At 60.6% G+C, this 217,134-nt stretch carries 223 protein-coding genes, 1 tRNA gene and 1 rRNA gene (1 of these 225 running past the window's edge); 117 read left to right on the top strand and 108 right to left on the bottom strand.

Features of this window, described 5'->3' with window-relative positions:
* Together rrf and ACR0AC_RS16330 are read left to right on the top strand one after the other, a co-directional pair.
* Positions 1 to 77, top strand: a 5S ribosomal RNA gene (gene rrf, locus ACR0AC_RS16335); the annotation flags it as partial.
* A gap of 471 nt (positions 78 to 548) precedes the next feature.
* Entirely contained in the window at positions 549 to 1,061 is a 513-nt protein-coding gene (locus ACR0AC_RS16330; protein WP_170521998.1) for a hypothetical protein, read from the top strand.
* Positions 1,062 to 1,085: 24 nt separating this feature from the next.
* Here the strand turns inward: ACR0AC_RS16330 and ACR0AC_RS16325 are convergent, their stop codons facing one another.
* The 7 genes from ACR0AC_RS16325 to ACR0AC_RS16295 all read right to left on the bottom strand — a co-directional run bounded on the left by ACR0AC_RS16325 (position 1,086) and on the right by ACR0AC_RS16295 (position 8,023).
* Positions 1,086 to 1,763 carry a GntR family transcriptional regulator gene (locus tag ACR0AC_RS16325; RefSeq protein ID WP_170522000.1) on the bottom strand — a complete coding sequence of 226 codons (678 nt, stop codon included), beginning with the start codon at positions 1,761 to 1,763 and terminating at the stop codon, positions 1,086 to 1,088.
* A gap of 45 nt (positions 1,764 to 1,808) precedes the next feature.
* Positions 1,809 to 2,834 (bottom strand): trans-3-hydroxy-L-proline dehydratase, encoded by a 1,026-nt coding sequence (locus tag ACR0AC_RS16320; RefSeq protein ID WP_170522003.1) that lies wholly within the window; start codon positions 2,832 to 2,834, stop codon positions 1,809 to 1,811.
* A gap of 15 nt (positions 2,835 to 2,849) precedes the next feature.
* Positions 2,850 to 4,100, bottom strand: coding sequence for an NAD(P)/FAD-dependent oxidoreductase (locus tag ACR0AC_RS16315; RefSeq protein ID WP_480874819.1), 1,251 nt, complete (start codon positions 4,098 to 4,100; stop codon positions 2,850 to 2,852).
* Between the two features lie 23 nt (positions 4,101 to 4,123).
* Positions 4,124 to 5,056: a 4-hydroxyproline epimerase gene (locus ACR0AC_RS16310; protein ID WP_480874817.1), complete on the bottom strand. Its 933-nt coding sequence runs from the start codon at positions 5,054 to 5,056 to the stop codon at positions 4,124 to 4,126.
* Positions 5,047 to 6,006, bottom strand: coding sequence for a dihydrodipicolinate synthase family protein (locus ACR0AC_RS16305; protein ID WP_170453261.1), 960 nt, complete (start codon positions 6,004 to 6,006; stop codon positions 5,047 to 5,049). The genes ACR0AC_RS16310 and ACR0AC_RS16305 overlap by 10 nt, the downstream gene beginning before the upstream one ends.
* A 130-nt stretch (positions 6,007 to 6,136) precedes the next feature.
* Positions 6,137 to 7,255 (bottom strand): acetoin utilization protein AcuC, encoded by a 1,119-nt coding sequence (locus tag ACR0AC_RS16300; RefSeq protein ID WP_480781418.1) that lies wholly within the window; start codon positions 7,253 to 7,255, stop codon positions 6,137 to 6,139.
* Positions 7,256 to 7,324: 69 nt separating this feature from the next.
* The gene (locus tag ACR0AC_RS16295; RefSeq protein WP_170624190.1) at positions 7,325 to 8,023 is read right to left on the bottom strand and encodes a GntR family transcriptional regulator; all 699 of its coding nucleotides are present in this window, start codon (positions 8,021 to 8,023) and stop codon (positions 7,325 to 7,327) included.
* Positions 8,024 to 8,161: 138 nt separating this feature from the next.
* Between ACR0AC_RS16295 and ACR0AC_RS16290 the strand changes: the two genes are divergently transcribed.
* From ACR0AC_RS16290 to ACR0AC_RS16260, 7 genes are all read left to right on the top strand, one after another.
* Positions 8,162 to 9,412 (top strand): NAD(P)/FAD-dependent oxidoreductase, encoded by a 1,251-nt coding sequence (locus ACR0AC_RS16290; protein WP_480874812.1) that lies wholly within the window; start codon positions 8,162 to 8,164, stop codon positions 9,410 to 9,412.
* Between the two features lie 56 nt (positions 9,413 to 9,468).
* Entirely contained in the window at positions 9,469 to 10,449 is a 981-nt protein-coding gene (locus ACR0AC_RS16285) for a TRAP transporter substrate-binding protein (protein ID WP_170624186.1), read from the top strand.
* 101 nt (positions 10,450 to 10,550) lie between these two features.
* Positions 10,551 to 11,078: a TRAP transporter small permease gene (locus ACR0AC_RS16280; RefSeq protein ID WP_480874809.1), complete on the top strand. Its 528-nt coding sequence runs from the start codon at positions 10,551 to 10,553 to the stop codon at positions 11,076 to 11,078.
* A gap of 5 nt (positions 11,079 to 11,083) precedes the next feature.
* Entirely contained in the window at positions 11,084 to 12,397 is a 1,314-nt protein-coding gene (locus ACR0AC_RS16275; RefSeq protein WP_170453255.1) for a TRAP transporter large permease subunit, read from the top strand.
* Positions 12,398 to 12,445: 48 nt separating this feature from the next.
* Positions 12,446 to 12,880: a universal stress protein gene (locus ACR0AC_RS16270; RefSeq protein WP_170453254.1), complete on the top strand. Its 435-nt coding sequence runs from the start codon at positions 12,446 to 12,448 to the stop codon at positions 12,878 to 12,880.
* A 38-nt stretch (positions 12,881 to 12,918) separates the two neighbouring features.
* On the top strand, positions 12,919 to 14,043 hold the full coding sequence (locus ACR0AC_RS16265; RefSeq protein WP_480874805.1) for an enolase C-terminal domain-like protein: 1,125 nt from the start codon (positions 12,919 to 12,921) through the stop codon (positions 14,041 to 14,043).
* 68 nt (positions 14,044 to 14,111) lie between these two features.
* Positions 14,112 to 15,845, top strand: coding sequence for a thiamine pyrophosphate-binding protein (locus tag ACR0AC_RS16260; RefSeq protein WP_480874802.1), 1,734 nt, complete (start codon positions 14,112 to 14,114; stop codon positions 15,843 to 15,845).
* Positions 15,846 to 15,932: 87 nt separating this feature from the next.
* Here the strand turns inward: ACR0AC_RS16260 and ACR0AC_RS16255 are convergent, their stop codons facing one another.
* The 5 genes from ACR0AC_RS16255 to ACR0AC_RS16235 all read right to left on the bottom strand — a co-directional run bounded on the left by ACR0AC_RS16255 (position 15,933) and on the right by ACR0AC_RS16235 (position 20,724).
* Positions 15,933 to 16,691 carry an aspartate/glutamate racemase family protein gene (locus ACR0AC_RS16255; RefSeq protein ID WP_170624178.1) on the bottom strand — a complete coding sequence of 253 codons (759 nt, stop codon included), beginning with the start codon at positions 16,689 to 16,691 and terminating at the stop codon, positions 15,933 to 15,935.
* A 226-nt stretch (positions 16,692 to 16,917) separates the two neighbouring features.
* On the bottom strand, positions 16,918 to 18,498 hold the full coding sequence (locus tag ACR0AC_RS16250) for a phage tail sheath family protein (RefSeq protein WP_480874798.1): 1,581 nt from the start codon (positions 18,496 to 18,498) through the stop codon (positions 16,918 to 16,920).
* Positions 18,499 to 18,564: 66 nt separating this feature from the next.
* Positions 18,565 to 19,035, bottom strand: a complete 471-nt coding sequence (locus ACR0AC_RS16245) for a hypothetical protein (RefSeq protein ID WP_170453250.1) — start codon at positions 19,033 to 19,035, stop codon at positions 18,565 to 18,567.
* On the bottom strand, positions 19,032 to 20,441 hold the full coding sequence (locus tag ACR0AC_RS16240; protein WP_480874796.1) for a hypothetical protein: 1,410 nt from the start codon (positions 20,439 to 20,441) through the stop codon (positions 19,032 to 19,034). Before ACR0AC_RS16240 ends, ACR0AC_RS16245 begins: the two co-directional genes overlap by 4 nt.
* Positions 20,442 to 20,634: 193 nt before the next feature.
* A tRNA-Ser gene (locus ACR0AC_RS16235) sits at positions 20,635 to 20,724 on the bottom strand.
* A gap of 343 nt (positions 20,725 to 21,067) precedes the next feature.
* Between ACR0AC_RS16235 and ACR0AC_RS16230 the strand changes: the two genes are divergently transcribed.
* Together ACR0AC_RS16230 and ACR0AC_RS16225 are read left to right on the top strand one after the other, a co-directional pair.
* Positions 21,068 to 21,970: a FecR family protein gene (locus ACR0AC_RS16230; protein ID WP_480874793.1), complete on the top strand. Its 903-nt coding sequence runs from the start codon at positions 21,068 to 21,070 to the stop codon at positions 21,968 to 21,970.
* 40 nt (positions 21,971 to 22,010) lie between these two features.
* A complete protein-coding gene (locus tag ACR0AC_RS16225; protein ID WP_480874791.1) occupies positions 22,011 to 24,233 on the top strand; it encodes a CHASE2 domain-containing protein in 2,223 nt (740 codons plus the stop codon).
* A gap of 73 nt (positions 24,234 to 24,306) precedes the next feature.
* Here the strand turns inward: ACR0AC_RS16225 and ACR0AC_RS16220 are convergent, their stop codons facing one another.
* The 8 genes from ACR0AC_RS16220 to ACR0AC_RS16185 all read right to left on the bottom strand — a co-directional run bounded on the left by ACR0AC_RS16220 (position 24,307) and on the right by ACR0AC_RS16185 (position 32,366).
* Positions 24,307 to 25,083, bottom strand: coding sequence for a hypothetical protein (locus ACR0AC_RS16220; RefSeq protein WP_480874788.1), 777 nt, complete (start codon positions 25,081 to 25,083; stop codon positions 24,307 to 24,309).
* 120 nt (positions 25,084 to 25,203) lie between these two features.
* Positions 25,204 to 26,097, bottom strand: a complete 894-nt coding sequence (locus ACR0AC_RS16215; RefSeq protein ID WP_480874786.1) for an RDD family protein — start codon at positions 26,095 to 26,097, stop codon at positions 25,204 to 25,206.
* Positions 26,094 to 27,089: a stage II sporulation protein M gene (locus ACR0AC_RS16210; RefSeq protein ID WP_480874783.1), complete on the bottom strand. Its 996-nt coding sequence runs from the start codon at positions 27,087 to 27,089 to the stop codon at positions 26,094 to 26,096. The genes ACR0AC_RS16215 and ACR0AC_RS16210 overlap by 4 nt, the downstream gene beginning before the upstream one ends.
* Complete coding sequence (locus tag ACR0AC_RS16205) at positions 27,089 to 28,351, bottom strand: DUF58 domain-containing protein (RefSeq protein ID WP_480874781.1); 1,263 nt, start codon at positions 28,349 to 28,351, stop codon at positions 27,089 to 27,091. The genes ACR0AC_RS16210 and ACR0AC_RS16205 overlap by 1 nt, the downstream gene beginning before the upstream one ends.
* Before the next feature lie 17 nt (positions 28,352 to 28,368).
* Positions 28,369 to 29,325, bottom strand: coding sequence for an AAA family ATPase (locus ACR0AC_RS16200; RefSeq protein WP_480874778.1), 957 nt, complete (start codon positions 29,323 to 29,325; stop codon positions 28,369 to 28,371).
* Entirely contained in the window at positions 29,315 to 30,625 is a 1,311-nt protein-coding gene (locus tag ACR0AC_RS16195; protein WP_480874776.1) for a hypothetical protein, read from the bottom strand. Before ACR0AC_RS16195 ends, ACR0AC_RS16200 begins: the two co-directional genes overlap by 11 nt.
* Positions 30,622 to 31,320, bottom strand: a complete 699-nt coding sequence (locus ACR0AC_RS16190; protein WP_480874773.1) for a hypothetical protein — start codon at positions 31,318 to 31,320, stop codon at positions 30,622 to 30,624. The genes ACR0AC_RS16195 and ACR0AC_RS16190 overlap by 4 nt, the downstream gene beginning before the upstream one ends.
* Before the next feature lie 158 nt (positions 31,321 to 31,478).
* A complete protein-coding gene (locus ACR0AC_RS16185) occupies positions 31,479 to 32,366 on the bottom strand; it encodes a MurR/RpiR family transcriptional regulator (protein WP_170453242.1) in 888 nt (295 codons plus the stop codon).
* Between the two features lie 96 nt (positions 32,367 to 32,462).
* On the opposite strand from ACR0AC_RS16185, the gene ACR0AC_RS16180 reads away from it, so the two are divergent.
* Genes ACR0AC_RS16180 through ACR0AC_RS16155 form a run of 6 tightly spaced genes read left to right on the top strand, consistent with a single transcriptional unit; the run spans position 32,463 to position 37,928 of the window.
* Entirely contained in the window at positions 32,463 to 33,545 is a 1,083-nt protein-coding gene (locus ACR0AC_RS16180) for an alcohol dehydrogenase family protein (protein ID WP_480874771.1), read from the top strand.
* On the top strand, positions 33,542 to 34,120 hold the full coding sequence (locus ACR0AC_RS16175; protein ID WP_170522046.1) for a dimethylsulfonioproprionate lyase family protein: 579 nt from the start codon (positions 33,542 to 33,544) through the stop codon (positions 34,118 to 34,120). Before ACR0AC_RS16180 ends, ACR0AC_RS16175 begins: the two co-directional genes overlap by 4 nt.
* Positions 34,117 to 35,223, top strand: a complete 1,107-nt coding sequence (locus tag ACR0AC_RS16170) for a mandelate racemase/muconate lactonizing enzyme family protein (RefSeq protein WP_480874767.1) — start codon at positions 34,117 to 34,119, stop codon at positions 35,221 to 35,223. The genes ACR0AC_RS16175 and ACR0AC_RS16170 overlap by 4 nt, the downstream gene beginning before the upstream one ends.
* On the top strand, positions 35,220 to 35,504 hold the full coding sequence (locus ACR0AC_RS16165) for a cupin domain-containing protein (protein WP_480585471.1): 285 nt from the start codon (positions 35,220 to 35,222) through the stop codon (positions 35,502 to 35,504). Before ACR0AC_RS16170 ends, ACR0AC_RS16165 begins: the two co-directional genes overlap by 4 nt.
* Entirely contained in the window at positions 35,501 to 36,607 is a 1,107-nt protein-coding gene (locus ACR0AC_RS16160) for a mandelate racemase/muconate lactonizing enzyme family protein (RefSeq protein ID WP_480874765.1), read from the top strand. Before ACR0AC_RS16165 ends, ACR0AC_RS16160 begins: the two co-directional genes overlap by 4 nt.
* Positions 36,608 to 36,641: 34 nt before the next feature.
* Positions 36,642 to 37,928 carry an aspartate aminotransferase family protein gene (locus tag ACR0AC_RS16155; RefSeq protein ID WP_480874762.1) on the top strand — a complete coding sequence of 429 codons (1,287 nt, stop codon included), beginning with the start codon at positions 36,642 to 36,644 and terminating at the stop codon, positions 37,926 to 37,928.
* 212 nt (positions 37,929 to 38,140) lie between these two features.
* Here the strand turns inward: ACR0AC_RS16155 and hemC are convergent, their stop codons facing one another.
* Positions 38,141 to 39,103, bottom strand: a complete 963-nt coding sequence (gene hemC, locus ACR0AC_RS16150; protein ID WP_480585480.1) for a hydroxymethylbilane synthase — start codon at positions 39,101 to 39,103, stop codon at positions 38,141 to 38,143.
* 106 nt (positions 39,104 to 39,209) lie between these two features.
* Here hemC and hemE point away from each other — a divergent pair, with 106 nt between their 5' ends.
* On the top strand, positions 39,210 to 40,244 hold the full coding sequence (gene hemE, locus ACR0AC_RS16145) for a uroporphyrinogen decarboxylase (RefSeq protein ID WP_480874760.1): 1,035 nt from the start codon (positions 39,210 to 39,212) through the stop codon (positions 40,242 to 40,244).
* A 58-nt stretch (positions 40,245 to 40,302) separates the two neighbouring features.
* Here hemE and ACR0AC_RS16140 read toward each other — a convergent pair whose 3' ends face one another.
* Positions 40,303 to 41,412, bottom strand: a complete 1,110-nt coding sequence (locus ACR0AC_RS16140) for a CaiB/BaiF CoA transferase family protein (RefSeq protein WP_480874758.1) — start codon at positions 41,410 to 41,412, stop codon at positions 40,303 to 40,305.
* 204 nt (positions 41,413 to 41,616) lie between these two features.
* Between ACR0AC_RS16140 and ACR0AC_RS16135 the strand changes: the two genes are divergently transcribed.
* The 6 genes from ACR0AC_RS16135 (at position 41,617) to uvrC (ending at position 48,322) form a co-directional block, all read left to right on the top strand.
* Complete coding sequence (locus ACR0AC_RS16135; RefSeq protein ID WP_170737341.1) at positions 41,617 to 42,546, top strand: ABC transporter ATP-binding protein; 930 nt, start codon at positions 41,617 to 41,619, stop codon at positions 42,544 to 42,546.
* Entirely contained in the window at positions 42,543 to 43,304 is a 762-nt protein-coding gene (locus tag ACR0AC_RS16130; RefSeq protein WP_480874755.1) for an ABC transporter permease, read from the top strand. Before ACR0AC_RS16135 ends, ACR0AC_RS16130 begins: the two co-directional genes overlap by 4 nt.
* A gap of 114 nt (positions 43,305 to 43,418) precedes the next feature.
* Positions 43,419 to 44,216: a S49 family peptidase gene (locus ACR0AC_RS16125; RefSeq protein ID WP_170624218.1), complete on the top strand. Its 798-nt coding sequence runs from the start codon at positions 43,419 to 43,421 to the stop codon at positions 44,214 to 44,216.
* A gap of 168 nt (positions 44,217 to 44,384) precedes the next feature.
* Positions 44,385 to 45,356, top strand: coding sequence for a calcium/sodium antiporter (locus ACR0AC_RS16120; protein WP_170522064.1), 972 nt, complete (start codon positions 44,385 to 44,387; stop codon positions 45,354 to 45,356).
* 21 nt (positions 45,357 to 45,377) lie between these two features.
* Positions 45,378 to 46,157, top strand: coding sequence for an SDR family oxidoreductase (locus tag ACR0AC_RS16115; RefSeq protein ID WP_480874753.1), 780 nt, complete (start codon positions 45,378 to 45,380; stop codon positions 46,155 to 46,157).
* Between the two features lie 290 nt (positions 46,158 to 46,447).
* Positions 46,448 to 48,322, top strand: coding sequence for an excinuclease ABC subunit UvrC (gene uvrC / locus ACR0AC_RS16110; protein WP_170522068.1), 1,875 nt, complete (start codon positions 46,448 to 46,450; stop codon positions 48,320 to 48,322).
* On the opposite strand, the gene ACR0AC_RS16105 is transcribed toward uvrC, so the two are convergent.
* Positions 48,319 to 49,203, bottom strand: a complete 885-nt coding sequence (locus ACR0AC_RS16105) for a DMT family transporter (protein ID WP_480874751.1) — start codon at positions 49,201 to 49,203, stop codon at positions 48,319 to 48,321. The genes uvrC and ACR0AC_RS16105 overlap by 4 nt on opposite strands.
* 169 nt (positions 49,204 to 49,372) lie before the next feature.
* Here ACR0AC_RS16105 and pgsA point away from each other — a divergent pair, with 169 nt between their 5' ends.
* The 3 genes from pgsA to ACR0AC_RS16090 are packed head-to-tail and all read left to right on the top strand — an operon-like array spanning position 49,373 to position 50,762.
* Positions 49,373 to 50,041, top strand: a complete 669-nt coding sequence (gene pgsA, locus ACR0AC_RS16100; RefSeq protein WP_170453227.1) for a CDP-diacylglycerol--glycerol-3-phosphate 3-phosphatidyltransferase — start codon at positions 49,373 to 49,375, stop codon at positions 50,039 to 50,041.
* A 3-nt stretch (positions 50,042 to 50,044) separates the two neighbouring features.
* Positions 50,045 to 50,290: a molybdopterin converting factor subunit 1 gene (moaD, locus tag ACR0AC_RS16095; RefSeq protein WP_170522072.1), complete on the top strand. Its 246-nt coding sequence runs from the start codon at positions 50,045 to 50,047 to the stop codon at positions 50,288 to 50,290.
* A 1-nt stretch (position 50,291) separates the two neighbouring features.
* Positions 50,292 to 50,762 carry a molybdenum cofactor biosynthesis protein MoaE gene (locus tag ACR0AC_RS16090; RefSeq protein WP_480874748.1) on the top strand — a complete coding sequence of 157 codons (471 nt, stop codon included), beginning with the start codon at positions 50,292 to 50,294 and terminating at the stop codon, positions 50,760 to 50,762.
* A 333-nt stretch (positions 50,763 to 51,095) separates the two neighbouring features.
* Here the strand turns inward: ACR0AC_RS16090 and ACR0AC_RS16085 are convergent, their stop codons facing one another.
* The 4 genes from ACR0AC_RS16085 to ubiA form a co-directional block, all read right to left on the bottom strand.
* A complete protein-coding gene (locus tag ACR0AC_RS16085) occupies positions 51,096 to 51,680 on the bottom strand; it encodes a hypothetical protein (RefSeq protein ID WP_170624134.1) in 585 nt (194 codons plus the stop codon).
* Positions 51,681 to 52,048: 368 nt separating this feature from the next.
* Positions 52,049 to 52,369: a hypothetical protein gene (locus tag ACR0AC_RS16080; RefSeq protein ID WP_480874745.1), complete on the bottom strand. Its 321-nt coding sequence runs from the start codon at positions 52,367 to 52,369 to the stop codon at positions 52,049 to 52,051.
* Between the two features lies 1 nt (position 52,370).
* Positions 52,371 to 54,284, bottom strand: coding sequence for an OmpA family protein (locus ACR0AC_RS16075; protein WP_480585506.1), 1,914 nt, complete (start codon positions 54,282 to 54,284; stop codon positions 52,371 to 52,373).
* 64 nt (positions 54,285 to 54,348) lie between these two features.
* Positions 54,349 to 55,311: a 4-hydroxybenzoate octaprenyltransferase gene (ubiA, locus tag ACR0AC_RS16070; protein WP_480874742.1), complete on the bottom strand. Its 963-nt coding sequence runs from the start codon at positions 55,309 to 55,311 to the stop codon at positions 54,349 to 54,351.
* Between the two features lie 12 nt (positions 55,312 to 55,323).
* Here ubiA and ACR0AC_RS16065 point away from each other — a divergent pair, with 12 nt between their 5' ends.
* From ACR0AC_RS16065 to ACR0AC_RS16005, 13 genes are all read left to right on the top strand, one after another.
* Positions 55,324 to 56,049: a 16S rRNA (uracil(1498)-N(3))-methyltransferase gene (locus tag ACR0AC_RS16065; protein WP_480874739.1), complete on the top strand. Its 726-nt coding sequence runs from the start codon at positions 55,324 to 55,326 to the stop codon at positions 56,047 to 56,049.
* A gap of 122 nt (positions 56,050 to 56,171) precedes the next feature.
* Positions 56,172 to 56,855 (top strand): hypothetical protein, encoded by a 684-nt coding sequence (locus ACR0AC_RS16060; RefSeq protein ID WP_480874737.1) that lies wholly within the window; start codon positions 56,172 to 56,174, stop codon positions 56,853 to 56,855.
* Positions 56,852 to 57,379 (top strand): hypothetical protein, encoded by a 528-nt coding sequence (locus ACR0AC_RS16055; protein ID WP_480874734.1) that lies wholly within the window; start codon positions 56,852 to 56,854, stop codon positions 57,377 to 57,379. The genes ACR0AC_RS16060 and ACR0AC_RS16055 overlap by 4 nt, the downstream gene beginning before the upstream one ends.
* 65 nt (positions 57,380 to 57,444) lie before the next feature.
* Positions 57,445 to 58,815 carry a glutamate--cysteine ligase gene (locus ACR0AC_RS16050; RefSeq protein WP_480874731.1) on the top strand — a complete coding sequence of 457 codons (1,371 nt, stop codon included), beginning with the start codon at positions 57,445 to 57,447 and terminating at the stop codon, positions 58,813 to 58,815.
* Positions 58,816 to 58,989: 174 nt separating this feature from the next.
* Positions 58,990 to 59,331: a hypothetical protein gene (locus ACR0AC_RS16045; protein WP_480874729.1), complete on the top strand. Its 342-nt coding sequence runs from the start codon at positions 58,990 to 58,992 to the stop codon at positions 59,329 to 59,331.
* Between the two features lie 35 nt (positions 59,332 to 59,366).
* Positions 59,367 to 59,480 carry a hypothetical protein gene (locus ACR0AC_RS16040; protein ID WP_480874829.1) on the top strand — a complete coding sequence of 38 codons (114 nt, stop codon included), beginning with the start codon at positions 59,367 to 59,369 and terminating at the stop codon, positions 59,478 to 59,480.
* Positions 59,441 to 59,578 carry a hypothetical protein gene (locus ACR0AC_RS16035; RefSeq protein WP_480874726.1) on the top strand — a complete coding sequence of 46 codons (138 nt, stop codon included), beginning with the start codon at positions 59,441 to 59,443 and terminating at the stop codon, positions 59,576 to 59,578. Before ACR0AC_RS16040 ends, ACR0AC_RS16035 begins: the two co-directional genes overlap by 40 nt.
* A gap of 81 nt (positions 59,579 to 59,659) precedes the next feature.
* Positions 59,660 to 60,733 carry a phenylalanine--tRNA ligase subunit alpha gene (pheS, locus tag ACR0AC_RS16030; protein ID WP_170453215.1) on the top strand — a complete coding sequence of 358 codons (1,074 nt, stop codon included), beginning with the start codon at positions 59,660 to 59,662 and terminating at the stop codon, positions 60,731 to 60,733.
* A gap of 149 nt (positions 60,734 to 60,882) precedes the next feature.
* A complete protein-coding gene (locus tag ACR0AC_RS16025; protein ID WP_170453214.1) occupies positions 60,883 to 61,311 on the top strand; it encodes a hypothetical protein in 429 nt (142 codons plus the stop codon).
* 237 nt (positions 61,312 to 61,548) lie between these two features.
* The gene (locus tag ACR0AC_RS16020; protein ID WP_170453213.1) at positions 61,549 to 62,343 is read left to right on the top strand and encodes an alpha/beta hydrolase family protein; all 795 of its coding nucleotides are present in this window, start codon (positions 61,549 to 61,551) and stop codon (positions 62,341 to 62,343) included.
* Between the two features lie 79 nt (positions 62,344 to 62,422).
* Positions 62,423 to 64,819: a phenylalanine--tRNA ligase subunit beta gene (gene pheT / locus ACR0AC_RS16015; protein ID WP_480874721.1), complete on the top strand. Its 2,397-nt coding sequence runs from the start codon at positions 62,423 to 62,425 to the stop codon at positions 64,817 to 64,819.
* Positions 64,820 to 65,069: 250 nt separating this feature from the next.
* Positions 65,070 to 66,029: a hypothetical protein gene (locus tag ACR0AC_RS16010; RefSeq protein WP_480874719.1), complete on the top strand. Its 960-nt coding sequence runs from the start codon at positions 65,070 to 65,072 to the stop codon at positions 66,027 to 66,029.
* Positions 66,030 to 66,093: 64 nt separating this feature from the next.
* Positions 66,094 to 66,543, top strand: a complete 450-nt coding sequence (locus tag ACR0AC_RS16005; protein WP_170453210.1) for a YtoQ family protein — start codon at positions 66,094 to 66,096, stop codon at positions 66,541 to 66,543.
* A gap of 51 nt (positions 66,544 to 66,594) precedes the next feature.
* Here the strand turns inward: ACR0AC_RS16005 and ACR0AC_RS16000 are convergent, their stop codons facing one another.
* Positions 66,595 to 67,293: a glutathione S-transferase N-terminal domain-containing protein gene (locus tag ACR0AC_RS16000; protein WP_170633392.1), complete on the bottom strand. Its 699-nt coding sequence runs from the start codon at positions 67,291 to 67,293 to the stop codon at positions 66,595 to 66,597.
* Positions 67,294 to 67,509: 216 nt separating this feature from the next.
* Between ACR0AC_RS16000 and ACR0AC_RS15995 the strand changes: the two genes are divergently transcribed.
* Complete coding sequence (locus ACR0AC_RS15995) at positions 67,510 to 68,316, top strand: mechanosensitive ion channel domain-containing protein (protein ID WP_170453208.1); 807 nt, start codon at positions 67,510 to 67,512, stop codon at positions 68,314 to 68,316.
* A gap of 190 nt (positions 68,317 to 68,506) precedes the next feature.
* Here the strand turns inward: ACR0AC_RS15995 and ald are convergent, their stop codons facing one another.
* Complete coding sequence (gene ald, locus ACR0AC_RS15990) at positions 68,507 to 69,625, bottom strand: alanine dehydrogenase (RefSeq protein WP_170624109.1); 1,119 nt, start codon at positions 69,623 to 69,625, stop codon at positions 68,507 to 68,509.
* A gap of 136 nt (positions 69,626 to 69,761) precedes the next feature.
* Here ald and ACR0AC_RS15985 point away from each other — a divergent pair, with 136 nt between their 5' ends.
* A complete protein-coding gene (locus ACR0AC_RS15985) occupies positions 69,762 to 70,220 on the top strand; it encodes an Lrp/AsnC family transcriptional regulator (protein ID WP_170453206.1) in 459 nt (152 codons plus the stop codon).
* Between the two features lie 3 nt (positions 70,221 to 70,223).
* Here ACR0AC_RS15985 and ACR0AC_RS15980 read toward each other — a convergent pair whose 3' ends face one another.
* Positions 70,224 to 71,063, bottom strand: a complete 840-nt coding sequence (locus ACR0AC_RS15980) for a CPBP family intramembrane glutamic endopeptidase (RefSeq protein ID WP_480874715.1) — start codon at positions 71,061 to 71,063, stop codon at positions 70,224 to 70,226.
* A 277-nt stretch (positions 71,064 to 71,340) separates the two neighbouring features.
* On the opposite strand from ACR0AC_RS15980, the gene ppk2 reads away from it, so the two are divergent.
* A complete protein-coding gene (gene ppk2, locus ACR0AC_RS15975; RefSeq protein WP_480627048.1) occupies positions 71,341 to 72,258 on the top strand; it encodes a polyphosphate kinase 2 in 918 nt (305 codons plus the stop codon).
* A 50-nt stretch (positions 72,259 to 72,308) separates the two neighbouring features.
* On the opposite strand, the gene ACR0AC_RS15970 is transcribed toward ppk2, so the two are convergent.
* From ACR0AC_RS15970 to rpsU, 3 genes are all read right to left on the bottom strand, one after another.
* On the bottom strand, positions 72,309 to 73,526 hold the full coding sequence (locus tag ACR0AC_RS15970; RefSeq protein ID WP_480627047.1) for a CAP domain-containing protein: 1,218 nt from the start codon (positions 73,524 to 73,526) through the stop codon (positions 72,309 to 72,311).
* 184 nt (positions 73,527 to 73,710) lie between these two features.
* On the bottom strand, positions 73,711 to 74,715 hold the full coding sequence (locus ACR0AC_RS15965; RefSeq protein WP_480874711.1) for a CAP domain-containing protein: 1,005 nt from the start codon (positions 74,713 to 74,715) through the stop codon (positions 73,711 to 73,713).
* 302 nt (positions 74,716 to 75,017) lie between these two features.
* Positions 75,018 to 75,224 carry a 30S ribosomal protein S21 gene (rpsU, locus tag ACR0AC_RS15960; protein WP_005614280.1) on the bottom strand — a complete coding sequence of 69 codons (207 nt, stop codon included), beginning with the start codon at positions 75,222 to 75,224 and terminating at the stop codon, positions 75,018 to 75,020.
* 111 nt (positions 75,225 to 75,335) lie between these two features.
* Between rpsU and ACR0AC_RS15955 the strand changes: the two genes are divergently transcribed.
* Both ACR0AC_RS15955 and ACR0AC_RS15950 read left to right on the top strand, forming a co-directional pair.
* Positions 75,336 to 76,028: a COQ9 family protein gene (locus ACR0AC_RS15955; RefSeq protein WP_480781371.1), complete on the top strand. Its 693-nt coding sequence runs from the start codon at positions 75,336 to 75,338 to the stop codon at positions 76,026 to 76,028.
* Positions 76,029 to 76,085: 57 nt separating this feature from the next.
* Entirely contained in the window at positions 76,086 to 77,072 is a 987-nt protein-coding gene (locus tag ACR0AC_RS15950) for an NAD(P)H-quinone oxidoreductase (protein ID WP_170737309.1), read from the top strand.
* 20 nt (positions 77,073 to 77,092) lie between these two features.
* On the opposite strand, the gene ACR0AC_RS15945 is transcribed toward ACR0AC_RS15950, so the two are convergent.
* A complete protein-coding gene (locus tag ACR0AC_RS15945) occupies positions 77,093 to 77,950 on the bottom strand; it encodes a DUF2189 domain-containing protein (RefSeq protein WP_170453200.1) in 858 nt (285 codons plus the stop codon).
* 194 nt (positions 77,951 to 78,144) lie between these two features.
* Here ACR0AC_RS15945 and ACR0AC_RS15940 point away from each other — a divergent pair, with 194 nt between their 5' ends.
* On the top strand, positions 78,145 to 79,128 hold the full coding sequence (locus ACR0AC_RS15940) for a quinone oxidoreductase family protein (RefSeq protein WP_170453199.1): 984 nt from the start codon (positions 78,145 to 78,147) through the stop codon (positions 79,126 to 79,128).
* Positions 79,129 to 79,179: 51 nt separating this feature from the next.
* Here ACR0AC_RS15940 and ACR0AC_RS15935 read toward each other — a convergent pair whose 3' ends face one another.
* The 9 genes from ACR0AC_RS15935 to ACR0AC_RS15895 form a co-directional block, all read right to left on the bottom strand.
* Positions 79,180 to 79,713: a porin family protein gene (locus ACR0AC_RS15935; protein WP_170453198.1), complete on the bottom strand. Its 534-nt coding sequence runs from the start codon at positions 79,711 to 79,713 to the stop codon at positions 79,180 to 79,182.
* Positions 79,714 to 79,974: 261 nt separating this feature from the next.
* Complete coding sequence (locus tag ACR0AC_RS15930) at positions 79,975 to 80,448, bottom strand: YHS domain-containing (seleno)protein (protein ID WP_170453197.1); 474 nt, start codon at positions 80,446 to 80,448, stop codon at positions 79,975 to 79,977.
* A 189-nt stretch (positions 80,449 to 80,637) separates the two neighbouring features.
* Positions 80,638 to 80,907 (bottom strand): hypothetical protein, encoded by a 270-nt coding sequence (locus ACR0AC_RS15925; protein WP_170453196.1) that lies wholly within the window; start codon positions 80,905 to 80,907, stop codon positions 80,638 to 80,640.
* Entirely contained in the window at positions 80,904 to 81,509 is a 606-nt protein-coding gene (gene plsY / locus ACR0AC_RS15920; RefSeq protein WP_170453195.1) for a glycerol-3-phosphate 1-O-acyltransferase PlsY, read from the bottom strand. Before plsY ends, ACR0AC_RS15925 begins: the two co-directional genes overlap by 4 nt.
* Positions 81,509 to 82,789 carry a dihydroorotase gene (gene pyrC / locus ACR0AC_RS15915; RefSeq protein ID WP_480874705.1) on the bottom strand — a complete coding sequence of 427 codons (1,281 nt, stop codon included), beginning with the start codon at positions 82,787 to 82,789 and terminating at the stop codon, positions 81,509 to 81,511. Before pyrC ends, plsY begins: the two co-directional genes overlap by 1 nt.
* The gene (locus ACR0AC_RS15910) at positions 82,786 to 83,172 is read right to left on the bottom strand and encodes a hypothetical protein (RefSeq protein WP_480874702.1); all 387 of its coding nucleotides are present in this window, start codon (positions 83,170 to 83,172) and stop codon (positions 82,786 to 82,788) included. Before ACR0AC_RS15910 ends, pyrC begins: the two co-directional genes overlap by 4 nt.
* Positions 83,157 to 83,678 carry a hypothetical protein gene (locus tag ACR0AC_RS15905; protein ID WP_170624087.1) on the bottom strand — a complete coding sequence of 174 codons (522 nt, stop codon included), beginning with the start codon at positions 83,676 to 83,678 and terminating at the stop codon, positions 83,157 to 83,159. Before ACR0AC_RS15905 ends, ACR0AC_RS15910 begins: the two co-directional genes overlap by 16 nt.
* Entirely contained in the window at positions 83,675 to 84,610 is a 936-nt protein-coding gene (locus tag ACR0AC_RS15900) for an aspartate carbamoyltransferase catalytic subunit (protein WP_170453192.1), read from the bottom strand. Before ACR0AC_RS15900 ends, ACR0AC_RS15905 begins: the two co-directional genes overlap by 4 nt.
* 60 nt (positions 84,611 to 84,670) lie before the next feature.
* Complete coding sequence (locus tag ACR0AC_RS15895; RefSeq protein WP_480874699.1) at positions 84,671 to 85,297, bottom strand: scavenger receptor class F, member 2; 627 nt, start codon at positions 85,295 to 85,297, stop codon at positions 84,671 to 84,673.
* A gap of 73 nt (positions 85,298 to 85,370) precedes the next feature.
* Here ACR0AC_RS15895 and ACR0AC_RS15890 point away from each other — a divergent pair, with 73 nt between their 5' ends.
* From ACR0AC_RS15890 to ACR0AC_RS15865, 6 genes are all read left to right on the top strand, one after another.
* Positions 85,371 to 86,135 carry a uracil-DNA glycosylase gene (locus tag ACR0AC_RS15890; protein WP_480874826.1) on the top strand — a complete coding sequence of 255 codons (765 nt, stop codon included), beginning with the start codon at positions 85,371 to 85,373 and terminating at the stop codon, positions 86,133 to 86,135.
* Entirely contained in the window at positions 86,135 to 86,734 is a 600-nt protein-coding gene (locus ACR0AC_RS15885; protein ID WP_480874696.1) for a metallophosphoesterase family protein, read from the top strand. The genes ACR0AC_RS15890 and ACR0AC_RS15885 overlap by 1 nt, the downstream gene beginning before the upstream one ends.
* Positions 86,731 to 87,351 carry a LysE family translocator gene (locus ACR0AC_RS15880; protein ID WP_170522140.1) on the top strand — a complete coding sequence of 207 codons (621 nt, stop codon included), beginning with the start codon at positions 86,731 to 86,733 and terminating at the stop codon, positions 87,349 to 87,351. Before ACR0AC_RS15885 ends, ACR0AC_RS15880 begins: the two co-directional genes overlap by 4 nt.
* Positions 87,352 to 87,357: 6 nt before the next feature.
* On the top strand, positions 87,358 to 87,900 hold the full coding sequence (moaB, locus tag ACR0AC_RS15875) for a molybdenum cofactor biosynthesis protein B (protein WP_480627036.1): 543 nt from the start codon (positions 87,358 to 87,360) through the stop codon (positions 87,898 to 87,900).
* A 106-nt stretch (positions 87,901 to 88,006) separates the two neighbouring features.
* A complete protein-coding gene (locus ACR0AC_RS15870) occupies positions 88,007 to 89,455 on the top strand; it encodes an efflux RND transporter periplasmic adaptor subunit (RefSeq protein ID WP_480874691.1) in 1,449 nt (482 codons plus the stop codon).
* Between the two features lie 5 nt (positions 89,456 to 89,460).
* Complete coding sequence (locus ACR0AC_RS15865; protein ID WP_170624079.1) at positions 89,461 to 92,862, top strand: efflux RND transporter permease subunit; 3,402 nt, start codon at positions 89,461 to 89,463, stop codon at positions 92,860 to 92,862.
* Here the strand turns inward: ACR0AC_RS15865 and ACR0AC_RS15860 are convergent.
* Together ACR0AC_RS15860 and ACR0AC_RS15855 are read right to left on the bottom strand one after the other, a co-directional pair.
* Entirely contained in the window at positions 92,859 to 93,278 is a 420-nt protein-coding gene (locus tag ACR0AC_RS15860; RefSeq protein ID WP_170624077.1) for an NUDIX hydrolase, read from the bottom strand. The two genes, ACR0AC_RS15865 and ACR0AC_RS15860, sit on opposite strands and share 4 nt — an antisense overlap.
* Before the next feature lie 4 nt (positions 93,279 to 93,282).
* Positions 93,283 to 94,083 (bottom strand): protein-disulfide reductase DsbD domain-containing protein, encoded by an 801-nt coding sequence (locus ACR0AC_RS15855; RefSeq protein ID WP_480627033.1) that lies wholly within the window; start codon positions 94,081 to 94,083, stop codon positions 93,283 to 93,285.
* Between the two features lie 157 nt (positions 94,084 to 94,240).
* On the opposite strand from ACR0AC_RS15855, the gene ACR0AC_RS15850 reads away from it, so the two are divergent.
* A complete protein-coding gene (locus ACR0AC_RS15850) occupies positions 94,241 to 94,795 on the top strand; it encodes a YqgE/AlgH family protein (protein ID WP_170453185.1) in 555 nt (184 codons plus the stop codon).
* Here ACR0AC_RS15850 and ACR0AC_RS15845 read toward each other — a convergent pair whose 3' ends face one another.
* Positions 94,796 to 95,743 carry an L-threonylcarbamoyladenylate synthase gene (locus tag ACR0AC_RS15845; RefSeq protein WP_170453184.1) on the bottom strand — a complete coding sequence of 316 codons (948 nt, stop codon included), beginning with the start codon at positions 95,741 to 95,743 and terminating at the stop codon, positions 94,796 to 94,798.
* A 139-nt stretch (positions 95,744 to 95,882) separates the two neighbouring features.
* Here ACR0AC_RS15845 and ACR0AC_RS15840 point away from each other — a divergent pair, with 139 nt between their 5' ends.
* The 7 genes from ACR0AC_RS15840 (at position 95,883) to ACR0AC_RS15810 (ending at position 102,408) form a co-directional block, all read left to right on the top strand.
* On the top strand, positions 95,883 to 97,586 hold the full coding sequence (locus tag ACR0AC_RS15840; protein WP_480874687.1) for an acyl-CoA dehydrogenase: 1,704 nt from the start codon (positions 95,883 to 95,885) through the stop codon (positions 97,584 to 97,586).
* Complete coding sequence (locus ACR0AC_RS15835; protein ID WP_480874824.1) at positions 97,586 to 98,632, top strand: MBL fold metallo-hydrolase; 1,047 nt, start codon at positions 97,586 to 97,588, stop codon at positions 98,630 to 98,632. Before ACR0AC_RS15840 ends, ACR0AC_RS15835 begins: the two co-directional genes overlap by 1 nt.
* A 3-nt stretch (positions 98,633 to 98,635) precedes the next feature.
* Positions 98,636 to 99,088 (top strand): DUF6173 family protein, encoded by a 453-nt coding sequence (locus ACR0AC_RS15830; RefSeq protein WP_170453181.1) that lies wholly within the window; start codon positions 98,636 to 98,638, stop codon positions 99,086 to 99,088.
* A 57-nt stretch (positions 99,089 to 99,145) separates the two neighbouring features.
* Positions 99,146 to 100,984: a glycerophosphodiester phosphodiesterase family protein gene (locus tag ACR0AC_RS15825; RefSeq protein WP_480874684.1), complete on the top strand. Its 1,839-nt coding sequence runs from the start codon at positions 99,146 to 99,148 to the stop codon at positions 100,982 to 100,984.
* Positions 100,971 to 101,531: a hypothetical protein gene (locus tag ACR0AC_RS15820; RefSeq protein ID WP_170737277.1), complete on the top strand. Its 561-nt coding sequence runs from the start codon at positions 100,971 to 100,973 to the stop codon at positions 101,529 to 101,531. Before ACR0AC_RS15825 ends, ACR0AC_RS15820 begins: the two co-directional genes overlap by 14 nt.
* A gap of 91 nt (positions 101,532 to 101,622) precedes the next feature.
* Positions 101,623 to 101,757, top strand: a complete 135-nt coding sequence (locus ACR0AC_RS15815; protein ID WP_170453178.1) for an aa3-type cytochrome c oxidase subunit IV — start codon at positions 101,623 to 101,625, stop codon at positions 101,755 to 101,757.
* Between the two features lie 18 nt (positions 101,758 to 101,775).
* Positions 101,776 to 102,408 carry a hypothetical protein gene (locus tag ACR0AC_RS15810; RefSeq protein WP_480874680.1) on the top strand — a complete coding sequence of 211 codons (633 nt, stop codon included), beginning with the start codon at positions 101,776 to 101,778 and terminating at the stop codon, positions 102,406 to 102,408.
* Here ACR0AC_RS15810 and ACR0AC_RS15805 read toward each other — a convergent pair.
* Together ACR0AC_RS15805 and ACR0AC_RS15800 are read right to left on the bottom strand one after the other, a co-directional pair.
* A complete protein-coding gene (locus tag ACR0AC_RS15805; RefSeq protein ID WP_170522163.1) occupies positions 102,397 to 102,729 on the bottom strand; it encodes an AzlD domain-containing protein in 333 nt (110 codons plus the stop codon). The genes ACR0AC_RS15810 and ACR0AC_RS15805 overlap by 12 nt on opposite strands.
* Entirely contained in the window at positions 102,726 to 103,436 is a 711-nt protein-coding gene (locus tag ACR0AC_RS15800) for an AzlC family ABC transporter permease (protein ID WP_480874676.1), read from the bottom strand. The genes ACR0AC_RS15805 and ACR0AC_RS15800 overlap by 4 nt, the downstream gene beginning before the upstream one ends.
* On the opposite strand from ACR0AC_RS15800, the gene ACR0AC_RS15795 reads away from it, so the two are divergent.
* From ACR0AC_RS15795 to ACR0AC_RS15770, 6 genes are all read left to right on the top strand, one after another.
* On the top strand, positions 103,435 to 104,373 hold the full coding sequence (locus ACR0AC_RS15795) for a formate dehydrogenase accessory sulfurtransferase FdhD (RefSeq protein WP_480627027.1): 939 nt from the start codon (positions 103,435 to 103,437) through the stop codon (positions 104,371 to 104,373). The two genes, ACR0AC_RS15800 and ACR0AC_RS15795, sit on opposite strands and share 2 nt — an antisense overlap.
* Before the next feature lie 111 nt (positions 104,374 to 104,484).
* The gene (locus ACR0AC_RS15790; protein WP_170453174.1) at positions 104,485 to 104,928 is read left to right on the top strand and encodes a YcxB family protein; all 444 of its coding nucleotides are present in this window, start codon (positions 104,485 to 104,487) and stop codon (positions 104,926 to 104,928) included.
* Positions 104,925 to 105,569 carry a molybdenum cofactor guanylyltransferase MobA gene (mobA, locus tag ACR0AC_RS15785; RefSeq protein ID WP_480627025.1) on the top strand — a complete coding sequence of 215 codons (645 nt, stop codon included), beginning with the start codon at positions 104,925 to 104,927 and terminating at the stop codon, positions 105,567 to 105,569. Before ACR0AC_RS15790 ends, mobA begins: the two co-directional genes overlap by 4 nt.
* Positions 105,566 to 106,057, top strand: coding sequence for a molybdopterin-guanine dinucleotide biosynthesis protein B (gene mobB / locus ACR0AC_RS15780; RefSeq protein ID WP_170453172.1), 492 nt, complete (start codon positions 105,566 to 105,568; stop codon positions 106,055 to 106,057). The genes mobA and mobB overlap by 4 nt, the downstream gene beginning before the upstream one ends.
* On the top strand, positions 106,054 to 108,123 hold the full coding sequence (locus tag ACR0AC_RS15775) for a molybdopterin-binding protein (RefSeq protein WP_480874672.1): 2,070 nt from the start codon (positions 106,054 to 106,056) through the stop codon (positions 108,121 to 108,123). Before mobB ends, ACR0AC_RS15775 begins: the two co-directional genes overlap by 4 nt.
* The gene (locus ACR0AC_RS15770; RefSeq protein WP_480874670.1) at positions 108,120 to 108,713 is read left to right on the top strand and encodes a GNAT family N-acetyltransferase; all 594 of its coding nucleotides are present in this window, start codon (positions 108,120 to 108,122) and stop codon (positions 108,711 to 108,713) included. Before ACR0AC_RS15775 ends, ACR0AC_RS15770 begins: the two co-directional genes overlap by 4 nt.
* Here ACR0AC_RS15770 and ACR0AC_RS15765 read toward each other — a convergent pair.
* From ACR0AC_RS15765 to ACR0AC_RS15755, 3 genes are all read right to left on the bottom strand, one after another.
* The gene (locus ACR0AC_RS15765) at positions 108,710 to 109,705 is read right to left on the bottom strand and encodes a hypothetical protein (protein WP_170522174.1); all 996 of its coding nucleotides are present in this window, start codon (positions 109,703 to 109,705) and stop codon (positions 108,710 to 108,712) included. The genes ACR0AC_RS15770 and ACR0AC_RS15765 overlap by 4 nt on opposite strands.
* Before the next feature lie 14 nt (positions 109,706 to 109,719).
* A complete protein-coding gene (gene greA, locus ACR0AC_RS15760) occupies positions 109,720 to 110,190 on the bottom strand; it encodes a transcription elongation factor GreA (protein ID WP_170453169.1) in 471 nt (156 codons plus the stop codon).
* 235 nt (positions 110,191 to 110,425) lie between these two features.
* Positions 110,426 to 110,806, bottom strand: a complete 381-nt coding sequence (locus ACR0AC_RS15755; RefSeq protein WP_170453168.1) for a VOC family protein — start codon at positions 110,804 to 110,806, stop codon at positions 110,426 to 110,428.
* Positions 110,807 to 110,895: 89 nt separating this feature from the next.
* On the opposite strand from ACR0AC_RS15755, the gene soxR reads away from it, so the two are divergent.
* The 4 genes from soxR (at position 110,896) to ACR0AC_RS15735 (ending at position 115,761) form a co-directional block, all read left to right on the top strand.
* Entirely contained in the window at positions 110,896 to 111,351 is a 456-nt protein-coding gene (gene soxR / locus ACR0AC_RS15750; protein ID WP_170453167.1) for a redox-sensitive transcriptional activator SoxR, read from the top strand.
* 135 nt (positions 111,352 to 111,486) lie between these two features.
* Positions 111,487 to 113,133 (top strand): electron transfer flavoprotein-ubiquinone oxidoreductase, encoded by a 1,647-nt coding sequence (locus tag ACR0AC_RS15745; RefSeq protein WP_170453166.1) that lies wholly within the window; start codon positions 111,487 to 111,489, stop codon positions 113,131 to 113,133.
* A 101-nt stretch (positions 113,134 to 113,234) separates the two neighbouring features.
* On the top strand, positions 113,235 to 114,950 hold the full coding sequence (locus ACR0AC_RS15740; RefSeq protein WP_480627021.1) for a tetratricopeptide repeat protein: 1,716 nt from the start codon (positions 113,235 to 113,237) through the stop codon (positions 114,948 to 114,950).
* Entirely contained in the window at positions 114,940 to 115,761 is an 822-nt protein-coding gene (locus tag ACR0AC_RS15735; RefSeq protein WP_480874665.1) for a 4-(cytidine 5'-diphospho)-2-C-methyl-D-erythritol kinase, read from the top strand. The genes ACR0AC_RS15740 and ACR0AC_RS15735 overlap by 11 nt, the downstream gene beginning before the upstream one ends.
* Here the strand turns inward: ACR0AC_RS15735 and ACR0AC_RS15730 are convergent.
* Positions 115,754 to 116,752 carry a polyprenyl synthetase family protein gene (locus ACR0AC_RS15730; RefSeq protein WP_170453163.1) on the bottom strand — a complete coding sequence of 333 codons (999 nt, stop codon included), beginning with the start codon at positions 116,750 to 116,752 and terminating at the stop codon, positions 115,754 to 115,756. The two genes, ACR0AC_RS15735 and ACR0AC_RS15730, sit on opposite strands and share 8 nt — an antisense overlap.
* 56 nt (positions 116,753 to 116,808) lie before the next feature.
* Here ACR0AC_RS15730 and ACR0AC_RS15725 point away from each other — a divergent pair, with 56 nt between their 5' ends.
* The 3 genes from ACR0AC_RS15725 to ACR0AC_RS15715 all read left to right on the top strand — a co-directional run bounded on the left by ACR0AC_RS15725 (position 116,809) and on the right by ACR0AC_RS15715 (position 118,080).
* Complete coding sequence (locus tag ACR0AC_RS15725; protein WP_037316655.1) at positions 116,809 to 117,024, top strand: putative signal transducing protein; 216 nt, start codon at positions 116,809 to 116,811, stop codon at positions 117,022 to 117,024.
* The gene (locus ACR0AC_RS15720) at positions 117,021 to 117,800 is read left to right on the top strand and encodes a methyltransferase (protein ID WP_170453162.1); all 780 of its coding nucleotides are present in this window, start codon (positions 117,021 to 117,023) and stop codon (positions 117,798 to 117,800) included. The genes ACR0AC_RS15725 and ACR0AC_RS15720 overlap by 4 nt, the downstream gene beginning before the upstream one ends.
* Before the next feature lie 115 nt (positions 117,801 to 117,915).
* Positions 117,916 to 118,080, top strand: coding sequence for a DUF465 domain-containing protein (locus tag ACR0AC_RS15715; RefSeq protein WP_170453161.1), 165 nt, complete (start codon positions 117,916 to 117,918; stop codon positions 118,078 to 118,080).
* On the opposite strand, the gene yddG is transcribed toward ACR0AC_RS15715, so the two are convergent.
* The 10 genes from yddG to ACR0AC_RS15665 all read right to left on the bottom strand — a co-directional run bounded on the left by yddG (position 118,077) and on the right by ACR0AC_RS15665 (position 126,096).
* The gene (gene yddG / locus ACR0AC_RS15710; protein ID WP_480874662.1) at positions 118,077 to 118,943 is read right to left on the bottom strand and encodes an aromatic amino acid exporter YddG; all 867 of its coding nucleotides are present in this window, start codon (positions 118,941 to 118,943) and stop codon (positions 118,077 to 118,079) included. The two genes, ACR0AC_RS15715 and yddG, sit on opposite strands and share 4 nt — an antisense overlap.
* The gene (locus ACR0AC_RS15705) at positions 118,940 to 119,887 is read right to left on the bottom strand and encodes a transcriptional regulator GcvA (protein ID WP_170453159.1); all 948 of its coding nucleotides are present in this window, start codon (positions 119,885 to 119,887) and stop codon (positions 118,940 to 118,942) included. The genes yddG and ACR0AC_RS15705 overlap by 4 nt, the downstream gene beginning before the upstream one ends.
* 301 nt (positions 119,888 to 120,188) lie before the next feature.
* The gene (gene phbB, locus ACR0AC_RS15700; protein WP_170453158.1) at positions 120,189 to 120,911 is read right to left on the bottom strand and encodes an acetoacetyl-CoA reductase; all 723 of its coding nucleotides are present in this window, start codon (positions 120,909 to 120,911) and stop codon (positions 120,189 to 120,191) included.
* 187 nt (positions 120,912 to 121,098) lie between these two features.
* Positions 121,099 to 122,274 (bottom strand): acetyl-CoA C-acetyltransferase, encoded by a 1,176-nt coding sequence (locus tag ACR0AC_RS15695; RefSeq protein WP_170453157.1) that lies wholly within the window; start codon positions 122,272 to 122,274, stop codon positions 121,099 to 121,101.
* Positions 122,275 to 122,467: 193 nt separating this feature from the next.
* Positions 122,468 to 123,301 (bottom strand): EAL domain-containing protein, encoded by an 834-nt coding sequence (locus ACR0AC_RS15690; RefSeq protein ID WP_480874658.1) that lies wholly within the window; start codon positions 123,299 to 123,301, stop codon positions 122,468 to 122,470.
* A gap of 88 nt (positions 123,302 to 123,389) precedes the next feature.
* Complete coding sequence (locus ACR0AC_RS15685; RefSeq protein ID WP_170453155.1) at positions 123,390 to 123,578, bottom strand: hypothetical protein; 189 nt, start codon at positions 123,576 to 123,578, stop codon at positions 123,390 to 123,392.
* 95 nt (positions 123,579 to 123,673) lie between these two features.
* Entirely contained in the window at positions 123,674 to 124,645 is a 972-nt protein-coding gene (locus ACR0AC_RS15680; protein ID WP_170453154.1) for a sterol desaturase family protein, read from the bottom strand.
* Positions 124,642 to 125,028, bottom strand: coding sequence for a hypothetical protein (locus tag ACR0AC_RS15675; protein WP_170453153.1), 387 nt, complete (start codon positions 125,026 to 125,028; stop codon positions 124,642 to 124,644). Before ACR0AC_RS15675 ends, ACR0AC_RS15680 begins: the two co-directional genes overlap by 4 nt.
* A 60-nt stretch (positions 125,029 to 125,088) precedes the next feature.
* The gene (locus tag ACR0AC_RS15670) at positions 125,089 to 125,418 is read right to left on the bottom strand and encodes a hypothetical protein (RefSeq protein ID WP_480874655.1); all 330 of its coding nucleotides are present in this window, start codon (positions 125,416 to 125,418) and stop codon (positions 125,089 to 125,091) included.
* 111 nt (positions 125,419 to 125,529) lie between these two features.
* Positions 125,530 to 126,096: a TlpA disulfide reductase family protein gene (locus tag ACR0AC_RS15665; protein WP_170455692.1), complete on the bottom strand. Its 567-nt coding sequence runs from the start codon at positions 126,094 to 126,096 to the stop codon at positions 125,530 to 125,532.
* A gap of 21 nt (positions 126,097 to 126,117) precedes the next feature.
* On the opposite strand from ACR0AC_RS15665, the gene argH reads away from it, so the two are divergent.
* The 5 genes from argH (at position 126,118) to ACR0AC_RS15640 (ending at position 131,827) form a co-directional block, all read left to right on the top strand.
* Positions 126,118 to 127,506, top strand: coding sequence for an argininosuccinate lyase (argH, locus tag ACR0AC_RS15660; RefSeq protein WP_170455690.1), 1,389 nt, complete (start codon positions 126,118 to 126,120; stop codon positions 127,504 to 127,506).
* A complete protein-coding gene (locus ACR0AC_RS15655) occupies positions 127,506 to 127,688 on the top strand; it encodes an argininosuccinate lyase (RefSeq protein ID WP_170455689.1) in 183 nt (60 codons plus the stop codon). Before argH ends, ACR0AC_RS15655 begins: the two co-directional genes overlap by 1 nt.
* 73 nt (positions 127,689 to 127,761) lie before the next feature.
* Positions 127,762 to 127,911, top strand: a complete 150-nt coding sequence (locus ACR0AC_RS15650; protein WP_170455687.1) for a hypothetical protein — start codon at positions 127,762 to 127,764, stop codon at positions 127,909 to 127,911.
* Between the two features lie 70 nt (positions 127,912 to 127,981).
* The gene (gene lysA / locus ACR0AC_RS15645) at positions 127,982 to 129,247 is read left to right on the top strand and encodes a diaminopimelate decarboxylase (RefSeq protein ID WP_170624041.1); all 1,266 of its coding nucleotides are present in this window, start codon (positions 127,982 to 127,984) and stop codon (positions 129,245 to 129,247) included.
* A gap of 36 nt (positions 129,248 to 129,283) precedes the next feature.
* The gene (locus ACR0AC_RS15640; protein WP_480874649.1) at positions 129,284 to 131,827 is read left to right on the top strand and encodes a TIGR02302 family protein; all 2,544 of its coding nucleotides are present in this window, start codon (positions 129,284 to 129,286) and stop codon (positions 131,825 to 131,827) included.
* An 11-nt stretch (positions 131,828 to 131,838) separates the two neighbouring features.
* Here the strand turns inward: ACR0AC_RS15640 and ACR0AC_RS15635 are convergent, their stop codons facing one another.
* Positions 131,839 to 132,588 carry a zinc-ribbon domain-containing protein gene (locus tag ACR0AC_RS15635; RefSeq protein WP_170455681.1) on the bottom strand — a complete coding sequence of 250 codons (750 nt, stop codon included), beginning with the start codon at positions 132,586 to 132,588 and terminating at the stop codon, positions 131,839 to 131,841.
* A 184-nt stretch (positions 132,589 to 132,772) separates the two neighbouring features.
* Here ACR0AC_RS15635 and ACR0AC_RS15630 point away from each other — a divergent pair, with 184 nt between their 5' ends.
* Genes ACR0AC_RS15630 through ACR0AC_RS15615 form a run of 4 tightly spaced genes read left to right on the top strand, consistent with a single transcriptional unit; the run spans position 132,773 to position 135,678 of the window.
* Positions 132,773 to 133,450 (top strand): ATP-binding cassette domain-containing protein, encoded by a 678-nt coding sequence (locus ACR0AC_RS15630; RefSeq protein WP_170624208.1) that lies wholly within the window; start codon positions 132,773 to 132,775, stop codon positions 133,448 to 133,450.
* Positions 133,447 to 134,346 carry a cell division protein FtsX gene (locus ACR0AC_RS15625; RefSeq protein WP_480874646.1) on the top strand — a complete coding sequence of 300 codons (900 nt, stop codon included), beginning with the start codon at positions 133,447 to 133,449 and terminating at the stop codon, positions 134,344 to 134,346. Before ACR0AC_RS15630 ends, ACR0AC_RS15625 begins: the two co-directional genes overlap by 4 nt.
* The gene (locus ACR0AC_RS15620; protein WP_170522224.1) at positions 134,346 to 135,086 is read left to right on the top strand and encodes a lysophospholipid acyltransferase family protein; all 741 of its coding nucleotides are present in this window, start codon (positions 134,346 to 134,348) and stop codon (positions 135,084 to 135,086) included. Before ACR0AC_RS15625 ends, ACR0AC_RS15620 begins: the two co-directional genes overlap by 1 nt.
* Positions 135,073 to 135,678: a pyridoxamine 5'-phosphate oxidase family protein gene (locus tag ACR0AC_RS15615; RefSeq protein WP_480874643.1), complete on the top strand. Its 606-nt coding sequence runs from the start codon at positions 135,073 to 135,075 to the stop codon at positions 135,676 to 135,678. Before ACR0AC_RS15620 ends, ACR0AC_RS15615 begins: the two co-directional genes overlap by 14 nt.
* A 9-nt stretch (positions 135,679 to 135,687) precedes the next feature.
* Here the strand turns inward: ACR0AC_RS15615 and ACR0AC_RS15610 are convergent, their stop codons facing one another.
* Entirely contained in the window at positions 135,688 to 136,281 is a 594-nt protein-coding gene (locus ACR0AC_RS15610; RefSeq protein ID WP_170624033.1) for an NAD(P)H-dependent oxidoreductase, read from the bottom strand.
* 102 nt (positions 136,282 to 136,383) lie between these two features.
* Between ACR0AC_RS15610 and ACR0AC_RS15605 the strand changes: the two genes are divergently transcribed.
* Complete coding sequence (locus ACR0AC_RS15605) at positions 136,384 to 136,962, top strand: TetR/AcrR family transcriptional regulator (protein WP_480781345.1); 579 nt, start codon at positions 136,384 to 136,386, stop codon at positions 136,960 to 136,962.
* A 21-nt stretch (positions 136,963 to 136,983) separates the two neighbouring features.
* Here ACR0AC_RS15605 and lpdA read toward each other — a convergent pair whose 3' ends face one another.
* From lpdA to mdh, 10 genes are all read right to left on the bottom strand, one after another.
* A complete protein-coding gene (gene lpdA / locus ACR0AC_RS15600; RefSeq protein ID WP_170455669.1) occupies positions 136,984 to 138,372 on the bottom strand; it encodes a dihydrolipoyl dehydrogenase in 1,389 nt (462 codons plus the stop codon).
* A gap of 69 nt (positions 138,373 to 138,441) precedes the next feature.
* Positions 138,442 to 138,852 carry an MAPEG family protein gene (locus tag ACR0AC_RS15595; RefSeq protein ID WP_170455667.1) on the bottom strand — a complete coding sequence of 137 codons (411 nt, stop codon included), beginning with the start codon at positions 138,850 to 138,852 and terminating at the stop codon, positions 138,442 to 138,444.
* Positions 138,853 to 138,935: 83 nt separating this feature from the next.
* On the bottom strand, positions 138,936 to 139,205 hold the full coding sequence (locus ACR0AC_RS15590) for a hypothetical protein (RefSeq protein ID WP_170455665.1): 270 nt from the start codon (positions 139,203 to 139,205) through the stop codon (positions 138,936 to 138,938).
* A 2-nt stretch (positions 139,206 to 139,207) separates the two neighbouring features.
* Positions 139,208 to 140,716 carry a 2-oxoglutarate dehydrogenase complex dihydrolipoyllysine-residue succinyltransferase gene (gene odhB / locus ACR0AC_RS15585; protein ID WP_170455663.1) on the bottom strand — a complete coding sequence of 503 codons (1,509 nt, stop codon included), beginning with the start codon at positions 140,714 to 140,716 and terminating at the stop codon, positions 139,208 to 139,210.
* A gap of 3 nt (positions 140,717 to 140,719) precedes the next feature.
* Positions 140,720 to 143,677, bottom strand: coding sequence for a 2-oxoglutarate dehydrogenase E1 component (locus ACR0AC_RS15580; protein WP_480874638.1), 2,958 nt, complete (start codon positions 143,675 to 143,677; stop codon positions 140,720 to 140,722).
* Complete coding sequence (locus ACR0AC_RS15575) at positions 143,674 to 144,213, bottom strand: DUF805 domain-containing protein (RefSeq protein ID WP_480874635.1); 540 nt, start codon at positions 144,211 to 144,213, stop codon at positions 143,674 to 143,676. Before ACR0AC_RS15575 ends, ACR0AC_RS15580 begins: the two co-directional genes overlap by 4 nt.
* Entirely contained in the window at positions 144,210 to 145,040 is an 831-nt protein-coding gene (locus tag ACR0AC_RS15570; protein ID WP_480874632.1) for a hypothetical protein, read from the bottom strand. Before ACR0AC_RS15570 ends, ACR0AC_RS15575 begins: the two co-directional genes overlap by 4 nt.
* 5 nt (positions 145,041 to 145,045) lie before the next feature.
* Positions 145,046 to 145,927: a succinate--CoA ligase subunit alpha gene (sucD, locus tag ACR0AC_RS15565; RefSeq protein ID WP_170522246.1), complete on the bottom strand. Its 882-nt coding sequence runs from the start codon at positions 145,925 to 145,927 to the stop codon at positions 145,046 to 145,048.
* Positions 145,928 to 146,010: 83 nt separating this feature from the next.
* Positions 146,011 to 147,204 carry an ADP-forming succinate--CoA ligase subunit beta gene (gene sucC / locus ACR0AC_RS15560; RefSeq protein WP_170522250.1) on the bottom strand — a complete coding sequence of 398 codons (1,194 nt, stop codon included), beginning with the start codon at positions 147,202 to 147,204 and terminating at the stop codon, positions 146,011 to 146,013.
* A 319-nt stretch (positions 147,205 to 147,523) separates the two neighbouring features.
* Complete coding sequence (gene mdh, locus ACR0AC_RS15555) at positions 147,524 to 148,486, bottom strand: malate dehydrogenase (protein ID WP_170522252.1); 963 nt, start codon at positions 148,484 to 148,486, stop codon at positions 147,524 to 147,526.
* A gap of 160 nt (positions 148,487 to 148,646) precedes the next feature.
* On the opposite strand from mdh, the gene ACR0AC_RS15550 reads away from it, so the two are divergent.
* Positions 148,647 to 149,402: a sulfite exporter TauE/SafE family protein gene (locus ACR0AC_RS15550; protein ID WP_480874629.1), complete on the top strand. Its 756-nt coding sequence runs from the start codon at positions 148,647 to 148,649 to the stop codon at positions 149,400 to 149,402.
* On the opposite strand, the gene ACR0AC_RS15545 is transcribed toward ACR0AC_RS15550, so the two are convergent.
* Entirely contained in the window at positions 149,399 to 149,704 is a 306-nt protein-coding gene (locus ACR0AC_RS15545) for a hypothetical protein (protein WP_480874626.1), read from the bottom strand. The genes ACR0AC_RS15550 and ACR0AC_RS15545 overlap by 4 nt on opposite strands.
* A gap of 179 nt (positions 149,705 to 149,883) precedes the next feature.
* Between ACR0AC_RS15545 and ACR0AC_RS15540 the strand changes: the two genes are divergently transcribed.
* The 11 genes from ACR0AC_RS15540 to ACR0AC_RS15490 all read left to right on the top strand — a co-directional run bounded on the left by ACR0AC_RS15540 (position 149,884) and on the right by ACR0AC_RS15490 (position 157,903).
* Positions 149,884 to 150,741, top strand: a complete 858-nt coding sequence (locus ACR0AC_RS15540; RefSeq protein WP_480874623.1) for an HpcH/HpaI aldolase/citrate lyase family protein — start codon at positions 149,884 to 149,886, stop codon at positions 150,739 to 150,741.
* 7 nt (positions 150,742 to 150,748) lie between these two features.
* Complete coding sequence (locus ACR0AC_RS15535) at positions 150,749 to 151,303, top strand: NnrU family protein (RefSeq protein ID WP_170455642.1); 555 nt, start codon at positions 150,749 to 150,751, stop codon at positions 151,301 to 151,303.
* Positions 151,304 to 151,315: 12 nt separating this feature from the next.
* Positions 151,316 to 151,522: a DUF1737 domain-containing protein gene (locus ACR0AC_RS15530; protein ID WP_170455640.1), complete on the top strand. Its 207-nt coding sequence runs from the start codon at positions 151,316 to 151,318 to the stop codon at positions 151,520 to 151,522.
* Positions 151,522 to 152,550 (top strand): MaoC family dehydratase, encoded by a 1,029-nt coding sequence (locus ACR0AC_RS15525; protein WP_170522260.1) that lies wholly within the window; start codon positions 151,522 to 151,524, stop codon positions 152,548 to 152,550. Before ACR0AC_RS15530 ends, ACR0AC_RS15525 begins: the two co-directional genes overlap by 1 nt.
* Before the next feature lie 77 nt (positions 152,551 to 152,627).
* On the top strand, positions 152,628 to 153,320 hold the full coding sequence (locus tag ACR0AC_RS15520) for a DUF1194 domain-containing protein (RefSeq protein WP_480874619.1): 693 nt from the start codon (positions 152,628 to 152,630) through the stop codon (positions 153,318 to 153,320).
* 183 nt (positions 153,321 to 153,503) lie between these two features.
* Positions 153,504 to 153,887 (top strand): succinate dehydrogenase, cytochrome b556 subunit, encoded by a 384-nt coding sequence (sdhC, locus tag ACR0AC_RS15515; protein WP_480874617.1) that lies wholly within the window; start codon positions 153,504 to 153,506, stop codon positions 153,885 to 153,887.
* Positions 153,888 to 153,898: 11 nt separating this feature from the next.
* A complete protein-coding gene (locus ACR0AC_RS15510; protein WP_170455634.1) occupies positions 153,899 to 154,270 on the top strand; it encodes a succinate dehydrogenase, hydrophobic membrane anchor protein in 372 nt (123 codons plus the stop codon).
* Positions 154,271 to 154,293: 23 nt separating this feature from the next.
* Positions 154,294 to 156,102 carry a succinate dehydrogenase flavoprotein subunit gene (gene sdhA, locus ACR0AC_RS15505; protein WP_480874614.1) on the top strand — a complete coding sequence of 603 codons (1,809 nt, stop codon included), beginning with the start codon at positions 154,294 to 154,296 and terminating at the stop codon, positions 156,100 to 156,102.
* A gap of 99 nt (positions 156,103 to 156,201) precedes the next feature.
* Positions 156,202 to 156,828 (top strand): sulfotransferase, encoded by a 627-nt coding sequence (locus tag ACR0AC_RS15500; protein WP_170624007.1) that lies wholly within the window; start codon positions 156,202 to 156,204, stop codon positions 156,826 to 156,828.
* A gap of 13 nt (positions 156,829 to 156,841) precedes the next feature.
* Entirely contained in the window at positions 156,842 to 157,621 is a 780-nt protein-coding gene (locus tag ACR0AC_RS15495; protein WP_170455629.1) for a succinate dehydrogenase iron-sulfur subunit, read from the top strand.
* Between the two features lie 135 nt (positions 157,622 to 157,756).
* Positions 157,757 to 157,903 (top strand): hypothetical protein, encoded by a 147-nt coding sequence (locus ACR0AC_RS15490; RefSeq protein WP_170455628.1) that lies wholly within the window; start codon positions 157,757 to 157,759, stop codon positions 157,901 to 157,903.
* Between the two features lie 271 nt (positions 157,904 to 158,174).
* Here ACR0AC_RS15490 and deoD read toward each other — a convergent pair whose 3' ends face one another.
* The 3 genes from deoD to ACR0AC_RS15475 form a co-directional block, all read right to left on the bottom strand.
* Positions 158,175 to 158,888: a purine-nucleoside phosphorylase gene (gene deoD / locus ACR0AC_RS15485; RefSeq protein ID WP_170455627.1), complete on the bottom strand. Its 714-nt coding sequence runs from the start codon at positions 158,886 to 158,888 to the stop codon at positions 158,175 to 158,177.
* Positions 158,889 to 158,905: 17 nt separating this feature from the next.
* Positions 158,906 to 159,223, bottom strand: coding sequence for an H-NS histone family protein (locus ACR0AC_RS15480; RefSeq protein ID WP_170455626.1), 318 nt, complete (start codon positions 159,221 to 159,223; stop codon positions 158,906 to 158,908).
* A 126-nt stretch (positions 159,224 to 159,349) separates the two neighbouring features.
* Positions 159,350 to 161,317: a protein meaA gene (locus ACR0AC_RS15475; protein ID WP_170624005.1), complete on the bottom strand. Its 1,968-nt coding sequence runs from the start codon at positions 161,315 to 161,317 to the stop codon at positions 159,350 to 159,352.
* A gap of 144 nt (positions 161,318 to 161,461) precedes the next feature.
* Here ACR0AC_RS15475 and ACR0AC_RS15470 point away from each other — a divergent pair, with 144 nt between their 5' ends.
* The 6 genes from ACR0AC_RS15470 to ACR0AC_RS15445 all read left to right on the top strand — a co-directional run bounded on the left by ACR0AC_RS15470 (position 161,462) and on the right by ACR0AC_RS15445 (position 168,374).
* Positions 161,462 to 162,850, top strand: coding sequence for a 1-acyl-sn-glycerol-3-phosphate acyltransferase (locus tag ACR0AC_RS15470; protein WP_170455624.1), 1,389 nt, complete (start codon positions 161,462 to 161,464; stop codon positions 162,848 to 162,850).
* Between the two features lie 112 nt (positions 162,851 to 162,962).
* Entirely contained in the window at positions 162,963 to 164,249 is a 1,287-nt protein-coding gene (gene ccrA, locus ACR0AC_RS15465) for a crotonyl-CoA carboxylase/reductase (RefSeq protein ID WP_170455623.1), read from the top strand.
* 365 nt (positions 164,250 to 164,614) lie between these two features.
* On the top strand, positions 164,615 to 165,334 hold the full coding sequence (locus tag ACR0AC_RS15460) for a LuxR family transcriptional regulator (protein ID WP_170455622.1): 720 nt from the start codon (positions 164,615 to 164,617) through the stop codon (positions 165,332 to 165,334).
* An 82-nt stretch (positions 165,335 to 165,416) separates the two neighbouring features.
* Positions 165,417 to 166,055 carry an acyl-homoserine-lactone synthase gene (locus ACR0AC_RS15455; protein WP_480585723.1) on the top strand — a complete coding sequence of 213 codons (639 nt, stop codon included), beginning with the start codon at positions 165,417 to 165,419 and terminating at the stop codon, positions 166,053 to 166,055.
* A 61-nt stretch (positions 166,056 to 166,116) separates the two neighbouring features.
* A complete protein-coding gene (locus ACR0AC_RS15450) occupies positions 166,117 to 167,649 on the top strand; it encodes an ATP-dependent DNA helicase (protein WP_480626998.1) in 1,533 nt (510 codons plus the stop codon).
* A complete protein-coding gene (locus ACR0AC_RS15445) occupies positions 167,646 to 168,374 on the top strand; it encodes an SDR family oxidoreductase (protein WP_170455616.1) in 729 nt (242 codons plus the stop codon). The genes ACR0AC_RS15450 and ACR0AC_RS15445 overlap by 4 nt, the downstream gene beginning before the upstream one ends.
* A 3-nt stretch (positions 168,375 to 168,377) precedes the next feature.
* On the opposite strand, the gene ACR0AC_RS15440 is transcribed toward ACR0AC_RS15445, so the two are convergent.
* The 13 genes from ACR0AC_RS15440 to trpS form a co-directional block, all read right to left on the bottom strand.
* Positions 168,378 to 169,145, bottom strand: a complete 768-nt coding sequence (locus ACR0AC_RS15440) for a TIGR02186 family protein (protein WP_170455614.1) — start codon at positions 169,143 to 169,145, stop codon at positions 168,378 to 168,380.
* Between the two features lie 2 nt (positions 169,146 to 169,147).
* The gene (locus ACR0AC_RS15435; protein ID WP_480874603.1) at positions 169,148 to 170,068 is read right to left on the bottom strand and encodes a sulfite exporter TauE/SafE family protein; all 921 of its coding nucleotides are present in this window, start codon (positions 170,066 to 170,068) and stop codon (positions 169,148 to 169,150) included.
* A gap of 257 nt (positions 170,069 to 170,325) precedes the next feature.
* Positions 170,326 to 171,294: an ABC transporter permease gene (locus ACR0AC_RS15430; RefSeq protein ID WP_170522285.1), complete on the bottom strand. Its 969-nt coding sequence runs from the start codon at positions 171,292 to 171,294 to the stop codon at positions 170,326 to 170,328.
* Positions 171,294 to 172,388: an ABC transporter permease gene (locus ACR0AC_RS15425; protein WP_170455607.1), complete on the bottom strand. Its 1,095-nt coding sequence runs from the start codon at positions 172,386 to 172,388 to the stop codon at positions 171,294 to 171,296. Before ACR0AC_RS15425 ends, ACR0AC_RS15430 begins: the two co-directional genes overlap by 1 nt.
* Before the next feature lies 1 nt (position 172,389).
* Positions 172,390 to 173,919 (bottom strand): ABC transporter ATP-binding protein, encoded by a 1,530-nt coding sequence (locus tag ACR0AC_RS15420; protein WP_170623996.1) that lies wholly within the window; start codon positions 173,917 to 173,919, stop codon positions 172,390 to 172,392.
* Between the two features lie 89 nt (positions 173,920 to 174,008).
* A complete protein-coding gene (locus tag ACR0AC_RS15415) occupies positions 174,009 to 175,007 on the bottom strand; it encodes a BMP family ABC transporter substrate-binding protein (RefSeq protein WP_170455603.1) in 999 nt (332 codons plus the stop codon).
* A gap of 161 nt (positions 175,008 to 175,168) precedes the next feature.
* Positions 175,169 to 175,582 (bottom strand): GNAT family N-acetyltransferase, encoded by a 414-nt coding sequence (locus ACR0AC_RS15410; protein WP_170623994.1) that lies wholly within the window; start codon positions 175,580 to 175,582, stop codon positions 175,169 to 175,171.
* Complete coding sequence (gene tsaB / locus ACR0AC_RS15405) at positions 175,579 to 176,169, bottom strand: tRNA (adenosine(37)-N6)-threonylcarbamoyltransferase complex dimerization subunit type 1 TsaB (protein WP_480874597.1); 591 nt, start codon at positions 176,167 to 176,169, stop codon at positions 175,579 to 175,581. Before tsaB ends, ACR0AC_RS15410 begins: the two co-directional genes overlap by 4 nt.
* On the bottom strand, positions 176,159 to 176,722 hold the full coding sequence (locus ACR0AC_RS15400; RefSeq protein ID WP_170455597.1) for a NifU family protein: 564 nt from the start codon (positions 176,720 to 176,722) through the stop codon (positions 176,159 to 176,161). Before ACR0AC_RS15400 ends, tsaB begins: the two co-directional genes overlap by 11 nt.
* A 69-nt stretch (positions 176,723 to 176,791) precedes the next feature.
* The gene (locus ACR0AC_RS15395; RefSeq protein WP_170455595.1) at positions 176,792 to 177,385 is read right to left on the bottom strand and encodes a 2-hydroxychromene-2-carboxylate isomerase; all 594 of its coding nucleotides are present in this window, start codon (positions 177,383 to 177,385) and stop codon (positions 176,792 to 176,794) included.
* A gap of 1 nt (position 177,386) precedes the next feature.
* Positions 177,387 to 177,842: a universal stress protein gene (locus ACR0AC_RS15390; protein WP_480874594.1), complete on the bottom strand. Its 456-nt coding sequence runs from the start codon at positions 177,840 to 177,842 to the stop codon at positions 177,387 to 177,389.
* Positions 177,843 to 177,919: 77 nt separating this feature from the next.
* Positions 177,920 to 178,783 (bottom strand): branched-chain amino acid aminotransferase, encoded by an 864-nt coding sequence (locus ACR0AC_RS15385; protein WP_480874591.1) that lies wholly within the window; start codon positions 178,781 to 178,783, stop codon positions 177,920 to 177,922.
* Between the two features lie 59 nt (positions 178,784 to 178,842).
* Positions 178,843 to 179,871, bottom strand: coding sequence for a tryptophan--tRNA ligase (trpS, locus tag ACR0AC_RS15380; RefSeq protein ID WP_480874589.1), 1,029 nt, complete (start codon positions 179,869 to 179,871; stop codon positions 178,843 to 178,845).
* An 88-nt stretch (positions 179,872 to 179,959) separates the two neighbouring features.
* Here trpS and ACR0AC_RS15375 point away from each other — a divergent pair, with 88 nt between their 5' ends.
* The gene (locus ACR0AC_RS15375; protein WP_480626995.1) at positions 179,960 to 180,646 is read left to right on the top strand and encodes a rhomboid family intramembrane serine protease; all 687 of its coding nucleotides are present in this window, start codon (positions 179,960 to 179,962) and stop codon (positions 180,644 to 180,646) included.
* On the opposite strand, the gene murJ is transcribed toward ACR0AC_RS15375, so the two are convergent.
* The 3 genes from murJ to ACR0AC_RS15360 are packed head-to-tail and all read right to left on the bottom strand — an operon-like array spanning position 180,647 to position 186,136.
* The gene (gene murJ, locus ACR0AC_RS15370; RefSeq protein WP_480874587.1) at positions 180,647 to 182,188 is read right to left on the bottom strand and encodes a murein biosynthesis integral membrane protein MurJ; all 1,542 of its coding nucleotides are present in this window, start codon (positions 182,186 to 182,188) and stop codon (positions 180,647 to 180,649) included. It lies immediately after the preceding gene.
* Entirely contained in the window at positions 182,185 to 185,004 is a 2,820-nt protein-coding gene (locus ACR0AC_RS15365) for a [protein-PII] uridylyltransferase (protein ID WP_480874584.1), read from the bottom strand. The genes murJ and ACR0AC_RS15365 overlap by 4 nt, the downstream gene beginning before the upstream one ends.
* Positions 184,964 to 186,136 (bottom strand): penicillin-binding protein activator, encoded by a 1,173-nt coding sequence (locus ACR0AC_RS15360; RefSeq protein ID WP_480874581.1) that lies wholly within the window; start codon positions 186,134 to 186,136, stop codon positions 184,964 to 184,966. Before ACR0AC_RS15360 ends, ACR0AC_RS15365 begins: the two co-directional genes overlap by 41 nt.
* 88 nt (positions 186,137 to 186,224) lie before the next feature.
* On the opposite strand from ACR0AC_RS15360, the gene rsmI reads away from it, so the two are divergent.
* The 3 genes from rsmI to gshB all read left to right on the top strand — a co-directional run bounded on the left by rsmI (position 186,225) and on the right by gshB (position 188,449).
* Positions 186,225 to 187,082, top strand: coding sequence for a 16S rRNA (cytidine(1402)-2'-O)-methyltransferase (gene rsmI, locus ACR0AC_RS15355; RefSeq protein WP_170455580.1), 858 nt, complete (start codon positions 186,225 to 186,227; stop codon positions 187,080 to 187,082).
* 1 nt (position 187,083) lies between these two features.
* Positions 187,084 to 187,455 carry a YraN family protein gene (locus ACR0AC_RS15350; RefSeq protein WP_170455578.1) on the top strand — a complete coding sequence of 124 codons (372 nt, stop codon included), beginning with the start codon at positions 187,084 to 187,086 and terminating at the stop codon, positions 187,453 to 187,455.
* A 61-nt stretch (positions 187,456 to 187,516) separates the two neighbouring features.
* Positions 187,517 to 188,449 (top strand): glutathione synthase, encoded by a 933-nt coding sequence (gene gshB, locus ACR0AC_RS15345; RefSeq protein WP_480874578.1) that lies wholly within the window; start codon positions 187,517 to 187,519, stop codon positions 188,447 to 188,449.
* Here the strand turns inward: gshB and ACR0AC_RS15340 are convergent.
* The 4 genes from ACR0AC_RS15340 to cobU are packed head-to-tail and all read right to left on the bottom strand — an operon-like array spanning position 188,446 to position 192,047.
* Positions 188,446 to 189,960: a YifB family Mg chelatase-like AAA ATPase gene (locus tag ACR0AC_RS15340; protein WP_480626993.1), complete on the bottom strand. Its 1,515-nt coding sequence runs from the start codon at positions 189,958 to 189,960 to the stop codon at positions 188,446 to 188,448. The two genes, gshB and ACR0AC_RS15340, sit on opposite strands and share 4 nt — an antisense overlap.
* A gap of 47 nt (positions 189,961 to 190,007) precedes the next feature.
* Entirely contained in the window at positions 190,008 to 190,892 is an 885-nt protein-coding gene (locus ACR0AC_RS15335) for a glutathione S-transferase N-terminal domain-containing protein (RefSeq protein WP_480874574.1), read from the bottom strand.
* Positions 190,893 to 190,950: 58 nt separating this feature from the next.
* On the bottom strand, positions 190,951 to 191,529 hold the full coding sequence (locus tag ACR0AC_RS15330; protein WP_480874571.1) for a histidine phosphatase family protein: 579 nt from the start codon (positions 191,527 to 191,529) through the stop codon (positions 190,951 to 190,953).
* Positions 191,526 to 192,047 carry a bifunctional adenosylcobinamide kinase/adenosylcobinamide-phosphate guanylyltransferase gene (cobU, locus tag ACR0AC_RS15325; protein WP_480874568.1) on the bottom strand — a complete coding sequence of 174 codons (522 nt, stop codon included), beginning with the start codon at positions 192,045 to 192,047 and terminating at the stop codon, positions 191,526 to 191,528. Before cobU ends, ACR0AC_RS15330 begins: the two co-directional genes overlap by 4 nt.
* Before the next feature lie 101 nt (positions 192,048 to 192,148).
* Here cobU and ACR0AC_RS15320 point away from each other — a divergent pair, with 101 nt between their 5' ends.
* From ACR0AC_RS15320 to ACR0AC_RS15300, 5 genes are all read left to right on the top strand, one after another.
* Positions 192,149 to 193,027 carry an RNA polymerase factor sigma-32 gene (locus tag ACR0AC_RS15320; protein WP_170623972.1) on the top strand — a complete coding sequence of 293 codons (879 nt, stop codon included), beginning with the start codon at positions 192,149 to 192,151 and terminating at the stop codon, positions 193,025 to 193,027.
* A complete protein-coding gene (locus tag ACR0AC_RS15315; protein WP_480874565.1) occupies positions 193,024 to 193,848 on the top strand; it encodes a ChaN family lipoprotein in 825 nt (274 codons plus the stop codon). The genes ACR0AC_RS15320 and ACR0AC_RS15315 overlap by 4 nt, the downstream gene beginning before the upstream one ends.
* Before the next feature lie 63 nt (positions 193,849 to 193,911).
* Positions 193,912 to 195,108 carry a bifunctional phosphopantothenoylcysteine decarboxylase/phosphopantothenate--cysteine ligase CoaBC gene (gene coaBC / locus ACR0AC_RS15310; protein WP_480874563.1) on the top strand — a complete coding sequence of 399 codons (1,197 nt, stop codon included), beginning with the start codon at positions 193,912 to 193,914 and terminating at the stop codon, positions 195,106 to 195,108.
* Between the two features lie 31 nt (positions 195,109 to 195,139).
* Complete coding sequence (dut, locus tag ACR0AC_RS15305) at positions 195,140 to 195,595, top strand: dUTP diphosphatase (RefSeq protein WP_170633220.1); 456 nt, start codon at positions 195,140 to 195,142, stop codon at positions 195,593 to 195,595.
* Complete coding sequence (locus ACR0AC_RS15300; protein ID WP_480874560.1) at positions 195,595 to 196,650, top strand: HesA/MoeB/ThiF family protein; 1,056 nt, start codon at positions 195,595 to 195,597, stop codon at positions 196,648 to 196,650. Before dut ends, ACR0AC_RS15300 begins: the two co-directional genes overlap by 1 nt.
* Before the next feature lie 84 nt (positions 196,651 to 196,734).
* On the opposite strand, the gene ACR0AC_RS15295 is transcribed toward ACR0AC_RS15300, so the two are convergent.
* Positions 196,735 to 197,946: an aminotransferase class I/II-fold pyridoxal phosphate-dependent enzyme gene (locus ACR0AC_RS15295; protein WP_170737164.1), complete on the bottom strand. Its 1,212-nt coding sequence runs from the start codon at positions 197,944 to 197,946 to the stop codon at positions 196,735 to 196,737.
* 143 nt (positions 197,947 to 198,089) lie between these two features.
* Here ACR0AC_RS15295 and ACR0AC_RS15290 point away from each other — a divergent pair, with 143 nt between their 5' ends.
* The gene (locus ACR0AC_RS15290) at positions 198,090 to 200,105 is read left to right on the top strand and encodes a M3 family metallopeptidase (protein ID WP_480874557.1); all 2,016 of its coding nucleotides are present in this window, start codon (positions 198,090 to 198,092) and stop codon (positions 200,103 to 200,105) included.
* Between the two features lie 13 nt (positions 200,106 to 200,118).
* Here ACR0AC_RS15290 and ACR0AC_RS15285 read toward each other — a convergent pair whose 3' ends face one another.
* The 6 genes from ACR0AC_RS15285 to ACR0AC_RS15260 are packed head-to-tail and all read right to left on the bottom strand — an operon-like array spanning position 200,119 to position 206,685.
* Positions 200,119 to 201,051 carry a 2-hydroxyacid dehydrogenase gene (locus ACR0AC_RS15285; protein WP_480874554.1) on the bottom strand — a complete coding sequence of 311 codons (933 nt, stop codon included), beginning with the start codon at positions 201,049 to 201,051 and terminating at the stop codon, positions 200,119 to 200,121.
* Positions 201,052 to 201,066: 15 nt separating this feature from the next.
* Positions 201,067 to 202,206, bottom strand: a complete 1,140-nt coding sequence (gene rodA, locus ACR0AC_RS15280) for a rod shape-determining protein RodA (protein ID WP_170455550.1) — start codon at positions 202,204 to 202,206, stop codon at positions 201,067 to 201,069.
* Positions 202,203 to 204,152, bottom strand: coding sequence for a penicillin-binding protein 2 (gene mrdA, locus ACR0AC_RS15275; RefSeq protein ID WP_170455548.1), 1,950 nt, complete (start codon positions 204,150 to 204,152; stop codon positions 202,203 to 202,205). Before mrdA ends, rodA begins: the two co-directional genes overlap by 4 nt.
* A complete protein-coding gene (locus ACR0AC_RS15270) occupies positions 204,149 to 204,685 on the bottom strand; it encodes a rod shape-determining protein MreD (protein ID WP_170455547.1) in 537 nt (178 codons plus the stop codon). The genes mrdA and ACR0AC_RS15270 overlap by 4 nt, the downstream gene beginning before the upstream one ends.
* A complete protein-coding gene (gene mreC / locus ACR0AC_RS15265) occupies positions 204,678 to 205,580 on the bottom strand; it encodes a rod shape-determining protein MreC (RefSeq protein WP_170455545.1) in 903 nt (300 codons plus the stop codon). Before mreC ends, ACR0AC_RS15270 begins: the two co-directional genes overlap by 8 nt.
* A gap of 58 nt (positions 205,581 to 205,638) precedes the next feature.
* The gene (locus ACR0AC_RS15260) at positions 205,639 to 206,685 is read right to left on the bottom strand and encodes a rod shape-determining protein (protein ID WP_039523195.1); all 1,047 of its coding nucleotides are present in this window, start codon (positions 206,683 to 206,685) and stop codon (positions 205,639 to 205,641) included.
* A gap of 155 nt (positions 206,686 to 206,840) precedes the next feature.
* Between ACR0AC_RS15260 and ACR0AC_RS15255 the strand changes: the two genes are divergently transcribed.
* On the top strand, positions 206,841 to 207,626 hold the full coding sequence (locus ACR0AC_RS15255; RefSeq protein WP_480874549.1) for a 23S rRNA (adenine(2030)-N(6))-methyltransferase RlmJ: 786 nt from the start codon (positions 206,841 to 206,843) through the stop codon (positions 207,624 to 207,626).
* A gap of 160 nt (positions 207,627 to 207,786) precedes the next feature.
* Here ACR0AC_RS15255 and ACR0AC_RS15250 read toward each other — a convergent pair whose 3' ends face one another.
* Positions 207,787 to 209,355: a 2-isopropylmalate synthase gene (locus ACR0AC_RS15250; RefSeq protein ID WP_170455540.1), complete on the bottom strand. Its 1,569-nt coding sequence runs from the start codon at positions 209,353 to 209,355 to the stop codon at positions 207,787 to 207,789.
* Positions 209,356 to 209,645: 290 nt separating this feature from the next.
* Between ACR0AC_RS15250 and ACR0AC_RS15245 the strand changes: the two genes are divergently transcribed.
* Positions 209,646 to 210,311 carry an SDR family NAD(P)-dependent oxidoreductase gene (locus tag ACR0AC_RS15245; protein WP_480874546.1) on the top strand — a complete coding sequence of 222 codons (666 nt, stop codon included), beginning with the start codon at positions 209,646 to 209,648 and terminating at the stop codon, positions 210,309 to 210,311.
* A 4-nt stretch (positions 210,312 to 210,315) separates the two neighbouring features.
* Here the strand turns inward: ACR0AC_RS15245 and ACR0AC_RS15240 are convergent, their stop codons facing one another.
* Positions 210,316 to 211,797, bottom strand: a complete 1,482-nt coding sequence (locus ACR0AC_RS15240) for an MORN repeat-containing protein (RefSeq protein WP_480874544.1) — start codon at positions 211,795 to 211,797, stop codon at positions 210,316 to 210,318.
* A 153-nt stretch (positions 211,798 to 211,950) separates the two neighbouring features.
* On the opposite strand from ACR0AC_RS15240, the gene ACR0AC_RS15235 reads away from it, so the two are divergent.
* The 3 genes from ACR0AC_RS15235 (at position 211,951) to ACR0AC_RS15225 (ending at position 215,636) form a co-directional block, all read left to right on the top strand.
* Positions 211,951 to 213,609: an NAD+ synthase gene (locus ACR0AC_RS15235; protein WP_480874542.1), complete on the top strand. Its 1,659-nt coding sequence runs from the start codon at positions 211,951 to 211,953 to the stop codon at positions 213,607 to 213,609.
* A gap of 270 nt (positions 213,610 to 213,879) precedes the next feature.
* Positions 213,880 to 214,152 carry a hypothetical protein gene (locus ACR0AC_RS15230; protein WP_170455532.1) on the top strand — a complete coding sequence of 91 codons (273 nt, stop codon included), beginning with the start codon at positions 213,880 to 213,882 and terminating at the stop codon, positions 214,150 to 214,152.
* 152 nt (positions 214,153 to 214,304) lie between these two features.
* Positions 214,305 to 215,636: an NAD(P)/FAD-dependent oxidoreductase gene (locus ACR0AC_RS15225; protein ID WP_480874539.1), complete on the top strand. Its 1,332-nt coding sequence runs from the start codon at positions 214,305 to 214,307 to the stop codon at positions 215,634 to 215,636.
* A gap of 4 nt (positions 215,637 to 215,640) precedes the next feature.
* On the opposite strand, the gene ACR0AC_RS15220 is transcribed toward ACR0AC_RS15225, so the two are convergent.
* Positions 215,641 to 216,573 carry an MBL fold metallo-hydrolase gene (locus ACR0AC_RS15220; protein ID WP_480874536.1) on the bottom strand — a complete coding sequence of 311 codons (933 nt, stop codon included), beginning with the start codon at positions 216,571 to 216,573 and terminating at the stop codon, positions 215,641 to 215,643.
* 216 nt (positions 216,574 to 216,789) lie between these two features.
* On the opposite strand from ACR0AC_RS15220, the gene gltX reads away from it, so the two are divergent.
* Positions 216,790 to 217,134, top strand: partial view of a glutamate--tRNA ligase gene (gene gltX / locus ACR0AC_RS15215; RefSeq protein WP_480874534.1) — the start only. The gene runs 981 nt beyond the window's last position; 345 of the gene's 1,326 nt are visible here — the first part of the coding sequence; it begins with the start codon at positions 216,790 to 216,792; its stop codon lies off the right edge, out of view.

Genomic DNA, 217,134 nt, shown 5'->3' with positions numbered 1-217,134 from the left:
ACCGAACCCGGAAGTTAAGCACTGCCGCGCCAATGGTACTTGGGCTTAAGCCCCGGGAGAGTAGGTCACCGCCAAACCTAGTAAAAGCCCAACTTCTCTCGAATACGATCAAAAATCCCTCAGCAGTAAAACCGAATGCCAATGAAGGCTGTGTTGTTCCGGCGCACCCGCGCTTTCCAAGGAACGCTCGGTTCCATATCGACACGCATTGCATTCGACAAATCAGCGTTGTTCGCGGAATATTGCACGCGTAACCGAAGCAAACTGAAAGTCGTGTTTTGAAGGTCGTGATCCATCAGGGGTTTCACAAAACAGGCACCAGAACCCTGCAAACGATGTTGTTCAGGAACCGGTCCCTGTTGGAGGATCGACTGAACGTTCTAATCCCCCGCGATCTAAAGGGAGCAGGGTTTTCTGCGCGGCGCTATTCCCTTGTTCAAAAGGACCAAGTCCTCAGGAAATTCCGCCAAAAGGTTCGGCATGCTCTTGAGCCTTTCGACGGGCGGACAGACACACCTCTGCTTATCAGCAGCGAGGAGTTTGCCGGGATGATTCCGGGGCGCAAGGATGTGTGGTCCTATTCTCAGACTCACGTTCTGGCAGAAACTCTGGTCGATGAAATCGACCGGTTTTCAGATGGTACTGCGCGTATCACCCTGTTCTTCACGACCAGAAATGCCAGCGACTGGGTGCGCAGTGTCTATTGGCAGAACATCCGCGCGGACAGGATTCAGCAAGACCTTGTGGAATATAGCGAGCGTCTGCGACAAGCTGCGGATCTTGACGGCGTGGTGAACCGGGTAGAGGAGGCTGTATCACCCCGTGCGGACGTCGTGCGCCTCAACGTGTCCGGGCTTGATGATCGCCTTTTTCCCGTGACCAAGGCGCTGTCGATGCTGAATGTCAGGTCCGATGATCTGTTACCCGTCAACAACCTGAATGTTCAGCCTGATGGAGCGGCAGAGTATTTTCTGGAACTGAACCGATCAACCATGACCGACGAAGACGTGGCGGCGGCAAAGCGCGCCTATCTGGACAGTTTGAAGGCCGCAAGGCGGTAATCCGCAAACCGTGTGTCTGAAAGGTCAGAGGGAACGCTTCCGCTTTAAAGCAATGAGTTCCAGAATTTGATCCCTGGTTCGCTGAATATGGGTTTTCAACAGCTCACAAGCCGCCTCCACGTCGCCGGACCGGGCCATAGACAGAAGCTGGTGATGCTCGATTTTTGCGGGTTCCCTTTGCTTCATCACGCTCAAATGCATGCGGACGTAACGGTCCGCTTGCGTGTTGATCCGGTCGAGCATGTCGCGCGTCAATTGCCTGTCGGCGCCTGCATATAGGGCCGAGTGGTATTGGTGGTTCAGAATACCCCATTTGCCGACGTCATTCTGATCGAAGGAGGCGTCCATCCGGTCCAATATCTCGGCGCAGCGCGCGAAATCCATTTGGGTCATATTTGGAATGGAGCGACGGAACAGGTCCACTTCGATCAGGGTGCGCAGGTCGAATATCTCACCAATTTCCGTCAAAGAATGCTTGATGACAGAACCACCGCGATTGGTGGACCATTTCACCAGCCCCTCGGCGTTCAGCCGTTTCAGGGCCTCGCGGATGGGCATGCGTGAAACGTCGTATTCTTCGGCCAAAGCCTCTTGCCGGATGGTTTCACCCTCGGCCAGTTCGCCGTTCAGAATGCGTTCCCGCAGGTCATCCGTGATGATGTCCGGCAGGCTTTTCTTGGTGATTGCGCGGGTCCCCGGCATGTCAGGTCCTTTATTGATTAGTGTTGGTGGCAATCGACAGCATCGTCACGCGCCCCACGTATCTGACAGTCGATAGCCGCCCGGCCACGGGTCATCGGGGTCGAGCATGTGTTGGTGAACTCCGGTGATCCAGCCGCGCCCGCTGATCTCGGGGAGAACTGCGTTGCGCCCTGCAACCTTGGTGGTGCCAAGTATTCTGCCGGTAAAGCGCGACCCGATGATGGATTGCGCGTCGAATGTCTGGCCCGGTTTCATCTGACCTTTCGCCAGCATCAGGGCCATGCGGGCCGAGACTGCTGTGCCTGTGGGGGACCGGTCGATCTTGCCCGGTTGGATGGCGACGGCGGATTTTCCCGCCAAACCGGCTTCCGTTTCGCTTAACGGGCCACAGAAGGCGCAAAAGGATATATGGGTCCAATCCGGGTTGTCAGGATGGCTGAACCCAAGCTGTTCATTGGCTGCGTTGGTGATCCTGACGCCCAATTGGGCAAGCGTCTTGGCTTCGCTTTCGATGATCTCAAATCCAAGATCCTGCGCGTCAACGACGACAAAACTGTCACCGCCATAGGCTGTATCGACGGTTATCGTGCCAACACCCGGAACATCGAGCGAAACTGCGATCTGATCGGCAAAGCTGGGCAGGTTCTGCACGAAGATGCGCTGTGCTTTCCCATCCCGGCATTCCGCCCGGACCTGCACCAGACCACCTGGCGCTTCGAGCGTCAGGTGGGTTTCCGGTTCCTGCATCGGCAGGATACCCGAATCCAGCAAAACCGTTGCCACGCAGATCGAGTTCGATCCGGACATGGGGGGCGTGTCCTCGGGCTCCATGATGATAAAGGCGGCATCGGCGTCGGGGTGTTTCGGGGGCACCAGCAGGTTCACGTGACGAAACACTCCGCCACGCGGTTCGTTCAGGACAAAATTCCTGAGCGTCTGATCCTGCGCGATGAATGTGCGTTGGTCCCAAAGGGTTTCTCCGGGCGGTGGTGCGACGCCTCCGACAATGACGTCGCCAACCTCACCCTCGGCATGGGCAGAGATCACATGGATCGTTTTTGTGCTGCGCATCAAGGGCCTCCGGGGTCAGAACCGCGTTGCAGAAAAGGGGGACAGGTCGATTGCGGGTTTGGCATCCATCACCAGATCCGCCACAAGCTCGGCCGTTCCGGCGGATTGGGTCAGCCCGAGATGGCCATGGCCAAACGCATAGTGAATGCGCGGGGCCTTGGGCGCGCGGTCGATGACCGGCAGGCTGTCCGGCAATGAGGGGCGGAACCCCATCCATTGCGTGCCGCCACTGATATCGAGGTCGGGCAGGAACTGGCCAGCTTTTGCCAACAGGGTGTCGGCCCGCTTGAAATTCGGTTTCAGGGACAATCCGCCCAGCTCGACCGCACCGCCCACGCGCACGCCGCCATTTATGCGCGTCGCCACAAACCCATGGGCGCTGAAGGTCAGATGCGTGCGCAGATCGAAGGCACCCTGCGGCAGGGTCGTGTTATAACCCCGCTCGGTTTCCAGCGGGATTATGTCCCCCAGCTGCCGGGCCAGAATATGAGACCACGCGCCTGCCGAGATCACCAGATGTCGGGCGTGAACTTGCCCCGATGGGGTTTCCAGAACGACCCGTTCCCCTTGCTGCGTCACGGATGACACGGGCTGCACATCAATTCGCGCGCCGCGTGCCTGAAACTGCGCGGCGAGATGTTCGGTCCAGGCTTTCGGGTCGTTTGTGTTCATCCAATGCGGCGTGAACCCGGCATGGGTGAAGCGGCGGTTCAGACCGGGTTGTATCTCGGCAATTGCCTCGGGGCTGTGGAGCAGATCGAAATCCACCCCATGATCGCGCCGCAGGGTCCAGGCCGATTGACTGGCGCGGAATTGCGCGACCCCTTCATAAAGTTGCAACTGACCGTCGCGCTGTATCATGGCTTCGCCATCGACCTCGGCAATTTGGCGTTCGGTTGCCAGGCGGCAATGCTTCATCAAATCCCCCTGCGCCGCAAGCGAGGCGCGATAGCGATCCTTCCAGCTGGACCGCCAAAATCGCAGCATCCAAGGCGCAATCTGCGGCGCGTACAATGGGGGCACCGAAAGCGGCCCAAGGGGATCGAGCAGCCATTTTGGTGCCTCGTGCATGATGCCGGGCTTGGCCAAGGGTTCGATCTCGGCAAAGGCGAAGGCCCCGGCATTGCCTTGCGACGCCCCGGCAGCGACTCCTTCACGGTCCAGCACAAGAACATCCCGCCCGCGCCGTTGCAGTTCCAGCGCTATGCTGATGCCGATGATCCCGGCTCCGACGATGACGATGTCATTTGGGTCTTCAGGCTGCATTTGTGCTGTCCGTTTCAGGCGTTTCAGATCGGAATACCCTGTTTGAAGGGGTCATTTTCGGCGAAGACGAGCGTGCTGTCTGCCATGATATGGGCCTGCCCGGTCAGAGTGGGGATGACGCCGCCATTTGGGCCGGGCTGATAGGACAGGCGGTAGGGGCTGCCGATGACGCTGTGCTGCACAATCTCGGCACCGGGGGCCAGCAGGCCATCGGCGGCTAGGCAGGCCAGACGCGCGGAACTGCCGGTGCCACAGGGCGAACGGTCATAGTTGTCATCCGGGCATAGAACGAAGTTCCGGCTGTGAACGCCGGGCGTAGCTGCGGCATCCTGAAAGATGACATGATCCACGGGCTCTCCGCCCTCACCGCCCACGGATTGCGCGATGCAGGCCTCGCGAATGGCGATCGTCATATCTGTCAGCGCGCGGATATTTTCGGGGGCGACGGGGATCGGGCTTGGGTCGACGATGAAGAACCAATTGCCGCCATAGGCGACATCGCCGGTGACTGGTCCGTATTGGGCGGTCTCCACGGTGACCGATTTGCGCACCCTACGGCTTTCGACATTGGTCACGCTCACGGTGTTGGCATCGTGGAGGTCGATTGTAATGACGCCCGCAGGGGTCTCGATCTTGCTTGTGCCGGGTGTGATCCGGCCCAGATGGGCCAGAGTGACGCCCAGCCCGATGGTGCCGTGCCCGCACATGCCCAACACCGCGTCTGCATCGAAATAGATGACGCCGGTGACACAGGCGGGATCGACCGGCGGTACCAGAAGGGCCGCAACCATGCCGGGCTGTCCCCGCGGTTCCAGCAGGACGGATTTGTAAAACGCCTCATGCTCGGTCGCCAGCCGCTGCGCGCGCTCGGCCAGCGGACCGGTGCCCAGATCCGGCGCGTTGTCGAGGATCACCCGCGTGGGCATCCCGCCGGTATGGCTGTCGATCACATGCATTCAGCGATAACCCCGCCCTGCTTTGACCAATCGGCGAACCAGTTGCGGAACAGGTCATATTGCTGTTCGCAATAGTTTCGCTGTGCGTCCGTCAGCGCGTCAGTTTCATTGAAATGCAGGCGGTATTCCTCTTCACCGTTTAACACCAACAGGTGCTTGTAATAGAGCACCAGATCGGTGCCCTCATCAAAGCTGGCCAGAACGCCAAATGCCTCTTCCAACTCACGCGCGCGCATCCGGGCTTCGGCATGACCTTCGGCGGCTTTCTGAGCCAGGGCCGCCAGCAGCAACGCCTCTTTCGGCAGGGCGGTACCGATGCCGGTGATGGCCCCGGTCGCACCGCAGTTGACGAAACCATGATAGACCTCGGTATCGACGCCCACCATCAGGGTCACCTGATCGTCTTGTGAGGTGATGTGCTCGGCGGCATAGCGCAGATCGTCCTTGCCTCCGAACTCTTTGAACCCGACGAGGTTGGGGTGTTCGGCGCGTAGGGCAAAGAACAGATCAGCCTTGGTGGCAAAACCGTAGACCGGGCTGTTGTAGATGATCGCGGGCACATCCGGCGCGGCGCTGAGGATCGCCTTGAAGTGGTTTTTCTGCGCAGCCATGGAGGACCCCCGCGACAGCACACGCGGGATCACCATCAGGCCAACGGCCCCCACTTTCTGCGCGTGGGCGGCGTGGGCAACCGCGGATTTCGAATTGATCGCGCCGGTGCCCACAACAACCGGGATATCGGCAGAGGCCAGCCGTTCGACCCCTTCCATACGCTCGGCATCGGTCAGCAGGGGCCAATCGCCCATCGAGCCGCAATAGACCACGGCGGACATGCCTGCCGAGATCATCTCTTTCCCCTTGCGCACAAGGGCGTCGTAGTCGGGTGTCCGGTCCGCTGTGCAGGGGGTCATCAGGGCGGGCATGGTGCCCGAGAAGATGGATTTGGTCATCGCAGGGTATCTTTCAATGGCGGTGGGTCAGTTGGATTCCCGGCATTCATACTGGATATTGGATCCAGAATCTAGAAATCTGTTGTTTTCCTGCGAAAGGCCCAAGGGGTTTGGGCAAATGGCCGCCGACTTACACCCAAGCCCGCAAACGACTTGCCAGAAAATCGACCCTTTCTCGGACGGTATCCGAGATCACTCCGTTGCGCGGTGCGTCTTGCAAGGTCGTAAGCCATTCTGCCTTGGGGACCTGCTTGCGTGTCCTGCCGCGAAAGCTGAGCTGACGCAGCACGGCCTGGGCTGCGTCAGGCAGATGATCGGGTATGTCGTGCCCGGCCAGAATGCCCCATACACCTGTCCAAAGGCGGCCGACGGTCCACGGGTTGTAGCCGCCTCCGCCCAGCACCAACAGGCGTGGTGCCAGCCCGGTAAGGCCGCGCAGAACATCCCAATGGGCGTTGTTGGACAGCGACAGATGCGCCAGCGGGTCATCCTCGACCGCGTCCGCGCCGCATTGCAGGATGATCGCATCGGGGCGGAACGCGGCAACAGCAGGCAGGATCAACCGGGCGCGCACCAGTGCCATTTCGTCATCATGGAAGCCGCGCGGCACGGGAAGATTCAGGGCGTTGCCGCCTGCGTCATCCTCCAACTTGCCGGTCTTGGGCCACAGGTTCTGTTCGTGGACCGAGATCATCAGGCAATCGGGATCGCCGCCAAAGCCGACCTCGACCCCATCGGGATGATGTGCGTCGATATCGACATAGGCCAGCCGCCGCACCCCATGCGCGCGCAGGCTGAGCATCGCAAGCACCGGGTCGTTGAGATAGCAGAACCCATTGGCCCGATCCGGCATCCCGTGATGGGTTCCACCCGCGGGATTGTAGATCACGCCACCGTTTGCCAACAGTTCGCCAGCCAGGATCGAGCCTCCGGCGGCTGTGGCAGGACGGCGGAACATCTCGGTGAATATCGGGTTCGAGATTGTCCCGATGTTGAACCGGGTTTTTTGGTCCGGGGTGACGGCTTGCAGATGCTCAGCCTGTTGCAGGGCCTCGATATAGTCCGGGTCATGCCACGCCGTAAGCGCCCAGGGTTTAGCCCGGGGCGAGCGGATATACTGCGCGTCCGGCAACCAGCCCAGGGCACGCGACAGGTCCATGACGGTCGAGACCCGAGGGATCCTGAGCGGATGCCATGTGCCATAAGTTGAGTGGCGATAGATTTCCGAGCCGATGAAACGCGCTGTCATGACGGCGTAGTTAGCGCGGCGGGTCTCCTCGAAAAGGCTATCGGGTTATCGCCACAACACCCCACGCGATCAGAAATCCGGCACGTAGAGTTGGGAATAGGCGACCCGCACCAGTTCGACCGTTTGTTCACTGCGCCGCTCGATATGGCCGCGCAGGGCAGACACCGCCCGATCCACGTCGCGCGCCTTTACCGCATCCAGAATAATCCGATGCGCCGACATCGAGGTCTGGTCCGTCTCGGCGTTCTCGCGCCGGTCCCGCAGCAGCCGCAGGTTGACGATGCGGACATAGCGGATGCGCTCATTGACGTTGTGCAGCAGCTTCAGCAACTCTTGGTTGCCGGAAAGCGCTGCCAGCTTGATGTGGAACTCTTCATCCATGCGCAGAAGCTCATCCAGATCGTGGCAGACGGAATAGGATTTTTCGACCTCGTCCAGATAGGCAATGACCGCGTCGATCTGCTGATCCTCGGCCCCGCCGATGGTGCGCAGCAGCGCCTCGGTCTCAAGCGCGCAGCGCAGTTGGTACAGTTCCAGCACTTTCTCTGGTGTCAGCGGGCGGCAGAAAAACCCCTTGCCCAGCGAAAAGGTCAGGAACCCTTCGGCCACCAGCCTGTTGAGCGCCTCGCGCAAGGGCGTCCGGCTGATGTCCAGCCGCTTGGTCAGCGACGTTTCGTTCAGCCGTTCACCCGGCTTGAACTCGAAGTTGACTGCCATCCGGCGCAGGGCCTGGTAGGCGCGTTCGACATTGCCTTCGGATTTGGACATGGATCTCCTGCCATTCGGTTGGACGTCTTTTACCAAAGACTGCCCCATAATAAACATTAGACTTCACAGAAATCTACAATCCTGTATACAGATCGGCATATCGCCTATTTCAAGCGATTCCCGGCAAGTTGAGGGCACATGACGACCAAGGAAGAACAGGTTGTAGTTGTTGGGGCGGGCATTGTTGGTGTCTCGACCGCGATCTGGCTGCGACGCAAAGGTGTTGAGGTCACGGTTGTTGATCGCAACCCGCCGGGTGATCCAAACGCGACATCTTATGGGAATGCCGGGGTGTTGGCTGCGTGTTCCGTTGCACCGGTGACCGCACCGGGGCTGATGCGCAAGGGCCCCAAGATGGCGTTGGCCCCGAACTTTCCCCTGTTTCTGCGCTGGTCCTATCTGCCCAAGCTGATGCCGTGGTTGCTGAAATACATGTCGCATGCCAATGACAGTGACACCCGGCGGATCGCGGCAGGCCTGACACCATTGACCAGCGACTCGGTCGAACAGCATCAGGCGCTGACCAGCGATACCGGTGCGGCGGATTGGGTGCAGACCTCGGATTACAGCTTTGTCTATCCGACCCGTGCGGCGTTCGAGGCCGACAGCTATACCTGGGCGCTGCGCAAGGTGGCCGGGTTCGAGCCCGAGGTGCTGGAAGGCGGCGCGGTTCACGAGTTCGAGCCGAACCTGTCCAAGGATCTGAACCTGCTGGCCGTCATGCGCGACCATGGCTACAGCCGCGATCCCGGTGCCTATATCGCCGCGCTGGCGGCCGAGGCGGAAAAGCTGGGCGCTGTTTTCCGTCAGGCCGAAGTTGTCGATTTCGAACTGACCGATGGGTCCGTGTCGGCGGTCGTCACCAAGGACGGCACATTGCCCTGCAGCAAGGTGGTTCTGGCGACGGGCGTCTGGTCAAAACCCCTGGCCCGCAAACTGGGCCTGTCCGTGCCGCTGGAAACCGAGCGCGGCTATCATATGGAGTTTGTACTGCCGGAAAACGGCCCGTCGACCCCGCTGATGGTAACAACCGGCAAGTTTGTTGCGACCCCGATGGAAGGCCGGTTGCGCTGTGCCGGTATTGTCGAGTTTGGCGGGCTTGAGGCCGGACCATCCGAAGCCCCAATCGCCCTGTTGAAACGCAAGGTTCGGGAAAGCTTTCCGAACCTCACATTCGAAAGCGAAAAGACCTGGCTGGGCCACCGGCCCGCGTCGTCGGACAGCCTGCCGCTGATCGGTGAGATCGGCAAAACCGGCGTGCTGGCCGGGTTCGGACATCATCACATCGGCCTCACCGCCGGACCCAAGACCGGGCGGATACTTGCGGGGCTGATCACAAAAGACCGTACCAATATCGATCTGGGCGTGTACGATCCAATGCGGTTCTGAACCAAAATTCAACGACGCCCCCTGAAGGGGCACAAAAGTCAACAAGGGAGAAAAAAATGTCAAAAACACTTACCAAACTGGCTGCCAGCATCGGCGTTATCACGGCCTCTGCGGCGGCAGTGTCGGCGGAAACCTGGGACCTGCCGATGGCCTATTCGGCCACGAACTTCCATTCGGTAACCGGCGCGGTTTTTGCAGAATGCGTGACCCAAGGCACCAGTGGCGCGTTAACTATTCAAACCCATCCGGGCGGTTCGCTCTATGCCGGGGCCGAGATCAAGCGTGCGATCCAGACCGGTCAGGTCAATATTGGTGAGCGTCTGCTGTCTGGGCACCAGAACGAAAACGCGCTGTTTGGCTTTGACTCGGTACCCTTCCTGGCGACGTCTTTCGAGGACTCGGAGAAGCTGTGGGAGTTCGCCAAAGAACCGCTGTCCGAGTTGCTGGCAGAACAGAATCTGCACCTGCTGTATTCGGTACCGTGGCCGGGGCAGGGCCTGTATTTCGACCGTGAGGTCAACACTCTGGCAGATGCGGAAGGTCTGAAGTTCCGCGCCTATAACTCGGCTTCGGCCCGTATGGCGGAATTGGCCGGTATGCTGCCGGTGCAGATCGAGGCGGCTGAAATCAGCCAGGCCTTTGCCACCGGTGTGGCGCAGGGGATGGTATCGTCTGGTTCGACCGGCTACGACCGCAAGGTCTGGGAAAGCCTGTCGCACTATTATGGCGTCGACGCCTGGATGCCCCGCAACTACATGCTGGTCAATCTGGACGCCTGGAACGGTTTGGATGACGCTACCAAGGCTGTTATGAACGGCTGCGCCGTGGCGGCCGAGTACGCGGGCGACTGGCGCTCGATCCAGTACACCGAATTCACGGTGAACGAGCTGGGCAAAAACGGCATGACCACAGGCCCGGCAAGCGAAGAACTGGCCGCCGAACTGCGTGCGATTGGTGAAACCATGACCGCAGAATGGCTGGAAGCTGCTGGTGAGCCTGGTCAGAAAATCGTCAACGATTTTAAAGCTGCACAATAAAAACAACCGTGCGTTCTTTCCCGGCGGCCGTGGCCGCCGGGGGTATCTTACGACCGGCATGGTCGACCTGATCGCCATGCCTGCCTAACGGGGGACCCGCTATGGCGATCTTCTCAACACTGCGCAAAACGCTGGATGTGATCTATCGCTTTGCAGGCTATCTTGCCGCGTGCTTTCTGATACTGATCCTATTCTTCGTAACCCTGCAGATGGTGTCTCGTTGGGGTGGAGAAATCATCACCGGCGCGCCGGACTTTACCGGCTATTGCATGGCGGCGGCCTCGTTCCTTGCACTGCCTTATGCGCTGAATGGTGGCGCCCATATCCGCGTCAGCCTGTTGCTGAATGCGCTGGGCCGGTTCCGCAAGCTGGGCGAGATCTGGTGCTGGGCCATTGCCAGCTATCTTACCTTTCTGTTTGCGCGTTACGCGATCAAGCTGACCTACGAAAGCTACCGCTTCAATGACATCAGCCAGGGGCAGGACGCCTGGCCCATCTGGATTCCGCAGATGTCCATGGTCATTGGAACCGTTCTGCTGGCGATCTGCGCGATCGACAACCTGATCACCATCCTCGTGACCGGGGAAGACAACATGCGATCCTCTGCGGTCGACGCACACGCGGAGTAAGCCTGATGGAAGAAGTCTATCTCGTTACCATTTTCCTGTTCGCCCTGTTCCTGTTGCTGGGAACCGGGGTCTGGGTGGCGCTGGCGCTGTTTGGCGTGGCCTATCTGGGGCTTGAAATGTTCACCTCGCGCCCGGCTGGCGATGCGATGCTGACGCGGATCTGGACCGGCTCGTCCAGCTGGACCCTGACGGCGCTACCGCTGTTCATCTGGATGGGTGAAATCCTGTTTCGAAGTCGATTGTCGCAGGACATGTTCCGCGGCCTCAGCCCCTGGATGCAGCGGATGCCGGGCGGTCTGGTCCATGTGAACATCGTCGGCTGCACCATCTTCGCCGCCGTGTCGGGGTCGTCCGCTGCGACGCTGACCACAGTTGGTAAAATGTCGATCCCGGAACTGCGCAAACGCGGCTATCCCGAATACATGATCATCGGCACGCTGACCGGTGCGGCCACGCTGGGCCTGATGATCCCGCCCTCGCTGACGCTGATCGTTTATGGCGTGGCGGTCGAACAGTCGATTTCGAAGCTGTTCATGGCGGGTATCCTGCCGGGCATCGTTCTGGCCGGTCTGTTCATGGCCTATGTCGCCGGCTGGTCCTTTGTGCGCCGGTCCGAAGTGCCCGAGATTGCCGACCGCATGACATTTGGGCAGAAGCTGAATGAAAGCCGGTTCCTGATCCCGATCATCCTGCTGATCCTGGTGGTCATCGGGTCGATGTATGGCGGCTTTGCCACCGCGACCGAGGCTGCGGCTATCGGTGTGCTGGGCGCATTTGCACTGGCCGCAATGCAGGGATCCCTGACCAAACAGGCCTTTATCGAAAGCCTACTGGGGGCCACGCGCACCTCGGCCATGATTGCCTTCATCCTGATGGGCGCCATCGCCCTGACGCTGGCCATGGGGTTCACCGGCCTGCCGCGCGCCCTGGCCGAGTTCATCGAAGGGCTGGAGTTGTCGCGGTTCTCACTGCTGATCGCCCTGATGCTGTTCTACATCGTGTTGGGCATGTTCCTGGACGGTATCTCTTCGGTGGTGCTGACCATGGCGATTGTGCAGCCGATGGTCGAAGGCGCGGGTATCGATCTGATCTGGTTCGGCATCTTCATCGTGATTGTCGTTGAAATGGCGCAGATCACGCCGCCGATTGGCTTCAACCTGTTCGTGATGCAGGGGATCACCCGGCACGAGATGGGCTATATCGCCAAGACCGCGTTGCCGCTGTTCCTGATCATGGTCGTGATGGTCTTCATCATGATCGGCTTCCCGGAACTGGCGACCTATCTGCCGGACAGCATGGTGAGTTCAGCGGGCCGATAATCGGCCCGCCCCCCGATTTACCGATAGCCACCCAAGAGGTGCCAAACCATGACGAAACCAAAAATTCTGGCTGCCGTGGACCTTGTCCACAAGGACAGCGACGCCGCAGTGATCCACGAGGCGATCCTGCTGGCCAAGGCCCATGATCATGCGGTCGAGGTTGTTTTCGTGATCCCGGATCAGGAAAACTCTTATGCGCAGAACTATATCCCGGCGGATATGCATCAACAGGTTGTCGATGACGCCGTGCGCGATCTTCAGGCCTATGCCGCCGGTTTTGACTGGCAGGGCGTGGTCCATGACAGTCAGGTGCTGCGCGGTGTTGTCTATGAAAAACTGATCGAACATGCCGACACGCTGTCCGCCGGTTTTGTGGTGATCGGTGCCAGCAAACCGTCGGTCACTGATCTGCTGATCGGTCCGAACGCAGCCCGCGTCGCCCGCTATGCCGGGTGCAGCGTGATGGTCGTGCGCCCGCGCTAAGACACGAATAACCCAAAAACTCTCACACGGAGACGACCGTGAGCGATCACAAAATCGAAGCCCTGCGGGTTCACCGCATTCTGATCCCTGCCAAGGCCGTGCATTCCCACGGCTCGGGCGATGTTGCGGGTATCAACGTGGCCATTCTGGAACTTGTCACGGACACGGGGATCACCGGATGGGGCGAGGCCTCGCCCTGGCCCGTGTTTACCGGCACAGCCGAAGGCAACGCCGCCGCGCTGCACGTGCATTTGCGCCCGCATCTGATCGGTCAGGACCCGGTGCAGGTCGAGAAACACATGAACATGGCCGAAAAGGTGCTGGTCGGCCACCCCGAGGCCAAGGCGGCGCTGGAAATGGCGCTGCTGGACATCACCGGCCAGATCACCGGCCTGTCGGTCTGCGAACTGGTCGGCGGCAAGATGCGCGACAGTATGGGGATGAGCTTTTCGGTCGCCAACCCGGATTTCGACGCCGATCTGGATGACATTGCCGCGATGTGGGACGACGGCGTGCGCATCTTCAAGTTCAAGACCGGCTTTGCCGATCACAAGTTCGATGTAATGCGCGTCGAGAAACTTCGCGAGATTTACGGCGATGAAGTCGATATCCGCATCGACTACAATCAGGGTCTGCTGGCCTATGACGCGGTGCGTTGCATCCGCGATCTGGAAGCCTTCCGCCCGACCTTTGTCGAACAGCCCGTCAAGATGCACGAGCGTGAGGCGCTGGCCCATATCACCCATGCCATCGACACGCCGATCATGGCGGATGAAAGTGTGTTTGACCCCAAAGGTGCGCTCTATGGTGCGCAGAACCGGATTGCCGATATCTTCTCGCTGAAGATCATGAAATCGGGCGGCATTCGCCGCGCGCTTGAGGTGGCTGCAATTGCCCGTGCCGCCGGGATCGAAATCTATGGCGGCTGCATGTTCGAAACCGGTCTGGCCCATGCAGCCGGTGCGCATCTGATGGCCGCGGTGCCCGATCTGGTGCTGCAATGCGAGTTTTACATGGCCACCTACTATGCCGCTGACGACATCCTGACCCAGCCTTTCCCTGTCAAGCACGGGCGCGTTCACGTGCCGGACGGGCCGGGGCTGGGCGTTGCGGTCGATCCTGAAAAACTGGCGAAATACGCCGTCGCCGAAACACTGACGTAACTAAAAAACTGCGGATTTATTGTATACAGTCCTGTGCGCAAAAATCCGGCTGAGAAAGGTTCAAACCAATGACCGATGCTGACACCCAGCGCATGAACGGCGCTCAGATCATTCTCAAGATGCTCGAACTGCACGGTGTAAGCCACGTATTCGGCCTGCCCGGGGAAACCACAATCGGGTGGTACAAAGAGTGGCGCGAACACTCGAATATCGAATTTGTGCTGACCCGCGACGAACGTACCGCATCCTACGCGGCCGAATCCTATGCCAAGATCACCGGACGTCCTTGCGTGCTGGAAGCGCCAAGCCCCGGTGTAACTCACTGTACGCCGGGTATTACCGAGGCGTATCTGAGCTCGGTTCCGGTGATCTATTTCAGCTCGGACATCCCGATCAATCAGGACAAAAAGCACGGGCTGACCGGGGTCGATCAGACCAAGCTGTATGACAGCATCTGCAAGGAAAGCTTTGTTCTGACCAATGCCAGGGAAATCCCGTTCCTGATGCGCCGGGCCTTCCGCGTGGCGACCTCGGGGCGTCCGGCGCCGGTGCATATCCGCGTTCCGATCAACATCTTCGGGGAAGAGGCCGAGATCAACGATCTTTATGCCGAACCCGAATACAGCACCTATCCGGCGCATCGCCCCGTGGCCGATCACTCGAAAATCCGCGCGGCGATCGATGTGCTGCTGGCAGCCGAGAAACCGGCGATTGTTGTGGGGCAGGGCGGGCTGATTTCAAAGGCGTCCGAGGCGATCCTGGAACTGGCTGAACTGCTGCAAATCCCGGTCGGGACCACCACACCCGGCAAGGGTACCATCCCCGAGGATCACCCGCTTGCCCTGCGCGTGATCGGCGGGCGTGGCGGCATGGAGTATTCCAACCAATATGTGCACGACGCCGATACGATCTTCTTCATCGGCTCGAACACGGACAGCGCCGCCACCGATCACTGGAAGCTGTATGGCGATCCCAAGGCCAAAACCTTCCTGCATCTGGACATTGCCGAGGCGCATGTTGGCAACAACTTCCCCGTCAAAGTCGGTCTGGTCGGCGATGCCCGCGCGACGCTGGAATACATGAATGTTCTGATCAAAGCCGATCATCCCAACCTGAACCGCCCGAAGATCGACCTGAACCCGATCAAGAAAACGGCGCTGGACAAGGTGTTCAACTCGAACATTCCGATGCCCGAGGGCACGATTTCTCCGGTCAAGCTGTCTCAGGTACTGGACCGGATCATGCCGGACAACGCGGTGGTCACGTCCGAGCCAGGCGTCAGCGCAATCTACCCCTCGGCCCTGCTGACCTTCCGCAAGCCGGGGCGGCGTTATATCACCAACTACTCGATGGGTGCGCTGGGCTATTCGGTGCCTGCGGGGCTGGGCGCGATCTATGCCAATGACGGGCCGGTTATTTCGTTCACCGGCGACGGGTCGTTTGGGTTTGTCATCGGTGACATGGAAACGCTGAAACGCAGCGGCAGGAACATCACCGTCATTCTGACCCGCAACGACACGTTCGGCTGGATCCGGGGCGAGGCCATTCTGCTGGACGACGTGGATGAGCCTTGGTCGACGGATTTCGGTCGTGTCGATTATTGCAAAGTGGCTGAAGGCTTTGGCTTCAAGACTGCCCGGATCAAATCCGAAGACGATATCGAGCCGATCCTGTCCGAGGCCATCGCCAACCCCGGCGCAAACTTCATCGAGATGATGGTTCCGTCGCAGGACAAGATCGTTCCGTTTGTCCCCAACTGGGTGCGCGCGGCGCGGGCAAAGAACCTGCCGCATTTCTATTGATGCCTTCGGTCGGGCGCTCGCGCCCGATCCTTTCAACACAGACCCCCCGGCTTTGTTCCAGGCCGGGGGGTCTTTTGTGACTATAGATCAGGACTGACCTGCCAGCCCGAGCAGCGGATCGTCCAGATCGACCGGAAAGCGATCCGGCACCAGTGCCTGATGGAACCACCGAACGAAGCTGTAGATTGAAAACACGGGCAGGCCGGTCAGTTTGCGTACATCCGCTGCATAGGGCGTCATGTTGGTGCATTCCAGAATGATCGCGCCGATATCCTGATGCTCGGTCACCAATTGCCGCGCAGCGTCGCGCATGTCCTCGCGGCAGGCGGCAAAATCGATCTCGGGCGCGTCGCCCAGAATGTCGCGGGTAAAGACCCGACCGCCCTCGGTTCCGACAATCGGCGTATCCAGCGGGACATTCGCGGCCTGCAGATGCGCGGGTGTCAGCGTTTCCTTCGAGATTGTCAAAATCCCCGGACGTTTGCCGGGCGGCAACATGGCCTGCACCATCGGGGTCTGCATCAGCGATGAGGTGGCGACCGGAACCGGCACCGCCTCGGCCAGTTGATCCTGTACGATGGACAGGAAACCGCAATTGGTGGTGATGCCGTCGCAGCCGGTGGCAACCAGCTCTTTCGCGGCATCAATGAACAGCCCGACCAGTTCGCGGGCGTCATTGCGGACAACCTTGTCCGGCGTTGCGCTGCGGACGACGCGGTATTGCACGGGAAAAGGCCATGTGGTCGCGTTGCCGATATCGCCCGGAATGCGCGGAAACTGAGTTTCCAGCATCAGGATGCCCAGATTGGCCCCGAACACCGTTTTACCGCCATGCAATTTGTGCATTTTCGCCTCGTCATATGTCGAACACAGTTGAACACCGTTCTGTATACAGCCTGCCGTTAAGTCAACCATGAATGGTTTGCTTGCCATGTGTCGAGACACGCGTCGCCGAGAACCCCGCGTTTGAACGTCATGTTGACGGATATCCCCGCTTTGCTGGTTTCTTCGAACACCACTTGAAACTTGAATTCCGGCCTTGGGTTTTGCTGCCGACTGGCCAGCGCAACGCTTAATCAAGCGCGTCACTGGTTTTCAGCGATATACGGATGATCACGAACTCGGCCGGGCGCAGTGCAGCCACTCCGATCAGCATCACCAACCGACCGTTTGCAATATCCGCCTCGGTCATCGTGTCCCGTCCAACGGATACGAAATACGCTTCGGATTCCTTTGCGCCCGCCAAAGCCCCCGCGCGCCATTGGGTGCTTAGGAAATTTCCCACCGCCTGCGCGACACTGGACCAGAGCTTTTCGTCATTCGGCTCGAACACAACCCATTGGAGCGAGCGGGAAATGGATGCTTCAAGAAAGATAAAGAACCGGCGGACAGGCACGTATTTCCACTCCGGGTCCGACGACAGTGTACGTGCGCCCCAGACGCAAATCCCGCGCCCGGGAAACTGACGAATGCAATTGACGCCGGCCTGGTTCAGAACGTCCTGTTGGTTGGCGTTCAGATTGAACTCGACATCGACGGCCCCGTTGATCGCCACACCCGCCGGTGCTTTCCAGACGCCGCGCGCCGAGTCCACGCGCGCGTAAACGCCACAGACGGCCCCGCCCGGAGGGACAAGAACCTTGTCGCCCGTCTGCGGGTGTGCCGCAGCAATCCAGGGATAATAGATCGCTGCATCGTCAGACGCGCGCCGATTGCGCGGAGACAGCGCGTCGGACCGCAAATCTTTCACGCCGCGCGGCGTATCGAGTACTGCAAACCGAAAACGATTGCGTTCGCAATGTGCGATGACTTCATCCTGTATCGCAATCTCGGGCAGCGTGTCGTTTCCGATACCCGGCGCATGGACAATCGCGACAGACGGATATGCATCGCGCTCCAGCGCCGCGAGGCCGCGATAGTTGGCCGGGTCCGTGATCATTGCACCTGCCGCGTCGGTCCTGCCTGCGAACTGCGCGGCGGTTGGTCTTTTACCCTCCTGCCCCCCTTTCAAAGCGCCGCTGAACACCAGACCGGCAGGTATTTCAGCCTGATCGGACAGATCGAGCGTGATCAGCGCAGATGGGTTTTCCGAGAGTTTCTTGCGCCAGAAATCATCGCTGTTCGTATCCAGCGACAGGTCATCGAAGTCTTCGACCAGAACGGGCCGGGGTTTGCGTTTGGAGTCGTCGAACGGATCGAATAGGTCGCCGGAAAACCCGTGTCCGAAATATGCGACCTGCAGCCGAAAGCCGATGGGCACTGGCCCGTCTGCACCGCGCTTCTGTGCGCTCGACGGCAGGATGCGGACCCAGATGGCGTTGCCGAATTGACCGGGGCCGCTTGCGCTCAGACGGTATCCGGCCGCGTCGATATGGGCCGTTTCCGCGCCATCTCCGACGACCCGGCAGACCACGCAACGCTGCCCGCCATTGTCGAAAAACGCTTTGACGCTGAATGGTACAAAGCGGTCTTCGGCGAACACATCGCCAAACACACGCAGGTACTCCCGGTACGACGTGATCAGGGGCGGCCTCAGCGGTCCGCGTTCGGTTTCACCGATCATGGCCGTGGTACTGGTTTCAACACCTTCGACGGGCCTTTGGCCCCGGCTGACTTCTTCAACGAAAACACCGGGGGCAAGATATTCTGGCATGACAGAGATCCAATCGGTTCGCGGGGTTCTGACGGCGGCGTTGTCCGGCGCCGCCGGTCCGGGACATCAGCGGGACGAAAACTTCCAGTTGCCTTGCAGGGACTTGCGGGCAACGCCGCTGTGTTCAAGCGCGGTCAGGGCTTCGTCCAGATCCGCGTGTGAGCATCCAAGAATGGTTTGCAGTGTTTTGGCAGACAGCCCCTCGCGCCGGTTTGTTGTGGCCTCAAACAGCAATGCAAGCGTGCGTTCCCGAAGCGTCAGTTCGGCCTTTACCGGTTTCTCGCCGCGCAAGGATTTTGCCCATTTTGCGGCCTTGTTGGCCAGCCCGATCATGTCGGCAATACTTTTGGCGGCACCGCTGATGGTCCCGACGGCGACACAAAACGCAAGGATCGCGGCCAGATCCGGCGTGAGCCCGCCCAGAAAGTTCTCTTCTTCATTGGGGCGGTCAGGATCAAGCAAGGCCCTGACATCGTCCAGATCTCCGCCCTGATCCGCTTGGGCAATTGCGGATACAAGTGTTGGATCGTAACTCATACGCGGTCCTCCGAAATGAATTTCAGGTCAAGCGCGCCAAACTGCTGCGCGAGGTCAAGAAAGACCGGCTGCCCGTTCAGGTGGTTGGCCGTGTGAAAGGCGGTCCATTTCCCTTCGATTTCACGTAGGTTGTTGGTCAATCGCTGGGCGCTGCCGACCTGCTTGAATTCATCATAGAGGCACCCGGATAAAACGGTTCGCAACAGACCGTCCCGGAAGGTTTCAAACGCCTCGGGTGTGACCAGCAGATAGGTGCGCAGGGCCCTTAGCGATTGATGCATATCGGCGGACCAAAGGTTTTGATAGGCGCGCACGGACCGCCCCAAAGCCGGGCTGCGATAGTCGGGAACAACCCGCGCCATAATATGATTGATGTAGAACAGCATGATATCGCAGCGGGTCAGCCCATCCGGATGGCTGGCCGTTTCGGGGGTTGTCCCCGGTCCAAGCCCCATCGCCTCGGATTGTACTTGCTGCATCGACCAAAGGCCAAAGAAGGTCAGGTTCCAGCCCAGGAATGAATCGCAGATAGCCTCGATGGCAATCCGAGGCTGACCGTTATAGACCTCAAGCAGACATGCGAAATGCCCGAAAACGCTGAAGCAATCGGCGGTGATTTCCGGGTTCCAGCGCGCCAGTTCCGGGGGCAGGATCAAACGCGCGTGCGCGCCCACCGGCTGCGTTCTTTCAGTGGGTGGTGCCCCAATTGCTGCTGACGCCGCACCAATTCTTTGGCCTTGATCCGCACCGGGAATGTCGACGAATTGATAGACCACCTGCGCAAAACCCTTTGGCAGTTGGTCGAACAGCACATGGCCGATCTCGTGCAGAAGGATCAGATTGGCGACGCTGCCCACCAGGTCCTCAAAAACGCGCTGGTCCATCGCCCGGGCCTCATGAGCAAGCTGCATCAGGACCGGGTCAAACACACGGTTCTTCGATAGAACGACCGACAGGATCAGCCATGTCGCCAGTTGCCTGAGCTGAGGGTTACCCCCGGAAACACCAAGCAGAAATTGGGTCAGAGTCAGGGTCATAGCCGTGCGAAAATCAATCTTCACCGCATGGCAGCCATTGCGTTCAAGCACGGAAAACCCATTGCGCGCCTCGCCTACAAAGACGAAAACTTCAGGCAGTTCGATGCTTTGGCCATAGAGTTTGTGCATAACTTCGGGCAGGCGCTCCCGCAGACGTTGCAACGCCAAAGCCGAGCCGTTCTGATACGCAATCAGGTAGTCGCATTCGCACGCGTGAACGGTCGCCCGGCCGGTTGGGAATGGCGACATATGGCTGTTCTCGGCCCGGTTCTGACCGAGATTGGCCGTGATCCACGCAAGGTAACGCGCATGTGCCTCCGGGATCGGGCCGATATCATCCAGAATGACGTCAACGTTCGGAAGTCGCATAACGTTCTCCCTTCTCGCGACCCTTTCGCACCGCGAAGCGTTGAGGGTTAAGTCGATTGGTCGAAGCTTGGTGCCATGCTTCCCTAAATGACGATCGAACGCGACCCCTGTCAACGTTTCAGGTGTTTTTGGATATTGGGTAAGGTCGTACTACCGGCGGTTCAGCCAAACCAAGACAATGGGCTTGATGTAGTGGCGGAGACGAAGGGATTCGAACCCTCGAGACGGTTTCCCGCCTACTCCCTTAGCAGGGGAGCGCCTTCGACCACTCGGCCACGTCTCCGCCGACGGGTATATCCGTGCATGTCACCGAGATACAAGGTCGATTCTTAGCCTCATGTCATTTTTCTGAGCTCACATCTCCAATCCGAAACGCTCGACCCCGAAGCGCTGCGTCTAAGTGGTTGGTTGGACGTTTGGTTAGCACGGAAGTCCTTGCACCAAGGCCCGCACAACACTGTCTGGGAGGGGCGTTTTTCGAAATACTTGCAAAGAATGCGATGTTTACGGCATATTTGTCTGTATTTAACAAATAAATGATAGCGCAAAGACTTTATGCAGGGGGCAAAAAACCGGGCAGCGGGCGTTGAACGCTCGGACATTACCTTTGGGGGAAGGAAAGACTGTTGGCCTGGTTAAAAGTGTTTTGTGTTGCGGTTTGCCTGCTGATCATTCCATCTCAGGTGCTGGCGAATATCGGAACGGTCGTGGCGGTCAAACCGGGGGCCGAGATCACGCGTGACGGAAACCGGCAGCCGTTGAAGATGGGGATGGAGGTCGCCTCGGGCGACGCGATCTCGACGGATCGCAGCGGTGTGGTGCAGTTGATTTTCGTGGACGAGACGAAGATCGCCATCGGACCCAATGCCAGCATGGTGCTGGACGTCAAGATGCTGAGGGGAAATCGCAAGGCCAAAAGCTTTGCGGTGCAGGCGCTCGGCGGCAGTTTCAGGTTCATATCCGGAAAAAGCAGGAAACGGGCGTATTCCGTCCGCACGCCGACGGCGACCATGGCCGTGCGGGGCACGATTTTTGACATTTGGATCGCGCCGGGCAATCAAAGCTCGATGCTGGTGTTGCAGGGCACGGTTCAGATGTGTGGTCTGAATGGCGGGTGCCGGTCCACAGGTCGGCAATGCAGCCTGTATGCCACCAGCCAGCGTGGCCGTGTCGGGCGTCCGATCGATCAGGAGCAATATGACAAAGCGATCCAAAGCGGCTTCCCGTTCATACAGGCGCAGGAACGGCTGCTTGTCCCGTTGCGGGTCAATATTGAAGGCTGCGCGCGCGAGGCTGCTCCGGTGCGGCCCGAGAAACCTGATGGCCCGGAACGGCGCGAAGCGCGGGCGCGCGAACTCGAGCCCTCGCGGCCTTCGCGGCCCGAACCGGACCCAACGCCCGATCCCCCTTCGACAACCGACCCCGGAACGCCCGGACCAGAGGGCGGCGGCGGTGAATCTTCGCCCGCCGCGCCTTCCGGAGCTGGTCAGGGCAACCCAACCGGTCAGCCAGAACGCGAATCCGAATAGGGCCGGACCTTGACCCTTTCGCTTGTCCAGCGAGGTTGATGTGACCAAAAAACCGCAGGAAAAGAACGGTCGATGGCGCGTTTTTCGGATCGTGGGGCTGGGGCTGATCCTGTTTGGCTGTTTCATCCGGGTGCTGGACCCGTATCCCGTTCGGATGTCGCGTCTGGTGTATTTCGATATTCTGCAACGCCTGTCGCCGCGCCCGTTCAATCCTGATCTGCCTGTGCGCGTGGTGGATATCGATGAGGCCGCGCTTGAGGCATGGGGTCAATGGCCCTGGCCACGCACTTTGCTGGCGCAGATGGTCGAGCATCTGGGGGAATATGGCGCTGCCGCGATCGCCTTCGACATGCTATTTGCCGAGCCGGACCGGTATTCCCCCGCGCGCCTGTTGAACGATCCGGCATTGTCCGGCGTGCTGTCCGTGGATCGCGCGGCGGCGGATTTGGACAATGATGTTCTGTTCGGGGCCGAGATGGCCAATTGGCCGGTCGTGCTTGGGGTTGCTGCGCGGCTGTCCGGCGAAGACCATCCCGTTTTTGCCAAGGCCGGGATCATCGAAATCGGGGACCAACCGACCGAGGGGCTGGTGTCCGTGCCGCAATGGACCCCGCTGGCCCCGCCACTGGATCAGGACGCGACAGGTATCGGCGGCGTCAATGTTTCGCCCATGGGTGATACCGGCGTCGTGCGCCGGGTGCCGGTGCTGTGGGGCGGCCCCGACGGCGCGCTGCCTGCGCTGGGGATCGAGGCGCTGCGGGTTGCGATGGACGAGCCGGTCATTCTGGCCGAAGGCGCGCAGGACGAGACAGGCATTATGCTGGGTGTCGAGATTGGCGCGTTTATCCTGCCCACCACCGAAAACGGCGAGGTCTGGATCAGATACCGCCACGAGAACCCGGCGCTTTATCTTCCGGCCAACAGGATCATGCAATCCGGGGACGACCCGGAAATGCGCGCCCAGATCGAAGGTCGGATCATTCTGGTGGGCACCTCTGCGGCTGGCCTGTTCGACATGCACCTGACGGCGCTGGGTGAATCCGTTCCGGGCGTGTCGATCCACGCGCAACTGCTTGAGCAGATCCTGACCGACGAGATGATCAGCCGGTCGGACGTAAACGCCGCGCTGGAATTACTGGCCTTCGCGTTGCTGGGCCTTGTCGTCATCGTTGTCATGACCCGCCGAGGCGCGGTGGCCTCATTCGTGGCCGGAGGGATCTCGGCGGCTGTGGTTCTGGGGATCAGCTGGCTGGCCTTTCGAAACCATCTGCTGCTGTTCGATGTCACTTTCCCGCTTCTTGGGGGCATGGCCAATTTCGGAGTTCTGGCCGGGTATCTGTTCGTTTCGACCGAACGCGAGAAGCGGGTGATCCGCCGCATCTTCTCGCGCTACGTATCACCGGAAATTCTGCACGAGCTTGAAGGCTCGGGCCATGCGCTGCAACTGGGGGGCGAGACACAGGACATCACCGTAATGTTCTCGGACATCCGCGGCTTCACGCCCCTGTCGGAATCCGTGTCCGCGACCGATCTTGTGGCCATATTGAACGAGCTGTTTTCGCAGGTCGGGGATCAGATTCTGGCGCAGCAGGGCACCATCGACAAGTTCATCGGCGACGCCGTGATGGCGTTCTGGAACGCGCCGCTTCCGGTTGCGGATCATCCAACACGGGCGGCCCAGGCTGCGCTGTTGATGCGGCAGGCTTTGGTGGCGTTCAATGCGTCCGGGGTCATGCGCGGGCGGCCCCCGATTGCCTTGGCAACCGGATGCGCAACGGGACGGGCCTGCGTCGGCAACATCGGCTCGCGGCGGCGGTTCAACTATACCGTGATCGGGGATGTGGTGAATGTCGCCGCCCGGCTGGAACAAAGCTGCCGCCATGTCAACTATGACATCGTGATCTCGCGCGCGGTTGTTGATGACACACGAACCGAGCTTGCGGTGCTTGAGGCCGGGTTTGTGGAACTGAAAGGCAAGGCCGAACTGGAACCGGTTTACATTCTGGTCGGTGACAAATCGGTTCTTCAAAGCGCGGCGTTTCAGTCCTTGGCCGAGACGCACAAGTCCCTGATCGCGTCCATTCGGGACGGTGCATCGCACGATCTGGTCCGGGCGAGGTGTCAGGACTGTGCCAGCATTGCAGCGGACATCGAGCCGGGACTAAGCGCGTTCTATGACGCGCTTCCCGGGCGGGCGGCGGATTTCAGGTCGGATGTGCAGTCAAACCAGGTGTTGTTCAGCCACCGCGCCGCAGGGCAGTGACGGCTGTTTTTGCAAGGTCGACCGGGGATAAGGCACCCGGTGGCCTTGGCGACCACCGGGCCATTTTCGTCGACTACCGGAAGACATCCGCCAGATCGGATACGCTGACGCCCTCTTTGATCTCCTTCAGGCGGGCGAAGATCATCGCGATGGCAACACCGGTCCACCCGTACCCAATTGCTGATCCGATGCTTTCCGAGATGATTTCCGCCCCTTGCGACTCGAAGGACAGCAACGCCAGGCCAAAGATGAACCCGATGGCGGCGGCAAACACGAAGATGCACAGAACAATCAGGATCAATACGCCGACAATGGGCCAGCGGTAGTTTTTGGTCAGTTCCGCGCTGCGCCCGATGGCGCCAAACCCGGCCCGATCAATGACGATGGCGGGAACCACGACCGAGAAAACCGCGTAAAGCCAAATGCCCGGTACCACCAGCATCACCCAGCCGATGATGGTCAGGATACCGGTGATAATCGACAGGATTGCAATCGCGGGCAGGTTGTTGAACGCCGAGGCGAAATACCGCCCGATCTGAGCCGGGCGGTTGAGCTTGGTGTCATAGGCAAACTGGATCACCATCGCCGAGGTAAAGGCAACGGCAACCATCGACACCAGAACCAGCCCGGCAAAAGCGGGCCAGAACGCGGCCCAGTCAATATCGGCGGCCGGCGTCGTTTCGAACGAGCTGTCAAACAGCCACAGGCTGAGGACCACATCGACAAGCGCGGGAATGAAGCCCAGCAGCAGAACGATATGTATCTTGCGGAAGAAAATCGAAAACGTGTCACTGATCACAGTGCCAACGCCAAAGGGGATGTGAATGTGCTGATTTGTTGTGTCGGCCATCGTCAATTCCTGAACAAAGATCTTTGGGTTCCGGGCCAATAAAGCCGCGCGCCACCGGTCATCCGCAAGAGGAAGTCGCGACTAAAGCTTCGCCCTTGGGTAAAACGGCAACAGGGGCGCCTAGGCGTCTTCGTTTTTCAAGGTGTGGTGTTTGTCCTTGCGTTTGTCACCAAACAACTGGCGCTGTTCCAGAAACGCGCGCTGGGCTTTGTAAAAGGCTTCAAGAAAGGCTTGATGATCCTGTTCCGGCACCGGATCGGCATAGTCGATCTTGCGGCGTACCTGCGCGAAAATCGCGGCCAGGGTTTCCTTTTGACGCCTGTAAGCCTCGGGCCCGCTTGCGCGATTGGCATTGCGCAAAACAGATTCCAGCGTCTGCAATTCAAAGGCTCCGTAATGTTCCAACTGATGCGAGAGGAACCTGTAGGTCGATTGCGCATTGGTCCGGGGCCGCATGGCGTTGGACATGTCCTGCAACAGAATGGGTTTCGGCAGGTGGATGACATAGGTTCCGGCGATGATGTCCCCAAGACGCTGGCGGCGTTTGTTGAACAGGGGCACGGCCAGAACGCCCAGCACCCAGGCCAGCGACAAAAGCGATGGCACAAGCGCCTCGGTCGTCAGCGTCAGAACCAGCGTGCCGGGCAGAAAGATCTCGGCCTCTTTCATCAGGTTGCGCACGACCAGAGACTGTGTGGTCAGGGCCTGGCCATCCGCCGCGACCACTTTGATTTTCATCAGCCTCTTGCCCAGCGTCTGGCCGTTCCAGATCAGTTCGGACGCGGCGTAGTAGGGGATGCGGGTGATAAAGAACAGCATCGCGCCAATGGCCATTGCGGTGCTGGGTTTCACCAGATCGAAGGCAGCGACAAGCAGGAACAGGGCCACGGCCGCAGCGACGGTGATCAGCAGATCGGTGAGCTGCGCTGCGGTTCGCACGCCAACGCCCGCGACCCGAAAGAACAGGGGCACACCTTCGGGCGGCAACAGACGGTCCAGCGCGGGTTGGGTCATGACCGCTTCCTTCCACCCAGCACAAACCACGCAAGCCACAGCGCGCCGACGCCCCAGCCGACTGCAATTCGGGTTGATCGATCCTGAACCAACTGCCGCCCGAACCCTTCCAGCAGCGCCGCAACCACCAGCATCAAGGCCGCAATCACGGCCAGTTTGACCGCATCATGGCCCGCCGCGCGTAATGCTGCGCGCCGCGTGTGATGGCCGGGAAACAGCACGGCGAGGCCCAGCTTCAACCCGCCTGCGGCTGCGATACAGATCGCCGACAGCTCGGTCACACCATGGATGGACAGCCACCCGAACATGTCCCAGCCCAGCCCCCGGTCGATATGCAGGGCGTAGAAGACGCCCAATATCAAACCGTTATAGAACACCAGCATGACCGTCGGCGCACACAGAAACGCGCCCAGCCCGAAGACAAAGATGGCGATACGGGTGTTGTGCGAAAACAGATATGCCGCAAAGGCCCCAAGGCCCGAGGTGTCATCTTCGCCGTAAATGGCCGCCCGCAGATAGTCGGTGCTGGCATCCGGTCCGCGTCCCCCGGCCAGTTCAGAAGGCATGAAAACATAAAACCATTCGGGGTTGTCGAAATAGAAGAAATACCCGGCAAGCGCCCCTGCCGCCATGCACAAAAACCCCAGCAGCGTCACCCGCCACGAGGCGCGCATCGCCCGAGGGCCGCCACTGGTCAGGAACCTGCGGATGGTCCCGCCCAACCGTTGCTGCGGGGCGTAGACGCTGAGGTAAGCGCGGCTGGTCAGGGCTTCGAGATATTCCAGCAGACCCCGATCCAGCGAAATCTCACGTGCGATGGACAGGGACGTGGTGGCCTGACGGTACAGATCGGCCAGATCGCGGGCCTCTTGGAAACTCATGCGATGCAGGCCCTGATTTTCAGCCTTATCCACCAGATCGGACAATCTGAGCCAGTCGCCTTCGCGTTCCCGCCGAAACCGGGCCGAGCGGATCAGGTCGCTGTCAGCCATCAGATCATCTCTCGCGCTTTGATTTCCAGATAGGTCGAGATCAAACGGGCCGACACCTCGCCCGGCTCCGCGTCAATCACCGTCACACCCAACTGGTGCAACCGTTCCAGCACAAGGCGGCGCTCGCGTAGCAATTGCCCGGTCGAGATCGTCTCGGCCGCGCCATCCATATCCTCGGCGGCCTGATTGACCTGCGTTTCAAGGATCGGATCGCGCAGGGTAACAAAGACAATCAGATGCCGCTTGGCCAGAACGCTGACGTTTTCGACCATCAACTCGGCCGTGGTCGTATCGACGAAATCCGAAAACACGATGATCAGGCTGCGTTTCGGGGTGCGCCCGTTCAACTCGGTCATTGCCAAGGTGTGGTTGGTCTCGACGCTTTCATAGCTAAGTTCGGCGGTGCGGCTGCGCAGCCGGTTGAACGCGGTGCGCCCCGGTTCCGGGGGCAGGAACATACGCGGCTTGGCGTCATAGGCATACAGCCCGACCAGATCGCCCCCAATGGCTGCGGCCCAGGCGGTGGCCAGCGCGGCGGTGATGGCGTGGTCGATCTTGGGCAGGCCTGCGACCTGCTCTCGCATCTGATAACCGTTATCCAGCGCGATGATCACATGGTGGTTGCGCTCGGCCCGCACCTCTTTGGCGACCAGCGAGCGATACCGGGCCGAGCGTTTCCAGTCGATCGAACTGGCATCCATCCCACGCACGAAATCGCGCAGTTGGTGGAACTCGGTGCCTTCGCCGATGGCGCGATTTTCTTTTACGCCGAACAGGCGCGATTGCACGGTCGTCGAAATCTCACCCGACATGACGCGGCGGATATTGGGAACAACCGCCACCGACAAGCCAAAGGCCAGCTTTGGGACAAGTTCGAACATTTTCAGCCTTGATGGCCAGGACAGCCACAGGTTGGACAGCGCCCATGTGCCCCGCTGGCTGGCGCGAAACGGGATCTGTGCGGTTCCGCCCGACAGATCAAACACCGACGGTCCGTCCAGTCCGGCGGGCCAGTCCAGTTTTCCCCGCATCCCCGGCGCGGCGGGGGAGACGGACAGATCAATTTGCCCCTCTTCGCCCACAAAGATATCCGATATCGGCTCGACCGAGACAGACCGGCGGCGGGGCCAGGACAGCAACAGGTCGAGGATCGCCAGACCGCACAGCACAAGCCACGGCAAACCGGCGATGGGACGCGTTGCGTCGCCCAGGACGATCGCCAGCAGCGTCAGGCACAGCGCTGCGCAGGCTGCGATCAGCAATATGCGGGATGGCCGGATCAGCGTGGGGCCTCGATCTGGTTGAGGATGTTCTCCAGCACGTGCCGCGCGCCGCGTCCTTCGATCTCGGCCGAAGGGGACAGCACGATCCGGTGTTGCAGCGCATGGATGATCAGGGTTTTGACGTCGTCGGGGATGGCAAAGTCGCGCCCGTTCAGGGCCGCCGTGGCGCGCGTTGCCCCGGCAATCGCATCAGCGGCGCGGGTCGAGGCGCCAAAGGCGATATCAGCGCTTTCGCGGGTCGCGCGGACCAGCCGCAGGATATAGGCTAGAATGTCGTCATCCAGCACGATCCCGTCGATCAACTGCCGCGCCGCCGCCATGGTGGGCGCGTCCAGCAGGGGCTGTACGGTTTGCGTCGCGCTCAGGAAATCCAGCGGCTCATTGGCGTGCTGGCGCAGGATCGACAGTTCCACATCCTCGGGCGGGAAGGTCAGGTTCACCTTGAACAGAAACCGGTCCAACTGCGCCTCGGGCAGGGGATAGGTGCCTTGCTGTTCAATCGGGTTCTGGGTGGCGACCACGATGAATTCCGAACCCAGAAGGTGGTCGGTGCCGTCAATCGTCACCATCCTCTCATTCATCGCCTGTAGCAGCGCGGCCTGCGTTTTGGGCGGTGCGCGGTTGATCTCGTCCGCCAGCAGGATCTGGCTGAAGACCGGACCTTTGGTCAGAACAAACTCGCTGGTCTGGAAGTTGTAGATCGAGGTGCCCAGCACGTCGCCCGGCATCAGATCGGGGGTGAACTGAATGCGCCCGAATTGCAGGTTCAGCGCCCCGGCAAAGCTGCGCGCCAACAGCGTTTTGGCGGTGCCCGGAGGGCCTTCGAGCAGCACATGCCCGCGTGCAAACAAGGCTGTCAGCAGCAGATCGACGGCCTCTTGCTGGCCTTGCACAACTTTGCCGATCTCGGCCCGCAGGGCCTCGGCGCGGGCGAACAGGTCTTCAAGATTCATCGGCAAGGTGCTCCAGTATCAGTTCGAATTGGTCAATGCGGGAAATGGCGTCTTCCGCCGCCAGATGCGGGGGCAGGGCGCGAATGGTTTGGATCAGCGCGTCCAGTCGGGCCGCGAGGTCAGGTTTTCGGGCTCGGACATATTTCAGATAGGCCTCTTCCGGTGTGCCCATGGTCTTGTAAGTGCTGCCGAACACCGCCGCCGCGCGGGCGCGCAGGCGGGTATCAACATAATCGGACAGCATTGCACCGTCCTGGTCTGTCATACGCATCAGCCGTGCCCTTGCGCGGTTGGCCATGCGTTTGCCGGTGCCCAGCGTTGGGGCGATATCGATCACCGGGCCACTGCGCACCCCGCCCCGCCAGATCGCTAAGGCCAGCAACAGCCCCGCGCCGATCCAAAGCGCGCGGAACGGTGGTTCAAACAAACGCTTGAGGTCGTCCCACGTTCGTTCGCGGGCCTCAACGAGTTCCGGCGCGGTCAGCCAGTTCTGATCGCTGTAATCAATGATGATGCGCTGATCGCCCGCGATTTCGGGCAGAACCTGCGCCGCGATCCATGCATTGTCGCCCAGCGTCAGCCCGTGATTGTTCAGCAGATCGGGGTCGGACAAGATATAGACCTTCTGGCCGTCCTCGGACCCCGACAGAGGGCACGCGCCCAGCAGCATCTCTCCGGCCCGTCCGACGATGGGCTCACATCCGCGCCCGGCAAAGGTTTGGGCGGCGTAGATACGGGCCTTCAGTTGCGGGTCAGCGGCCAGTGCGTAGTCGGAAAACGGACGGCGCGCCAAAACCATCGGCCCGACATCAGGACCGGCAATCTGGTGCAGGATGGTCTGAATCTCTGCGCGCGGAGACATCAGAAACGGATGCCCGAACCCGGTCAGGCGCATTCCGCTGCGCCATTTGGGCAGGATCACCAGGCTGGGCACGGATTGCACCTTGTCGCGGATCACGTCGATCTCCTGATCGAACTCATCCGCCTGAAACAGCAGTTCTTCTTTGGTTCTGGCCGCGTTGCGATCTGTGTCCAGACGCGTGTCATAGACCGGCTGCACCAGCAGACCCACGGTGCTGCGGTCCAGAGGCCAGCCTCCGGTAAAGCTATGTGTCGTGTGGGACTGGCTGTTCAGCCAGCGATCCAGACCGTCAAACCCGCTGGCCGACTCGCGCAACGCGTATTGCCGCCCGGCCATGACATACAGAAAAATCCCGACGCAAACCGCGACCACAACGCCCACGATGACCCAATCCAGCCGGATGCGATCGGTCGTGGGCAAGCTGGTCGCATCGCTCATGCGGTGACCTCGCGCAGGACGGGCCTGATCCGGTTCAGAAGGGCCTCAAAATCGCCCTCGGTGATCGAGTGATGGCCGAAATTGACGCGTTCACTGGCCAGAACCAGGGCGCGCAGGTCGGGGATGTACCAAAGGGTTTGCGGCATGCTGCGCAGGGCCTCGCGATGGGTCCAGCTGCGTTTGAACAGCACCTCGTTTTTGGACAGGCAATGGCTCAGCGCCAGTTGTGCCAACCCGGTGACCGCCAGATCGCGATCTTTCAATTTCAGAAGCGCGTCAAGATCGGGAATGTTCTGCCCGGTGTCCGATAACTCTGGGTCGTCCCGCCCGCGTTTGCGCCGCGCATTGCCCACGGATTTGCGGAACGAGACCGAAGTGTTCCCGGCAGTGTTGTAAATGAATAAGGTCAGGAAAATCAGTATGACCGCAGACAGCCCGCCGACGATCCAGCGGTTGTCAACGGACAGCTCGACAGACCGGTCGGGTTGCGGCGTTGCATTTGTGTCCAGTGGCGGCGCGGGTTGCGTGGGGTCGAAATAGACAACGTCCGTGTCAATTCCGCGATACCGAACGGCTTTCAGATAGTCTTGCCCCGACGCGCTCAAATCCGGTCGGGAAAGCGTGGTTTCCTGCGCGTTAGCAGGGGCAAAGGCGCATAAGAAAAACGCTGAAACAATGGCAAAACCAGATCTCATTCCGGTATCGATAGATCACTCTCGCAAGGCAGGCAACAACCTGTGCGGAATTCTCGTAAGGATTGTTCATGACCTTGTGTCAACGCGGTCTACCCGGCCTTTATGGCGCTGAAACGCAGGTGAGTGGCATGGCTCAGGCGTTCAGGGTGCCCGGCACCTTATTCCGGTTCCGCCGCGTATAGCCCAAGCTGGTGCCTGCGCTGATGAAACCGCTCAACCCGTTCGACGATTTCATCGCTGGATACCGCGATCACGAAGGACAGAAGCGTTTCCAGCAAGGCGATGGTCGACACAGAGGACGGGAAATATTGCGGCGTGTCGGCTGCCACGACAAATCCGTGCTGCGCGTTCAGGATCACCGGGCTGGCAGGGCTGTCCGAGATACCGACAACCGTCAGCCCCTGCTGGCGGGCAAGTTTGATCGCATCGATCACCTCGGTCCGGTAGGGATGGCAGGTGATCGCAATCAGCACGTCCTGTTCATCGGCCCAGGCCAGATCGTCCACCGGGGTCGAGCCCGAGCGGGGAATGGCGTGAAACTGCTTCATCCCGGTCGAGGCCAGATAGGTAAAGTTCCGCGCGTTTGAATTGTTGACGCCGACGCCCAGCGTGAAAATCTGACGACAGTTCCAAATATCTTCGGCCGCAGCGCGCAGCCGGTCGGCATCGATACCGGCAAATGTCTCTTCAATATTACGGATCGTGGCACCGATCATGTCGGCGTAAAGGCCACCCATCTCACCGGATTTGCCTATTTCCTGCAACCAGCGGGCGCGGTCGGGAAACGAAACCGTCCCCTGCCGGATGGCCTGCCGGAACGGGGCACGAAAATCCTCGTAGCCTTCGAAGCCGACCTGCCGTGCCATGCGGACAAACGTGTTGGGTTTGACGTTGGCGGCCTCGGCAATCTCGCGCACGGTGGACACGCCCACATCTGTGGGGTTTTCCAGCACATAGCGCGCGGCTTTCTGGGCCTCGGGCGTCAGGGCATCCCATTCCTCGGTCAGGCGATCCAGGACGATAGATGATACATTTGTGTCATTCATGATTGACGATGGTACAGTTGTGAAATTAGCCTGTCGAGCAGAATCGCAGGCCGGGAAACGCGCATCGACCTGTGGCCCAACTCAGGAGACTAAAGGATGAGTCTGCCCGACACAATGAAAGCCATGGTGACCATGGGTCACGGCGGTCTTGAGCAAATGGTGCTGCATAAGGATTGGCCGCGCCCCGAACCCGCGGCGGGCGAAGTGCTGATCCGCGTCGCCGCCTGCGGGCTGAACAATACGGATGTGAACACGCGATCCGGCTGGTACTCGAAGACCGTGACTGATGCCACGACCGGCGGCGCGTTCGAGGAAGTGGGTGAAGACGATCCCACCTGGGGCGGCGCGCCCATCACCTTTCCGCGCATTCAGGGGGCCGATATCTGCGGTCATATCGTTGCCGTAGGCGAGGGTGTGGACAGCGCGCGTATCGGACAGCGGGTGATAACAGACGGCTGGTTGCGCGATCCCGACGATCCGCAAAACATGGACAAGGCCGGATACTACGGGTCCGAGCGGGATGGCGGCTTTGCTGAATATGCCACAACGCTTGCGGTGAATGCGGTGCCGATCACGTCGGACCTGTCGGATGCGGAACTCGCCACATTCTCCTGCTCGTATTCAACGGCCGAAGGGATGCTGACCCGGGCCAATGTGACCAGCGCGGACACGGTTCTGGTGCCGGGTGCGTCCGGCGGAGTTGGCGGCGCGCTGGTGCAACTGGCCAAACGCCGGGGCGCGCGTGTCATCGCGATGGCGTCCGAGGCCAAGCACGAGGACGTAGCCAAGCTGGGCCCCGACATGATCCTGCCCCGCGGACCTGACAATCTGCGCGCAGCTCTCGGGGCTGAGAAAATTACCGTTGTCGCCGATGTGGTGGGCGGGCCGTACTGGCCGCAACTGATCGACATTCTGGAACGCGGCGGGCGCTATACCTGCTCTGGGGCCATCGCTGGCCCGATGGTCGAGTTTGATCTGCGCACCTTCTACTTGCGCGATCTGACCTTCACAGGCTCGACCGTGATTGACCCGCAGGTGATGCAGAACCTCGTGAAATACATCGAAGCGGCTGCGATCAAACCGGCCCTCGCCGCCACCTATCCGCTGGAGGAATTGCGGGACGCGCAGGCCGCGTTCATCGCCAAACAACACACTGGCAATATCGTGGTGATCCCATGACACTGGATGATGTGCTCGAAGCCGCGCGGCAACTGCATCAGGCGCATCCCGACCTGTCTGCGTTTGGTTCGTGGCCCACGGATTTGTCGCCTTACCCGTTGACGGCCAACCATATTCCGGCGGCTGATCTGGTGAAGGACTTTGAAATCGCTGGCAGCGATCTGACCCAGCCGCTTATTTCCGCCATCTCTGCCACAACGCATCTGGCGCAGTGGAAACAGACCTATACCGAAGACGAGGTCGGCGCGGATTTCCTGCGACGCTATGGGTATTACGAGTTGTTCGGGCCGACGGGTCATTTCCACTCGACCCAATTGCGCGGCTACATCGCCTATTGGGGGCCGGGGCTGAATTACGACTGGCACAGCCATCAGGCCGAGGAAATCTATCTGACCCTTGCAGGCGGTGCCGAATTCAAAACCACCGAGGATACGGGTGTTGTCGGGACAGATCAGACCCGCCTGCATACCAGTTGGCAAAGCCATGCGATGGTTACAACCGATCAACCGATCCTGACCTTTGTGCTGTGGCGCGGAGAGGGGATGGGTGATCTGCCCAGAATGGATGCGGCATGAAAATCACTCGGATACGCGTCTATCAGACCGGGCTTCCGTATGTCGGCGGGGCATATGCCTGGGGGGCTGGCAACGCCATCGAAACCGCCACCGCCTCGGTCGTGGTCATCGACACCGATGCCGGGCTGCAAGGCTGTGGCGAGTTCACGCCCTGCGGTGAAAACTACATGGTTGCCCATTCCGAAGGCGTGGGTGCGCTGGCGCGGCTGGTGGCTCCGCACCTTCTGGGCGAAGACCCGCGTCAGGTGGCGCGGATCGAGCAGTTGATGGATCATCTGGTGCAGGGCCACGGCTATGCCAAGGCCCCCTTTGATGCGGCCTGCTGGGATGTTCTGGGGCAGGCCTGCGATCAGCCGGTCTGGATGCTGCTGGGCGGCAAGTTGACCGATGGGGCGCCGATGTACCGGGTCGCGCCGCAGAAGGCGGTGGATGAAACCGTGGCCGAGATGGATCGTTACCGCGATCAGGGTTACCGGCAGTTTCAGGTCAAGGTGGGCAGTGACTGGGCCACCGACATTGACCGTATCCGCACCACGGTTCCATTGCTGAAACCGGGCGAGAAGGCGATGGCCGATGCCAATCAGGGCTGGCGCGTGGACAATGCGATCCGGGTGGCCCGCGCCACGCGCGATCTGGATTTCATTCTGGAACAGCCCTGCCGCACCTATGAGGAATGCCAACAGGTGCGCCGCGTTGCCGAACAGCCGATGAAGCTGGATGAATGCGTTACAGGTATCCACGCGGCGCAGCGCATCGTCGCGGATCGCGGGGCCGAGATCTGTTGCCTGAAAATCTCGAACCTCGGCGGGATCAGCAAGGCGCGGCGGGTGCGGGATTATCTGGTCGACAACCGCATCCCGGTTGTCAGCGAGGATACCTGGGGCGGCGAGATCACATCCTCGGTTGTGGCCCATTTCGCCGCCTCAACCCCGCCAGAGTACCTGCAGAACACAACTGACCTTATGAACTATAACACCCGATCCACCGGCATCGGCGGCCCGACTGCCCGTGACGGCAAGCTATACGCGCCCGACACGCCCGGTCTTGGCGTCAAACCGGATTTCGAAAGCCTCGGCGCGCCTGTGGCGGAGTACGCGTTATGAGACCACAGGCCGTTGCCACTCAGATGATCGACGACGCACGCGTGCGCGTGACGCGGTTTGACTTTGCGCCCGGTGCGGAAACCGGATGGCATCGCCATGCGATGGATTACGTCATCACGGCGATTACCGATTGCCACATGCGTTTGGATCTGCCGGACGGAACGGTCAACGAGGTGACCGTGCCCGCCGGAACCGCTTATCGCCGCGATGAAGGGGTCGAACATAATGTCATCAATGCCGGGGATGCCCCGATGTCCTTCGTGGAAGTGGAATTGAAATGAAGATCTCCCGACTTTCGGTCTATCACGTCGATCTGCCTTTGGAGCATCCCTACTGGCTGTCCGGTGGGCGGTTGAAGTTCGAAATGCTGGACGCGACGCTGGTGAAGATCGAAACCGATGCCGACCTGACTGGCTGGGGTGAGGGTACCCCGTGGGGCCACACCTATGTGCCTGCGCACGGGCCGGGCATTCGCGCCGGGATTGAAACGATGGCGCCTTTCATCCTGGGCCTTGATCCACGCAAAGTTCTGGATGTGGAACGGGCGATGGATCTGGCCTTGCCGGGGCATCTCTATGCCAAAAGCCCCATCGACATGGCGTGCTGGGATATTGCCGGACAGGCGGCTGGGCTTCCGATTGCTGATCTGATGGGCGGTGGGTCCAGGACACCGCGCCCGATTGCGTCCTCGGTCGGGGCCAAAACGGTCGAGGAAACCCGCGAAGTGATGGAACGCTATCGCAGCCGGGGCTACATCGCCCATTCGGTGAAGATCGGCGGCAATGTCGAACGTGATATTGCCCGGGTCCGCGACGTCGAAAGCATCCGGCGACCGGGTGAGATTGTCCTCTATGACGTCAATCGCGGCTGGACCCGGCAACAGGCCCTGCGGGTCCTGAGCGCCTGCGAAGACCTGAACGTGATGTTCGAACAACCCGGTGAAACGCTGGACGATATCGCCGCACTCTCGGGCCAGCACGCTTCGCCCGTGTCGGTGGATGAAAGCCTTGTGACCCTGCAGGACGCTGCCCGCATCGCGCGTGACGGGATCGCCGAGATATTCGGGATCAAGCTGAACCGCGTCGGCGGCCTGACCAAAGCCGCGCGGATGCGGGATATTGCGCTGGCCCATGGCATCGACATGTTCGTGATGGCCACGGGTGGCAGCGTGCTGGCTGATACCGAAGCGCTGCATCTGGCAGCCACCATCCCGGATGACAATTGCCATGCCGTCTGGTCCTGTCAGGACATGCTGACCGTTGACATTGCAGGCGGTCGCGGCCCCCGCAATGTCGACGGTCACCTGCACCTGCCCGAGACCCCCGGCCTTGGCGTACACCCGGATGAAGACGCGCTGGGCGATCCGGTTGCCGTTTACGAATAGACACTGATTTTATTGAATATGGAGATCGCGTGACATGCTGAAGATCAACACTCAATCCGAATGGATCGACCGCGCGAAGGCTGTTTTGCCCGCAGGCGGGTTTGGGAATTTCGATCCGGGCATCATCATCTCGCACGGCGAGGGCAGCCGCGTCTGGGATGAAGATGGAAACGAATATATCGACTACCTGATCGGATCGGGGCCGATGCTGCTGGGCCATGGCCACCCCGAGGTGATGGAGGCCGTGCTGGAGCAATTGCCCAAAGGCATGACCTTCTTTGCCAACAACACCAAAGGTATCGAACTGGCCGAGGCCATCATCGACGCGGTGCCCTGCTGCGAACAGGTGCGCTTTGTCGCTTCGGGCGGCGAGGCGGATATGTATGCGATCCGGCTGGCGCGGGCCTATACCGGGCGCGACAAGATCCTGAAATTCGAAGGCGGCTATCACGGCATGAGCGCCGAGGCGCAGATGAGCCTGGCCCCCAGCCGCCAGGTCAATTTCCCGCAAGCCGTGCCCGACAGCGCCGGAATTCCGCAAGGCGTGGCCGATCAGATGCTGATTGCGCCTTACAACGATCTTGAGGCGGTGGCGGCGCTGCTGGATGAACATGACGACATTGCCGCCGTCATGGCCGAACCGTTGCAGCGGATCATCCCGCCGATGCCCGGTTATCTGCAAGGGCTGCGCAAATTGTGCGACAAGCATAACGTGCTGCTGATCTTCGATGAAATCGTCACCGGCTTCAGGCTGGACTATGGCGGGGCGCAGGAGCGGTATGGGGTTACGCCCGATATCTGCACCCTGGGCAAAATCACCGGCGGCGGCTTTCCTTTGGCAGCGTTGGGCGCAAGTGCCGAGATCATGAAGCATTTCGACAAGGCGCAAGTCGGTCAGGAGGGATGGCTGATGCAGCTTGGAACCCTGTCCGGCAATCCCGTTGCGTCGGTTGCCGGTCTGAAAACGATGGAGATTCTGCGCCGCGAGGGGACCTACGACCGTTTGCGTGACATCGGTACCCGGTTGCAGCAGATGCTGACGGGCGCTTTGGATCAGGCCGGCATCGCGCATCAGATTTGCGGGGACGTGACCCTGTTCGACGTTTACTTCACCGACAATGCCTGCCGAGACTATCGCAGCGCCAAACATGATGACCCCAAGCATAATGTCGTGTTCAATGAGGTTCTGCGAACCCATGGCGTGTTCAAATCACCAGGCAAGCTATACCCGTCACTGGCGATTACCGAGGCCGATCTGGAGCAGACGCAGAACGCCATTCATCATGCGGTCGCAGCGCTCAGCGAGACCATGCAGGGCTAGAAAATAGTCGGGTCGCTGTTGTTTCCAACAGCGACCCTGCACCTTCTGAATGTCGGGCTCAGCCTCGCCCCCTCGAATACTTATTAAAACACCAACTATCTGAAACTCTTCGATACATTTCGAGACTGATCCAACTTTTCAGCCGGTATGATCACAGTCTTGCCGCAATCTGAGACGTGGAACAGTGAACTAGTTCACATTGGTTAAAATTATCAGGAGTTTCTCCAATCGAAGAAACCGGGGCCTGCGTTTTTCAACAGGATTTCGGCCATTGCGCGTCCCATCTCGGCCCCATCCTCGATGGACCCAACGGTATCTTCGGAAATCGCTTCTGATCCATCGGGGCGCAGAACTTCACCGCGCAGGCGGAGTTGGCCCTCCTGAATCTCGGCCAGACCGGCGATGGGGGTTTCGCAGGATCCGTCCAGCGCTGCCAGCAGGGACCGTTCAGCGCTGAGGCGCTGGCTGGTTTCAGCGTGGTGAATGGCCTCCAGCAGAGCGGCCGCGCGGGCGTCATTGCTGCGCCGCTCGATCCCGATCGTGCCTTGTGCAATCGCGGGCAGCATATCGTCTGGCGAGATTGCGGTTGCCGGAACCTCATCCATATCCAGCCGCCGAATGCCCGCCATCGCCAGAAAGGTGCAATCCGCCACGCCATCGGCCAGCTTTTTCAGCCGGGTCTGAACGTTACCGCGAAACTCGACGACGTTCAGATCCGGGCGGCGGTTCAAAAGCTGCGCCCGGCGGCGCAGAGACGAGGTGCCGACCACCGCGCCCTCGGGCAGGTCGTGAATCGATTGCAGATGCGGCGAGATGAACGCATCCCGCACATCCTCGCGCGGCAGGAACGTGTCCAGCACCAGCCCGTCGGGCTGTGCCACCGGCATGTCCTTGGTGGAATGTACGGCGATGTCGATGTCTTCGCGCAGCATCGCCTCTTCGATTTCCTTGGTGAACAGGCCCTTGTTGCCGATCTCTTTCAGGGGACGGTCCGCGTCGATCATCGCGCGGTTGTCGCCGGTGGTCTTGATCACAACGATTTCGAACGCGTCATCGGTCAGATCAAACGCGTCACGCAGCCTTTGGCGCGTCTCGTAGGCCTGAGCCAGAGCCAGCGGCGAGCCTCGGGTCCCAATTCTGAGAGGTGATGCGGGGGTGGGCAGGGTCAAAGTCATACGCACAGCTTTAGTCGCGTCACATTGCCCTGACAATGGGGGCAGAGCTTGACAAATTGCCACTGAGCGCCGACCCGTTGCCAAAACCTGATTTCTGGGGATGACAATGGCCGAGACGAAAAAACTGCTGCGGGCACTGGCGGGTGAAGTACAGGATGTGCCGCCGATCTGGATGATGCGTCAGGCCGGTCGGTATTTGCCCGAATACCGCGCGACCCGGGCGCAGGCGGGGGATTTCCTGTCGCTTTGCTATAACCCGGAACTGGCGGCCGAGGTCACATTGCAGCCCATTCGCCGCTATGGGTTCGACGCGGCGATCCTTTTTGCCGATATTCTTTTGGTGCCGCAGGCGCTGGGTGCGGATTTGTGGTTTGTGACAGGCGAGGGGCCTCGTCTGTCGACGATCACGCAGCAGTCGGAATTTGATGCGCTTAGACCGGTTGAGGATATTCACGAGACCCTGTCGCCGGTCTACGAGACGGTTCGCATCCTGTCGCGGGAACTGCCGTCCGAGACCACGCTGATCGGATTCGCAGGTGCACCCTGGACGGTGGCGACCTACATGATCGCGGGGCGCGGCACGCCGGATCAGGGGCCTGCCCATGCGCTGCGGGAAGAGAACACCGTATTGTTTGAGGCGCTGCTGGAGCGGATTACGCTGGCGACGATCGAATACCTCTCGGCCCAGATCGAGGCCGGGGCCGAAGTGGTCAAGATCTTCGACAGTTGGGCCGGATCGTTGAAAGGTGAAGCCTTCCGAAAATATGCGGTCGAGCCGTGCCGGGTGATCACTCAGGCGATCAAGGACCGGCATCCCGGCATCCCGGTTATCGGCTTCCCGCGTGAGGCTGGTGACGGTTATATCGGGTTTGCACAGAAGACCGGCGTGGATTGCGTGGCGCTGGACAACTCGGTCGCGCCGGATTGGGCGGCAGAGCATGTTCAGGTGGATGGCTGCGTGCAGGGCAATCTGGCCTCGTCCCATATGGTGACCGGCGGGCAGGCGCTGGTGGATGAAACGCGGCGCATTGTCGAGGCGTTCTCGAAAGGGCCGCATATCTTCAACCTTGGGCATGGGATTACACCGGACGCGGATCCCGAGAATGTTCAGTTGATGATCGACGCGGTGCGCGGGCGGTAAAGGGGAAGGGGGCCAGCCCCCTTCTTGGCCTGCGGCCAATTCATCCCCCGAGATATTTTTAGCCAGATGAAGGGGCGGATCCGCGCTGCATGTCTAGCTCGGCTCTGATGTCCTCGCTGTGTTCGCCGCGGGTAGGGCTGGGTTTGGCAGTCCACGGATGGTTCGAGAATCGTGGGGCGGCGGCGGCCTGCAGGGTGCCATCCACCGTCTGCCAGGTTTGGCGGCTTTTGTTCATCGGGTGTGTCAGGGCTTCGGTCGGGCTGAGCACCGGGGCGACGCAGGCATCGGTGCCCTGAAACAGCGCGGCCCAGTGATCGCGCGGGTGTTTGCAGAACAGCGCGGCGAGGCGTCGGGTTTGATCGGGCCAGAGGGCCGGGTTGAATTGTTGGGCGAAGTCGGGATCGTCGGTCAGGCCCATGAGGTGCAGGAATTGAGTGTAAAACTTGGGTTCGAGGCATTGCACCGTGACATAGCGCCCGTCTGCACAGGTGTAGGTGCGGCTCCAATGCGGGCCGTCCAGCATGCTTTGGCCCCGGGTGTCGGACAGGTTGCCGGTTTGCCGCATGGTCATCAGCAGGTTCATCATATGGGCCGAGCCATCATAGATGGCGGCGTCGACGACGGTGCCTTGCCTGGTACGTTGCGCATTGATCAGACCCGCCAGCAGGCCCGACACCAGATAGAGCGCGCCACCGCCGATGTCGCCGACCAGTGTGGCGGGGGTTTGGGGCGGCGTGTCGGGTGTTGAGCCGTACCAGAGTGCGCCCGATAGGGAGATGTAATTCAGATCATGCCCGGCGGTTTGCGCCAGCGGGCTGTCCTGCCCCCAGCCGGTCATCCGCCCGAAGACCAGCCTGGGATTGCGTGCAAAACAGACGTCGGGTCCAAGGCCGAGTTTTTCCATCACGCCGGGGCGAAACCCTTCGATCAGGGCGTCGGCGGTATCGATCAGGCGTTTGGCCGTTTGAAGATCGTCGGGGTCCTTGAGGTCCAGCGCAATCGACCGTTTGCCCCGGTCCAGCACCGACTGGTCCGGCATGCCGGGCGTGGGGTTGCCGGATTTGCGGTGGATGGTGATCACATCCGCACCCAAATCGGCCAGCAACATGGCGGCAAACGGCGCGGGCCCCAGCCCTTCGATTTCGATAACACGTAGTCCGTTAAGCATTCGGTTCCTCCATGGTGCGGCCTTCGGGGTATCGGCAGGCGGGCAGGGGATCAATGCGTTTCTGGCCGCAGCGCAGTGGGCGATCGGGGCGGTGTGCGTCGCACTCTGATTGACCTTTCGGCAAAAATGCTCAGAACACTGTGCGGAAGTGACCTGTTCCGCGTGCGGATCGCGGGATATGGTCGGCCAAAACGGGGACCGTGCATGACCGCCATTTTGTCCATAAAGGATTTGCGCAAATCCTATGCTGACGGGTTTGAAGCGCTGAAAGGCGTGTCGCTGGATATCGAAGAGGGTGAGATTCTGGCGCTGCTGGGGCCAAACGGGGCGGGCAAGACCACCTTGATCTCGACAGTTTGTGGTATCACCACCCTTAGTTCAGGGTCGGTCACCGTTGGTGGGCATGACATTCAGACCGAGTTTCGCGCCGCCCGCAAGATGATCGGGCTTGTGCCGCAGGAGATCGCGCTGGAGCCGTTCGAGAAGGTCTATAACACAGTGCGGTTTTCGCGCGGCTTGTTTGGCCACGGCCATGACAGTGCGCGGATCGAGGAAATTCTGCGCAAACTGTCGCTGTGGGACAAACGCAAGAATGCGATCAAGGAATTGTCCGGTGGGATGAAGCGCCGGGTGTTGATCGCCAAGGCGCTGGCGCATGAGCCACGTGTGTTATTTCTGGACGAGCCAACCGCCGGGGTCGATGTCGAGCTGCGCAAGGATATGTGGGAGATCGTGGCCGAATTGAAACGGGCCGGTGTCACCATCATCCTGACCACCCATTACATCGAAGAGGCCGAAGCCATTGCCGACCGCGTCGGGGTCATCGACAAGGGTGAGTTGCTGCTGGTGCAGGATAAGGACACGCTGATGGCGCAGATGGGCAAGAAGCAGATCGAGGTCATGCTGACCGAGCCCATAACGGACATTCCCGACGCTCTGGCGGCGCATAATCTGGTTCTGAACGGCAATGGCGACGCGCTGGTTTATACCTATGACACCCATGCCGACCGAACCGGGATCACCACGCTGTTGAATGATGTGGCGCAGGCCGGGCTTGTCTTGCGGGACGTTCAGACGCGGCAATCCAGCCTGGAAGAGATTTTTGTCAATCTGGTGTCGGGAGAGCCTGCATGAACTGGTCAGCCGTTGCCGCCATTTATCGATTTGAAATGGCGCGGTTTTTCCGCACCCTGGCGCAGAGCTTTCTGTCGCCTGTCCTGTCCACGTCTTTGTATTTCGTCGTTTTCGGCACCGCCATCGGCAGCCGGATTCAAGAGGTCGAGGGCGTCTCCTACGGGGCCTTCATCGTGCCGGGGCTGATCATGTTGTCGGTGGTGATGCTGTCGATCTCGAACGCCTCTTTCGGTATCTATTTTCCCAAGTTTCTGGGTACGATTTACGAACTGCTATCCGCCCCCGTGAACTTTATCGAGATCGTCATCGGCTATGTCGGGGCGGCGGCGACCAAGGCGTTGTTTGTGGGAATCGTGATCCTGATCACGGCGACCTTTTTTGTGGATATCCGCATCGAACATCCCTTTGCCATGACCGCGTTTCTGATCCTGTCCTGTCTCAGCTTTTCCTTGCTGGGCTTCATCATCGGCATCTGGGCCAGCAATTTCGAGCAGATGTCGCTGGTCCCGCAGCTTGTCGTGACCCCGCTGATCTTTCTGGGCGGGACGTTCTATTCGATCTCGATGCTGCCGCCGCTGTGGCAGACCATCACCCTGTTCAACCCGGTTGTGTACCTGATCTCGGGCTTTCGGTGGTCGTTTTACGGGCTTGCAGATGTGCCGATTGTGTTCAGCCTGCTGGCGATTGTGGCCTTCACCGGGATCTGTCTTGGCGTCATCGGATGGATCTTCAAAACCGGTTGGCGCATCCGCAGCTAGGCCACTGGCGGGCGTTGCATTTTTGCCCATTGGTGTCAGGAAATTGTCTCACGTCACGTTTTGCGATCTGAGAGTCCCTTGTTTAGACGTTGGGGGCACTCTACATCGGCACGCATGAAACTCAGCCTGCCGTTTGTCAAAAAGCACCCCGTTGTGGCCGTCGTGCGCCTGTCCGGAGCCATTGGTATGGCCGGGCGCGGGGCGTTGAACGATACCTCTCTGGCGCCCGTGCTGGAGAAGGCGTTTCGCAAGGGCAAACCGGTTGCCGTCGCGCTTGAGGTCAATTCGCCCGGTGGATCGCCGGTGCAAAGCTCGCTGATCGGGGCGCGGATTCGGCGGTTGTCAGACGAACTGAAGATCCCCGTGATCGCGTTTGTCGAGGATGTTGCTGCCTCGGGCGGGTATTGGCTGGCCGCGGCGGCGGATGAAATCTGGGCCGACGACAGCTCGGTTCTGGGATCAATCGGGGTGATCTCGGCCGGGTTTGGGGCGCATGAGTTTCTGGCAAAGCAGGGGTTTGAGCGGCGCGTGCATACGGCAGGCAAGTCGAAATCGATGCTTGATCCTTTCCGGCCGGAAAAGAAAGAGGATGTGAAGCGCCTGCAAGGCCTGCTGGGCGACATCCATGAAAACTTCATTGCCCATGTCAAAGCCCGCCGGGGCGACAAGTTGGACGAAAACGCCGATCTGTTCACGGGCGAGGTCTGGCTGGCCAAACGCGCGCAGGAATTGGGTCTGATCGAAGGCATCGCCCATCTGAAACCCAAGATGCAGGAACGGTTCGGCGAGAAGGTCAAATTCCGTCGCTACGGTCTGCGCAAACCCATCTGGTCGCGCATTGGGGCCTCGCTGGCGCAAGACGCCATTGCAGGGTTAGAGGAGCGGGCGGCCTACGCGCGTTTCGGTTTGTGACGTGATCATCAAGATTGTCACTTTGTTTCTGGTCGCCATGGGTGTTTTGGCGATGTTCGGCAAGCTGCGCTTTCCGGGGCAAAAGCGGTTGAGTTCCGCAAAATGCCAGCGCTGTGGCCGGTTTCGGATCGGCAAGGGCCCGTGCGCCTGCGAAAAAGGAGGCCGGACATGACGGCATGGCTGCTCTCCGGCCTTGGGTTGGTGATCCTGCTGCTGGCCGGCGATGCGTTGGTGCGCGGTGCGGTGAACCTGAGCTTGCGGCTGGGTGTACCAGCGCTGATCGTCAGCCTGACGATTGTGGCCTTTGGCACCTCGGCCCCCGAGTTGCTGATTGCGATCAGTGCGTTGAAGGAAAACGCGCCGGGGATCGCTTTGGGTAACGTGGTCGGGTCCAATACCGCCAATATTCTGCTGGTGCTGGGTGTTCCTGCCTTGCTGGCGACCCTGCACACCAGCGAGTGTGACAGTCGTAAGAACTATGTGTTCATGCTGCTGGCCAGTGTGTTGTTCATCGGTCTGGCGTTTTGCGGGGTCTTCAATCTGGTCAGCGGTGCCATTTTGCTGGCCGCGCTTGGCCTTGTTCTGTGGAATGCGTTCCGCGAAGCCAAAGCCCACCGCAAAGCCTGCGCTGATGCCGAGAACGGATGCGCCGAGGACGAAGAACTGGACGGTCTGGAAGAGGCCGACCCGGACATGCCGTACTGGAAGATCTCGATCTACCTGATCCTGGGTCTGATCGGCCTGCCCATGGGCGCGCACTTGCTTGTGGACAATGCCACCGTCATCGCGCGGATGTACGGGATCAGCGAGACGGTGATCGGGTTGACGCTGGTTGCAGTCGGAACGTCTCTGCCCGAACTGGCCACAACCGTTATGGCGGCGCTGCGGCGTCAGGCGGATGTGGCGCTGGGCAATGTGATCGGGTCGAACATGTTCAACCTGCTGGCCATCGTCGGCATCGCCACATGGTTCGGCAACATCCCCGTCGACCCGGAATTCCTTGAGTTCGATCTGTGGGTCATGCTGGGCGCATCGCTGCTGTTGATCCCGTTTGTGTTCTTCAAACAGGACATTTCCCGGATCTGGGGTCTGGTGTTGACTTTCCTTTATGCGCTTTATGTCACCACATTGCTGATGTGACCTGACAGAAAGAGGTAGCCCATGACCCGAGCGTTAGTGACCGGAGCCGGTATCCGTCTGGGCCGCGCCATGGCGCTGTATCTGGCCGGGCGCGGGTATGATGTGGCTGTGCATTACGCGACGTCCGAAGGACCGGCGTCAGAGACCGTTGCGCAGGTTGAGGCCCTTGGCCGGAAAGCCGTTGCGCTGCAGGCTGATCTGCTGGGTGAGACTCAGGTCACCGCCCTGCTGCCACGCGCGGCCGAGGCGCTGGGCGGGCCGATCACCTGTCTGGTGAACAATGCCTCGATCTTTGAATACGACAATATCAAAACCGCAACGCGCCAAAGCTGGGACCGGCACCTCGACAGCAACCTGCGCGCGCCCTTTGTTCTGACACAGGCGATGGCCGAGCAGGAATTGCAGCCCGAGACTGATGCGCAGGGTGAGCCTGTAGCGACCGGGCTGATCGTCAACATGGTCGATATGCGGGTGCGCAAGCTGACGCCCGAGTTCATGACCTACACCATCGCCAAGATGGGCCTGTGGGCATTGACCCGGACGGCGGCGCAGGCGCTGACGCCTTCGATCCGCGTCAATGCCATCGGGCCGGGGCCAACCATGCAAGGCCACCGCCAGTCCGAGGCGCATTTTCAGGCGCAGCGCGCCAACACCGTGTTGGAGCGCGGGGCGAATCCTTCGGATATCACGGCAGCTTTGGGTTATTTCCTGGATGCGCATGCGGTCACAGGACAGCTTTTGTGCGTGGATGGCGGGCAGCATCTTGGGTGGCAGACGCCGGATGTGCTGGGGGTAGAATAAGCAATTCCCGTGCAAGTTTTGCACCGCTCTCATTCGTGTTACCTGTCCGTTACAAAAATGTCTTTTTTTTCATGCACTTGCTAAGTGTTCAAAAAAATAACATTTAAAAACAATATGATATGGCATTGCCTATTTTTTGTGCAACTTGACGAAACAGCAAGGAAACAAGGAAAAATCCAGCCTAACGGAAACTTATCTTCACACTTATCCACAGAAACCGTGGATTTGTTTTCTCTTGAACTGAGACGCACAAGATTGCAGCCATTGTCAGGGAATCATATCTCAGGGCCATGACCTCCCACAGCGAATCAACTTCGGACACTCAGCCAACCGGCTATGCCTGCATTCAGCGTTACGTGAAAACGCTGGATAGCTCGCCCGGTGTGTATCGGATGCTGGATGGGGATAGTCGGGTTCTCTATGTGGGCAAGGCGCGGAATCTCAAGGCGCGGGTGTCGAATTACACGCGCCCCGGGCATTCGGGCCGGATCGAGAAGATGATCGCCGCGACCGCCTCGATGATGTTCCTGACCACACGGACCGAAACCGAGGCGCTGCTGCTGGAACAGAACCTGATCAAGCAGCTCAAGCCCAAGTACAACGTGCTGCTGCGGGATGACAAAAGTTTCCCGAATATTCTGGTCGCCAAGGATCATGCCTTTCCGCAGATCAAGAAACATCGCGGCGCGAAGAAAGAGAAGGGTGCCTATTTCGGGCCGTTTGCCAGTGCAGGCGCAGTGAACCGGACTCTGAACCAACTGCAAAAGGCATTTCTGTTGCGCAACTGCTCGGATTCCATGTTCGACAGCCGCACGCGGCCCTGTTTGCTGTATCAGATCAAGCGCTGTTCTGGGCCGTGCGTGGACCTGATCAGCGAGGCCGACTACCGCGAAAGCGTCAGGGATGCGGAACGCTTCCTGTCGGGGCGTTCGACCAAGGTGCAAGAGGAACTGGCCGAACAGATGATGGCCGCGTCCGAGGCGATGGAGTTCGAACGCGCCGCCGGTCTGCGCGACCGTATCCGGGCTTTGACGCAGGTGCAGACGTCTCAGGGCATCAACCCGCGCGGCGTGGCCGAGGCGGATGTGATCGGCCTCTATATGGACAGCGGGCAGGCCTGTGTGCAGGTGTTCTTCATCCGGGCCAACCAGAACTGGGGCAACAAGGATTTCTATCCGCGCGTGGGGGCTGATGTGTCGCCTGCTGAGGTGATGGAGGCCTTCCTTGGCCAGTTCTACGACAACAAGGAGCCACCCCGGCAATTGATCCTGTCGGACGGGATCGAAAACGCCGATCTGATGCAGCAGGCGCTGACCGAGAAGGCGGGCCGCAAGGTAGAGATTCTGGTGCCTCAGCGGGGTGAGAAACAGGAACTGGTCGCCGGTGCCCTGCGCAACGCGCGTGAATCACTGGCCCGGCGCATGTCGGAAAGCGCCACGCAGGCCAAGCTGTTGCGCGGCGTGGCCGAGGCGTTTGATCTGGACGGGCCTCCGGCGCGGATCGAGGTTTACGACAACTCTCACATTCAGGGCACCAACGCGGTGGGCGGCATGATCGTGGCTGGCCCCGAAGGTTACATGAAAAACGCCTATCGCAAGTTCAACATCCGCGGCGACGACCTGACCCCCGGCGATGACTTTGGCATGATGAAAGAGGTTCTGACCCGCCGTTTCACCCGCCTGCAAAAGGAAGACCCCGACCGCGACAAAGGGTTATGGCCCGATCTGCTGCTGATCGACGGCGGCGCGGGGCAGGTGAGCGCCGTGCATGAGATCATGGTCGAACATGGCGTCGAGGATATTCCGATGGTTGGCGTCGCCAAAGGTATCGACCGTGACCACGGCAAGGAAGAATTTCACCGCATCGGCCAGCGCCCCTTTGCGCTGAAACGCAACGACCCGGTGCTGTATTTCATTCAACGCCTGCGGGACGAGGCGCACCGGTTCGCCATCGGCACCCATCGCGCCAAACGGGCCAAGGCTGTGGGCGCGACCCCGCTGGACGAAATCCCCGGCGTGGGGGCGGCGCGCAAACGTGCCCTGCTGGCGCATTTCGGCAGCGCCAAGGCGGTCAGCCGGGCCAATCTGGCGGATCTGAAAGCGGTTGAGGGGATCTCAGCCGGGTTGGCGCAGAAGGTTTATGATTTCTTCCACGACAAGGGCTAAGTCCGCCGCCCGCGCCACAGGATATACAGCCCCGAGGCGACGATCAGTGCGGAACCGATCCACATGGTCTGGTCCAGACGTTCTCCGAACATCACCACGCCCAACGCCACACCGAACAGCAGGCGAGAATAGCGGAACGGCGTGACGGCTGCGACCTCTCCGGTGCGCATGGCTTTCATCAGCGATGCATAGGCGATTGTTCCGAAACCCACGGCTCCGGCAACATGCAGGCCTGTGTTCAAATTCAGCGCTGCGACCGGGGCCTGTTCCCAAAAGCTGTAGGCAAACCCGGCGATGACTACGCAGGCAAAGCCATAAAAGCCCAGTACTTCGGTGCCCAGACTGGCCGGCGCCGCACGGCTGGCCAGATCGCGCCCGGCAAATCCTAACATGCCAAACACGGCCAGCAGAGACAGCAGCGTGAAACTCTCGCCGGTTGGTTGGATGATGATCACAACGCCGAGCAAACCGACGAGAATGGCGCTCCACCGTCGCCAGCCGACGGTTTCGCCAAACAACAGCGCGGCGCAGGCGACGACGACCAGCGGGGTGGCCTGCAGGATCACGGTGGCCGAGGACAAGGGGGTCAGCGTGAAGGCCAGTATGTAAAACAGGCGTCCCAATATCTCGAACACGGCGCGGATTTTCATCGCGGGCGACAGCACGTCGGGCTGCCATAACCGAGTGCCACGCGCAAACGCGACACTGGCAAAGATCACCGCACCGCCCGCACCGAACAGGACCAGGATCTGCCAGATCGGCAGCGTCTGGGCGGCAGCCTTCAACAGCGCGTCCTCAAGCGCGAAACACGCCATCGCGCCGATCATCCACGCGCTGCCCGTCAGGTTCGCACGCGCATCGGTTTGAATATTCGGGGTCATATGTCGCCCTTGGCCAAGTCACCCGCAATCTGACGCCATTCCGACCTGGGGCCAAGAGGCAATGCGGCCCCGCACCAAACCCGCAGCGCTTTGAACAACCGCCTGTGATTGGTGCAGTTTTTTGCGCGTTCGTCTTTTCTGTCCTGACCCGGCGATGTAGGGTCTGCGCATGAAGTGGAACTTGCCCAATATTCTGACCCTGCTGCGCCTGCTGGCGGCACCCGGTCTGGCCGTGATGTTTCTGTATTTCACCCGCCCCTACGCAGACTGGTTTGCCCTGATCCTGTTCATGTCGGCGGCGATTACGGACTGGTTCGATGGCTATCTGGCCCGCGCGTGGAAGCAGGAAACCAAGATCGGAGCGATGCTGGACCCGATTGCCGACAAGGCCATGGTGGTGATCGCGCTGATGATCCTTGTGGGATACTCGACCGAGCACTGGACTCCGTGGCTGGTGCTGCCCGCCACCGTGATCCTGTTTCGTGAGGTCTTTGTCTCGGGCCTGCGCGAATATCTGGGGGATGTTGCCGGGACGCTCAAGGTAACAAAGCTGGCGAAATGGAAGACCACGGCGCAGATGTTCGCCATTGCAATTCTGTTTTCGCAGGGGATCTTTGAACACTACTTTGTGATGGCTACGTTCGGCATGGACGCGCCGACCATCGATCAGGTTTTGACCGGCCAGATCGAGGATGTAAACAACATCGCCTGGACGTTGGAGGGCATGTATTGGTCGGGTCAGATCGGGTTGTGGCTGCTTTGGATCGCCGCGACTCTGACATTGATCACCGGCTACGACTACCTACGTAAAGCCATGCCCCATCTGAAGGAGAGCTAAGCGATGGACGTGCTGTATTTCGCCTGGGTGCGCGAACGCATCGGCCTGCCGAAAGAAAAGGTCGCGACCGAGGCTGCGACCGTGTCCGAGCTGGTCGCCGAGCTTAGCGCACGCGAAGATCGGTATGCCGCCGCCTTTGCCGATATCTCGGCTCTGCGCGTGGCGCTGGATCAGGAATTGTCCGACTTCGACGCCCCCTTGGCCGGGGTGCGCGAGGTGGCGTTTTTCCCGCCCATGACCGGTGGCTGAGATGCGGATCGCGGTTCAGGAAGCGCCATTTGATCTGGGGGCCGAGGCCAATGCTTTTGCTGCCGGTGACGACGCCAACGGCGCCATTGTGACCTTTACTGGGGTGGTGCGCGATCTGGCCTCGGGCGATCTGGATGTGATGGAGATTGAGCATTATCCGGGCATGACCGAACGCGCCCTGACCAAGATCGCGGAAGAGGCGCGCGCGCGCTGGTCATTGGGCGATGTGCTGGTGATTCACCGCCACGGACGGCTTGCTCCGGGCGATCGCATCATGATGGTCGCCACCGCCGCGCGGCACCGCAAGGATGCGTTCGAGGCGGCTGAGTTTCTGATGGACTACCTCAAATCCCGCGCGCCGTTCTGGAAGAAGGAAATCACCCACTCCGGCGCGGAATGGGTCGCCGCCAAGGATGAGGACGAAGACGCGCTGACCCGTTGGGATGGAACGTCGCAACTCTCTGAGTCTTGATGCGAAATTTCTGAATCAATGCAGCGTGACCCGACACGTAGCATTGGCCCGAACACCGTGTATTGCTGATCCAGTGTCGGCAGTGCGGGACCAAGTTGTCGTTAAACCCACACGCGCCAATGTCAGCTTCAAGAATGTGCTGGTCACGAAACACTCGGAAATAGCAGTGTTGCGGATCAACGAGCGGGAGTGGTGGCCGAGCGTCAGAAGAAGCCGCCAGTGCCGTCGGACGGGGCTTCTCGCGATTGGTGAGGTACTGGCTAGGGCGAAGGACAAACAGGAGCGTCGAGAGGCACGGTAGAGGGGTCTTGACCTGCGCCACGTGCCAGAACGTCAAGCTGTAATTCCAAGGTCTGCTAGTAGCTTACCAATTTTCTCAGCGAAGCCCCACAACACATTCACGGACTTTATCCGCTCCTCGATTCCTTTGAGAACGCTTCCGATCACAGGTTTAGAACGCTTTCCGGCGATCTGCTCCGACAGGGTCCCGAGCAGTTCGCCTACCTCGTGCTTTTCCTCTTTCGTGATCTCATCGGAATCGACCACAGCTTGCGCGAAGTCTTTGATGGTGTGACCCAGCTCCTCAGCGTCACTTCCTTCCGTGATCGTTATAACTGCATTGATCTTCGCTAGGTCACCAGTGTTCAAAACGCCCACGGATGAATTTGAGATGGTGATATGGTTGTTTGTCATGGGGCGGCTCATTGCTTGGGATAGCGCGCTAACCGGGATTCTACCACCTCCCAGAGGAATGCCCGTCACCATGTCCATTTCATCCATGGCATGGTTCATCATAGCAGCGTTCATCAGGAAGCCACGGTAATTGTTTTCTTGCAGGATCGCATTGCAGGACAGGCACAGATACAGCCCGTTATCGTATTCGTAGAGCGCTGGCCGTTCACATTGACCACATTTCATAGGTTCACTTTATCCTAAGCCAGTGAGGCCGTCATCAACCACTCGATACAGGTGAGTAAGTCGCGCTACTGTATTTCTGCGTGCAATGTTGTTCGAGACCAGCTCTGGTTTTTGATCATAGCGCGAAAAACCGACGTTCGTTGTTGCCGCAGCATCTGACACCTAGGGCTTATAGCCGACACTTCCTAAAGAGCGCCGTACAGATCAGTACTCCTGTACCTAATCTCTTTGCTCCAAGGATGTTTGACTGGCGCACATCTCTGATGTTGAGCGCTCGCCTTGCTATTGATCCAACTATTACGGTTGAGTCAGGTTCGTGTGACGGTCAACAGCTGGCAAGCGCGAAGGTCTCAATTCTGAGGAAACTCCTAATCCGCGTTGTTGATGCGTCCGCGCAGTTCTTCGGCCTCTTGCCGGGCGGCGCGCAGGCCGTCCATGGCGGCGGCGAGTTCCGCTTCGGTCTGGGTCAGCTGGTTGGTCAGTTCGGCTTCGCGCTGTTGCAGGTAGGTGATCGCCTGATCGCGGGTTTCTTCGGCCTCGTGCAGCTCCTGGCTCATCCGGTCCAGATCGGCCACGTCGCTTTGACGCACGCGGGACAGGCGGTGGGCCAGCCAGTTGGCGAACCAGCCCATGCAGAAGGCCGCGAACAGGATGACGGCGGTGGCGAAGATGAATTCGGTTCTGTTCACTCTATTGATCCTCTGCATCCGCATCCGGTGCGGTCGTGTCGGTCTGGTCCGGCTCGGTCGCGCCGGTTTCCAGCGCTTCCAGCCCGGTTTCGGTGTTTTCGACCGGTTCCGGGCGGATCAGGCGGAACTCGATCCGGCGGTTTTCCTCGCGGCCCGCTTCGCTGTCATTGTCGGCGATGGGCTGCGTTTCCCCATACCCGATGGCGGTATAGCTTGAGGTCGGAATCCGCCGCCCGCGCAATTCGTTCAGGATGGATTGCGCACGCGCCTGGCTGAGTTGCTGGTTCATCTCTTCGCGGCCCTGACTGTCGGTATGGCCCTGGATTTCCAACCGGATCGGGCCGCATTCGCGTAGGATATCGGCGATCTGGTTCACCGTATCGCGCGAGTCCGCTGCGATTGTTGCCGAGCCGGGCTCGAACGCAATTTTGCTGGCTTTCTGTACCTCGGCAATCCGTTCCTCGCACAGCTCGGGATCGGGCAGAGCGTCCTCGGGTTCCGGCGGCGGTACATAGGTGATGGACAGGGTGAAATCCTGCGCTTCGCCCAATTTCTCGGACAACATCCCGGCGATGCGGGCCTTGGCGTCTTCGTCATGGCTGTTGCCGCTCAGGTCCACTGATTCCGGTGTCACGGTCAAAGCGCCGTTTTGCAGAAGGGACAGCGCCTCAAGCCCCGCCAGAACACGGACAGGCCAGTCTGCGGGCAGATCAGTGACGACGCGGGTGGCTGTATAAACCTGTTCCGACCCAAAGGCAGCGCGAGCATAGCTGTCGGCCATGTCCCGCAGGGTTTCATCGCCTACGCGCCCGCGCAATTGCACCAGTCCTTCGGGGCTGCGCGTGGCTGAAAACTCAATCGGACCTGTGGGTTCTTCGTCCTCGGGCTCGGGCAGTACGGCGTGCAGGGCGAAGACCTCGGGCAGGGCGTTTTCCAGTTCGCCCACCACACGGTCGAACAGGGCGGGATTGGTTCCTTGCGCGGCAATCAGGGTGATATCTGCATCGGACAGGGTGATCGATCCCTGCCCAATCTCGGCCAGCGCCTTGATGCCAAGGGTTGCCGCGTCTGCCCAACGGGGCGACGGCACACCCAGACCGATGGTGCAGGTATACGTCGTGCTCAGACCGGCCTGCTGCGCGGCGGCAATGATCTGATCCCGCGCCTCTTCATCCTGGGCCGAGCAGGCGTCAAACTGGCCACCATCCGCGCCGATCAGGTAACGCAGGGTGAAAGGCGTGATAACCGGGCGCGGGGCCGAGATCGACAGGCCGATGCGCAGGCTGGGCGGCGCGGCGCGGGTCAGGTCCTGTTCCAGCTGTTCCTTCTCGGCCTGGCTGTCGGCGATGGCGGTTACTTTCACCAGTCCCGGACTTGCCGAGATCTTTGCACGCGGCAGGCGCGACAGGGCGCTGACCGCATAAGCAATCGCCTCATCCCAGCCATCGGGTTTCGGGTAGTCGGCAGTTTCCATCAGATCCGCAACAGGGGCCGCGCGATCCAGATCGCTAAGCCTGTCGACAAGGTCGTCGCGGCTTTCGCTGGCCGGGAACAGGCCAATGACCGAGATACCGCTGTCATTGCGCAGAATCTCGACCGAAAAGCGCGGCGCGGCCAGCGCGGTGGTTGCGGTGACCTCCATCTCGTCGATGACGCGCGAGGTATCGACCTCGGTTCCCGCAGCGGTCAGGGCATTGAACCGTGTGGCCTCGTCCGGTGCGATGCCGGTCAGCACCACGCGCAGCCCGTCTGACTGGACTTCGGCCCAGTCATGGCCTTTCAGGTCCAAGGCTCGCCGCACAGCAAATTCCGAGCTTTCCTCGATCTTGGTGACGGCAAAACCGGCCGCCAGCAGTGACACCCCTGCGGATACAAGAAAGATCAGGGACACGGACAGAAAATACGGCAGACGCATGTGCGGGCTAGTGACTCCTCAGGCGTTTGGGCGGACTCTTACAGACCCCGGCCCGCAGGTGCAATCAGAGCAGCAGCGCGACGCAGAGGAAGATCAGCGGAATAAGGCCGGTGTCCCGGTTCGACTGGAACAATTGCAGCAGCTTGGCATTGTTTTCTAGATCCAGACCGCGCAATTGCCACATCATGTGCCAGCCCATCGCCCATGGACCGCCAAGGGCGATAACCAGCACCAGAATCGACCCGCCGGGAACCAGCGCGTCGATGATCGCCAGCCCCATCAGCGAAACGGTGGCGGCCAGAAAATACTTGAGCCATTTTGCCGTATCGGTCCCGAACAGCCGCGCGGTGGATTTGATGCCGATCAGTTCGTCATCCTCGGCGTCCTGATGGGCATAGATGGTGTCATAAAACAGCGTCCACGCGATGCCCGCCAGATACAGGGTGATTGCGGGCCAGCCCACTGATCCGGTATGCGCAGCCCAGGCCAGCAGCGCGCCCCAGTTAAAGGCCAGCCCCAGAAACACCTGCGGCCACCATGTAAAGCGCTTGGCAAACGGGTAGATCGCCACCGGCAGCAGCGACAGCACTCCCATCGCAATTGCCGCCTGATTGAAGCTGAGCAGGATGCCCAACGCCAGCAGACATTGCAGGATCATCCAGCCCATCGCCTGCCGAACCGTGACCTGACCTGCGGGCAGCGGGCGCGACCGCGTGCGTTCGACCTGCGCGTCGAACTCTCGGTCGGTGATGTCGTTCCAGGTGCACCCCGCCCCGCGCATCAGGAACGCGCCCAGCGCGCATCCGATGGCGATCCACAGATCCTCCAACCGGGCTTGCCCGTCATGCAGGATGGCCAGCGCCAGACCCCACCAGCAGGGAATCAGCAAAAGCCATGTTCCGATGGGCCGGTCCGCACGGCTGAGGCGCAGGTAGGGGCGCGCGAAGGCGGGGGCATAGGTGTCGACCCAGTTGCCGGTTACGGCATCGGCGACCTGACCGTCTGGTGTTGGGGCATTGCCTTGCATATGTAAGGTCTCATGAGTGCGAAGATCAGACTGTATGTAGAGCAGCCCTTGGGTCAGGGGCAATCGGTTGAATTGACGCGCGAGCAGGCGCATTACCTGTTCGGCGTCATGCGCCTGTCGGTGGGAGGCCACGTTGCCCTGTTCAATGGCAAGGACGGCGAGTGGCTTGCTGAGGTTACCGAGGCTGGGAAGCGCGGTGGTGTTCTGACCTGTCAGCGGCAGACCAAACCGCTGCAATTGCCGCCCGATCTGTGGTTTCTGTTCGCGCCGATCAAAAAGGCCCGCACGGATTTCATCGTTGAAAAAGCAGCGGAAATGGGCGCGGCGCGGATTGTGCCCGTGCAGACCGAGTTCACAAATTCCGAACGCATCCGACAGGACCGTTTGCAGGCCCATGCGGTCGAGGCTGCCGAACAGTGTGGCGGTACTTTTGTGCCCGAGGTCGCTGATCTGCAGCGACTGGATCGTGTTCTGGACGCGTGGCCCGAGGGGCGTCAGTTGATGTTCTGCAATGAGGCCGAGGTGGGCTCGGCTCTGCGGTTGGCGGCCAACGAAAAGGGTCAGCCCTGGGCCATTCTGGTAGGTCCAGAGGGTGGATTCTCGGACAACGAACGCGCGCGCCTGACGGCGCTGCCCTTTGCGCATGTGGTCAGCCTTGGCCCCCGTATCCTGCGCGCGGATACAGCGGCGGTTGCGGCGCTGACCATGTGGCAGCAGGCGTTGGGGGATTGGGCGTGACACCGCCTCCGCGCTTGCATGTATTAACCAGTGTTGCCTCGGAACGCGCAGTCGTGTTGCGTAGGGGGCCTACTGATCAGGTTGCAGTTTTGCTGTGGGATCGTAACCGCGGAACGGTGGAGATGGGTCAATGGCTCAACGCGCGTATCCATGAACATCGCTGTGATTTGTCGCCGTCGGGGGATCATTTGGTGTATTTCGCCTGTCGGGGTGGGCGTTGTTGGACAGCGTTGTCCAAAGCGCCCTGGCTGACGGCGGTCGCCTATTGGCCGCAATCCGACAGCTGGATGGGTGGAGGCGCTTTTACCGCTGACGGGAAGCTCTGGCTGAATGGGGCCTCTGTACCTGAAAACCTGCCGGATGGCCTGAAAGCTGCCGATGTTGGGGCCTTCCCACATTCTACCGACGGCTTTCACATGGGAGACCTGGTCGTCTCACGCCTCGAGTCACGTGGCTGGTACGTGGCCAATGGTGAAAGATATCAAGTGGGTCTGAGGCGTGATGTGTCGCCTGAACTTAGCCTTAGCCAGACCTTCCTGCTAGGACAGAAAAACCGCGCCCTCATCTCTGGCAGGTATGTGATCGTTTCATCGGGTGGTCAAAAGGTGGTGGATTGCCCAGCATGGGAATGGGCTGATTGTTGGGGGGATGACTTGCAATGGGCCGAAAACGGTTCGCTTTGGCAAGCGAGGCTTGGCCATGCTGGCAGGCTTGAAAACCGCCGGTTGATACATGATTTCTCCTCCATGCAGTTCGAGGCCATCAAAGCACCCTATCCGGGTGTTTCCACAGGAGTGCAGTCATGAGCTTTATCCGACCCGAAGCAAAACAGGCCCTGTGGCGCTGGCGCGAAGTGTTGGTGGCCGGGTTTGTCCTGATTCTCGGCCTCAGTTGGATCAGCGGGCCCGGTGGATTGCTGGGTTGGCTCGGCTGGGTGCTTGTGGCCGTCGCAGTGGCGCTGGCGGTGATCGGGGTGCAGCGCGGGCGGTTCCGGACCGGGTCGGGCGGGCAGGGTGTTGTCACCATCGACGAAGGTCAGATCAACTATTTTGGCCCGCTGGACGGTGGCATGGTCGCCACGCGCGAGATTGAGCGGCTGGCGCTCGACCCGACCTCGACCCCGGCGCATTGGGTGCTGGAACAACCGGGCCAGCCTCTGCTTCACATTCCTGTGAATGCCGAAGGGGCCGAGGCGCTGTTCGATGTCTTCTCGGCCCTGCCGGGATTGAAAACCGAACAAATGCTGGCGGAGTTGAACGGTGGCGCGAGCCATCCGGTGGTGATCTGGGAACGCACACCCTTACGGCCCGCGCATCTCAGGCTGCATTGACACCGGCGCGGTTTGCCCCCACGACTGACCAACCAGACAGACACATCAGGATCGGAGCGCGATTCATGTCCATCCCCCAGTCCGGCGGCGGACCGATCGAACGTCATGAGCAACTGGCCGAATACCTGGAATCGGGCTGCAAGCCCAAGCAGGATTGGCGCATCGGCACCGAGCATGAAAAGTTCGGCTATTGCAAGGACACCCTGAAACCGCTGCCATTCGAAGGCACTCGGTCTATCGTGGCGGTGCTGGAGGGTCTGCGGGATCGGCACGGCTGGGCCGAGGTGCGCGAAGGCGGCAAGCTGATCGGTCTGGAGAAAGACGGGGCGAATGTCAGCCTCGAACCCGGTGGCGCGCTGGAGCTGTCGGGGGCACCGCTGGAAACGATCCACGAGACCTGCGACGAGGTGAACACCCACCTGCGCGAGGTAAAGGACATCGCTGACGAGATCGGCGTGGGCTTCATCGGTCTGGGCGCAGCCCCGATCTGGACCCACGAGGAAATGCCGCTGATGCCAAAGGGCCGCTATCGGCTGATGAACGACTATATGGAGAAGGTCGGCACCATGGGCCGCGCCATGATGCGGCGCACCTGCACCGTTCAGGTCAATATCGACTTCGGGTCCGAGGCCGACATGGTGCAGAAACTGCGCGTGGCGCTGGCGTTGCAGCCGGTGGCAACGGCGCTGTTCGCCAACTCTCCGTTCTTCGAGGGCAAGCCCAACGGCCAGAAAAGCTGGCGCAGCTATATCTGGCGGCATCTCGATGATGCGCGCACGGGCATGTTGCCCTTCGTGTTCGAAGACGGGTTCGGGTTCGAGCGCTACGTGCAATATGCGCTCGATGTGCCGATGTATTTTGTCTATCGCGACGGTCAGTATGTGAATGCTTTGGGCATGTGCTTCCGTGATTTCCTGCAAGGCAAGCTGCCCGCATTGCCGGGCGAAACACCGACCCTGTCCGATTGGGCCGACCATCTGACCACCGCCTTCCCCGAAGCGCGGATCAAGAAATTCATGGAGATGCGCGGCGCTGATGGCGGCCCGTGGCGCAGGCTTTGTGCGCTGCCTGCCTTTTGGGTTGGTCTGACCTACGATCAGGGCGCGCTGGATGCAGCCTGGGATCTGGTCAAGGGCTGGGATGCCGAAACCCGCGAAGCGCTGCGTGTTGAGGCCGCCAAAGACGGGTTGCAGGCGCAGGTCGGCAATATCAACATGCACGATCTGGCGCGCGAGGTCGTGGCGATCTCGGAATCCGGGCTGAAATCCCGCGCCTTCCCCGGCGCAGGCGGTCTGGTGCCGGACGAAACCCATTTCCTGAATGCGCTGAAAGACAGTATCGAAACCGGCAAGGTTCCGGCAGATGAATTGCTGGATCACTATAACGGCGACTGGAACGGCGATCTGACGCGGGTGTTCCCGCAGTACAGCTACTGACACCGACCTAACACGCCGAGCAGCCCACCTTACCCCTTTGGTGAGGTGGCGTGCGCGTCGTAAGCTGCCGTGTGGTAACGCAAATTGTGATCGCCTGTGGATTGAAGGCGTTCATCGTTCGTGAATACAAGCGTCCTAGTAATTGCGACGACCTTTCCCCAAAGGATGCCCTGAATGCCCCGCATCAGCGAATTGCACTACGCCGACCCGTTTGTCGTTTCCTCCGGCGTGAATGAGTTTGTCGAAGTTGCGCTGGGCGCGTCGGAAGATCCGGCAGATTTCACCGTTTCGCTTTACAACAGCGACGGCACCGTCGGGTTAGAGATCGCGCTGACCGATCCCGGCGTCGTAGTGACAACCGACCCGGACAACAATGAGCAGGTCTTTGTCATCTCGGCGGATAACTTCACCTTCCTGCTGACCGACCCCGATGCGCCTGTTCCGGTGAACGATACGATCTTCGAAGCGGTCGCATTGACCAACACAAGCACCAATGAGGTCATGGCGCGACCGTGACCGCCGTGCCCTGCGATATCGTGCGCTACATCCATATGATGTTCGACCGCCACCAATTGGTGACCACAAGCGGTCTGGTGTCCGAAAGCTTTTTCCCGGGCAAGAGGGGTTGGATGGTCTGGGCAGCGACGCCACGGATGAGATCCTGACCCTGTTCCCCGAATTGCGCCATCACCCCGAAACCTATGGCGAGACCGCGCGCCCGGTGCGGCAGGACAGAACCACCGCTTTGTTGCGCTGCGCCTGATTGCCCGGCCCCTCTTGCTTTCACGGTCCGCTGTGATAGCAGAGCCTGAACAGCAGTCAGGGGCCAAGGTCAGGAAGCGTCATGGACGATCTCAAGGCAAAATATCTGGGTCAGATCGCCGAAGCAGGCGACGAGAACACGCTCGAGTCGATCCGCGTCGCCGCCGTCGGCAAAAAGGGCGAGGTCGCGCTGAAGATGCGCGAACTGGGCAAGATGACCCCCGAGGAACGTCAGGTCGCAGGCCCCGCGCTGAATGCGCTGAAGGATGAGATCAACTCGGCGCTCTCCGCCAAGAAAGCAGCACTTGCCGATGCCGCGCTGGATGAACGTCTGCGCACCGAATGGCTGGACGTCACCCTGCCGACCCGCGCGCGCCGTCAGGGCTCGATCCACCCGATCAGCCAGGCGACCGAGGAACTGACCGCGATCTTTGCCGAGCTGGGTTTCTCGGTGGCCGAAGGGCCGCGGATCGAGACCGACTGGTATAATTTCGACGCCCTGAACATCCCCGGCCACCACCCCGCGCGGGCCGAGATGGATACGTTCTACATGCACCGCGCCGAGGGTGACAATCGCCCGCCGCATGTGCTGCGCACCCATACCTCGCCGGTGCAGATCCGCTCGATGGAGAAGCAGGGCGCGCCGATCCGCGTGATCTGTCCGGGCGGCGTGTACCGCGCCGACTATGACCAGACCCACACGCCGATGTTCCATCAGGTCGAGGGGCTGGCGATTGATAAAGACATCTCGATGGCGAACCTGAAATGGGTTCTGGAAGAGTTCGTGAAGGCCTTCTTCGAGGTCGACGATGTCGAACTGCGCTTCCGCGCCTCGCACTTCCCCTTCACCGAGCCGTCGGCCGAGGTCGATATCCGCTGTTCCTGGGATAACGGCCAGCTGAAGATCGGCGAGGGCGACGACTGGATGGAGATTCTGGGTTCCGGCATGGTCCACCCCAAGGTGATCGCTGCGGGTGGGATTGATCCGGAGGTCTATCAGGGCTTTGCGTTCGGCATCGGGATCGACCGTCTGGCGATGCTGAAATACGGCATCCCGGATTTGCGGGCGTTCTTTGACAGCGATCTGCGCTGGCTGCGGCACTACGGGTTTGCGGCGCTGGATATGCCGAACCTGCATGGTGGTTTGTCGCGGTGATCTGTCACTTTCTGAGCGTCAATCGCGGAAGGTACTTGTGCCGGGAGCATGGGTCGTTTTGCGATAGTTCTGATGGTTATACGACAAATTGCCCGCTATGTTCTGCCGAGAGCAAATGTACTTGGGAAGTAAACCGAGTTGACCGCTCGTTGCAGATTCTTGGAAATGTACAAGCTCGATCACAAAGAGGTTTGGCGGTCGCGTCTGGGCTCCTTGGGGCTGCAAGTTTGGTTGGTTTGGCTGAAAAGATCACCGGATTGGGGATGCTCAAAAGCAGTGATCTTTTTGCACCCGGCCTATTGGTTGGGCTTTCTACACTTTTGATTGCGATCTGGCTCTACTTGCTTTCGATGAAGCACATGGATGTGACGGTTGATGGGCGATTTGAAAAACTCGAATTGAGCCAATGGGAGAAAAAGATCACTGGGTTCATCGGGCATGTTGAGCGACTACACACCTACGCCACTTATTTTCTCGGTGCTGCGATACTAACCTTTTCGTTAAGTCTTATTGTGCCGCCTGTTTGGGTTGAACTTGTAACCTATTGGCACAGGATAAATGGAAACATGGGTTTCTGAGTGATGTTGCGCGGCGTAAAGGCCGATAGGCCGCCGCGCCATCGCCAGACCGCCCGCACGGGCTGGCGATTTGTCTCCGTCAGCGCTCCATTTGAACGACGCACGGATTTGGCCAACATAAACTGCCCAACATAACCGTTGGATCGCCATCCCGCGGTCTGGCGATGGCGCGGCTTGTTACAGGCTCGCACGGGGTTGTGACGTGACATGGCGCGCGGGCCGGGTAGGGTCGGGCGCATGATCTATCGACTACTCTGCCTTCTGTTGCTGACCGCCACCCAAGCCGCTGCTGTGGAGGCCTGCCATGGCGATATCGCCTGTCAGGTCGGCGATCGCTCGTATCATGTGCTGGAGCCGGACGGGTGGGATGGCGAAACGCCTCTGCCGGTGCTGCTGCATTTCCACGGCTGGGCGCGGCAGGGAACCGTGGTGGTGAACCATCAACGCATCGCCGGGGCGACCAAGCTGCGCGGCGTGTTGCTGGTTGCGCCCAACGGGTTGGGTAAAAGCTGGGATTTCTGGACCTCGGACACCGACGACGTACCCTTTGCCGACCGGGTGCTTCAGGACGTCGCCAAACGCTATCCGGTTGATCCCGAACGCATCTATGTCTCGGGCTATTCCTTTGGCGGCGCGATGGCGTGGCGTTTTGCCTGCCAGTCGGGTGACGACATCGCCGCGCTGCTGGGGGTGGCCGGAACCATCCGTCAGACCGAAGACTGCCCGCAGGCCCCGCGCCAGGTGCGCCATGTGCATGGGACGGGTGACACGGTGATGGATTTCCCGTTTGGGCCGGGCGGCGACACCACCTATCCGGTGGCGCTGTGGCGGCAGAAATACGGCTGTGACACCGCCACTCCGACCGGGGATTGGAGCGTGGTGCCGATCCTGACGCTCAGCCGCGTGGAATGGACCGATTGCGCGAAAGGCCATGTGGTGCTGGACACCCATCCCGGCGGCCATTTCATCCCGCATGGCTGGATCGGGCGGCAGTTGGATGAGATTTTGGGCCGCACCCCCAGCTATCCGTGACGCGCAGCGCTTGCACCCCGGCGCATTCTTTGCCATTGCCTGTGCCGACTGGATATCTGCCAAAAAAAGGCCCTGAGCAATGAAATTCACTCTGTCCTGGCTGAAAGACCACCTCGACACTGACGCTTCGGTTGATGAGATCGCCGAGGCGCTGACCGATCTTGGCCTTGAGGTCGAAGAGATCGTGAACCCGGCGGATCGGCTGGCGGGCTTTACGCTGGGCTATGTGAAACATGCCGAAAAACACCCCGACGCCGACAAGCTGCGCGTCTGCAAGGTGGACACGGATGAGGGTGAGTTGCAGATCATCTGCGGTGCCCCCAACGCGCGCGAAGGCATCACCGTCGTGGTCTGCAAACCGGGCATGTATATCCCCGGTCTGGACCTGACCATCAGCGTCGGCAAAATCCGTGGTGTCGAGAGCTTTGGCATGATGGCATCCGAGCGTGAGCTGGAGCTGTCGGACGAGCATGACGGCATCATCGAGCTGCCCTCGGGCGCGGTTGGCGACCGGTTTGTCGACTGGTTGGCCGAGAATGAGCCGTCCAAGGTCGATCCGATGATCGAGATCGCGATCACCCCGAACCGCCCTGATGCGCTGGGGGTCGAGGGGATTGCCCGCGATCTGGCCGCGCGTGGGATAGGGACGCTGAAACAGCGGGACTACACGCCGGTGCCCGGCGATTTCGACAGCCCGATCAAGGTGACGATTGACGACGACACGCTGGATGGTGCGCCGCATTTTACCGGGCGTCTGATCCGTGGCGTCAAGAACGGCCCCAGCCCGCAGTGGTTGCAGGATCAGTTGAAGGCAATCGGCCTGCGTCCGATCTCGGCCCTGGTGGATATCACCAACTACATGACTTTCGACCACAACCGCCCGCTGCACGTGTTCGACGCCGACAAGGTGCAGGGCAACCTGCGGGTGCATCGCGCCAAAGGTGGCGAAAAGCTGGTGGCGCTGGATGAGAAAGAATACACGCTGCACCCGGGCATGATGGTGATCTCGGACGATAAAGGCCCGGAATCGATTGCCGGTATCATGGGCGGCGAGGAAACCGGCTGTACCGAAGAGACCGTGAATGTCTTTCTGGAAAGCGCGTTCTGGGATCATGTGCAGATCGCTCTGACCGGGCGGGCGCTCAAGATCAATTCGGATGCGCGGTATCGGTTCGAGCGTGGGGTAGACCCGGAATACACGCTGGAAGGCTTGGAACACGCGACGCAGATGATTCTGGATATCTGCGGGGGCGAGGCGTCAAACGTGGTTCAGGCGGGCAAAGCGCCGAACCACGCGCGGGCCTATAAGCTGGATGCGGCGCGGGTGCAGTCTCTGGTAGGGATGGACATCGCCGAGAGCGAGCAGCGCCAGACCCTGACCCGTCTGGGCTTCCGTCTGGAAGGCGAGATGGCGCATGTGCCAAGCTGGCGGCCCGATATCATGGGCGAGGCCGATCTGGTGGAAGAGGTCGCGCGGATCGCATCCCTGACCAAACTGCAGGGCAAGCCGCTGCCGCGTGTGACGGATGGTATCCCCAAGCCGGTGATGACCCCGGGACAGCGTCGCCAGTCGATGGCGCGGCGGACCTGTGCGGCGCTGGGCTATAACGAATGCGTCTCGTACACGTTCATCGATCAGGCCTCGGCGGCGCTGTTTGGTGGTGGCGATGATGCGACGCGGTTGGAAAACCCGATTTCGTCCGAGATGAGCCATATGCGCCCCGATCTGCTACCCGGTCTGTTGCAGGCCGCCGCCCGCAATCAGGCGCGTGGTTACGCAGATGTGGCCCTGTTCGAGGTCGGTCCGGTTTTCCATGACGGAGAGCCCGGCGATCAGAAAACCCAGATCACCGGTCTGCTGGTCGGTCGGAGCGGGCCCAAGGACGTGCACGGAGCCTCGCGCCCGGTCGATGTGTTCGACGCCAAGGCCGATGCCGAGGCGGTTCTGGCCGCTATTGGCGCGCCCGCCAAGGTGCAGGTTCTGCGTGACGGCGATGCCTGGTGGCATCCGGGCCGTCATGGCAAGATCTGTCTGGGGCCGAAAAAGGTGCTGGGCGTGTTTGGTGAACTGCACCCGCGGGTGTTGCAGGCGATGGACATCAAGGGCCCGGCGATGGCCTTTACCATCTGGCCGGATGAGGTGCCCTTGCCGCGCAAATCCGGTGCCACCCGGGCCGCATTGGAACTGCGTGACCTGCAAGCGGTCGAGCGCGACTTTGCCTTTGTCGTGGATGAGGGCGTCGAGGCGCTGACGCTGGTGAACGCCGCAGCAGGTGCGGAAAAGGCGCTGATCGAGGAGGTGCGCGTTTTTGATGAGTTCATCGGCGGCAGTTTGGGTGAGGGCAAGAAATCACTGGCCATCACCGTGCGTTTGCAACCGACGGATGCGACGCTGAAGGAGAAAGACATCGAAGCGGTGGCTGAAAAGATCATCGCCAAGGTCACCAAGGCCACAGGCGGCGTTCTGCGCGGCTGACCGCCCCCGACATGACCCGACAAAAGCGCGCCACCCGGCGCGCTTTTTTATTGTGGCGAAACAGCAACACCTGAAAGCGCCTCGAAACAAAGGGTTGAGCAGAATCACCCTCGGCCCCTACATCCGGCCCCCTGACGCAATCAAACCTCGGAGTCTGCCAGATGCCAGATCCCAGTCCCGCGCAAGCGATACCCCATATGTGATTGCCCGCCGGGTCTTCGGCGGGTGTGTTTCCCGTTGGAGAGCTGTCATGAAACGCCAAGACATCTCGATGATCCGGCAGATTCTGCCGCAAGAGATGCCCTTTCCTTACTATCCCGACCGGCAGAGCCCATGGTTGCTTGGCCAGGTCATGGATGCTGAGGCCCCGGTCTCGACCTTAAAGCAATCGGGACTGTCCCGTTTGCTGTCACGCCCGCTGCTGGCACCGATGGTTGCGCAGTGCGGTGGTGTCCTGCGGCGGCATGATGTGCTGGCGGTGGCCCATGCGGACCGTGCGATGCGGTTTGACGGGCTGAGCCCGGCTGCGCTGTCGGGGCTGGAGGTTGCCTATCAATCCCAGTGGATGGATTTCTGCCTCAGCTTCGACTGCTGGTCTGGCGAGCAAACAACCCGAAAGGCGCATAACCTTGTCGTGCAATTGGGGTTCCCGACCGAACATGCCGAGCTGCTGTGGAAATACGAACAGCGCTGCGCTGTTGGTGCATATCAAAGCTGCTGGCACCCGGTCCGGACCGAAGGTCGTCCGACCCTTGCCTGGTGCCGTCTGGACGTCGATCTGACCAGCGGCCATTGCCTGATTGAAGAGGTTCAATCGGACTGGTTGCGCTTTGTCGGTCGTGCGCGGCAACGGTTGGAAAACCGCGCGCCACGCTCGCGCGAATTGCGGCTGACCTCGGAATATGAACAGGCGCTGCGGCGGAAATACGCGAAAATCTGGGCTGAGGTGATGATGCTGGCGGTTCTGATGCTGCTGCGCGAGGAATTTGCCGTGCGCACCGTCTGGATGCATCAGCCCGGTCCGGGCGCAAAGCTGAAGGCGATCACCTGGGGCCGGATGCCGCCGCGGTCGATCTACACCAAACTGCCCCGCAGTTTCGGGTTCGAACCGACGCGCGAAACGCCACCCTTTTTGGGCAGCAAGCAACGCAGTGCGGCCCGCAGGGTGGCTCGGAACGATCAGCCGGTATTCTGGCGCTTGTCGTTCTGAGCGACCCCTTGGGTTGCGCGCCCTTTCGAACTAGGGTCGCAGCAAGAAATCAAAGGAGGCACCCATGGGCCTGAATGTCTATCTTTCCGGAGAAATCCACACCGATTGGCGTGAGCAAATCATTGAAGGGGCGCAGGGGCTGGATGTCACGTTCAACAGCCCGGTCACCGATCATGCCGCCAGCGATGATTGCGGGGTCGCCATCCTTGGGGCCGAGCCGAACAAGTATTGGCACGACCACAAGGGCGCAATGGTCAACGCCATCCGCACCCGTAAGGGCATCGCGGATGCCGATGTGGTCGTGGTGCGGTTTGGCGACAAGTACAAACAGTGGAACGCGGCCTTTGACGCGGGCTATGCCGCCGCGCTGGGCAAGTCACTGATCGTGCTGCACGGCCCCGATCACCAACATGCCCTGAAAGAGGTCGATGCCGCCGCCCTGGCGGTTGCGGAAGACCCCCGACAGGTGGTGGAGATCCTGCGGTATGTCCTGACCGGCAAGCTGCCGGGCTAAGGTGAAACAACTGGTGGAAGCCTGCGACGGGCATCCACCAGTTGCGTTCACTTAGTCACGGGCAGGCGTAACCAGTCCTTTTTGCACCGCAGGTCGGTCCAGAAACCGATCCAGGTAGGGCGCAAGATGGGCGTGGTCATCCCATCCCAGCAGGTCTTTGGCGCCATAGAAATCCAACCCGCGCAGCCAGGGTGCGATGGCGATATCGGCAATCGAGTACTCACCGGCAATCCAGTCCTGCCCGTCCAGCTGCGTGTTCAGCACATTCAGCAGGCGCTTGGCTTCGTTCACATAACGCTCGCGCGGGCGGGGGTCTTCGATCTCGCTGCCAGCAAATTTGTAGAAATATCCAAGCTGTCCAAACATCGGGCCGATGCCGCCCATCTGGAACATCAGCCATTGGGTGACGCGATGCTTGTCCGCTGCGGTTTGTCCGATGAACTGGCCGGTTTTCTCGGCCAGATACAGCAGGATCGCGCCGCTTTCGAACAGACCTAAAGGTTCGCCATCGGGGCCGTTGGGGTCGATGATCGCAGGGATCTTGTTGTTGGGGTTCAGCGACAGGAACGCGGGGCTTTTCACGTCGGCATCGGCCAGAGTGACCTTGTGCGCCTCATAAGGCAGGCCGGTTTCTTCCAGCATGATCGACGCCTTGACGCCGTTTGGTGTGGGGAAGGAATAGAGTTGGATTCTGTCAGGGAACTGCGCAGGCCAACGGGTCATGATCGGGTGTGTTTCGGCATCCAGCATTGAGGGGGCTCCTGTTTTGGATATCGTCAAACCTAGGCAGCACAGCGCGATCTTGAAAGCCCCTGCCAGTGTGCAAAGCCGGTCAGCGCCTGTTTGCTGGTGAACAACGGGGAAATCCCGCGCAACTCGCACCTAGACCAAAACGCGGTTTTGCCTCACAATTTGGCCAATCCCGCGCATAAGACGCGGGTTTCTTGTTGGACAAAGGAGATGCGCGTGGATGAGGTCGTAACACAGGTGGGTGCATTTGCGCCTGTGATCATGAACGCGGTGAAGGCACTGATCGTTCTGATCATCGGTTGGATTGTTGCGGGTATGATTGCTGGCGTCGTGCGGCGTCGGATCAACGCGACCCCGCATATTGACCCGACGCTTGGCAATTTCATGGCCAGCCTGGTCAAATGGGCCATTCTGGCGATGGTCCTGGTGGCTGTGCTGGGGATTTTCGGGATCGAAGCCACAAGCATCGTCGCCATTCTGGGTGCTGCATCGCTGGCGATTGGTCTGGCGCTGCAAGGGACACTCAGCGATCTGGCCGCAGGCGTGATGCTGGTTGTGTTCCGGCCCTATAAGCTGGGCCAATACGTGGATATTGGCGGAACAGCCGGGACGGTCAAAGACCTGAACCTGTTCACGACCGAGCTGGTGACGCCGGACAATGTGCAGATCATTGTGCCAAACGGGCAGGCCTGGGGCTCGGTCATCACCAACTACTCGGCCCATGACACGCGTCGCGTCGATCTGGTCTTTGGGATTGATTATGGTGACAGCGCCGATGAGGCGATGAAGATCATTCTGGACGTTGCGAACGCGGATGAGCGCATTCACAAGGACCCGGAACCCTGGGTGCGTGTGACCAATCTGGGTGACAGCTCGGTTGACCTGACGGCGCGCCTGTGGTGCGCGGCAGCGGATTATTGGGATGTGAAGTTCGAACTGACCAAGACGATCAAGGAAGCCTTCGACGCCAAGGGCGTGTCGATCCCCTATCCGCATTCGGTGGAGATCCAGAAACAGGGCTAAGGCCTCCCGCCCGTCGTTCGGGCATTCAAAATGCCCTCCTCCCGTTGGGCCCGGCGCCGCACCTTCGTGCGGCGCCTTTTCTGTTGTGCGGAACGATACGCCAAAAACGCAAAAGCCGCGCCCGAAGGCGCGGCCTGGCCCAACGCTGGAACTCGCCCGCATCAGCGGGCGCTTTCAGCGGCGGGAGAACTCAGGACTTGATGACAACGTTGGGAGAGACGACATCAATGCCCAGAGCTTTGCCAACCGCATAATAGGTCAGTTGACCGGCGTGTACGTTCAGACCGTTCAGCAGGTGCGGATCGTCCTGACACGCTTGCTTCCAGCCCTTGTCGGCCAGTGCCAGCATGAACGGCATCGTTGCGTTCCCCAGCGCGATGGTAGAGGTCCGCGCAACCGCGCCTGGCATGTTGGCAACGCAATAGTGCATGATGCCATCCACGTCGTAGATCGGGTCAGCATGGGTGGTCGCCTTCGAGGTTTCAAAGCAGCCGCCCTGGTCGATGGCCACGTCCACCAGAACTGCGCCGGGCTTCATGGTCGACAGTTGCGCGCGCGATACCAGCTTGGGCGCTTCGGCGCCGGGGATCAGAACCGCGCCGATAACCATGTCGGCGGTCTGGATCAGTTCAGCCGTCGCGCCAGCGGTAGAGTACTGGTTCTTGAAGGTGCGGCCAAAAACGTCGTCCAGATAACGCAGACGCGGCAGCGAACGGTCCAGGATGGTGACATCCGCGCCCATGCCTGCTGCGATCTTGGCTGCGTGCGTGCCAACAACACCACCACCGATCACCACAACCTTGGCCGGGCCAACGCCGGGAACGCCGCCCATCAGAACGCCGCGGCCACCATTGGCCTTTTGCAGCGTCCACGAGCCGACCTGCGGGGCCAGACGACCGGCAACCTCGGACATCGGGGCCAGCAGGGGCAGGCCGCCATTGCGGTCGGTCACGGTTTCATAGGCAATCGCGGTGCAGCCCGACTCCAGCAGGTCACGGGTCTGATCCGGATCGGGGGCCAGGTGCAGATAGGTGAACAGCAACTGACCTTCGCGCAGCATCTTGCGCTCGACCGCCTGCGGTTCCTTGACCTTGACGATCATGTCCGCTGTCGCAAACACCTCGGCTGCGGTGTCAACGATGCTGGCACCTGCTGCCACGTAATCTTCATTGGCAAAGCCGGATCCCAGACCCGCGCCGGTTTCGATGATGACCTCATGGCCGCGCGCGATGGCTTCCTGTGCGGCGTTGGGTGTCATGCCGACACGAAATTCCTGAGGTTTGATTTCCTTGGGGCAACCGATTTTCATTTTGGCTCTCCGTTCATAAGCTGCTCAAATTATGTGCATTACGTTACGCAATTTTTGTGAAACAATGCCCGCCAATGGATTTTCTTTCGAAAGAATCTCCTGCAATAGGGCAAAACCTTGCAATGGATGTGCGTGAATGAGCTTGGATACGACTGATCGTAAGATTCTTGCTGCTCTGCAAAAGAACGGCCGCCTTTCGAATGCGGGCCTGTCCGAGATGGTGAATCTGTCGCCGTCAGCTTGCCATCGTCGCGTACAGCGATTGGAACTTGAAGGGTACATTCGAAATTACGTTGCGTTGCTGAACGCCCGGAAGATGAATGTGCCGACGACCGTGTTTGTCGAGATCACATTGCAGGGTCAGGCCGAAGAGGTTCTGAACGCGTTCGAAAAGGCCGTGGCCCGCATTCCGGATGTGCTGGAATGCCACCTGATGGCCGGGACGGCGGATTACCTGTTGAAAGTTGTGGCCGAAAACACCGAGGATTTTGCGCGCATCCACCGCCAATATCTGTCCCGTCTTCCGGGTGTGGCGCAGATGCAAAGCTCGTTTGCCCTGCGGACCGTTTTCAAAACCACGGCCCTGCCGGTTTAGGTCTCAGGCCGGACCCGGATAGGTGAAAAACGCCAGATGCACGAAATTGAACGCAAAATGCATCGCAATCGGAACCCACAGCCGACCCGTAGCGGCATAGGCGCAGCCCACGCCCACACCAAGTAGCGTCGCAAAGACCACCAGGGCCGGACCGCCGCCGGAATGGACCAGCCCGAACAGCAGGCTCGCCGAAGCTATCCCTCCGGCTGTTCCCAGTTTGGAACTCAGGATGGATTGCAGGTAGCCGCGAAAAAACGCCTCTTCCGCGATGCAGGTCAGGAACAGGTTTGAAAGCGCGAAGAGCAACCACCACGGCGGCAGGCCCATTTCCGGCTGAACCGCGCCAGAGACTACAGCAGCCGCTATCAGCAACGGCAGCAAAGCACACCCGGCGGCAAGCAGCGCGACATTGGTTTTACGTGCGACCCCAAGCATCCCCGGCCAGGCCAGCAGGACCGCGAACACCACCATCGGTTTGTCGAGGTTCAGATGCATCGTGAATGCGGCGCTGTTTGCTCCGGCATGAACGGCATCCAGAACGCGCAGGTTGTTGAAGCCGGGTATCAAATGCGCCCCCAGGGCCAGACACCACAGGATCAGCAACACGTGCCCGACAACCGCACCCCATCCCGTCAGGCGGGGCAGGACGGACGCGCCGATCAGCCCCAGTGCGACAACTGCAACCGCCAGCGGTGTCATCAGGTCTGTGACCGAGGCGACGCTGGCAAACAATACCAACAACGCCAAACCAACGCTCATGCGCCCCGACAGCGCTGTGACCAGCGCTGCAATCAGGATCAGCCAGGGCCAGATCGCGGGAAGAATGGAAAAAACGTACGCCAATTCTATCTCTTCATGTCAACGACCTCAGTGATGTACAGCAATGCAGGACCGACTCAAGATTTCCGACCTGTTTTTTGGGTCAACCTGTTCAGATTGCGGCAATTCTGACGCTTGTATCCCCGGCCCGCGCGGGTCAAACTTGTGCAAAGGGTCGCAAAGCCGCCTGGACCCGGTGCAGGTTCGGGCAGGCGCATCATGTCATCAATTTGTCCGATGACATCAGGCGGTTACACACAACCGATACGGTCCGCACCCGATGACCAAAAAGGAACAGACTTTGGCATATGAAAACGATGACGCCCCCAAAGACTGGCTGGAAGCCGAACTGGAAGACACGCTGGACGAAGATTTCGAGATCGAATTCAGCGAGCCGATGCTGTCGATGGAAGTCCGCAAGATCTACAAGGATCAGCATCCGGATATGCTGGACCGCAAGGTCTATTTCCGCAACCTGCTGCGCCTTCAGGCCGAGCTGATCAAGGTTCAGGATTGGGTGCAGCATACCGGCGCCAAGGTCTGCATTCTGTTCGAAGGCCGCGACAGCGCGGGCAAGGGGGGCGTGATCAAACGGATCACCCAGCGTCTGAATCCCCGTGTTGCGCGCGTGGTTGCCCTGCCTGCACCCAGCCGCCGCGAGCAGAGCCAGTGGTATTTCCAGCGCTACGTCCCGCATTTGCCCGCCGCCGGAGAGATCGTGTTCTTCGACCGCTCATGGTACAACCGCGCGGGTGTCGAGCGGGTCATGGGCTTTGCCACCGAAGATCAGGTGGAACAGTTCTTTCAGGACGTTCCCGAATTCGAACGGATGCTGGTGCGGTCGGGGATCATCCTGCTGAAATACTGGTTCTCGATCACGGATGAGGAACAGCAGTTGCGATTCCTCATGCGCATCCACGACCCGATGAAACAGTGGAAACTGTCCCCTATGGATCTGGAATCCCGCATCCGCTGGGAGGCCTACACCAAGGCCAAAGAGGATATGTTCTTCCGCACCAACATCTCTGAGGCGCCGTGGTACATCGTTGAAGGCAACGACAAGAAACGCGAGCGGTTGAACTGTATCGAGCATCTGCTGACTAAGATCCCCTACACGGATGTGCCGCAGGAAAAGGTCAACCTGCCGGATCGCCGCTACAACCCCGACTACGAACGCCGCGTCCTGCCGGACGAGCTTCACGTTCCCAAAATCTATTGAAACGAAACGCCCCATGTTTGGGGCGTTTCTTGTTTGGGTGTTGGGGGTGATCAGAAGATAAAATCATCCCGGCCGAGATCGGCCAACAGTGTATCCTCAAGTATCAGCCTGTTGCCCAAACCGTCATTGATCACAACGTCGTCGCCGGATTGGGTCATGTGGTTGTTCCTGAGGTCAGAGTAGCCGGTTATCGGGTCGGCAAACTTAAGGACGATCCTATCGACGTCTTGAAAGTCGGTGATCCGGTCAGTGCCTGGCCTGAACACGAAACTGTCCGCGCCACCCCCGCCAGTCATGATGTCATTGCCGACGTTACCGGCCAAAATATCGTTACCGCCGCCTCCGACCAGCGTGTCATTGCCCTGTCCGCCCCTGAGAATATCCGAACCGGTTCCACCTTTCAGTACGTCGTTACCATTTCCGCCATCCAGTGTGTCCGACCCTCGTCCACCATCCAGAGTATCAGATCCGAAACTTCCAAACAATCGGTCGTTCTGATACCCGCCGAAAATTCTGTCATTGCCATGCCCACCGTCAAGGAGGTCTGCGCCATTGTTTCCGCGTAGCGTGTCATCGCCAGAGTTGCCGTATACTCTGTCGTTGCCGCCTTGGCCTGTCAGGTTGTCATGGCCGGACCCGCCGACGAGGACGTCCCTTCCGTTTTGGCCGGTCAAAGTGTCATTGCCGCCTTTACCTTCAAGTCGCCCCGCAGTTCCTGCTGCCAAGACAAAGATATCGTCTTGACTATCCCCGACAGTCCCCGGCGAGACAGTGCTAGGCTTGGGCGTAACAGGACCGGGCGTGCTGCCGGTGTCCAACTGCACCGGAGCGGATGTGCGCGCGAAGTTCTGGGTGACAATGACAGCGTCCCAGCCCTGGAAATTCCCGATCTCGATCCCGATCCCGATATATTCGAAATCGGGATTCAGGATGTTGGCGCGGTGGCCAGGGCTGTCCATCAGGCTTTGGTGCAATTGCGCGACATCATCAGCGGCCCCGCTGGCGCCACGCTCGGATTGCCACGCGATGTTTTCGCCGGATCGCCAGTTGCCTGTGAAGTCAAACCCTGCGTCTCGCATCCGTTGTGTGGCGCTGGATCCGCCAGCACCGGTGTGACTGAAGATATCCCTTTGAAGCATCCACTCGCTGTGGTCCTCGGCAGACTCATTCAGCTGCAGTTCAAGTTGCAGAGGATTAAGGCCACGTTTCGTGCGTTCTTCGTTGATAAGCCTGAGCATCTGACGTTCAAGATTGCTGGCGCTGGACATGATTCTGCCTCCGGTTGATTGTGTAATTTTGTGGGGACATTAGTGGCGAGACTTTGGCGAAATAAAGCCGCAGGTCGGGCTGTTCCGCCGGCTGAGCGAATTGTTACCAGCCATTGTCGGGGTCTGTGCAGAAACTCGCGCAGAAGCGGGGCGTGTTGGGCCCCGCCACATCATTTTTTCGCGATCAGGCAGCGTCCATCATGCAGCCCGGTTCAAAGGGCGTGAACACCAGCATGTCATCGTCATCGCCCAAGTCCGCCATGGGGTCCGAAGGTGTGTTGTCGGTGCTTGGGTCGGGCATCAGCAGCAGGTCGTTGTCCGTTCCGGCGTCTACGGTCTGTGTGTCCGGCAGTTCGATGTCGATCCAGTCAAAGTCGTCGATCAAAGCCAGAACTTCGTTCACGAATTGCTCGATCACAGCAAGGAACGCTTCGACGTCAAAGGTGTATTCATCCGTGGGCTCGGGCGTATCGGGTTGCTCGGCAACGTCGGGGTCCTCGGGCGCGACCGGCGCGTCGGGGTCTTCCGCCACATCAGGTGTTTCAGGCTCGACCGGCGTGTCCGGGTCGTCGGTCACGTCTGGCGTATCAACCACGTCCGGTGTGTCGGGTGTGTCGGGTGTATCAGCCACGTCAGGAGTATCTGGTAGATCTGGCGTATCAGGCGCGTCGGGCGTATCCGGTGCGTCCGGGACATCCGGGATGACAGGTGGCGGGGTCGGGGCCGAGCCCGTGTCCAGCACAACCGTGCCATCCGTGGTGGCAAAGTTCTGTGTGACCATCACGGCGTCAAAGCCTTGCATGTCCCCGGTCTCGATACCGATCCCGATATATTCGAAATCCGGATTCAGGATGTTGGCGCGGTGGCCGGGGCTGTTCATCAGATTCTGATGCAGCTGTGCGACATCGTCACTGATCCCCGGCGCACCACGTTCCGATTGCCAGGCGATGTTCTCGCCCGTGCGCCAGCTACCCGACAGATCGAATCCGGCATCCTCCATCCGCTGTGTCGCGCTGGACCCGCCCGAACCGGTATGGCTGAAGATATCGCGATCCAGCATCCATTCGCTGTGATCCTCGGATGATGCGTTCAGCCGCGTTTCCAATTGCAGCGGATTCAGTCCGCGGGATGTGCGCTCTTGATTGATCAGCGCGAGCATTTCTCGCTCGATATTGCTTGCAGTCGACATTGTAGCCTCCGTTTTTTGATGTGTCGTCTTGGGTGACGGGAGGCTGATACAAAGACCCGCAACGCGGCCGATAGCGGCGCTGAGCAATCAGGCGAATTTGGGCAGGCCCGCGCTACCGATGCGGGATTCGTTGCGCTGCAAAATGCCGGGCAAAATCCTGCCGGGGGCGAAATGGCAGCTTGCCGCACAGCCGCCATGTTCGAGTCGGCGAAATGAGACCGGTCCTGAAAACGACAAACCCCCGGGCGATGCCTCGGGGGTCGTCAAATAGTGTCATCCAAAGCTGGACGAGACCAAAGGTTTTAGAGCAAACCTTCGCGCTGTGCTTTCTTACGTGCCAGTTTACGGGCACGGCGGATCGCTTCAGCCTTCTCGCGCGCTTTTTTCTCGGACGGTTTCTCGAAATGTTGCTTCAGCTTCATTTCACGGAACACGCCTTCGCGCTGCAGCTTTTTCTTCAGGGCACGAAGCGCCTGATCGACGTTATTGTCGCGAACACTAACCTGCATGTGGTTGTCACCACCTTTCTAGATAGAGTTGCAAGGAAATTGCAGGAGTTGGCCGTATAGCAAAGCCGTTCTAACTTGTCTAGTACTGGCCCCGAACACCGGAGAACCGCCATGACAGTGACTTATGAAGACGCAAAACAGCAACTTCTGGACGCGATGCTGATCCACGTGCCGTTTGACGGCTGGTCCGAAACCAGCTTTCGCGCGGCGATCGCCGATTGCGATCTGGATGACGGTCTGGCCCGGGCGATCTGCCCGCGCGGCGCGGTTGATCTGGCGCTGGCCTATCATGCGCGCGGCGATCAGATGATGCTGGACCGGATCAAGTCCGAAGACCTCAGCGCGCTTAAGTTCCGCGAAAAGGTCGCCGCTGCCGTTCGGTTCCGGCTGGAAGCGGTCGAGGATAAGGAACTGGTCCGCCGGGGCATGACGCTATTTTCGCTGCCGATACATGCGGGCGAGGGGGCCAAGGCGGTCTGGCAGACCTGCGATCTGATATGGGATGCGCTGGGCGATACATCGGATGACGTGAACTGGTACACCAAGCGGGCGACGCTGTCGGGGGTCTATTCCTCGACCCTGCTGTTCTGGCTGGGGGACGATTCGCCCGATCACCATAAAACGTGGGAGTTTCTGGACCGACGCATTGGCGACGTGATGCAGTTCGAAAAGCTCAAGGCGCAGGTGAACAGTAATCCGCTGTTCAAGCCGTTTCTGGCGGTGCCGAACTGGCTGGCCGGTCATGTGAAGGCTCCGGTAAAGATGCGGGCCGATCTGCCGGGTCTGTTGAACCCTCGCAAGTAGTCAACGCTTGGCCTTTGGCCGGATGACAGCTAGGCATTGGGCAAAGGAGATTTGCCCATGACCCAGATGATGCGCGCTGTCGAAATCAGCCAGCCCGGCGGCCCCGACGTTCTGAAGCTGACCGAACGCCCGATCCCCACAGCCGAGGCGGGGCAGGTTGTTCTAAAGGTTGCCTATGCCGGGGTGAACCGCCCGGACGCTTTGCAGCGCGCCGGGGCGTACGATCCTCCACCCGGAGCCAGCGACTTGCCGGGGCTGGAAGCGTCGGGTGAGGTGGTGGCCGTCGGGTCAGGTGTCGAAGGCTTGTCGCTGGGTGACAAGGTGTGCGCGCTGTTGCCCGGTGGGGGATATGCCGAATATGTCGCCACCCCTGCCGCGCATTGTCTGCCGGTGCCGGACGGGATGGACATGAAACAGGCCGCCTGCCTGCCCGAGACCTTCTTTACCGTCTGGTCCAACGTGTTCACGCGCGGTGGCGTGAAAGCGGGAGAGCGGTTTTTGGTCCATGGCGGCTCCAGCGGGATTGGAACCACTGCGATCCAACTGGCCAATGCCTTTGGTGCGCGGGTCTTCGCAACCGCCGGGTCCGCTGAGAAATGCGAGGCTTGCCTGAAACTGGGGGCCGAGAAGGCGATCAATTACCGGGATGAAGACTTTGTCGGCGTCATGCGGGCCGAGGGCGGGGCGAACCTGATCCTCGACATGGTGGGCGGCGACTATATCCCGCGCAATGTGAAGGCTCTGGCCGAAGATGGGCGGCTGGTCCAGATCGCCTTTCTGCAAGGTCCGGTGGCCGAGTTGAACTTTGCCCTGATGATGGTGAAACGACTGACGCTGACCGGCAGCACCTTGCGCCCGCAAAGCGATCTAGCCAAGGCGAGGATCGCGCAGGATCTGCGCGAAGCCGTTTGGCCCTTGCTGGCCGCAGGCAAGGTTGCGCCAGTTATGGACAGTGAATTTCCATTGGCCGAGGCTGCGGCGGCCCATGCGCACATGGAAAGCTCGCAACATATTGGCAAGATCGTTCTGAACGTCGCGGGCTGACCCGCGCGCCCCAAATCAGGTCACGCAACCGCGCGCCGATACAGGTGCCAGGTTGCGTGGCCCAGAACGGGCATCACCACGATCAGGCCCAGCAGCATCGGGATTGCGCCCAAAACCAACAACGCGGCCACGATGAAGCCCCAGCACAGGACAACGCCCGGATTGTGACGCAAAACGCGGACCGAGGTGACGACCGCGACCGGCAGACCCACCTTGCGATCCAGCAACAGCGGGAAGCTGACAACGCTGACGGCCAGCGCGCACAGGGCAAAGACAAACCCGACAGCGGTTCCGAAGATGATCATCGTCCATCCGGCCCCTGTGGTCAGAACTTCGCTTACGAACGCCCCGAATGAGGTTGGGGGTTCCGGGCCGAGGGTCTGCACGTAGATGCTCTGCGCGACCATCAGCCAGACCAGCAGCAGCATGACCAGATAGAAACCCAGCGCCAGAATGGCCCCGAAGGATGGTGATCGGAAGACGCCGAACGCGTCCAGCCAATGGACTTCGCCGCCTTCTTCGCGCTTGCGGCTGATCTCATACAGGCCAACAGCGGCGACCGGTCCGATCAGCGCAAATCCTGCAACCAGCGGGGCGAGCAGCGGCACAAGGTTCAGGTTCATCGCAAAGCCGAACATCAGCAGCCCGGCGATCGGATAGATCAGCACGATAAAGATCGCGTCCGCCCGGGTTTCCAGGAAATCGTTATATCCGGCCCTCAGACAGGCTTTGAGGTCCTGAATCGTAAGTGTTTGGACCATCGGCAGGTGGCGGACATCCGAACTACCAATGCGCGAGACGCTTTCCGTAACGTGATCGCTGGTCGCTCCAAGGCTTTGGGCTGCCCAGCTGATCGGATTACCGATTGTTTTTGCCATCTTGTTCCCTTTCCTTGGCGAAGATGCGCCGCGGAATGGATCCGGCTTTGGGTTGCCCGTGGCCGGACCAGCCGGCAACGCCTGATGCAACTATAGCACAGTTTTCGATAACCGCGAATCACGAGGATGCGTTTCGCGCCGATTGCCCTGTCGCGCAGGCGTGATAGCTTGGGCACAGGCAGAAGGAGGTCAGAATGCAGCACACCGCCCGCACAGTCGTCATCCAGGAATTTGGCGGACCCGAGGTTTTGCAGATCGAAGACAGATCGTTGGGCGATCCCGGCCCCGGCGAGGTTCGCATCCGCCATCATGCCTGCGGTCTGAACTTCATAGACGTCTACCAGCGCACAGGCCTGTATCCGTTGGAGTTGCCCCATGCGTTGGGCATGGAGGCCGCAGGTGTGATCGAAGCGGTGGGCGAGGGTGTAACCCATCTGGAACCCGGCCAGCGCGCTGCCTATGCCGCAGCCCCGCCCGGCGCCTATTGCGAGGCGCGGGTAATGCCAGCCGCGCAGGTCTGTCCGCTGCCTGACGGCATCACCTTCGAAGCCGCCGCTGCAATGATGCTGAAGGGTATGACGGTCGAATACCTGTTTCACCGCACCACGCCTTTGCGGCGCGGCGATACGGTGTTGTTTCACGCGGCTGCCGGGGGCGTCGGCCTGATCGCCTGCCAATGGGCCAAGTCCGAGGGGATTACTTTGATCGGCACCGCCGGAACCGATGAGAAATGTTCATTGGCTCAGTTCAACGGCGCGGCGCATTGCATCAACTACCGCACCGAGAATTTTGTCGAGCGGGTGGCCGAGATCACCAATGGCAAAGGCGTCGATGTGGTGATGGATTCGGTCGGGGCGGACACGTTCGAGGGGTCGCTGGATTGCCTCAAGCCGCTGGGCATGATGATTTCATTCGGCAATGCCTCGGGGCCCGTGCCGCCGGTGGATATCGGGATTCTGGGGCAAAAGGGATCGCTCAAGATCACCAGACCGACCCTGTTCACCCATATCGGGGATCATACGGTGTGTCAGGCCATGGCGCGGCGGCTGTTCGGCAAGGTCGAAGGTGGAGAGGTCAAAATCCACATAGACCAGCGCTTTCCACTGGACCAGATCGCCGATGCGCACCGCGCGCTTGAGGCACGTCAGACCACGGGCAGTACGATCCTGGATATCTGAACGCAAAGACCCGGCGAATGACGCCGGGTCCCGTTTTCTATGTCGCGGCGGTCAGAACCGATAGGTCGCCCGGAATTGCAACGTGGTGGCGTCCACATCCACGCCGGTCGAGTTGAAATCGTCAAACTCGTGATACAGCAACTCGCCCCCGATGCTGACATTGGGCGCAACGATCTGTTCATAGCCCGCGCCGATGAACCAGCCACTGTCGCTGCCCAGATTGTCGGTTCCGGCTTCTGCATAACCACCGACACCATACAGCAGCCCCTGAGGGGTCACTTTGTACCCGGCGCGTGCCTTGATGCGCCAGACATCCTCGACCGTGGCCGCGCCAGACAGATCGACATCCGCCCAGTCATAGTCGAACCCGCCACCCACGACCCAGTCGCCCAGATCATAGTCGTAGCCCAGAACGATACCACCGAGCGCGCTGTCTCCGTCCACGCCCGAAAGGCTTGTGTCAACGTCAATATAACCAAGCTGCAAGCCGCCGTAGAACCCGGTCCAGTCGCCCGAGGATTGCGCCATGGCCGACCCTGCCGTCAAAGTGGATACAGCTGCGATGAGCGCCAATTTCCCAGTCATCTTTTGATCCTTTCATTCGCAAAATGAGCGCAGCGGCCAGAGGCCTGAGGTTGCGCCTGTGTACAAGCTGTTACGATCCGAAGCCGGGGCCGGATCATCGTTTGCTACATTTTCCGTACTGAATGTCGGTCGATCTGACCGGCCTGCGCCCGTTAAATCCGGGTCTGTCTGTCAAAAAAGATAGGGTGCGTGCCAAGGGCTTCAAATGACATGTCGGCGGCAGATCACTCTGCCGCCGACATGCGTTGGTTTTTAAGCGGATTATTGCTGCAGTTCTGCAGGCGCTTTGTCCGCGATGTCTTCCCAGTTTGCGCTGGCCTGTTCGATGAAGCCCGGGATGTCGCCTTCCCAACGTTCCTGAATGTCTTTCGACAGGTTCAGGTACAGCGTGTTGTCGACGATTTTCCAGTGGTTCGGGTCACCGTCGAACTTGAAGCCCATGGCCGCGCCAAACGCGCAGTAGCCGCCATATGCGGGCAGGTAAGCCTCGGGGTTGGCTTCGAACGCGGCTTTGTTTTCTTCCGACGAGAAGCGGTACAGCGCGTCATCGTGCAGCGTGGTGATGCGGTAGTCGCCCTTGGTGGCCTCGCCTTCGGTGAAATAGGCAACCGGGTCATAGCCCTGCATCGCCAGTCCGGTCGAGCTTGCGTTGATTTCAACGCCTGCGGCCAGGGTCGAAGTTGCCAGAGCAACAGACAGGGCAACGCCACCGATCAGAGATTTAAACGTGTTCATAGCTTCACCTTTCGTGAAATGGGCTGCGCGTTCTCACTGCAATTGTGATATGCACACCCGGGATTTTGTCCTGTGCGGCCGGTAATTGACCGTCACGAAATCTCAGGTGGGAAGCGGGTTGTTCACGTTCAAAACAATCAATTGTGATTGTGCGAGGATGAAGAGGGTCTGTTCGAAAATGCAGCCGACTCATGCATCGGGGCAAAGTGCCAGAACAAAGGCGACCACCTTCTCGGCGGGCATTTCGCACGGGCGCAGCAACGCGCCGCTGTTGCGGGTCTGGTACAGGTTCAGGCTGATGTAATCGGTGCCGTCCAACTGATGCGCGACCAGTTTATGCGACTTGCCGCCCGCCATTTCCTGACGCGAAACAACGTACCGCCCGCCTTGCGCGTGGCCGGTGAACGTGCCCAGCGGCAACGCAAAAAACGCGGCAAGAAACGCGTCTGTGGCGGTCACGGCTTTCCGATTTTGGGCTCGGTCCCGGCTTTGATCCGGGCCACGTTGGCGTTGTGACGCCAATAGACCAGCAGCGTCAGGATGATCCCCAGCACAAAGCTCGATCCATCGGTCAGAACCACGACCCATGTGGTGGACAAGGCCGCAGCAGCCAGCGCGCCAACGGATGAAATGCGCCAGATGGCAGCCGCCACAAGCCAGGTCAGGCAGCAGGCCACCCCGACCCGCCAGTCCAGCGCCAGCCACAGACCCAGAAAGGTTGCCACGCCCTTGCCGCCCTTGAAGCCCAGCCAGACGGGGAAGCAATGCCCCAGAAACGCCATCAAGGCGGCCATCTGCACGGCGTCTTCCCCCGCAAAGGCCCGCGCCAGCAGAACCGCCGCCGCGCCTTTTCCGGCATCGAACAGCAGCGTCAGCGCAGCCGCAGCCTTGTTGCCCGTACGCAGAACGTTGGTCGCGCCGATATTGCCCGACCCGATCTGCCGCAGATTGCCCAGCCCCATCACCTTAGCCAGGATCAGCCCAAACGGGATCGACCCCAGCAAATAGCCCATAGCCGCCCACAGGATGAGCTGGGTTGTCGTACTGTCAATCAAGGGCATCAGGCTCTCCGGTAGACTTCTTTGCCGGCAACATAGGTTGCAATGACCTTACCCTGCATCCTCTGCCCGTCAAACGGCGTGTTCTGTGATTTTGACCTGAGTGTAAACCGGTCCAGCACAAAGGGAATATCCGGATCGAACACCACCAGATCGGCAGGCGCACCTGTGGACAAACTGCCACTCTCCAGACCCAGCCGTTTCGCCGGGTTCAGCGTCATTGCCCGGAACAGGGTCGGCAGGTCCAGCTGACCCGAATGATACAGGCGCAGGGCCGCAGGCAGCAGCGTCTCCAGCGCGACGGCTCCGGATGCGGCCTCTTCAAACGGCAGGCGTTTGCTTTCTTCATCCTGCGGCGTGTGCATCGAGCTGATCGTGTCGATCAGGCCGGTTCGCACCGCCTCGATCACTGCCTGCCGGTCATCCTCGGACCGCAGCGGCGGCTTGACCTTGAAGAAGGTGCGATAGTCGGCCACGTCCAGTTCGTTCAGCGTCAGATGGTGGATCGAGGTCCCGGCGGTGATATCCAGCCCGTTGCGCTTGGCGCGCTCCAGCGCGGGCAGGGCACGGCCGGTGGTGATCTGGTCGGCGTGATATTTTGCCCCGGTCATTTCCAGCAATGCAATGTCGCGGTCCAGCCCCATACGCTCGGCCATGGGCGAAACCGCAGGCAACCCGCGCAAGGCTGCAAACTTGCCGCTGGTTGCCGCCGCCCCGGCGCTGAGGCCCGGTTCCTGAGGATGCGCAATCACCAGCGCGCCGCAAGACCGCGCATAGGTCAGCGCGCGCGAAAAGACCTTGGTGTTGGTGACGACATGGTCGCAATCGGTAAAGGCCACCGCGCCCGCGTCCATCAGGAACCCGATCTCGGTCATTTCGCGGCCTTCACGGCCCTTGGTCAGCGCGGCCATGGGCAGCACATTGACCGGAGTGTCGGCCTGCGCGCGGCGGGTTACAAATTCCAAAGTTTCGGGCGTGTCGATCGCGGGTGAGGTGTCGGGTCGCGTGACCATCGTGGTCACCCCACCTGCCGCCGCTGCCTGCCCGGCGGATTTATAACTTTCCTTGTGCCGCTCGCCCGGCTCGCACACTTTGACGCCAATATCGACGATGCCGGGGGCAAGGCATTTGCCCTGGCAATCGATGACCTGCCCGTCGATGGTGGGGGCCTCGCCGTCGCCCTTTGCCACAATGCGCCCATCCGCAACATGCAGCCACCCGATCGAGTCTGTGCCGCTTTCCGGGTCGATCAGGCGGGCGTTGGTAAACAGAACGGTGCTCATGGCAGGGCCCTTTCGATGGCGGCTTTGGTGGCGGCGGGGTCCGCCTGGTACTTGATCAGATGCTTGTCGCCGCCCTTGGTCACAAGCTGGACAAAGCTGCCCATGGTGTTCACAGCCTCGATCTGGTTCAGCGCAACTTTGCGCGAGCCGGGGCCGGTGAGCATGGTTTCAGTCATTTCCCACGCGGCGGTCAGTTCCTCGGAGGCCAGATACCACGCGCGCAACCCGATTGCGGCGAGGCCAGCGGGGGCTCCGGTCCAGACATAGGGGTTGCCGATCAGCCACAGAATGATCATCGCGCTAGCCATGGCTGCGGCGGCGAGCCATGCGTTGGTGCGGATATAGGCCCCCTTGTCGGGCGCGAAGATCACAGGATCAGCCACAGGGCACCTCCGACGGCCAACAACAGGACAAGGGCCAGAAAAGCCGATCCCATACGGCGCGACGCCTTGCCCCCATCGCCCGCATGTTGCGGGGCCGAGAAGGGTTTGGCGCTGTCCGTTTCGATTGCGCCGCCGGTCCAGTTTGTCGCCTCTTCCGTGAACAGGCCGATCAGCTTTAGGCGGGGATCGGGGGTCAGCGTCGCGGGGCGCCCGTGGAACGCGGCGCTGCGCAGGACCATGACCCAGCCCTCGACCGCGTCCAGCGTCGTGCGGTCCAATTGATCCTCGGACACGCCACAACCGTCGTTCAGATAGCCATATAGCCCGAGGTCTTCGAGGTCGGAGACCGGAAAGACGTCGATCTGATCCGGGTCCAGCCCGTCGACCCCCAGAACCTGATCCGCCGCACCCGGCTCGCGCAGGAACTTCGCCTCTTCGGGGCGCATGTCCAGCGTGAACAGGCGGATCACGCCGTGTTCATGGGGGGCGATGGTCAGATCGCTCATGCGGCCTCGCGAAGATTGCGGGCCAGCAGTTCCATGGCGGCCATTCGGACGGCGACGCCCATCTCGACCTGTTCCTGAATGACGGATCGGTTGATGTCATCCGCCAAGGTTCCGTCGATCTCGACACCCCGGTTCATCGGGCCGGGATGCATGACGATGGCGTCGGGTTTGGCCAGCGCCAGTTTGGCGGCGTCCAGACCGTAGCGGTGATAATATTCGCGTTCCGAGGGGATAAAGCCGCCATCCATCCGCTCTTTCTGAAGGCGCAGCATCATGACCACGTCGACCTCCCGCAGACCCTCGGCCATATCGTCATAAATCTCGGCCCCGAATTCGGCGAATTGCGCGGGCACCAGCGTCGGAGGGCCGATCAGGCGGATGCGGTTTTCCATCTTGCCCAGCAGGATCAGGTTCGAGCGTGCCACGCGCGAATGCGCCACATCCCCGCAAATGGCGATGTTCAGACGGTGCAGGCGGCCCTTGGCCCGGCGGATGGTCAGCGCATCCAGCAGAGCCTGCGTGGGATGTTCATGTTTGCCATCCCCGGCGTTCAGCACGGCGCAGTTCACCTTTTGCGCCAGCAGGTCCACCGCGCCGGAATGCGGATGCCGCACCACCAGCAGATCAGGGTGCATTGCGTTCAGCGTCATCGCTGTATCGATCAGCGTTTCACCCTTTTTGATCGAACTGGCCTGCATCGCCATATTCATCACATCCGCGCCCAGCCGCTTGCCCGCAATCTCGAAACTGGCCTGCGTTCGGGTCGAATTCTCGAAGAACATGTTGATCTGGGTCAGCCCCGACAACACGTCCGAGTGTTTGGCGGATTGCCGGTTCAGATCGACATATTTTTCGGCCAGATCGAGGATGGCGGTAATATCGGATTGCGACAGATGCTCGATGCCAAGAAGGTGACGATGGGCGAAACGCATTGGGCGGGCTCCTGTCTGACAATCGGACCGCTTATAGAAAGCCGCGCGGGCCAAGGCAACCTAAGGATCGGACCCTTCGGGCAATATCTCGCACCCGCCTTCGGGCAGGCACCGCTCGCCGGGTTTGCACCATTTGCCATAGCCGCAATCGACCGCCTTGACCGGGACACAGCCCTGATTTCGCGAGCATTTGAAGCCCGGTCGGCATTGCGACCCGGTTTTTTCGCACAGGAACCATCCGGCGCGGGAACAGCCACCTTGCGGCAGGCAGAACGATCCGCGCGCACAAATCCGGCCATCGGCGCAGGGTTGCGGCAGGTTCAGGTGGAGATCGGGCTGGATCGGCTCGCACTCACCACGCCCGTTGCAGCGGTTGCCACTGCGGCAATCCAGGCTTGAATTGCAGGCGTTCGCGGCCTTTGGCGCACAGCGGGTGCTGCCCGGAACACAGCGTTCAAACGGGCCGCAGGATCGACCGCCACCGCAATAGGTGCCGCCCAACGGGATGCAGTGCCCGTCAAAGCTGCACCTCTGCCCCGCCGAGCAGCATCGGCTGCCGCATTGAAACTGTCCGCCCCGGCATTGCGTGCCACGGTCGAAAAGCTGCGCCGAGGCCGGGCCGGAGAGGGGGACCAACAGAAAGAAAATCAAAAGGAATCGCAGGATCGACAACATGGTTGGCGTCATGGTCGGTGCGACCCTGCGCCGTGACAAGGTCTATTCGCTTTCCCTCAGTCAAAAGCTGGTTAGATTGAGAGGCATGGAATCGGGCTTGGACTATCATACTGCGCGGGCGCTGCTGGACTGGCAGATCGAACTGGGCGTGACCGAAGCCATCGGGGACGCGCCGGTGGACCGTTACGCGTTGCCCGATACCGCGCCCAAACCGAAGAAACCTGCCACCCCGCAGGCGGCACCGGCTAAGCCCAAGCAGGTCGATCCGGTCGCGATTGCGAAATCCGCCGCGCAGAATGCAGGGTCACTGGACCAGTTGCGCGCAGCGATGGAGGCGTTCGACCATTGCGAGTTGAAACGCGGTGCGCGCCAGTTGGTGTTTGCCGATGGCACGCCGGGCGCGCGGGTGATGATCATCGGTGAGGCACCGGGCCGGGATGAAGATCGCGAGGGCAAGCCTTTTGTCGGTCGCGCAGGGCAATTGCTGGATCGGATGCTGGCGGCGATTGATCTGGATCGGCGCGAGAACGTCTATATCACCAATGTGCTGCCCTGGCGGCCGCCGCAAAACCGGGATCCCAAGCCGGAAGAGATCGGCATGATGAAGCCGTTTCTGGAACGCCATGTGGCGCTGGCCAGGCCCGAGGTGTTGGTGGTGATGGGCAATATCAGCTGTCAGGCGGTGCTGGGCAAACGCGGCATCACGCGGCTGCGCGGCAATTGGGATCAGGCGCTGGACCTGCCGGTGATCCCGATGTTCCACCCCGCCTACCTGTTGCGCCAGCCACAGATGAAGCGGCAGGCCTGGGCAGATCTGCTGGAGTTGAAAGCACGGCTGGGGGCAGGGTGATGCGGATTCTGGCCTTCTCGGACCTGCATATGGCGCGCAACCGCGCCGCCGAGCTGGTTGCGGCCAGTGCCGAAGCTGATCTGGTGATCGGGGCCGGGGACTATTGCAATATGCGGCAGGGGCTGGATGAAGCGATGCAGATGCTTTCGGGTATTTCAGCACCATTGGTTCTGGTTCCCGGCAACGCCGAAAGCGCGGGTGAGTTGATCGACGCCGCCCCCGAAGGCGTGCATGTGCTGCACGGTACTGGCATGACCGTCGATGGGGTGCGCCTGTTCGGTCTGGGCTATGGCGTGCCGGTGACGCCCTTTGGCGCCTGGTCTTGTGACATGACCGAGGCCGAAGCGACGGAATTGCTGGATCGCTGCGACGGCGCGGATGTTCTGATCGTGCATTCGCCGCCCAAAGGTTATGGCGATACCACGTCGCAGGGCATCTCGGTCGGTTCGGTCTCGGTGCGCGATGCGGTGGAAAGACTGCAGCCCGGTCTGGTGTTTTGCGGCCATATCCACGACAGCTGGGGCTATCGCGGCACATTGGGGCGGTCGCAGATCGCCAATCTGGGGCCAAAGGCAAACTGGTTCGAGGTACCCTCATGATCGACACCGTCACGCTGCTGGCCTTTATCCCGGCGGCCATGGTTCTGAATTTTACCCCTGGCGCGGATATGATGTTCTGTTTCGGGCAGGGGCTGCGTTCCGGCGCAAAACCGGCGCTTGTGGCCAGTGCCGGGGTTTCGCTGGGGCTGATGGTGCATGTGCTGCTGGCCGGGCTGGGCCTTGGGGCATTGGTGTCTTCAATGCCGTGGCTGTTCGATGTCATCCGCTGGATGGGCGTTGCCTATCTGCTGTATCTTGCGTGGGGCGCGATCCGGAACGGTGCGGTTTCAGCAGAGGGGTCGGTCAGGCCGACCCGCATGGCCTTTCGGGATGGTTTGGTGGTGAACCTGACCAACCCGAAGGTGATCCTGTTTGTTCTGGCCTTCATCCCGCAATTCGTTGATCCCAACTCGGGGTCGATCCTTGCGCAGTTCCTGATCTTTGGGGTCATCATCGCGCTGGGCGGGTTTGTGGTGAACGGGCTGGTCGGTGTGTTCGCCGGCGGAGCGGGCAAGCTTCTGATTTCGAACCCGCGCGCCTCGCGCATCATGGGTTGGGTCACCGGAGGGATATTCATCACTTTGGCGGCCCGGCTGGCAATCATGGAAAGGGCCTGACGCTGCATGTCGCGCATCGATGAGAGTATGGAGTTTATCCCGGTCCGCATTGCGGTGTTGACCGTGTCGGACACGCGTTCGCTGGACGAAGACCGCTCGGGCCAGACATTGGTGGACCGGATCGAGCGGGCAGGGCATGTGCTGGCTGATCGTAAGATCATCCAAGACGAGCGCGCCGAAATAGCGGCGCAGCTGCGGCTGTGGATCGGCGACCCCGAAATAGACGTCGTGATCTCGACCGGCGGCACCGGACTGACCGGGCGCGATGTGACGGTCGAGGCGCATCGCGATGTTTATGAAAAAGAGATCGAGGCGTTCAGTACCGTATTCACCATCATATCGATGGAGAAAATCGGCACCTCGGCCGTACAGTCCCGCGCCACTGGCGGGGTCGCCGGAGGAACCTATCTGTTTGCGCTGCCCGGCAGCCCCGGAGCCTGTAAGGATGCGTGGGACGGGATATTGGAAAAACAACTCGATTACCGCCACCGCCCCTGCAATTTCGTGGAAATAATGCCCCGATTGGACGAACATCTGCGACGGAAGTAGACTGGTCCTACGTTCAAGACCTTATAACCGCTTTGTGGCTTGGCATATTTGGCGGTCCGGCTACATTTTGCACAAGGCAGCCCATTGCAACCCGGGGTAAGTGAGAATGCGTTTTCTAAGGCAAAGTCTTGTCGGTGTCTTTCTGGCGTCGCTGACGCTGGCTTTGCTGTTTGTGGCCGCGCAAATCATCTCTGGCGCGGTGCAGGACGTACTGACGCGCGAGAACGAACAACCTCAGGCGCGCGAGCGGGTCTTTGCGGTAACCGTCCGACAGGCCGAGCTTGAGACCGTCACCCCCTATCTGGAAGCGTTTGGTGAGGTGCAAAGCCGCCGCAGGCTGGAGCTACGCGCGGCACTGGGCGGGCGCGTGGTTGCTCTGGCTGATGATTTTGAGGATGGCGGCACCGTCATAGCGGGCGAGGTGCTGGTTGAGCTGGACCCGGCGGATGCGCAATCTGCCTTGGATCGCGCCAAATCGGATTTGCTGGATGCCCAGTTCGAAGAACGCGACGCCGAACGCTCGTTACTGCTGGCACAGGATGAGTTGAAATCGGCAGAAGCCCAGGCGGACCTGCGAGACCGCGCCCTGCAACGGCAACGCGATCTGGAATCCCGCGGTGTGGGGGCTACGGCCAGCGTGGAAGAGGCCGAATTGTCCGCCGCCGCCGCCCAGCAATCGGTTCTGGCGCGCCGCATTGCCTTGGCGCAGGCCGAGTCGCGTGTGGATCAGGCAACCACGCTGTTTGCGCGGGCACGGATTGCGCTGGAAGCGGCGGAACGCGATCTGGATGATATGACCATCCGCGCCCGGTTTGGCGGTACGCTGACCGATGTCACCTTAGTCGAGGGGCGATTGGTGTCGGCCAATGAAAAGCTGGCCGAGCTGGTGGACCCAAATGCGCTGGAGGTGGCGTTCAGAGTTTCTACGGCGCAGTTTGTGCGATTGCTGGATGACACGGGCGCACTGATCGACGCGCCGGTGACTGTCTCACTTGAGGTAACAGGGACCGACCTGACCGCCCAAGGCCGGATCAGTCGGGATAGCGGATCAGCCGGGGAAGGGCAGACCGGACGTCTGATCTTTGCCCGGCTGGACACCGCCTCGGGCTTCAAGCCGGGGGATTTCGTGACCGTGACCGTGCAGGAACAACCTTTGGATGCGGTGGTGCGTTTGCCATCCTCGGTTCTGGATGCGGCTGGAACGGTTCTGGTTCTGGGCGCAGATGACCGGTTAGAGGCGCTGCCGGTGCAGTTGATCCGGAGGCAAGGCGATGAGGTGCTGTTGCGCGGCGAAGGTCTGGAAGGCCGCGAGGTCGTGATTGGCCGGACGCCTCTGTTGGGCTCGGGCGTTCGTGTCCGCCCCTTGCGGGTCGAGGCAAATGCCGACGCGGATATGGTCGAACTGACGGATACGCAGCGTGCACAACTCATGGCGCAGGTGGAAGCCAGCGAAGGCATGCCGCAGGACGTCAAATCCCGCATGTTGGGTCAGTTGGAGGCGGCGCAGGTCCCCGCCTCGCTTGTCCGGCGTATTGAAAACCGGGCCGGGGGCTAAGCGCCATGATGCGCGAGATCCCAAGCGCGGCCGGTGGTATCCTCAGCTATTTCACCCGGCACCGGACGGTCGCCAATTTGCTGCTGCTGGTCATGCTGGTGCTGGGGGCCGCAGCGATCCCGAACATGCGCGCGCAGTTCTTTCCGGATGTCATTCTGGAACGGGTCGATGTGGCGGTTGAATGGGACGGTGCAGGCCCCGAGGATGTCGACAATGGTATCGTTCAACTGCTGGAACCCGAGTTGCTGGCGGTTGAAGGTGTCACCAGCACAACGGCTACCTCACGCGAAGGTTCGGCCAGCATCCGGTTGGAGTTCGAGCCCAACTGGGACATGGCCCGCGCCATCGAAGAAGTCCGCACCGCCGTGGACAGCGTCACTAACCTGCCGGTGGACGCCGAAGAACCTTCAATCCGGCGCGGCGCGTGGCGGGATCGCGTTACGGATGTGGTTGTCACGGGTCCGGTTGCGCCTGACCAGTTGGCGAAGTTCACCGATGAATTGATCAACCGGCTATTTGCGGTCGGTGTTACCCGCACCACGATCCGGGGACTGGCGGCTCCGCGCGTTGTGGTCGAGGTGCCGACCGCTCAGCTGATCGCCAACGATATCGCTCTGGCCGATATCGCGACAGCCATCGCGGCCGAGGTCAATGCCAGCCCCGCCGGTGATGTCAGCGGTGCCAATGCCCGCATTCGGACGGGGGCCGAGAAACGCACACCGGAAGAGATCGAAGGCATCACGCTGCGCAACTTTGCGGATGGGTCCAAACTGCTCGTGGGTGATGTGGCGACGATCCGGGTCGAAGGGGTCAATCGCAACCGCAGCTACTTTGTGGGTGAGAACCCGGCCATGTCCATCCGGGTGGACCGCTCGAATCTGGGTGACGCCATCGGTATCCAGCATTCGGTCGAAGATGTCGTCGCCGAAATGCAGGCCAGCCTGCCCGAAGGTGTCACGGTTGAACTGATCCGCACCCGCGCGCAGGCGATCACGGATCGGCTGGATATTCTGATCGACAACGGCCTTGTCGGGCTTGGGTTGGTCGTCTGCCTGCTGTTTTTGTTCCTCAACGCCCGGATCGCCTTTTGGGTGGCGGCAGGAATCCCGGTCGCGATGTCAGCGGCGATTGCGCTGATGTATCTGGGCGGTTTGTCGCTGAATATGGTGTCCTTGTTCGGCCTGATCATCACGCTGGGCATCGTCGTCGATGACGCGATTGTGGTGGGCGAACACGCCGATTTCCGTGCCCGCCGATTGGGCGAACCGCCCATGGTTGCCGCCGAGCGCGCCGCCCGGCGCATGGCCATGCCGGTCTTTGCGGCCACGATCACCACGGTAATCGCCTTTTTCGGCCTGACCCTTGTCGGTGGTCGGTTCGGAGAGTTGATCCGAGATATTCCCTTTACCGTGATCGCCGTTCTGGCGGCCTCACTGATCGAATGCTTCCTGATCCTGCCCAACCACATGGCCCATGCCATCGCGCATTCGGCCAAGGAACATTGGTACGACCTGCCCAATCGGGTCGTGAACCGGGGGTTCCGCTGGGTGCGGGATCATCTGTTCCGGCCCTTCATCGCCTGGGTCATCTGGGCGCGGTATGTGGTCGTCGCCCTGATGATCGTTATTCTGGCCAGCCAGATTGCCCTGTTCATCCGAGGCGACGTGAACTGGCGGTTCTTCAATGCGCCCGAGCGTGGCTCGGTCACCGGCAACTTCATCATGGCCGAAGGCGCCACCCGCGCCGATACGCTTGAAATGATGCGCCAGTTGCAGCAGGCCACCGATGAGCTGGGACAGATTTACGAGGAACGCCATGGCCGCAACCCCATCGACTATGTTCTGGCCGAGGTTGGCGGCAGTGCCGGGTTTGGTCTGTCCGCCGCCGAGGGCAAGGACGACGATTTGCTGGGTGGTATTTCGATCGAACTGATCGACGCCGACCTGCGCCCTTATTCGAGCTTTGAGTTTGTGGGCGAGTTGCAGGAATTCGTACCCCGCCACCCCAAGGTCGAATTGATCAGTTTCCGCGGCTGGCGATCCGGCCCCGGCGGTGATGCCATCGATGTGCAGTTCTATGGCTCGGATGTGAATACTCTCAAGGCGGCGTCAGAGGATTTGCAGACCGAATTGTCGAAATTCCCCGAGGTCTCGGCGCTTGAGGATAATCTGGCTTATGACAAGGAAGAATTCATTCTGGACCTGACTGCGCAAGGTCAGGCGCTGGGCTTCCGGATCGAAACCTTGGGTCGGGTTCTGCGCAACAGGCTCAACGGGATCGAGGCTGCGACCTTCCCCGATGGTCCCCGCAGTGCTGAGATCCGTGTGGAATTGCCCGAGGGCGAACTGACCGCCGATTTTCTTGAACGCACGCTGATGCGCACCCCGGACGGGGTCTATGTGCCGCTGGCCGATATCGTCTCGGTCGAACGCAAGTCGGGCTTCTCGACCGTACGGCGTGAAAACGGGCTGCGGGTGATTTCGGTCAATGGCGACATATCCGAGGACGATCCGACCCGCGCGGCCGAGATCGAACGCGCGCTGAACGAAGAGATTCTGCCCAATATCGCCGCCGAACGTCAGGTCGAATGGCGCATGGCGGGCCTCAGCGAACAAGAGGATGAGTTCCTGTCCGAGGCGCGCACAGGCCTGATCCTGTGTCTGACCGGGATCTATCTGGTACTGGCCTGGGTCTTTGCCAGCTGGTCGCGGCCCTTAGTGGTGATGGCAATCATCCCGTTTGGCTTGGTGGGCGCGATCTGGGGGCATTACATCTGGGACGTACCGCTGAGCATGTTCACGGTTGTGGGTCTGCTGGGCATGACCGGGATCATCATCAACGACTCGATTGTGCTGGTGACGACCATCGATGGCCACCAGCAGGAACGCGGATTGGTGCCGTCTATCGTCGAAGGCACAGCGGACCGGTTGCGCCCTGTGATGCTGACCACGCTGACGACGGTGCTGGGGCTGACGCCTTTGCTGTATGAAGGCTCTCAGCAGGCGCAGTTCCTGAAGCCCACGGTGATCACTCTGGTCTACGGGTTGGGCTTTGGCATGTTGCTGGTTCTGGTGCTGGTTCCGGCCCTGCTGGCGATCCTGAACGACGTATCGCGTCCGATGACAGCCATGCGCCGAGCTGTCCGCGCCCCGGATCGGGTGATGCAGGGGGCAGTTGCCGCCACGGGCGCGGCGCTATTGTTCTGGTTTGCCGTGACAATGGTCTGGCCAGCGTTGACAGGCGCTCCGGTCGGTGCCCTGTCCGCCCTCTATTCGGGTGATGAAGGGGTGGCCGTTCTGAACATGGGTCTGGGCGCATTTCTGGTTGGGGCGATCCCGATTGTCGTCCTCAGCTTTATAGCCTCTGGGATGCTTTACGCGAGGCTGAAAGATCATGTTGGCCCTTAGCCTTCGCGCAGAGCATATTCCAGAAGTTGACGAACCCGTGCGCTCATCGGCAGATCGCCCTGCCGTATTTGCTCAATCGGAAACCAGCGCGCATCCAGTGCATCATCGCCTGCGACCGGCGCGCCGGATTGATAGCGGCAGGCCACGCCGACCAGCAGGTAGTGGGAGATCACAAGGCCCGCCTCATCCCGCCGCAGCATGTCCAGATTGTCCAGATAATGTGTTGGCTGCGCAGTGACCGAGGTTTCCTCGAATAGCTCTCGCTGCGCAGCCTCCAAAACGGTTTCACCCCATTCCAGGTGACCGCCGGGAAAGCCCCACAATCCCCGGTCAGGCTGTTTGCTGCGTTGCACCAGCAGAACCTGATCCTGATGCAGCACAACCGCCAGCGCGCCGATCTTCGGGGTTTGGGTCATGCGATCACCCAGCGGTGCAGCCCTGAATGTCCACGGCGTGGTTAGCGCCCAATACCGTGATCCGAATCTCGGACCGGTCCAGCGCAAAAGGCGCGCCAGAGGCATTGATGACCTCGGCAGTTGCGATCAGCGTGCCACCTTGCCGGACGGTTTTGGGCTGCGAAGCCCACAGCACCGGATTGCCGGGTTCTATCACCGCGATCTCTTGCCCACCCGCCGAAGGCATGGTCACACGTGCCTCGATCTGCATGCCGTCCGCCGTTGGGGTCAAACTACACCGCGCAGCGGATACGTTGGCCTCACGCGCGGAAAACGGGCGCTGGGCCAGTGCTGCGGCGATGGCAGGGTTGCGGCCCGCTTCGGCATCCAGCGTGTGGTCGAAATCCAGCCGTTCGGGGATGCAGACATCCTTGCAGACGCCCAAATCCATCTCACCGCGCAGACGCACGGGCTTGGCCGGGTTCTTCGGCGTGATCTCGACCGGCAGAACCAGTTGATCCTCGTATCCGATAGATTGCAGGCCGTTCTGGTCAAACACATCGGGCGCGGGCCATGTGATTGACACATCGCCCACGTTGCGCGACCCGTTCCAGTCGAATTGCGGCGGAATGCCCGCATCGCCCGGTGCGCGCCAATAGGTCTTCCACCCGTCCTTCAAAGTCAGGCGCAAGGCCCCCATATAGGTCCCATTGGCGGTGCGGCCACCATCCAGAATGTCCAGCCTGACAACTCCGTCCAGCCCCTGCGCGGTGGCCGGAAAGATCATGCAAAAACAGGCCGCGATGGTGGCGGCAAGGGATTTCATCAGCGTGTTCATTGCCTATACATGCGCGGTGCGGCACGAAAATCCAAGTCACGTTCGGGTCACCTGACTGAAATCTGCGGAAAACCCCGCTGCCGACTTGCCAATCCCTGCGCCGCAGGGTCATTGTGAAGCTGAGTTGAAAAAGAGAAGCCACCCAATGGACCTGACCGGAAAACTGTTGATTGCGATGCCCGGCATGGGCGATCCGCGATTCGACCACTCGGTTGTCTATATGTGCAGTCATGGCGACGATGGCGCGATGGGTCTGATCGTGAACAAACCCTCGGACCTGCGGATCAAGGCCCTGCTGGGGCAGTTGAACATCGCCTGCAGTATCCCGATTGTGGGCGAGCGGCTTGTGCATTTCGGTGGCCCGGTCGAGATGTCGCGCGGCTTTGTCCTGCACAGCGCAGATTACGAGGCCAACCTGCATTCCATGCAAATCTCGGATGATTTCAGCATGACCGCGACGCTGGATGTGCTGGAGGATCTGGCCTCGGGCCGGGGGCCGCTGAATTCTGTGCTCGCACTGGGCTATTCCGGCTGGGGGCCGGGGCAATTGGAAGATGAGATCGCAATGAATGGCTGGCTGACGACCGAGGCGAGCTCGAAACTCGTGTTTGATGTGCCCGACGACGAAAAGTGGGAGGCCGCCTTGGCCACGCTGGGCGTCGATCCCCTGACCCTGTCGGCCAGCGCGGGCCGCGCCTGATCAGCTGTCGCGTGGGGCCGCGGCCCGGCGCAGGCGGTCATTGATCGCAGCCCCAAGATCATGGTCCGGGATCGGAGACACGGCAATCGGCCGGCCCGTTTCATTCAAGCTGTGCAGTGCCGCAAACAGGTTGGCGGCGGCCTCGGGCAAGTTTCCGGCTTCAGACAGGTTCAGATCGCAATCGACAGGGCCAAAGCCCAAAAGAACCTCATCGCCTTGCCTGCTCTGCGCGTTCAGGCGCACGGGCGCATCCGGGGCATAATGTGACTGTAATTGCCCGGGCGCGGTCAGCAGGTCGCCGGATTGGTGCAGGTGCAGGCGGGTGTTGAGGGCGGTCTCGACCGCTTCCAGCGCCACACCTCCGGGGCGCAGCAAGGTCGGCTCTCCGGCCAGCCCCACGATTGTGGATTCCAGACCCACGCCACAAGGGCCATCATCCAGAATGGCTGCGATCCGGCCTCCAAGGCCTGCACGCACATGCTGGGCAGTCGTCGGACTGATTTGACCTGAGGGGTTCGCCGACGGGGCCGCGACCGGCCCGTCAAAGGCGGTCAGCAGATCGCGGGCGGTTTGATGCGCGGGCACCCGCACCGCCAGCGTGTCCAGCCCCGCCGTGACCAGTGAAGAAATCCCGTGCCCGTCGCGCAAAGGCAGAACCAGTGTCAGCGGGCCGGGCCAAAAGGCATTGGAAAGGGTTTCCGCGTGATCCGACCATTCGACAAACCGCCGCGCAGCCTCGGCCGAAGCGACATGGGCGATCAGCGGGTTAAAGCTGGGGCGGCCCTTGGCCTCGTAAATCGCGGCCACGGCCTCTCCGTTGCGGGCATCGCCGCCAAGGCCATAGACCGTCTCGGTTGCAAAGGCGACCAGCAGGCCCTGACGCAGCAGGTCAGCCGCGCGCGCGATGCCGTCTGGGTCTGCTGTCAGATCGAGAGTTGTGGGGATCATGTCTGGTGACGCCGCGTTTTGGTTGCTTGCAACATAAGGACAGGTAGGTAATGCACCCAAGCCTTGATGCATACCGGTGCCGGGCCGGAATTCCAAGCCCGCCTGCGCAATACCGGTCAGACAGCCCCCGAGGGACAACATGATATACCGCGCACCGATTTCAGACTACGAGTTCCTGTTTCAAAATGTGGTCGAATTCGATCAGATTGCGGCGACCGAAAGGTTTGCCGATGCCAGCCCCGACGTCGTCAGCGCGATCCTGTCCGAGGCGGGCAAGATGTGTGAAGAGATTCTGGCCCCACTGAACGCCACCGGCGATCTGAAACCGGCACGGTTGGAGGATGGTGTGCTGCACAGCCCGCCCGGCTATGCGGATGGCTGGGCCGCGATTGCCGAGGGCGGCTGGATCGGGATCAGCGGCGACCCCGAGCATGGCGGTATGGGCCTGCCGATGACCGTCACCACCGCCGTGAACGAGATGATGAGCGCGGCCTGCCTGTCACTGCAGGTGGCCCCGCTGATGAGCCAGGGGCAGATCGAAGCCCTGCAGCACCATGCCAGTGACGCGCTCAAGGCGCTGTATCTGCCCAAGCTGATGACCGGTGCATGGTCGGGCACGATGAACCTGACGGAACCGCAGGCAGGCTCGGATGTTGGGTCGCTGACATCGAAGGCCGAACCCAACGGCGATGGAACCTATGCGATCTCGGGGCAGAAGATCTTTATCTCATGGGGTGACAACGACTTTGCCGAAAATATCTGTCATCTGGTGCTGGCACGCTTGCCGGATGGGGTGCCGGGCACAAAGGGGATTTCGCTGTTCCTGGTGCCCAAGTTTATCCCGGATGCCGATGGCAATCCGGGTGCGCGCAATGATCTGAAGGTTGTTTCAATCGAGCATAAGCTGGGTCTGCACGGCTCGCCCACCTGTGTGATGCAATATGACGGTGCAACCGGTTGGCTGGTGGGGCAGGAACATGGCGGCATGGCAGCCATGTTCACCATGATGAACAACGCGCGGCTGGGCGTGGGCGGGCAGGGCATCGGTGTGGCCGAAGCCGCCTATCAGCACGCGCTGGCCTACGCGCAGGATCGCAAGCAGGGCAAAACCCCTTCAGGGACAATCATTGACCACGCCGATGTGCGCCGAATGGTCGCCGATATGCGCGCCGATACCTTTGCGGCCCGTGCGATCATGCTGGCCAATGCTGCCGCCATCGACATGGCCGAAGCGACAGGCGACGCTGATTGGGTGGCCCGCGCTGCATTGCTGACCCCGATCTCCAAGGCGTTCGGGTCCCGCACCGGGATGCGCGTGTCTGAAACCGGCATTCAGGTGCATGGCGGCATGGGCGTGATCGAGGAAACCGGGGCGGCTCAGTTCTACCGCGATGTCCGTGTGACCGCGATCTACGAAGGCACCAACGGTATTCAGGCGATGGACCTTGTCGCCCGCAAGATGATGGACGGGGGCGAGGCGGCTTCGCGCCTGCTGGACGAGATCGAAGATCACGCCGAACAGGCCCGCGCCACTGTGCCCGATCTTGCCGGTCCCGTGTGGGAGGCGACCGAGTCCCTGCGCGAAGCAACCGAATGGATGGTGTCACAGGGCAACATGAATGACCGCTTTGCCGGGGCGCTGGCTTATCTGCACGCCTTCGCGCGGGTTCTGGGCGGGCATTTCCATCTGAAAGCCGCCCTGGCGGACCCAAAGGGCCCACGTGGCAAGCTGGCGCGCTATTACATCAAAGCGCTGCTGCCCGAATATACCGGCCTGCTGGCGCAAGCGCAGAACGGGTCGGTGGACCTGTTTGCCCTTAGCGCGGATGATCTGTCGGCATGATGGACGACCTGCACTCTCCGGCCATCCGCTACCCCTGGCCCGAGCCGCCTGCACCCGGCGAGGCCACGCGGATTGCCGAAGGTGTGCTGTGGATCCGACTGCCGCTGCCGATGGCGCTGGACCATGTGAATGTCTACGCGCTGGATGACGGTGACGGCTGGACCATCGTCGACACTGGGATGTCGTCGCGGAAAACCCGCGTGATCTGGCAGGATCTGATGTCCGGGCCGCTGGGCGGCAAACCCGTCCACCGGGTTGTGGCCACGCATCATCACCCCGATCACATCGGCAACGCGGGCTGGTTTCAGTCCGAATACGGCGCTGAACTGGTGACCAGCCGAACCGCATGGCTGTTCGCGCGCATGCTGACGCTGGACGTGCAGGAAAGCTGGCCGCAGGAAACGCTGGATTTCTACCAAAGCGCCGGAATGGCGGCCGAGGTTCTGGATAAACGCAAAGCCGACCGCCCCTTTAACTTTGCCGACAGCGTCTATCCCATGCCGCTTGGGTTCACCCGCATCCAGCAGGGCGACGTGTTCCGCATGGGCGGGCGGGACTGGGACGTGCATATGGGCAACGGCCACGCGCCGGAACATGTCACGCTCTGGAGCCGCGACGATGATCTGGTTCTCAGCGGCGATCAGATCCTCAGCTCGATCAGTCCCAATCTGGGCGTCTACGCGACCGAGCCCATGGCCGACCCGATCTCGGGCTGGCTGGAGGCGTGTGAACGGCTTGCAACCCTGGCGCGGCCCGAACATCTGGTTCTGGGCGGGCACAAATTGCCGTTCACTGGCCTGCCGCTGCGGATGCGGCAGTTGATCGACAACCATCACGGTGCGCTTAAGCGCTTGTTGAAAGACCTGACCGAACCCAAAGCCGCCGCCGAGTGTTTTGCGCCCCTGTTCAAACGGTCGATCGGCGAGGGGGAATATGGCCTGGCCCTGGTCGAAGCGGTTGCACATATGAGCCATCTTTACCACATTGGAGCTGTCACCCGGACGCGCCGTGCAGACGGTGCCTGGGTCTACCAACGCAAAGGGTAAAGAATGCAGGACGAGATCGAAACCTCAGCCGAAGCTGCCGAAGCGGCGGCCCTGCCGCGCTGCTACGAGGTCCACGCCAACGCCGAGGCCGAATCCGGTTCGAAAACCCTGCCGGAACCCTTGCAACAACCGGTCGAGACCAAAAGCCCGGCCCAATGGGCATACGAACGTCTGATCCTTTACATCCAGAACTTTGAAAAGACGCTGGATGGAGATCAGGAGGTTGCGATGGGCTTCACCGGCGGTGACGCGGGTGTCATGCGGATCGAAGGGATGGGGTATTTCGACCCCGATGTCATCACCTTCTACGGCTCGGATGGATCGGGCGCCCGCACCCAGCTGGTACAGCATGTCAGCCAGTTGAATGTCATGCTGCGCGCTTTGCCGAAATCGGTCGAGGACAAGCCCGCCAACCGCATCGGGTTCCGTCTGGCCGCAGATCTGGAAGAAAGCTGACTTGCAATTCACGCTTTCGCAGCCTTGAATGAGTAAACCGTTCAGGAGGCCGCGCAAGTGTCAGATTTCTCAGCCGTTACACATGCCTATGGTGCCGCCTGGCGGCGGCGGCGTGTCTTTGTGCCCGTCTACCTTGCCGTCCGCCTGTTGCTGATCGCGCTGATTGCACCGGGCGTGGCGGCGGCGGTCAATCTCGCGGTGTCCCTGTCCAATCAAACGGCCCTGACGGATCAGGACATCGCAGCCTTCATTCTGTCCCCCGCCGGGTTCATCGCCGCACTTGTGGTGCTGAGCCTGTTTCTGATGGCCGAGGTTTTTGTCTTTGCGGTCATGGCGGGTTCGCTTCGCATGGGCGAACCCGATCCGTGGCGCGCAGGCAGCTCTTCGATCCGCCTGGTTCTGTCGCGCCTGCCCGCGCTGTTCAACTTTGCAGCGCGCTTTATCCTGCGCGTTCTGCTTCTGGCGCTGCCCTTTCTGGCCATTTCCGGCCTGATCGCGTGGTGGTGGCTGACCGAATATGACATCAACTACTACCTGACCTTCCACCCACCCGCCTTCTGGATCGCTGTGTTGATGATCGGGGCGGTGATGCTTGTGATGGCATGGGTCCTGATCCGCAAGCTATCTGCCTGGGCGCTTTCGCTGCATCTGGTGCTGTTTGAAAACGTTCACCCGGCGCATGTGTTCAATATCAGCGCATCGCGGATGGAGGGTAATCGGGGCCGTCTGAAACTGTCGCTGGTGCTGTGGCTGGCCACGCGCCTTGTTATCGCGGCAGTGATTGCGTGGGTTGCGGGTCTCCTGTTTGCACTGGTGCCATTGCAGGGCAGCGGTCATCTGCGTCTGGCCTTGATCTACAGCCTGATCATTGCGGGGCTTTGGGCCTTGGCCGGGTTGGTGCTGGCGGCCACGGCGCTGGGCGCTTTGGCGGATTTGCTGGACCGGTTCTTTGAACCGCAGACAGCCGACCTGCCGCATCCCGAACCGGGGCGTCTGGGGGTGCCGCTGTTCACCGCTGTAGGTCTGGCCTTGATCGCCGTGCTGGCAGGTGTTTGGTTTGGTCAAAACCTGCTGGAAAGGGTGCAGGCCCCGGACCGGGCCGAGGTGATCGGCCACCGCGGGGCGGCGGCGTTGCGACCTGAAAACACCATGGCCTCGGTCCTGAAAGCCATCGAGGACGGCGCGGACTGGGTTGAGATCGACGTACAGGAAACGGCGGATGACGTGGTGATCGTCGCCCATGACAGCGATTTCATGAAACTGGCCGGGGTCAATCTGAAGGTTTGGGACGCCACGATGGAGGATGTGGCCAAGATTGATATCGGCAGCTGGTTTGGCCCCGAATATGCCGATCAGCGCACCCCGACGCTGCGAGAGGTTTTGGAGGCCACAAAGGGCAGTTCCAAGGTCATTATCGAGCTGAAATACTACGGTCACGATATTGATCTGGAGAACCGCGTGGCCGCTTTGGTCGAAGAGTTGGGAATGCAGGACGACATTGCCACCATGTCGCTGAAATACCCGGCTGTGCAGAAGATGAAGGCGATCCGGCCCGACTGGCGGACGGGCGTTCTGGCCGCGACTGCCGTGGGTGATCTGTCCGGGTTGGAGGGGGATTTTGTTGCCGTGAACGCGGCGACGGTCTCGCCGGGGCTGATCCGGTCCGTTCAGGATGCGGGCAAGGACATTTATGTCTGGACGGTGAATGATCCGCTGCAAATGTCTGCCATGGCCTCGATGGGGGTGGACGGGCTGATTACCGACCGCCCAGCCATGGCGCGCGAGGTTTTGCGCGTTCGTGCCGAGATGGGACCGGCAGAGCGGTTGCTGCTGTGGCTGGCCACAAGTTTCGGAATGCAGGTCGATACCGAGGCGATGCGCGATGACAGCCCATAAGCTGGCGCTGTTTCTGATCTGCCTGTCGGGGCCTGCCGTCGCGCAGGACCTGATGCGCAGCGTCGAAATGCCTGCCCACCGGGCCTTGATCGCGCAGCGGGGCGTCGAACCTCTGACACCGTTTGAAACGGACGGATGTTCGGGCGGGTTGTCGGCCAGTTGGCGCTGGGTGGCAGACACCTTCCCGCAGATCGGTGAATTGTATCAGGCGCATCCCCCTTGGGAGGAATGTTGCGTCATCCACGATCGTGCCTATCACAACGCAGGTGGGGCCTTGCGCGCGGAAGACAGCTTTGACGCGCGCCTTTCTGCGGATCAAACCCTGCGCGCCTGCGTCAAGGACCATGGCGACAGCCATGCCGAGGAATACGCAGTGCGCTATCAGATGACCCCTGATCAGATCCGAAACGTCCATGCACTGACCGCTGATGCCATGTACGGTGCCGTTCGCTTTGGCGGTGGCCCGTGCAGCGGTTTGCCCTGGCGCTGGGGATTTGGATATCCGGGATGTTCCGTGTTCGGAGAACGCACCCCTGCGGGTGAATGACGTCGTGCACCTGCGCGCGAATGACGTGGTGACAGCCTGACTCTTTTCGACTATCCAACTGGAAAACACGCGAATTGGGATTCTTAGACACATGGCTGACCACAAGCACGGCGAAATGGACATCACCGTCCAGGAAAAAACCTTTAACGGCTTTATCAAGGCCACCACATGGTGTGTGGTTGTCATCGCCTTCCTTTGCCTGTTCCTCGCGGTTTTCGCGTCCTAAACCGCAGCGGGGGCGACCGTGTTCCGGATTTTGATTGCCTGCCTTCTGGCTGCAACGCTGACAGGCTGCGCGGTGTCCGACCGTCCGCAGGCAGATCAGGCCGAGATTGTCGCCCGGTCTTACCGTGACCCGGGGCCGTCTACCCTGACGCTGTATACGATGATCAATACGCGCACCGGTTCCGGCGCGCACACATCCTTGATGATCGGCGGCAGCGAGCGGGTGATCTTTGATCCTGCCGGGTCGTTTCGCGCGGACGTGGTGCCGATCAAAGACGACGTTCTTTATGGGATCACTCCGGCGGTCGAGCAAGCCTACCGCAGCTCACACGCGCGCGAATCCCATTATGCGCGGATCCAAACGATTCGGGTGAGCCCTCAGCAGGCCGAAATCGCGCTGCAGCTGGCCAAGCAAAGCGGTCCGGTTGCAGGCGCGTTCTGCGCAAACTCAACCGCCCGGATATTGCAGCAAGTGCCGGGGTTCGAGCAGATCGACGTCACGTTCTACCCGGTGAAGCTCTCGGATCAGTTTGGACAATTGCCCGGTGTCGTGACGGAAGAATACCGCGAGAATGACGATGCCGATTTGCAAAAAGGTCTGGCCGCGAACAATGCGCGCCTGAACCAGTTGGATGCGACGTCAACCCAATAGGAACAGCAACCCATAAAGGGTTGCCGCGCCGGTGAAAATCGCGGCAAGGACGTTTTTCGTCAGAACTCCGACCGATAATGCAACAGCGGCGGCCGCCATGCGCGGGATGTCGGGTTGGCCTTCGGTTGCCGTGGGCCAGACGACCAGTGGCGCAATCAGGGCCGGAATGATGGCAACCGCTGTGTAGCGCAGGTGCCGCAACAGCCACGGTGGCATCGGACGGTCGCCAACCAGCCCGATAAAGGCAAAGCGCAGGGCAAAGCTGCCGACGGCCAGCCCGACGATGATGGTCCAGATGGTGACCGGATCGACCTGAGTCATGGTGTCTTCCGCTCCAGCATCAGTTCGGTTTGCGCCCCGGCCACCATCCCTGCCGCTCCGGCGATCAGCAAACCCAGATTGAACGGGACGGCAACCGTCAGCAGCGCGACGACAATCGCAACCAGCGCGGCGACCACATGCGCCAGCGTCCGCATCATCGGGCCCACCATGGCCAGAAAGGTGATCGGCAGCGCAAAATCCAGTGCCCAGCTTTCAGGGATTTGTGCCCCAAGAACCGCACCCAGATAGGTGGTGAGCATCCAAAGCGGCGTGATCGGCGTGACCGACCCGAAGAAATACGCCATGCGCTGAGGCACGGTCATCCGGGGTTCTTTTTCGAACCGCACCACCGAGCAGGCATAGGACTGATCCACGATCAAATAGGCTGCGCAGGCCCTCTGCCACAGGGGCGCCGCCCCCAAATAAGGGGTGAGCGAGGCCGAATACATCGCCACCCGCAGGTTTACCGCCAATGCGGAGGCCAGAATGATGATGGTCGGTGCGTTGTCCTGCAGCAACTGCAGGGCCGCAAACTGTGCGGCGCCTGCAAAAACCGTGATCGAGAAGGCCATTGTCTGAACGATGTCCAGCCCGGCCTCGGTCGCGAAAACGCCGAACAGGGTCCCGAAGGGCATCGCCACGAAGATGAACGGCGTCCCGTCGCGAAAACCCTTCCAGAAGTATGACTTGGATGTGGCGGTTGCCATGGCTAAATCCTATGGTGTCCGCAGAAGAAGTAGCGGTCTTGGGAAAGGGTTGCAATTGGCCACGGAACTGGATGTCACGGACTACATCATCGCCCCAGACCCCGGCGCGGCCCGCCTGACCCGCGCGGTGGAAGGCGTGGACCAGAATGGCGAGGTCAGCCAAATCTCGGTGGTCGAGGAGCGCCCGCTGACGATATTCCTGAATTCGCAGGAAATCGTCACGGCGATGACAATCGGCGACTACCCGGAATATCTGGCACTGGGATTCCTGCGCAATCAGGGCATGTTGCTGGCCGATGACCAGATCACGCGGGTGGACTATGACGACGATCTGGAAACCGTCGTGGTCCGCACGGCGCGTGAGACCTCCTACGAGGACAAGCTGAAGAAAAAGACCCGCACCAGCGGCTGCGCCGTGGGCACCGTGTTTGGCGACATGATGGAGGGGTTGGAGGACGTGCGCCTGCCGCAGGTTCAGGTGCGCACCTCATGGCTCTATGATCTGGCCGCCAAGATCAACCGTACGCCATCCCTGTATCTTGAGGCCGGGGCGATCCATGGCACCGTGCTGTGCCGCGAGAACCGCCCGCTGGTTTATATGGAGGATGTGGGCCGCCACAACGCGGTCGACAAGATCGCAGGCTGGATGCTGTCCGAGGGTAAGGCGGCGGAGGACAAGATCCTTTACACCACCGGGCGGCTGACGTCCGAGATGGTGATCAAAACAGCGATGATGGGCATCCCGGTTCTGGCCTCACGGTCCGGTTTCACCGCCTGGGGCGTCGAGATCGCGCGCGAGGTCGGCCTGACCCTGATCGGCCGGATGCGCGGCCAGCGGTTTGTGTGCCTCTCGGGTGAGGACCGGCTGGTACGCGACGTAGACCCGGCCAGCGTCGCGGTAGAGGACAGGAAACATCGACGGAAAAGTGCGGGGTGAACATTGACATACAATTTCCATTTGTCGGAACAAATAGACGACAAAACTCTTATTAGAGCCATGGGCCCTTGCAGGCAAAATTATAGCGGGAAAGGAGCTTATTGGGGCTACTTGGCTTTGGATGCATCAAGAGGAATTTTGGCTGTTGTTGGCGGAATTGTTGTTGCTTTCATAGTGTTTCGTGCGCTTGGTACTCTACCTCTTACACAAGGTCTTTTTGCACCTGTTTCCGGAGGGGTGATTGGAGCTGGAGTACTCTATTTTGCGGAACGTTCTTCCAAAAGGCTGAAAGTCCGACAGATGCTGGCCTCGCCGATTTACAGCGGTGGAACTGACTTTATGTTCTCGCCAGAAGGTTTGGATATGCGGTCACCTCACGTAACTTGGAATGTGTCTTGGCATGCTGTTGAGCAAGTCGTCGAAGATAGGGCGGGGTTTTTCTTTTACGCAGGTGCCTTCGTGTATGTTCTGCCCAAAAAACTGTTGAGTACAGAAGAGGCTAAGACCTTCCCAAAAACAGTCGAAAACTGGCGTTCTACGGAGAAGACAAATTGATCCGCCCCCTCGGCGTTATCCTCGCAGGCGGTCTAGCAACCCGCATGGGGGGTGGTGACAAGGGCCTGTTGGAAATCGGGGGGCAAAGCCTGTTATCTCATGTTATCGAGCGGCTGTCTCCGCAGGTCGATCATCTTGCCCTCAACGCCAATGGCGACCCCAAACGGTTCGCTGATCTGAACTTGCCGGTCCTGCCGGACACGATCGAGGGTTTTGCCGGTCCATTGGCGGGCGTTCTGGCCGGGCTCGATTGGGCGGCCGAGCAGGGCGCGGACAGTATCGTGACAGCCGCCGCAGATACGCCCTTTTTCCCACGCGATCTGGTGGATCGGTTGACCGCCACAGCGCAGGGGCAGACGCATCCGCTGGTGTTGGCGACGACGCCGCGCACGGGTGAGGAGGCGTTGAAATCCGGCGGCGGCAAGCGGGTGAACCGGCACCCGACTTTTGGCCTCTGGCCGGTGGCGCTGCGCGATGATCTGCGTGCGGCGTTGAACGATGGGCTGCGTAAGGTCGTGCTGTGGACCGATCAGCACAACGGGCGCGAGGCGTTGTTTCCGGCTGACCCCTTTGATCCGTTCTTCAACGTCAATACGCCCGACGATCTGGCGCTGGCCCGAAAACTGTTGGAGCAGGCATGAGGGTTTACGGCGTCACCGGTTGGAAAAACGCGGGCAAAACCGGGTTGATGGAGCGGCTGGTGGCCGAGGTCACCGGGCGCGGGTTCACCGTTTCAACCGTCAAACATGCGCATCATTCCTTTGATGTCGACCAGCCCGGGCGCGACAGTCACCGTCACCGAATGGCGGGCGCCAGCGAGGTGCTGCTGGCCTCGGGCCAGCGCGTGGCCCTGATGCAGGAATTGCGCGGCGCGCCGGAACCTTCGCTGGAGGCTCTGCTGGCGCGTCTGTCGCCGGTCGATCTGGTGCTGATCGAAGGCTACAAACGCGAGCGTCACCCCAAGGTCGAAGCCTTCCGCGCTGAGCCAGGCAATGATCTGATCGCGACCCGAGACGACACGATCCGCGCGGTTGCCAGCGATACGCCTCTGGACCTGGATCGCCCTGTTTTCGACCTGAACGACACAAAGGCAATTGCGGATTTCATCCTGTCCGAGGTCGGTTTGTGAGCCTTTTCAACAGCTTTGCGATGGTGGACTGGTCGGGTGGTAACGATACCGGACCGCGCCCGCGCAAAGACGCGATCTGGGCTTGTGTGGTGCGCGAGGATGCCGTGCAGGCGCTGGACTATTTGCGCAACCGTCAGGTCGCCGAGGACTGGTTGCGCAGGCTGATCGAGACCGAACTGGCCGAAGGTCGCCGCTTGCTCCTGGGCTTTGATTTTCCCTTTGGCTACCCCAATGGCTTTGCCAAGGCGGTTACGGGGACAAGTGACCCCTTGGCTTTGTGGGATTGGTTCGGGGCGCAGATCCAGGATTCTCCGACCGCCAACAACCGCTTCGATCTGGCGGGGCGGATCAACCGTCGGTTTGGCGGCAAAGGTCCGTTCTGGATGAACGCCCTGCGGCGCGAGGTTGATGGATTGCCGCGCACCAAACAGGACTATCACAACCCGTTCCCGGATCGCCGCATTGTTGAGACGCGGGCCAAAGGCAGTTTCACCTGTTGGCAGATGGCCGGGGCGGGCGCGGTGGGCGGTCAGGTGATGATGGGCCTGCCGGTTCTGAACCGTTTGCGGCACGCTTATGCGGGCAAGATCGCCGTCTGGCCGTTTCAACCGCTGGACAGGCCCGTGGCTTTTGTCGAGATATGGCCCTCGCTCAAGTTGGGGAAGGCTCCGCCGGATCGGATCAAGGATGCATGGCAGGTTGAACAGGTCGCATTGACACTGTCGCGCTTGACGGATCAGGAATTGGCAGAGCAATTGACTGTCACGGCCCCAGAGGAGGGGTGGATTTTGGGTGTACCGCAAAACAAACCGACCATAGCGCCGCCGCCATTGCGGAACGATTGTTTCGCCTTGCCCGCGGGCGTGAACTGGACCCCGGTGGATGAGGCATTGGCGCTGTTGCGGGATCGGTTGCGACCGGTAACGGGGGCTGAGACGGTGCCCTTGGCGCAGTCTATGGGTCGGGTTCTGGCCGAGGATGTAGTGGCAAAACGCTCGAACCCACCGCAACCCAATACGGCGGTGGACGGCTATGGCTTTGCAGGTCCCGCCGCAGACGGCGCGCAGGTGATGCCCCTGACCGAGGGCCGCGCGGCTGCGGGCATCCCCTTTGACGGGTCCGTGCCTGCGGGCCATGCGCTGCGCATTCTGACCGGTGCTGCGTTGCCCGAAGGTGTTGATACCGTTGTTCTGGAAGAGGATGTGACCGTTCAGGACGGCTTTATCGCCTTTCACGGGCCCATAAAAAAGGGCGCAAACACCCGCCGCGCTGGCGAGGATGTTGCGCAGGGTGACACCGCCTTGCCCGCCGGGCGCAGGGTGACACCGGCGGATATGGCGCTGCTGTCCGCCGTCGGTATCGCCGAGGTTCCCGTTCGCAAACCCCTGCGCGTCGCGGTTCTGTCCACCGGTGATGAACTGGTCGAGCCGGGCGATGCTGTGGGTGCGGGTCAGATTTTCGATGCGAACCGCCCGATGTTGCTGTCCTTGTTGGAGCGGATGGGGTTTGAGCCCTTTGATATGGGTCGCGTGGCAGACGACCGCGATGTGTTGCGCGCGCGGCTGGATGAGGCGGCAGAACAGGCCGATGCCATCCTGACCAGTGGCGGCGCATCGGCGGGGGATGAGGATCACGTCTCGGCCCTGTTGCGCGAAGCGGGCGCGATGCAGGAATGGCGGATTGCGCTGAAACCCGGACGCCCCCTGGCGCTGGGCATGTGGTCGGACACGCCGGTCTTTGGCTTGCCCGGCAACCCCGTGGCCGCGATGGTCTGCACGTTGATCTTCGCCCGCCCGGCTTTGTGCCTGATGACGGGCGAGGGCTGGATCGATCCGCAAGGCTTCGACGTGCCCGCCGCGTTTGAGAAGCGCAAGAAACCCGGTCGCCGCGAATACCTGCGCGCGCGCCTGCGCGAGGGCAAGGTCGAGGTCTTTCACTCGGAAGGGTCGGGCCGGATCAGCGGGCTCAGCTGGGCCGAGGGGCTGGTCGAAATCGAAGACGGCGCACGGCACATCCAGCCGGGCGATCCGGTGCGGTTCATTCCCTACGGCAGTTTCGGGCTATGACCGTAATCGTCTCGCAAGGATTTACCGAGGCGGAACGATCCAAGGCCGCAGCCCTGTTCTGGCAGGCATTTGCAGCCAAACTGCACAAGGTCATGGGCCCCGATGACAAGGGGCTGGCCTTTTTCGAACGCGCGCTGGCCCCGGACTTTGCATTGGTCGCGCGGGATTCGTCTGGCCGGTTGCTGGGCCTTGCGGGGTTCAAGACGACCGAGGGCGGGTTGGCGGGCGGAAGTCTGTCGGACCTCGCGCGCGTTTATGGCTGGTTTGGCGCGCTGTGGCGCGGCATGGTGCTGAGCGTGCTGGAGCGGGACCTGAAACCCGGCGTGTTTCAGATGGACGGCATCTTTGTTGCCGCCGAGGCGCGCGGGCAGGGCGTCGGGACGATGCTATTATCCGCGATCAAGGACGAGGCGCGTAGCCGGGGCATGGCCGAGGTGCAGTTGGACGTGATCGACACGAACCCGCGCGCGCAGGCTTTGTATGAACGCGAAGGTTTCAGGCCGGTGGGTTATGAGAAAACGGGACCGTTCCGCCATCTGTTCGGGTTCAGCAGTGCCACCAAGATGAGCTGGGCGGTCACGCCCGCCTAGTCGAAAGTCCCCGCAACGCGGCCCACCAGCATGAAGGCCCGTGCCGTTCTGGTATCGCCAAGCGCGGTCAGTTCCGCGTCGCTGGCATCAGGTTCAAACTCGACAATCATGTTGTCGAAGCGCCGCAGGAAGTGATGGGCGGCATCCCGGAAGATCGGGTCCTGTTTCATTCGCGCGGCGGTCAGCGCCAGCGAAGACCGGTCCCGGATCCCGCCCAGGGCTGCAACGGACCGCCCGCGCGCGCCTTGGGCAAATTGCCGCCAGATTTCGGGCCGCGCCATGTCGGGGCGCAGGTCGTCCATATAGATGCCCTCCTGGCTGAGCAGGGTCAGAACATCCTGAGAGGCCTGCACCAGTTGTGCGGTTTTCCGATCTTTCAACGCCATTCGCAAGGCGTTGAACCCTTCGGTGTCTTTCTCGGTCTCGGGGAAATTCAGGGCGCGGATAAAGGTATCGGTTGTCAGTGGCGGCGCGATGTCTTCGGCGGTGGTGCCAAGCGCCAAAGATGTCTGATCGCCCGGAGCCAGCGTGGGCTGGCCGCCCGACGCAGGCTCTCGCCGTTTGGTCGAAAAGGTGGCCAGCGCATCCTCGGCCTTTTTCGTGGCAGCGGCGATTTCGTCCAGTTTCTTGGCAACCGCAGGCTCAACGGAACTGGCCGCCCGCTGCTGTTGCAGGACATAGGCTTGTCGGATCGCGTCAATCGCTGTCTGCAACCGCGCGCTTTCCTCGCGCATCACGCGGCTGGCCCGCATCGCTGTGGCCGCAACCCAGATCATCGCCACCGGCATGAACACCGCAAGGAAGGTCACGATGAACCCGCTGCCTTCGTTCTGGTCGGGCAGCACCAGAAACACAACCGACACCACCAGCCAGATGACGCTGAGCACACCTGCGGCGATTTCGATCGAGGTCACGCCCGTCCGCTCGGGGCGATCATAGATGCCCAGAGAGGTTGGCCGTTCGGTTTCCTGGTCAGGTTGGGTCCCCGACATATCAGACGCTCCGGTCAGGCGTATTCGATGCTCAGAACTTCGTAAGACCGCACACCACCGGGGGTGCGAACCTCGACACTGTCGCCTTCGTCCTTGCCGATCAGGGCGCGGGCCATGGGCGATTTGATATTCAGCAGGCCGTTTTCGATATTGGCCTCATACTCTCCGACGATCTGCCAGGTCTTTTCTTCGTCGGTATCTTCATCGACCAGCGTGACCTTGGCGCCGAACTTGATCGCACCGGACAATTTGGCAGGGTCGATCACGTCGGCCAGCGACAGGATGCCTTCCAGTTCCTTGATACGGCCTTCGATAAAGCCCTGTTTTTCGCGGGCCGAGTGGTATTCGGCGTTTTCCTTCAAATCACCCAGTTCCCGCGCCGAAGCGATGGCTTCGATGATCGCCGGACGCTCGACGGATTTGAGGTTTTTCAGCTCTGCTGCCAGCGCGGCATTGCCCGCAGGCGTCATTGGAATCTTTTCCATAGTCTTGTGGTCCACGCATAAATTGAGCCGCCCCGCCGCAGGGAAAGCGTCGGGGCGAATGATGGGTCGTTCAGTACCTGACCCAAATGGGGCGTGAATTGCAAGAGGCCAAGGGGCAGTCAGCGTTCGATTCGCGACTTAGCGCCGTTCAGGCGGAACCGGTTCGCGCCTGTGACGGTGATCAGGGGGCTTGTTGCGCCGCCAGCGGCGCGAAGGGGTGCAAAGCCACAGCATATCAATCATATTGCACCACTTCGAACTCGATGCCGTTGTCATCGTCGAAATAGAACCGTCTGCCCGGTTCGTAATCGGCGTGGTTATGCGGTGTGAACCCGGCCTCGCGCACCTTGGCTTCGGTGACGTCGATGTCTTCGACCAGAACGCCCACGTGATTGAGCCCGCCGACGATGTCATAGCTGCTTTCGCCTGCGGGTTTCGGGTCACTGGGCGCATAAAGCGCCAGATAGGTGTGCTGGCTGCCGACATGAACGGTATAGCCGCCCGCGATGGCGGGGCCTTCCCAGCGGGTCTTCCAGCCAAAGACCTTTTGCATCCAAGCCGCCGAGGCCTGCGGGTCGCGGACGGTGAAATTGGTGTGTTCAAGCGTCGCCATCATGGGATCTCCTTTGCGAATTTGTTGCTTGTCACGACTCAGCGTAATTACTAAACCTAACTTTAGGTCAAGATATTTTTTGCGAGGGTTCTATGGCGGTTTCCGAAGGGCTGGCAATTGGCGCATTGGCCCGGCGCACGGGGTTGGCGGTGTCAGCCATCCGGTATTACGAGGCGCAGGGCCTGATCGCACCCTGGCGCAACGCAGGCGGGCAGCGGCGCTATCAGCGGGCCGATATAAGACGGCTGAGCTTTGTGATGATTGCGCAGCAGTTCGGCCTGACCCTGCCGGAAATTCGCGAGGTTCTGTCCGGCCTGCCCGGCAACCGCACGCCCACGCCGCAGGACTGGAAGGATATCAGCATCACCCTGCGCGCCCGGCTGGATCAGCGAATCGATACTCTGATGCGGTTGCGCGACAATCTGGACGGGTGCATCGGCTGTGGCTGCCTCAGCCTGCCGAAATGCGCGCTTTACAATCCTGATGACCGGGCCAAGTCCCATGGTAGCGGTCCCAGATACCTGATGGGGGACGCTCCGGATACATAACTGCCGCATTGCAGCAATGTTACGCCGTGTTTTGATTGACCAAGGTCTTTCGGACCGGGTAATCACCCGTGAAACAAAATTGCGCAGACCACGCAGTGAAAGCGCCAATTCGGAAAGTTAGCTAAGGAGCCCGCGATGGCCGAGATTGAACGCGAAGCGATGGAATACGACGTAGTGATCGTGGGCGCTGGCCCTGCGGGTCTGTCTGCGGCCATCCGTCTGAAACAGCTTGATGCCGACCTGAACGTTGTTGTTCTGGAAAAAGGCTCGGAAGTGGGTGCGCATATCCTGTCGGGTGCGGTGCTTGACCCTTGCGGGCTGGACGCGCTGATCCCGGACTGGAAGGAAAAAGGCGCGCCACTGAACGTGCCGGTGCATGAAGACAATTTCTACATGCTGGGAGAGGCTGGTCAGATCCGCATCCCCAACTTCCCGATGCCGCCGCTGATGAACAACCACGGCAACTACATCGTGTCGATGGGCAATATCTGCCGCTGGATGGCCGAGCAGGCCGAGGAGCTGGGCGTGGAAATCTTCCCCGGCATGGCCTGTTCCGAGCTGGTCTATGGCGACAATGGCGAAGTCAAAGGCGTGGTCGCCGGTGTCTTTGGTCTGGAAGCGGATGGCTCTTATGGTCCGAACACCGAGCCGGGCATGGAACTGCACGGCAAATATGTCTTCCTGTCGGAAGGTGTGCGCGGTTCGCTGTCCAAGGAAGTCATCGCCAAATACGACCTGCAGGCCGGTAAGGAAGTGCAGAAATACGGCGTCGGCATGAAAGAGATCTGGGAGATCGATCCGGCCAAGCACAAGGAAGGCAGCGTCACCCACACCATGGGCTGGCCTTTGGGCAGCAACGCAGGTGGCGGTTCCTTCATCTATCATCTTGAAAACAATCAGGTCTATGTCGGTTTCGTGGTTCACCTGAACTACAAGAACCCGCACCTGTACCCCTACATGGAATTCCAGCGCTTCAAGCATCACCCGATGGTGGCCGAGCTGCTGAAAGGCGGCAAGCGCGTCGCTTACGGTGCCCGTGCGATCACCGAGGGCGGCTATCAGTCGATGCCCAAGCTGGTCGCGCCGGGTGTGGCGCTGCTGGGCTGTTCGGCGGGTATGGTCAACGTGCCGCGCATCAAGGGCAACCACAACGCCATGCTGTCGGGCAAAGCCGCAGCCGAAGCGGCGTTCGACGCCATCAAGGCCGACCGTTCGGGGGATGAGCTGACCGCTTATGAGACCGACGTGCGCGATGGTGCCATCGGCAGCGACCTGAAGAAGGTGCGCAACGTCAAGCCGATGTGGTCGAAATGGGGTCTGACCGCCTCGCTGATGCTGGGCGGTCTGGATATGTGGACCAACACGCTGGGCTTTTCGCTGTTCGGCACGCTGGGCCACGGCAAGAACGATGCGGATTCCACCGAAGATGCCAGCAAGCACAAGCCCATCGATTATCCCAAACCCGATGGCACGCTGTCCTTTGACCGCCTGACCAACGTGTCCTTCGCGGCCACCAACCACGAGGAAGCCCAGCCTTGCCACCTGCGCCTGGCCGACCCCGAGATCCCGGTGAAGGTCAACCTGCCCAAGTTCGACGAACCGGCGCAGCGCTACTGCCCCGCGGGCGTGTACGAGATGGTCGAGGATGAAAACGGTCCGCGATTCGTCATCAACTTCCAGAACTGCGTCCATTGCAAAACCTGCGACATCAAGGATCCCAGCCAGAACATCACCTGGACCACGCCGCAGGGTGGGGATGGCCCGAACTATCCCAACATGTAAGCAAAAAGATGGGCACTGGCAGGGTCGTGAAGGCTCTGCCATTGCCTCTTGCTGGCCAAGGCCCTAGCTTATCGCCCAGTCAATGACAGCAAGGCAGGCTTTTGGTGATTTCCATTGTTCGTCGCACGGTATTGGCCGTGTTGCTCTCTTCTTCCGTTGCGGTTCCGGTGTCTGCGGATACAGGCGCAGGCTCTTATCTGGCTGGGCGTCAGGCGATCTATGAAAGCGATTATGCGGCGGCCGAGAAATACTATGCTCAGGCACTGAAATTCGACCCCCAGAACGCGCTGCTTCTGGAAAGCGTTGTCGTCGCACGGCTTGCGCTGGGTGAGATCGAGCGCGCCTTGCCCGTTGCGCAGTCAATTGAAGAGGCGAACCTGCCCAGTCAGGCTGCGCGGATGGTGGTCGCCGCCAACCTGATCGCCGATGATAATCTGGCCGAACTGTTGGCCCGCGATCCTGAAACTCAGGGTGTTGGGCCATTGGTCGATGGTTTGATGATGTCCTGGGCCTATCTGGGTCAGGGTGAGATGACCAAAGCGATGGAGCAGTTCGATACAGTCTCGACCCAAAACGGATTGCGTGAGTTTGCGTTTTACCACAAAGCCATGGCGCTGGCCTCGATCGGGGATTTCGAAGGGGCCGAGGCGATTTTTGCGGAAAATGACGGTGCAATCGCGCAATTCTCGCGCCGTGCTGCGATGGCGCGGGTCGAGGTCTTGTCACAACTGGACCGCAACGCCGACGCATTGGCGTTTCTGGACGACGTCTTTGCGGCGGGCAGCGATCCGTCCATCGAAGACTACATCAGCCGTCTGACAGCCGGTGAGACCTTGCCCTTCACCCATGTGCAATCCGCGCGTGATGGGATGGCCGAGGTGTTTTTCTCGGTCGGGGCGGCGCTGAATGCCGAAGCATCGCCCGACTATGTCTTGCTTTACGCGCGCATGGCCAGTTTCCTGCGTCCCGATCACGTCGATGCCATTCTGCTGAGTGCCGAGTTGCTGGACGAACTGAACCAATACGATCTGGCGGTGGATGCCTATCGTCAGGTGCCCGCAGACAGCAATGATCATCACGCCGCTGAACTGGGTCGGGCCGAGGTTCTGGGCCGGTCGGGTAAAACGGATGCCGCCATCGAAGTGCTGCAGAATCTGGCCGCGCAAAAGCCCGACCTGCCGGGCGTTCATGTCGCGCTGGCGGATATTCAGCGCCGGGAAGAGAATTACGCGGCGGCGGTAGACTCCTACGACACGGCCATTGACCTGACTGAAACCGAATCCAGCGGCAACTGGTTCCTGCACTATGCCCGTGGGATCTCGCACGAGCGTCTCAAGCGATGGGATCAGGCCGAGGCCGATTTCCGGCGCGCGTTGGAATTGAACCCCGATCAGCCGCAAGTGTTGAACTATCTCGGCTACTCGCTGGTCGAACGGCGCGAAAAGCTGGACGAGGCGCTGGACATGATCGAACGCGCCGTGGCTGCGCGCCCGGACAGCGGCTATATCGTCGACAGTCTGGGTTGGGTCCTGTTCCGTCTTGGCCGCTATGACGAAGCGGTCGAGCATATGGAGCGTGCCGTTGAACTGATGCCGGTCGATCCGGTGGTCAATGACCATCTGGGCGATGTCTACTGGGCCGTTGGCCGCGCCCGCGAGGCCGAGTTTCAGTGGAAACGGGCGCTGTCGTTCATCGACGCCGAAGATACCGACAGCGAGGCCGATCCCGAACGCATCCGCCGCAAGCTTGAGGTTGGGCTGGATGTGGTTCTGGCCGAGGAAGGCGCTGATCCATTGAAGGTCGCCAATGGCAACTGAGGCCTTCGCGCCCGCCAAAATCAATCTGACCCTGCATGTCACCGGCCAGCGCGCGGATGGCTATCATCTGCTCGATTCCCTTGTGGCTTTCGCGGATGTGGGGGATCAGTTGGAATTTGCGCCGGGGCCTGACCTGTCGATCTCGGTTGCCGGAGAGCATGCGACAGGCGTTCCCATCGACAATCGCAACCTGATCTGGAAAGCGGCCGAGGCTGTGGGGTGGACGGGCCATGTTTCGTTGAACAAGGTCCTGCCGCATGGCGGCGGGATCGGCGGTGGCTCATCTGACGCCGCGGCCATGCTGCGCCATGCGGCGGGTCAGGGCATCGAAATCCCCTCGGACCTGCCAGTCTCGCTTGGTGCAGATATTCCGGTTTGCATGGTTGCCCAAGCGTCCCGGATGCGCGGGATTGGCGAGCAGGTTGCGCCGATGGTCCTGCCTGTGTTGCCTGCATTGCTGGTGAATCCCGGCGTTGAAGTCCCAACGGGGTCTGTTTTCAAGGCCATGGGCACCCGCGACAATCCAGGGATGCCGGATGATATTCCTGCGTTTGGCGACATTGGGGCGTGCGCCTATTGGTTGTCCGCCCAGCGAAACGATCTGCAAGGTCCCGCTGTGGCCATTGCCCCACAAATCGGGCGGGTGCTAGAGGAATTGGCGGCCACGCGCGATGTGTTGCTGACGCGAATGTCCGGCTCAGGCTCGACCTGCTTTGCGCTTTTTCCGTCGATGAAGGCGGCCCATTTCGCAGCCTATGAGATCGGTGCGGCCCATCCCGATTGGTGGTGCCGCGCGACCCGGCTTAGTTAAGCCGCGACACCACGTAATCGGCCAGATCGCGCAGCAGGGTGCGAACCTCGTGATCCGGCAACGCGTCCAGCGAAGCCTTGGCCTTGTTGGCCCATCCCAACGCATCCTGGCGGGTAGCTTCAAGCGTCTGGTACTTGTCCATCAGGCCAAGCGCATGGTCCAGATCGCCGTCTTGCTGGCGGCCCTTTTCAATGGTGCGCTCCCAGAAAGCACGCTCATCCGCTGTGGCTTGTGCGACTGCTTTGATCACCGGCAGGGTCAGCTTCCGCTCGCGGAAATCGTCGCCGATATTCTTGCCGGTTGTTTTGCTGTCGCCCTGATAATCCAGCAGATCGTCGGCAATCTGGAAGGCGATACCCAGCGCATCGCCATAGTCGAACAAGGCCTGCACCTGCGGGTCCGAGGCCCCGGCGATGACGCCACCTACCTCGGTCGCGGCTGAAAACAGCGCCGCTGTCTTGCCGCGCACGACCTGCAGGTAAACACCCTCATCGGTGCCCAGATCGGTGGCGGCGGTCATTTGCAGTACTTCACCTTCGGCAATCGTGGCCGAAGCGTTGGCCAGAATGTCCAGAACGCGCAGCGATCCGGTTTCGACCATCAACTGAAAGCTGCGAGAGAACAGATAATCGCCCACCAAAACGCTGGACTTATTATCCCAAAGCAGGTTGGCCGTGGGCCGCCCGCGTCGCTGGGCGCTTTCGTCGACCACATCGTCATGCAACAGGGTCGCGGTGTGAATGAACTCGACCGTCGCGGCCAAACGCACATGATGCTCGCCCGTGTACCCAAACAACCGCGCTGCCGCCAATGTCAGCATCGGGCGCAGACGTTTGCCGCCCGCTTCGACCAGATGCGCGGTGACCTCGGGGATGCGGGGCGCGTGCTCTGATGCCATCCGCGTCTGGATCAGCGTATTCACCGCCTCCATCTCAGCGCTCAGAATTTCGGCGAGCCGCTCATGCGGTTTCGAGATTGTGCTGACGTCCATCACACTCCTGATACAAGGCTCGACTTCTGTCCTGCCTTGCCCTTACATCCATCCCCATGAAAGAACTATTGCGCAGCACCGATCCGACAATCCTGGCCTTTGCATCCGCTCTTCTTGAAGGCGAGGATATAGACTGCTTTCAGATGGACGTAAATATGAGCATCCTCGAAGGTGGCATTGGAATCTTCCCCCGTCGCCTGATGGTGCGGGCCGATGACCTGACCCGCGCCGAACGGGTGATGCGCGACAATGAGATCCCGCTGGGGCGATGACAGGTTTCGCCGACCATGAACTAAGCCGGAACGATTTTCTGGGTGGTCGGGTGCGCCTTTGGCAGCCGACAAAAGGCTATCGCGCCGGTGTAGACCCTGTTTTGCTGGCCGCTTCGGTACCTGCAACCAGTGGCCAATCGGTGTTGGAGCTTGGATGCGGGGCAGGGGCTACGATCCTGTGTCTGGCCGCGCGGGTGCCTGGTTTGCAGATGTGCGGGGTCGAACTGCAACCGGCCTATGCGGATTTGGCCCGCCGCAATGCCGCCGATAACAATATCGTGCTGGATGTGGTGATATCCGATCTGACGGCACTTCCGGCAGAACTGAAGCAACGACAATTCGACCATGTGATCGCGAATCCGCCCTATTACCGCGCCGGTGCCCATAGCCCGGCCACAGATACCGGGCGCAGCGTGGCCTTGGGCGAGGAAACGCCCCTGGATGATTGGATCGACGTGGCAGCCAGACGGCTGGCTCCGCGTGGCTATCTGCACATGATCCAAAAGGCCGACCGCCTGCCCGATATGTTGACGGCCTGTCAGGACCGGCTTGGGTCGGTCGAGGCGTTGCCGCTTGCGGCACGCGCGGGCCGCGAGGCTGAGTTGGTGATTTTGCGCGCCCGCAAAGGGGGACGGGCCGCATTTCGCCTGCATGCACCGTTGATCTTGCATATGGGCGCGCGGCACGAAAAGGACGGGGAAAGCTATACCCCGGATGTTTCCGCGGCCCTTCGGGACGGGGCTGCGTTGGGTCCGTTTCACAGCCTTAGGCAATGACCAGCCGAATTTGTCGGATTTATTACAGAATCTGTGCGTCTGCAGCGTGACAGGGTGGAAACGATGTGATCAACTTCTTACGTGACATATACACTCGCAACCAAGGAGGATCGCCATGAGCGTGAGCGCACATCTGACGGAACTGAAGAAGAAGCACGAATCTCTCGGTCTCGAAGTGGAACAAGCCCAACGCTCGCCAGGCATCGATGATCTCCATATCGCCCAGCTCAAGAAGCAAAAACTAAAGCTAAAGGAAGAGATCGAGCGCCTGTCAACTTAACCTTTCAGGCTGGCGCGTGCCGCTATCAACGCACCGCCGGTGATCAGTAAAGCCGCGATCGCCAATGTCCATGTCGGCATGGCGATCCCGGCAAGTACCAAAACCACGGTGGACAACAAGGGCGCCGCGTATGAGCTGGTTCCCAGCATTTGTATGTCGCCCTGTTTGACCCCGATATCCCACACGTAAAACGCCAGCCCCACCGGCCCCAGACCAAGGGCCAGGGTTGATGCCCAGCCAAGCGTCGTATCCGGCCAGACGGTTGTTTCCAGCGCAAAGTGCAAAGCCCATGACGCAATGGCGGTCAGTACGCAGAAGACCGCAACCGAACTTGTCGGCGTTTCGCCCAGTCTGCGGGACAGAACCGAATAACCCGACCAAGTCAGCGCGCAGAGGAAGGCCAGCGCGTATCCGGGCAGGTGGTCGATTTGAAAGCCAGCGCTGCCGCCGCCGGTGATGATCAGCGCGGCCCCGGCAAAGCCCAGACAGGCCCCGATCAGATGGCCGGCGCGCAAATGCTCGCCGGGAAGCAGCCCCGAGAACAGAACGATCAGCAAGGGCCAGAGATAGGCGATCAGCCCCGCCTCGGCCGCAGGGGCCATGCGCAGGGCCGAGAAATACAGCGCGTGATAGCCGAACAGGCCCACCGTGCCGAAAGCGTAGATCTTCCAACTGATGCTGCGCAATTTGGAAAAGCCGCCTGACCGCCATGTCCATATCAACCCCAGGGACCCGCCGATGCTGAAGCATATGGCGTTCAGCAACAAAGGCGGCGTTGGGGCCGAGCCAACCGTGAACAGCGCCAGAAGGGCCCAAAGCAGGACGGCGATAAATCCGATGGCAGTGGCGCGATTTCTGGTCATTTCGGGGATACGTCTTCTACAGGAATGATCGTGAATTCATCCGAGATATGGGCGGTCTTTTCAATCTCGGCCGCGAACCAATCGCGGAATGCAGCGATCTGTGGCCGGTTTTCCGCACCGGGCAGGCACAGAAACCGGAACCGCCCCTTGGTTTCAATGGCGGTTTTGAACGGCGCGACCAGCCGGCCTTCGGTCATGTCCTTGATGATCATCGCGCGCCGACCCAAGGCAACACCGACCCCCGCCACCGCCGCATCAATCGCGTGATCCGCGTTCGAGAAATGCGCGCCATGGGTCGGCGTGAAATCAACACCAACCGCCCGAAACCAGGTGGGCCAGTCGGCGGGCGGCTTGAGAAACGCGATTGAATCGTCATGGATCAGCGGCGCATCGCGCAGGCTTTCAGGCGTCGTGAATTGCTCGGCCAGCTCCGGCGTCATGACCGGGGTCAGCCATTCCTTGCGCACGGGCAGGCAATACAAGCCGTCATCCTGGCCATAGCCAAAGCGGATTGCGACATCCACATCGTCCCGCTCAAGATCCATATTGCGCAAGGTGGCCGAGAATCTCAGGTCGATCTCCGGATGGGCGCGGGCAAAGTCATAAAGGCGTGGGGCCAGCCATTTCGCCGTCAGGGCAGGCCCAGCCGTGACCGTAAGCGTGGTGTTGTCCTGCAATCTGCGCGTCGCGGCCCATGCGGATTTGAGCGCGGCAAAGCCTTCGGCCGCGCCGGGGGCCAGCGCTTTGCCAGCTTCGGTCAGTTCCACCGCGCGGTTCAGACGTTTGAACAGGGGGTGGCCCAGATGCTCCTCCAGCGATTTGATCTGGAAGGACAGCGCAGCGGGGGTCACGTTCAACTCATCCGCTGCCTTGGCAAAAGACATATGGCGCGCGGCGGCGTCAAAGGCCCGCAAGGCGGTAAGAGGGGGAAGCCTGTCGCTCATGTCGCTTAAGAATTTCTTGTCCGAACCGTCGAAAACTCTCGTTTGTACGTTTTGAAATCAAACGCCATGTTGTAGGCAAGTCAAGTTCAGCTTTAGCCAAGGGGATATGCCATGATCGAGATGACGACAAACCCGTCTGTTCAGGATGCGATCCGTCGCGCGCATGAAGAACGCAGCAAGATGGTCCATCAGGTCTGGGGTTGGCTATTCGGTTCCCGCTGACCGCAGCGCGCGCGGGCTTACGGGATAAAGAAGGGCCGGCCCAAAAGGACCGGCCCGATTTTGTTGCACTGCTTCGGGTTTAGACGAAGAACTGCGCGCCGTTTGCCGAGATGGTCGAGCCGTTGATGAACTGAGACTCGTCTGAGGCCAGGAAGGCCACGCAGCGGGCAATCTCTTCCGGCTCACCCAGACGGCCAGCAGGGATCTGGCTGATGATCGATTCACGCACCTTCTCGGGTACCGCCATCACCATTTCGGTTGCAATATAACCGGGGCAGATCGCGTTGGCGGTGATGCCTGCGCGTGCACCTTCCTGCGCCAGCGATTTCACGATGCCCAGATCACCCGCTTTGGTCGCGGCATAGTTCACCTGCGCGAACTGGCCTTTCTGACCGTTGATCGAGCTGATGACGATCACGCGGCCAAATTTGCGCTCGCGCATGCCGGGCCAGACGGGGTGAACAGTGTTGAACACGCCGGTCAGGTTGGTGTCGATGACCTGATGCCACTGCTCGGGCGTCATTTTGTGGAACGGTGCGTCCTTGGTGATACCCGCGTTGGCCACAACGATGTCGATCGGGCCAACCTCGGCCTCGACTTTTTCGATGCCCGCTTTGGACTCGTCATAGTCGGCGACGTTCCACTTGTAAGTGGCGATGCCGGTTTCTTCGGTGAACTTCGCGGCGGCTTCATCGTTTCCTGCATAGGTGGCCGCAACATTGTACCCTTCGGCCTTGAGCGCCTTGGAAATTGCTGCGCCGATGCCGCGAGAGCCGCCGGTTACGAGTGCTGTACGTGCCATTTAGGAATCCTCCAAATTTAGTCGTCTTGGTAATTCTGTTACTCTGAGGGAGATTGGTGCGCAATATCGTTTCGTGATCGTTTTCGACTTTCTGTTTGGCGATATTGTCGCATCTAACGGATATGCTTCGATTGTAACAAAAAAGGGCGCTGGTAGAGCGCCCTTTTCTATTTAGGTGTCAACGCACTTAGTCGCGCTCCACGCACAGGGCGACGCCCATGCCGCCGCCGATGCACAGGGTCGCCAGACCCTTTTTCGCGTCGCGGCGTTTCATTTCGAACAGCAGCGTGTTCAGGACACGGCAGCCGGATGCGCCGATCGGGTGGCCGATGGCAATCGCGCCGCCGTTGACGTTCACGATGGACGGGTCCCAGCCCATGTCCTTGTTCACGGCGCAGGCCTGTGCGGCGAAGGCTTCGTTCGCCTCAACCAGATCCAGATCGTCAACCGACCAGCCCGCTTTTTCCAGCGCCTTGCGCGAGGCGTAGATCGGGCCGACGCCCATGATCGACGGGTCCAGACCAGCGGTCGCGTAGGACGCGATACGGGCCAGAGGCTCGATCCCGCGCTTTTCGGCGTTTTCGGCCGACATCAGCAGGGTTGCCGCCGCACCATCGTTCAGGCCAGATGCGTTTGCCGCCGTGACCGAGCCGTCCTTGGTGAAGGCCGGGCGCAGCTTTGCCATGGCTTCCATGGTTGCGCCGTGGCGGATGTACTCGTCCTTGTCCATCACGATATCGCCCTTGCGGGTCTTGATGGTGAAGGGCACGATTTCATCCGCGAACTTGCCCGCTTTCTGAGCCGCTTCGGCCTTGTTCTGCGAGGCAACGGCGAATTCGTCCTGCTGATCGCGGCTGATCTGCCATTTCTCGGCGACGTTTTCGGCGGTCTGACCCATGTGGTAGCCGTTGAAGGCGTCCCACAGACCGTCGCGGATCATTGTGTCGATATATTTCATGTCACCCATCTTGTGACCGGCGCGCAGGGCGGCGGCGTGGGGCGACAGGGTCATGTTCTCTTGTCCACCGGCGGCAACGATGTCGGCATCGCCCAGCTGAATGTGCTGAGCCCCCAGCGCAACCGCGCGCAGGCCCGAGCCACACACCTGGTTAATGCCCCAAGCCGCGCTTTCCTGCGGCAGGCCGGCATTGATATGCGCCTGACGGGCGGGGTTCTGGCCCTGAGCGGCGGTCAGCACCTGACCCATGATGGTTTCGCTTACTTCGCCCTTCTCTACTCCGGCGCGTTCTACGACTGCTTCCAGGACGGCAGCGCCCAGATCATGTGCAGGGGTGTTCGCAAACGAACCGCTAAAGCTGCCGACGCCCGTGCGTGCGGCGGATGCGATTACTACGTTGGTCATATAATCAGTCCTTTACCGTCATGGTCCAAAGGGAAATCTGACGGCGCAGGTGGCAGAGAGGCTCTCTGACAGTACAAGAGCGCCCCAAGTTCCCCGCTCCAGCACCTTTTGCAATACCGCAATGCTGCAATTGCAGCAACGGACAGCTTGTCTCAGCGTTGGACAGGATTTGTTGTCGCAAGCGGGTTTTTGCCTAAGAGCCTGTTTTGGATTTCTTTTCCTGCTTCCACGGGGGCGAAACCGCGGGCGCGCCAAACAGAAAACCCTGCAGGCAATCGACGCCGCTGGCGGTCAGGAACGCGGCATCCGCCTGGTTTTCGACCGATTCGGCGGTCACCAGGATCTCGAATTCCCGCGCGACAGCGATCAAAGCGCGGACCAGCGCCTGATTGTCAGGCTGCTCGCTGATCCCCCGAATGAACTGCCCGTCGATCTTGGCCGCGTCGAACAGAAACTCGCGAAAATGGCGAAAGCTGAAATCGCTGGCACCGAAATCGTCCAGCGCAAAGGCGATGCCGCATTCCTGCAGGCGGTCCATCAGGTCGATCACAAGCTCGGGCACCTGCATGGCGGATTGTTCGGAAATCTCAAGGATCAGCCGTTCCCCCAAACCCGCGTCGCGTTTCAGAAAGCGGTCCAGCACCCGGGTCCAGCGCGAGAACCCGATCGACCGGGCCGACATGTTGATGGACAACCGGATCGAGGGGTTTCGGGCAAGCGTACGCAGCCCCAGTTCCAGTGCGATGCAATCCAGTTCTCGGCCTAAAGGCGTGTTTTCCAATTGCGGCATGAACTCGCGCGCCGGGATCACCCGCCCGGTTTCGTCCAGAACCCGGATGAAGCCTTCGTAGAATGCGACAGCATATGGCGGGTCGGCCTGAACAACCGGCTGGAACGCCAGCTTGCATTGTTTGTGCTTCACCGCTTCGGTCGCCATTTTCACAACTGATCTGTCCCGCGCCGAGATGGCCGAGTTCAACGGGCTTTCCGATCCTTCGGGTATATCCGCACGTTTCTTGTCCCGCATGAGCGCCGGTTCCCTGAGTGATTCCGAACAAAGGTCCGGCCCAGTGTCAGGTCAAACAGGTGAATCTGCGGTTAAGCTCGGGAAAGTTTCAGCGGGCAGATTGCCACGCACGGGTCAGAGAGGCTGCGGCTCCGATCACGGCACCGGTGACACCCATGATCATCATGACAAAGCCCAGTGCAATCAGGCCTGTCAGCGCCGTCGCCAAAGCGGCGATCATGGCCAAAGTCAGACCCATCAGACCAACCACGGTCGAAACAGTTGTTAAACGGGTCATTCTTGGTCTCCGGCCACTCGTTACATTGCACCTTTTCCCTCATATGGCGTCGAAGGCCGGAATTTCAAGTTGAGACCCATGTTGCACTACGTGCGTCAGACCTGTTCCGCCTGACGATTGGGCACGTTCTTGTCCAGATGCTCGAATCCGGGCGTTCCGCGATCTTCGGGGTGGCGCGCCAGATGCTTTTCTTTGATCTGCGTTGAACTGTCCCGGCTGCCATCATGGCTGTAGCCGGGCGGGGCGAAGCAATAGCCGAGCCTCTGGCGCAGGGTCAGGCCGGGCTGTGTGGCGTCCCGCCAGATGCCAACCCATTCGTGGAAGGCCACACGCAGCGGGTTGAAGGTGCCGATATTGTGGACCAACCCGTAATCGACCCGCTCATCTTCTTGTTCGGGTACAAAGGTGCCGAACATCTTGTCCCAGATGATGAAAACACCTGCATAGTTGCAGTCCAGATAGCGCGCGTTGCGGCCATGATGCACGCGGTGATGGCTGGGCGTGTTCATGATCGCCTCGAACCAGCGGGGCATTTTGCCGATGGCCTCGGTATGAATCCAGAACTGATAGATCAGGTTCAGCCCGCCAACGAACAGCACCATGGCAGGGTGAAAGCCCAGCAGGATCAGGGGCGCCCGAACGACCATCATGAAGGTGAACGTATAGGTCCATGTCTGCCGCAGCGCGGTCGTCAGGTTGTAGTGTTGCGAACTGTGGTGGTTCACATGGCTGGCCCAGACCCAGCGGATGCGGTGCCCGAAACGATGCACCCAATAGTACCGCAGGTCGTCCAGCACGAAACACAGGATGATAACTGGGATCGAGGTCCCAAGGTTCAGCGGTGTGACCTGCCACAACCACATGAAGAACCCATAGGCGATGAACCCCAGCAAGAAGCCCGAGGCGATATTGCCCGCCCCCATGATCAGTGAGGTCACGGCATCGCGCGTCTCATACCGGCCGCCACGCCCTTTGACCGTGATCCACAGAAACTCGGCCAGGATGGCGGCGATAAAAAACGGGACAGCCCATTGGACGGCGTCGGGAAAGCTGATGTGATCGGTCATGAAAGGTCCATCAGGTTTTGCCAGTGCTGGCGTTCGATTTCGTCAAGGCGGATGACCACCCTGGGCGTGGTGAAGTCGTGAAACTGGAACTCGAACCCGGCCTGCTGTTCGATCCAGTCGAAATCCAGCAGGTGCCGAGCCACCGTATCCGCGCCAAAGGACCACAGCAGGCCCGGCCCTGTCTCGGTCCGAACCAGAGCGGCGTGGGCGTCGTGTGAGACGGTGACATCGATCACCACATCGTCGGGAAAGTGGCGCTGCCAATCCGCCAGTGCGGTTTCCCGTGTCAGAACACGCCGCTGAGACCGCCCGCTCAGGTGCAACAGAAGCGTTATTGCGGCAATCCCCCCGACCACAAGTACAAGCAATATTTCAAGTGGCATAGTTCTCTCCCCGCTGGCAGAGTGCAAAGCGGGAAGAACGCTGTCAAAGGTGGCGTGGCGTCAGCCGTGTTCCAGACGGTCCAGGATTTCATGCTGCACCACGCGCTGCACAAAAGGGACCAGGCCTTCGGGGCCCGAGCTTCGGTCTTTCAGATGGATGCAGATATCGGGGCGGCGGGATGCAATGATGCCCACCAATTCACCGCGTATCATATCATCCAGCCCGGCCCCCATGATGGCACAGGCGATCCGGGGTTCAGCATCCAGTTGCCGCCGCACCTCATCGGGGCCATGTGCACCCAGCCATTGGATCGGAAGGTGATCAAGCTGCCGCGCGACATCTCCGATCACATTCGGTAAGCGTCCGATCAGCAGTACAACGGGTTTCATCGTTGCCTCCATTCCCAACACACAAACTGCCCCGCCCAAAACAGCGGGATGAGGACAGTGTATCACGAGATCGAATTTGACGGGGGCCGACAGCGGTTGGAAGCCGTTTCCTTAGCCTGCTGCGCCGACCAGAGTCGAGATAATCGCCTTGGCGCTGTCGGAATTCCATTCGGCATCGCCGATCAGACGGGCGATTTCATTGCCGTCGGGGTCGACGATCACGGTGATTGGCAGGCCGATCACACCCATCTCGCGCGCAACGGCCTGTGAAGGGTCCTGATGGCGGGGCAGGTTGTCGATGCCGTTTTCTTCGAAGAACTTCTTGATCCCGGCAGGTGAATTGCGCCCGGTGGCCAGCGTCAGCACTTCGAACTTGTCGCCTCCGAACTCTGCCTGCAACTCGGCGATCTGGGGCATTTCCTTGCGGCACGGCGCGCACCATGTGGCCCAGAAGTTCAGCAGAACGTATTTGCCTTTGTAATCCTCCAGCGAGGCTGTGCCGCCGTCATCCTCAAGCTCGAAGTCCACCGGCGTCACCGGCTTGGGCTGTGAATGCAGGATCAGACGCTTCAGGCTATCCTCGCGCAAGGGGGCGAGCGTCTCGGCATCGGCGGCCAAAGCGGCGTTTGCACCCAGCGCAAGGGCCATATAAAGGGGGATCAGACGAATAAGGCGCATATCAACTCCGGGTTTTCCAACATGACCGATCAATCCTCGAACCAGATGTGGGGCGGCCGCTTTGCCGCCGGACCAGACGCGATCATGGAGGCGATCAATGCCTCGATCGGGTTCGATCAGCGGATGGCAGCCCAGGACATCGCAGGCTCGCGCGCCCATGCCGCCATGCTGGCTGCCACAGGCGTTATTACTGATAGTGATGCGCAGGCCATTCGGGAAGGGCTGCTCACCGTTTTGTCAGAAATCCAGAACGGTGAGTTTCAGTTCTCGACCGCGTTGGAAGACATCCACATGAATGTGGAGGCGCGGCTGAAAGAGGTGATCGGAGAGCCTGCGGGCCGTCTGCATACCGGTCGTTCGCGGAATGACCAAGTTGCGACCGATTTTAAGCTATGGGTCCGCGATCAGCTGGACGCGGCGGAATCGGGTCTGCTGGCTCTGATCCGTGCGCTTCTGACGCAGGCCGAGGCTGGGGCCGATTGGGTCATGCCCGGTTTCACCCACCTGCAAACGGCGCAGCCGGTGACATGGGGCCATCACATGATGGCCTATGTCGAGATGTTCGGCCGCGACCTGTCCCGTGTCCGCGACGCCCGTGCCCGGATGAATGAATCCCCCTTGGGCGCTGCTGCATTGGCTGGAACATCCTTCCCCATCGACCGGGAAATGACAGCCAAAGCGCTGGGCTTTGATCGCCCCGCCGCGAACTCGCTGGATGCGGTCAGCGACCGCGATTTCGCGCTCGAGTTCCTGTCCACCGCGTCGATCTGCGCCGTGCACCTGTCGCGCTTTGCCGAGGAACTGGTGATCTGGTCTTCGGCCCAGTTCCGGTTTGTGACGCTGTCCGACCGGTTCTCGACCGGTTCGTCGATCATGCCGCAGAAGAAAAACCCCGATGCCGCCGAGTTGATCCGCGCCAAGGTGGGCCGGATCTATGGCGCAAACACCGCTTTGATGATGGTGATGAAAGGCCTGCCGCTGGCCTATTCCAAGGACATGCAGGAAGACAAGGAACAGGTCTTTGACGCCGCCGACAACTGGATGCTGGCGCTGGCGGCGATGGAAGGCATGGTCAAGGACATGACCGCCAACCGCGACAGCCTCGCCGCCGCTGCCGGGTCAGGGTTCTCGACCGCGACCGATCTGGCCGACTGGCTGGTGCGGGTGCTGGGCCTGCCCTTCCGCGACGCGCACCATGTCACCGGATCGCTGGTTGCGATGGCTGAACAGAAAGCCTGCGACCTGCCGGACCTGACGCTGGAGGATATGCAATCGGTCCATGCAGACATCACCGATGACGTCTATTCTGTCCTTACCGTGGAAAACTCGGTAAACTCGCGCCAGTCCTACGGCGGTACCGCCCCCGATCAGGTTCGTGCGCAGATCGAACGATGGAAGGCATTGGTGTGATGTATATCTTCAGGGTCATTCTTCTGATTATGGCCGGGTTTGCCCTGGTCGCTTGCGGAGCGGATGGAGAGCCGGTGCAGCCCACCGCCAGCCTCGGGATCGGCGTCGGATCCAGCGGCACTCATGTCGGCGGCGGCGTTGGCTTCCGCCGCGGCGGCCTAGGTGTCTATCTGGGCGTCTGAGCCCTGCGCCATTGCAATGTTGCAAACAAGGCCCATGTCTGTCGGGCCGCATCATCTTGGGAAAACTGAATTTATGCGAACTCTTGGCCTGATCCTGACGCTTGCTGTTCTGGCGGCGTGCGAACCCACATCTGCACCGCGTCAGGAACCCAAGCCAGAACCCAGCGGATCCGGCGTTTCCGTGTCCGGCTATGCGCGGGTCGGTGTTTCGACCGGGTCCTGAGCGACCGATAGGCGCGTTGAGTGCCGGAATCCATTGATCCGTATCCCCCTTTTGGTCTAAGCGCGGCGTCATGGATCACTTTCTCTACCGCGACGGCGCGCTCTACGCCGAGGATGTCCCGATTTCCGAAATCGCAGCTGCGGTCGGAACCCCGTTCTATGTCTATTCGACGGCAACCCTGTTGCGGCATTTCAAGCTGTTCGACGACGCACTTGAGGGCACCGATCACCTTGTCTGCTACGCGATGAAAGCGGCCAGCAATCAGGCGATCCTGAAAACGCTGGCGCAGGCGGGCGCGGGGATGGATGTGGTTTCGGGAGGGGAATACCTGCGGGCCAAGGCTGCAGGCGTTCCGGGCGACAAGATCGTGTTTTCGGGCGTCGGCAAAACAGCGGATGAGATTCGCACGGCGCTGACCGGCGGCATCCGCCAGTTCAACGTTGAATCCGAACCTGAGATGGAGGTGATCAACGCCGTCGCTCTGGAACTGGGCGTGATCGCGCCGATCACCGTGCGCGTGAACCCGGATGTGGACGCCAAGACCCATGCGAAAATCGCGACCGGTAAGTCCGAGAACAAATTCGGCATCCCGATCTCACGCGCGTCCGAGGTTTATGCGCTGGCCGCCAGCCTTCCGGGGCTGGACGTGATTGGTATCGATGTCCATATCGGCTCGCAATTGACCGAACTGGAGCCGTTCGAGCTGGCCTATACCAAAGTCGCCGAGCTGACCGAACAACTGCGCGCCGAGGGGCACAATATCCGCAGGCTCGATCTGGGGGGCGGTTTGGGCATTCCCTATGCGCGGTCGAATGAAGCGCCGCCGCTGCCGATGGAATACGGCGCTTTGATCAAGAAAACGCTGGGCCATCTGGGCTGCGAGATCGAAATTGAACCGGGCCGCCTGATCGCGGGCAATGCGGGGCTGATGGTCAGCAAAGTGATCTATGTGAAATCGGGCGAAGGCCGCGATTTCCTGATCCTCGATGGTGCGATGAACGACCTGATCCGCCCGGCAATGTACGAGGCGCATCACGACATTATCGCGGTGCAGGAACCTGCCGCCGGGGTCGAACAGCAACCCTATGACATCGTTGGCCCGGTCTGCGAAAGTGGCGATACCTTTGCCAAGCAACGCACCATGCCGCCGCTTGCGCCCGGTGATCTGGTCGCCTTCCGAAGCGCCGGGGCCTATGGCGCGGTGATGGCCAGCGAATACAACACCCGCCCCCTGATCCCCGAGGTTCTGGTGCACGGGGATCAATTTGCAGTTATTCGTGAACGCCCAAGCTTTGACGAAATCATAAACCGCGATACCATACCTGAGTGGCTTTGACGCGATAAGCGTGCAGGCCCGATCAGGAGGCCCGCATTGCGCGACAGATTGAAACTGCCGATTCCAAGACTTTCGCTTTGGCTGACCCATGCGGGGCTGCTGGCCGAGCAGGTTATGCGCGCTTTTTGGCCGTTTTTCTCGATCCTGATGGGCATTTTGGCCGCATTGATGCTGGGCCTGCAGGATCAGGTCCGGGTCGAGCTTGTCTGGGGTATCGGCGCGCTTGGCCTGATTGCGCTGGGTGTGGCTGCGGTTCTTGGGGTCCGGCGATTCCATCTGCCATCGCGGATCGAGGCGCTGGCGCGTCTGGATGAAACCCTTCCGGGGCGGCCCATACAGGCCTTGATGGATGATCAGGCAATTGGGGCCACGGATGCGGATTCGGTTGCGCTGTGGCACGCGCACAAGGCGCGTATGGCGCAGCGAGCCTCGACAGCCAAGGCAGTCAAACCCGATCTGCGACTTGCGTCGCGCGATCCGTATGCTTTGCGCTACGCCGCGCTGCTGGCGCTGGTGGTGGCTGTGTTGTTCGGGTCCTTCTGGCGCATCGGTTCGGTCGCGGAGATGACGCCCGGCACGGCTGTCGCCGGGCAGGGACCCACCTGGGAAGGCTGGGTCGAGCCGCCGCGCTATACCGGCCTGCCGACCCTGTATCTAGCCGACCAGTCCGGGCCGACCCTGTCTGTGCCGCAGGGCAGCAACATTACGCTGCGCTTTTACGGTGAGGTTGGGGCGCATAGCCTGACCGAAACAAGCTCTGTTTTGGGTACAGAAGCCGCCACCGCGCCGGAACTGGAATTCGTGGTCGACCGCTCGGGCCAGTTGCGGATCGACGGACCCGCAGGCCGGGATTGGACGCTGGATGTGGTCGCGGATGCCGCACCCCGGATCAGCGTCGCAGGCGTGGCCGAGGCTGAAGCCGGTGGGCAGATGAAATTGCCCTTCCAGTCCAGCGATGATTACGGTGTCGTCTCGGGCTCAGCCTTGATCGAACTGGATCTGGCCGCCGTTGATCGCCGCTATGGCCTGACCACAGAGCCTGAGCCGCGCGAGGTGATTCAGATCGAGTTGCCCATGCCGATCACCGGCGACCGGGCCGATTTCACCGAAGATCTGATCGAAGATTTCTCGCAGCACCCGTGGGCGCATCTGCCGGTGCGCATCACGTTGATGGCGCGGGATGCCGCAGATCAGCAGTCCGAATCCGAACCGTATCTGACCGCCTTGCCAGCGCGTCGGTTCTTTGACCCGCTGGCAGCGGCGGTGATCGAACAGCGGCGTGATTTGCTGTGGTCGCGCGACAATGGCGCGCGGGTTGCGCAGGTATTGCGCGCGGTGTCCCATCGCCCCGAAGATCTGTTCCGCTCGGACACGGCCTATCTGCGGCTTCGCGTTCTGTTGCGGCGGTTGGAGACGTTCACGGAATATGGCCTGAAGCCGCCTCAGCAAGAGGAGATTGCGCAGGCGCTGTGGGACCTTGCGGTTCTGATCGAGGACGGCACGCTTGCGGATGCTTTGGAACGGATGCGCCGCGCGCAGGAACGTTTGACCGAGGCAATGCAGAACGGTGCCAGCGACGAGGAAATTGCCGAGCTGATGCAGGAATTGCGCGAGGCGACTCAGGACTATTTGCAACAGCTGCAGCGTCTGGCACAGCAGAACGGCGAAGACGGCGAGCGGCAGCAGGGCCAGAACGGCGAATCCATGCAGATGACGCAGGACGACCTGCAGGCCATGATGGACCGCATTCAGGAACTGATGGAACAGGGCCGCATGGCCGAGGCGCAGCAGGCGTTGGAAGAATTCCAGCAGATGATGGAGAATATGCGCGTCACCCAAGGGCAAGGTCAGGGCGGCCAGTCCGAAGGGCAACAGGCCATGGAAGGCCTGGCCGAGACGTTGCGCGAACAACAGGGCCTTAGCGATCAGGCCTTCCGCGACCTGCAGGAACAATTCAACCCCGGTGCCCAGTCGGGTGAGAGCCAGGGCAATGAAGGGCGTAGTGGCGGCATGGGCCGTGGGCAAAGCCACGAGGGCCAGGTGGGTCAGGGGCAGGATTCGGATCAGGCCGGGGAAGGCCAGTCCGGACAGGGTAACCTTGCCGACCGTCAGCAGGCCCTGCGGGATGAGTTGCGGCGGCAGGAGCAAGGTCTGCCCGGTGCAGGAACGCCGGAAGGCGAGGCCGCGCGTGATGCGTTGGGCCGGGCAGGGCGCGCGATGGACGAGGCCGAACAGGCCCTGCGCGGCGATGATCTGGCCGAGGCAATAGACCGCCAGTCCGAGGCGATGGAAGCCCTGCGCGAGGGCATGCGATCGCTGGGTGAGGCCTTGGCCCAGAACCAGCAGAACCAGCCCGGTCAGGGCGCGCAGGAGGGTGAGGCGCAGGCCAACAACCGCGATCCGCTGGGCCGCAATCCGGGTGCCGCCGGGTCAATCTCGACCGAGGAAAACCTGTTGCAGGGCGAGGATGTGTATCGTCGCGCGCGTGAGTTGCTGGACGAAATCCGCCGCCGGACCGGCGAAAGCGACCGGCCCACAATTGAACTGGAATATCTGAAACGTCTGCTCGAACGGTTCTGACGACGTCAGGTCTAAGGCGCGCCGGATCCGGCTTGGCTCTCAAGCCAGACACGCGCCTGATCCACAAGTGAGACATAGGAATTCAGCACCGGATCCGCCTGCGGCACAGCTTCGCTGATCTGCTGGGCGTTGCCGTAGATCAGGTACAGAATCACGCCGATGATCAGCATCAGCGCAAACCCACGCACAAAGCCGCCGGATTTGCGTGCAGGCTGTTCGGTCTCACCCTCGTCGCTGAGCATGCTGGAATTGATCGCCTCAACATCCGGTAGAGCGTCTTTCTGACCGGCATCCTCGGATGTTTCCGAGGCGGTAGGGCGCCGTGGCTCGACCTTGGGCGTCGGCGCGACATCCAGCGCCAGATCCGGTTGCGTTTCCAGGCTGCTGCCCTCTTGCGCCCGCAAGTCAGCCTCGCGCGCGGCCTCTTCCTGCAGAATATTGGCCACGGCAGGGTCCACGTTGCCGGTAGGTTTGGCATCTGCCGGTTCCGGCTCAGGCTTAGGCTCGGGTTCTGGCGCGATCTCGGCCACAACCGGCGCAGCCTCTTCAGGTTGCGGGTCTTCGTCGGCCACAGGCTCGACCGCTTCGGGTTCCGGCGTGTCGGCTTCGGCCGGGGCGGGCTCTGGTGTTTCCGCTACAGGATGTTTGGCCTGAAACCATGTGTGATCGCAGGCCGAACATTGGACATCGCGGCCTTCCTCGGGGATGACCTCATCCGGGACCTCATATTGGGCACTGCAATTCGGACATGTAAGACGCATGCTGCCTCCCCGGCCGTGCAATCCGGCCGATAATAGTTTTTTCAGGCATGATATTCCGTTAAGACCCAACAGCAAAGCGCGTTTTCGGTTTCACGGTCCAAGTGTCACCAATTGGACTCGGTACAGGCATTGAAACCACACCCGCACTGGGGCAAGAAGAGCGGCATAATAAATGGGGGCACGTGTGATCGAGCTGGAAAATGTCAGCTACACCTATGGTGACGGCGAATTGCTGAGCGATGTCTCGGTGCAATTGCAGCCGGGTTCGTTTCATTTTCTGACGGGGCCTTCGGGTGCGGGCAAGACCACGTTTCTGAAACTATGCTACGGCGCATTGTTGCCCACATCCGGGCGGTTGAGCGCCTTTGATCAGGACATAGCCACGCTGGATCGCGATCAGATGGCCCTGTTGCGCCGCCGGATCGGCGTGGTTCATCAGAATTGCGAGTTTCTGGACCATATGACCTTGGCCGAAAACGTCGCGCTGCCGTTGATGGTTTCAGGCCGGGTTGAAGCGGATGAGCAGGACAATCTAACCGAGTTGCTGGGCTGGGTCGGTCTGGGGTCCCGTCTTGAAGCGCATCCGCCAGAGCTGTCGGGCGGCGAACGGCAGCGCGCCGCGCTGGCCCGTGCGGTGATCCTGTCGCCTGACGTGGTGCTTGCCGATGAACCCACAGGCAACGTGGATTGGGAGATGTCGCAGCGCCTGCTGCGCCTGCTGGTCGAACTGAACCGGATGGGCAAAACCGTCCTGATCGCCACCCATGATCTAAGCCTGATCCGTGCCGCGAAAAGTCAGGTTCAGGCGCGTGTTCTGCGCATCTCGCAGCGTCGTCTGCACTTGGCGGGGGCGGATCTATGAGCCGGGGCGATATCCGAAACCTGCTGCGACGAGATTCTCGGGCCGACCGCGTGGTGCCCCCAACCGGGTATACCGCGCATTTGACCCTATTCGTTTCGGGCGCGATGGCGTTTCTGACCGTTTTTGCTTTGGCCCTGTCGCTGGCCTCGGGCCGGATTGCCTACCGATGGGCAACGGAACTGGCCGGGGCCGCCACCCTGCGCATCAACGCGCCGGCCGAGCAGCTGGCCGCCCAGACCCAAGCCGCGCTGACCGTGCTGAGCCAAACGCCCGGCGTCGCCTCGGCCCGTGCGCTGACGACCGAGGAACAGGCGGCCCTGCTGTCGCCCTGGTTCGGGCCAGATCTGCCACTGGACACGCTGCCCATCCCGCAACTGATCGAGATTGTCGAAGGCGAACCGGGCCTTGACGCCGCCGGTCTGCGCCTGCGCCTTGGGGCCGAGGTACCGGGCGCGGTTCTGGATGACCACACCAGATGGCGCGAACCTTTGGTCGATGCCGCCATGTCCCTTAGGCGATTGGGCTGGATTTCGATCCTGCTGATCGGTGGGGCGACGGCGGCCATGATCACTCTGGCCGCGAATGCCTCACTGGCGGCGAATGCCAAGATCATCGAGGTGTTGCGTCAGGTTGGGGCCCGCGACCGGTTTATCGCAGGAGCCTTCGTGCGCCGCTTTACCTACCGCGCGCTGTTTGGCGCAGCCGTGGGCACGCTGTTGGGGATGACCGGCGTTTTGTTGTTGCCCGAAGCCTCGGATGCCGGGGGCTTCCTGTCTGGCGTCGGGTTTCAGGGCAGTGACTGGATTTTGCCCGTGGCCATTCCCATTCTGGGCGCAGCCGTCGCCTTTTTCGCCACCTGGGCCGCCGCGCGCCGCAAGTTGAAGGAGCTTTCGTGATGTCCATGGCCATTCAGTGGGTCCGCTCGTTGATCTTCATGTTTGTGATCTACCTTTGGATGCTGATCCTTGGCATTCTGTACTTACCTTACGCGATCTTCACCAAACGCGGCGCGTTGCGGGCCTGCAAAGCCTATGCCAGCAGTACCATTTGGCTTGCGCGCTGGATGGTTGGCATTCGCTCTGAGGTGCGTGGCGCTGTGCCCACGGGCGAGGTTGTCATCGGTGCCAAGCACCAGTCGTTTCTTGATATTCTCTTGATCTTCAACGCGATCCCGCATGGCAAGTTCATCATGAAGCGAGAGCTTTTGTGGACCCCGGTCATTGGCCTTTATGCGCGCCGATTGGGATGTATTCCGGTCAACCGGGGCAAGAAGGGTGCGGCGGTGGCCAAGATGGTCAAGGATGTCGCCAAGGAATTCACCGAACCCGGCCAGTTGGTCATCTACCCTCAGGGCACCCGCGTCGCACCGGGGGCCAAAAAGCCCTATAAGGTGGGCACTGCGGTTCTGTACGAAGGGCTTGGTGTGCCTTGCGTCCCCGTTGCCACAAACGCGGGCGTCTTCTGGCCGCGCACGGGCATCTTGCGCAAACCCGGCATGGCGATTGTCGATTTCCTCGACCCGATCGAGCCGGGCGTCGCGCGTGATGCGTTCCTTGGACGGCTGGAAGAGGTGATCGAGACCCGCTCGACCGCGTTGATGAAAGAAGTGGGGTTTGACCCAGATGGAGTTCATTGAAGATACCGAGACGCTTGCGGGGCTCTATGGCACCCCGGGCGCACCGTCCTTGCGCAAAGTGGCACACAGGCTGACGCCGCTGTATCGGACATGGATCATGGCCTCGCGCCTGTGCATCCTCAGCACGGTCGGGCCGGAAGGTGTCGACGGCAGCCCGCGCGGTGACGATGGCCCGGTGGTGCTGGAGCTGGATCCAAAGACTCTGGCGATGCCGGATTGGCGGGGCAACAACCGCCTGGATTCGCTGCGCAACATCGTGCGCGATCCGCGTGTTTCGCTGATGTTCATCGTGCCCGGTTCCAACAACGTGGTGCGGGTGAACGGGACGGCGCGTCTGACTGCGGATGATGAATTGCGTACGCGGTTCGAAAAGCAGGGCAAGCGCCCGGCGACTGTGATCGTGATTGAACTTCACGAGATTTACACTCAATGCGCGCGGGCGCTGATGCGGGCAAGAACCTGGACTTGCGGTGATGAGTCCGCGCCTCTTCCAACCATCGGAGAAATTCTGGCCGAGGCGTCGGACGGGGACGAAGGCGGCGCACGCTATGATCGCGAATGGGGCGCGCGCGCCGCTAAAACCATGTGGTAGTCACGGCGGCTACACTGCCGCTGCGCCAATCCTGGCGACCTGGGAAATCCAGCGCTCGACATGACCGGGCTTGGGATAGCTGGCCCCTGCGAAATAGGTAAACCGTGTTGGTTTGAAGCCGACAAAGCCCAGGATCTGATCGCGTACTTGCCGGATCAGTGCCTGGCGATAGATCAGCCGCATGAACCAGCCCGGCGTGTCCGACGTCAGAATGACGCGCGCGGTGCGACCGGTCAGCATCGGGGCCGGGAAACCCATCTTGGTCGTGTGTCGCGTATCGAAAGTACGCCCCGGGATGAACATGCGGTCAATCAGACCCTTCAGTTTCGCAGGCAGACCGCCCCACCACATTGGCGCTGTCAGGACCAGATGATCGCTCCATTCAAAATCCTGCAGAACCTGTTCCAGCACGGGCTCTAGCGGCTTGAAGTCGTGGTAATTGCCCTGACCGAAATCGTGGTCGAACTGCAGATCGCTCAGGTGGATCAGGCGGACATCATGCCCGTTTTCGCGGGCTGCGTCGCCATAGGTTTGCGCAAAGGTGCGGGACAGGCTGCTTTCGGCAGGGTGTCCGTCAAGGATCAGAATTTTCTTCGGCTGCATCGGGGTTCTCCTAAAAATGACCGTGGTCAGTTTATAGAATCAAAAAATGACCGCGGTCAATAAAAAATTTGACCACGGTCAGAAAACGTGCAAATTAGCCTTATGCAGAAGACAGTTCAAAAACGTACACTGAAAACCCGCGCCCGCCTTATGGCGGCGTCCGAGGCGTTGATTCAGGACAGCGGGTATGAGGCGCTGAGGGTGGAAGATGTCGTCAAGGCCGCCGGTGTGGCCAAGGGGACGTTCTTTGCGCATTTCCACGACAAAGACGCGATGATGGAAATTCTGATCGCTGACAGGTTGAACGCGTGCCTGGATCAGGCCGAGTCCGGCCCGCCGCCCGGAACCGTCGCCGAAATCATCGCCGGGCTGGAGCCCGCCCACAGTTTCATGACGTCCGAACGGTATGTATTCGATCTGTTGATCAGGTATTCCGGCGCGGCGGCAATCGCCGAGGTGGGCCCGATCGCCTATTGCTTTGAGCGGTACTTCCGCGTCGTGATGATGTGGCTTGACGCTGCTCAGATGCGCAAGGATGTGCCGCCCGAGCTGTTGGCAGAAGGTGTGCAGGCCTTTGCGATTCAGGCGATGTCTCTAAGGTTCTGCGCGTTGCATTCCGCGACGACATTCACCGACAGGCTGGAAACCTATCTGGATGCATGGCTGACCCCGGCGCGCTGATTGCCGCCGGAGTCATTGGTCTTAGCTGTGGATCGGTCCGTCGCCGCAGGCCAAGGCAGCCTCGCGCACGGCTTCGGAATAGGTCGGGTGGGCGTGGCAGGTCAGGGCTAGATCTTCGGCTGAGGCTCCGAATTCCATGGCGACGCAGACCTCGTGGATCAGATCGCCAGCGCCGGGGCCGATGATGTGTGCGCCCAGAATACGGTCGGTTTCCTTGTCGGCCAGAATCTTCACGAACCCGTCGGCGGCAAAGTTGGCTTTGGCCCGACCGTTGCCCATGAACATGAACTTGCCGACCTTGTAGGCGCGGCCCTGTTCTTTCAGCGTCTCTTCGGTTTCGCCGACATTGGCAACCTCGGGCCAGGTGTAGATCACGCCAGGAATGACGCCGTAGTTCACGTGACCATGCTTGCCCGCGACCTGTTCGGCGGCAGCCATGCCCTCATCCTCGGCCTTATGCGCCAACATCGGGCCTTCGGTGACGTCGCCGATGGCGTAGATGCCAGGCACGTTGGTCTGCCAGTCGGCCCCGACCTTGATCTGACCACGCGGCGTCATCTCGACGCCCAAAGCGTCCAGCCCCAGGCCGTCCGAATACGGTTTGCGCCCGGTGGCGACCAGTACGGTATCCGCCTCGACCACATGCTCGCTGTCGTCCTTGCGCAGTTTGTACGTGACCTTGGCCTTAGTCTTGGTGGCTTCGGTCTTTTGCACCGCTGCGCCCATGACAAACTTCAAACCCTGTTTCTTGAGGATACGCTGGAAGGTTTTCTGCACCTCGGGGTCCATGCCCGGTGTGATCACGTCGAGGAATTCGATCACCGTGACCTCGGCACCCAGCCGCTGATAGACCGAACCCAGTTCAAGCCCGATCACACCTGCACCAATAACGACCATCTTCTTCGGGATCTTGCCCAGCGACAGCGCACCCGTCGAGGTGACGACAACCTTCTCATCAACTTCAACACCGGGCAGCGAGGCGGGCTCGGACCCCGAGGCGATGATGATGTTCTTCGCCTCGTGCACCTCATCACCAACCTTGACCTGACCTGCAGCGGGGATCGAGCCCCAGCCTTTCAGCCAGTCGATCTTGTTCTTCTTGAACAGGAACTCGATGCCCTTGGTATTGCCTTCGATCACCTCGTCCTTGTAGGTCTGCATCTGCTTCCAATCGACCGAAGGCGATTTACCCTTCAGGCCCATCTTGGCAAAGTTATGCTCGGCCTCGTGCAACTGATGGCTGGCGTGCAGCAGCGCCTTGGATGGGATGCAGCCCACATTCAGACAGGTGCCGCCCAATGTGTCCCGTCCTTCAACGCAGGCGGTTTTCAGGCCCAGCTGGGCACAACGGATGGCACACACATAGCCGCCGGGGCCTGAGCCGATTACGATGACGTCATAACTTGCCATTGAGGGTCTCCTTGAGAATTCGGGCTGTCACAGGGCGTAAACCTCTGAACAGGTTGTACATCAGCGGCGTCACAATAGCACCGCCAAAAGCATGAAGGTGGTAGTCAGGAACCCGGCGAACCAGATCAGGGTGCGCCAGGGCTTCCAACCATAATAATAGGCGGGCACGTAAAGGACGCGCGCCACCAGATAGGTCCAGGCGCAGGTCGCAGTGAAGTCGTTGCCCGTCCCACTTAGGGTCACGACCACACAAGCGATGGAGAACAGGATCAGCCCTTCGAAGTGATTGTTCAGCGCCCGATACAGACGGGCCGTTTCATCGGACAGCTGATCTTCGAGTGCACCACCCAACCGGCTGCGGTCGCGCGCGGACATGGTCTTGCCCGGACCCAGTTCCAGATTGGCCGGGATCGCCATCAGAGCATATTGGATGATCTGCAACAGTGCGGCCAATGTCAGGGCAGTCAACTCGGGTGTCACAGGGGAACACCTTCATTTTTGCCGCCCACCCTATGATGGGTCGGGCGGCCAGTTGGGATTATGTCTGATCCGGGCAGCACTGTTTAGACAGGGTTCAGAACTTTGACCTGGATATGCGCAACGCCCCCGCGTTCGTGGTGCATCGCCAGCTCTTCTGATTCCAGAAAACTCTGCGCGCGGTCCAGATCGGTGATTTCGAACAGGGCCACAGCGTGATCCTTCTGAGCTGGGTCCTGCCAGATATGGAGGTCGCGGATTCCCGCAGCCTCACGCATTTTCTGGTCTTCGCGGAACACGGTCAGCCAGGCATCGAAATCCGCCACATCGGCTTGCCAAAGGACATGAGTCGCCATGATTACAGATCCATCAACAGGCGGCGCGGATCTTCCAGCGCCTCTTTCACGCGGACAAGGAACGTCACCGCGCCTTTGCCGTCCACGATGCGGTGATCATAGGACAGGGCCAGATACATCATCGGACGAATCTTGATTTCGCCATTGATAACCATCGGACGGTCCTGGATCTTGTGCATTCCCAGAATACCCGACTGCGGCGGGTTCAGGATCGGTGAGGACATCAGCGAGCCGTAGACGCCACCGTTTGAGATGGTGAAGGTGCCGCCCTGCATCTCTTCCATGCTTAGCTTGCCGTCACGGGCGCGTCGGCCTTTTTCGGCAATCGCCTTCTCGATCGCGGCAAAGGACATGCTGTCGGCATCGCGGATCACCGGAACCACCAGACCCTGCGGCGTACCGGCGGCAACGCCCATATGCACGAAGTTCTTGTAGACGATATCGGTGCCGTCGATTTCCGCGTTCACCTCGGGCACTTCTTTCAGCGCATGACAGCAGGCCTTGGTGAAGAAGGACATAAAGCCCAGACGCACGCCGTGCTTCTTCTCGAACTGATCCTTGTACTGGTTGCGCAGGGCCATCACCTCGGTCATGTCCACCTCGTTATAGGTGGTCAGGATCGCTGCGGTGTTCTGCGCATCCTTCAGGCGCTTGGCGATGGTTTGGCGCAGACGGGTCATGCGTACCCGTTCTTCGCGCCCGGCATCTGCGGCAGCCACAGGCGCGCGCGGGGTTGGTGCCGGGGTAGGGGCCGCCGGGGCCGGTGCGGGGGCCGACGGTGCTGCAGCGGCGCGGGCCACATCTTCTTTCATGATCCGGCCATCGCGACCGGTTCCAGTGACCTGATCGGCCGACAGGCCAGCCTCGGCCATGGCTTTTTCGGCTGACGGCGCATTGGCGATATCCTTGCCTGTGCTGGCCGCTGCCGGGGCCGCCGCCGCGGCTGCTGCCGGAGCCGGAGCAGCCCCAGCCGCCGCGCCCGAGATCACCGCCAGCTTGGCCGAGGCATCCACGGTCGCGCCTTCGGGGGCCACGATTTCAGCCAGCACACCCGCAGCGGGGGCCGGAACCTCGACCGAAACCTTGTCGGTTTCCAATTCGCACAGCATCTCATCCTGCGCGACGCTGTCGCCGACCTGTTTGAACCATGTCGAAACGGTTGCTTCGGTCACGGATTCGCCCAGCGTCGGCACCATGACGTCCACGCTGCCGCCCGACGCAGCCGGGGCGGCTGCCGGGGCCGGAGCGGCGGCAGGCGCAGGAGCCGCGCCTTCGCCCGCGGTGATTGTGGCCAGCAGGGCGTCAACGCCAACGGTTTCACCTTCGGCGGCGACGATTTCGCCCATCACACCGGCAGAGGGCGAGGGCACTTCGACCGTAACCTTGTCGGTCTCAAGCTCGCACAGCATTTCATCTACGGCGACCGCATCGCCGGGTTTCTTGAACCAGGTCGCAACCGTCGCTTCGGTTACCGATTCGCCAAGCGTGGGAACACGAACTTCAATCGTCATCGTTTACTTTCCTTCAATGCTCAGCGCTTCGTTCACCAGCGCTTGTTGTTGGGCTTTGTGTTGGCTGGCCAGACCCGTCGCGGGTGAGGCGGATGTTGCGCGACCGACATAGCGCGGCCGGGTATGCTTGGCCTTGATGCGGGTCAGCACCCATTCGATATTGGGCTCGATAAAGGTCCAGGCGCCCTGGTTCTTGGGCTCTTCCTGACACCAGATCATTTCCGCACCCTTAAAGCGCTCAAGCTCATTGATCAGCGAGTGCGCCGGGAACGGATAAAACTGTTCGATCCGCATCAGGTAGACATCGTCGATCCCACGCGTGTCGCGTTCCTCCAGCAGGTCGTAGTAAACCTTGCCGGAACACATCACGACCCGCTTGATCTTGTCGTCCTTGACCAGCTTGGTGTCCGAGTTTCCGTGCTGCGCATCGTCCCACAGAACCCGGTGGAAGCTGGAGCCTGTGGTGAATTCTTCTGCCTTGCTGACAGCCAGCTTGTGGCGCAGCAGCGATTTCGGCGTCACCAGGATCAGCGGCTTGCGGAAGGTCCGGTGTAGCTGACGGCGCAGGATGTGGAAATAGTTTGCAGGCGTCGTGCAGTTCGCCACGATCCAGTTGTCCTGTCCGCACATTTGCAGGAACCGTTCCAGACGGGCAGACGAGTGTTCCGGCCCTTGCCCTTCGAACCCGTGCGGCAGCAGGCAGACCAGACCGGACATCCGCAGCCACTTGCTTTCGCCCGAGCTGATGAACTGGTCGAACATGATCTGCGCCCCGTTGGCGAAATCGCCGAACTGCGCTTCCCACAGGGTCAGGGCGTTGGGTTCGGCCAGCGAATAGCCGTATTCGAAACCCAGAACCGCATATTCGGACAGCATCGAGTCGATCACTTCGTACTGCGCCTGCCCCGAGCGAATATTGTTCAGCGGGTAATAGCGTTCTTCACTTTCCTGATGGACAAAGCCGGAATGGCGCTGGCTAAACGTCCCGCGCGTTGCGTCCTGCCCGGACAGGCGCACCGGGTAGCCTTCGGTCAGCAATGAGCCAAAGGCCAGTGCTTCGCCCGTGGCCCAGTCAAACCCTGTGCCTGTTTCGAACATCTGCTTTTTGTGATCCAGCAGGCGGCCCACGGTCTTGTGCAGGGCCACATTGTCGGGCGCATGGGTCAGTGCCTTGCCAACCTCAGCCAGCGTGTCCGGAGAAATGGCGGTCTCGCCCCGCACATATTCTTCCTTGCTTTTGTCCATGTGCGACCAGCGCCCGTCCAACCAGTCGGCCTTGTTGGGTTTATAGTCTTTTCCAGCCTCGAACTCATCATTCAGATGGGCCTGGAAGGCGGCCTTCATGTCCTCGATCTCGCCCTCGGGGATCAGACCGTCCTTGACCAAACGCTCGGTGTACAGAGACAACGTGGTCTTATGCGTCTTGATCTTCTTGTACATGATCGGGTTGGTGAACATGGGCTCATCGCCCTCGTTATGACCAAACCGGCGATAGCAGAAGATGTCGATGACCACGTCCTTGTGGAACTTCTGACGGAACTCGGTCGCCACCTTCGCCGCATGCACCACGGCCTCGGGGTCGTCACCGTTCACGTGGAAGATCGGCGCCTCAACCATCAGCGCAATATCCGTGGGATAGGGGCTGGAGCGTGAGAAATGCGGCGCGGTGGTGAAACCGATCTGGTTATTCACCACGATATGCATTGTGCCGCCGGTCTTGTGACCGCGCAGGCCGGACAGGCCGAACCCTTCAGCCACCACACCCTGACCGGCAAAGGCCGCATCGCCGTGCAGCAGGATGCCCATGACCTTGGTGCGGTCTTCGTCTTTCAATTGATCTTGCTTGGCGCGGACCTTGCCCAGAACAACCGGGTTTACCGCCTCAAGGTGGCTGGGGTTGGCGGTCAGCGACAGGTGCACGCTGTTGCCATCAAACTCGCGGTCACTGGAGGCGCCAAGGTGATATTTCACGTCGCCCGAGCCATCCACATCCTCGGGCTTGAAGCTGCCGCCCTGGAATTCGTTGAAAATCGCGCGGTAAGGCTTGCCCATCACGTTGGCGAGGATGTTCAGACGCCCGCGATGCGGCATGCCGATCACGATGTCCTGAACGCCCAGAGCACCGCCGCGCTTGATGATCTGCTCCATCGCCGGGATCAGACTTTCGCCGCCGTCCAGACCGAACCGCTTGGTGCCCATGTATTTGACATGTAAGAATTTTTCGAAGCCTTCGGCCTCGACCATCTTGTTCAGGATCGCCTTGCGGCCTTCCTTGGTAAAGGCGATTTCCTTGCCGTAGCCTTCGATCCGTTCTTTCAGCCAGGCGGCCTGTTCGGGGTCCGAGATATGCATGTATTGCAGTGCGAAGGTGCCGCAATAGGTGCGTTTCACGATCTCGACGATCTGGCGCATGCTGGCCATCTGCAGGCCCAGAACGTTGTCGATAAAAATCTGACGGTCCATATCGGCTTCGGTAAAGCCGTAGGTCTTTGGATCCAGTTCCGGGTGCGTGCTGGCCGCGCGCATGCCCAGCGGATCCAGATCGGCAGCCAGATGGCCCCGGATCCGATAGGCCCGGATCAGCATCAGGGCACGTAGGCTGTCCAGCACGGCGCGTTTGACCTGATCTTCACTGACCTTGACGCCCGTGTCAGCGGCCTTTTCCTTGATCTTTTTGCCTGCCGCCTTGGCGTCGATCTCGGCCCACTCGCCGGTCAGCGCGCCGGTCAGATCATCGGCCGGCATCGGCGGCCAGTCGGTCCGCGCCCAGGACGGCCCTTCTGCCTCTTTCTGAACGTCGGGCGTTGCATCGCCCATCTGCCGGAAGAAATCGACCCAGGCCGCGTCTATCGCGTTCGGGTCTTTTGTGTACTGGGCATAAAGCTGCTCCAGATACTCGGCATTGTGCCCTTGCATAAAGCTTGAGGCATGAAAGGTAGAGTTGGGCGTATGTTCGGTCATTGGGCTACCTCATATGGGTTGGGACCGTATTGGTTGGCGCCGGGTTGGCTGGGGCGGGTCAGCCACCACAGAACCAGCAGGGGCGACACAAACAGAACGATGAGTGTCGGAATGACGATCAGCAGAGTGGCACGTGTGAACAGAATGTCCAGAGTGCCACCGTGGAACTGGCTGGCAAGGCCAATGCCAAAAATCAGAACCGCAAAGGCCCCGAGGATCAGCAGGATCGGCAGCAGAGCATAAAGCCCGCTGCGCCCGCTATCATGCATCCGCCGCCACGCGACGGCCAGATGCGGGAAGAAGACGATCAGGCTGACGATGCTTTGTACGGGTTGGCTGGATGTCGCGGTGACGGCCTTGACCTCATCGCTTTCGCTGACCGAGACCTGAGTGAAGAACTGCGCATCGATGATCCCGGCGATTAAGCTCCAGATCACGATGAACAGGAAAAAGAACCAGTATTCGGGGCGGGAGGCCCGACCCGAGAAGGTGAAGAACTTGGAGAAACAGGTGCGGATGGCGTCAGAGAAGGTCACTGTTTGGCCTCATTATTTCGCCGATAAATTTCTAATCCAAATGCAGAATTGGGTTTTCTAGAATACTGCTCTTCGAATTCGGATTGCTCGAACCAGAAAAAATCCACTCTCGCTGGCCCCATGCCAACTTGGGGTTCCAGAATCGGGCGATCAACAAAAACGCCTAGTTTCACGAGAAAACTAGCAGCACCAGAAAGCGGTTTGTGTAGTTCGTCTCCAATAGTTGTCGCGCTCACAGTTCGAGCCGGACCAAGAGATACTTTGTGCCCGTCACCCGGGTATTGATGAACTGCATCAGAAACCAACGTTGCATCTTGCAAAGAAGAACTAAAGAAGCGGCATCCAAGGTCTTCGCCAAGTTTTCTATTTCCGCCCTTGTCATGGATCATCAAAAACGCGCGGGTGTCTCCATCCCACCAGAACGCATCATAGACACCGCGCTGTGAGACATCAGATATGGTGTCCAGATGCTCAATCATGTCGGGAATGATGCCAGTTTCTGTATCCAGACCGAAAAAGTTGTATCTCTCATCAATAAGGGCACGGAAGAGTCCGCCATCTGCCAAAAGCGAAGCAAGTGCTTCGGGATAGGGCGCACGGAACGTTTTCCATCCGCGTTGGGTGAATTCCTCAGCAACCGAAGCACGATCTGCCAATGACCATGTACATAGATCGATTACGTCCTGTGTTGGCTTTGTGAATTTCGGTGATGCGCTGGCAGTCCCCGAGATTGCGGAAAACTGGACACTTAGAAACAAAACCAAAACATGCAGGAGGCGAGGGGATTTTGCCCCCCGCCTCACAAAGCATATTTTCTGGCGCGCCATCGCGCTTACCCAATCGCTTCCAGCACAGCCTCGCCCAGTTGCGCCGGGCTTTCGGCCACGACGATACCGGCCGAGCGCATGGCTTCGATCTTGTCCTCGGCACCGCCCTTGCCGCCGGCGACAATCGCGCCCGCGTGACCCATGCGGCGGCCCGGAGGGGCTGTGCGGCCTGCGATGAAACCGGCGGTCGGCTTCTTGCGACCCTTCTTGGCCTCATCCGCCAGGAACTGCGCGGCTTCTTCCTCGGCCGAGCCACCGATCTCACCGATCATGATGATCGACTCGGTTTCGTCATCGGCCAGGAACCATTCCAGAACGTCGATATGCTCGGTGCCTTTGATCGGGTCACCGCCGATGCCAACACAGGTGGACTGGCCCAGACCCACATCGGTGGTCTGCTTGACGGCTTCGTAAGTCAGGGTGCCCGAGCGGGACACAACGCCGACCGAGCCGCGCTTGTGGATGTGGCCGGGCATGATGCCGATTTTGCAGGCGTCGGGTGTGATGACACCGGGGCAGTTCGGGCCGATCAGGCGCGAGTTCGAGCCTTCCAGCGCGCGTTTTACCTTCATCATGTCCAGAACCGGGATGCCTTCGGTGATGCAGACGATCACTTCCATCTCGGCATCAATCGCTTCGAGGATCGAGTCCGCCGCGAAAGGCGGCGGCACATAGATCACCGAGGCATTGGCTTCGGTCACATGCTTGGCCTCGTGAACCGAGTTGAACACGGGCAGGCCCAGATGCTCCATCCCGCCTTTACCGGGGGTCACGCCGCCGACCATCTTGGTACCATAGGCGATGGCCTGTTCAGAGTGGAATGTTCCCTGCGAGCCGGTAAAGCCCTGACAGATCACTTTGGTATTTTCGTCGATGAGGACTGCCATCTGGCGTTCTCCTTTGTAGGGCGGGCTTCAGCCCGCCGAAATCGTGGGAAAGGTGGGCTGAAGCCCACCCTACGGGATGGCAATCAGCCTTTGACAGCTTTCACGATCTTCTCGGCACCGTCTTTCAGGTTGTCCGCCGCGATCACGTCCAGGCCAGAGGTGTTGATGATCTCTTTGCCTTTCTCGACATTGGTGCCTTCCAGACGCACGACCAGCGGAACCTGCAGGCCGACTTCTTTCACTGCGGCGACAACGCCTTCGGCGATGACGTCACAGCGCATGATGCCGCCGAAGATGTTGACCAGAATGCCTTTGACGTTCGGGTCCGAGGTGATGATCTTGAACGCCTCGGTCACTTTCTCCTTGGTGGCACCGCCACCTACGTCGAGGAAGTTCGCAGGCTCGGCACCATACAGCTTGATGATGTCCATGGTGGCCATGGCCAGACCGGCACCGTTCACCATGCACCCGATCTCACCATCCAGCGCGATGTAGTTCAGGTCGTATTTCGAGGCTTCCAGTTCCTTGGGGTCTTCCTCGGTCGTGTCGCGCAGTTCGGCGATGTCGGGGTGGCGGTAAACCGCGTTGCCGTCAAAGCTGACCTTGGCGTCCAGCACCTTGAGGTCGCCGCCGTCGGTGATGATCAGCGGGTTGATCTCCAGCATCTCCATGTCCTTCTCGACGAAGGCCTGATACAGCTGACCCATCAGCTTGACGCATTGCTTGACCTGCGCGCCTTGCAGACCCAGCGAGAACGCGATGCGGCGGCCGTGATAGGGCTGATAGCCGGTCGCGGGATCGACCGAGAAGGACAGGATTTTCTCGGGCGTCTCTGCGGCCACTTCTTCGATGTCCATGCCACCTTCGGTCGAGCAGACAAACGAGATGCGGCTGGTCTGGCGGTCCACCAGCAGGGCCAGATACATTTCGGTTTCGATACCGGAACCGGCTTCGATGTAGATGCGGTTGACCTGCTTGCCCGCTGGGCCGGTCTGATGTGTGACCAGCGTGCGGCCCAGCATCTTCTTGGCTTCCTCGGCGGCTTCTTCAACCGATTTGGTCAGGCGCACACCGCCTTTTTCACCGGCGTCTGCCTCTTTAAAAGAGCCCTTGCCGCGACCGCCTGCGTGGATCTGCGATTTGACCACCCAAAGCGGGCCGTCCAGTTCACCGGCTGCGGTTTTGGCTTCTTCGGCGCGCAGAACCGCGCGACCTTCAGAGACCGGAGCGCCATAGCTGCGAAGAAGCGCTTTGGCCTGATATTCGTGGATATTCATCGAAACTGTCCCGTTTGACTACGATTGAACCGTTATAGGCGTGTCTAGAGGGCAAGTTTAAAGGGTTTTTTGACGTGTCACGAGTTTTTGTGGAAGATTTTCAGTATTTGTGATCACAGGTTTTTGGGGTGTGATCACAAAATCCGGGCGGGCTGGCGTTTGATTCGATCTTGCCGGTAGATCGATAAAATCACATTCAAAAAGCAGAGTTTGCGACGTTTGCGATAACAGGAGCGACCGGAAATCAGCCGGATCGAAAGCCACGAAAAAACCGGCCTCGCAAGAAGGCCGGTTTGGAATGCGTGTGCAGAGGCGCGGTTTACGCCAGCGAGCTGTCGATGCCCTTGCACGCCTCGATCAAGCCTTTCACGGCGTTGACCGAGTTGTCGAAACCGGCCTGTTCGTCCGCGTTCAGCTTGATGTCCACGATGCGCTCGACACCGCCTGCGCCGATCACGGTCGGGACACCGACATACAGGCCATCGACACCAAGTTCACCGCTGCAATAGGCAGCACAGGGCAGAACGCGCTTTTGGTCTTTCAGATAGGCTTCGGCCATTTCGATCGCCGAAGTCGCAGGCGCGTAATAGGCCGAGCCGGTTTTCAGCAGGCCAACAATCTCGGCACCGCCGTCGCGGGTGCGCTGAACGATGGCGTCCAGTTTTTCCTGCGTGGTCCAGCCCATCTCGACCAGATCGGGCAGCGGGATACCGGCAACCGTCGAATAGCGGACCGACGGGACCATGGTGTCGCCGTGGCCGCCCAGAACAAAGGCGGTGACGTCGCGCATCGAGACGTTGAACTCTTCCGACAGGAAATGCGCGAACCGCGCCGAGTCCAGCACGCCGGCCATGCCGCAGACCTTGTTGTGCGGCAGGCCCGAGAATTCGCGCAGCGCCCAGACCATTGCGTCCAGCGGGTTGGTGATGCAGATCACGAAGGCGTCGGGCGCGTGGGCGGCGATGCCTTCGCCAACCGACTTCATGACTTTCAGGTTGATGCCCAGCAGGTCATCGCGGCTCATCCCCGGTTTGCGGGCGACGCCTGCGGTGACGATGCACACATCCGCGCCTGCGATGTCGGCGTAGTCGCTGGTGCCTTTCATCGAAGCGTCAAAGCCTTCCGAAGGGCCGGATTCTGCGATGTCGAGTGCCTTGCCCTGCGGCAGTCCGTCTGCGATGTCAAACAGGACAACGTCACCCAGTTCTTTGACAGCTGCCAGATGTGCAAGCGTGCCGCCGATGTTCCCCGCGCCGATCAGCGCAATCTTGGGTCTGGCCATTTGGAATTCTCCGGTCGGTTTTGAAATCGCGGTTGTGCTAGTCGCTAAATGGCAATTGCGCAAGGGTCCTGCGGCGCGGCATGCCACCGCATACCGTTTGCCTTGCCCGTGTTGATTGCGCTAAACGGCTTGTGAGACAAGCCAATTCGCAGGCCGCCGCATGTTCGAACTGAACCTGATGTTTTTTGCCGTGGCGATCCCTGCGGTGATCTTTGCCGGTATTTCAAAAGGCGGGTTCGGCTCGGGCGTGGCTTTTGCGTCCTCGTCGATTCTGGCGCTGATCCTGAGCCCGGCGCAGGCCGTGGCGCTGATGTTGCCGATCCTGATGATCATCGATGTGGCGACGCTTGGCCCCTATTGGAAGCGTTGGAGTTGGCCGGATTGCCGCCTGTTGATACTGGGCGGCATACCCGGTGTGGTGCTGGGAATGGGTCTTTTCCACCTGACCAATGACGACGTGCTGCGGTTGCTGATCGGCGGCATCTCGGTCGCGTTTGTGGTTTGGCATATCGCACAGGTCCGAGGTTGGATTCGCGGTTTTGCGAACCGTTTGCCGCCATCTGCCGGGGTGTTTGCCGGTGTGGTGGCAGGCTTCACCAGCTTCGTCAGCCATGCCGGAGGACCGCCAGCCGCGGTTTATCTGCTGTCGCAGCGCCTGACGAAGACCGAATTTCAGGCGTCGACCGTGCTGGTCTTTTGGGTCATCAATATCGTAAAGTTCGTGCCCTATGCCTATCTGGGGCTTTTTACCCTGCAAACGGCCTGGGCCAATCTTCTGCTGGCTCCGTTTGCCGTCTTAGGGGCCTGGCTTGGCGTTCGGGCGCATTTCATGCTGTCCGAACGCGTGTTCTTTGGCATCACCTATGTTCTGCTGACCCTGACCGGATCAAAACTGATCTGGGACGCTTTGACTTAGGCATTGGGCGGCAGGGCTTCGGCAAGCGCCTCGTAGGACTGGCCCGAGGCCACAAGGCAGGTCATGCCGTCCGGCAGGGTGACGGTGATCGTCCAGCTTCCTGTCTCGTCCGATGCGAACACCTCCATCACCGCGCCTTGACGGGCAATGCCGATCCCCTTGCGGGTTTCGCCATAGGTTCCGGCCAGACGCTCGATCACGTCCGCGCGCGGGGCGCAGTTGCGGTTCTGCGCCTGCACCTGTTGGGCCGCCAACACCATGATCCCAAGCCCGATGGTCATATTCACAACTGCCTTTTTCATCTCCGACCCCTTTTGTCTGGTGTGCAAGTCAGCTTGAGGGCGGGGACCGGAAATCCGGTTAAGCCAAAGTGCGTTGCGTCACGCGGCGGGTCGAATGCTGCATTGCGGCGATTTTGACCTTGAAGTTTCCCGAAAAAAATGGCCCATTCCGCGCAACTTTATTTCTTAGGGAGGCATCGATGGATCCGCGTCAACGCCCGTATCGTTCGGTTCTGTATATTCCCGGCTCGCGTGATCGGGCCCTGGACAAGGCACGCACTCTGCCTGTTGATGCGATCATCTTCGATCTGGAAGATGCAGTTGCAGCAGACGAGAAAGAGAATGCGCGCGAGACGCTCAAGGCAGCCCTGGCCGCTGGCGGGTATGGTTCGCGGGTCAAGATCGTTCGAATCAACGGGCTGGACACCGAATGGGGCCGCGCCGATGCCGAGGCCGTGCGGGACATGGATGCCGATGTGGTTCTGCTGCCCAAGGTGAGCTCGGCCGCTGATGTCGACGCTTTGGCCGCAATCACCGGGGATCTGCCGATCTGGGCGATGATGGAAACCCCGCGCGGGATGCTGAACGCCGCCGAGATTGCAGCCCATCCCCTGATGGCGGGTTTTGTCATGGGCACCAACGATCTGGCGAAAGAGCTTCAGACACGCTTCCGCCCGGATCGCCTGCCGCTGATGACGTCTTTGGGCCTGTGCCTGCTGGCCGCCAAGGCCGAAGGTCTGATCATTGTGGACGGCGTATATAATGCGTTCAAAGACACCGAAGGTTTGGCCGAAGAATGCGCACAGGGCCGGGATATGGGCTTTGACGGCAAAACTCTGATCCACCCGGCGCAGGTCGAGGTCACGAATGAGGCTTTCGCCCCATCGGATGCCGAGATCGATCTGGCCCGCCGTCAGATCGCCGCCTTTGAAGAGACCAAGGCGCAAGGGCAGGGCGTTGCTGTCGTGGACGGCAAGATTGTCGAAAACCTGCATGTTGTAACCGCACGTGAAATTCTGGCAAAAGCGGAGGCGATTACAGCTTTGCAAGCGGGGTAAGCCAGCAATGGGTTTTGTACTTCTGATCCTCGGGGTGGCGCTTTGGTGGGCCGCACATCTGTTCAAACGCGTCATGCCGGACCAACGCGCCGCGTTGGGCGATGCGGGCAAGGGCGCGGTGGCCTTGGCGTTGGTCGCGGCGATCCTGCTGATGATCTTCGGTTATCGCATGACCGATTTCATCCATGTCTGGGCCCCGCCGACCTTTCTGATCCACGTCAACAACCTCCTGGTGCTGATCGCGATCTATCTGATGAGCCCGGCCGGCGCGAAAGGTCGCCTGCTGAACAAGGTTCGCCACCCGATGCTGGGCGGGTTCAAGCTGTGGGCTTTTGCGCATCTGCTGGTCAATGGCGATCTGGCGTCCATTGTCCTGTTCGGTGGATTGCTGGCCTGGGCGGTGGTCGAAGTGATCGTGATCAACAAGTCCGAACCTGAATGGACCCCGGGCGAGCCTGGCACCTATGGCAAGGACGCGATGTTCTTTGTCGCCTCGATCGTCTTGCTGGGCATCATCGGTTATATCCACGGTCTGGTCGGCCCGTCCCCCTTCGGCGGATAAGGAACTGAAATAATGGCAAAGCTTTATCGTCTGTTGACGGAAGAAGACACATCCGCCTTCTGCCACAAAGTGTCGGACGCATTGGCCAAAGGATGGGAGCTGTATGGCGACCCATCCTATGCCTATGACACGGCAAACAGCGTCATGCGCTGTGCGCAGGCCGTGACCAAAGAGGTCGAAGGCGACTACTCCCCTGAAATGAAACTGGGACAGCAATAATGGCAAAAACCAATCCGGGCCGCTTTTTTGAGGATTATTCCGTCGGGCAGGTGCTGACTCATGCAGTGCCCCGCACCGTAACGGATGGCGAGCGGGCGTTGTATCATGCGCTGTATCCGGCGCGGCATGCGCTTTATTCCTCGGACGAATTTGCGCGCAGCTGCGGATTGCCGGAAAGCCCCCTTGATGACCTGTCGGCGTTTCATGTGGTCTTTGGCAAAACCGTGCCGGATGTGTCGCTGAACGCGGTGGCCAATCTGGGCTATGCGGAAGGGCGTTGGTTGAAACCGGTTTATCCCGGCGACACGCTGCGCTCGGTTTCCGAAGTGATCGGGGTCAAGCAGAACTCGAACGGCAAAACCGGCGTGGTCTGGGTGCGCACCCGTGGCCTTAACCAATTGGATGAGGTTGTCATCGACTATGTGCGTTGGGTCATGGTTCGTAAGTCGAACCTGGATGCACCCGCGCCGGACACCGTTGTGCCCGAGCTGAAAAAGGTTCTGGAGCCACAGGATCTGGTTGTGCCCGAGGGGCTGGATTTCTCGAACTACGATTTCATGCAGTCGGGCGAACCCCATCGCTGGGGCGATTATGAGATCGGAGAAAAGATCGATCACGTGGATGGCGTCACCGTCGAAGAAGCCGAGCATATGCTGGCAACCCGCCTGTGGCAGAACACCGCCAAGGTGCATTTCGACCTGACCTTCCGGCCCGAGGGGCGGCTGATCTATGGCGGTCACGTGATCTCGATGGCGCGAACCTTGTCCTTCAACGGTCTGGCCAATGCGCAGATGATCGTGGGTCTGAATGGTGGCGCGCATGCAAACCCGTGTTTTGCAGGTGACACGATCAAGGCCTGGTCCGAGGTTCTGGACAAAGCCGAAACCGATGTTCCGGGCGTCGGTGCCCTTCGCCTGCGGCTGGTCGCGACCAAAGGCGGCACGCCGTTTGAGTTGCGCAATGAAGACGGCAAGTATCACCCGGATGTGTTGCTGGACCTCGACTACTGGGCCCTGATCCCGATCTGATGCGACCCTGTCAGATCGCGCGGATCTGATGACGCTGATGTGAGTACAGCGTTGATTTTCCGTGCTAGGTTGGCGGCATGACCCTGCTTCGCACACTTGCCGCCTGCCTTTGCCTTGCGCCCCCTGCGTGGTCTTGTGATCTGGCGCTGGCGCTGGCGGTGGATGTCTCGGGGTCTGTGGACAGCAACGAGTTCCGCATTCAGATGGATGGGTTGGCCGCTGGTCTGCGCGACCCGATTGTGTCCGAGGCATTGGTGCGTGGGCAGGCCCAGTTGATGCTGGTGCAGTGGACCGGGGCATCGCGCCAAAGGGTAACAATCCCCTGGACCCGGATCGACAGCTTCGATGCGCTCGACCGGTTTGCCGATCAGGTGGCGCAAGATCCACGCGTCTGGCGCAATTTCTCAACGGCGATTGGTGAGGCATTGGAGACCACGGTGTCCAGCTTTGATGCCGTGTCGGAATGCAAGCGGCTGCTGATAGACATCTCGGGCGACGGAATATCGAACGAAGGGGTTGAACCCACGCAAATCCATGGGCTGTTGAAGGACCGCGGCGTGACAGTAAATGCCATCGCTATTGAAGAGAGTGAGCCTGATCTGACAGCCTATTTCTACGAAAACGTCATTGTCGGAGAAGGGGCGTTTGTCGTGTCCGCAGCCGGGTTTGCGGACTACCCGGAACGCATTCGCAAAAAGCTGCTGCGCGAAGTCACCCAGCAATCTGCCGCCCTGGAACAGGTTGGGAAGATTCGTGATCACATTGATTGATCAGTGAAAACGCTAACATTGAGATGGCTGCATGTGATTTGTGATCACAGTATTATTTAGTGTGATCACATATGGGGCAAAACGTCCATTTTGCACTAAAATTACCTGTTTTTGCGGGTGCAGCACGTGACAGCACAGGAAAAAAAGGTAAAACGACTGGTAGCCAAAGTAAGAGGAGCCGCCATGGCCGATGTCAATCGGGGCAATCGCCCGCTCTCGCCACATATTATGATCTACCGCCCGCAGATGACCTCGTTGTCGTCGATCATGGTTCGACTGTCGGGTCTTGCGGTATTTGCCATCGCAGCACTTGTGGTTTGGTGGCTGCTTGCTGCGGCCACGTCCGAGGCCGCATTTGCCGGCATCGACGGCTTTCTGCGCAGCTGGTTCGGTCAACTCATCCTGACGGGTGGGGTCTGGGCACTGTGGTACCACACGCTGGGGCGGTTGCGTCACGTGGTGTGGGACTTCGGCTATTGCCTCGACGTTGATGTGTCCGAGAAGATGGGCATTGGCATGTTTGTCGGGGCGACCGTTCTGACCATCATCACCATGCTGTTGGTGTAAGGAGAATGGCGATGCAATACCTCACCGACCGCAAACGCGCGCAAGGCCTGGGCGCGGGAAAATCCGGAACGCAAACACATTGGCGCACCATGGTTCGGGCGATGATCCTGGCCATTCTGGTGCCCCTGTTCATCTTCACTTTTGGCTATGGCATCGGCGGAACCTACGAAGAGGTTCTGGCCTATTTCGCCCGTCCCTTCCCGGCCATTGTCACCGGTCTGACATTGGTCGTGGGTCTGCTGCAACTCATGTATGAGGCGCAGGAAACCATCGAGGATTACGTGCACGGGATCGCGGAAAAGATCACACTCGTTGCGATGTGGGCCTTTGGCTACACGCTGATGGCTGCGGGGCTGTTTGCCCTCGTCAAGCTGGCCCTGTGATGACGCGCTAAGGATCAGAGAAAATGACAGCAGCATATGAATATGAAACCCACGAATATGACGTCGTGGTTGTCGGGGCAGGCGGCGCCGGTCTGCGCGCAACGCTGGGTATGGCGGAACAGGGCCTGCGCACGGCCTGTGTGACCAAGGTTTTCCCGACCCGCTCGCACACGGTTGCAGCACAAGGCGGTATCGCGGCGTCTCTGTCGAACATGGGGCCGGACCACTGGCAGTGGCATATGTACGACACCGTCAAGGGCTCGGACTGGCTGGGTGACACGGACGCGATGGAATACCTTGCGCGTGAAGCCCCCAAGGCGGTTTACGAACTTGAGCACTACGGCGTGCCGTTCAGCCGGACCGAAGAAGGCAAGATCTACCAGCGCCCCTTCGGCGGCCACACCACCGAGTTTGGCGAAGGCCCCGCCGTGCAGCGCACCTGTGCCGCCGCCGACCGGACCGGCCACGCGATCCTGCACACGCTGTACGGGCAAAGCCTCAAGAACAATGCCGAGTTCTACATCGAATATTTCGCCATCGACCTGATCATGTCCGAAGACGGGCAGTGTCAGGGCGTTGTCTGCTGGAAGCTGGACGACGGCACCATGCATGTCTTCAACGCCAAGATGGTTGTGCTGGCGACCGGTGGCTATGGTCGGGCGTATTTCAGCGCCACCTCGGCCCATACCTGCACCGGCGACGGTGGTGGAATGGTGGCCCGCGCAGGCCTGGCGCTGCAGGATATGGAATTCGTTCAGTTCCACCCGACCGGCATCTACGGCTCGGGCTGCCTGATCACCGAAGGCGCACGGGGCGAAGGTGGTTACCTGACCAACTCGGAAGGCGAGCGGTTCATGGAGCGTTATGCGCCCCAGTACAAGGATTTGGCTCCGCGCGATTATGTCTCGCGTTCGATGACGATGGAAATTCGCGAAGGCCGTGGTGTTGGCGGCGAAGGGGATCACATCCACCTGAACCTCAGCCACCTGCCTGCCGAGGCGCTGGCAGAGCGTCTGCCGGGCATTTCGGAAAGTGCCAAGATCTTCGCCGGTGTCGATGTCACCAAAGAACCGATCCCGGTTCTGCCGACCGTGCACTATAACATGGGCGGTATCCCGACCAACTATTGGGGTGAGGTTCTGAACCCCACCGCCGATGACCCGACAGCTGTCGTTCCCGGCCTGATGGCTGTGGGTGAGGCCGGTTGTGCCTCGGTCCACGGCGCGAACCGTCTGGGGTCGAACTCGCTGATCGACCTTGTGGTCTTTGGCCGCGCGGCGGCGATCAAGGCGGGCAAGGTTGTCGATGCCGGTGCTCCGAACCCGGTTCTGAACCAGGCGTCGGTTGATAGGGCGTTTGACCGCTTCGACACGGTCCGCAACGCCAGCGGTGCGATCCCAACCGCCGATCTGCGGCTTGAGATGCAGAAGACCATGCAGGCCGACGCCGCCGTGTTCCGTACCGCCAAGACTATGGCCGAGGGCGTCGAGAAGATGACCGCCATCGCCGCCAAGATGGACGACCTGAAAGTCACCGACCGCAGCCTTGTCTGGAACAGCGACCTGATGGAGACGCTGGAACTGACCAACCTGATGCCAAGCGCGCTGGCCACCATCGTCGGCGCCGAGGCGCGCAAGGAATCCCGCGGCGCCCACGCGCATGAGGATTTCAGCGAACGCGATGACGAAAACTGGCGCGTTCACACTGTCAGCCGGGTCGAGGGCAACAAGGTCGAGCTCAGCTATCGTCCGGTCATCGTCGATCCGCTGACCAACGAGGACGAAGGCGGCATCAGCCTCAAGAAAATCGCGCCCAAGGCGCGGACCTTCTAAGGAGCGTATTGACCAGGCAATGGTGTGCAAACGCCAAATACCCACGGACAACGCTGCGACCTATGGCCGTTGGACACTGTGCTGTGTCTGGGGGCTGGTATGACGGTTCAGGCGTTACGCTCTGCTCAGGCCGATCCGAAGATCATTCTGGTCGGTCTCAACCGCTGCGCAACGACCTCGTTCCACAGGTTGTTTCAGGACAGCGGCATCCCATCGGTGCATTGGGTGGATGAGCGGGGCGAAAATCTGGCGCATCGCATGGTGACAAATATATCCATGGGCCGCAAACCTCTGGACGGGTTTGGCGCTGTTCGGGCGTTTACCGACATTGCCTTTGTCAATGTCCGCTTCATGCTGGACGGTGCACGGTTCTTTCGCGAACTGCACGCGGGCTACCCGGATGCCTATTTCCTGCTGAACACGCGCAATCGGGACGACTGGATCACATCCCGCGCGCGCCACAACCAGGGCCGGTATCTGGATCGTTGCTGTCAGGCCAACGGTCAATCGGCGGACGAAGTGAAACAGGGCTGGGCGCATATGTACGACGTGCACCATGCCGAAGTGCAGGACTATTTCGCCGGAAACCCAAGGTTTCTGCGATTTGATATCGACCGGGACGAGCCGCAGGCCATTGCCGACTGGCTGTCTCCGGATTTTGACGTGAACATTGCCCATTGGGGGCACTATAATCGCGGCGCGTCCAAGCGCGCCCGGACAGGCTGAATGGAGAATTGACATGGTTCAACTGACCCTGCCCAAGAATTCCCGGATCACCACCGGCAAGACCTGGCCCAAACCGGAGGGTGCGAAAAACCTGCGCAAGTTCCAGATTTACCGCTGGAACCCGGATGACGGGCAAAACCCGCGCGTCGATACCTATTTTGTCGATATGGACAACTGCGGTCCGATGATCCTGGACGCGCTGATCAAGATCAAGAACGAGATCGACCCGACCCTGACCTTCCGCCGGTCCTGCCGGGAAGGGATCTGTGGCTCTTGCGCGATGAATATCGACGGGATCAACACGCTGGCCTGTATCTACGGCATGGACGAGATCAAGGGCGACGTGAAAATCTATCCGCTGCCGCATATGCCGGTGGTCAAGGACCTGATCCCCGATCTGACCCATTTCTACGCTCAGCACGCATCCATCATGCCGTGGCTGGAAACCAAGACCAACCGCCCGGCGAAAGAGTGGAAGCAATCCATCGAAGACCGCAAGAAACTGGATGGTCTGTATGAATGCGTCATGTGCGCCAGCTGCTCGACATCCTGTCCCAGCTACTGGTGGAACGGCGACCGCTACCTTGGCCCCGCCGCCCTGCTGCACGCCTATCGCTGGATCATTGACAGCCGGGATGAGGCCACGGGTGAGCGTCTGGACGAGTTGGAAGATCCCTTCAAGCTGTATCGCTGTCACACGATCATGAATTGCGCCAAGACCTGCCCCAAGGGTCTGAACCCGGCGGCTGCGATTGCGCAGATCAAGAAAATGATGATCGAACGCTCGGTTTAAGGCGTTTTTGAATCAGCGCTTGCCGGGTTGCGGCAAGCGCATGCCGCTATTGCAAAATCAGGCGATGCAGCCGGGCGCGACACGGTCTAGATTTGCAGTAGGGAGGAGTGATGGGATCAAATCAGGATCACTCCGATGACAACAAAACCACAAACCCCGAAAGTGACTGCCAAAGAAGCGCTGGACCTGCTTGAGCAGGCCTGGGCCTATTACACGCCGGAACCAGCACCGGCCCTAAAGGCGCGAGAGCCCGAGCTGTTTGAATACGCAAATGCGGCCTGACGGCTTGCCAATAGCCGACAGTATGGGCGAAACAGAACCATGCCCGTTCTCTTGATACTTCTGGCCGCCGGGGTCTTTGCCTATTTCTTCTGGCGGTCGCGCACGTCTTCACTGACGCGCGAGTGCCGATGGCGGTAACATCGCGATGAAGGTCGGTGGGTCTGCGCCTATTGCGGCGCAAAAACGGAAAGTTCTGACAGCCCAACCCAGTGTTTGCGCCAGTCTTCAGGCCGATAGAAACCGGGCAGAGGGGTCCTCTGCCCGTTCCAGTTTAGCCTGCGTCCGGAAAGGCGGCGTGCAGGGCAATCTCGACCATGTCACCAAAACTGCTTTCGCGGTCGGATGAGGGCAGTGCCTCACCGGTCAGCAGATGATCGGACACGGTCAACACGGCCAAAGCCCGGCATTTGTGACGGGCGGCGAGGATGTAAAGCTCGGCCGCTTCCATCTCGACGCCCAGAATGCCGTGACGCACCATCTGTTCGTTCAGATCAGGGCGTTCGTCATAGAACACATCCGAGGAATAGATGCCGCCGATATGGGTGGGCGTGCCTTTTGCCTTGGCCGCCACGGCGGCGGCCTGCAGCAAATCCCAATCTGCACAGGGAGCAAAATTCATCTCTTTCATGATGCCCCGCGAAGGGGTGCTGAGCGTTGTCGAAGTCATTGCCAGAATGACGTCGCGCAGATTCACGCTGTCCTGCATCCCACCGCAGGACCCGATGCGGATCAGCGTTTTCGCGCCATAGTCCCGGATCAGTTCATTCACGTAGATCGACAAAGACGGCATTCCCATACCGCTGCCCTGAATGGTGACAGGATTGCCCTTCCAGCTGCCGGTGAAGCCCAACATGCCCCGAACGTTGTTGACCTGCTTTACATCGTCCAGAAACGTCTCAGCGGCCCATTTCGCGCGATACGGATCGCCGGGCAAAAGAACGGTTTCGGCGATTTCACCTTTTTCCGCGCCAATATGAATCGTCATTTCGGCACCTGTCCTGATTAGATTTCCAGATCGGAAATATCCGCGCCGGATTTCAGCGCATCATGAACCCATTGCGGTTTCCGGCCACGACCTGTCCATGTCTGGTCCGGATTTGCAGGGTTGCGGTATTTGGCCTGTGCCTTGCTGCCTTTTACGGAACGCGGCGCGTCGCCCGACAATTCGGATAGCGAGAAGCCAAATTCAGCAGCTGCCTTTTCCGCCGCTTTCAGCGCTTCCTGACGTTCACGTTTCTCAGCGTTTACAAGGGCTTTTTCGACGTTTTCGCGCAGAGATACCAGCTCTTTTCGCGACATCGTTTCCAGGTTTATCCCCATAATCTTGTCTCCGTCCTGATAAGTGTTACCGCGTGCGCCAAGGCGCACCGCAATTGCAAACAACGCGATACTCTACTCCCAATGAATTGGGAATAGAAACGGGGAAATAATTGGTTAAAACGTCCGTTATTCAGCGGCCAGGTTTTTCGGGTCCACCAATTCCACAATATCGCCCATGATCGAATTGAGTTCGAAATTCTTGGGGGTGTAGACTTTTGCGACGCCCATGGCCTTCAATTGTTCCGCATCCTCATCCGGAATAATTCCGCCGACAACGACAGGGATGTGATCCAGACCCGCTTTGCGCAGCCGTGCAAGGACATCCTCGACCAGCGGCAGATGGCTGCCGGACAGGATCGACAGACCGATGACATGCGCGTCGTCATCTGCGGCGGCGGTCACGATCTCTTCGGGGGTCAGGCGAATACCTTCATAGCTGATGTCCATACCGCAATCCCGCGCACGGAATGCGATTTGTTCCGCACCGTTCGAATGGCCGTCCAGACCGGGCTTGCCGACCAGGAATTTCAGGCGGCGGCCCAGCTTGTCGCTGACGGCGTCCACCGCGGCGCGCAGGTCGTCCAGACCTTCGGTCTTGTTCGAAACCGAGCCCGACACACCTGTCGGGCCGCGATAGGTGCCGTAAACCTTGCGCATTTCCTCGGCCCATTCACCGGTGGTGACACCGGCCTTTGCGGCGGCAATCGACGGCTCCATCACATTTGTGCCGTTCTGCGCAGCCTCACGCAGCGCGGCCAGTGCGGCCGTAACGGCGGCATCATCCCGCTCGGCGCGCCAGTTGTTCAGGCGGTTAATCTGTTCCTGCTCGACAGCCGGATCAACAACCATGATCCCGCCATCTTCGGTTTGAAGGGGCGAGGGCTCACCCTCGATCCATTTGTTCACGCCGACCACAATGGTTTCATTGCGTTCGATCCGGTTCAGACGCTCGGCGTTGGAATCGACAAGGCGGGATTTCATGTACTCGATCGAGGCAACGGCACCCCCCATCGAATCGAGGTTGGCCAGTTCGGCGCGCGCGCCTTCCTTCAGTTCCTCGACCTTGGCGTCCACCGCCGGGTTGCCGTCGAACAGGTCACCATATTCCAGCAGGTCGGTCTCATAAGCCAGAATTTGCTGCATCCGCATCGACCATTGCTGATCCCATGGGCGGGGCAGGCCAAGCGCCTCGTTCCAAGCCGGCAACTGCACCGCACGGGCGCGGGCCTTTTTCGACAGGGTCACGGCCAGCATCTCGATCAGAATGCGGTAGACGTTGTTTTCCGGCTGCTGCTCGGTCAAGCCCAGCGAGTTCACCTGAACGCCATAGCGGAATCGGCGGAATTTTGGGTTCTCGACGCCGTAGCGGTCTTGCAGGATTTCGTCCCAAAGATCGACGAAGGCGCGCATTTTGCACATCTCGGTGACAAAGCGGATGCCCGCGTTCACAAAGAACGAAATCCGCCCGCAGAGCGCCGGGAAATCCTCGGCCGGAACACGAGGGCGCAATTCATCCAGAACTGCGATGGCGGTGGCCAGCGCATAGGCCAGTTCCTGTTCCGGCGTCGCGCCTGCCTCTTGCAGGTGATAAGAACACACGTTCATCGGGTTCCATTTCGGCACGTGGGTATAGCAGTACTCGGCCACGTCCGCGATCATCTTCAGCGACGGTTTGGGCGGGCAGACATAGGTACCACGGCTCAGGTATTCCTTGATCAGGTCGTTCTGCACCGTGCCTTGCAGTTTCGAAACATCCGCGCCCTGTTCCTCGGCCACCGCGATATACAACGCCAACAGCCACGGGGCCGTGGCATTGATCGTCATCGAGGTGTTCATCTGCTCCAGCGGAATCTGGTCGAACAGAACCCGCATGTCACCCAGATGGCAGACCGGCACGCCCACTTTGCCAACCTCGCCACGGGCCAGAGTATGGTCACTGTCATAGCCGGTTTGCGTCGGCAGATCGAAGGCCACCGACAGGCCGGTCTGACCTTTTGCCAGGTTTCCACGATACAGCGCGTTCGAGGCTTCGGCGGTGGAATGACCGGCATAGGTCCGGATCAGCCAGGGGCGGTCTTTCTGCGTCTGCGTCATGGGCGGGCCTCGCATGTCGTTCGGTAACAAAATTACGTATGAGGGTTCTAAAGCGCAATTTTCAGGACATGTCAATTCGCTGCGTTGCGGCATTTCAAAATTGTGCAGATTGTGAGCGGTTTCGATTAGTGGCACTGTGCCGACATGATGCAAACCGTGGAACTTCCGCTCTGGCTTTTCCTGCTGATCGTGGTCTTTGCCATGGTCACGTTCGCGTCGCATTTCTTGTTCCCATCGGTGCGCTGGTTTTTTCGCCGCAGGCTGGAACGGGCGGTGTCGCGATTGAACAAACGTCTGCAACGCCCGATTCAGCCGTTCAAGCTGGCCCGGCGGCATGACATGATCCAACGGCTGATCTATGACCCGCAGGTCGGGCACGCCGTACAAAATCACGCGCGCGAGGAAGGCATCCCCGAGGCAGTGGCCTTTGAAAAGGCCCGCCGCTATGCGCGCGAAATCGTGCCCTCGTTCTCGGCCTTTGCTTATTTCAGCTTTGCCATTCGTTTGGCCCGGTTGCTGAGCAACACGTTCTACAACGTGCGCCTCAGCTATGAAGACGAAAGCGCCGTCAAGGACATCGACCCCGAGGCAACGGTTGTCTTTGTCATGAATCACCGCAGTAACATGGACTACGTGCTGGTCACCTATCTGGCGGCGCAGCAGTCGGCCCTGTCTTATGCTGTGGGGGAATGGGCGCGGGTCTGGCCGCTCAGCCGGTTGATCCGGGCAATGGGGGCGTATTTCATCCGACGGAAGTCCGGTAGTGAGCTGTATCGGCAGGTCCTGGCCAGCTATGTCCGCCACGCGACCGAGGCAGGCGTGACCCAAGCGATGTTCCCCGAAGGCGGGCTGAGCCTGACCGGCGCGCTGGGTCGGCCTAAGTTGGGATTGTTGAAATACATCATCGATGGCACCTCGCCGGACGGGCGGGATGTTGTGTTCGTGCCTGTGGCCCTGAACTATGACCGGGTGTTGGAAGACACCATTTTGACCCATGCCGCTTTGGGGACCGAGCGGCGCTTTCGTGCGCGGATCGGTGTCATCACCAGCTGGATCGTCAAGCAGCTCTGGCGTCGCCTGATCGGGCGGTACAAACGGTTCGGGGTGGCCTCGGTGCGGTATGGCCAGCCGATCTCGCTCAAGGAATTCTCGGCCAGGGCGGGCGATGACATCATGACCGATCTGGCCCGTGCGCTGATGGTGCGGATCGGGGCGGCGATACCGATGGTGCCCGGCCCGGCGGCCTGTTCGTTGTTGCGCGAAAACGGTCCGATACCCGAGCAGGACGTGAAGGCTCGGATCGTCGCGATGATGGAGCAGGATGGCGGCGAATCCGCCGAGACGGCGACAGCCGTGACAGACGCGCTGGATCAGTTTGTCGAGCGCCGCATTCTGAGCCGAGATGGGGACATGCTATGCCTGTCTGGCCAGCGCGGCGATCTTCTCGATTTCTACGCCAACTCACTGCCCAACCACATGAATTCCGATGATTCTGCGGATGCGAAAGAAATTTCTGCACCTGCGGGGTCATAAAATTACAAATTCGATCCAAAAACGGTTGCAATATTTCGCGTCGATCAATATTCCAGTCGATGAAGCGCGCGATTCTGCGTCGCGGCAAAGGTATTGAGAGAAGGAGGCCAGCATGGCTTTGGACACCGAAAGCGGTATCGCGTCGTACGAGGCACCCGAAAAGGACCTCTATGAGATGGGGGAAATCCCTCCGATGGGGTTTGTGCCCAAGCAGATGTATGCCTGGGCAATCCGGAAAGAACGTCATGGTGAGCCCAACACCGCCATGCAGCAGGAAGTGGTCGATGTGCCGACCCTGGACAGCAACGAAGTGCTGGTTCTGGTTATGGCTGCGGGCGTGAACTATAACGGCGTCTGGGCTGCACTGGGTCAGCCGATCAGCCCGTTTGACGGCCACAAGGCACCCTATCACATTGCGGGTTCCGATGCGTCGGGCATCGTCTGGGCCGTTGGCGACAAGGTCAAGCGCTGGAAAGTCGGCGACGAGGTTGTCATCCACTGCAACCAGGACGATGGCGATGACGAAGAATGCAACGGCGGCGATCCGATGTATTCGCCCAGCCAGCGCATATGGGGTTACGAGACACCCGACGGCTCGTTCAGCCAGTTCACCCGCGTGCAGGCACAGCAGCTGATGCCGCGCCCCAAGCACTTGACCTGGGAAGAGGCCGCCTGCTACACGCTGACGCTGGCCACCGCCTACCGGATGCTGTTCGGTCACGAGCCGCATGACCTGAAACCCGGTCAGAACGTTCTGGTCTGGGGTGCCTCGGGTGGTCTGGGGTCTTATGCGATCCAGCTGATCAACACCGCAGGTGCAAATGCGATCGGTGTGATCTCGGACGAAAGCAAGCGTGACTTTGTCATGGGTCTGGGTGCCAAGGGCGTTCTGAACCGTAAGGACTTCAACTGCTGGGGTCAATTGCCCACCGTGAACACTCCGGAATATGCCGAGTGGTTCAAAGAGGCCCGCAAATTCGGCAAGGCGATCTGGGACATCACCGGCAAAGGCAACAATGTCGACATGGTGTTCGAACATCCGGGCGAAAGCACCTTCCCGGTCTCGACCTTCGTGGTCAAGAAAGGCGGCATGGTTGTGATCTGCGCCGGCACCACCGGCTTCAACTGCACCTTCGACGTGCGCTATATGTGGATGCACCAGAAGCGCCTGCAGGGCTCGCACTTTGCGCATCTGAAACAGGCCGCAGCCGCGAACAAGCTGATGGTCGAGCGTCGTCTGGATCCCTGCATGTCCGAAGTGTTCTCGTGGAATGATCTGCCCGAGGCGCATATGAAAATGCTGCGCAACGAGCATAAACCGGGCAACATGTCGGTACTGGTTCAGGCCCCGCGGACCGGCATGCGCACCCTGGAAGAAGTGTTGGACGCGCGCCCCTAATCTGCCCGCAAAACAGACAAGAAACACCCGCGAATCGGCCTTTCGGTTCGCGGGTGTTTTGCGTTTTTCACCCGCCCTTCGGCCTTTCAACAGGTTGCAAAATCACCCCTCGCTGTTTTTGGGGAGTAGAAACCGGTGAATAGGCTGAAAAAGATCATACATGTTATGGTTGTGTTAACCCTTCGTTAACTGTTTCAGAGAGACCCTGATGGCGCAAAATGAGTGGATTTTGGACGTATTGTCGGACCTCAACGCGTTCGCCGTTGCGAATGGGTTAACCGCCTTGGCCGAGCAGCTGGATGATACACGGCTGATCGCTGCAGCCGAGATCGCGTCCATGAAGGATGAGGCACGGGCGCCCGCGGATGGGAACAGAACTCGATTTGGGTCAGATCCTGCAGGATTTGGAAAACACCAGCACGCTTGACGAGCTCAGCGCGGTTGCATTTCGACTACGTGACCGTCTGAAGGTCGCACATCTGACCTATCACTGGGTGGACGGGGCCGGGGATCAATACGGTTGTACCACCTATTCCGATGACTGGGATGAACGGTATCGGGAAAAGAACTACCACCGCATCGACCCTGTCATTCTGGGCTGTTTCCAGCGGTTTCACCCGGTCGACTGGAAGGCGTTGGACTGGTCGAGCAAAGTGGCCAAGGTCTTTCTTCAGGACGCACTGGCGCACGGGATCGGCAACCAGGGCTATTCGATTCCGATCCGGGGGCCCAACGGGCAATTCGCGCTGTTCACCGTGAACCACAGTTGCGACGATCAGACCTGGCAGGATTTCATCTCGACCTACGGGCAACAGCTGATCCTGGTGGCGCATTACATCAATCGCAAAGCGCTGGAGTTTGAAAAGGACAGGCAGCCCGAGTCGACGCGTGGCCTGTCACCCAGAGAGATCGACGCGATTACCCTGCTGGCGCTTGGATATAGCCGCGCGCAGGTGGCCCATTCGCTATCGATTTCCGAGCATACTTTGCGGGTTTATATCGAAAGCGCGCGGTCGAAACTGGGCGCGCAGAACACAACGCACGCCATAGCCACAGCACTCAGCCGCGGGTTAATAGTGGTTTAAGCAACGTACGGTCCTCGAACAGTTAATTAACCACGTCTCTGTACCCCTTTCGTTCTTAAAAGAACGACGAGGGGAACACGTCATGTTGCGTTATCTGTATGCTGACGAGCTGCATAAATTTCCGATTCTGGCCGAGGGGATGTTTCGCGATCGCGCAGATCAGTTCAAAACCCGTTTGGGTTGGGACGTGCACGTTAACGAAAAAGGGGAAGAGCGGGATCAATATGACGATCTCAATCCGCTCTATGTCATCTGGGAAGAACCCGATGGCAGCCATGGGGGATCGATGCGGGTGCTGCCCACAACTGGCCCTGTGATGGTGAACGAAGTTTTTGGCCATCTGAACGAGGGCGAGCCGATCTGCAGCCCCTTGATCTGGGAGGTGACGCGCTTTTGCCTGTCCCGAACCGCCAGCCCGCATACCGCCGGGGCCATCATGCTCAGCGGGGGCGAGATGATGGAAGGGTTCGGCCTGACCCATATCGCCGGGGTGTTCGATGCGCGGATGATACGCATCTATCGCATGATCGGCTCGTCCCCGATCGTTCTGGGGACAGAAGGCAAGGGGCGCGATCAGATCTCGGTCGGGCTGTGGCCCTATTCGGCAGATGACTGCAATCGCGTGGCAGCGCGTGCGGGCATCCCCCGCGACCTGTCGCGCCTGTGGTTCAGGACTGCTTTTGGCCCCGGCAGACGGCACCGGTTTGCCTTGTCTGCCTGACGGCGGCGAAAACGGCATTCCGCATCTGGTGGTGGCTGGCGCGGCCTTGTAGGGTCGCGCCATGTCTTTGCCCAATGTGACCTTCTCAGACGATCAGGCCGCCGCATATGACAGCATCGCCGAGATGCTGCGCTCAGCCGGTGTGGACCTGGAAGATGATGCGCTGCTCAAACTGCCGGGGGCCGGAAAATCCGGTGTGATGGCGGTGATCGGCAAGGCGGGGTCGGGCAAGACCCTGTTGCTGGCAGAGCTGTACAAGGCCCTTGCCGAAACCGGCGTTCAGATCGTGTCGGGCGACTATGAAAGCCGTAAATCCAGGGACAAGCGCACGCTTGCGATTCTGGCCCCCACGAACAAGGCCGCCAGCGTCCTGCGCCTGCGCGGTGTTCCGGCCACAACCATCCACCGCATCCTCTATACGCCGGTCTACGACCCAGAATACGAGCGCATTGCAGAATGGCTGGCCGGAAATGACGACCGGCCCGAGATCGAGGGCCTGACAGATGAGGCGCTGGACCGCGCAGCGGCGTTTTATGAGAACAACAAATCAATTCCAGGCGCGTTGGCGGCTGCGGGGTTGCGTGGATCGGATTTCATCACTGGCTGGAAGCGCCGGGATGAGCCGCTGGATATTGGCTTTGTCGACGAAGCCTCGATGCTGGATGACAGGCAATTCGAAGACCTGAAAGAGATCTTCCCGACCCTGCTGATGTTCGGCGATCCCGCTCAGCTTGCCCCGGTCAACCAATCCGGCAGCATGGTGTTCGAGGCGCTGCCAGAGCCGCGCAAGCTGGTGCTGCACCGGGTCCACCGGCAGGACGCGGATAACCCGATCCTCGATCTGGCCCATGCGTTGGCCGATCCGTCCATGGGGTTCGAAGATTTCGAGCGTCTGGTCGAAGACACCGCCCGCCGCGATGATCGTGTGGTCTGGGGCCAGCGGGTCGAGGTTGATCTGATGGCCCGCAGCCCGGTTCTGGTCTGGCGCAATGCAACGCGCATCCGGCTGATCCAAGCGTTCCGGCAGGTCCATGGTGCGCCGGATACCGAGTTGCTGGAAGGCGAACCTCTGATCTGTGACGGGATCGAACTGCCTTTGAAACACCGCAAGAAGCGGCTGGATCTTGAGGCGCGCGGGCTGATCAAGGGCGCTCAGGTTGTCTATCTTGGGCCGGGGCGCAAGCCGGGGTTTTCGCGCTTGCATGTGATGGGGGCCGAGGACCCTCAGGTCAGTGCAGCGTCGATTGTGCAGATCGAAAAACCGGACGAAGAAGAACCGTTCATCCCTTATGCTGCCCGCATGGGGGCGACGTTTCTGCACGGCGCGGCGGTGACGATCCACAAGGCGCAAGGGTCTCAATGGGACACGGTGCAGGTCTTTGCACCAGACATCTATGCAGCGGCCCGGATGGGCCGGACCGAGGCCGGGCAGCCACTGTGGAAACGGCTGGCCTATGTGGCCATCACACGGGCGCAGGAGCGGCTGATCTGGGTGGTGCGCAACCGACTGTCGAAACCCACCCATCCGCTGCGCGTGGACGACCTGCGCGCGGTCCCTGCGGCATCCCTGACATTGGAGGCGGAAGAGACATGAAAACCATCATCGTCACTGGCGCAAGCTCGGGCATCGGGCAGGCCACGGCCGAGTTGTTTCTGGCCGAGGGTTGGATGGTCGGCCTGCTGGCCCGCAGCGAAGACAAGCTGGCCGCCATGGCCGACGGTCAGCCGCGCGCTGTACCATTGGTTGCGGATGTGACGGACCCCATCGCCGTGGCCCGCGCCTTTCGGTCCTTTGCGAACCGGGCCGATCGGCTGGACGTGCTGTTCAACAACGCGGGCATCTTTGCCCCCGGCGGCACAATCGACGAAATCGCGCTGGAGGATTGGTACCAAAGCGTCAACGTGAACCTCAACGGGATGTTCCTGTGCGCGCGTGAGGCGTTTCGGATCATGCGCAGCCAGGCGCCACAAGGGGGGCGGATTATCAACAACGGCTCGATAGCGGCCTATGTTCCACGCCCAAACTCGGTGCATTACTCGGCCACGAAACATGCCATCACCGGGCTGACCCGCAGCCTGTCATTGGATGGGCGCGACTTAGGTATCGCTTGCGGTCAGATCGACATCGGAAACGCCCGCACGCAGATGGTTCAGGGGCTGGTCGATGCGGCCGTCGCAAACGGCGAAACGCCGGACCCGACAATGGACGTGCAGGACGCGGCGCGATCTGTCTTGCACATGGCCAATCTACCGCCCGAGGCGAACGTGCAGTTCATGACCGTGATGGCTACCACGATGCCCTATATCGGGCGGGGCTAAGCGTTACTTCTCGCGCAGCAGACGGAAAGCGGTTGATGCGCCCCAACCCGCCGCAATGGCGATGACCAGCGACATCAGGCCGTAAAGAACAGGTTGCTGGCGGGACATGTTGTACAGAAACCGCTCCAGCCCCACCTTGCGCACGTCGATGGTGGTTTCGTATTGCGAGACAACCTCACCCCCCCGGGTCAGGTAAATCCGCGCCACATAATCGCCCTCGGTCAGGTCAGCGGGCATCGCGATCGAGGTGCGAAACAGGGTTTGTTCGTCCACCGCGACCGTATTTTCCCGAATCGAATACAGGTCTTCGTTTTCACGAATCCGCACCACCGCATCGGCAAATTCCTGAGCGCCCCGAATATGCATCGCCGCCCCGACCGAGCGGATCGCCCGTTCGATGGAAATGCGATAGCGCAGATCTTCGGTGTCGGTGATGATCTCGTCAAATGGCGCGCTTGTGGCGACGGCATAGAAGCTGGGGGCAAGATCGACCAGAACGCTGTCGGTGTTGACCCAGATACCGAACCTGCGTTCCTTGCGCCGCACCGTGATCGGTTCGGACGGGCCTGCGACGGACACGATGACCTCAAGCGGGGGCCCTTCGGGGATCGGGGCCTCGCGCTTGATGGCGCCGAAGATCAGGATCTCGGAGCCGTCAAAATTGGCGGTGATGGCAACACGGTCCTGGCTGAGACCCAGAACAACCTGTTCCTCGGCTGCGGCGGCGGGCAGGCACAACAGGCACAAAGCGGCGATCAGAGGGCGCAACATTCTCAGTGCCCTCCGCTGTCGCCAAGCGAGAACAGCTCGGTCGGTTCCAGTAGCAGGTCCAGCGCCAGCTTGCCGCAGACGACCAGAACCAGCGCGGCCAGCAGAACACGCAATTGCTCGGCCGGCATACGCGCGCCGATCACGGTGCCGATCTGCGCGCCGATGACACCTCCGACCAGCAAAAGCACCGCCAATACCACGTCAACGGTGTAGTTGGTGGTGGCGTGCAGCATGGTGGTGAAGGCGGTGACAAAGATGATCTGGAACAGCGAGGTGCCAACCACGACCTTGGTCGGCATGCCCAGCAGGTAGATCATCGCGGGCACCATGATGAAACCGCCGCCGACGCCCATGATCGCGGACAGAACGCCCACGCACAGTCCGACCAGAACCGGCGGAATGACCGAGATGTAAAGGCCCGAGGTCCGAAAGCGCATTTTGAACGGCAACGCATGCACCCAGCCGCGCTGTCTGCGCTTGGCTGGGGTGGCGTTGCCCTTCTTTACGCGCCGAAGCGCGCGCAGGCTTTCGACGAACATCAGGCTGCCGATAACGCCCAGAAATACGACGTAGCACAAGGTGACCAGCAGATCGACCTGACCCAGCCCCTTGAGGTAGTTGAAGATCACCACACCCAGGGCCGCGCCTATCAGGCCGCCTGTTAGAAGCACCGTGCCCATCTTCAGATCGACCGTCTTTCGTCGGAAATGCGCCAGCACGCCCGAGAAGGACGAGGCGACGATCTGGTTGGCTTCGGTCGCAACTGCGACGGCAGGCGGGATGCCGATGAAGAACAGCAGAGGCGTCATCAGAAAGCCGCCCCCAACACCGAACATTCCGGACAGGATGCCGACCACCCCGCCCAGCCCTAACAGAAGAAAGGCATTCACGGAGACTTCGGCGATGGGAAGGTAGATCTGCATGTTGTCTTCTAGTCGGGCGAATGGGGCCAGTTCAATGCGACAAAGCCGCGATCAATTGGGATGGTTAAACACCGGAATTTGTACGTTTCCGTGACAGCCTGGCAGCGTATCGAGGTGATCTGTAGACCCCTGGTCACGCTGCTGTCTGGCAAAGGAAACACGCACATACCCTTTTAGAGCGGTTGCGGCATGCAAAATCAACTGTGCATGCCGCTCTGCAGCAAACAGGACCCAGAATTGTCTCGAAACTGGACTTATCAGCGTTCCTTTACATAGGGCTCACCACCCGCGCGGGGCGGTACGGCCTTGCCAACGAACCCGGCCAGAATGACGACGGTCAGGATATAGGGCAGGGCGTCCATCACCTGAACGGGAATCACTACGCCGCCCAGATCGATATTCTGGAACCGCAGCGCAACGGCTTGCAGCAGGCCGAACAGCAGACAGGCCCACATGGCATGCCACGGGCGCCATTTCGCGAAGATCAGTGCGGCCAGCGCAATAAAGCCCCGGCCTGCGGTCATCTCTTTGACGAATCCGGCCTGCAGCGCGGTCGCCAGATACGCCCCTGCAATACCGCAGAGCACGCCACAAATGGCCACAGCGGCAAAGCGCAGACCGACCACTGAGACGCCAGCCGTATCCACCGCCGCCGGGTTTTCACCCACCGCCCGCAGGCGCAAACCGAACCGGGTGCGATACAGGATCCACCAGGTCAGCGGCACCATCAGAAAGGCGATGTAAACCAGAATCGAATGGCCCGACAGCAGCTCGGAGTAAATCGGGCCGAGAATTGGCACACCGCTCAGCGCTTCGGCAAAGGGAAACTCGATAGGCTCGAACCGGCCTTGCCCAAACAGGGACGGGGTGCGTCCGCCCTGCTGGAACCAGCTTTGGGCGATCAGTACGGTCAGGCCCGAGGCCAGAAAGTTGATGGCAACGCCCGAGATCAGCTGATTGCCCCGGAAGGTGATCGAGGCCACCCCGTGCAGCGCTGACAGGACCAGCGACGCGCCGATCCCTGCCAAAAGGCCCAGCCAGACCGAACCGGTTACGGCAGCGACGGCGGCCGAGAAAAAGGCTGACATCAGCATCTTGCCCTCAAGCCCGATGTCGAAGATACCCGCGCGTTCCGAATAAAGCCCGGCCAGACAGGCCAGCAGCAGCGGCGTGGCCAGACGGATAGTCGAATCGAGGACCTGGATGAGGGTAACGAAGAACTCCATCACTCAGCCCCCTTCCGCAGACCCAGGAACAGCTTTTCAAGCGGCATGCGCACCATATTGTCGAGCGCTCCGGTGAAAAGGATGACCAGCGCCTGAATGACGACGATCAGTTCCCGCGGGATCGAGGTCCACAGCGCCAGTTCTGCGCCGCCCTGATACAGGAAGCCGAACAGCAGCGCCGCAAGGAACACGCCGAACGGGTGCGACCGGCCCATCAGGGCCACAGCGATGCCGATAAAGCCCGCGCCTTCGGTTGAATTCAGAACCAGCCGTTCCGCCTCACCCATCACGTTGTTGATTGCCATCAGACCCGCCAGCGCCCCCGAGATCAGCATGGCGATGATGGTGATGCGCACAGGCGAGATACCGGCATAAACGGCCCCGGTTTCCGAATGGCCATAGGCGCGAATTTCATAGCCCAGCCTTGTGCGCCAGATCAGGGCCCAGACGATCACACAGGCCAGAATCGCCACGAAGAACGAGATATTCGCAGGTGCTCCCCGGAACATCACATTCTCGGCGGTTGAGAACATCGACTGGAAAGTCGGCAGGTGGACCGCCTCGGGGAAGCGCGCGGTCGCCGGGTCTTGCGAGCCCTGTGGGCGCATCACATTGACCAGCATGTAGTTCAGGAAGGCAGCGGCGATGAAGTTGAACATGATCGTTGTGATCACGATATGGCTGCCGCGCTTGGCTTGCAGATAGGCCGGGATCGCGGCCCATGCCGCGCCAAACAGCATCGAGGCGGCACAGGCGGCCAGCAGGGCAATGCTCCAATGCGGCCAGGGGACATACAAGCAGACCATGGCAACGCCAAGCCCGCCCAGCATTGCCTGACCTTCGCCCCCGATATTGAACATCCGCGCGTGGAACGCGACGGCCACGGCCAATCCGGTGAACATGAAGTTGGTGGCGTAGTATAGCGTATAGCCCCAGCCATAGGTCGATCCCAGCGCGCCGGTGACCATCAGGTTCACGGCCTCGACCGGGTTTTCTCCGATGGCCAGAATGACCAGCGCCGAAAGGATTGCGGCCAGTAGAAGGCTGATCACCGGGATCAGCACGACATCGGCCCATTTGGGCATTTTATCCATGTTACGCGGCCTCTCCCGCAACACCGGCCATCAGCAGGCCCAGTTCTTTTTCATCCGTCTCGGCGGGCAGACGTTCGCCCATGATATGTCCGTCAAACATCACTGCGATCCGGTCGGACAGTGAGAAGATTTCCTCCAACTCGACCGAAACCAGCAGGATGGCCTTGCCCTGATCGCGCAGGGCGACGATCTGTTTGTGAATGAACTCGATCGCGCCAATATCGACACCTCGGGTCGGCTGGCCGACCAGCAGCAGGTCGGGATTGCGCTCAATCTCGCGCGCGACGACGATCTTTTGCTGGTTCCCCCCCGAAAAGCTTTTGGCCGTCAGCCAGCCATTCGGTGGGCGGACATCGAATTTCTCGATCTTCGCTTCGGTATCGGCGCGCAGGGCGGCGTTGTCCATGAAGATGCCACGCTTGTAAGCCGGGTCGCGGTGATAGCCGAAGGCCACGTTTTCCCACGCGTGGAAGTCCATGATCAGACCTTCGCGCTGCCGATCTTCGGGCACATGGGCAATGTGCTGCGCGCGCCGCGCCTGTCCATCCGACCCCGCCCCGCTGAGCGGCAGCGGCACGCCGTTCAGCTTGATCGAGCCCTGACCTGGGCGCATCCCGCCCAGAACCTCCAGCAGTTCAGACTGACCATTGCCCGCGACACCGGCAATGCCCACAATCTCGCCCGCCCGGACGGTCAGGTCGATCCCTTTGACCCGCTCAACACCGGCGCTGTCAAAGACTTGCAGGTTTTCGATCTCCAGAATCGGTTTGCCCGGCTTTGCAGGCACTTTATCGACCTGCAGCAGAACCTTGCGGCCCACCATCAGCTCGGCCAGTTCTTCGGGGCTGGTCTCGGACGTCTTGACGGTGGCCGTCATCTGCCCGCGCCGCATGACCGAAACGGTATCGGTGTTCTCCATGATCTCGCGCAGCTTATGGGTAATCACGATGATCGTTTTCCCCTCGGCCCGCAGCCGGTCGAGGATGCGGAACAGCTGGTCCGCCTCGGACGGCGTCAGAACGCCGGTGGGTTCGTCGAGAATCAGAATCTCGGCCCGGCGGTACAGCGCCTTGAGGATCTCGACCCGCTGTTGCATGCCCACACCGATCTCGTCGATGCGTTTGTCGGGGTCCACGAACAGCTCGTACTCTTCTTCTAGCGCTTTCAGTTCCTTACGCGCCTTGGCCAGCGACGGCGCCAGCATGCCGCCATCCTCGGCCCCCAGAACGATGTTTTCCAGAACGGTGAAGTTTTCGACCAGCTTGAAATGCTGGAACACCATCCCGATGCCCGAGGCAATCGCCGCCTGACTGTCCGGAATCTCGGTCTTGGTGCCGTTGATCCAGATCTCGCCTTTGTCGGCTTTGTAAAACCCGTAGAGGATGCTCATCAGCGTGGATTTGCCCGCACCGTTTTCACCGATAATCCCATGGATCGTACCGGGGGCGACGCTGATGGAAATGTCTTTGTTGGCCTGAACCGGCCCAAAGGCTTTGGAAATCCCTTTGAGCTCAATGGCGGGGACGGTCATGTCGTGTCCTCAATTGCCGAAGGGACCGCGCAACCGGCGCGGCAGAAGGAAAAAGCGAGGCGAAAGAGACCCTCCGCCCCGCATGGGTTTTAGAATTGCAGTGCCGGGCAGCTGTCGTTCTCGTAGTAGCTGACAACCGAGACATTGCCGTCGATAATGTCGCGCCGTGCGCTTTCGATGGCCGAGCTCATTTCTTCGGTGACCAGCTCTGCGTTGTTTTCGTCCATTGCGACGCCAACGCCTTCTTCGGCCAGACCCATCGAGAAGACACCGGTTTGCAGGTCTTCACCCGCCTTCATGGCGTCATAAACGGCAACATCCACGCGCTTGAGCATCGAGGTCAGCACTTTGCCCGGATGCAGGTGGTTCTGGTTGCTGTCCACGCCGATCGACAGGATGCCTTCGTCGGCTGCGGTTTGCAGAACACCAACGCCGGTGCCGCCTGCGGCCGCATAGATCACGTCAGCGCCCTGACTGATCTGCGCCTTGGTCAGTTCCGAACCCTTCACCGGGTCGTTCCATGCCGCGGGGGTGGTGCCGGTCATGTTGGCGACAACTTCGATATCCGGGTTCACGGCCTTGGCACCTTGGGCGTAACCGCAGCCAAAGTGGCGAATCAGCGGGATGTCCATGCCGCCGATAAAGCCAACGGTGCCCGACTGGGACGCCATCGCTGCCATCATGCCGACCAGATACGATCCTTCATGTTCCGCAAAACCGATCTGACGGATATTCGGAGCCTCCAGCCAGGTTACGTCAACCGCAACAAACTTGGTGTCCGGGTAATCACCGGCAACAGCGGCCAGCGGATCGGCCATGGCAAAGCCCATGGTGATGATCGGGTTGGCACCGGCTTCGGCAAAGCGGCGCAGGGCCTGTTCGCGCTGGGCTTCCGACTGAAGCTCGATCTCGCGGTAGGTTTTGCCGGTTTGATCTGCCCAACGCTGTGCGCCGTTATGTGCGGCTTCGTTGAACGACTTGTCAAACTTGCCACCCAGGTCAAAGATCAGCGCCGGTTCGGCCAGGGCTGCGCCAGCTGTCAGTGCGACCGCCGCAGCGGCACCCATCAGAGATTTCATGAGGGTCATTTCTTACTCCCGTTGTTTTTGTCGTTGGTCCAAGGCCAAGGATAGCCCCGATTACCCACTCAGAGCGAGCATAACTGTTGTGATGGCGGGAATTAAGGATGTTTGCAACAGGTGGGGTCAATAGATTTTTGACCGTTTGGTCCGAAAATTGCCACTTACCGTCAGGGCAGGGCGCATTCCATGACAATTGCGTCGCAGTTTGGCCCGTTTTCTCGGCGGTAGTAGCCCTTGCGCTGACCACACACCCGGTATCCGCAGCGATGGTATAGCGCGATTGCGGGCCGATTGTCGGCGGCTACGTCCAGAAACGCCCGTATCGCGCCCAGTTGCGCGGCCTTTGCGTGCCAGTCGTTCATGCATTGCAGGCCCAGCCCCTGCCGTTGATGGCTGGGGTGAGTCGCGATGGTCAGCAACTCCGCCTCATCCGCAATCACCTGAAACAGGGCGAAGGCTTTGGGCGTTCCGATGCAGTGGGTGAACGGGTTGGCCAGCAGGTCAGCGAACTCGGACGCCGTCCAAGGACGGGATTGGGTGAAAGCGGCGGCATGTGTTGCGGCCAGATCCCGAGGTGTCATTCGTCCAGCAAGACCGGAGGTGTGTCGCTGGACGGTGCCGCATCGGCGGGGCGAACGTATAAAGGCGCAGGCGGCAGGGTTTCGGTGTCCCATCGACGTGCTGCAACCCGCGCAATGGCTTGCGCCTGTGCTGCCGGGTCGGGGCAGAAGTAGAGCGGCCCCAATACCTTGGCCTCTTCCAGCGGTATCAGGCGTGCGGGCGAGTCAGCCGTTTGCACATAGACCTGATCGCGCGGTGCCACGACGGCCGGGATATGGTCGTCCGGAGCTATGTCGGCCAATGCGTCAAAACCAGACACGCCCACGGCGGGGACGTTCAGGCCCAAGGCCAGCCCCCGTGCTGCCGATACCGAAATGCGAATGCCGGTAAAGTTTCCCGGCCCGACGCCCACGCCAATGGCGTCCAGATCTGCCCAGCTACAGCCCGCTTGCGCCAACACCTCTTCCAGCAGGGGCATCAGCCGTTCGGCCTGTCCGCGTGAAATGGCCTCGGCCACGGATACGACGATCTGTCCACCCCGCAGCAAAGCGGCCGCGCAATGCGCGGCCGATGTGTCAAATGCCAGTATTGTCGGGTCAGACGGCAACCGGACGAACCTCGGTCACTTCGGGGATGTAGTGGCGCAGCAGGTTCTCGATACCCATTTTCAGGGTCAGTGTGGACGAGGGGCACCCGGCGCAAGCGCCCTGCATATGCAGGTAAACCACGCCCCGGTCAAAGCCGTGGAAGGTGATGTCACCACCATCCTGTGCCACTGCGGGGCGCACACGGCTGTCCAGCAACTCTTTGATCTGGTTGACGACTTCTGCATCTTCGCCGGTATGCTCCGCATGACCGGATGCCGTTGTCGCGTCCGCACCCATAACAGGTTGACCGGACTGGTAGTGTTCCATCACCGCGCCAAGGATGGCGGGTTTGATGTGGTCCCACTGCACGTCATCCGATTTGGTCACGGTGACAAAGTCGTTCCCGAAGAACACGCCGGTCACGCCGTCAACGCCGAAGATGCGCTTGGCCAGAGGGGATTTCTCACCTGCTTCAGCGGTTGGAAAATCGGCTGTTCCCGCCTCAAGCACCGTCTGGCCGGGCAAAAACTTCAATGTGGCCGGGTTTGGGGTGGATTCGGTCTGAATGAACATGGGACAGCTCCGTTTAGGGTGTCTTTGATATGCGCGTCGCAGTCGGGGAAGTCAAGATTTGGAACTATTCTAAATTGAGGCGGCGTAGCCCAGCGCCTGATCCAGCCGGTCATCGCCCCAAAAAAGCTCATCCCCGACCAGAAAGCTGGGCGCGCCAAAGATACCTGCCGCCTTGACCCGATCCGTTTGCTGAAACAGCGCGGCCTTGACGTCCGGGTCCGCCGTTCGCTGCAACAGATCAGACGGCAGACCCGCATCGCGCAGACAGTCCAGCAGAGTCCCTTGATCCGAAATGTCGCGACCCTGACCAAACTGGGCGCTGTAGACGGCACGGACAAAACGCGCCTTTTGGTCCGGCGGGTCGATGGCCAGAACCAAACGCGCCGCGTGCAGGCCGTTCTGCGGGAACGGGTCCGGGCGTTGAAACGGCAAGGCGCGCGCATCGCATAACCGCTCCATATCCCGCCACATATAGCGGCCTTTGGCGGGGTAGAGGTTGAAGGGCGACGTGGTCCAGCCCTGATCGGCAAAGATCGGCCCCAACAGGAACGGTTGCCAGTTCACGGTCACGCCCTTGGCGGTGGCGGCCTGTTCGATGCGCATGGCGCTGAGATAGGAATAAGTCGAGGCGAATTCGAACCAGAAGTCGACCGCCGCCCCCATATCAGGTGATTTCTTCCAGCTTTTCCTTGCTCAGATCGCCGGGCACGATCGTGATCGGGATCGGCAGGCTGCCCGAGTTCTTCGTCAATTGCGTAACCAGCGGGCCGGGCCCCTTTTTGTCGGTGCCCGCCCCCAGAACCAACACGCCGATTTCGGGGTCGGACTGCACATGTTCGATGATCTGAGGCACCGGATCGCCTTCGCGGATCGCCAGTTCCGGCTCGACGTGTTGTTTGTCGCGCATCCACTTGGCGAACACTTCGTAATGCGCGTGGATACGTTCGCGCGCTTCTTCGCGCATGACCTCGGCCACACCGATCCAGTGGTTAAACTCGTCCGGCGGGATGACCGACAGGATCGTGACGCCGCCGCCGGTATGGGCCGCGCGCATTGCGGCAAAGCGCATCGCATTCAGGCATTCACGGCTGTCATCCAGTACGACCAGGAACTTGCGCATGGGTGTCCTCATTCTTTTTTGGGGATGATGCCCGACCGATTGCGCGCTGGCAACTCGGGCAATGCCCACATATTCAGCTAGCGATCGCTGGCAGCCCAATCCCAATAAAGACCACGGGCGCGGCGGGCAATAGGGCCAATCTGAAATTGCGTGTCGTCCAGCGCGGTTACCGGCGTCACCTTGTTCATGTTCCCGGACATGAACACCTCATCCGCCTGATGGAAATCGTCAAAGCCCAGAATCGTTTCGTGCACGATAACGCCATCGGCGCGCAGGTTCTTGATGTGACGCGCGCGGGTGATCCCTGCCAAAAAAGTGCCGTTGGGGATCGGGGTAAAGACCTCTCCGTCCCGGACCATGAAGATATTGGCGGTTGCGGTCTCGGCCACATTGCCCATCGCGTCCGCAACCAGTGCGTTCGAGAACCCTTTGGAGCGCGCCTCCTGCAGCATGCGGGCGTTGTTGGGGTAAAGGCATCCGGCCTTAGCATGCACAACGGCAGATTCCAGAACCGGCCTGCGAAAACGTGTGGTTGTCAGCGTGGTCGAGGCCGTCTCGGGCGCCATCGGAATCTCTTCCAGGCAAATTGCGAAACCGGTGCTGTTTTCCTTTGGAACAATGGCAGTGGCGTCACCATCGATCCCCCAATACATCGGGCGAATATAGACGCCTGTGTCCGGGCCGTAGGCCTGCAGCCCGTCGCGTACCAGATCGACCATTTGTTCTGGCGTCACCGTCGGCGTCAGCATCAGCGCCTCAGCCGAGCGGTTCACGCGGGCGCAATGGGCCAGAAGATCCGGGGCCATGCCTTCGAAATACCGCGCCCCGTCAAATACTGACGAGCCCAGCCACGCGCCATGGTCGGCGGCACGCATGATCGGAGAGTCCCCATCGTGCCATTGGCCTTCGAAATAGGTGCGGATATTCTTGCCGGTTGCCATGACGCCCTCCCCAAGCTTTGGGCAAACCTAGGAGGGCGTCAGGCGAAGGTCCAGTGTAATCAGCGCGATGCTGCGCCGACCATACCCACAATGTCGTAGGTCTGGCGCAGGATCGGCGCGGTGATTTCGCGCGCGCGTTCAGCGCCACGTGCCAGAATGCGGTCGATCTCGGCCTGATCGTTCATCAGCCGCGCCATCTCGGACGAGATCGGCGACAGTTTCTCGACCGCCAGTTCCGCCAGCATCGGTTTGAACTCACCGAACTGTTTGCCGCCCACATCTGACAGCACCTGTTCCGCGCTTTGATCCGCAAGAGCGGCGTAGATGTTCACCAGATTGCGCGCCTCGGGGCGGTCTTCCAGACCATCGGGTTCTGACGGCAGCGCGTCCGGGTCGGTTTTGGCCTTGCGGATTTTCTTGGCGATCGTGTCGGCATCGTCGGTCATGTTGATCCGGCTCATATCCGAAGTGTCGGATTTGGACATCTTCTTGGACCCGTCGCGCAGGCTCATGACCCGCGTCGCCGCGCCTTCGATCACCGGTTCGGTAATGGGGAAGAAATCCACACCGAAATCGTTGTTGAACTTGATCGCGATGTCGCGCGTCAGTTCCAGATGCTGTTTCTGGTCCTCGCCCACCGGAACATGGGTCGCGTGATAGATCAGAATGTCGGCAGCCATCAGCGACGGGTAGGCAAACAAACCCAGCGAGGCATTCTGCTGGTTTTTGCCCGCCTTGTCCTTCCACTGAGTCATCCGCTGCATCCAACCCATCCGGGCGACACAGTTGAAGATCCAGCCAAGCTGCGCGTGCTCAGGCACCTGGCTTTGGTTGAACAGGATCGACTGTTCCGGATCAATGCCCGCAGCGATGAACCCGGCGCATAGCTCGCGGGTGTTGTGGGACAGCGCAGCGGGGTCTTGCCAGACGGTGATGGCGTGAAGGTCGACCATGCAATAGATGGTTTCGAACTCTGGCCCCTGCATGTCCACAAAGCGCTTCATCGCCCCCAGATAATTGCCCAGGGTCAGCCCGCCCGAAGGCTGGATGCCGGAAAACACGCGCGGCGTGAATTGGGTCTGGGTCATCGAAGGGAACTCCCGTCTGGAAAAATCAGCCCTCGTCGCTTACCCATGAGGGTCAGGGACGTCAACAGCCGCGAAAGGCCCGCCCAATATGAGCAGTGAGCATTACACACCCGCCGTGAACCCCCTGCCGCCCGTCGTGGTGGCGCTGGTTCTGTTCATCATCGGGATCGAACTGGCCTTCACGCTGGGCGCGCGCGGGCTGGTCGGAGGGCCAGGTGCAGTAGGCTGGCGGTTGGATGCGCTGCAGAGCTACGCCTTTTCGGCGGATATTTTCGACTGGATGGTGCTGAACGGTCGCTGGCCGTTCGAGCATGTCATCCGTTTCGTGACCTATCCCTTTGTCTCGACCAATTTCACCCAAGCGGTGTTCGTCTGCGTCTTCGTGCTGGCCATGGGCAAGATGGTCGGAGAGGTCTTTGGCGGCTTTCCGATGCTTTTGATCTTTGTGCTGTCCGGCGTGGGTGGCGCGCTGGCCTATGCGTTGATCCTTGATCCTTCGTATCCCTTGGTCGGAGGCTTCCCACCGGTCTACGGATTGATCGGTGCCTTCACATGGCTGCTATGGCGCAAGCTGTCTCTGGTCGGCGAAAATCAGGCACGGGCTTTCCAGTTGATCGCCGTGCTGATGGGTATTCAACTGCTCTTTGGGTTGCTGTTCGGCGGGACGTCCGATTGGGTGGCCGATCTGGGTGGGTTTGCCACCGGTTTCGGACTGTCCTTCTTCCTGGCCCCAGGCGGTTGGGCCCGGATCAAGGGCCGCATTCGGCGGGATTGATCAGGACCGGCGCAGGGCGCGCTTGAACTCGGACAGTTTGAATGCGCCCAACAAATGGCCAAGCGCGAAATACGCAACCGCCGCCACGACGATCAGCGCCAGTAACGCAATATAGCGCCAGCCCGCCAGCGCGAAGGCCCAGCCGAACAGGTGGATTGCGGCAAACAGCACCACGCCCATTCCGATGGAAGCCGCAACAATCCGCCATGCGCGCAGTTTGAACCGGTCATCAAACCGCGCTTCGTCCCCCATGCGCCGCGCACCGATGGCCAGCAGGGCAACCATCGCCCATCCGGCAACCGACGCTGCAATGGCGGGTGCGATCCATCCGACCACAGGGTATAGACCAAAGGCCAAAGCCGCATTGATGATCATGGCAACGACAGCATAGCGGAAGGGGGATTTTGTATCCTCGCGCGCGAAATACAGCGGTTGCAGCAGTTTCTGCAGCATGAAGGCCGGAAGCCCGACGCCGTAGATCGCCACGGCGAGCGCTGTGGCGGCGGTATCCTCGGCGCTGAACTGGCCGCGCTCGAACAGAACTGAAACCAAGGGTATCGGGATGATCAGAAACGCCACGGTCGAGGGCAGCGTGAGCAGCAACATGAACTCGCCCGCGCGCGAGAAGGCGTTGCGCGCACCTTCCTTGTCGTCGGCGCGCAGACGGCGGGACAGGTCGGGCAGCAAGACAATGCCGATGGCAATTCCGACAACGCCCAGAGGCAACTGATACAGACGATCAGCGGCAAACAACCAACTGACGGCTTTCTCGGTCTTGGATGCCACCAATTGACCCACCACCAGATTGACCTGCGTAACCCCCATGGCCAACGCGGCAGGGACCGCAATGCGAACCATGTTGCGCATTTCGGGTGTCAGGCGCGGCAGGCCCACGCGGATACGGATACCCGCGCGCTCGGTCGCGACCCAGACCAGAGCCAGTTGAGCGACCCCGGCGACAGGGATCACGGTGATGAGCCAGCGAATGACCTCACCGCCGGACAGCGCGCCGAAGATAAGGGCCGAGCACGCAAAGATGTTCAGCAAAACGGGCGCGGCGGCGGCAGCGGCAAAGCGGCCCGTCGCATTCAGCACGCCCGAAAACAAGGCCGCCAATGACATGAACAGGATGTAAGGAAAGACGACGTAACCGTAATCGACGGCCAGATCGAACCTCTCATCGCCATAGAACCCTTCGGCCGTCAGCCACACAAGGCCCGGCATGAATGCCATTGCCAGACCGACCAGAACCAGCACGGCTGCGCCAAGCAGGTTGAATGCATCCTGTGCGAACCCTTCGGCGTTTTCACCGCCTTCAAGACGTTTGGAAAACATCGGGACAAAGGCCGCGTTGAACGCCCCTTCGGCGAAAAACCGTCGGAACATATTGGGCAGGCGGAACGCAGCCACAAAGGCGTCCATAACCGGCCCCGGGCCGATATAGGCGGTCAGCAGAATCTCTCGCAGAAAGCCCAGGATACGGCTGGCCAGAGTCCAGAACCCAACCGTGAAGAAACCCGAGAACAGCCGGATCTGCTTCATGAGGCCGCGCGCTCGGCGCCTTCGGTGATGGCAGTGCGCAGCTTGGCCTCAAGTCCGCGCTGTTTGCTTTCCGAGTGGTATTTCAGCCCGAACATATCCTTGACATAGAAGGTATCCACCACCTGTTCGCCATAGGTCGCGATCACGGCGTTGGCGATATAGACATTGGCCGCCGCCAGCGTCCGCGTCAGGTCATAGAGCAGGCCGGGCCGGTCGCGGGTATCAACCTCGATGATCGTGTAGATCTCGGACCCGTCATTGTCGAAGGTGATATGGGTCGGCACGTTGAACGCGCGCTCGCGCTTCTTGATCTTGTCGCGTGATTTCAGCGCCTCGCGGGCGACAACCTCGCCCTTTAGGGTCTTGTGGATCATCTGCGTCAGACGCGGCAGGCGCGCGGCCTCGAAGGGGTGGCCCTCGGCGTCCTGTATCCAGAATGCGTCTGTCACATAGCCGTCCTTGGTCGTATAGCTGCGCGCGTCCACCACGTTGGCCCCGACCAGTGCCAGAGCGCCCGCAATCCGCGCAAAGATACCGGGGTGGTCGCCCATGGCAAAGCAAGCCCGGGTCGCGTCGCGATCCTCGTCCGGGTGCAGACGGATTTCGACTTCGCCCGGATCACCGCTGCGATCCAGCGCGCGCAGCATGTCCGCAAATTCGACATGGGTCGCCACGTTCAGACCCTGCCAATAGGGTGCGTAATGCCGTCCGGTTTCGACCTTGAGGTCGGCCTTGGACCAATCCGCAAGCTGGGCCCGCAGCGCCTTTTTGGCCTCGGTCCCGCGATTGGCGCGGTTCAGGTCCTCCATCCCGGTCTCAAGCGCGCGCTTGGTTTCGGCATGCAGGGCCCGCAACAGGGTGGCTTTCCAGTTGTTCCAGGTGGTCGGCCCGACGCCGCGAATGTCGCAGACCGTAAGCACGGTCAGCAAATCCAGCCGCTTGACCGTCTGCACGGCTTTGGCAAAGTCCCTCACGGTGCGCGGGTCAGAAATATCGCGTTTCTGCGCCATGTCGGACATCAGAAGGTGATAGCGCACCAGCCATTCGACCGTCTCGGAATCCCCCTTGTTCAATCCAAGTCGGGGGGCCACCTTGCGCGCGATCTGCGCCCCCAGGATCGAGTGATCCTCGGGCCGCCCCTTGGCGATATCGTGCAGCAGCAAGGCCACATAAAGAACCTTGCGGTTGACCCCACCCTTCAGGATCGAGGATGCCAGAGGCAACGACTCCATCAACTCTTCGCGCTCGATCTGGGCCAGGTTCACGATGCACTGAATGGTATGCTCGTCCACCGTATAGCTGTGATACATGTTGAACTGCATCATCGCGACGATGGGCTCGAACTCGGGCAGGAAAGCCGATAGCACGCCCAGTTCGTTCATCCGCCGCAAGGCCCGTTCCGGGTTGCCGTGTTTCAGCATCAGGTCCAGGAAAATGCGCCGCGCTTCTTTGTCGTTGCGCATGTCCTCGTCGATCAGATGCAGGTTGGCCGTTACCAGCAGCATTGCGTCGGGATGGATTAACATACCGGTCCGCAACCCCTCTTCGAACAGGCGCAACAGGTTCACCTTGTCTGCCAGAAACGCGTCCGGATCGGCGATGTTCAGACGCCCGTGCACAACGCTGTAGCCCTGCTTGACCCTCGGGCGACGCCGGAAGATCCGTTCAAGCAATGGGGCACCTTTCACATGCGCGGCTTCCAGCTTGGTCAGGAAGATCCGCGTCAGCTCGCCCACGCGCGTCGCCTCGCGGAAATAGCGCTGCATGAACACCTCGACACCGCGCCGACCGGCCCTGTCTTCGTAGCCCATTCGCGCCGCGACCTCGACCTGCATGTCAAAGGTCAGCTGTTCCGTCGCACGCCCCGTCACCAGATGCAGATGAGAGCGCACGGCCCACAGGAAATCCTCGGCCTCGACAAAGGTCTTGAATTCTTCAGGTGTGAACAGACCCAGCGGCACAAGCTCGGCCACATCCTGAACGCCGTAGATGTATTTTGCGATCCAATACAGCGATTGCAGGTCGCGCAGCCCGCCCTTGCCTTCTTTCACACTCGGTTCGACCATATAGCGCTGGCCCTGTTTCAGGTGGCGTTCGTCGCGTTCCTTTAGTTTGGCCTCGATGAACTCGCGCTCGGTCCCTTTGAACAGGTCGGATTTCAGCTTGTTGTCCAACTCCTCCGCCAGGGCCGTGTCACCGGCCAGATAGCGCTGTTCCAGCATCGCGGTGCGGATGGTGAAATCTTCGGTTCCCAACCGCAGGCAGTCTTTGATGGTGCGAGAGGAATGCCCCACCTTGAGCCGCAAATCCCACAGGATGTAGAGCATGGATTCAATCACGCTCTCGGCCCAGGCGGTGATCTTGTAAGGCGTCAAAAACAGCAGATCGACATCCGAGGCCGGGGCCATTTCGCCCCGCCCATATCCGCCAACGGCCAGAACGGCGATCCGTTCGCCTTGCGTCGGGTTGGCCAGCGGGTGCAGACGCTCGCTGGACACGCGCATCGCCGTGCCGACCAGTTGATCGGTCAGGTGCGTATAGGATCGGGTCAGAGGCCGCGCATCAAACGGGCGCGCCGCAAACGCATCCGCAATGGCCTTGCGCCCGGTCTTCTGCGCATGCCGCAGGATTCGCACGGTTTCCGAACGGATCGCGGCATTGTCCGCGCAGGCTTCAAATGCAGACGCCAGCTGCTTAGTCACACTGGCGCTGTCGAAAATATCCTCGGCGGGGCAGATCAGCACGGTGTCGGGCGCGGCAACCAGACCGGGTCGATCAGAAACCGGCGCCAGAGAAGCTTTGTGGGGCAGGGTCAATCACAACCACCTGTTTGTTCTGGATCGTGGCGACGGCCAGACCGCGTTCGTTGGTGCCGTTCGGACGCAGACGGAAGATGCCGCCGACGCCCTGGAAACCGGCGTTCTGTGTCAGGGCCGCCCCGGTCAGCGCGTCGGATTTGCCTTGCGAGACCAGTGCGCCGATGGCCGCGATGCCGTCATAGGCCAAGCCACTGATAGGATGCGGGGCCTCGCCGTAGGTCGCGTTATAGCGCTGGCGGTAGGCTTGTGCCTTGGAGGGGTCCGGCAGGGCGAACCAACCGCCCTGAACACCCGGCAGTTCCAGCGTTTGCGGTGGGATGTCCCAGCGGGTCAGGCCGATGAATTGCGTCGTGGCCGGTGAAACGCCTGCCTCTGGCAGAAGCTGGGTGAACAGGGGCAACGCACCGGCCGTTGTTGCTGTCAGGAACAACGAGTCCGCGCCCGACGAATCCACTGTTGCCTTGACGGTGGGAACCGCGTTGATCACCCCTTGTTGCGAGCGGTCATAGCCCACAGTGCCCGCGTTGTTGACCGGGCTGGAGTTCAGCGCATTGGCAATGGCCGACTGGCCCAACTGGCCCGCCGCGTCATTGCTGTGCACAATTACGGTGCCGGTTTTACCTTGCGAGCCTGCATAGTTCACCAACCGGTTTGCGGTGTTCTGGAATGTGGGACCAAGCACGTAGACATTACCGCCCGCGATGCTGGTGTTGTTCGAAAAGGACAGAACATTGACGTTGTTGTTCAGCACGGCCAGCCCGGCCGCGTTGGCCGCTTGTGCGTAGACCGGTCCGATGATGATCTTGGCCCCGTCCGACACGGCCTGCTGCGCAACAACGGATGCGGTGCCCGCGTTTCCGGCAGTGTCATAGACCCGCAGGTCGATCTGAACGTTCGGAAGGTCGTTCATCGCCAGTCGCGCCGCGTTCTCAAGGCTGCGCGCCAGTGCGGCGTCTCCCGCCTGACCTGACCCGCTTGGAACCAGCAGGGCGACCGGGACAGGTTTCGATGTGTTGATCGATGGCCCGCCGCCCAAACCGCCAACTTCACAGGCAGCCAGAAACGCCATGGTGGCCAGGGCAGCAGCGGCCTTCGCCAGCTTGCTTACGGGCTTGCAAACGGTAAACATCTAAAAGAAAACTCCCTGATCCGGCGGCGACGGGCGCTGCTATTCTATCGAGCCGCGATAATAAACGTCATGCTGTGAGGGTCCAGCTTTGAATTTCCAAAAGATCAGATTGGCTGCGGGCCTGTATTTTGTTGCCACTCCGATCGGAACCGCGCGCGACATTACGCTCAGGGCGCTGGATATTCTGGCTTCGGCGGACGTGATCGCGGCGGAAGACACCCGCAGCCTGCGCCGATTGATGGAGATCCATGGCATCCCGCTGGATGGTCGCCGAATCCACGCCTATCACGATCACAGCGGCGCGGGCGCGCGCGGCAAGATTATGGACGCGCTGGCACAGGGGCAGTCGGTTGCCTACGCGTCCGAAGCCGGAATGCCACTGATCGCCGATCCGGGCTATGATCTTGGGCGGCAAGCGGCCGAGGCCGGATATACAGTGACCTGTGCACCAGGGCCGTCTGCGGCTTTGGCGGCCCTTACGCTGGCGGGTTTGCCAACGGATGCGTTCTTTTTTGCAGGCTTTCTGCCGAATGCGTCCGGTGCTCGGCGCAGCCGAATCGAAGCCCTGCGTGATATTCCCGGAACGCTGGTGTTTTACGAATCGCCCAAACGCGTCGCCAGCAGCCTGTCCGATCTGTCCGACGTTCTGGGCGCAGATCGTCAGGCCGCTTTGTGCCGGGAACTGACGAAGAAATTCGAAGAAATCAAGCGCGGTACGCTGGGCGAACTGGCGCAGGCCTATCAGGGTCAGACCGTGAAGGGCGAGGTTGTCTTGCTGGTGGATCGCAGCCATTCGCAAAGTGTTAACGAGTCTGACGTAGAAGAGGCTTTGAAACAGGCCTTGCAGACGCATTCGGTTCGGGATGCCGCGGATCTGGTGTCGCAGATGTATGATCTGCCCCGGCGTCCGATCTACCAGAAGGCCCTGAAATTGGGAAAGGGATGACATGGCACAGCGTTCGGTTCGGGGATCAGTGTCCTATCACGCGGGTCAGGCGGCGGAACTGCGCGTCGCTACAGATTACGAACGCCGTGGCTTTTCCATCGCACATCGCCGTTGGCGCGGTGCCGGGGGTGAAATTGATCTGATCGCACGCGACAGCGATGGGCTGGTCTTCATCGAGGTAAAGAAAAGCGCCAGTTTTGACATGGCCGCGGCCCGTATCACACGGCGGCAAACGGAACGGATTTGCGCCTCGGCTGCGCAGTTTCTGGAAAACGAACCTGGCGGGCAGCTAACGAATGTGCGGTTCGACGCGGCATTGGTTGATCGCTCGGGTGCGGTCCAAATCATCGAAAACGCGTTTGGACAGGCCTAAGCCCCATTGAACCCCTCGGCCTGCTGCGCCATGTATCTGGCATGAAGTTGAGGGACATGCCATGAAAATCGCCTTTCAAATGGACCCGATCGGGGCCGTGGACATCAATGCCGACAGCTCTTTCCGCCTTGCGGAAGAGGCGCAGGCCCGCGGGCACCAGCTGTTCTTCTACGGCCCGGACCAATTGGCCTATCAGGAAGGTCGGATCACCGCGCGCGGTCAGGACATGACGGTGCAGCGTGTGCCCGGAGATCCGGCGGTGCTTGGACCGGAACGTGAGGTTGATCTGGCCGAGTTCGACGTCATCTGGCTGCGACAGGACCCGCCGTTCGACATGCATTACATCACGTCGACCCATCTGCTGGATCGCCTGAAAGGTCAGGTTCTGGTGGTCAATGACCCGTTTTGGGTTCGCAACTTCCCCGAAAAACTGCTGATCCTGGATTTCCCCGATCTGATGCCACCGACCACGATTGCGCGGGATCTGCGGACTATCAAAGCGTTCAAGGACAAGCATAAGGACGTCATCCTGAAACCCCTTTATGGCAATGGCGGTGCAGGCGTGTTCCGGCTTGATGCCAACGACCGCAATCTCACGTCCCTGCATGAGCTGTTCTCGGGCTTCTCGCGCGAGCCGCTGATCGTTCAGAAATTCCTGCCCGATGTCAAAAACGGCGACAAGCGCGTGATCCTGGTCGACGGGGAAGCGGTGGGCGCGATCAATCGTGTCCCGGCCGAAGGTGAGACGCGTTCGAACATGCATGTGGGTGGACGGCCCGAAAAGATCGGGCTGAGCGAACGCGATCTCGAGATTTGCGCCACCATCGGTCCAATTCTGAAAGAAAAGGGCCAGATTTTTGTCGGAATCGACGTCATTGGCGACTACCTGACCGAAATCAACGTGACCTCGCCCACTGGTATTCAGGAGCTTGAGCGGTTTAACGGCGAGAACATTGCCGAAAAGATCTGGCAGGCGATTGAGGCCAAAGTCTAGGCCATCACCCTGGCGCTGATCCGAAAGCTCAGCGCCTCGGCCACATGGGGTCTGCGAATATCGGGCGCACCGTCCAGATCGGCGATGGTTCGCGCAACCCGCAGGATGCGGTGAAAGGCGCGGGCCGACAGGCCGAACCGGTCGGCGGCTTTCAGCAACAGGTCTTTGCCTTCGGGATCCGGGGCTGCGACCTCTTCCAACAGTTTACCTTCAACATCCGCGTTTTGCCGGACCGATGGCGTATCTGCGTAGCGCGTGGCCTGAACCTGACGCGCCTGTTCCACACGTGTCGCGACGGTGGCCGAGCTATCGCCGGATGGCGGCAGATCAAGGTCGGTAAAGGCAACAGGCGGAACCTCGATCCGCAGATCGAACCTGTCCATCAACGGGCCGGAAATACGGTTCAGATAATCCTCGCCGCATCCGGGCGCACGGGAACAGGCGCGGGACGGATCGGTCAGATAGCCGCATTTGCAGGGGTTGGCTGCGGCGACCAGCATGAAACGGCAGGGATATTTCACATGCGCATTGGCGCGCGCCACCATCACTTCGCCCGTCTCAATTGGTTGGCGCAGGGTTTCCAGCACCGTTCGGGGAAACTCGGGAAACTCGTCCATAAACAGCACGCCATTATGGGCCAATGAAATCTCGCCGGGTTTTGCGCCCTTGCCGCCACCAACAATCGCCGCCATCGAGGCCGTGTGGTGCGGCTCGCGGAAGGGTCGCGCGCGGCTGATGCCGCCTTCATCCAGCAGCCCGCAAAGGGATTGGATCATAGACGTCTCCAGCGCCTCGACCGGTGTCAAAGGCGGCAGAATGCCGGGCAGGCGTGCGGCCAGCATTGATTTGCCCGAGCCAGGCGTTCCGATCATGATCAGGTGGTGCCGCCCGGCTGCGGCAATCTCAAGCGCGCGTTTTGCACGTTCCTGCCCTTTAACGTCGCGCAGATCGCGGGCGCTGGGCGACAGGTTTACCTCACCCGGTTTCGCCGCGGCCAGAGGAGACTGGCCCGAGAAATGGCGGACGACGTCGCCCAGAGACCCGGCCCCGATCACCTGAGTGGCATCGACCCATGCCGCCTCGGCGCTGGATGCGCGCGGGCAAAGCAGCGCGCGATCCTCGGAGGCGGCGGTCATGGCGGCGGGCAAAGCGCCGACCACGGGCACCAAAGACCCATCCAAGGACAACTCACCCAAGGCAACTGTGCCGTCGGCGGCATCTGCCGGAATGATCTCCAGCGCCGACAGCAGGGCGACGGCGATGGGCAGGTCGAAATGGCTGCCTTCTTTCGGCAGATCGGCGGGCGAGAGGTTGATGGTGATCCGCTTCGACGGCAGGGCAATGGCCATGGCGCTAAGCGCGCTACGGACCCGGTCGCGCGCCTCGGACACGGCCTTGTCCGGCAGGCCGACGATGGAGAACGCAGGCAAGCCCGGCGATACGGCGCATTGCACCTCGACCGGGCGGGCCTCGACCCCCTGAAAAGCAACGGTATGAGCGCGGGCAACCATGTTGATCCTGTTCTTGGTTAACAGGACGTTGCTGCCATGGTTGCGGTTTAGGAATCGTTAACGGCAGCACGCATGGCGGTGAATTTGGGCCATGCCTCGGGGTCAGCCACGGTTTTGTCGCGGCAGAACGAATTGCAAAAACCCCAGCGTTGTCCGTCCAACTCCAGAAAATCGGTCACCGGTTTGCCGGAATAGGGGCACATCGTGTTAACTGACGGGCCGGGTTCGGCGGCCATGGCCGTTGAAACACCGCCCACTGGCCATGGCGCAATGGGCAAATCCAAAGCGTAGGGAAATGGCTTATATTCAACCGTCAGCCCCATCGCGCGCCATTGGCGTACCGATGTATCGCTCAGCAGTTCGATGCAGTAGTCGCGATTGGCCTCGGATACAGGCAGGCCGTAGCCAATGATCCGTGCCGCCACCGGCGTGTAAAACACATCGGCCAGAGAATACGCGCCAAAAAGCGGTCCATCCTTGGCCCCCGAGATACGGCGCGCATGGGCCCAGAGTGTTTCGATACGCGCCAGATCAGTCAGCGTGTCTGCAGATGGTGAAAACCCCTGCCAGACATGCTTCAGCTGCATCGCGCATTCGCCGCGCAGGGCGGTGAAGCCGGCGACCATCTCGGCGCATAACCAACGCGCCGTGGCCCGTTCCGCCTGGTCACTGGGCCATAAACCGGCCTCCGGGTGACGTTCGGCCAGCGTTTCGGCCATGGCGAGGCTTTCGCCCACGACTGTTCCCTCGGGCAAGCGCATCGCGGGAACCAGCCGGGCCGGAGACAGCGGCTCCATATCCTGCGCCATGGTTCCGGAATATAGGCCGATCATGTGGGTTCGATAGGGCAGGCCGAACCTTTCCAGCATCAGCCAACCGCGCATGGACCAGCTGGAAAACAGCCTGTCGCCGATAAAAAGATCATAGGTCATGAAATGACGATGACGCAGCGCGTCGCGCAGGTAAATCAGTGATTTGTGCGGGGCACGATCACGGAAGGTGATTGATGAGACCCGCCGACCAGGCCTGACCGTCAAATGCCACATGCGTCACCGACAAATTGTCGATGCGGTGCGCAAAGGTCTGTTGCGCGTCAAGATCCAGCGCGCGCTGAACCTGTGTCAGGATCACACCGAAATGGGCGACGATGACCAGATCGTGGCCCCGGTGATTGGCGATCAGGGTGTCAATCGCGCCATCGACTCGCGCGCGCACCTCGTTCCAGCTTTCGCCTTGTGGCGGGCGAACGTCGCCGGGGTTGTCCCAATAGGCGAAGGCCAGTTCGGGGTCTTCGGCCTCGATTTCGGCAAAGCCGCGCAATTCCCACGCGCCGAAATTGATCTCGCGCAGGTCCGGGTGATGGGGCAAACGGCGGCGTGTGCCTTGGATAGCTGTTGCCGTCTCTAAGGCGCGCGACAGGTCCGAGGACACGACTATTGCCGCGGGCGGCAGGTAGTCATGCAGGCGTTCCAGGGCGGCTGTGTCGCTCAGATCAGCCGGAAGATCGGACCAGCCAACCATGGTTTTGGCATGGGTCGGGCCATGGCGGACAAGGTGCAGCCGGGTCACGGCAATGTCCCCTTCAGAACCATCGGCAAGCCTGCCGTCACCTGTACCGCCAGATCGGCACGAGCGGCCAGGGCGATGTTCAAGCGACCCTGCGCCTCGCGAAAGCGGCGGGCCAGAGCGTTTTCGGGTACGATCCCATGACCTACCTCGTTGGACACAACGACGATCTGCGCCGCGCAATGCCCCAGCGCGTTCAGCAGGTCAGTCTGCGCCGTGGCCAGATCGGTTTCCGCCAGCAGGTGATTGGTCAGCCACATGGTGGCGCAGTCGATCAGACAGACCTGATCCGCCTTCAATTCCGCCAAAACCGGGGCCAAATCCAAAGGCGCCTCGACCGTCAGCCAATCCGGTCCGCGTTGGGCGATATGCTGATCGACCTTTTGGCGCATCTCATCATCAAACACTTGTGATGTGGCCAGATAAACGCGGCTTTTCCCCGATGAAACAACCAGTTGTTCGGCAAAAGCCGATTTGCCCGAAGCAGCCCCGCCCAGCACAAAGGTTAAATCGGGCAGCACAATTCTTACCTTTCTAGTGATCCACCTGCTTGTGCTCTGCGTATCGACGACAGGTCGGCAAGGCAAGCCCGGCCATCGAATACGATAATTGGGAGAGTTTCATGGCACTTGACAACGCGACCGACTTTTCGATGTCCAGGCAGGCAATGAAGGCCGAATTGCTGGACGCAGAGACCGAGTTAAAGTTGGCTTATGCCTGGCGCGATGAGCGTGACGAACAAGCCCTTCACCGCCTGATCACCGCCTATATGCGTTTAGCTATTTCGATGGCGGCCAAGTTCAAGCGTTATGGCGCGCCGATGAACGATTTGATCCAAGAGGCCGGTCTGGGTCTGATGAAAGCCGCTGACAAGTTTGACCCTGACCGGGGCGTGCGCTTTTCCACCTATGCCGTCTGGTGGATCAAGGCCAGCATCCAGGACTATGTGATGCGCAATTGGTCGATGGTGCGCACCGGCTCGACCTCATCCCAGAAATCGCTGTTCTTCAACATGCGTCGGGTTCAGGCACGGTTGGAACGCGAAGCGGCGACCGAGGGTCTGGAACTGGACCGGCACCAGCTGCACCAGATGATTGCTACTGAAATCGGTGTGCCCCTGCGCGATGTCGAGATGATGGAAGGCCGCTTGTCAGGTTCGGATTTCTCGCTGAACGCGGTGCAATCGGTTGATGAGGACGGGCGCGAGTGGATCGATGCGCTGGAAGACGACCGGGAACAGGCCGCAGAAACGGTTGCGCACAACCATGACACCGAACAACTGCGCGAATGGTTGTTAACCGCCATGAACGCGCTGAATGACCGCGAGCGTTTCATCGTTCGCGAACGCAAACTGCGCGAACCCGCGCGGACGCTGGAAAGCCTGGGGGATGAGCTTGGTCTGTCCAAGGAACGTGTCCGCCAGCTTGAGGCCGCAGCATTTGTTAAGATGCGCAAGAACCTTGAAGCCCAGTCGCGAGAGGTGCAACACTTCATCGCATGATACGGCTTGCGATTCTGCTTTGTGCACTGATGGTTACGATGATCTCGGCGCGTCCGGGCCAGGCGGATGCGTTGATCCCTCCCGACATGATTGCCGACATGCAGTCGGCGGATGTGGTGATATTGGGCGAAGTTCACGACAATCCCAGGCATCATCAGGTTCAGAGCGAGGCGGTCAAAGCCCTGTCGCCCTCGGCGGTCGTGTGGGAGATGGTGACCGAAGAAGGCGCCCAAAGGCTGGCGCAAAAGGCCGTGTCCGATCCCGAAGAACTGGGCCGCATCCTGCGCTGGGCGGAAACCGGCTGGCCGCCGCTTAGCATGTATTACCCTGTTTTTCAGGCGTCCGACGCGCCAGTCTACGGTGCCATGGTGCCGCGTGTCGCGGCCCGGGCCGCGATGGAACGAGGCGCGGCAACAGCGCTGGGCGCGGATGCGGCGCGATACGGCCTGACGGTTCCACTGCCGCCTGACGAGCAGGCCGCGCGCGAAGCCGACCAGTTGGCCGCGCATTGTGACGCGCTTCCGGTAGAGGCCTTGCCGCAAATGGTCGCGATACAGCGCCTACGTGACGCCGTGCTGACACGCTCGACCCTGCAGGCGATCGAAGACACCGGCGGGCCGGTTGCGGTGATCACCGGCAACGGCCATGCCCGAAAGGATCGCGGTATCCCGACCTTCCTGTCGCGGATGCAGCCCGGGTTGAAGGTTTTCGTACTTGGCCAATCCGAGGATGGCGCAATCGAGGGCACATTCGATGCGGTGATTGACAGCCCGACTGTTGACCGCGAAGACCCCTGCAAAGCGTTCGAGACCCAGAATTAACCGCTGGAACTACGCGGTGGCGTTGCCTAATGTCGGGGCCGACCGGGACTGGAAGGGCTGAACATGCTGTCATCCAAACGCATTTTGCTGATCATCGGCGGAGGGATAGCTGCCTATAAATCGCTGGACCTGATCCGGCGGCTTAAAGAGCGTGGCGCGGCCGTAACCCCCGTTGTGACCCGCGCGGCGGAAGAGTTTGTGACGCCCTTGTCCGTGTCCGCGCTTGCAGGTGAAAAGGTCTATCGCGACCTCTTCGACCTGACCGATGAGGCCGAGATGGGCCATATCCAGCTTTCGCGCTCGGCTGACCTGATCGTTGTTGCTCCGGCGACGGCGGATCTGATGGGCAAGATGGCCTCGGGTCTGGCGAATGATCTGGCCTCGACCCTTCTGATGGCCACCGATACGCCCGTTCTGTGCGCGCCTGCCATGAATGTGCGGATGTGGGATCACCCCGCGACCCAGCGCAACCTTGCGCAATTGCAGGCGGATGGCGTGCGCTTTGTCGGCCCGAACGAAGGGGACATGGCCTGCGGCGAATACGGCCCCGGCCGCATGTCCGAACCGCTAGAGATTGTTGCCGCGATCGAGGCCCAATTGTCGGACGGCCCCTTGCAGGGCAAGCGCATTCTGGTGACATCCGGCCCCACGCATGAACCCATCGACCCCGTGCGCTATATCGCCAACCGGTCATCGGGCGCGCAGGGCACCGCAGTGGCGCGGGCCTTGGCGGCGCTTGGGGCGGATGTGGTTTTTGTCACTGGCCCCGCCGATGTGCCCCCGCCCGAAGGCGTGCAGGTGGTGCGCGTTGAAACGGCGCAGGAAATGTCGGACGCGGTCGACGCCGCCCTACCGGTGGATGCTGGTGTGTTTGCCGCCGCCGTGGCCGATTGGCGCGTCGCCAGCGCCTCGGACCGGAAGCTGAAGAAAACCCGCGACGGTTTGCCTGCGCTGGAGTTTGCGGAAAACCCCGACATCCTGAAACGGGTTGCGCATCTGGAGCAGGGACGGCCAGCGCTGGTCGTGGGCTTTGCGGCGGAAACAAATGACGTTCTGGACAATGCCACCGCGAAACGACTGCGTAAGCAATGTGACTGGATTGTCGCCAACGATGTCAGCCCCTCGACCGGAATCATGGGCGGGGCGGAAAACGCGGTGGTCCTGATCTCGGACACTGGTGCCGAGGAATGGCCGCGCATGGGCAAAGACGCGGTGGCCGCCCGTCTGGCCCAGAAGATTGCCGAGGCGTTGGGCGATTGACGCCTTGGACTATGAACAAAGAGGAACTGGAATGGTCGCAATTCGTGTGATCCGCGACGCGGGGTCCGATGCCTCGGTGGCATTGCCGTCTTATGAAACATCCGGTGCCGCCGGTGCAGATGTGCGCGCAAACCTTCCCGGCGGCAAGGCGATCACGCTTGAACCCGGGCAGCGCGCCTTAATCCCGACCGGCCTACGGATCGAAATCCCCCAAGGGTACGAGGTTCAGGTCCGCCCGCGCTCGGGGCTGGCCCTGAAACATGGGATCACCCTGCCCAACACGCCGGGGACCATCGACAGCGATTATCGCGGTCCCTTGGGCGTGATCCTGATGAATGCCGGGCAAGACCCCTTTGACGTGGCGCATGGTGAACGTATTGCGCAACTGGTCGTCGCCCCGGTCGTTCAGGCCGAGTTCCTAGTGGCAGACGACCTGAGCGATACCGAACGCGGGACAGGTGGCTTCGGCTCCACCGGGCGCGGCTGATGCTGCTGGTTCTGCTGCTGGCCGCCGGACTATGGGGCGTCGGCTATATCGCGGGTGTATCGCGCACGGCACGGCTGGTCTCGGTCGCGGTTCTGTTGTCGGGCGTCATCATTGCACAGCTGATCCTGCCCGACGGCAATCCCTTGCGCGAGGCGACAGGTGGGTCGGCCGAGATGTGGCTGATCCTGGCCGGGTTTGCCGCGTTGGTTCTGCTCTATGGAAGGGTGCTGAAAGCCCTGCGCAATCGGGCCAAGCCCGCGACAGATCAGGAGGCCACCAAACCCTCGGACCGTTTCTCTGAAACCGAACTGGATCGTTATGCTCGCCACATCGTCCTGCGCGAATTGGGCGGGCCGGGGCAGAAGAAACTCAAAAAAGCGCGGGTTCTGGTCATCGGTGCAGGCGGTCTGGGCGCGCCTGCGTTGCAGTATCTGGCGGCGGCGGGTGTCGGCACCATCGGCGTGATCGATGACGACGTGGTCGAAAACGCCAACCTGCAACGGCAGGTGATCCACCGCGACGCCGACATCGGAATGCCCAAGGTTTTCTCGGCGCAACAGGCGATGGAGGCGCAGAACCCGAACGTTGTGGTGCTGCCCTACAATCGCCGTTTCAGCGAAGAGATTGCGGCGGACCTGTTCGCCGATTTCGATCTGATCCTGGACGGGACGGACAATTTCGACACCCGCTATCTGGCCAACCGAACGGCAGTTGCCTTGGGAAAACCTTTGATCTCTGGCGCGTTGTCGCAATGGGAAGGGCAGCTGAGCGTCTTTGATCCCGCCACCACAGGCCCCTGCTATCAGTGCATCTTTCCCGAAGCGCCCGCCGCCGGGCTGGCCCCTTCTTGCGCCGAAGCGGGGGTGATAGGGCCGCTGCCCGGCGTGGTGGGGTCCATGATGGCGGTTGAGGCGATCAAGGTGATCACCGGTGCCGGGGCCGCCTTGCGGGGTGAAATGCTGATCTATGACGCGCTTTATGGCGAAAGCCGCAAGATCACCCTGTCCAAACGCGCCTATTGCCCGATCTGCGCGCAGGCAGCCGCCCAGGCGTAACCGCCGCGCGCGCCAGCGCGCGGCCCGGCCCAACCGCGCCAAGGCGCATCTGCGATGCGCGCTGCGCGGGCGGGAGAGCCCCGTTCACCCCAAAGCGCGGTCCAGATCGGCGATCAGGTCCTCGGCATCTTCCAGCCCGACCGACAATCGGAAAATCCCGTCGCCCGCATAGGCGCGGTAATCCTCCAACTGCGCACCGCCCAGTTTGAACGACGTCTCCATCAGCCCATCGGTGCCCATCCAGAAGATCAGGCTGCGATGATGCCCCAGCGAGACTGCATAGTGGATCACCTCAAGCCTCTCGATCATCTGTTGCGCGATGCGTTCGCCCTCAGCAGCGTTGCCCACCTGGAATGAGATCATGCCGGACATATTCGACATCTGTTGCTGCGCCAGTTCGGCCTGCGGATGCGACGCGAGACCGGGATAGATCACCTTGGTGACCCGCGGGTCATTGTCCAGCCATTCGGCTACCGCCATGGCTCCGGCCTGATGGGCCTTCATGCGCAGGGGCAGGGTGGTGGCGCCGCGCGCGATCAGCCAGGCGTTGAACGGTGATAGAACGCTTCCGTGATGGATCGCGGCCTCGGCCCGCATCCGCGCGACCAGCTCCGCCGATCCGGCCACCGCGCCGCCCACCGCATCGCCATGCCCGCCGATATATTTCGTGATCGAGTGCAGCGTCAGATCAACACCCAACGCCACCGTGTCCATGCCCAGTGGCGAGGCAAAGGTGGCATCACAACTCAGCAACGCCCCGGCCTGACGCGCAAGCCGCGAGATTGCGGCCAGATCGGTCAGCCGCCCGATGGGATTTACTGGCGTTTCGGTATGGATCAGCCGCGTGTTGGGGCGCAGGGCCGCAGCCACGTTCGACGGATCAGACATGTTGACGGCTGAGACCTCAATGCCCATGCGCGGCAGTGTCTCGCGCGCCAGTTCGGCCACGCCTGCATAAGACACGTCGGAGACAATCAGATGATCGCCTGCCGACAGAAAGGTGAAAAAGATCGCCGAGGCCGCCGCCATCCCCGAGGCGGTCGCCAGACAGGCCTCGGTGCCTTGTAGCGCGGCAATCTTGGCCTCCAGCCCCGCCACGGTCGGGTTGGCCCAGCGGGAATACACATAGGGCGTCTCGGGTGTCAGATCATGGGCGGAAAACCCGGCCAGATCCTCGGTGATATAGGTCGAGCTCATATGGATCGGCGGGGCCGATGCGTTGGTCGAGGCGTCGGGCGGATCCCCGGCATGGATCGCTGTGGTCATGATCCCGGCGGGGCGATTGGGTTTTGTCATATGCGTCCTCCCTTTCGTGTCGAACCTGAGCGGGCTAACGCGACAAGGCAAGCAGATTTGCGACGAATTCTGCCGGTTCCGGCACCGCCCCCTCTGGACCATTCCCCGCACCCTACCTAGCTTGAGGGTCAAAGGAGATCTGCATGACCAACCCGATCCTGTCCGACTGGACCACGCCCTTTGAAATCGCGCCCTTCGCGGCGATTTCAGATGAAGATTTTGCCCCGGCACTGGATAAGGCGATGGCTGCGCATAACGCTCAGATCGGCGCGATTGCCGCTAACCCGGACGCGCCCACCTTTGCCAACACCATCGAGGCGCTTGAGGCGGCTGGGGAGCAGTTGGACAAGGTCCTGTCGGTGTTTTTCACGGTGGCAGGCGCTGACAGCAACCCGAAGCGTGAGGAATTGCAGCGTGACTTTTCGCCGAAACTGTCAGCGCATTTCTCGGGTATTTCCTCGAACAAGGACCTGTTCCGCCGGGTGGCCGATCTATGGCAGCGGCGCGATGATCTGGACCTGAGCGACGAGCAGGCGCGGGTTCTGATGCTGACGCACCGGGGCTTTGTCCGCGCCGGTGCCGCGCTTCAGGGCGAGGCCGATGAACGGATGCAGGAAATCAAATCGCGCCTTGCCTCGCTGGGTACGTCTTTCACCCAGAACCTGCTGGCGGATGAACGTGACTGGTTCATGGAACTGACCGAGGATGATCTGGACGGCCTGCCCGATTTCGTCATCGCTGCGGCCCGCGCAGCGGGTGAGGAAAAGGGCGCGAACGGGCCGGTTGTGACCCTGTCCCGCTCGCTGATCGTGCCGTTTCTGCAATTCTCATCCCGCCGCGACCTGCGGGAAACAGCCTATCGCGCCTGGGCTGCGCGGGGGGCAAATGGGAACGAGACCGACAACCGCGAGATTGCAGCCGAAATCCTGACCCTGCGGGAAGAGCGGGCCAAGCTGCTGGGCTATGACAGCTTTGCAGATTTCAAGCTGGAAACCGAAATGGCCCGCTCGCCCGACCGCGTGCGCGATCTGTTGATGCAGGTTTGGGAACCAGCCAAAGCCCGCGCCGATGCGGATGCCGAGATACTGAACGGTATGATGCAAGACGATGGCGTGAACGGCCCCTTGGAAGCCTGGGACTGGCGCTATTATGCCGAGAAACGCCGCAAGGCCGAGCATGATCTGGATGAGGCAGCACTGAAACCGTACCTGCAACTCGACCGTATGATCGAGGCGTCGTTTGCCTGTGCCAACCGTCTGTTCGGGCTGGAATTCGCGCCGCTGGACGTGCCGCTCTACCACCCCGATTGCCGGGCGTGGGAGGTGACGCGCAACGGGAAGCATGTAGCGGTTTTCATTGGCGATTACTTCGCCCGAGGCTCGAAACGGTCAGGGGCCTGGTGCAGCGCCATGCGGGCGCAGGCGAAATTCCCCGAAGAACAAACGCCCGTCGTAATCAACGTGTGCAACTTCGCCAAGGGCGATCCGGCGCTGCTGTCCTACGATGACGCGCGGACCCTGTTCCACGAGTTCGGCCATGCGCTGCATCAGATGCTGTCGAACGTGACCTATGAAAGCATCTCGGGCACGTCCGTCGCGCGGGATTTCGTCGAACTTCCCAGCCAGCTTTATGAACACTGGCTGGAAGTGCCCGAGGTTCTGGCAGAATACGCCACCCATGCAGAAACGGGTGAGCCGATGCCTCAGGCGATGTTGGAGAAGGTGCTGAAGGCAGCCAATTTCGACCAAGGGTTCCAGACGGTCGAATATGTGGCCTCGGCGCTGGTCGATCTGGCTTTTCACGAAGGCACGGCCCCGGTCGACCCGATGGCAAAACAGGCCGAGGTATTGGCTGAAATCGGGATGCCCATGGCCATTGGGATGCGCCACGCCACACCGCATTTCGCCCATGTCTTTGCGGGCGACGGGTACAGCGCAGGCTACTACAGCTACATGTGGTCCGAGGTCATGGATGCCGACGCCTTCGCCGCATTCGAAGAGGCCGGAGGAGCCTTTGATCCAGAACGCGCCAAGGCGCTGGAAGAGAATATCCTCTCCACCGGCGGCTCGCGTGAGGCCGAGGATTTGTATCTGGCCTTCCGGGGCCGCCTGCCGGGTGTCGAGGCCCTGCTGAAAGGGCGCGGGTTGATCGCCGCCTGATCGGATCGGGCCGTCAGTATCCCAACTGGCGGTCCACCAGATGCACAATGGGCTCACCGGCTTCGCCGCGCCGGATGTTCTCGCAGATCACCTGCGCCGCTGTGACAGGCCGGGTCTCTGACGCGATATGCGGCGTGACGGTCACGTTCGGATGTGTCCAATAGGGGTGTTCCGGCGGCAGGGGCTCGACCCGAAACACATCCAGCGTCGCGTGTCCGACTTGCCCGGTGTTCAGCGCCTCCAGCAGGGCGTCGTCATCGATCAACGGCCCGCGCCCCGGATTGATGATCTTTGCCCCTTTCGGCAACAGCGCCAGCGTTTCGGCGTTCAGAGTGTTTTCCGTCGCAGGCGTGTCTGGCAACAGCAGCACGACGATTTCGGATTGGGACAAGGCGGTGTGCAGACCGTCGGCACCATGCAGGCAGGTCACGCCTTGGATGTCCTTTTGGGTCCGGCTCCACCCCAATACGCGAAAGTTCAGCGCGGCCAGCGCCTGCGCTGCCGCTTGCCCCAACTCTCCCATCCCCAGCACGCAGACCGTGCGCTCGGTCGCAAGCGGTGGCGCGATCGGGGTCCAAACACCGTCCTGCTGGGTGATATGAGTATCCATGCCCAGATGGTACCGCAGGACATGGCCCACGACCCATTCCGTCATGCCTTGCGTCAACCCGTGATCAACCATGCGGGCCAGCGGAACAGTCAGAGTTGCGTTGTCGGCGATGCTTTCGACCCCGGCCCAGAGGCTCAGCACAGCCTTCAGCCTTGAATAGGGCGTGAAGTCCAGCAAGCCGCCATTTGGCGCATAGACGACATAATCCACCTGATCCGGGTCCATGTCGGTGGCCAGATGCACGTCCAACTCGGCCTGGGCCAGACCCTTGGTCAATAGTGGCTCGTAGATCGGCCAAAGGGCAGGGCGCGCAGAGAACAGAACGTTGACGGGCATGAAGGGCCTTTCAGATCAGCGGGGGCGGTGGATATGCGCGCTTTGGACAATGCCGAAGGCGGCCATTAGGACCAGCATGGCCGATCCGCCATAGCTGACCATTGGCAGCGGCACGCCCACAACCGGGGCCAGTCCCATCACCATCGACATGTTGACCGCAAAGAACAGGAAGAAGTTCAGCGCAATGCCCAGCACCACCAGTGACGAGAACCGATCCTTGGTCGACAGCGCCGTGACCATGCAGAAGATCAGGATCAGAGCATAGAGTATCAACAGAGTGATGCCGCCAACAAAGCCGAATTCCTCGGCCAGTGTGGTGAAGATGAAATCGGTGTGCTTCTCGGGCAGGAAATTCAGGCGCGACTGGGTGCCTTGCATGAAGCCGCGCCCGTTCCAGCCACCCGATCCCAAAGCGATTTTCGATTGGGTGATATGGTATCCGTCGCCAAGTGGATCGGATGAAGGATCAAGAAATGTGTCGATGCGGCGAAACTGATAGTCTTTCAGCAACTGCCATTCGGTTCCCCGGCTGTTGAAGACAGCGGCAATCAGCCCCGCCACTGCCGCTATTACCGCCGCAAAATAGGCCCAATGCACACCTGCCAAAAACATCAACCCGCCACCGGCGGCCAGCAACAGGATCGAGGTGCCAAGGTCCGGTTGCCGTAAGACCATGAAGGTCGGGATAAGGATAAGGATCACCGGAATGATCACCCAGAGCGGGCGAGAAGTTTTGTGAGAAGGCAGCCAATCGTAATAAGCCGCCAGCACCATGACCAATGCGACTTTCATAACCTCGGACGGTTGCAGCCGCATGAAACCAAGATCTATCCAGCGCTGAGCGCCCATACCTATGGTTCCAAAAAGCTCGACAAAAACCAGCAGAGCGATGGAACCCAGATAAGCCAGCACCGACATATTTCGCCAGAACCAGATCGGTACAAGCGCGATGATAAACATCACAGTTAAGCCCAGACCAAACCGCTCCATCTGAGGTTCGGCCCAGGGCATCCACGACCCGCCTGCCACGGAATAGAGCATCAGGAACCCGGCACTGGCCGTGCTGATCAGCAACAGGGTCAAAGGCCAGTTCATGTACAGAAACTTGCGGAACCCCGATGGCGTGGATTTGACGTTATACTCTAAATAGCTCATGCGCGGTCCTTTTCGTCAGGACGCGCTTTGGGGCGACGGTCGCCCTCAAGCCTCTTTTGCTGCTCTTTAATACGGTCCCGATCCGCGACCGGGTACGCCTCAAGCGGCGGGGTGCCCTTGTAGAGTGCCTGTAGCATGATATCTCGTGCAACCGGGGCCGCTGCTTTCGATCCGCCACCGCCATGTTCCACCACCACTGCAATCGCGTATTTGGGATTGTCGTAGGGCGCAAAACTGACGAACAGGGCGTGATCTCGGCGTTCCCACGGCAAATCCTCATTGCGGATCACCCCAGCAGCCCGTTCGGCCTTGGTGATGTTGCGAACCTGGCTGGTGCCGGTCTTGCCCGCCATACGCAGATCATCCGCAATGATACGGCTGCGATAGGCCGTCCCGCGCCTGTCGTTCGACACCGACCACATTGCCTCGCGAATGTAGCGCAGGTTGGTGGGGCTGATCGCTAGTGCTTCACCCGCGCCCGAGGGCTGTTCGACCCCGTTGACCGACCGCACCAGTCGGGGCGCAACGGCGCGTCCAGTGGCGATCCTTGCAGTCATCACGGCCAGTTGCATGGGCGAGGCGAGCATGAAGCCCTGCCCGATGGACGCATTGGCGGTATCACCGATCAGCCATTCCTCGCCATGGACCCGCTGTTTCCATGCCTGATTGGGCGCCAGCCCGGCGCGCACAGCGGACATCGGAATGTCATGTTTTATTCCCAGGCCAAGGATGTTGGACATCTCAGAGATTTTGTCGATGCCGACCTTGATCGCCACGTCGTAGTAATACACGTCGCAACTGCGCTTCAGCGATGTATTCAAGTCCACCATGCCATGACCGCCACGCTTCCAGCAGTGGAAGCGGCGGCTGCCGACCTTCAGGTGGCCGGGGCAATAGACGGTATTGCCAGGACCGATGACACCAGCCTCAAGTGCTGCCAGAGCGGTGACCATCTTAAAGGTGGAGCCTGGCGGATAGGTGCCCTGCACCGTTTTGTTGGCCAATGGGCGGTACTTGTCCTGCGTCAGTATTTGGTAATCCGCGACCGAGATTCCGCGGACGAACAGGTTGGGGTCAAAGCTGGGGGCCGAGGCCATCGCGCGCAGATCGCCGGTTTCGCAGTCGATGACCACAGCGGCGGCGCTTTCCCCGGCCAGTCGGGCTTGCGCATATTGCTGCAGGTCCGCATCGACCGAGAGCTGAAGGTCGGCACCGGGCTGACCCTCCTGCCGGTCCAATTCACGCATCACTCGGCCCGAAGCGTTAACCTCGATCCGCTTGGAGCCGGCACGGCCTCGCAGCGAGATCTCCTGTTTGGCTTCCAATCCGACCTTGCCGATCTGGAAGCGCGGGATGCGTAGCACCGGTTCGGGATCTTCGATCTGGCTGAGATCATAATCGCTGACCGGGCCGACATATCCGACGATATGAGCGAAATCCTCATATCTGGGGTATTGCCGGGTTGAACCGACCTCTGGCGTAACGCCGGGCAGGGCCGGGGCGTTCACCGCAACTTTCGAGATGTCCTCCCACGTCACCTGATCGGCCAGCGTCACCGGCAGAAACGGGGCCGAGCGGCGCATCTCGGTCTTGGCGCGTTCGATCTCATCCTCGTTCAGGGGGATGATGCTGGACAGCTCGGCGATCACCTTGTCGACGTCGCCTGCATCCTCGCGCACGATGACGATACGGTAGGACGGCGTGTTTTGCCCGATGATCTGCCCGTTACGGTCATAGATCCGCCCGCGTGTGGGTGGGATCAGGCGGATATTGATGCGGTTTTCTTCGGCCAGAAGCCGATATTGATCAGCCTGATCGACCTGCATGAACCGCATCCGCGCCGCCAGCCCGCCGACAAAGGCCGCTTGCAGCCCGCCCAGTATCAAGGCCCGGCGCGGCAGGCGTTTATAGGCAAGGCCCTGGGTTTTGGTCTTGCGCGGCTTCATGCCCGTGCCCCCGCAACACTGACGTCTGCTGCCGACATCCGTCGCACGCCAAAGACGGACTGGCTGAGCAGAACAATTGTCGGATAGGCCACAATCGTCACGACCAGCTGAAATAGGACGGGCGCAAAGGCGGCCTGATCAACGGACAGGACGGCCAGAATAACGCGGTTTCCAAGAAATACGGCAGTTGTGACCATGCCGACCGACATCCATTCACCCACAAAGCCCGCATCCCGCATGCCAGGTGCTGCCGAGCGCAGGTAGGCCGCGCCCAAAACCACCAGCGCCGCCAGTAATCCGGGCGGGCGTTGCAACAGCAAGTCAGCCATCAGCAACACGGCGGCGATCAGCAAGGTCGGTACGTAATCCGGGCGGCGCAGCACCCATGCAAAGGTCAGCGCGATCATGACATCCGGAAAGGGCCAGCGATCCGGTTGCGCGTTCAGCGGCAGAAGGTGGAGGAACAGGACCAGAAACGCCAACACCACGTAAAGCCCCCGCATCGCCCAGTTATGTGAGGCAGGTTTATCCATCGCCGGCCTCATTGGGTGTCAGAGCGGCTTCGGGGCGCGCCGGGCCGACAATGCCACCGGGATCGCGGATCGAGGGCGCCGCGTTGAACCGCAGAACCCGCAGAAACTCCAGCCGCTCGAAGTCGGCGGACAGGCGCACGCGCAGGCGACCGCCGGGGTCTGCGGCAATCTGGCCGATCAGCAGTCCGGCGGGAAATACGCCCCCATCGCCCGAGGTAATCACCCGGTCGCCGGGGCGCACAAGTTCGCGGTTTTCAAGGAATTCGACGGCTGGGGCCGGGGTGTTGTCGCCGGCGATCAGGGCCGTTTGCCCCGATGGCTGGATGGTCGCGGGAATGGCGCTAGAGGCGTCGGTCAGCAGAATGACACGCGCCGTATCTGGCCCCACGCCCGAAATCCGCCCGACCAGCCCGATCCCGTCCATCGTGGCCCAGCCGTCGACGATCCCGTCACGCTCACCCACATTCAGCAGAACGGACTGCCGGAAGGGTGAGCCGCTATCTGCCATCACAACCCCAGTGATATAGGTCAGGCGCGGATCAAGGCGCACATTGTTCAAGTCCAGCAGGCGCGCGTTTTCCTGTTCGAGTTGCAGCGCGGCCTCTTTCCAGGCGCGCATCAGGCGCAGTTCGGACCGCAGCTCGCGGTTTTGTTCGCTCAGGCGCTGATAGCTTTGGAAGTCGCGCACCAGATTGACGGTCGCCGTCACCGGCACCATGGCCCATTCCATCGAGGGGACAACGGCGTCCACCACCTGAGCGCGGAAACGCTCAACCCGAGGGCTATCAATGCGCCAGACGACAAAGATGCCCAACAGGCACAGCACAACGATCCCCAGAAGCAGACGCCGCAGCGGGGTCGTGTAGTCATCGCGCTGTGATCGGTCTTTTGCCACAGGTTACCTTCCCGTGCTGCTCGTGCCGAATTTACCCTATGTGCGAAGGGTGCGCGCCTTAGCTTTCGTAGTCAATCGCGTGGCGCAGCTGTTTTTCGTATTCTAGCGCCTTGCCGGTGCCCAAAGCCACACAATTCAGGCTTTCATCGGCAATCGACACGGCCAGACCGGTCTGTTCGCGCAGGGCCAGATCCAGATCGCCTAGCAGCGCGCCGCCGCCGGTCAGCATCACGCCCCGGTCCACAATATCCGCCGCCAGATCGGGCGGCGTGGTTTCCAGCGCGGTCATCACCGCCTCGCAGATCTGCTGGACCGGTTCCGACAGAGCCTCGGCCACCTGGGCCTGGCTGATCTCGATTTCCTTGGGCACGCCGTTCAGCAGGTCGCGGCCGCGGATATGCATCGACTGGCCCCGGCCATCGTCGGGCATCCGGGCGGTGCCGATGGTGGTCTTGATCCGTTCAGCGGTGGATTCACCGACCAGCAGGTTCTGCTGACGCCGCAGGTACGAGATAATGGCCTCGTCCATTCGGTCGCCGCCAACGCGGACTGAGCGGGCATAGACGATGTCGCCCAGCGACAGAACCGCAACCTCGGTGGTGCCGCCGCCGATATCGACGACCATGTTGCCGGTCGGATCAGTGATCGGCATCCCTGCGCCAATGGCTGCCGCAATCGGTTCCGCAATCAAACCGGCGCGGCGGGCGCCTGCGGACAGAACCGACTGACGGATCGCGCGCTTTTCAACGGGTGTCGCGCCATGAGGGACGCAGACGATGATCTTGGGTTTTGAGAAGGTCGAGCGTTTGTGCACCTTGCGGATGAAATGCTTGATCATCTCTTCGGCGGTGTCGAAATCTGCAATCACGCCCTCGCGCATCGGGCGGATCGCCTCGATGGAACCGGGGGTCCGGCCCAGCATCAGCTTGGCGTCTTCTCCGACGGCCAGAACCTTTTTTACGCCGTCCTTGACGTGATAGGCCACAACCGAAGGTTCAGACAGGATCACACCGCGACCTTTGACATAAACCAGCGTGTTTGCTGTCCCAAGGTCGATAGCCATGTCCGCTGTGAACAGGCCGCCCAGATTGCCAAAGATCCCCATGTTTCCCCTGATCCTGTATGTCGGTTTTTCTACTGCCCGCGACTCGACGGTTCCGGGACGGATGACTTATAGGGTGCCAACTCGCCCGGTAAAAGGGCTGATTCCGCGACAATCAGCACCTTTTCGCCTCATTTGCAGGGACTTTAGAAGGCAACATGCTCTCATATCAACATATTTACCACGCCGGGAATCTGGCGGATGTGCAAAAGCACGCATTGCTGGCCTGGACGCTGTCCTATCTGACCGGCAAGGACAAGCCGCTGACCTATGTGGAAACCCACTCCGGGCGCGGGGTGTACCGGCTGGATTCAGACGAGGCGCGCAAGACGGGTGAAGCGGCGGCGGGGATTGAGCGGGTGCAGCGGGGCGAATGGTTCGAGGCATCGCATCCGCTGACGCAGGCTATCGAGGCGACGCGGTCCAGATTTGGGTCGGCGTGTTATCCGGGATCACCCCTGATTGCGACAAGTTTGCTCAGACCACAGGACAGTTTGCATTTTGCCGAACTGCATCCGCAGGAACATGCTGCGCTGTCGCAGGCTGTGCCGGGGGGCAGCGTTAGGGTCTACAAGCAGGACGGGTATAATCTGGCGCAGTCCCTGCTGCCGCCCACGCCGCGCCGGGGGATGCTGCTGATCGATCCGAGTTATGAGGTGAAATCAGAGTATGATCGCCTGCCGGGTATCATCGCTAAGCTGCATCGCAAATGGAATGTCGGGGTCATCGCGCTTTGGTATCCGATCTTGCGGGATAACCGCCAACAACAGATGGTCGATGCATTGGTTCGGCAGAACTTAACCAAAGCGATGCAGCACGAGGTGACCTTTCCGGCGGCGCGAAAGGATCATCGCATGATCGGATCCGGCATGTTCGTGATCAACGCGCCGTTTGGCCTGAGCGACGAAGCGCAGAGACTGACGGACCTGTTCAAAACCCTTTGAAAGCTGGTGCGGCAAAGGGGTCTCCCGCCTCGCTTGCCAGCATCAAAGATGCCGTCAACCGAGTTGGCCCGGCAGCGCGCCCCAGGCCCGCTGCCGGGCCCAAAACCCAAGAAGGGTCGGCGAAGCCGGGCCGCCGCGGGTGCGGGAGCCTTTGGTCTGTTTAGGTCAGGTCCTTGTAACTGATCTCGCGCGTGTCCGCTCCGGGGCCTGCTTTCTCACGACGCATGATCAGACGGTTCAGCGCGTGGATATACGCCTTGGCCGAGGCTACGACGGTATCTGTGTTTGCAGATTGGCCGGTGGCGATCATGCCGTCTTCTTCCAGACGCACCGAGACGGTGGCTTGCGCGTCCGTGCCTTCGGTCACCGCGTGCACCTGATAGAGCTGCAAATGCGCTTTGTTGGGGTAAATCGCACGGATCGCCTTGAAGGTGGCATCGACGGGTCCGTCGCCATGTTCGGTCGCGATGATGTCCTTGCCGTCCATCTCCAGCTCGACGGTCGACTCGGCCTGTCCGCCAGTGCCGCAGGTGACCTTCATCGACACCAGTTGCAGGTAGTCATCCGCCTCGTCCAGTGTCATCAGGGCGATCAGGTCGTCGTCAAAGACCTCTTTCTTGCGGTCGGCCAGGTCCTTGAAGCGGACAAAGATATCGCGCAGCTGGTTGTCGCCGACCTCAAAACCCAGTGTCTCAAGTTTGTCGCGCAAGGCGGCGCGGCCCGAATGTTTGCCCAGCGGCAGGGATGTCCCCGTCAGACCAACATCTTCGGGGCGCATGATCTCGAAATTGTCACGGTTCTTCAGCATACCATCCTGATGGATGCCGCTTTCATGAGCGAAGGCGTTCTTGCCGACGATGGCCTTGTTGAACTGCACGTTAAAGCCCGACACGGTGGCGACCCGGCGTGAGATATGCATGATCTTGGTGGTATCGATACCGGTGTGGTAGGGCATGATATCGTTGCGCGTGCGCATGGCCATCACGACCTCTTCCAGCGCAGTGTTGCCCGCACGCTCACCCAGACCGTTGATGGTGCATTCGATCTGACGCGCGCCGCCGATGACGGCCGCCAGCGAGTTCGCAGTCGCCATGCCCAGATCGTTGTGGCAGTGGGTCGCAAACACGACCTCATCCGCGCCGGGCACGGTTGCGATCAGTCGCTTGATCAAATCAGCCGATTCCAGCGGTGCCGTGTAGCCCACCGTGTCGGGGATGTTGATCGTGGTCGCACCCGCCTTGATCGCAATCTCGATCACACGGCACAGGTAGTCCCATTCGGTCCGCGTTGCATCCATCGGCGACCATTGCACGTTTTCGCACAGATTGCGGGCATGGGTGACGGTGTCGTGGATTTTCTCGGCCATCTCGTCCTGGGTCAGGTTCGGAATGGCGCGGTGCAGCGGAGAGGTGCCGATAAATGTGTGAATGCGGCTTTTCTCGGCGTGTTTGATCGCCTCCCAGCACCGGTCGATATCGTTGAAATTGGCGCGGGCCAGACCGCAAATGCGGCTGTTCTTGGCGCGCTGGGAAATTTCGGTGACGGCTTTGAAGTCGCCTTCCGAGGCGATGGGAAAACCCGCCTCGATGATATCGACGCCCATCTCGTCCAGCAGTTCGGCGATCTCCAGCTTTTCTTCATGGGTCATGGTGGCGCCGGGGCTCTGCTCGCCGTCGCGCAAAGTGGTATCGAAGATCAAGACGCGGTCTTGGTCGGTCACGTTGGTCATGGGATTTCTCTTTCTTCTTCTGTCCTAAAGCCTATGGCGCGCGGGCGTCCTCCTCTGAGCGGGCGCGCCGGATGGCACGCTCAGAGGCGGATTAGGATCAGTAGGCCACGCAGCGACGTACCGCCAAAGGCGGTGTCGGCAAAAGGGATATCTGCGCGGTTGATCATGGGCGAAACTTATACAGAGCAGAAGGGGAATGAAAAGAACCAATTTTCAGGCTTTGCGGATTTGCCCCGGTTTCTTTTGCTTTGCGTGTTGAACCCATCTGTGCTGCCGCTAGGTGGGGCGGTATGAAGACAGCTTTGATCATTGGTGCATCCGGGGGGATCGGCGGCGCAATCTGCGACCGGCTTGTGGCACAGCGCGTGGCGGTGACCGGCCTGTCCCGGTCGCACGACGGGTTCGATCTGACCCGGCCCGAGGTGGCGTTGGCGCGTCTGGATGACCTGCAGGGGCCGTTCGATCTGGTCCTGGTCGCGTCAGGCGCATTGGAGATCAATGGCGCGCAGCCCGAGAAAACCATGCGCGCTGTGACGGCGCGGGCCATGATGGATCAGTATGCTCTGAATACGGTCGGCCCTGCGCTGATCCTTGGCCGGGCGCATCGGTTGCTGCCGCGCGACAGGCGATCCGTGATTGCGGTTTTGTCAGCGCGGGTCGGATCGATTGGCGACAATCGAATGGGCGGGTGGGTCAGTTATCGCGCGGCCAAGGCTGCGGTTAATCAGGTGGTTCACACGGCGTCTATCGAGTTGGCCCGGACGCACAAACAGGCGATTTGCGTCGCCTTGCACCCCGGAACGGTCAAAACCGAGTTCACGCGGAAATACCTAGGCCGACACCCCGCTGTCGCGCCAGAGGAGGCTGCTGAAAACCTGCTGCGTGTGACGGGGGCGCTGACCCAAGACAACACGGGTGGGTTCTTCGACTGGGCCGGGAAGCGGGTGCCCTGGTAGCAGGTCAGTTATCTGCGGGGGCCTCGGTTTCCGGTTCCCTGGCGCTTGGCGCATCCGGCTCTGCGTCTGGTGTGCCCTCGGTGGGTGCCGCATCTTCTGACGACAGGGCGTCGTTTTCCCAGAGGCCCGATTGCTCTTGCCCGTTGGCATAGCGCATAGTGCCCTGTCCCTGACGTTTGTTTTCGAAAAAGCCGCCCTCATACACGTCGCCCGAGGCATAGGTTGCCACGCCTACACCGGTGATTTTGCCGTCAAACCAGTCGCCGGTGTAGGTAAAGCCGCTGGGCGCCGTGATCGTTCCCTTTCCATGGCGAGCGCCATCGATGAAATCGCCCTCGTACACCGTGCCGTCGGCAAAGGTTGATTTCCCTTTGCCTTGCCGCGCACCGTCGATCCATTCGCCTTCATAGCGATAGCCATTGGCAAAGGTGACCGTGCCGGTGCCGTGGCTCAGGGCGTTGCGGAACTGGCCTGAATAGACCGTGCCATTGGGGTAGGTCGCCGTGCCGCGCCCCTCAAAAACCCCGGCAATCCAGTCGCCGTCATAGACGGTTCCGTCGGCATATGTGCTTTGGCCCTTGCCGTGCGGCAGATCTGCGCTCAGCTCACCGATATAGGCCGAGCCGTCCGGATAGGTGATCTCGCCAAAGCCTTCGATCTGGCCTTGCGACCATTCCCCGGAATAGCGGTAGCCATCGGTGCCAACGAAGGTGCCCTTGCCATGGCGGCGGTCGTCTTCATAATCGCCCTCGTAGACGCTGCCATTGGCGTAGGTTTCTTTGCCCTTGCCTTGACGGCGGCCTTTCGCAACTTCGCCTTCGTAGACATCGCCATTGGCCAGCGTCATTCGCCCGGTGCCGGTCATCAGGTTCTCGACCCACTGGCCGTCATATTCCAGACCGTCCGACTGGATCCAAAGACCCTGCCCATGGCGTTGGCCCTGCTGCACGTCGCCGTCGTAAACCGACCCGTCCGGGTAGGTGATCCTGGCCTTGCCCTGCATTTGGCCATCAGCCCAATCGCCGTCGTAGACATAGCCGCTGGGGTCCGTGCGCGTGCCCGTGCCATGGTGGCGCGAGTCCTTAAATTCACCCTCGTAACGCACGCCGCTGGCGTATTCCGCGACACCGGTGCCGTTGATGCCGCCACCTTGCCATTCGCCTTCGTAGGAACCGCCATCGGCATAGCTGATCTTGCCCTGACCCTCGGGCTTGCCTTCGGCGAATTGCCCGACATAGACCGACCCGTCGGCAAAACGCGCCGTGCCCTGGCCCTGAATGACGCCTTCGACCCATTCGCCGGTATATTCAAACCCGTTGGGTAGGCGGTAGGTTCCGGTGCCATGGCGCAGCCCGTTTTCGAACGTGCCCTCATAGACGCCGCCGACCTCGTCATCCTTGGTGATCACCGTCCCGTCCTGGGCAAATGCGGCTGTCATCGTCAGGGACAGAATCCCGACTGTGAGAGAGTTGCGGATCAGCTTCATGTATCGTCCTGCCTGCCCGGTGATCGTTTTCGCTTTGGTTGGCGCAAAAATAAGGGACCGCACAGGTCAGAGCAACGGCTTTTGCGGCATTGGTCTTTCACTCGCGCAACGATCTGCTAAATGCATTAGCACCAACGAGGGCAAGAGGGCAGCATGGCCGACCGTTTCCGCATCACTCTGGCACAGCTTAACCCCACCGTGGGCGATATCGAGGGCAACGCAGCCAAAGCCTTGGCCGTGTGGGAGCAAGCCCGCGAGGTCGGGGCCGATCTTGTGGCGTTTCCCGAGATGTTCATCACCGGGTACAACACGCAGGACCTGATCCTGAAGCCGGTCTTCCACCGTGCCGCGATGGCAGCGGTGCAGGATCTGGCCGCGCAATGCGCGGATGGTCCGGCTGTGGCGATTGGTGGACCTTGGGCCGAGAACGACAGCCTGTTCAACGCCTATCTGATCCTCAAGGGCGGGCGGATCACCAGCAAGGTTTTGAAACATCACCTGCCGAACGAGACGGTTTTTGACGAGGTGCGCCTGTATGATTCCGGTCCTCTGGGCGGGCCGTATTCGGTCGGGAACTCGCGCATCGGCAGCCCGATCTGCGAGGATAGCTGGCACCCGGATGTTGCCGAAACGCTGGAAGAAACCGGGGCCGAGTTTCTGCTGATCCCCAATGGCTCGCCTTATTTCCGGGACAAATACGATGTGCGCCTGAACCATATGGTCGCGCGGGTGGTCGAGACCGGCCTGCCGCTGATTTACCTGAATATGGTGGGTGGGCAGGACGATCAGGTGTTCGACGGTGCCACATTCGGCCTGAACCCGGGCGGAGAGCTTGCCTTTCGCATGCCGGTTTTTGACGAAACCGTCACCCATGTGGACCTTGAGCGGGGCGATGACGGCTGGCGGATTATCCCCGCCGAGATTGTGCCTCAACCCGATGCGTGGGAACAGGATTACCGCGCCATGGTGGAATCCTTACGCGATTATATGGGGAAGACCGGTTTCAAAAAGGCGTTGCTGGGTCTGTCGGGCGGTGTAGATTCCGCTCTGGTCGCGGCCATAGCCGTGGATGCCATCGGGGCAGAGAATGTGCGCTGCGTGATGCTGCCGTCGGAATACACCAGCCAGGCCTCACTGGACGATGCCGAGGCGGTCGCCAAAGCGCTGGGCGTGCACTACGACTTTGTTCCGATCTCGGACAGCCGGGCTGCGGTAACGGATACGCTGGCCCCCCTGTTTGAAGGGCGCGACGCGGACCTGACCGAAGAGAACATCCAGTCCCGCCTGCGCGGTGTGCTGCTGATGGCGATCTCGAACAAATTTGGCGAGATGTTGCTGACCACGGGCAACAAATCCGAGGTCGCGGTGGGCTATGCCACGATCTATGGGGACATGAATGGCGGCTACAACCCAATCAAGGACCTCTACAAGACCCGCGTGTTCGAGACCTGCCGCTGGCGCAATGCCAATCACCGTGCGTGGATGATGGGCCCGGAGGGTGAAGTCATTCGCCCCTCGGTCATCGACAAACCTCCAAGCGCGGAGCTGCGCGAAGATCAGAAAGACAGCGACAGCCTGCCGGATTATCCGGTGCTGGACGGTATTCTGAACATTCTGGTGGATCAGGACGGCTCGATTGCCGATTGCGTCGCGGCCGGATATGACGAACAGGACGCCCGCAAGGTCGAACATCTGGTCTATATCAGCGAATACAAGCGGTTCCAGTCAGCGCCAGGCACCCGTCTGACCAGCCGTGCGTTCTGGCTGGACAGACGCTATCCCATTGTGAATCGCTGGCGGGATCGGGGCTGAGGCCGATGCGCGGCCTTGTTTCTAAAAACAGTTCTGCATCATGATCTTATATTGTTTCCATTTTGGGGTCATTGAGGCTGAAATGATGGCCCCAAAGGGGTTCTTAACCTTGTTCGGCTGACATTTTTCTGCCACATTTATGCTTGGAAGTTGCCCAATGTGGGGCGGATGTGACGCATTGCTGTTGAGTTCGCAGTTTTTCGACAAGTGATTTTTGTCTCGTGCGGCGCATCCGGGGTTGGATGTCTGAGTTAATAGTGTGGTGTTAACATGTACGAGGAATACGATAAGTCTCTGCACGCGCCGTGGCAGTACAGAACGATGGAATCTCCGGCGCAGGAACTGGATGAAGAAAAGCTGGACGCGGCCATTGCTGACCTGCTTGGCGAACAAGCAGCGGAAGACAAGGCCGAACCATCGCAGCGGCTGGAATTTCCCGATCTGAAATCGCAAAAAGAGGTTTCGGCGCAAGCCGACGCAAAAGAGGCCGGATTGTCGGCGTCACTGCGTCAGAAATGGGCTGAACTGTCCGGCGCCGCCTAACTCTGAGTCAGAACCTGAAGTGACCCGCCGGGCGTATGCTTTGGCGCGGCTGCCACACGTCCGGACATTTGATAGGGCTGTGCTGAAAACCTGTTGTCAGGACCAGCAAGTTCAGCATCCTTGTACTCTGATAAATTGAGTATGAGCGGTAGATGCCCGGTCCCAAACCGACCCCATTTGAATCCGATCTTTCCCTGCCAAAATCCGTAGACACCGTCGTGATTGGTGGCGGTATCATTGGCGTTTCAACCGCGCTGGAACTGGCCGAGCGGGGCGTGTCCGTCCTGTTGTGTGAAAAGGGGCAGATCGCGGGGGAACAAAGCTCGCGCAATTGGGGTTGGGTGCGTTTGGGGATGCGTGACCCGCGCGAAATTCCGTTGATGCAGGAAGCCACCCGGATCTGGCAAAACCTGGACAATCGTCTTGGACGGCAAACCGGATATGTGCAATCGGGCATTCTGTTCGGCGCATCCGGGGCGCGGCAGGCCAGCAATCTGGAACGCTGGCTGCGCCATTTGGACGGATTGCAAACCGGGGCGCGGATTGTGCCTGCGTCTGAACTGGCAAAAATATTGCCCGGCTATACCGGTACACTCGATTGCGCGCTGCACATGCCGCAGGACGGGCGCGCCGAACCGCAGCTTGCGGCACCTGCAATTGCCGAAGGGGCCCGCGACCGGGGTGCGGCGACCATGACCAATTGCGCCGTGCGCAGCCTTGACGTGCAGGGCGGACGCGTTGCCGGCGTGTTCACCGAACGCGGGCGCGTGGCCTGTGACCGGGTGGTCCTGGCAGGCGGTGCGTGGTCGCGCTTGTTTGCGGGCAATGCAGGCATCAATCTGCCGCAGCTGAAAGTGCTGAACACCGTTCTGCGCAGCTCACCTGTCGAGGATGGGCCGGACACAGCGCTGTGGTCCAATGACTTTGCAATCCGAAAACGCGCAGACGGCGGGTATTCCATCGCCTCGGCCCATCAAAACACTTATGACATCGTGCCCGACAGCTTTCGCCTTGCGTGGCAATTCCTGCCTGCGTTTTTTCAGGAATGGAAATCCCTGCGCTTTCGGCTCTCTGGTCGTTGGAAGGCCGAGGCGGCGCAGGACCGGTCGTGGGTGCCTACCGATGTGACCCCGTTCGAACATTGCCGCGTTCTGGACCCCGAGCCATCGCCGAAGGCCCTGCGCACATCCTGGGCCAACGCGATCAAGGCCTTCCCGGCGCTACAGCAGGCTGAAGTGGTGCAAAGCTGGGCCGGGCTTATCGATGTGACCCCCGACGCGATCCCGGTGATCTCGGGCGTCGAGGGTATCCCCGGCATGTTCATCGCCACCGGGTTTTCGGGCCATGGCTTCGGCATCGGGCCCGGTGCAGGTCGCCTGATGGCCGATCTGGTGATGCAGTCGACGCCCTGTGTGGATCCGGCCGCCTTCCGCCTGTCGCGTTTCACGGATGGTTCAAAGGTGCGGCCGGACCCTGGGTATTGAGGCGTCAGCCCATCATCTGATAGCTGACCGGGACAAAGCGGAAGCCTTCGCCGCGGGTCTCGACATACCCGGCAGCCGGGAACGGCATGTGGTAGCCGATCATTGGCACCTTGTCGGCGGCCAGCAGGCCCAGGATTTTGCGGCGGGATTCAGTGGCTGCAGCCTTGTCCATGTCAAAACGAACCTCCCATTCGGGGTGCGCGAAGGACCAGACATAGTGATTGGCAAGGTCTGCCGTCAGGATCAGCCGCTGGCCATTGCTTTCCAGATGGTAAACCATATGGCCGGGCGTATGGCCGAACGTCGCCATTGCCGTCACACCAGAGACAACGTCGCCGCCATCTTCGATGAACGTCATTTTCTCGGCCAAAGGTGTGACTTTTGCCGCGACCAGATCACCGACCCGATTGCCAGCCTCCTGAGCGGACCAGAAATCATATTCTTGCGCGGCGGTGACATAGCGCGCATTGGGGAATGTCTCTGCGTCATTGGTGGTCATGCCGCCAATGTGGTCGGGATGCATATGGGTGATGACAACGACGTCGATCTGATCCGGTGTCACCCCGGCATCTGCAAGGGCTGCCTGAATGCCGCCCTGACCAAGCCCGGTGTCGAACAGAACCAGCTCGGCCCCGGTGTTCACCAGCGTCGGCGTAAAGAAGAACTGCGCAACGTCGGGCGAAATGAAGTTTTCCGCCGAGACGCGTGCAAAGTCTTCGTCGGATGCACCGCCGCCAAAGATCTCTTGCGCGCCATCGCGCGGCAGACTGCCGTCCAGTAGCGTTGTGACAGTGAAGTCGCCCAACTGGAACGATCTTGCGATGGTCGAGTTCGCCTTGGTCTCGGCCCCGGCTGCCAATAGCGGGGTTGTTGCGGATGCAAATGGAAGGGCTGCGGCGGCGCCCAGGGCCGCTCTGCGTGTTAAGTTGATGGCCATGTCTTCGTCTCCCTGTCAGAACGCCAGATAATAAGTTAGTTCGTTGCGGGTCGTGCGCCAGTGTATAGCCCGGTTTGGCACGCAATTGGATGAACATTACGTGTTCCATGGTTTTCGTCCCGCGATCTTGAAGCTGGGTATGGTGCGAACGATCCGAAACCCCTGCTGGACAAAATCGCGCCTTTGTGACAAGAGCCGCGCCAACAGGAGACACCCATGACAACCACCCGTTTCGCCCCGTCGCCCACCGGTTACATCCATGTGGGCAACCTGCGCACCGCCCTGATGAACTATCTGATCGCCCGCAAGGCAGGCGGTACGTTCATCCTGCGTATCGACGACACAGACCCCGAGCGGTCGAAAGAAGAATATGTCGACGCGATCAAGCAGGATCTGGAATGGCTGGGCCTGCACTGGGACAAGGTCGAGCGTCAGTCGGACCGTCTGGACCGCTACGCCGGAGCCGCCGACAAGCTGCGCGAGATGGGCCGGTTTTATGAGGCGTTCGAGACGCCGACCGAGCTGGATCTGAAGCGCAAGAAGCAACTGAACATGGGCAAG

The sequence above is a fragment of the Ruegeria sp. H7 genome, from assembly GCF_056532945.1.
The sequence above is the reverse complement of the archived record's forward strand: the minus strand, read 5'-3'. Positions and strand labels throughout refer to the sequence as shown.

Excerpts from the sequence above, each read along its gene's own strand:
- ACR0AC_RS15270 (WP_170455547.1), bottom strand. The coding sequence starts at position 204,685 with ATGGATAAACCTGCCTCACATAACTGGGCGATGCGGGGGCTTTACGTG.
- ACR0AC_RS15470 (WP_170455624.1), top strand. The coding sequence starts at position 161,462 with ATGATGCAAACCGTGGAACTTCCGCTCTGGCTTTTCCTGCTGATCGTG.
- ACR0AC_RS15870 (WP_480874691.1), top strand. The coding sequence starts at position 88,007 with ATGCGTTTTCTAAGGCAAAGTCTTGTCGGTGTCTTTCTGGCGTCGCTG.
- ACR0AC_RS15770 (WP_480874670.1), top strand. The coding sequence starts at position 108,120 with ATGACCGTAATCGTCTCGCAAGGATTTACCGAGGCGGAACGATCCAAG.
- ACR0AC_RS15450 (WP_480626998.1), top strand. The coding sequence starts at position 166,117 with ATGTCTTTGCCCAATGTGACCTTCTCAGACGATCAGGCCGCCGCATAT.
- ACR0AC_RS15385 (WP_480874591.1), bottom strand. The coding sequence starts at position 178,783 with ATGGCAACCGGCAAGAATATCCGCACCTATTTCGAAGGCCAATGGCAC.
- ACR0AC_RS15695 (WP_170453157.1), bottom strand. The coding sequence starts at position 122,274 with ATGACCAACGTAGTAATCGCATCCGCCGCACGCACGGGCGTCGGCAGC.
- ACR0AC_RS16275 (WP_170453255.1), top strand. The coding sequence starts at position 11,084 with ATGGAAGAAGTCTATCTCGTTACCATTTTCCTGTTCGCCCTGTTCCTG.
- ACR0AC_RS16315 (WP_480874819.1), bottom strand. The coding sequence starts at position 4,100 with ATGCAGCCTGAAGACCCAAATGACATCGTCATCGTCGGAGCCGGGATC.
- ACR0AC_RS15540 (WP_480874623.1), top strand. The coding sequence starts at position 149,884 with ATGGATCCGCGTCAACGCCCGTATCGTTCGGTTCTGTATATTCCCGGC.
- sdhA (WP_480874614.1), top strand. The coding sequence starts at position 154,294 with ATGACAGCAGCATATGAATATGAAACCCACGAATATGACGTCGTGGTT.
- ACR0AC_RS16190 (WP_480874773.1), bottom strand. The coding sequence starts at position 31,320 with ATGAGATCTGGTTTTGCCATTGTTTCAGCGTTTTTCTTATGCGCCTTT.
- ACR0AC_RS15320 (WP_170623972.1), top strand. The coding sequence starts at position 192,149 with ATGGCACTTGACAACGCGACCGACTTTTCGATGTCCAGGCAGGCAATG.
- sucD (WP_170522246.1), bottom strand. The coding sequence starts at position 145,927 with ATGGCAGTCCTCATCGACGAAAATACCAAAGTGATCTGTCAGGGCTTT.
- ACR0AC_RS15850 (WP_170453185.1), top strand. The coding sequence starts at position 94,241 with ATGGACCTGACCGGAAAACTGTTGATTGCGATGCCCGGCATGGGCGAT.
- ACR0AC_RS15395 (WP_170455595.1), bottom strand. The coding sequence starts at position 177,385 with ATGGGGGCGGCGGTCGACTTCTGGTTCGAATTCGCCTCGACTTATTCC.
- odhB (WP_170455663.1), bottom strand. The coding sequence starts at position 140,716 with ATGACGATTGAAGTTCGTGTTCCCACGCTTGGCGAATCGGTAACCGAA.
- ACR0AC_RS15610 (WP_170624033.1), bottom strand. The coding sequence starts at position 136,281 with ATGCAGCCGAAGAAAATTCTGATCCTTGACGGACACCCTGCCGAAAGC.
- ACR0AC_RS16005 (WP_170453210.1), top strand. The coding sequence starts at position 66,094 with ATGGGCCTGAATGTCTATCTTTCCGGAGAAATCCACACCGATTGGCGT.
- ACR0AC_RS16325 (WP_170522000.1), bottom strand. The coding sequence starts at position 1,763 with ATGCCGGGGACCCGCGCAATCACCAAGAAAAGCCTGCCGGACATCATC.
- ACR0AC_RS15260 (WP_039523195.1), bottom strand. The coding sequence starts at position 206,685 with ATGGGGATCTTTGGCAATCTGGGCGGCCTGTTCACAGCGGACATGGCT.
- ACR0AC_RS15510 (WP_170455634.1), top strand. The coding sequence starts at position 153,899 with ATGCAATACCTCACCGACCGCAAACGCGCGCAAGGCCTGGGCGCGGGA.
- ACR0AC_RS15890 (WP_480874826.1), top strand. The coding sequence starts at position 85,371 with ATGGAATCGGGCTTGGACTATCATACTGCGCGGGCGCTGCTGGACTGG.
- sucC (WP_170522250.1), bottom strand. The coding sequence starts at position 147,204 with ATGAATATCCACGAATATCAGGCCAAAGCGCTTCTTCGCAGCTATGGC.
- deoD (WP_170455627.1), bottom strand. The coding sequence starts at position 158,888 with ATGACGATTCATATTGGCGCGGAAAAAGGTGAAATCGCCGAAACCGTT.
- plsY (WP_170453195.1), bottom strand. The coding sequence starts at position 81,509 with ATGCCCTTGATTGACAGTACGACAACCCAGCTCATCCTGTGGGCGGCT.
- yddG (WP_480874662.1), bottom strand. The coding sequence starts at position 118,943 with ATGACCAGAAATCGCGCCACTGCCATCGGATTTATCGCCGTCCTGCTT.
- dut (WP_170633220.1), top strand. The coding sequence starts at position 195,140 with ATGGTCGCAATTCGTGTGATCCGCGACGCGGGGTCCGATGCCTCGGTG.
- ACR0AC_RS15930 (WP_170453197.1), bottom strand. The coding sequence starts at position 80,448 with ATGAACACGTTTAAATCTCTGATCGGTGGCGTTGCCCTGTCTGTTGCT.
- ACR0AC_RS15950 (WP_170737309.1), top strand. The coding sequence starts at position 76,086 with ATGACCCAGATGATGCGCGCTGTCGAAATCAGCCAGCCCGGCGGCCCC.
- ACR0AC_RS15335 (WP_480874574.1), bottom strand. The coding sequence starts at position 190,892 with ATGACCTATGATCTTTTTATCGGCGACAGGCTGTTTTCCAGCTGGTCC.
- ACR0AC_RS15535 (WP_170455642.1), top strand. The coding sequence starts at position 150,749 with ATGGGTTTTGTACTTCTGATCCTCGGGGTGGCGCTTTGGTGGGCCGCA.
- ACR0AC_RS16320 (WP_170522003.1), bottom strand. The coding sequence starts at position 2,834 with ATGCGCAGCACAAAAACGATCCATGTGATCTCTGCCCATGCCGAGGGT.
- ACR0AC_RS15615 (WP_480874643.1), top strand. The coding sequence starts at position 135,073 with ATGGAGTTCATTGAAGATACCGAGACGCTTGCGGGGCTCTATGGCACC.
- ACR0AC_RS15230 (WP_170455532.1), top strand. The coding sequence starts at position 213,880 with ATGTACGAGGAATACGATAAGTCTCTGCACGCGCCGTGGCAGTACAGA.
- rodA (WP_170455550.1), bottom strand. The coding sequence starts at position 202,206 with ATGAGCTATTTAGAGTATAACGTCAAATCCACGCCATCGGGGTTCCGC.
- ACR0AC_RS15250 (WP_170455540.1), bottom strand. The coding sequence starts at position 209,355 with ATGACCAACGTGACCGACCAAGACCGCGTCTTGATCTTCGATACCACT.
- ACR0AC_RS15840 (WP_480874687.1), top strand. The coding sequence starts at position 95,883 with ATGATATACCGCGCACCGATTTCAGACTACGAGTTCCTGTTTCAAAAT.
- lysA (WP_170624041.1), top strand. The coding sequence starts at position 127,982 with ATGGATCACTTTCTCTACCGCGACGGCGCGCTCTACGCCGAGGATGTC.
- ACR0AC_RS15490 (WP_170455628.1), top strand. The coding sequence starts at position 157,757 with ATGACAACAAAACCACAAACCCCGAAAGTGACTGCCAAAGAAGCGCTG.
- ACR0AC_RS15580 (WP_480874638.1), bottom strand. The coding sequence starts at position 143,677 with ATGACCGAACATACGCCCAACTCTACCTTTCATGCCTCAAGCTTTATG.
- pyrC (WP_480874705.1), bottom strand. The coding sequence starts at position 82,789 with ATGAGCACCGTTCTGTTTACCAACGCCCGCCTGATCGACCCGGAAAGC.
- ACR0AC_RS15685 (WP_170453155.1), bottom strand. The coding sequence starts at position 123,578 with ATGACCCGTTTAACAACTGTTTCGACCGTGGTTGGTCTGATGGGTCTG.
- hemE (WP_480874760.1), top strand. The coding sequence starts at position 39,210 with ATGGCCGAGACGAAAAAACTGCTGCGGGCACTGGCGGGTGAAGTACAG.
- ACR0AC_RS16060 (WP_480874737.1), top strand. The coding sequence starts at position 56,172 with ATGGGTCAATGGCTCAACGCGCGTATCCATGAACATCGCTGTGATTTG.
- ACR0AC_RS15225 (WP_480874539.1), top strand. The coding sequence starts at position 214,305 with ATGCCCGGTCCCAAACCGACCCCATTTGAATCCGATCTTTCCCTGCCA.
- ACR0AC_RS15820 (WP_170737277.1), top strand. The coding sequence starts at position 100,971 with ATGACAGCCCATAAGCTGGCGCTGTTTCTGATCTGCCTGTCGGGGCCT.
- ACR0AC_RS15390 (WP_480874594.1), bottom strand. The coding sequence starts at position 177,842 with ATGCGCAAGTTCCTGGTCGTACTGGATGACAGCCGTGAATGCCTGAAT.
- ACR0AC_RS15690 (WP_480874658.1), bottom strand. The coding sequence starts at position 123,301 with ATGCGGGACAAGAAACGTGCGGATATACCCGAAGGATCGGAAAGCCCG.
- hemC (WP_480585480.1), bottom strand. The coding sequence starts at position 39,103 with ATGACTTTGACCCTGCCCACCCCCGCATCACCTCTCAGAATTGGGACC.
- coaBC (WP_480874563.1), top strand. The coding sequence starts at position 193,912 with ATGCTGTCATCCAAACGCATTTTGCTGATCATCGGCGGAGGGATAGCT.
- ACR0AC_RS16260 (WP_480874802.1), top strand. The coding sequence starts at position 14,112 with ATGACCGATGCTGACACCCAGCGCATGAACGGCGCTCAGATCATTCTC.
- ACR0AC_RS16280 (WP_480874809.1), top strand. The coding sequence starts at position 10,551 with ATGGCGATCTTCTCAACACTGCGCAAAACGCTGGATGTGATCTATCGC.
- ACR0AC_RS15445 (WP_170455616.1), top strand. The coding sequence starts at position 167,646 with ATGAAAACCATCATCGTCACTGGCGCAAGCTCGGGCATCGGGCAGGCC.
- argH (WP_170455690.1), top strand. The coding sequence starts at position 126,118 with ATGACCGATCAATCCTCGAACCAGATGTGGGGCGGCCGCTTTGCCGCC.
- ACR0AC_RS16290 (WP_480874812.1), top strand. The coding sequence starts at position 8,162 with ATGACGACCAAGGAAGAACAGGTTGTAGTTGTTGGGGCGGGCATTGTT.
- ACR0AC_RS15285 (WP_480874554.1), bottom strand. The coding sequence starts at position 201,051 with ATGCCCGTCAACGTTCTGTTCTCTGCGCGCCCTGCCCTTTGGCCGATC.
- ACR0AC_RS16195 (WP_480874776.1), bottom strand. The coding sequence starts at position 30,625 with ATGAGCGATGCGACCAGCTTGCCCACGACCGATCGCATCCGGCTGGAT.
- ACR0AC_RS15730 (WP_170453163.1), bottom strand. The coding sequence starts at position 116,752 with ATGGACGTCAGCACAATCTCGAAACCGCATGAGCGGCTCGCCGAAATT.
- ACR0AC_RS15300 (WP_480874560.1), top strand. The coding sequence starts at position 195,595 with ATGCTGCTGGTTCTGCTGCTGGCCGCCGGACTATGGGGCGTCGGCTAT.
- ACR0AC_RS16180 (WP_480874771.1), top strand. The coding sequence starts at position 32,463 with ATGAGTCTGCCCGACACAATGAAAGCCATGGTGACCATGGGTCACGGC.
- sdhC (WP_480874617.1), top strand. The coding sequence starts at position 153,504 with ATGGCCGATGTCAATCGGGGCAATCGCCCGCTCTCGCCACATATTATG.
- ACR0AC_RS15520 (WP_480874619.1), top strand. The coding sequence starts at position 152,628 with ATGACCCTGCTTCGCACACTTGCCGCCTGCCTTTGCCTTGCGCCCCCT.
- ACR0AC_RS16010 (WP_480874719.1), top strand. The coding sequence starts at position 65,070 with ATGAAACGCCAAGACATCTCGATGATCCGGCAGATTCTGCCGCAAGAG.
- ACR0AC_RS15360 (WP_480874581.1), bottom strand. The coding sequence starts at position 186,136 with ATGTTTACCGTTTGCAAGCCCGTAAGCAAGCTGGCGAAGGCCGCTGCT.
- ACR0AC_RS16250 (WP_480874798.1), bottom strand. The coding sequence starts at position 18,498 with ATGCCAGAATATCTTGCCCCCGGTGTTTTCGTTGAAGAAGTCAGCCGG.
- ACR0AC_RS16090 (WP_480874748.1), top strand. The coding sequence starts at position 50,292 with ATGCGGATCGCGGTTCAGGAAGCGCCATTTGATCTGGGGGCCGAGGCC.
- ACR0AC_RS15815 (WP_170453178.1), top strand. The coding sequence starts at position 101,623 with ATGGCTGACCACAAGCACGGCGAAATGGACATCACCGTCCAGGAAAAA.
- ACR0AC_RS15940 (WP_170453199.1), top strand. The coding sequence starts at position 78,145 with ATGCAGCACACCGCCCGCACAGTCGTCATCCAGGAATTTGGCGGACCC.
- ACR0AC_RS16065 (WP_480874739.1), top strand. The coding sequence starts at position 55,324 with ATGAGTGCGAAGATCAGACTGTATGTAGAGCAGCCCTTGGGTCAGGGG.
- ACR0AC_RS15625 (WP_480874646.1), top strand. The coding sequence starts at position 133,447 with ATGAGCCGGGGCGATATCCGAAACCTGCTGCGACGAGATTCTCGGGCC.
- ACR0AC_RS16140 (WP_480874758.1), bottom strand. The coding sequence starts at position 41,412 with ATGCTTAACGGACTACGTGTTATCGAAATCGAAGGGCTGGGGCCCGCG.
- ACR0AC_RS15420 (WP_170623996.1), bottom strand. The coding sequence starts at position 173,919 with ATGACCGTCCCCGCCATTGAGCTCAAAGGGATTTCCAAAGCCTTTGGG.
- ACR0AC_RS16200 (WP_480874778.1), bottom strand. The coding sequence starts at position 29,325 with ATGAATCTTGAAGACCTGTTCGCCCGCGCCGAGGCCCTGCGGGCCGAG.
- ACR0AC_RS15530 (WP_170455640.1), top strand. The coding sequence starts at position 151,316 with ATGGCAAAGCTTTATCGTCTGTTGACGGAAGAAGACACATCCGCCTTC.
- mdh (WP_170522252.1), bottom strand. The coding sequence starts at position 148,486 with ATGGCCAGACCCAAGATTGCGCTGATCGGCGCGGGGAACATCGGCGGC.
- ACR0AC_RS16245 (WP_170453250.1), bottom strand. The coding sequence starts at position 19,035 with ATGAGTTACGATCCAACACTTGTATCCGCAATTGCCCAAGCGGATCAG.
- ACR0AC_RS16160 (WP_480874765.1), top strand. The coding sequence starts at position 35,501 with ATGAAGATCTCCCGACTTTCGGTCTATCACGTCGATCTGCCTTTGGAG.
- ACR0AC_RS15885 (WP_480874696.1), top strand. The coding sequence starts at position 86,135 with ATGCGGATTCTGGCCTTCTCGGACCTGCATATGGCGCGCAACCGCGCC.
- ACR0AC_RS16125 (WP_170624218.1), top strand. The coding sequence starts at position 43,419 with ATGAAACTCAGCCTGCCGTTTGTCAAAAAGCACCCCGTTGTGGCCGTC.
- ACR0AC_RS15255 (WP_480874549.1), top strand. The coding sequence starts at position 206,841 with ATGCTCTCATATCAACATATTTACCACGCCGGGAATCTGGCGGATGTG.
- ACR0AC_RS16055 (WP_480874734.1), top strand. The coding sequence starts at position 56,852 with ATGAGCTTTATCCGACCCGAAGCAAAACAGGCCCTGTGGCGCTGGCGC.
- ACR0AC_RS15480 (WP_170455626.1), bottom strand. The coding sequence starts at position 159,223 with ATGGGGATAAACCTGGAAACGATGTCGCGAAAAGAGCTGGTATCTCTG.
- ubiA (WP_480874742.1), bottom strand. The coding sequence starts at position 55,311 with ATGCAAGGCAATGCCCCAACACCAGACGGTCAGGTCGCCGATGCCGTA.
- ACR0AC_RS16155 (WP_480874762.1), top strand. The coding sequence starts at position 36,642 with ATGCTGAAGATCAACACTCAATCCGAATGGATCGACCGCGCGAAGGCT.
- ACR0AC_RS15375 (WP_480626995.1), top strand. The coding sequence starts at position 179,960 with ATGAGCAGTGAGCATTACACACCCGCCGTGAACCCCCTGCCGCCCGTC.
- ACR0AC_RS15805 (WP_170522163.1), bottom strand. The coding sequence starts at position 102,729 with ATGACTCAGGTCGATCCGGTCACCATCTGGACCATCATCGTCGGGCTG.
- ACR0AC_RS15220 (WP_480874536.1), bottom strand. The coding sequence starts at position 216,573 with ATGGCCATCAACTTAACACGCAGAGCGGCCCTGGGCGCCGCCGCAGCC.
- ACR0AC_RS16255 (WP_170624178.1), bottom strand. The coding sequence starts at position 16,691 with ATGCACAAATTGCATGGCGGTAAAACGGTGTTCGGGGCCAATCTGGGC.
- ACR0AC_RS16045 (WP_480874729.1), top strand. The coding sequence starts at position 58,990 with ATGCCCCGCATCAGCGAATTGCACTACGCCGACCCGTTTGTCGTTTCC.
- ACR0AC_RS15735 (WP_480874665.1), top strand. The coding sequence starts at position 114,940 with ATGGCAACTGAGGCCTTCGCGCCCGCCAAAATCAATCTGACCCTGCAT.
- ACR0AC_RS15315 (WP_480874565.1), top strand. The coding sequence starts at position 193,024 with ATGATACGGCTTGCGATTCTGCTTTGTGCACTGATGGTTACGATGATC.
- ACR0AC_RS15400 (WP_170455597.1), bottom strand. The coding sequence starts at position 176,722 with ATGTTCATTCAGACCGAATCCACCCCAAACCCGGCCACATTGAAGTTT.
- ACR0AC_RS16215 (WP_480874786.1), bottom strand. The coding sequence starts at position 26,097 with ATGACCCAACCCGCGCTGGACCGTCTGTTGCCGCCCGAAGGTGTGCCC.
- ACR0AC_RS16085 (WP_170624134.1), bottom strand. The coding sequence starts at position 51,680 with ATGAAATGTGGTCAATGTGAACGGCCAGCGCTCTACGAATACGATAAC.
- ACR0AC_RS15475 (WP_170624005.1), bottom strand. The coding sequence starts at position 161,317 with ATGACGCAGACGCAGAAAGACCGCCCCTGGCTGATCCGGACCTATGCC.
- rpsU (WP_005614280.1), bottom strand. The coding sequence starts at position 75,224 with ATGCAGGTTAGTGTTCGCGACAATAACGTCGATCAGGCGCTTCGTGCC.
- ACR0AC_RS15680 (WP_170453154.1), bottom strand. The coding sequence starts at position 124,645 with ATGACCGATCACATCAGCTTTCCCGACGCCGTCCAATGGGCTGTCCCG.
- ACR0AC_RS16105 (WP_480874751.1), bottom strand. The coding sequence starts at position 49,203 with ATGACCCCGAATATTCAAACCGATGCGCGTGCGAACCTGACGGGCAGC.
- ACR0AC_RS15905 (WP_170624087.1), bottom strand. The coding sequence starts at position 83,678 with ATGAGCGATCTGACCATCGCCCCCCATGAACACGGCGTGATCCGCCTG.
- ACR0AC_RS16040 (WP_480874829.1), top strand. The coding sequence starts at position 59,367 with ATGATGTTCGACCGCCACCAATTGGTGACCACAAGCGGTCTGGTGTCC.
- ACR0AC_RS15895 (WP_480874699.1), bottom strand. The coding sequence starts at position 85,297 with ATGACGCCAACCATGTTGTCGATCCTGCGATTCCTTTTGATTTTCTTT.
- lpdA (WP_170455669.1), bottom strand. The coding sequence starts at position 138,372 with ATGGCAAGTTATGACGTCATCGTAATCGGCTCAGGCCCCGGCGGCTAT.
- ACR0AC_RS15860 (WP_170624077.1), bottom strand. The coding sequence starts at position 93,278 with ATGACCCAAACCCCGAAGATCGGCGCGCTGGCGGTTGTGCTGCATCAG.
- uvrC (WP_170522068.1), top strand. The coding sequence starts at position 46,448 with ATGACCTCCCACAGCGAATCAACTTCGGACACTCAGCCAACCGGCTAT.
- trpS (WP_480874589.1), bottom strand. The coding sequence starts at position 179,871 with ATGACCCAGACCCAATTCACGCCGCGCGTGTTTTCCGGCATCCAGCCT.
- ACR0AC_RS15900 (WP_170453192.1), bottom strand. The coding sequence starts at position 84,610 with ATGCGTTTCGCCCATCGTCACCTTCTTGGCATCGAGCATCTGTCGCAA.
- ACR0AC_RS16295 (WP_170624190.1), bottom strand. The coding sequence starts at position 8,023 with ATGTCCAAATCCGAAGGCAATGTCGAACGCGCCTACCAGGCCCTGCGC.
- ACR0AC_RS16185 (WP_170453242.1), bottom strand. The coding sequence starts at position 32,366 with ATGAATGACACAAATGTATCATCTATCGTCCTGGATCGCCTGACCGAG.
- mobB (WP_170453172.1), top strand. The coding sequence starts at position 105,566 with ATGAGGGTTTACGGCGTCACCGGTTGGAAAAACGCGGGCAAAACCGGG.
- ACR0AC_RS16240 (WP_480874796.1), bottom strand. The coding sequence starts at position 20,441 with ATGCGACTTCCGAACGTTGACGTCATTCTGGATGATATCGGCCCGATC.
- ACR0AC_RS15715 (WP_170453161.1), top strand. The coding sequence starts at position 117,916 with ATGAGCGTGAGCGCACATCTGACGGAACTGAAGAAGAAGCACGAATCT.
- ACR0AC_RS15570 (WP_480874632.1), bottom strand. The coding sequence starts at position 145,040 with ATGGCGCGCCAGAAAATATGCTTTGTGAGGCGGGGGGCAAAATCCCCT.
- ACR0AC_RS15830 (WP_170453181.1), top strand. The coding sequence starts at position 98,636 with ATGCAGGACGAGATCGAAACCTCAGCCGAAGCTGCCGAAGCGGCGGCC.
- ACR0AC_RS15855 (WP_480627033.1), bottom strand. The coding sequence starts at position 94,083 with ATGAAATCCCTTGCCGCCACCATCGCGGCCTGTTTTTGCATGATCTTT.
- ACR0AC_RS16175 (WP_170522046.1), top strand. The coding sequence starts at position 33,542 with ATGACACTGGATGATGTGCTCGAAGCCGCGCGGCAACTGCATCAGGCG.
- ACR0AC_RS15550 (WP_480874629.1), top strand. The coding sequence starts at position 148,647 with ATGTTCGAACTGAACCTGATGTTTTTTGCCGTGGCGATCCCTGCGGTG.
- ACR0AC_RS15795 (WP_480627027.1), top strand. The coding sequence starts at position 103,435 with ATGGCTAAATCCTATGGTGTCCGCAGAAGAAGTAGCGGTCTTGGGAAA.
- ACR0AC_RS16300 (WP_480781418.1), bottom strand. The coding sequence starts at position 7,255 with ATGACAGCGCGTTTCATCGGCTCGGAAATCTATCGCCACTCAACTTAT.
- ACR0AC_RS16135 (WP_170737341.1), top strand. The coding sequence starts at position 41,617 with ATGACCGCCATTTTGTCCATAAAGGATTTGCGCAAATCCTATGCTGAC.
- ACR0AC_RS15425 (WP_170455607.1), bottom strand. The coding sequence starts at position 172,388 with ATGGATAAAATGCCCAAATGGGCCGATGTCGTGCTGATCCCGGTGATC.
- ACR0AC_RS15835 (WP_480874824.1), top strand. The coding sequence starts at position 97,586 with ATGGACGACCTGCACTCTCCGGCCATCCGCTACCCCTGGCCCGAGCCG.
- ACR0AC_RS15290 (WP_480874557.1), top strand. The coding sequence starts at position 198,090 with ATGACCAACCCGATCCTGTCCGACTGGACCACGCCCTTTGAAATCGCG.
- ACR0AC_RS15410 (WP_170623994.1), bottom strand. The coding sequence starts at position 175,582 with ATGACACCTCGGGATCTGGCCGCAACACATGCCGCCGCTTTCACCCAA.
- ACR0AC_RS15945 (WP_170453200.1), bottom strand. The coding sequence starts at position 77,950 with ATGGCAAAAACAATCGGTAATCCGATCAGCTGGGCAGCCCAAAGCCTT.
- ACR0AC_RS15605 (WP_480781345.1), top strand. The coding sequence starts at position 136,384 with ATGCAGAAGACAGTTCAAAAACGTACACTGAAAACCCGCGCCCGCCTT.
- ACR0AC_RS15495 (WP_170455629.1), top strand. The coding sequence starts at position 156,842 with ATGGTTCAACTGACCCTGCCCAAGAATTCCCGGATCACCACCGGCAAG.
- ACR0AC_RS15725 (WP_037316655.1), top strand. The coding sequence starts at position 116,809 with ATGAAAGAACTATTGCGCAGCACCGATCCGACAATCCTGGCCTTTGCA.
- ACR0AC_RS16330 (WP_170521998.1), top strand. The coding sequence starts at position 549 with ATGATTCCGGGGCGCAAGGATGTGTGGTCCTATTCTCAGACTCACGTT.
- ACR0AC_RS15415 (WP_170455603.1), bottom strand. The coding sequence starts at position 175,007 with ATGACCCTCATGAAATCTCTGATGGGTGCCGCTGCGGCGGTCGCACTG.
- ACR0AC_RS16305 (WP_170453261.1), bottom strand. The coding sequence starts at position 6,006 with ATGACCAAATCCATCTTCTCGGGCACCATGCCCGCCCTGATGACCCCC.
- ACR0AC_RS15865 (WP_170624079.1), top strand. The coding sequence starts at position 89,461 with ATGATGCGCGAGATCCCAAGCGCGGCCGGTGGTATCCTCAGCTATTTC.
- ACR0AC_RS16170 (WP_480874767.1), top strand. The coding sequence starts at position 34,117 with ATGAAAATCACTCGGATACGCGTCTATCAGACCGGGCTTCCGTATGTC.
- ACR0AC_RS15845 (WP_170453184.1), bottom strand. The coding sequence starts at position 95,743 with ATGATCCCCACAACTCTCGATCTGACAGCAGACCCAGACGGCATCGCG.
- ACR0AC_RS15295 (WP_170737164.1), bottom strand. The coding sequence starts at position 197,946 with ATGACAAAACCCAATCGCCCCGCCGGGATCATGACCACAGCGATCCAT.
- moaD (WP_170522072.1), top strand. The coding sequence starts at position 50,045 with ATGGACGTGCTGTATTTCGCCTGGGTGCGCGAACGCATCGGCCTGCCG.
- ACR0AC_RS15590 (WP_170455665.1), bottom strand. The coding sequence starts at position 139,205 with ATGGCGACTCATGTCCTTTGGCAAGCCGATGTGGCGGATTTCGATGCC.
- ACR0AC_RS15500 (WP_170624007.1), top strand. The coding sequence starts at position 156,202 with ATGACGGTTCAGGCGTTACGCTCTGCTCAGGCCGATCCGAAGATCATT.
- ACR0AC_RS15340 (WP_480626993.1), bottom strand. The coding sequence starts at position 189,960 with ATGGTTGCCCGCGCTCATACCGTTGCTTTTCAGGGGGTCGAGGCCCGC.
- ACR0AC_RS16120 (WP_170522064.1), top strand. The coding sequence starts at position 44,385 with ATGACGGCATGGCTGCTCTCCGGCCTTGGGTTGGTGATCCTGCTGCTG.
- ACR0AC_RS16210 (WP_480874783.1), bottom strand. The coding sequence starts at position 27,089 with ATGGCTGACAGCGACCTGATCCGCTCGGCCCGGTTTCGGCGGGAACGC.
- ACR0AC_RS15545 (WP_480874626.1), bottom strand. The coding sequence starts at position 149,704 with ATGAAAAAGGCAGTTGTGAATATGACCATCGGGCTTGGGATCATGGTG.
- ACR0AC_RS15880 (WP_170522140.1), top strand. The coding sequence starts at position 86,731 with ATGATCGACACCGTCACGCTGCTGGCCTTTATCCCGGCGGCCATGGTT.
- ACR0AC_RS15755 (WP_170453168.1), bottom strand. The coding sequence starts at position 110,806 with ATGATGGCGACGCTTGAACACACCAATTTCACCGTCCGCGACCCGCAG.
- ACR0AC_RS15955 (WP_480781371.1), top strand. The coding sequence starts at position 75,336 with ATGACAGTGACTTATGAAGACGCAAAACAGCAACTTCTGGACGCGATG.
- ACR0AC_RS15935 (WP_170453198.1), bottom strand. The coding sequence starts at position 79,713 with ATGACTGGGAAATTGGCGCTCATCGCAGCTGTATCCACTTTGACGGCA.
- ACR0AC_RS16075 (WP_480585506.1), bottom strand. The coding sequence starts at position 54,284 with ATGCGTCTGCCGTATTTTCTGTCCGTGTCCCTGATCTTTCTTGTATCC.
- moaB (WP_480627036.1), top strand. The coding sequence starts at position 87,358 with ATGTCGCGCATCGATGAGAGTATGGAGTTTATCCCGGTCCGCATTGCG.
- ACR0AC_RS15670 (WP_480874655.1), bottom strand. The coding sequence starts at position 125,418 with ATGAAACCCGTTGTACTGCTGATCGGACGCTTACCGAATGTGATCGGA.
- phbB (WP_170453158.1), bottom strand. The coding sequence starts at position 120,911 with ATGGCACGTACAGCACTCGTAACCGGCGGCTCTCGCGGCATCGGCGCA.
- ACR0AC_RS16310 (WP_480874817.1), bottom strand. The coding sequence starts at position 5,056 with ATGCATGTGATCGACAGCCATACCGGCGGGATGCCCACGCGGGTGATC.
- ACR0AC_RS16050 (WP_480874731.1), top strand. The coding sequence starts at position 57,445 with ATGTCCATCCCCCAGTCCGGCGGCGGACCGATCGAACGTCATGAGCAA.
- ACR0AC_RS15675 (WP_170453153.1), bottom strand. The coding sequence starts at position 125,028 with ATGCCACTTGAAATATTGCTTGTACTTGTGGTCGGGGGGATTGCCGCA.
- greA (WP_170453169.1), bottom strand. The coding sequence starts at position 110,190 with ATGGAAAAGATTCCAATGACGCCTGCGGGCAATGCCGCGCTGGCAGCA.
- ald (WP_170624109.1), bottom strand. The coding sequence starts at position 69,625 with ATGAAAATCGGTTGCCCCAAGGAAATCAAACCTCAGGAATTTCGTGTC.
- ACR0AC_RS16115 (WP_480874753.1), top strand. The coding sequence starts at position 45,378 with ATGACCCGAGCGTTAGTGACCGGAGCCGGTATCCGTCTGGGCCGCGCC.
- ACR0AC_RS16130 (WP_480874755.1), top strand. The coding sequence starts at position 42,543 with ATGAACTGGTCAGCCGTTGCCGCCATTTATCGATTTGAAATGGCGCGG.
- ACR0AC_RS16000 (WP_170633392.1), bottom strand. The coding sequence starts at position 67,293 with ATGCTGGATGCCGAAACACACCCGATCATGACCCGTTGGCCTGCGCAG.
- ACR0AC_RS15235 (WP_480874542.1), top strand. The coding sequence starts at position 211,951 with ATGGCCGACCGTTTCCGCATCACTCTGGCACAGCTTAACCCCACCGTG.
- ACR0AC_RS15635 (WP_170455681.1), bottom strand. The coding sequence starts at position 132,588 with ATGCGTCTTACATGTCCGAATTGCAGTGCCCAATATGAGGTCCCGGAT.
- pheS (WP_170453215.1), top strand. The coding sequence starts at position 59,660 with ATGGACGATCTCAAGGCAAAATATCTGGGTCAGATCGCCGAAGCAGGC.
- ACR0AC_RS16020 (WP_170453213.1), top strand. The coding sequence starts at position 61,549 with ATGATCTATCGACTACTCTGCCTTCTGTTGCTGACCGCCACCCAAGCC.
- ACR0AC_RS15720 (WP_170453162.1), top strand. The coding sequence starts at position 117,021 with ATGACAGGTTTCGCCGACCATGAACTAAGCCGGAACGATTTTCTGGGT.
- ACR0AC_RS15240 (WP_480874544.1), bottom strand. The coding sequence starts at position 211,797 with ATGAAGCTGATCCGCAACTCTCTCACAGTCGGGATTCTGTCCCTGACG.
- ACR0AC_RS15455 (WP_480585723.1), top strand. The coding sequence starts at position 165,417 with ATGTTGCGTTATCTGTATGCTGACGAGCTGCATAAATTTCCGATTCTG.
- ACR0AC_RS15440 (WP_170455614.1), bottom strand. The coding sequence starts at position 169,145 with ATGTTGCGCCCTCTGATCGCCGCTTTGTGCCTGTTGTGCCTGCCCGCC.
- ACR0AC_RS15970 (WP_480627047.1), bottom strand. The coding sequence starts at position 73,526 with ATGTCCAGCGCCAGCAATCTTGAACGTCAGATGCTCAGGCTTATCAAC.
- ACR0AC_RS15525 (WP_170522260.1), top strand. The coding sequence starts at position 151,522 with ATGGCAAAAACCAATCCGGGCCGCTTTTTTGAGGATTATTCCGTCGGG.
- ACR0AC_RS15435 (WP_480874603.1), bottom strand. The coding sequence starts at position 170,068 with ATGCAGATCTACCTTCCCATCGCCGAAGTCTCCGTGAATGCCTTTCTT.
- ACR0AC_RS15985 (WP_170453206.1), top strand. The coding sequence starts at position 69,762 with ATGAGCTTGGATACGACTGATCGTAAGATTCTTGCTGCTCTGCAAAAG.
- ACR0AC_RS15655 (WP_170455689.1), top strand. The coding sequence starts at position 127,506 with ATGTATATCTTCAGGGTCATTCTTCTGATTATGGCCGGGTTTGCCCTG.
- ACR0AC_RS15705 (WP_170453159.1), bottom strand. The coding sequence starts at position 119,887 with ATGAGCGACAGGCTTCCCCCTCTTACCGCCTTGCGGGCCTTTGACGCC.
- ccrA (WP_170455623.1), top strand. The coding sequence starts at position 162,963 with ATGGCTTTGGACACCGAAAGCGGTATCGCGTCGTACGAGGCACCCGAA.
- ACR0AC_RS15665 (WP_170455692.1), bottom strand. The coding sequence starts at position 126,096 with ATGCGCCTTATTCGTCTGATCCCCCTTTATATGGCCCTTGCGCTGGGT.
- ACR0AC_RS16270 (WP_170453254.1), top strand. The coding sequence starts at position 12,446 with ATGACGAAACCAAAAATTCTGGCTGCCGTGGACCTTGTCCACAAGGAC.
- ACR0AC_RS15245 (WP_480874546.1), top strand. The coding sequence starts at position 209,646 with ATGAAGACAGCTTTGATCATTGGTGCATCCGGGGGGATCGGCGGCGCA.
- ACR0AC_RS15965 (WP_480874711.1), bottom strand. The coding sequence starts at position 74,715 with ATGTCGACTGCAAGCAATATCGAGCGAGAAATGCTCGCGCTGATCAAT.
- ACR0AC_RS16285 (WP_170624186.1), top strand. The coding sequence starts at position 9,469 with ATGTCAAAAACACTTACCAAACTGGCTGCCAGCATCGGCGTTATCACG.
- gshB (WP_480874578.1), top strand. The coding sequence starts at position 187,517 with ATGAAAATCGCCTTTCAAATGGACCCGATCGGGGCCGTGGACATCAAT.
- pheT (WP_480874721.1), top strand. The coding sequence starts at position 62,423 with ATGAAATTCACTCTGTCCTGGCTGAAAGACCACCTCGACACTGACGCT.
- ACR0AC_RS15745 (WP_170453166.1), top strand. The coding sequence starts at position 111,487 with ATGGCCGAGATTGAACGCGAAGCGATGGAATACGACGTAGTGATCGTG.
- ACR0AC_RS16220 (WP_480874788.1), bottom strand. The coding sequence starts at position 25,083 with ATGGCCGACACAACAAATCAGCACATTCACATCCCCTTTGGCGTTGGC.
- ACR0AC_RS15460 (WP_170455622.1), top strand. The coding sequence starts at position 164,615 with ATGGGAACAGAACTCGATTTGGGTCAGATCCTGCAGGATTTGGAAAAC.
- ACR0AC_RS15650 (WP_170455687.1), top strand. The coding sequence starts at position 127,762 with ATGCGAACTCTTGGCCTGATCCTGACGCTTGCTGTTCTGGCGGCGTGC.
- ACR0AC_RS15800 (WP_480874676.1), bottom strand. The coding sequence starts at position 103,436 with ATGGCAACCGCCACATCCAAGTCATACTTCTGGAAGGGTTTTCGCGAC.
- soxR (WP_170453167.1), top strand. The coding sequence starts at position 110,896 with ATGGCGGTTTCCGAAGGGCTGGCAATTGGCGCATTGGCCCGGCGCACG.
- ACR0AC_RS15620 (WP_170522224.1), top strand. The coding sequence starts at position 134,346 with ATGTCCATGGCCATTCAGTGGGTCCGCTCGTTGATCTTCATGTTTGTG.
- mrdA (WP_170455548.1), bottom strand. The coding sequence starts at position 204,152 with ATGAAGCCGCGCAAGACCAAAACCCAGGGCCTTGCCTATAAACGCCTG.
- ACR0AC_RS15765 (WP_170522174.1), bottom strand. The coding sequence starts at position 109,705 with ATGTCGGGGACCCAACCTGACCAGGAAACCGAACGGCCAACCTCTCTG.
- ACR0AC_RS16165 (WP_480585471.1), top strand. The coding sequence starts at position 35,220 with ATGAGACCACAGGCCGTTGCCACTCAGATGATCGACGACGCACGCGTG.
- ACR0AC_RS15430 (WP_170522285.1), bottom strand. The coding sequence starts at position 171,294 with ATGGAGTTCTTCGTTACCCTCATCCAGGTCCTCGATTCGACTATCCGT.
- murJ (WP_480874587.1), bottom strand. The coding sequence starts at position 182,188 with ATGAAGCAGATCCGGCTGTTCTCGGGTTTCTTCACGGTTGGGTTCTGG.
- pgsA (WP_170453227.1), top strand. The coding sequence starts at position 49,373 with ATGAAGTGGAACTTGCCCAATATTCTGACCCTGCTGCGCCTGCTGGCG.
- ACR0AC_RS15350 (WP_170455578.1), top strand. The coding sequence starts at position 187,084 with ATGGCACAGCGTTCGGTTCGGGGATCAGTGTCCTATCACGCGGGTCAG.